Origin of the sequence: Limnohabitans sp. T6-5 (assembly GCF_003063315.1) — a bacterium.
In the GTDB taxonomy this organism is placed as follows: Bacteria; Pseudomonadota; Gammaproteobacteria; order Burkholderiales; family Burkholderiaceae_C; genus Limnohabitans_A.
The window spans coordinates 1-230,686 of the sequence record NZ_NERV01000002.1 but is presented as its reverse complement, the minus strand read 5'-3'; the positions used below and the strand labels follow the sequence as shown (position 1 = coordinate 230,686).

Here is a 230,686-nt window from a genome sequence, read left to right as displayed (position 1 = left end):
AACATGCCGCCCATCATCACCGTGCCTGCGCCTGCGGCGATGGCTTTGGCGATGTCGCCGCTGTAGCGGATGCCGCCGTCGGCAATCAAAGGCACGCCTGTGCCTTGCAAGGCTGTGGCCACGCTGTCAACCGCCATGATCTGCGGCACGCCCACCCCCGCCACGATGCGGGTGGTGCAAATGGAGCCGGGGCCAATGCCGACTTTCACGCCGTCAGCACCCGCCTCGACCAGGGCCAAAGCTGCTGCGCCCGTGGCAATGTTGCCGCCAATGACTTCGATGTGCGGGTAGTTTTGTTTGACCCAGCGCACGCGGTCGAGCACGCCTTTGCTGTGACCGTGCGCGGTGTCCACCACGATGGCGTCAACCCCTGCGCGAGAAAGTGCCTCCACGCGCTCTTCGGTGCCCTCGCCCACGCCGACGGCAGCGCCCACGCGCAGCTTGCCAGCGGCGTCGCGTGCGGCGTTGGGGAAGTTGAGTTGTTTGGTGATGTCCTTGACGGTGATCAGGCCCTTGAGTTCAAAGGCATCGTTGACCACCAACAGGCGTTCGAGCTTGTGTTTGTTGAGCAGCGCCTTGGCTTGCTCGGGCGTGGTGCCTTCGGGCACGGTGACCAGGCGCTCACGCGGGGTCATGATCTCGCTGACCTTCTGGTCGTAGCGGGTTTCAAAGCGCAAATCACGGCCGGTCACGATGCCGACCACCTGGCGGCCATCGCACACTGGAAAGCCCGACACGCCCAGCTCGTCGCTCAAGGCCATGACTTGGCGCACGGTGGTGTCTGGGGTGATGACGACCGGGTCTCGCAACACGCCGGATTCATAGCGCTTGACCTTGGCCACTTGAGCGGCTTGCTCTTGCGCCGTCAGGTTTTTGTGCACGATACCGATGCCGCCCTCTTGCGCAATGGCGATGGCCAAACGCGCTTCGGTGACCGTGTCCATGGCGGCAGACACCAGGGGCAGGTTCAGGCGGATGTTGCGGGTGAATTGCGTCGCAAGCGACGTGTCCTTGGGCAGGACTTGGGAGTAGGCAGGGACGAGGAGAACGTCGTCAAAAGTCAGGGCTTTTCCGAGTAGGCGCATTAGCTAGGGCTCCAAAAAATAGATTGTACCCGCGCCCAAATGGCTGCCCGCCCTGCAATGCGAGCTCTTTACCCTTATTGCGAACCACTTTTCCGTCATTGCACGCCAAGCTTGGCAATTCAGTGCTCGGCAAGCACCCCCACGGGATCGCCGCATTGCAAGCTCCTCGCTATGACGGCATCAGATCCAATCAATGAAAGTCATAAAATCAGGCAAATTTCATGAAATTCAGAAAAACAATTCGCAAATTGACAGCAAAATATGTATGCTTTAATTCAAAACACTCACTCATCCAATTTCACTCAAACCATCTGAAATAAAACTTTTCCCATCAGTGAAGTCAAGAGTCATGATGCAAATATTTCGTCTTTTTGAGAACCTGAAAAAGGCCCTCACAACGCCAAGCAGCTGCTGTGACATGACCAAGCATGATTGCAATCAAGGGCGCAATTGCCCTTTTCGGCAAAAACAATCGGTGCCCAAGGCAAGCGATAAGCCAGATCAAAAGCCCGCTCAAGCCCTCTACTGATCATTGCCAACAACCTGAACACCACGTTCAAGCGTCTCGCCAGCACCGATTTCAAGGCCAACCCTTGGCGTGCAAGATGCCACATCAAGGCCGAATGACTTGAATGTAAGCGTCTGCGATTGCTTCTGCTGTGTATCGCAAACGGAGTTCATGACGATCCATGACACTTGATCTCTGACGATCAAGGAGACGTTGGAGCTCATCTGCCGTTTTGAAATAATTGGCACCCTGTCCTGCAGAATGCCTGTTGAACTCAACATCAAAGCAAAAAACTTCGCAATCGTAAAAAAGCATCTCTACGAGTGAAGGATTAGTTCCACCAACACTATGACCATGCAAATAGTAAGCACAACTTTCTCGCAGCTCGGCCAACTCTACAGGGTCGTAGATTGGGTCTAAAAGCCTGAGGCGTGGCTCAGCCGCGTAACCCATTCGCAGCGCGCGTGCGTAGTTGCTGTTATTCCAGTTACCGACGATCGTGTACACCATGATCGTCGAACGCAGAGCCCCTTGGATCAAGAGCTCGAGATTGTTTTCAGGCTCGATGCGACAAACGGTCAATGCCGTAAGTGGTTTGCGGACAGCGTTCTCCAGACGCAGGACGTGGTCACCCGGATAGGGGATGCAGGTCGACTTCCTCTTTGCCGATGCTGTGAGGTAGTCATAAAGAGCTTCATTGTCATAGACCACATGGTGAGAAAAGTACTGGGCAAGCACATCGAACAGCTTGAGCAGTCGGCGTTTCTTCGCGGAGAACTTCGTACGTCGCCATTCAACACCGTCGACGTTCACGATCAAGCGCTTGCCTGTAATACTGCAAAGAAGTCTAAACAGCGGGAACCACGGCCCGCCTGATACGCCGAGCACAACGATCTGAGCGCTTCGAGAAAACACACGGAGAAATGCAAGGGCGTCGTGAACAACAGATGCCGCTCCATTCGCGGGTACGTTGAGAAACTCACGATACACGCCATGAAAATCAGTCTCTTGTTCGGTGTAAAGCCGTGCATCGCATGTCACTAGGACCGGGATGCCACGTAAAGCGATCGCGGGAGCACAATGTTCAAGAAAGGACTCGAATCCACCGTAGCGATTAGGGATACCGGCAGAGCCGATGAAGGAAACAGTCATAGCGCAGTATGTTTTTTGTACTGTCGAATCACATCTGTGTAACCCGCTGTCAAACGGTCACAATAAACAGATTCGCTGTGTCGGCTGCGAATCATTGCCAACGCTTGACGCCCCATCGCGTCACGTGATTGCGTCGGCATAGCATGCGCCGAATCCAAGGCCTGCAGCAGCGAGGATTTGTCAGACGGACCAAAGATCAGGCCAGTCGATCCTGGCAACACCAGCTCGGGAATACCTCCGATGTCGGCACCAATCACCGGCGTCCCAGAACCAAAGCTTTCCAACACGGACATGGGGTTATTCTCGTACCACTCAGACGGCACGACGCTGAACTTCGCTTGACGCATCTCTTGTTTGAGCGCCACTGAGGTCAGCTTGCCAAGGAACTCAATATTGGGGCAATCGGCAAATTCGTACTTCAGAGAAACCGCCAACGGACCATCGCCAGCGATCCTAAGTCGCAGAAGGGGTCTGTCCCGAAACGCAGCGCAAAGTAATGCTACGCCCTTTTCATGTGACAACCGCCCCGCAAAAAGAAAAGGGGCATCAGCTGCCAAGCGCTCTGGTTCATCTGCAACATCGCCGTCACCGATGAAGTTATAAAGCACTGACGACTGCTGCAAAATTTGCGGTAAATACTCCGCATGTTTGTCACGGCAAAACTCCGAGACCATGAAGAAGTGGGCAATGTGATCGAGATAGTTGAAGTAGCGGTCGCGCACCCAGCTTTCGCCAGCTGACAGCGTGCTGGCAAAGAGGCCGTCACGATTACAGCGCAGGGCGATGGCGTGGCGCTTTTCCCCCGACGCGCACTTTTCACAAATACCTTGACGTTGTGTGTAGAGCGTACTTATCGGGCAAAGCAGACGGTACTCATGAACCGTCATGACACAGGGCACCTTCAGACGGCGCAATGCAGCGATCACCGAAGAACTGAGTTGCCCATAGAAGATGTGCAGATGAGCGATCTCCGGTTTAAATGAATTCACAAGATCTTCGATGGCAACGGCGGCTTCAGGCCGATAAACAAAGTCCCGAACATTGATTAAGGTCCGAAATGGATTCGCGCTGAAATACCCATTTCTCGGCAACAGGACCGTCGTTTTTCTCGAATCGAAGGACTGCTCTCCACAGCTCAAGGTCGCGACGTCGTGTCCCCGATCCAGCAACATGCGTGTTGTCAATTGATAGACGCGATCGGATCCACCGCCGACAGCTTCAAAATTGTTGAGTTGTAGAACTTTCATGACGCAATCTTTTCGGTCCTATTTTTGATGTCGGCGTAGATCTGTCCGATTGCCGAAGCATTCCTGTCCCAAGAGAACGAAGCGGCCCTACGAAGTGCACCGATGCGCAGCGGGTCGAGAAGCGATGGATTGTCGAGAAATCGGATCAACTCATGTGCCAAGCGCTGACGAAGCAAGTCAGGCGCAAGCAAGGGAATCTTGCGACCGCATGACTCGTCTACGATCGACGCGTAGCCGTGGTGATCGAGACATACGATGGGAACGCCCGCCCCAAGCGATTCAAAAACGACGTTAGTGGTCAGATCCTTGATACTCAGGAGGACAAATAGGTCAGCGTCGTTGAATTGACGCTTGGCTTCCTCGTGATCAATCCAGCCAACAAAGGTGGCATTGGCGCCGAGCGACTTTGCATGTTGTTCGTATCTTGACCGTGCATCTCCATCGCCGACCACGGAAAGATGAATGCGTCGCTGATGATCGGGGACGCAAGCGATGGCGTCTAGCAAGATGCCCAGAGGTTTGATGTCAAGAAGGCCGCCAAGCCACAACAGCTCAAGTGGTCGACCAACTATCGGATGAGACAAGTGAGCAGACGTACTCTGATCGATGGTGCTCCCCGTCTCGGGGATCCATACGAACCCGCCACCGAATCGGCGCTGGAAACGTTCGCCGATGTCCGGCGTGGCCGCAATAAAACGACCAGTCCTCGAAGCGGCTCGATAGGCCGCTCGCACTCGAGGGCTGGCCGAGAACTGAATCCATGTCAATAGATTTCTGATGCTTTGGAAGATCCGCATCTTTCGTGAAAGTTCAGAGAACAGGATGCGTGGTGCATAGACGAGTCCCCCCACGGGGCCCCAGATGAATGGCACATCCAGCTTCCACAAGAACCCCGGCTCGCGAAAGCCGACGATCGTCAGGTGATGGATCGCAACAATCCTGTGCGTCTTCATCAAAGCTTTGGCCAATGCCAAGACGCGCCGCTGGTAAGTGACGTAGGTGAGGTAGTAAAAAACGCGCAGGTTGTTCTTGCGGCCGTCGGTCGTAGCGCCGTGTCGGACGAAGAAGGCCTCGATGTGGTGGCCCTCTTGTCGCAACACCGCCACGCCGGCCTCTACCACCGCCCTGTACTCATTGTTCTGCGTGATGAGCAATATGGGATGGTGGCGGGCAAGGCGGGACACCAAGTTCCAACCGACCGCATGTTCACTCCCCATATTGGGTGCACAGTGGTGTGCTGAAACAAGAATCCAATCTTTGATACTTGCTGGATTCAAAATTTCGATTGTGCTTTCGCTTGTCGTTTTTGGATGATATGAATCATCGCGCCCAGAAGAATTATTAACTTGATTATGTTTTATTGTTAAATTCATCATGTATTATTTTGACTGTTGCCATTTTTGTAAGGCGAAAACAGTACCCGGATAGCCCACCAAGAAATATGATGAATGAAGGTGCTTCAGTCGTGTATAAAGCAAATCCCTCAAGGGACAGGGATAATGGGATGCAAAGTGCCACAAATGCACAGAACTTGATCTCTGCCGGTAGATCAAATTTTTTGAAAGCTGCTATTGATTTTCTTATTGGAATGAGAAATAGATATACCAATAATCCAGCGCCAATGAAACCTGACTCTGCCAAAATATGTGGCCAATAGGTGTCAAGAATTGTGTGGGTGCCATTGTCTACTGCCTCTCTTGAATTTGTTGGAACAATTGATGCACCGTAAAGATCATATAACGGACTAAAATAATTACTGATGCTCGCCAGGCTTCCGAATGACCCTGCGCCAGAACCAAATGGGAAGTGATCTAGCGCAATCTGAACGCTGGCAAAGTACATGATAAATCGTACATGCTCCTCAACCCCAACATCGTTAAGATAACTCATGTTTTCTTCAAGATTTGCAAGTAATGCACCAAGTGCCAGCGACCCAACCAATCCGAAGGCGATAAATATTAATAAAATTCTTTTAAAAGAAATTTTATTCCTTGCCAAGGATGCCCACAACACCCAAATTATCATATTTATGATCAAGGCCTTCTTGATTACAGTCAAAAAAATCACTAAAGATAATAGTGCAGCGAGATATACGTATGCTTGCTTTTTCCGCCATAAATTCATTCCAAGGAGGAGGATGATGCCAATGTTGAGCGCTGACGCAAAAAAACCGGCATCTCCCTGCACGCCGACATCTTGTCGCATAGGCGCTGGAAATTTTTCAATATAGCCAATAAAAGCACTCAAAGTATTCAACAAGATGAAGGCTAGAAAAACCCACGAATATCTGAAAATTTGCTGAGCTGAGATTCTTGTTGAAGATGCAAGATAAAAAATCAAGCCAAATTCAATCGTCATGAATGTGCCGATGATCAAGTTTGTCAGCGGTATGCCGCTGATCAATGCCCCAGCCACAAGCAATGCCGAGAGAGCCATGATGCTGAATGAGTAGCTATGCGGTACTGTTCTACCCCCCCTCCGACAAAACCAAATAATAAAAAAAACCATCAAAATAGAAATTTGACGAAAACCAGAAAATAGATTCAGGTGAAACGCCGCCTCGAATGCGACAAGGCTGAATATCAATATTGTGAAAATACCCAAAAAAATTGGCATTTAATGCTGGTCTAATTTTAAAACCACTGTCTTATCGAGTTGAATATAAATTTTCATATAAAATATTTTCCTTGGAATAATTTTCCAAAATCTCCATGACGTCATCAAACTTTATTGACTATGCATGCATAATTCAAACCTATGCACTTACAATTAATAACCAGACCTTTTTAATCTTTTGGAAATTACCAGGCCGATTGGTTTTTCAATATAAACAAAGCAAGCTGCAGCAACCAACAGCATGATGACAAGCATAAATATGAGGGATGCAGTTATTGAATGAATGCCCATTTTGCTTATCAATAGAGCAGCGATCGGTCCCACCATGGCGTGCGTCAAGTACAGAGAATACGAGAATTCGCCACCAAATAAGAGAAATTTCGGTATATTATCTTTTGATTTGAATTCAAGCATAAGCAACCCAAAAACCAGGGCCGCATACTGAATCCCAAGCAAGTTCATGGTTGGATGTATTGGGTTAATGAATATCCAATAACCTGATATCGCAATCAATAAGGAGCCCAAAAATGGTCTATTCATTTCAATCTTTGATGCCACTTTTGCAATAAGCAAACCCCAGATAAAATTTGCCAGATAAGGATGAAATAAATATGTGACAGCTGGCCACTCTTCTTGCCTAAAAGCACCTAATGACAGGAAAAATCCGAGCGCAAGGGCTGAATAGACAATGACTGGCTTCTTGAAATACAGAAAAATTGTGACCAGTAAATAAAAAAACATTTCAAAATTAAGAGTCCAGCCTACACCATAGAATGTTTCTACAATACCGTTTTCATTCCTGCTTGGTATAAATAACAAAGACAATATTATATTTTGAAAATCTGGTTTTGCCAATAAAAAACCAGGGAGCATTGCCAACGTCGCCAACTTGACTAGATTCATTAGCCAATATAAAGGAGCGATGCGTGCAAGTCGTCTAACAATAAATTGGCTCCATTTTACAGGCTGATTAATTATCGCACCCGAACTAAGCGCCATGACAAAACCACTGATTACAAAAAATATTTGAACGCCTTGTGAACCAACCTCCCAAATTGTCATGCCGGGATCAATTCTTGTTTTAATATAGAATGTCGCATGTGTTAATGCGACACTGACTGCTGCAATAAATCGCAAAGCCTGAATTGTTTGGTAATTTTGCATATTAGCGCTCACACAAAAATCCTACTGAATAATTTAAATATCTTCCGCTTGCCATATTATTCAAATACAATTTCAAAATCACATTACTTTGTGTGATTAATAAAATTAATATTCGATATGATTTTCGATATTTTTTTTCGATTCAATGAGTCATCAAAGTATGTTTGAAAGATTTTTTGATAACTATTGGCAATCATTTCAGGCACAGGCGAACTGTCGCTAATTTTCAAGACATCCTGTGCAATCAGGTTGGCCTCTGCGGGGGTTTGAACTGTGATCTGGAATGGCGTCATCGAGGCCATTGAAGCAAGTGCAGGGGTAGCCTTAGTCATTATGGGGATCACGCCTGCGCCAATATAGCTACTGAATTTGGTCGGCGTACTCACTTCGTTAATCACCATCACATCACGAAGAATGAATCCAAAACTGAATTCTTTAAGTCTTTCTAGTAATTGTGCAGGTGAGACTGTTTCGACTCGAACACTTTCCAAGCCCATGTCTTGGCACATTTGTCGCGCGTAATCAACTTCTCGCGTGAAGATCGTCATCGACGCGTCCGGTCGACGTTGACGAACCACCTTATAGGCTTGCAGGCTCTCACGAACGCATTGCCACGGATACATCGAACCGGCATAAACCATATGGATGCGACGGTATCTATTGGGGTCAGATGCTGCGATGTCACCCAAGTCCACGTTGTAGCAGGGGATGATTAGAGAAAATTGGCCTGACCGTTCTATGTCACCGAAAAAATTCCGCATTTGCTGGGACACAAACAGTTTAAGCCGGGCACGACGCAAAAGAACGCGTTCCATCAAGGTCCACAAAACCCAGCGCCACCAGCCCCGAAAGCCCTTGTGAAGGAAACGACGTTCGACCGCCTCGAGCCCTTGGAACCAATGCACGATGATCGCTCGGGGGTGCAGGGCGAGCGCACGCATGGCGGGAAGGCAGCTGATGGTCACCACAAGGTCGGCCTGTCGCAAGATACGCTTGTCCTGCGTAAGACCCAGGTCACGCAGGCCAGCGTCTTGGAGTCCGCCCCTGATGACTTCGAGGTATCTGAACGTGGCGTCGTTGACCTCCACAGCCTTGCAGTAAACACAAAAGCTTCGACGCTTATTGGGCATGGTGACTCGCTTTGACCAGGAAAAGCGCAATTATCAAATTCAGGAAGTAAGCGCAAAAGAGGCTGATGGCCGTACTGATAGCTCCTCCAGGAATCGCCCAGGCCAAACCGAGGTAGATAGCGGCCCACAACAAATTACCAACCAAGCCAAGTTTCATCTTGGAATGACTGACAAAGTAGTTCGACAGCGGAATGGCAGCGCAGGCAAGTACGCTCCCACCCACGAAGCACAAAATAACGGTGATGCCATCGGGGGTACGAAAACGGTAGATAGACGTGATCAGATCCGACAGGGCCCAAACCGCAAGCAACATAGGGGCGGTGAGAAGAATCATCCTCCACGTCTGACGCTGAGCCTCGCTGCGGCTGTCATCGATGTCGCGATTGAAGTCAGCCTTGATCGTCTTCGGGAGAACGATCTTGTTGAGGATGGTCGGCACGAAAATAACCATGTTGAAAAACTGCATGGCAATGGTCAGCATCGCCACCTCGCCGTAGCTGTTCATTTTGTGGGCCGCCATCAGCGAGTTGAGCCAATGGGCCAACGGAACCACGCAAGCAGCCAGCGTGCCGAGCGTGATGAACCCCAGAAGCTCGCGTTCGCGCATCCGTCTAAAAATTCCAATTGGCCAAGACCCCATCTTTGGCAGTGATGCCTGGCATGCCAGCCAGGACGACAAAGCGTTCAGACCCGTTCCCATAGCAAACCCGATCATGTAGCCCCGTGGCCCAGCGACATATGCGCCCAGCAATTGCAAACCCACGGTGCTGATCGAGCCGAAGATCGTGGCACCAGCGAGGGGCATCAGGCGCTGCCCCCCCACCAGGCGGTTCTTCGATAGCGCGTCCGATGTCGTGAAATGCAGTGACAAGGCTGTCAGGAAGTACTCAAACAAGGATCGTTCGTCTTGCAGCAGGCCCATGGTCAGAAGACCGACCGAGATCAACGCAGCGATACATTGACCCATGATTGTGCCGATCCAGATTTGGACACGCACCTCTTCACCAGAGACGACGCGAGCCGTGACTCTCAGGATGTGCAGGCAGATCCCCGACGAAGTGACGGTCCCCAGCGTCATCGCGGCGCTGGTAAAAAGAGCTGCCTTACCGAACGCCTCGCCACCCAGCATGCGGACAAGCAACGCCGTACTCACAACGGCCAGAACGTTGGCAAGCATCGAGCTCAGCAAGGTGGCAGATATGGGTACCCAACGCGGGTAATCGGTCTCTACACCCTCGCCCGCAAATGGACGAAATCTGTCAGGCGCCATGGAACTCAGCGATGAGGTCAAAAATGCGCCCACTGGCTTGGCATTGGACAGTTGCGCCCTGCGCCGTTGCTTCCGATCTATCAGCCAAAGGTTGCTCTTCAACATAACGCGAGGGGGGGTAGGCACCCTGGATGTAGCCGTAGCCGGTTTCGGGTTTGTCGGGGATGACGCCAAGGATGATGCCGAGGATGACAATGCTCCCCTGCTCTGCCTGAGCAATGGTTTGCTGCACGGCGGCTGTGAATTTGGCGGTGTCAGTCACGAGCTGGTCTGCCGTGTGACGACCAAGACGGGAGCTTGTCCATTTCTACAGCGGCCAGGGCGGCCAATCGGATGACGAGGGTTCAACACTTCAGAGGGCCGGATCAATGGTTGGTCTGCGTTTGACCAGCAAAAAAGTAAGGGGTGAACACCAGCTGTGCCGCACCATGCGTGCGTAGATGGCCACATATCCCAGCCCGAGCCCCACAAACACCACCGCTGACAGTGCGGTTGATGCATAGATGAGGTTGGCAAGGACAATGGCAGTCAGCGTCATGAACCCGATCAGCACACCGGTGATGGAATTTTGGGTGCATGCGCGATATTGCCCAAACCAGCGGGCCACATAGCGCCGCTTGACCAGGCTGTGAAAATGCAATCGGTCGGGCTGGCCGGGGTTGGCTTTTTTGACCTTGCGCCGATAGATGCTGAACAGCACCTCGGTGACCGGGTGAACGCAAATGATCAAGGCCGCAAAGGCAGACACAGACGGATTGCGCTCCAGCAACAAGACCGCCACCCAAGCCAAGCCAAAGCCAATGAAGTAAGACCCTCCGTCACCCAAAAAGAGTTTGCCAAAGGGCCAGTTGACCCAGAAAAAGCCCCACACACAAGCGGCCAGCAGCAGTGACACGCTGGCCATCGTGGCGTCCCCCACTTGCCAGGCAATCATGGCGTATCCCACAAAAGCCAGGCTGGACATGGTGCTGGCCAGGCCGTTAAAGCCATCGATGATGTTGATGGCATTGGTCACGCCGCTCACGGCAAAGGCTGTGAAGAGGACCGACACCAAGGTGAATTGCATGAACCAATCGACACCCCAAATGTCGACTCGGTGCAGCGAATAGTCGGTAAGCCACCAAGCCAGCAGACCCGATGCCATGGTGGCCAGCAGGCGCAGCATGACGCCCACGCGATTGCTGATGTCTTCGGCCACACCAAAGACAAAGGCCGGCATGCCTGCAATCAGAAAAGGGGTGAGCATGGCTTGCACATTGGCGGGCGCTTGGGTCCACGCGACGACAAGGCCCAGCACAATGGGGATACCCCCCACACGGGGTGTGGGTGCGGTGTGAAACTTTTGAATGCCATCGGTAAAGTCCATCGTCAACGCCCCATGCCAACGTTTGGTCAGCACCAACAACACACACAAGGCAAAGCTCGATGCAAAGCCCCATGCAGCTGAAGTGATGGCGGGTGTTTGAAATACGCCTGCGATGGCGTGGAAGATGTCCATGAAACGTAGGGGCATGCCCCCAGAATGCGTCGGGAGTGATGGGGGAGCTTTGTAGGTCGGCGGTCGAAGACCCCGACATGGGGCCTGCGCCAGAGCTTGCAAGCATCGGACTCTGCCAAAGCCTGTAAACGTCGGACTCTTCGAGTACCGACCTACGGGGAAATGGTTTTGTAGGTCGGTGGTCGAAGACCCCGACATGGAGCCTTTGTCAGAGCCTGCAAACGTCGGACTCTTCGAGTACCGACCTACGGGGAAATGGTTTTGTAGGTCGGTGGTCGAAGACCCCGACATGGAGCCTTTGTCAGAGCCCGCAAACGTCGGACTCTTCGAGTACCGACCTACGGGGGCGTTGGTTTTTGTACGTTTGTCGGGGCTGAAGCCGCCGACCTACGGGGTGTTGTTTTTTGTCCGTTTGTCGGGGCTGAAGCCACCGAACTACGGGGCAGTGTCAGCGGGTTTTGCCGATGGCTTTGTGCCAAGAAGCTTTGAGGGCGCTGAGTTTTTGGGCCGATTCGTTGTCTTTGCTGGCGTTGCGCAGGGCTTGGCGAATGAACACAAACAGCAACAGGACAAATCCGGTGGCCAGGCTGGCGTAAATCGCGATCTGGACTTTTTTGGGTTTGGATTTGCGTTCAGGGGGCTGGGCAGCGTCAAGCACCTGGATCACGGCCCCCTCGCGGGCTTCGTCAAGTTTGGCAATTTCGAATTGTTTAGCAAAGAGTTCAAAAAGCGTTTCCTGGTATTTGAATTCGCGGTATTTGGTGACGTAGTCGCCTTGTGCAATGCCCTGCCCTTTGCCTGTGCTGCTTGTTGTGTCTTTCGATTGTTTAGCCAGTTGCGCCCGAAGGTTGGCCAGCTCGTTCAGGGCTTGCTTGAAATCAGGGGCGGTGTCGGCCAAATAGCCGCGCATGGCGCCGATTTTGACTTCTTGCACCGTCACTTGTGCTTGCAATGCGGCCACAGCGGTCAAAGCGCTGGCGGGATTGGATTTGAGCACGTCACCGGAGATGCCGGTTTCTTTGAGCTGGATTTCTGCCTGGGTGAGTTTGTCTTTGGTTTGTTGCAGTTGCTTTTCAAAGAAGTGGCGGCGCTGCTGGGCTTCGGTCACAGCCAGGCGACCCATGAGTTGGGTCAGCTCTTGTACATGGGCGTTGGCCATGTCGGCAGCAATTTGGGGGTCGATGTCGTCCACGTTGACGGTGATCAAGCCGTCTTTGCCGTTGGCGATTTTGACGTTGGCGTCGAGTGCTTTGCGGGCAGTGGTACGCAACTTGACGTCGTAGCGTTCAAGAAGCTTGAAGCGGTCGATCAGGGCGTCTTTGATGCTGTTACTTTTGAGGAAAGCGACATATTGGTCTGCGGGGTTTTTCAGACCCGACACACTACCGGCCAAGCCGCCCAAGCCTGCCAGCATGCTGGCGGCCATGCCTTGTTGTTGCTGAGGAGGCAAAAAGCTGGTTTCGGCCGTGAAGGTAGGCTTGACCACAAAGGTGATGCCCAAGGCCAGCACGCCCGCCACCAAGGGGCCGAGCACCAGCAGTCGCAGGTTGTCGACGACGGTTTGCAGCAAGTCAAGCAGGTTGATTTCGTCGTCATCTGTGTCTGCGGGGTTGTATGCGGTGTCTGTCATGTGCGGTCAGATGTCGGGGCCAAAGCCACCGACCTACGAGGCGATGGTGGTGTTTTGTGTCGGACTCTTCGAGTGCCGACCTACGAGGTACTGGTGTTTTGTAGGTCGGCGGTCGAAGACCCCGACGTTGTTCATTTCGCGAAGCGACCCCAGTGTTTTGTAGGTCGGCGGTCGAAGACCCTGACGTTGTTCATTTCGCGAAGCGACACATGTATTTTGTAGGTCGGTGGTCGAAGACCCCGACATGGTTCAACAAGGGCGCTGGGTGTGCTGGCGATGCATGTCGGACTCTTCGAGTACCAACCTACAAGATTGCGTCAATTGCGCAATATCTTCAAGCCTGCAGCCCCCAAACCGAATTGGTAAAACATTTGCGTCCAATCTTTGGCGCCCTGAATGAACTGGGTGTAGGCCGTGCGGCGGTCCACCAGTTCGGGCACAAAGAGCGAGTCGCCGGGGTACATGGGGGTGCGCAAAAACGTGCTGTGGCCAAAACCCAACCAGCTGCGCTGGGCTTTGTTGGCCAGCACGCTGCCATCGGCGCGGATGAGCAAGACCCCTTCAAGGTCAGCCTCGCGTGTGGGGCCTGCTTTTTCGAGGTAATCGCCCACGGTGTAGCTGACTTTGTGGATGAAGCTGGTCTCTGACAACACCGCACCAAACACGCCCACAAAGCTGGGTTTGTGCGGAATGACGATGCTGTCGCCGTCTTCCAATGCAAGCGCGGGCATGACCGGGTCTGTGGGCTCCATCTCCAGGCTGATGCGACCGCTGGCTTTGAGGTTGCGCACGCGCTCCAGCAGGGATCTTTGGGCAAGAACTTGGGCTTGCATGCTGTTTTTTTCTGCGTCGCTGGCGTTTTGGGCCAAGCTGGCCGATTGGCTGCTGATGTCGCCTTCGAGCTTGCGGGTGGCTTTGTCGAGGTTGGCTTGTTGTTGCAAGCGGGTGCTCTCGCGGGTGAGCACCGTGGCGTAAAGGAATGAATTGCGGCTAAGCCCCCCTGCCCGCGTGACCACATCTGGCAAGGTTTCACCGGGGGTAATTTGGTAAACACCGGGCACCATGACTTCACCGGCCAGGCGCACAAACTGGTTGCGCTTTTCAATGGGCACGGGCAAGTCGTTCACGCCAAATATGGTGACCACGTCGCCAGGCTGAAGCAGCAGGTTGTTGGCGGTGTCTTTGTCTTTGATGGCTTTGCCCAGGTTAAAGGGAATGAGCACGGTTTTGACTTCTTTGGCGTCCAGCCGCTCGATGGCGGCGTAGTCCCAATTGATTTCGGTCAGCAGATTTTTGACATCGCCCGCCATGCGGTCCACGCTGATGGCTTTGCCAGACTCAAACTGCACCATGCTGTTTTTGCGACTGTAGTAATCGCCTTGAATCAGGGCGGCAGGTTCTGGAATCAAATCGGCCACGCGCATGCCGGGCTTGAAGCTGTAGCGCAAGGGTGCGGCCACATTGCCGCGCAAGGTGACGGCGTTGGAGAACTGTGAGGCGATGGGCAGCAGGGTCACCATGTCGCCGTCGCGCACCGTGGTTTGCAGGCCAGTGGCGTCCAGGCTGCGTTCTTGCACGCTGCGGGGGGCCTCACTGTTGGCGGTGTCGATGCGCTCGACCAGGGCTTTGTGCGGAGTGGTCAACACATTGAGCCCGCCGCTGTAGCCCAGCACGGACTGCAAAGGCTCTTGAGGCGCTTTGAGTTCATAAACAGCCGGGGTGTCCAAGGCGCCCAACATGGCGACGCGCGGGCCTGCGGGGGGGATGACGATCACGTCACCGGGCAAAAGCTGTGCATCAGCTGCGGTGGTGCCGCTGTGGATGAAGGCGTACAGGTCAAGTGAGGTGATGGTTTTGCCATCACGCACCAGCTGGATTTGGCGCATGCTGCCCGTGGCGGCGGGGCCACCGCTTTCAAACAAGGTACTGATGAGCGTGGACAAGCCAGAGACGGTGTAGGCACCGGGTTTGCGCGCCTGGCCGACCACATAGACCTGGATGCTGCGCAGGCGCCCCAAGGTGGCGTTGAGTTCAAAGTTATTGAACACGCGGCCCACTTGGGCTCTGAGTTGTTTTTCGAGTTGGTCAGCGCGGATGCCGGCCACGGTGACGGGGCCAACTTTGGGGATGGTGATTTGGCCGTTGCGATCGACCGTCAAGCGCATGGCGGCATCGACCGAGCCCCAGAGTTTGAGGTCGATGTCGTCACCGGGGCCGACCACGTAATTGGCAGGCACGGGCACGTTGGCCAGGGAGTTGAAGCTGTTGCCGCTGAAGAGGTTGTAGCCATACAAGGGCAAGTCGCGCCCTGTGGCACTGGCAATGAAGCGTTGAAATAAGTTGGCCGCCAGGGGGGGCAATTCGGCTTTAGGGGTGGTGGTTGCGGCAGGGCCGGTGCCTTGGCCGATTTCAGTAAAACCGGCACCCGGTGTGCGCGCTAAGTCTGCAGCGTTGGGGTTTTGCAAACCAGGCAAACCGGTGCCTCTGGCCGTTGCACCATCCATGCCCAACATGCCGCCCATGGCAGAGAGTGTGGGGGCCGCAGGTGTGGCAGCAGCAGGTGTGGCAGCAGCAGGTGTGACGGCTGCAAGTGTGACGGATGAAATATTGCTGACATCTGTCGCCATGGGGCGCTGTGCCATCGCCAGTGGCGCTGTGCCTGCAACCCACAACACCCCCAAGCTGAGCTGGATAAGTGTTTGAAAGGGGTATGGAATTTTCATGGGGTCGAGAAACAAGAGATGGAGTTTGCGGGTATCCCGAACGTGGCACAGGCAGGCTACCGCAGTGCCAATACCGTTTTGGGGCGTGCACGTTCAAATGATTGACATTTTGTTTATGCATAAACTGCTATAAACTTTTCAATAGAGTACTCAGTAACCAGTAACCAGTAACCAGTAACCAGTAACCAGTAACCAGTAACCAGTAACCAGTAAGTGCCCTATAAATTTCCAACACAAAAAATCATTGATTTCCAAAATTAATTTGGAAATTTTTTTCAAGAAATACAGTTTCTAATTTAAAAAAATAAGACAGATACCGCATCTACCTTATGGTTAAAAATGACTTCTTGAACACGAAATAAAATATCGATTTGGATAAATTTATTATATTTTTATTTCATAATTGAATATTTAAAAAAATTGAATATTTGATACATGTGTGATCACTGAAACGAATTAATAGCCACTTCAGTCATTTGTCCCAAGTACTGCCCCGTCATTGCGAGCGAAGAGTGGCAATCCAGTGCATATTGATCTGGCCCGGTGAAGTTTGAAGTGAAAGGCTTGTCTTGTGCAGAGCGATCAGCTATGCGATCAGTGTGGGAGCCCCCCCCCCCGGGGCGAAGGGTGTTGGTCTGCGAGGCTCCATCGCGGCGAGGGCGCCGCTCCCACAAAAAAAGCGTTCATGCAACCAACATGGGGCCGGATCAATAGGCAAGCACAGAAACTGGGCTGAAGAGACCCAACAGCGTCAAGCCTGAGCGCTGAAGGTGAGCGGGAAATTGTCGGGGCTGAAGCCGCAGACTTACCGGGCGGAACGTGATGTGGGATTTTGCGGGTCGGGACTCACCGCGTCTGACGATATTCAATAAACCCCCAGTGCATGCGATTACACGCCAGAAACGACAAAGGAGCCGAAGCTCCTTTGTTGTTGTGTGCGCTTGAATTCGTCATGCCACTTTTTCTGACTCCATCCAGACCCAATCGACCCAGCTTCCGTCGGGCTGATAGCCTGGAACCAAATCTTTAAGCAAGCGTCGAATCAAACGCACATCGTTCACATCCAGCGCCGAGTTCAAAGCAGTCAACTTATCCTGCAATACATCCCAAGGTAAAAAGTCTTCATGCGCCTTCATGATTCGACGGTGCACTGTTGGCAAAGGGTTATCGCCAATCAACAACTCTTCATAAAGCTTTTCTCCGGGGCGCAGACCCGTGACCTTGATCTCAATATCACCATTCGGATTGGCCTCATCCTTCACCGCCAAACCTGACAGTTCAACCATTCGCTTGGCCAAATCCAAAACCTTCACGGGCTCGCCCATATCCAACACAAACACATCCCCCCCCGAGGCCATCGCGCCGGCCTGAATCACCAACTGCGCTGCCTCTGGAATCGTCATGAAATAGCGGGTAATGCGTGCATCTGTCAACGTGATCGGACCGCCTCGCTCAATCTGCTTGCGAAACAACGGAACCACAGAACCGGATGACCCCAGCACATTGCCAAACCTGACCATGCTGAACCGCGTCTTGCCATTGCGAGCGGCCATCACCGCCGCATGAGACTGCAACACCATCTCTGCCAAACGTTTGCTCGTGCCCATCACATTGGTCGGGCGCACCGCCTTGTCGGTGCTGATCAAGACAAAATCACTCACCCCATGCAAGGCACATTGCAACGCCGTAATCAGCGTCCCCTGCACATTGTTTTTAACCCCTTCGGCGGGGTTATGTTCAACCAAAGGCACATGTTTGTAAGCCGCTGCGTGATAGACCGTGTCGGGTTTCCAGGTGGCCAAAATTTCACCCATTCGCACCCCATCGCGCACACTTGCCAGCAACGGCACCAAAATCACTTCGGAATCGGCATCTGTATCGGTTTCGCTCGAATGCTCCAGTTCATGAGCGATGGCGTACAGGGCAAATTCAGTCAATTCCACCAACAGTAAAACCGTTGGACGCAACAAAACAATCTGCCGACACAGCTCTGAGCCAATAGAGCCCCCTGCCCCGGTCACCATCACAACCTTGCCTCGAATATTCTTATCCAACAGCTGCGCGTCTGGCTTCACCGGATCGCGTCCCAGCAAATCCTCAATGTCCAACTCACGCAAATCAGACACATTCACACGGCCATGAGCCATATCCATCAAGCCTGGCAGCGTACGCACCTTCAGCTTGTGTTGGCGCAACACATTCAAAATCTCATTGCGCTGTGCGCGACTGGCCGAAGGAATGGCCATCAACACCAACGAGACATGGTGCCTCTCGATCACATCGGGCAAATCATCCACACCATAAACACGAACGCCATTGATCACACGATCATGCAACTCGGCATCATCATCAAGAAACCCTGCCACCCGCATCTCATTGCTGTTGCTCAACGCCGCGACCAGCTGCCGTCCTGCTGATCCAGCCCCATAAATCAAAACAGGTTGCGGCCCCTGCTTGTCCAACATATCGCGGTACAAACCGCCCAGCCAATACCGAACCAAAGCACGACTCAAGCCCACAAAAACCAACAACAACAGCGGCTGAGTGACCCCCACCGAACGCGGAATACCCGGCACACCCACCACAGTCACCACCGTCATGAAGACCAAGCCATAAACACTCATGGCCCGAACAACGGCCATCAAAGCATTCAAGCCTGAATAGCGAAAAATCGCCCTGTAAAAACCCGCTTGAACAAAAAGAGGCAAGGCCAAAGCCACCGCCCCGGCACCCGCCCAAAGCAAAGGCCCAGACAAAGGCACCCACGCTTCAAACCGCACGCTTGCAGCCAAATGCAGCGACAGCAAACACAAAGAAGCATCGACCGCCAAAGCCAAAACTTGTTTGAACACACGAGGCCAAGACAGCAAAAAAGAAGGAAGACGGTTAAGCAACATATGGATTTGGCAGTGAATGCCCCATGAAGACGAACGAGACCCACCCCCTGCATTGCGCAGAGAGAAAAACGAAAACAATTAATGCAGGCGCTGAAATGCCGCGCTGCGCTCGCAATGAAGAAATTCAGACTGGATTGCCGCGCTGTGCTCGCAATGACAAACTCAGGGGCAAAACGAAAAACAAGCTCTCATCGCGAGGAACGAAGTGACGTGGCGATCCAGTTACAGCGCCAGCCCTATTGATCCGGCCCAGTGAAGTTTGAAGTGAAAGGCTTCTCTTGGGCATAGCGATCAGATATGCGATCAGTGTGGGAGCCCCGCCCTCGGGGCGATGGGTGGTGTTCTGCGAAGCTCCATCGCGGCGAGGGCGCCGCTCCTACAAAAAAGCGTTCATGCAAACATCATCGGGCCGGATCAATAGCACTCGATTGCCACGCCACCACAAACGCCACACCGAAACTCCGGCCCCTCAGGACCACGCCAATTACCCGAGTCACTTACAGCCCCCACAGCACGCGGAGCATCTGCAAACAAACGCCCCAGCGGCAAAAACTCGGTATCAATCAGGGGCAAATCCTCGCTGAGCGCAAAACCGCTGGTCAGCCAATCCTTCCCGTAATGCAGCGAAACACCCTTCCCAGCGGCCACCAGCTTCAGCGCCCCCACATAAAGTGGCGCAGCAGGGTTACCCAGAAACCACAAGTGCAAATCATCCAACCGCATATCAGCCCTTGGCGCGACGGGTCAGCGTGCGCGACTGCGCAGAAGCTTTGGCTCGAGCACTGCCCAGCGCCACCGCCTCACGAATATCCATCTCGATCGCACCCAGATCCTGCTCGGGCGCAGCCAACTTGCCCAACTCGCCATCGCGTTGAATCAGCCACAAAGCCGTAGCCACAATACCAATCCCCACCGAAGGGTCACCCGATTCCAGACGCTGTAGCGTGGGCACCGAAACCCCCATGCGCATAGCCCAAGTTTTTAAAGACTCCTTGCGGCGCAGCCTAGCCACAGCCAAGTCTGCGCCCAGCTTTTCGATGGCGGCAGATGTTGCAGGCGGCAACTGCAAAAGTGCTCTAGCGGTTTTTGGCATACAAATAGATAAACATGAAAAATGCAAATTTATATACATCTATATTCATTTGCGATCTTCAAGCCCAAAAACCGATTCATCTCATGCGTGAGCAAGTGCGTATTCCCGCGCCGATGGAAGTCCTCGCGGCAATGTTGTTGGCAACGGACGGGTCGCTTCCCAGCCCAAACAAGCCAACCAAATGGCTCTGGGTATGGGCTTGTGCGCCGTTCGGTAATAACTCACCATCCGCCGACTGATGCCCAAAGCCTCTGCCGCAGTATTCAGTGACAAGCCACTGCGGTACATCCACCCATCGAACATCTCATGACTCACCTGACCGGCCTGCTCCTTCGCCCATGCATAAACATTGTCGGCACCCAGCTCGGCATCAAACCACTCAATGCAATGGCCCCATTCGGCGATATGCACTTTTGCGAAAACCTGCGGGTCTAACAACCCTTCCAAAAAGGGGGCTTTACGCAGCACATGACTCACGTCCACTTCCAGCACTTCGCCCGTACTCCATGAAGTGCGAAGGCGTCCGGGCTCCAAAGCCTCAACGCTTTGCAATTTGGGATGAAAAAAATCGGTCATGGGTTGTACCTACTCCATTGATCGTGCAACCAAGCACGATGAGCTTCGATCCACTGCAACTCATCCCTGATCTCCCGGGCAGTGATACGCCCTACGAGTTTCAAACTGTCAAGTTCAACAGTGCACTCCCGACCATCACTCAAGAAAACGTGGACATGCGGCAACAAATGATCGCCAGCGTAAATAACGGCGCGTGAAGCCTTAAATTTGTGCAACACCGGCATAGCAAATGATAGTGCAACTATTGCACCAGATCAACAACTGATCCAAATCATGAAATCGTCACCGCAAGGCACGAAGCGATCCATCGATTGCCGCGCTTCGCACGCAATGACAGGAAACAATCGGGATCTGACCCCAATTAATGGATTGCCACGCTCCGCTCGCAATGACAAGCGTGGGCCGGGATTGCCCCCTCCGCTCGCAATGACGAGACTGGGGCTGAATACATTGGGATATGACCTTGTTTTTCCCAACGACTCTCAATTGATTTTGAGTGAACTATCTCGGGTCGCGGTCAATCGACTTGTGTGTGCCGATGCGCTTGAGTTCTGCCGTGGTTCCGTTCAACTCGAAAGTCACCTGCCAAGCATGGTTGGCAAAAACATCTATCTTCCAGACGGTTGGCTTGGCCAAACCTGACATTGGATGCAAGCGCAAAGACTTTGCTCGGGGGTTGCGCTGCAGCAAGGCCAGAGCCTCTTTGGTTGCCCGCACAAGGTCGGGCGGCAAGCTTCTCATCTCAGACCGGAACCGATCAGAGTACGCGAAGCGCTCAATTCGGATTTCTTTTGTCAAGACCCAGCCAACATGGCGTCAAACAAATCATCCACAGAATCAAAAGTCTGTCCGGTAGTCGGCTGCAGCACCGCATCGTGCGTGGCAATCCACTCGCGCAGCGTCTCCACCGTATCGTGCAGCGCATTCATGGCCGCGATGAAAGCGTCATAAGCTTCTGCGACACCATCATCAGGCTGCAAAAGCGGATCTTGACGGGCTGATTCGTGACGGCGCTGTGCGTCGCGGTAAATGCGCACACAAGCCTCGGACGCCTTCTCCAACAACCCTGTGATTCGACCGTCGGCGTCAATCTCGGTGCCAAGCCCGGTTAACTTCTCCTGGATCTCTTGATAAGCACGGCCGATGTTGTGGATGAGATCGGTATCAGACACCAAGGCATCAATGGTGCGCTCAATCGCCGACAAAAACTCGAGATTGCGCGCCGCAAGCGCCTGTGCGCCTGAAGGCGACATGCGCAAGCTTGAACTTTTGTTTGCGTGCATGAGTAACTCAGCGTTAAAAGGAATTTTCATTTTAGACAAAACCCTATCAGTCCGAAATACACGTGAATTTTGGCCTCTTTGAGACTTCAGAAATCATTTCCCCGCCAGCGTCATGACCTCCTCAATGGCGGCGCAGGTCTTTTGAATTTCATCTTCTGTCAATGTGGGGTGAACCAAAAACATCACCGAAGTCTCACCCAACGCTTTGGCCACCGGCAGACGCGGCTCGGGGCGCCAGCCGGTGCCATCAAAAGCTTTTTCCAGATACACCTCAGAGCAAGAGCCCTGAAAGCAAGGCACGCCCTCGGCATTGATCGCATCGATGATCCGGTCACGCGACCACCCAGCCTGAAGCGCCTCGGGCTTCACATACACATAGCACTTGTAATGCGCATGAACGCATGCAACAGCACACGCGCCACCACAATCGCCACACCGAAACGCCGGCACCCTCAGCGCCGCAGACTTTCGGCAAGCCGCCCAAATGGCCTCGGCATTGCGCGTGCGCAAAGCCGTCCAATCAGCCATGCGCCCCAACTGAATGCGCCCCAACACCGACTGCATGTCCAGCATGCGCCAATTGGTGCCAAAACTCTCGTGCAGCCACCTGAAGCCGGGCGCGTGCTGTCGCTCGTACACCGCCTCGTAACTCTTGCCATGGTCCTTGAACGACCACATCGCTCGCCACAGCGCCTCGTCATTGGTTGAGACCATGCCGCCCTCGCCGCCCGTGGTCATGACCTTGTCCTGGCAAAAACTCCAGGCCCCCACATGCCCAATGCTGCCCACAGGCCGCCCCTTGTATCGCGCCCCATGCGCCTGGGCGCAGTCCTCAATCACCTTCAAGCCACGCTCAGCCGCCAGCGCCATGATCGGGTCCATATCGCACGGCCAACCCGCCAAATGCACACACACCACCGCCTTGGTACGGGGCGACAAAACCGCCGCAATCGTGCGGGCCGACACATTGCCGCTGTCGGCCTCCACATCGGCAAACTCAGGCACCGCGCCGGCATTCACCACACACGAAATCGACGCAATGAAAGTGCGCGGCGTGACCACCACCTCATCGCCCGGCCCCACGCCCAAAGCCTTTAGCGCCACATCGAGCGCCAGAGTGCCATTGGCCAGCGCCACGGCATGCGCCGTGCCACACCAAGCGGCAAACTCTTTTTCAAACTCGCGGGTCTCGGTGCCCGTCCAATAGTTCACCTTGTTGGAAATCACCACGCGGTGCCCCGCGTCTCGTGAGCGTGACAAACGGACACAACACTGCGCCATCGCTCAGTTGCACATCGTCCAACTGCACCACATTAGCCGCACGCGCCTCGAAAAACTGCACGCCATCGGCCGCGCATCGCTCCACCAACTTCTGGCGCACTTGGCTATTCGCAATGGCCACATTCATGTGGCGACTGCTGGCGGGCTCGGCCAGCCACTGGGCATAAGTCAACACCCGCTGCCCGTTGACCACAGGCGCTGGCGGGTGGTCGTCTACAAACACCAAATCGGCATCGCCCGCCGCCAAATCGGCCTGCAACTGCTGGCGCACCAACGGCAAAACCTCACGGCCATAACCACTGGCCCCAAAAATGGCAAAACGTTTCATTTGATCAGCACACATTCATTGAGTTTCCTACCCATCGCTACACCGCAACTTGCGTCAAAAAGCCACGCGGGTTGGTGGAGAACTGCGAAAAGTTGTCCGGCGTCACGATCACCCGCAAAGCCTGCGGTACCTGTGCACAAAAAGCCGTCAAGCCCTTGGCCGACTTCTTGCGGCCCGACTTCACCTCGATGGCGTACAGCGCATCTCGGTACTGGTAAACAAAATCCACCTCGTCGTTGCGCTCGCGCCAATAAAACACCTGCCCCGGCTGCTGAAGCAACTCGGCCCCCACCGCCAGCTCAAAAGCCCGCCCACGCTGATCGGTGTTTTGCGCCACATTGACGCCAGCGGCCATGCTATAAAGCGCCGGGCAAGCCGGCAGCATCTTCGGGCTGGAACTGCGCGCCAACCAAGCCTTGGGTGAATACTTTTGCAACGCGTGCAGCAAAAACGCCCCACCATACAAATCGATGTAATGCTTGATCAAATCCGTGTTGCCCTTGTCCTGCAATTGGCCCAACAGCTTGGTGTAGCTGATTTCCTGCGCCGGATACGCACACAAAATCTGGAAGGCTTGGCGAAACAAGGCCGGATTCGCTACCTTGTGGCTTTGCAAGATGTCCTTGCCAATCACCGCCTCCACAATCGCGTCTTTCATATAGGCATACCACCGGTCCGGGTCGCTCTCCAAAGCCACCGCCCCCGGGTAACCGCCAAACGCCAGATAGCGCGGCAAGTCATAGCCAAAAGCCGCCTGCAGTTCGGCAAAGGTCCAGTGGTGCACCCGCAGCAACTCAAACCTGCCCGCCAAACTCTCAGTCACCCCGGCCTGAATCTGCAAAGCACTCGAACCCAACAACAACACCCGCAGCCGCCCTGGTTGGGCATCCCACAGCGCCTTGATCGTTTCGGGCCAATTGGCCACCTTCTGAATCTCGTCAATCACCAGCAAAGCGCCATCGCCCAACAACAGTGCCTTCTGCCATTGCTCCAGCAACCAATTGCGGTCACTCACCAACACATCATCGGCATTGGCGTAATGGTGCGGCCACATCCCTTGCGCCAGCAACTGCCGCACACCCGTGGTCTTGCCCACCTGGCGCGGCCCCGCCAACACCTGGATCAAAGGCCGCTCAGCCGCAAAACGCTCGGCCAAGGTAGCGACAAAAGGGCGGTTATAGGTCGTGGACATGAGAGTTTTACAATTTACTAGATGACTCTATTGTATTTAATAGACTCATCTGGCGCCGTTCGCCAGACAAACTGCACATCCAACCATAGGGTGCTTGGTCCCATATGCCCAACAGGGCTACATGGTCATTCATCTCCTACCGAGTCAGAATTAATTGGGATCTGACCCCGATTTTCACTGCTTGACTGTCATCGCGAGGAGCGCAGCGAGGTGGCGATACAGTTACAGCGCTTGTTCACCCAGCGGTCGAACCGCCAAATGCAAACCCAACGCCCTCAGGATCGCCATCAAGCTGCTCAAGCCCGGATTACCCTGCGGCGAAAGTGTCCGGTACAGCTGCGTTGGGTTCAGGTTCACCTTGCTGGCCAATGCCTGCACACCGCCATGGGCCTTTGCAATTTGGCGCAACACCACCAACAACTCTGACTGCTGAGCCTCTGGGTCTTCCAAGATGTCATTCATCACCTGCAGTGCCAAAGCAGGATTTTGACGGTACAACTCAGCCATCGCGTCATCGTGTGATCTGCTGCTCATCTCTGCTCCTGAAAGATTTTTCAGCTGGATTGCCACGCTCTGCTCGCAATGACTAAATCAAGAACAACTCACCCCAAAACAGCGGCAAATGAACGAAGTTCTTTGAGCAAAGGCTGCTTTGGTGACTCAATGATTTGTGACTGGATATCAAAAACCACCGACTTGATGACATTGGATGTATTGAGATGGCTGCTTTCGCACAGCAAGCGCAGGTCATCACTGACTGCCTGCGGAACCTTCATGGACAAACGCCTGCGAGCAACACCACGCTTTTCAGGGAATAGTCTAATTGCCATCTCATAGCGCTCGACCACCTGCTCCAACTGCGCTTCTTGTTGTGCTGTCTTGTGCACAAAATAGCTCAGCAGATAGCGCCTGAATTCGGTCGAAGCCCTGTTATCAACCGTGTAGGCTGCCAAGTCCAAAACATCAAGATAAATGGCAGGCAAAGAAGCCTCAATCGGCTTCACGTCTTTCTGTCGCGCATCGCGAATGGCTGGAGTTGACTGCGCAGGAATAACAACCACTTGCTCGCATTGATTGCAGACTCCTACCAATATGTTCTGCGCCGACCCTTTGCCATCACTGAAAGGCACATCACGACGGATGAAGGTGGTCGCGACCAAGCCGCCACATGGGTGACACAGCGCCTGACCTTTTTCGCCTTCGATAAAAAATCTCATGATCCTGATATCCCTGATATCCCTGATATCACTGATGAACACTGATAAACATCGTCTGTGGCTCCAAAAAGTAAAACTTGATGTACCACCCCTCTCGTGTTATGACATGAACATCAATTTCTGAAGCCAAATGATGCGGTGAACATGTGTAGTCCCCCCCCTTGAACGCTTAATGATGTCCACAACAGTCACCACAGTTACCGCTCCGGTGCTCAGTAAATTCTTGATGTCGATATCACCACGCACCTCATGACCATAGTCGCCCGACAAGAGCGCCTCAATCACACCCTGCTTGACCGTTGAAAACCCCATTGGAATGATGACCGCCAGTTTCTAACTATACGACATATCTCGTAAGAAATCATTTCCCCGCCAACGCCATGACCTTCTCAATGGCTGCACAGGTCTTTTGGATTTCATCTTCTGTCAATGTGGGGTGAACCAAAAACATCACCGATGTCTCGCCCAACGCTTTGGCCACCGGCAGACGCGGCTCGGGGCGCCAGCCGGTGCCATCAAAAGCTTTTTCCAGATACACCTCAGAGCAAGAGCCCTGAAAGCAAGGCACACCCTCGGCATTGATCGCATCGATGATGCGGTCACGCGACCACCCGGCCTGAAGCGCCTCGGGCTTCACGTACACGTAACACTTGTAATGTGCATGTGCACAGCCACTGGATTGCCGCGTCGCTTCGCTCCTCGCAATGACGGAGAAGTCGGCATTGCGCGCCGCCTGGCCGGCATTGAGCGTCGACTGGCCGTCATTGCGCGTCGACTGGCCAGCATTGCTCGCCCCCTCACTGTCATTGCGAGCGCAGCGTGGCAATCCAGTCCCCGCACCACCACAATCGCCACACCGAAACTCAGGCACCCTCAGCGCCGCAGACTTTCGGCAAGCCGCCCAAATGGCCTCGGCATTGCGCGTGCGCAAAGCCGTCCAATCAGCCATGCGCCGCAGCTGAATGCGCCCCAACACCGCCTGCATCTCCAGCATGCGCCAATTGGTGCCAAAGCTCTCATGCAACCACCTGAAGCCCGGTGGATGCTGGCGCTCGTACACCGCCTCGTAACTCTTGCCATGGTCCTTGAACGACCACATGGCCCGCCACAAAGCCTCGTCATTCGTCGTCACCATGCCGCCTTCGCCGCCCGTGGTCATGACCTTGTCCTGGCAAAAACTCCAGGCCCCCACATGACCAATGCTGCCCACAGGCCGCCCCTTGTACCGAGCCCCATGTGCTTGGGCGCAGTCCTCAATCACCTTAAAGCCACGTTCAGCCGCCAACGCCATGATCGGGTCCATATCGCAAGGCCAGCCCGCCAAATGCACGCACACCACCGCCTTGGTGCGGGGTGACAACACCGCCGCAATGGTCCGGGCCGACACATTGCCGCTGTCAGCCTCCACCTCGGCAAAAACAGGCACTGCACCCGCATTCACCACACACGAAATCGACGCAATGAAGGTGCGCGGCGTGACCACCACCTCATCGCCCGGCTCTACGCCCAGGGCCTTGAGCGCTACATCGAGCGCCAGCGTGCCATTGGCCAGCGCCACGGCATACGCCGTGCCACACCAAGCGGCAAACTCTTTTTCCAACTCGCGGGTCTCGGTGCCCGTCCAATAGTTGACCTTGTTGGACATCACCACGCGGTGCACCGCGTCGGCCTCTTCGGGGGTGAAACTGGGCCAGGGGGAAAAGGGGGTATTTAACATTTGGTGCCATAAAAAAACCTGAAAACGCAGCCCACACGGGGCAGCGTTTTCAGGTTTATGAAGATTGGGAAGGTGTATCGGACGAATCGCGACCGCTCAGCTTGCCTTCAGCTTGCAAGCCCGCAGAAAAGACTCCCGATCGGGATAAACCTTTTGAACGTAGTCGGAGATCGATTTCTTGTTTTGCCGCAGCAAGTCGATCTCGGATCGCGTCAACGGATCTGAAACCAACAAGGTATCGAGCTTCGTTGGCGGTAAGGGCATCGGGGTTGATCCCGAAAATTTCTGTGAATTCATCTTGAAACCGCTCCTTGATTAAACGGACGTCTTTGCGCACACACAGCGTCGACAAGGTCTGAGGAATCGCATTGTCACCGCTCGCCTCTTTGGCATGAGGCGCCACGAAAACAGTACCAGACTTGAAATTACCCTCGTTCAGGAAGAGCCAATCGCCTGCCAGATCGGAGACCAAAGTCAGCGCCGCCTCGGCATCACCCGACTTAGCAGCTTTGTACGACGGGTGCACTTTGATCCCGGTGTCACGGTCAAACAGCGCCAACACAGGGGTGCCAGCAGGAAAACCCAATCTTCGCAGCATGCTTTACTTCACCAACATCCGAGCCGGATTGCCCACCACCGTCACGCCCGGCGGCACGCTCTTGGTCACCACCGCGCCCATGCCCACCACCGCGCCACGGCCAATGACCAAAGGCGCACCGGGCAGGCCTTGTTTGATGACGGCACCCGCGCCAATGTAGGCATGGTCTTCAATGTGCACATTGCCGTTGCACATCACGCCTGGGGCAAAAGTCACATAGTCGCCAATCACGCAGTCGTGTTCCACATAGCTGTAAATGTTGGCGTGAAAATGTTGGCCAATTCGGATATTGCTCGTGAGCGTGACAAACGGACACAACACTGCGCCATCGCCCAGCTGCACATCGTCCAGCTGCACCACATTGGCCGCACGCGCTTCAAAAAACTGCACGCCATCGGCCGCGCAGCGCTGCACCAACCCTTCACGTAACAAACTTTCTGAAATTGCCACATTCATGAATCTTTCGGCTGCTGGCTCAGCCAGCCACTGCGAATAGGTCAACACACGATGACCGTTGAGCAAAGGATTTGACTGTGCATCATCTAAAAAAACCAATTCACAGTCACTCTCATCCAAAAGATGACGGAACTGTTGACGAACCAACGGCATCACACCTCGCCCACAACCTCCAGCACCATAAATGGCAAATTTTTTCAACAACCAACTCCCAGACTTACGTCAAACGCACTGGGGCTCTGTAGGCAGGAAAAAAACCATTAATTGTGCTGTCAGCAGATCCATCAAGACTTGCACGACTCTGACATTCCTTTTCATATATTTCTGAGATATGAATGGCCGATACTGTTCTAAATAATCTAGTTTGACCACCAAATTTTTCCTTGAAATAAAACAAAGAATCTTTACCCCCACCTAAACCACCACCAAGGTGAAAATAAAGTACCGAACGCTGACGAGCCCATTCTCGCATTTCTGAAATCACTAATTTCATTGGGGCCATTTTGGCAAACCGTTCATCTGTAGCACTCAAATGATATTGAACCACATCGTTCACATGCGTAAATAAAGCAGCACACATCAAATCACCATCAGCATTTAATACAGCAGCACATTGCAACTTATCACCCAATGCCTTATGAATCCTATCAAAATATTCGGAAGTGTATTGATATTCACTCTTTGCATTCAATCTTTGCATTGTTTGAGCGTAGATTCGGGGAAACTCTCGCATGATTTTTTCTGTATTCATTACAAATCTATAACCATTGCTCTTCAAACGTTTTATATCACCACGATGACCACTACTAATTGAAGAAAGCCAAGAGTCATGATCTGCATCTAAGGGCAAATCTACAGTAAAACCACGTTCATCTTGCAACCATATTCCACGCAAAAGCTTATCCCCACCTAACAACGAAGGCTGAATTAAGGGATGCAATCGGATGAATGAGGACACCAAACCGCGCTGCTGTGCCGCATCTTGAAAGCATTGCAGAGCATTGATGCGAAATTTTTCGGTTGAACAATCCGAAAAAATTGGAGAAGAATATCCATAAGGCGTCACAGCATCACTTCCAAAACCGTATGGTGTTGACCGCTCAATCAAAGGAAGTAGCATAATTTCGCTCTCATACTCACAATAAAATGCTATCGGCTTTGCCTTCAGCCAATCAGCTTCTAAAGCAACATACTCAGGCAAATGGTAGAAGTCATGACGAACAGATTTTAAAATTTCTGCCCATTTTTCGTTATCTGGCGTTAAAAATGAATTTAAATACATTTTATATTAAATTGAGATTCGGCGTGGAATCAATTTTTTCCATTAAAAAAATCAGTTGTTGTGTGCCCATCTTTAGACACTCCGTCTTTTTTCAAAACTTTTCTCAAAGTCAAAAATAATATCTTCAAATCAAGTAGCATAGATTTATTATTAATATACCAAATATCCATCTCAAACTTCTTTGTCCAGCTAATATTATTTCTTCCATTAATTTGAGCCCACCCCGTGATGCCTGGACGTACATCATGTCTACGAGCTTGTTCAGTGCTATAAATTGGCAAATATTCCATTAGCAATGGACGCGGTCCTACTAGACTCATGTCACCCTTAAGAACATTCCATAATTCCGGCAGTTCGTCTAGACTGGTGGCCCGTAAAAAGAGACCAAAACGAGTCAGCCTTTGAGAGTCGGGTAGTAATGCGCCACTGGTATCCCGTGCATCCGTCATAGTGCGAAACTTAATCATCTCAAAAGGTTGACCATACAATCCTGGCCGCAACTGGCGAAACAACACAGGTTTTCCCAGCTTACAAAGCACTAAGCAAATGAGCAGTATCAAAGGCAGCGCCAAAACCAATAATATCAAAAATGCACAAAAAAAATCAAAAATACGTTTCATTTTAATTATTATGAGTATTAAAATAATCAGAAATTGATTCAACAAAACAGCCGTAGAGATCATCAAGAATTTTTGATTCAACAATTCGATTGTCGACAATTTCAGGAAAATTTAACAATGACAAATCATTCTCAACCAAATGTGGTTTATAACCATTCAAACCGATTCCTTCCATCGCATCCAAGTACTTTACACCATCGCCGTAAACCGATTTTGAATCATCTTTAAAATTAATCAAAACACATGGAATTCCATAACTAATACAGGCTATATAACAATGCATTGCTGATGTGACAACAATTTTAGCGGAATTTAATTTTTGAAGGAATAACTCAATATCATCAGACCCTGAAACCGAAATATCCAATTCAATCATTCCGGGTATAAGTTTTACGGGCAAATATTTATGAGTTATATGCCTTACCAAAACGGAATCAATTATCTTACTTTTTTTAACAACAGGATAAACCCTAGAAATCAAAAATCCCAAATCCCCAGTAACATTTCCCTGAACAATACCACCAACTTTTTTTACTGCCGCTGCAGTATATGGACCTCGAACAAAATAATATTTTGCCTGCGGGCAAATTCTATCGTCAGTAGATGAAATACCAGATCCAAAGACACTGCTGTATTTATTTGCTTTTATTGCGATAGAGCCTACCCCCAAAATATGCTTGAATTTCGGATTATCGAAATCAGCAACATGGCGAATTTTATATTTTGAAATTTTAGAAAATATGTATGGCGATAACCAATCACCAAAATTCCCTGGCGCAGGACCATCGGCCCACATTAAAGGTATGATTTTATCTATTTGCTTCTTTTCATAATACTCATGGAAAGCTAAAGCCCACCTATTAGATGGGCTATCTTTATAATTTTCATTACATTCATCAACTCCCGAATATTTTATCTTTATGGAAACATATTTTTCATTTAATAAATACGAAGGAACCACAATAACAAATACTTTAATTACATTCCCCCTTACCATTCTAATAAGATTGAGCCAAGGAAATGGCAACTTTGATAGCAAGAATTTTTTAAACATAATTTTCCTTTACATACTCATCATAATATTTTGAACCGAATTTTTCATGTGCCAATCTTAATATAGAATTTTTTGCAATACCATTTTGCTTTGAAAATTTTACAATCGCATCAACAAGATCACTTGGAGAATCAGGGTCGACAGTTAAACCAAAATTATTTTCTCTTAACAAGGCTTCAGCTTCACCTGGTAGGGTATTTATTACAAAACAACCATATTCAATATATTCAAATATTTTATTTGGCAAAGATTGCAATGCATTTTTTTTATATATCATCAATCCAATATCAGCAGTTTTCATAATTTCAATTTTCTCAGATTCACCAAGCCAACCTAACACCCTCAAGTTGGAAGTTTCCTTTACTATTTTCTCTTCATTAACTCGCCCGGCTATTGTAAATTTATAATTCGAATTACCTTCTAAAATTTTAGCTGCTTTTATAATCAAATCCAAATTAGAAGAAGCACCCCAGCTACCAATATACACCACGTGAATCTTGGAATTAAAATCACTTTCAAACCCCGAGACATCATTACAACCAATATATAGTATGTTTTTATTTTTATTTGTATATTTTTCCAGCCATTTTGAATATTCATTTGACACACAATGTATCTTGTAAGATTTTCTTAAAGAGATAATTAATAGAGGCTTATATATAATATACAAAAACTTCCCAAATATTTTTTTAAAAAACCCATTAGTGGAATACTCAATAAAAATATCCGGCCATTTATCATAAACAATAATTTCATGCTTAATTCCATATAGCCTGGCCATCACGGAAGTGATAAAAGTGGCCTCAATTGAAGGGATTGGACTTATTACTCTATCGGCATCTCTATTTTCATATAAAATTTTAATTAGCTTCAATGAAAATAATATATTATGCAGCATCCTACTTATGCTTATATTATTTTTATAAGGATGCCCTTGAATCTCCAATACTTTAAATTTCTCGAATTCCAAATTACCTACCGGGTCGATTCTTTTCAAATAATGTGAAAAATTAGTTCTAATCCACGTTACTCTACAGCCTAAATTTCGAATTAATGCCTCAGCCAATTTTCCATCCAAATGAATTTTATTATGAAATTTCGGGACTGGTGTAAAATCAGCAACAAATATAATTTTCATCTCAAACCTTCACCAAACAAAATGGCCTTTACGCCAGTATGAAAAAATGTAAATATTAGCATACCAAAACAAAGAACCACTGATTTTATTGCTTCAAAAATAGTTCTCAATTGGACGATTGATAAGTATGTAATAAAAAAAACATATCCACTTGTAATTAATAGTCGCTCAATCATCCAATTTGGCAGTGGTATATTAACAAGAGTCACAATTAATGAAATCAAAATAATTCGACTATCTTTATGATATTTAAAAATTCCAACAACAAAAGGAATTTGAGAAATAATATAAATATACCGCTTAAGATCTGATGCCTCTTCAACTATTTCCTGATTATTCAAATATGCCGCAAACAAAATTATTTCGGTTTGGAATTTTAAAACAAAAAACATCACACTCAATAAATATAAAAAAGAATATTTTAAATTAATTTTAAAAACTACAAAGATTATTACGTACAACATAATCAAAAAGGCAACGCTATTGTGCGATAAAATTGATAAAGCAATAAATAACAAAACCTTTAAATTTATTTTCTTATTACTTACATAATACAAATAAGAAGCCGAAAGGAAAATAGCAGAAATTAATTGACGCAAAACATTTAATGACATTAAATAATAATATGGAGTCAAACATGCCATTGCAACAACACATAAAGATCTATCTTTACTAATACCAACTGCAGTCAACACATAAAACAATAACAACCAGGCAAATATAAAAATGTATCTCACATCATTAAAAAACCATTTAGACAAAATAATAAACAACCAAGAAATAATTTCCTTTAAAAAATATATTTCAGTAAAATTAAAATTAACTACATTTTCATCATAAACAGACAAATCCATACCGCCAACCGAATATATATTGATACATCCAACTGCCATCATTAAAAGGATTGCACTTAAATTTTTAAAATTCATCACAATTTATATGCTATTAATACAAACGCAGGCTGAATAATAATCAAACCAACTATTTTTCCCAAATATATTGATCCATAACCATTGAGCGCATTTCCTTTATTTTCAAATTCAGTCAACTTAGGAAATGTATAGAAATTCAATAACAAAGAACCAACACCCGTTACAACGCCTGTCATTTGTAATATTGTACCTCTATAATTCAAATTAGAATATGCAATCAATCCCAAATAAAATGACACTCCATAATATAATGATGTTGTAATAGCAACACTAAAAGTCAAATTAAAATCAGCCATTTTTAATTGTATTTTCTGCATATCATCTAATTTATTTCGTGATGATTGTGTTATGCATGAAAAAAAACTCAATACTTTATATCCATCCTTTTTTATTTTATTTAGAATATCGATAAATCTCTCCAAGCTATATTTACTATACAACGCATTCAACAACGTAGCAAAGCCCCCAAGAATAGAACAAAACATAGCAACATAAAACAATTTATGTTTATCGTAACCAATTTCAATCAAATAACCAACAAGCGGTCCAATCATAAAGCCCAAGAATCTGTTTAATGCTAATATAGCATTATGCATTGTATATCCCATTGCTCTTTCGTGGCTTATTTGACCAGCATATCGAGCTAAAATAGCTAAGCTTTCTATATATATGAAGCATGTATACAGAAATATTAATATTAAAATCATAGGATTGAAAATTAATTGAAATTATTTGAAAAATATTTCATTCGCACAAAAAATCTTACACTGATTCTATTTCCGCGAGATTTTAATGGTGGGTAAACGGGTTTTTGATGTGTATGCCCAGCAGTGTTTGGCCGTTGTGCATGTCTTCGCTCATGAGCGTGTTGGCTCCACAGGCTTTTGCAGCGGCCACTATATGGGCGTCATAAAAAGACAAATGGTGTTGCTCTGCAATCTGCATGGCTTGGGCGTGAGTTTCAACCGTGAGGGGCACAATTTGGCAGTGGGCTTTGACGGCGTTCAGCACGTCATGAATCTCTGACCAGGACAACTTAAGTTTGCGCAAACAGACGGAGGTGACTTCATTGAGAACTTGCACGCTGATGTTGGGCATTGAGCTCAACAAGGTTTCTGCAATGTCTGCCTTGCGCGTGTCCGCGGAAAGCAAATAAAGAATGACGTTGCTGTCCAAAAACGTGATGGTCATTGTTCTTCGTTGGCTTGCAGACGGTCAAAGTGAAAGTCGGCAGGCAGTCGGCCTCGCATTTGGCGCAGACGGGCCAGCAATTCGACTCGACCCGGTTTTTTGCTGACTTCAAAGTTTTTTTCACCGACCAGATGCAGCTCGATTTCTTCACCTTCTTTGAGGTCGAGCGCAGCGACCAGGCTTGCCGGAAAACGCACTGCAAGAGAATTTCCCCATTTAGCGACTTGCATGTTTGAGTCCTCATGGATATACAAATTTTAATTGTATATCCACACAAGGCTGGTCTTGGTTTATGGGCTGGTCTAAAGGTAGTTGCCGTGTAAGCGGTAGCCCGGCCCATGTCGGGTCTGAAGCCGCCGACCTACGGGGCAAGTTCAACGGGTTTTGCCTATGGCTTTGTGCCATGAAGCTTTGAGGGCGCTGAGTTTTTGGGCGGATTCTTTGTCTTGGTTGGCGTTGCGCAGGGCTTGGCGGATGAACACAAACAGCAGCAGCGCAAAGCCCGTGGCCAGGGTGGCCAAGATGGCGATCAGGGCTTTTTTGGGCTTGCTTTTCAGTTCGGGGGCTTGCGCCTTGTCAAGCACCTGGATGGTGGCGCCTTCTCGCGATTCGTCGAGCTTGGCCATTTCGAACTGTTTGGCAAAGAGTTCAAACAGGGTTTCCTGGTATTTGAATTCACGGTATTTGGTGACGTAGTCGCCTTGGGTGCTGCCCTGCCCTTTGCCTGGGCTGCTCGCTGTGTCTTGCGATTGTTTGGCCAGTTGCGCCCGAAGGTTGGCCAGTTCGTTCAGGGCTTGTTTGAAGTCTGGGGCAGTGTCGGCCAAATAGCCGCGCATGGCGCCGATTTTGACTTCTTGCACCGTGACTTGCGCTTGCAATGCGGCCACGGCGGCCACGGCGCTGGCGGGGTTGGACTTGAGGACGTCACCGGAGATGCCGGTTTCCTTGAGCTGGATCTCGGCTTGGGTGAGTTTGTCTTTGGTTTGTTGCAGTTGCTTTTCAAAGAACTGGCGGCGCTGCTGGGCTTCGGTCACGGCCAGGCGGCCCATGAGTTGAGTCAGCTCTTGCACATGGGCGTTGGCCATGTCGGCGGCGATTTGGGGGTCGGTGTCGTCCACGGTGACGGTGATCAGGCCGTCTTTGCCGCTGGCAATTTTGACGTTGGCTTCAAGTGCTTTGCGGGCATTGGCGCGCAACTTGGCGTCGTAGCGTTCCAGGAGCTTGAAGCGGTCGATCAGGGCGTCTTTGATGCTGTTGCTTTTGAGGAAAGCGACGTATTGGTCTGCGGGGTTTTTCAGACCCGTGGCTGCACCGGCCAGGCCGCCCAGTGCGCCCAAGCTGGCCAGCATGCTGGCGGCCATGCCTTGTTGTTGCTGAGGAGGCAAAAAGCTGGTTTCGGCGGTGAAGGTGGGCTTGACCAGAAAGCTGATGCCCAAGGCCAGCACGCCCGCCGCCAAGGGGCCGAGCACCAGCAGGCGCAGGTTGTCGACGATGGTTTGCAGCAGGTCAAGCAGGCTGATTTCGTCGTCTTCTGGGTCTGCGGCTGTGGTGATGGTGTCTGTCATTTGGGGTCAATGTCGGGGCTAAAGCCACCGACCTACGAGGCGTTGGTGGTGTTTTGTGTCGGACTCTTCGAGTACCGACCTACGAGGCGTTGGTGGTGTTTTGTAGGTCGGTGGTCGAAGACCCCGACATGTGTTGATTTCGCGAAGCGACATTTGATGTTGTAGGTCGGCGGTCGAAGACCCCGACATGTTGGGTCAAGCATCAATTGCGCAATGTCTTCAGACCTGCGGCACCCAAACCGAATTGGTAAAACAGTTGCGTCCAGTCTTTGGCGCCCTGTATGAATTGGGTGTAGGCGGTGCGGCGGTCGAGCAGCTCGGGCACAAAGAGTGAGTCGCCAGGGTACATGGGGATGCGCACAAAGCTGCCGTGGCCAAAGCCCAACCAGCTGCGTTGGGCTTTGTTGGCCAGCACGCTGCCGTCGGCGCGGATAAGCAAGACGGCTTCCAAGTCAGCTTCGCGTGTGGGACCTGCTTTTTCGAGGTAATCGCCCACGGTGTAGCTGGCTTTGTGGATGAAGCTGGTCTCAGACAACACGGCCCCAAACACACCCACAAAACTGGGTTTGTGCGGAATGACGATGCTGTCGCCATCTTCCAATGCAAGCGCGGGCATGGTGGGTTCGACGGGGTCCATCTCCAGGCTGATGCGGCCACTGGCTTTGAGGTTGCGAACGCGCTCCAGCAGGGCTTTTTGGGCGGCGGCTTGGGCCAGTTGGCTGGTTTTTTCGGCGTCGCTGGCGTTTTGTGCCAGGCTGGCCGATTGGCTGCCGATGTTGGCTTCGAGTTGGCGGGTGGCTTTGTCGAGGTTGGCTTGTTGTTGTGCGCGGGTGCTTTCGCGGGTGAGCACGGTGGCGTACAGGAATGAATTGCGGCTCAGGCCCCCTGCCCGCTTGACCACTTCGGGCAAGGTTTCTCCAGGGGCGATTTGGTAAACACCGGGAACCATGACTTCACCAGCCAGGCGCACAAACTGGTTGCGCTTTTCAATGGGCACAGGCAGGTCGTTCACGCCAAAGATGGTGACCACGTCGCCAGGCTGCAGCTGCTGGTTGTTGGCTGGGTCTTTGTCTTTGATGGCTTTGCCCAGGTTGAAGGGGATGAGGACGGTTTTGACTTCTTTGGCTTCCAGGCGCTCGATGGCGGCGTAGTCCCAGTTGATTTCGGTCAGCAGGTTTTTGACATCGCCCGCCACGCGGTCCAGGCTGATGGCTTTGCCACTTTCAAACTGGACCATGCTGTTTTTGCGGCTGTAGTAATCGCGCTGGATCAGTGCAGCAGGTTCGGGAATCAAGTCGGCCACGCGCATGCCGGGCTTGAAGCTGTAGCGCAAAGGCATGGCCACGTTGCCGCGCAGGGTGACGGCGTTGGAGAACTGTGGGGCAATGGGCAGCAAAGTGACCATGTCGCCGTCGCGCACGGTAGTTTGCAGGCCAGCGGCGTCAAGGCTGCGCTCTTGCACGCTGCGGGGGGCCTGACTGTTGACGTTGTCGATGCGCTCGACCAACGCTTTGTGGGGGGTGGTCAGCACATTGAGCCCGCCGCTGTAGCTCAGCACCGATTGCAATGGTTCTTGGGCTTGCTTGAGCTCATAGATGGCTGGGGTGTCCAGCGCGCCCAACATGGCGACGCGGGGGCCTGCGGGAGGAATGACGATCACGTCACCGGGCAAGAGCTGGGCGTCGGCAGCGGTGGTGCCGCTGTGGATGAAGGCATACAGATCCAGCGTGGTGATGGTTTTGCCGTCACGCACCAGCTGGATTTGACGCATGCTGCCGGTGGCGGCGGGGCCACCGCTTTCAAACAAGGTGCTGATCAGGGTGGACAGGCCCGAGACGGTGTAGGCACCGGGTTTGCGCGCCTGGCCGACCACATAGACCTGGATGCTGCGCAGGCGCCCAAGGGTGGCGTTGAGTTCGAAGTTGTTGAACACGCGGCCGACTTGGGCTTTGAGTTGTTTTTCGAGTTGGTCGGCGCGGGTGCCGGCCACAGTAACGGGGCCGACTTTGGGGATGGTGATTTGGCCGTTGCGATCAACGGTCAAGCGCATGGCGCTGTCAACGGAACCCCAAAGTTTGAGGTCGATGTCGTCACCGGGGCCGACCACATAGTTGGCGGGCACAGGCACGTTGGCCAGCGAATTGAAGTTGTTGCCGTTGAACAGGTTGTAGCCATACAGGGGCAAGTCGCGCCCTGTGGCATCGGCAATGAAACGTTGGAACTGGTTGGGCGCCAAGGGGGGCAGTTCGGCTTTGGGGGGTGCTGCAATGGCGGGGCCGGTGCCCTGGCCGATTTCAGAAAAACCAGCACCCAGTGCACGGCCTTGGGCTTGCTGGCCTGAAAGACCAGATAAGTTGGGCAGCCCTGTTGTAACCGTGGGGGCTGCAATCTGCATGCCCTGGCTGGCGGGGGCCACGCCTGTGACCGCAGCCTCTGTGGCCAATGGGGTCTGCGCCAGGGCCAGTGGCGCGGTGCCTGCAAACCACAACACGCCCAAGCCAAGCCGTGTGAGTGTTTGCAAAGGATGTGAAGTTTTCATGGAGGTCGAGAAAAGATGGGGGGGTGCTGGGAGCCCCAACAGGGGGCAGGCAGGCTACCGCAGTGCCAAGTGCTCTTGGTGGAGCGAGGCACGGTCTGAAATTTGCAGTGGGTGGACGCATAAATTGCGGCAAACCCTAGTCAGAAGAGGCTGAATTCTAATTGTTTAGTTCACTAAAAAATTCTTTTAAAAGCATCAAAATATTAATTAATGTTACGAAAAGAACATCCTTTTTAGTTACAAAAACACCGTATTCGGTATTCATCAACTCAAGAAAATTAGAACTGTCAACACTTCGTCTTTGCGGTTAAAAGCTGCTTTTTCGTGACAATCAAAAAACTCACAAAACTTTAAAAGTTGCAAAAAAAATTCATTAAAGGTTCTTTTTATTGATTTTTACGTTTTCATGGTTTAGTATTTGGCAAAACCTAGATAACTGGTGGCGTTAAAAAATCATGAAAAACTCATTTAGTGCACTCATTGGCGGCTTGACCGTCACTGTTTTGCTCACAGCGTGTGGCGGCGGCAGCCCAGAAAGTCCCGTGGTCAGCAAGGTGCAAACGACGACCGTGCCTGTGTTGGGGGCGGTGTATGGCGCTTCGGTCTTTGTCTACAGCACGGCAGGTCAGCTGCTGAGTTCGGGCAAGACGGATGCAGTCACGGGCAAAGCGGCTTTGTCGATGTCCGCTGAGGTGGCGGGGCCGTTCATTTACAAGGTGGTATTGTCTGGCGGCAGTCGCTATTACGACGAGGGCTTGGATGCGGTGGTCACCGTGGCCCCCACTGAGAGTTTGACTTTGCTGTCATTGGCAACATCGACGTCTGGCGAGGTAGGCGTCACCGCGCTGAGCAACATGGCGGTGAGGCTTGCGGGCGTCTATCCAGAGATGCTGGGGACGAGCGCAACGAGTGGTTTGTCGTTGGACAAGCTGTCTGAGGCGGTGGCCACGGTGATTGCCGTTTTGGGTTTGCCCGCCGACTTTGACTTGTTTGCGGCCCCGGTGGCGGCCAGCCCCAACAACAAGAACCCGGCTTCGGTGTATGGCAAGTTGCTGGCTCAAATGGCCATCAATGCCGGGCCTGGCAACAATGCGTTCACACAAGCGGCCAGTTTGGCGCAAGCGATCAACAACCAAGGGGTGGTGGCCAGCGCCCAGACGCTGGTGGATCTGAACCAGGCTTTGCAGGCATCGGCCGCAGCCATGGGGATGTCGATTTCAGATGCGCAGGCTTTGATCAACGACCCGGCGTTGTTGGCGCAGCAAGTGGCTTTGATCAGGCCCACTGTTCAGGCCAATTTGGCGCCACACGTTGTGGTGACAGCCCCCGTGGTGCCCCACGCAGGGGGCAGCGCCAGTGCCACAGGCGGCGGTACCAGCACATTCAACTGAGCCGCTGTCACAGGCTCTGATTCATTCATCAAGGGAGGCTGCGCACTGTGCGCAGTGATTCAACATGCGTTCAAAATATTTACAAGCCACGTTTTATGTGGTCATGGCGGCCCCCGCTGTAGCACTCGATTTGGGCGTGGGCTCAAACGGCGTGGCGGGGCTGACGGTGTTGCCGATGGCCACGATACCGACGGGGTCGCTGGTGTACCAGTACCAAAACCGGGTCATGGATGCGGACCGCCAAGAAGGTCTGAACCATTCCTTGGCTGTGGGCTTGACGAGTTTTGCGGAATTGGGGCTTCGCACTGCAGACACATCTATCAAACGCAACGGTTATGACGGTGGTGGTGGCATTCGGGATTTATCGGCTTCAGCCAAGTTGCAGTTCAACAATGTGCTGGGCCTGAAGGATTCGCCCTGGAAGCTGGCGGCGGGGGTGACCGACTACGGTGGTGCAGCCACGCTTTTCAGGTCCACCTATGGCGTGCTCACGTATGACCAGCGCGACTGGGCAAGCTCGCTGGGCTATGCCAAGGCTCAAAAAAATTTGAACAATCCGATTCATGGAGTGTTTGGCAGTGCCGCGTTTCAGGCTACGCCTTGGCTGCGTTTGCGGGTGGAGTCGAACCAGGAGCGGTCATGGGCAGGGTTGACGCTGTCCAACGAGAGTTGGCTGGCCAAAATCAATGCGCCAGTGGGGGCCTCTGTGTTTTTGAATGTGGACCAGCAAGTGCGTGGTTTGGCCACGGCTGAAGGACGCAAACCCTGGCTGGGTGTGGGCGTGAACCTGCCGCTGGACTGGAGCATGGGGCGGCAAAGCCCGCCAAGCAGACAGGCACAGGCGGCGTCCATGCCGCAGCAGCAGGCGTTTCAAGCCATGCCGACGGCCCCAGCTGTGGCCTCAGCCGAAACAATGTCCGCTGAAAAAGTGCTGGAGCAATCGCCTGTCGCAACAGTCGCGCCGCAACTCAGTGATGCAGCGTCTTCACCTGCACCCACAACCGACAGTCGCCATGCAGCCATGGACCGCCTGTCCCAGGCCTTGGCTGAGCATGGGTTTGAGGGTATTGATGTGGGGCAGTCGGGCAACACCTTAGTGGTCAAGGTGTCGGACTTTGTGTACGAGCACAGCCTGCTTGATGGCGCGGGCGTGGCCTTGGGCCTGCTCAGCCAGTTGGCGGGTGAGTTTGACAATTACCGTTTGGTGCAAGCTCGTTGGGGCACGCCAAGCGTGGGCTTCAATGGGCAGCTGGCTTGTTTGGCGCAGTGGCTCAAGGCCCTGCCCTGCCCCGCCGACGAAGCGGTGCAGCCGGTTTTCAGAGATCTGGATGAAGCTTTGGTGGGGGTGGACTGGCGGGTGCGCGACCATGCGCCTTACCGCTACAAGCTGCGGGTGAAGCTCAACCCGATCTACAACTATTACTGGGCAACTGAGTATTCCTTGCTGGACTATTCGGTGGGGCTGAACATCAACCCGTTCATTCACCTGTGGGATGGAGGCGCGTTGGAGTTTTCACGTTCGGCGCACATGACCAGCAGCAAGGAGTTTCAACCCGGCGGAAATTTGAGCTACAGCCGCATTCCCGATACAAATCGCCGTGTGTTGCTGCACCACATGCAAAAGCTCAACCATGGCTTGTCGCTGCGAATGAGTGTGGGCGAATTGATGCAGGGCAATGTGCGTGGGGGGCAAACTGAAGCGCGGTGGGATTCTTTGAACGGGGAATGGGCCACGGGGCTCAATCTGTCGCATTGGCAGGCCCCCAAGAACAGCACCTATTTGCCGACTGGCGGCACCAAGCTGGCGTTTGCACGCTATGCGCCCACAGGCACGGATTGGAGTCTGGAGGTGTCCGGGGGCGAGTATTGGTTCAAGGACAAAGGCTTTTCTGCGACTTCGAGTCATTGGTTTGGCGATACCAAGTTCAGCTATTTTGTGCGCCACTCGGTGCCACCAGAGCGCTTTTGGCCAGGCAAACAGTCCATCACCGTGGCAGGGATGGAGCTGACCTTCCCGCTGACACCACGCAGGGCCATGAACGCCGATTCGGGATGGCAGATCAAGGGAACGCCGCGTTTGGGCCTGAGTTTGCTCAGTCCGATCAACCGGGAAACGGAAAATTGGCTGGCCTATTCGAACGGTGCACCGATTTACCAAAAAGCCTGGGTAGAGCCCGCCATTCCAAACTACGCCAGCGCCGTGCTGCTCGATTCAGACCGCGCCAACGCTAGTTATTTTTCGGGCAAGCTGGAACGCTTGCGCTACGCCTATCAACGCTGGGTCATGAAAACGACGCAATGAGCCAGCCGAGTGGGTACATCCCCGTCGGTAAAAAATCGTGCCAAGAGAGCGGTCCTCCAATTGATAGCAAATTAATTGATTGCTATCATTCAGACTCATTTTGAGGAGGAATGGGCATGTCATCAGTCACTGTCAGAAATCTGCCCGAGGCCACTCACCGTGCCCTCAAATTGCGCGCCGCCCAGCATGGCCGAAGCACCGAGGCCGAGATTCGCCTGATTTTGGAAAATGCCGTGACCCCAAAAATCGGCCTGGGCTCGGCCTTGGTGGCGATTGGGCAACAATTGGGTGGCATCGAGCTGAATTTCCCACGCGATAAGCGTCCCGTCGAACCGGCGAGCTTCGAATGATCATTTTGGACACCAACCTGGTGTCAGAACCCCTCAAACCCTTGCCGCATCCCGGGGTCGTCCATTGGCTCAATGCCCAAGAACCTGCGACCCTGTTCATCACCAGCATCAACCTGGCCGAATTGCTGGCGGGCGTGGAAACCATGCCTCAAGGCAAACGTCGTGATGCCTTGGCCCAGGCCTTGGCAAACCAAGTGAGTGCACTTTTTGAAAACCGGATACTGAATTTCAACGCCCGCGCAGCGCAGTGTTTTGCCGCCTGCCTGGCGGGGGCGCAGGCCCAGGGCAACGCGGTGGGCTTTGCAGACTGCGCCATCGCCGCCATCGCCAAAACCCATGGCTTCATCGTGGCCACACGCAACGTTCGTGACTTTCAGGGCATGGGGGTTGAGCTCGTCAATCCTTGGGCCTTGAACTGAAGCGCTCCGATCTTGGCCGCAGTCCATCGCCGACTGAACGCCTTGACAGCACTGGCTGGTCGATATTGATCCGGCACGCTGAAGTTTGAAATGTGTGAGCAATGTCATCCTGTAGGTCGGCACTCGCAGAGTCCGACGTTATGGGTTTGGGCACAGGCCCATGTCGGGGTCTTCGACCACCGACCTACAAATACACGGCCCTCGTAGGTCGGTACTCGCAGAGTCCGACGTTATGGGTTTGGGCACAGGCCAATGTCGGGGTCTTCGACCACCGACCTACAAATACACGGCCCTCGTAGGTCGGTACTCGCAGAGTCCGACGTTATGGGTTTGGGCACAGGCCCATGTCGGAGTCTTCGACCGCCGACCTACAAATACACGGCCCTCGTAGGTCGGCAGTCGCAGAGTCCGAAGTTATGGGTTTGGGCACAGGCCCATGTCGGAGTCTTCGACCGCCGACCTACAAATACACGGCCCTCGTAGGTCGGCACTCGCAGAGTCCGACGTTATGGGTTTGGGCACAGGCCCATGTCGGGGTCTTCGACCACCGACCTACAACATCTATGCGCATTGAAAACTTCACAGGGCCGAATCAATAGCTTGGGCTCCGACATGGGTGGCTTGGGCGCAGGCCGATGTCGGGGCTGAGGCCTTTGACCTACGAAGACGCCAGCCTGTAGTGCAGCACCTTGAGTGATTTTTCAGGGTCTACATCCACAAACGCAGCGGGATTGCTCAGGCGTTCAACAAACTTCAGGCTGGGCGCAGCTTCGGCCACTTGGGTGTGCAGGAACTGGGTGCCCAGCTCGGGGGCGTTCAGGCACAGCAGCACATGGCCTTGGGGTTCGAGCAAATCGGGCAGGCGGCGGATCAGTTTGATGTAGTCCTTGGTGGCGATGAAGCTGCCTTTTTGGTAGCTGGGCGGGTCGATGATGATGATGCCGTAAGGCCCCATTTTGTTGATCTTGCCCCAGGTTTTGAAGATGTCGTGGCCCAGAAATCGGGCCTTGAGGGGCAAGTTGTTGAGGCGGTGATTTTGCTGGCCGATGGCCAGGGCGCCCTGGCTCATGTCGACGTTGACGACCTGGGCCGCGCCGCCTTGCAATGCGGCCACCGAAAACGCGCAGGTATAGGCAAAGAGGTTGAGCACGTTTTCGTGTTGGGCATGACGTTTGAGCCATTCACGGCCATGGGCCATGTCCAGAAACAGGCCGTGGTTCTGACCGCGCAGCACATGCACGAGGTAACGGGCGCCCTGCTCTGTCACCACATGGGGTTCGGGCACGCTGCCGGTCATGAGGCGTGTGTCGGTCTGGCCGGTGGCGCGGCACTGGAAGACCCAATTGAGCGGCTCTCCCGGCGCCAGGGTTTGCCAGCGTTCTTGCAGTGCGTGGTGGCATTGCGCGAGTTCTTCGTCAGTGACCGGCTTGAAGCTGGTCAAGACCCACACGGGCGCAAACCAATCCAGCGTCCATTGTTCGCTGTCGGGATAGACACCGCCCCGACCATGAAACACCCGGTGCGCCTCGGGGGTGTTGTGCATGTGGGCAATGGCGTTGAAAAGGGATTGCATTGGAAATAATGAGCAGGTCAGTGAGGAATGTGTGTCGGCGGATTCAGCCCCGACATGATGCCAGCGTCAAAGCCCGCAAATGTCGGACTCTTCGAGTGCCGACCTACGGGGAAGCCATCGCAGTGGCTGTATTTTCGTAGGTCGGCGGTCGAAGACCCCGGCAGATGCTTGTTCAGCAACTGGGCCGAAATCAGATGCAGCGGTCAACTGTCCATGTCGGACTCTTCGAGTGCCGACCTACGGGGGAAGGCCTGCGGTTTTTGTAGGTCGGTGGTCGAAGACCCCGACATTTGCTTGCACCCCGTCAACGCCCGTGCTTGACGCTAGCGGAACACCAGCAATGTCGGACTCTTCGAGTGCCGACCTACGGGGGAAGGCCTGCGTTTTTTGTAGGTCGGCGGTCGAAGACCCCGACATTTGCTTGCACCCCGTCAACGCCCGTGCTTGACGCTAGCGGAACACCAGCAATGTCGGACTCTTCGAGTGCCGACCTACGGGGGAAGGCCTGCGTTTTTTGTAGGTCGGCGGTCGAAGACCCCGACATTTGCTTGCACCCCGGCAACGCCCGTGCTTGACGCTAGCGGAACACCAGCAATGTCGGACTCTTCGAGTGCAGACCTACGGGATACCAAATTTTGGCTCAATAACCCGCTGCTGAGCCGCTTTTGCGATTGGCGAACAGGCCGGTGCGGCCTTTGCCTTGTCGCTTGAAGCGTTGCCTGCGCGCGACTTTGGGGTCAACTTTCAGGGGGCGGTACAGCTCTACACGATCGCCCTCTTGAACAAGAGCCGTCCAGGCCACTTTGTGGCCCCATATGCCGGGTTGCATGAACTTCAGTTGGGCCGACTCTGTGGGTGACAAGGTTTGCGTGTGTTCCGTGATGAATTGGTCAATCACAGATTGCACCGTGCTGTGTTCTGGCACGCTCAGGGCGCACTCGTGCACTTGGCGCGCTTGCAGGCTCCAGCACAGTGTGATCTGAACCATCGCGGGAGTGGATTCAGGCATAGACCGTTTCGGCGCGTTTGACAAAAGCATCGACCAAGCTGGCGGCGATTTTGTCGAAGACCGGACCCACCAATGCGGCCAGGGTTTTGCTGGAAAAACCGTATTGCAGGTCCAGCTCGACCTTGCAGGCGCGTTGTGTGCCATCGCCCACGGGGATGAATCGCCACATGCCGCTCAGGTTGGAAAACGGCCCTTTGACCAGACTCATGCCCACCGAGCGCCCAGTTTCGTGTGTGTTGCGGGTGACGAAGCTTTGGTGGATGCCGCCCAGGCTGATGCCCACTTCGGCGAGCATGCCGTGTTCATCGCTTTCGAGCACGCGGGCTTGGTCGCACCAGGGCAAAAAATCGGGGTATCGGGCCACGTCGATGACGAGGCGAAACATTTCATCAGGGCTGTACCAGATGAGGACGGACTTGTGGATATTCTTCATACAATGCTCAGAGTGCTGGGATTGTAGTTTTTTCATCCGGCCACTTTGCTTGCAGCTGGGCTGCATACCCTTGCGAACGGCCCGGCCGTCCTTATCTGCTCACCATGGCCACCTCCAAAAAATCAACAGCCGCCCCCACTTTTGCCAAGATCGCCGAGAACAAAAAGGCGGCTTTTGACTATTTTTTCGAAGAACGCTACGAGGCGGGCATGGTGCTCGAAGGCTGGGAGGTCAAGGCCATTCGCGAAGGCAAGGTGCAGCTGACCGACGGCTACGTGGTGATCCGCAATGGCGAGTTGTTCATCATTGGCTGCCTGATCAACCCGCTCAAAACGGCATCAACCCACATCAACCCCGAGGCCGCACGCACGCGCAAACTGCTGCTGAACAAGGAAGAGATCAAGCGCCTGATCGGCAAGATCGAGCAAAAGGGTTACACCCTGGTGCCGATCAATTTGCATTGGAAATCAGGCAAGGTGAAATGCGACATCGCGCTGGCCAAGGGCAAGGCCGAGCACGACAAGCGCAACACCATCAAGGACCGCGAAGGCAAACGCGAAGTCGAACGCGTGATGAAAAGCCGCCACCGTTAAAGCCCGATGGGCTAATTTGTAGGTCGGTGGTCGAAGACCCCGACATGGGCCTGTGCCGAAGCCTGCAAACGTTGGACTCTTCGAGTGCCGACCTACGAGTTGCGACCGTTATTGGCTAATTTGTAGGTCGGTGGTCGAAGACCCCGACATGGGCTGCGCCAAGACCGCAAACGTCGGACTCTGCGAGTGCCGACCTACGGAATGCCCTTCATGACGCAGTAATAACATTCGAGCCCGATATGAATTTGTAGGTCGGTGGTCGAAGACCCCGACATGGGCTGCGCCAAGACCGCAAACGTCGGACTCTGCGAGTGCCGACCTACGGAATGCCCTTCATGACGCAGGAATAACGTTCGAGCCCGATATGAATTTGTAGGTCGGTGGTCGAAGACCCCGACATGGGCCTGCGCCAAGACCTGCAAACGTCGGACTCTGCGAGTGCTGACCTGCGGAAGACGGCGGATCAGCTCAGTTCACGCAAGGGGTGGGCGTGTGCGGGCCAGGGGCTGACGAAAAAGGTTGCCACTTCGGCGGCATCCACGTCTTCGACACGCGCGGGTTTCCAATTCGGGCTGTGGTCTTTGTCCACCGCGAGTGCGCGGATGCCTTCGACGGTTTCGCTGTCGTTGACGGCTCGCAAGGCGAAGCAGTGGCGCACCAGATCGCGTTCCATGCGCAGGTCATCGGCCAGGCTCATGGTGCGGGCGCGGCGAATTTGCTCAAGCACCACGTTCAGCATCAAGGGCGAGCGTTGGCGCAAGGTCTTGGCCGTCTGCACCGACCATTCATCGCTGGCCGATTCGAGCTTTTCCAAGATCTCGCCGACCGTGGGCAAGGCAAACGAAGCATCTATTTCTGAGAGATGGGGCAGCCCGGTTTTTTGCAGATGGTCAAAGCGTGTGGTGACCCAGCGTTCGACGGCTGCGCCATTTTCAAACGGTGTTTCGATCAAGGTTTGCCACAGGTGGGCCAGTTTGCCTGAGGCGACCAGGCCATCGGCGAGGCCCGCGTGCACGGCGTCTTCACCTTGCAGCATGTGGCCGGTCAGGCCCAGGTATTCACCCAAACGGCCTGCGCAGCGGCTGAGGAAGTAACCACCGCCGACATCGGGGAACAAGCCAATGTTGGTCTCGGGCATGGCCATCTTGCTGCGCTCGGTGACCACACGTACGCTCGCGCCCTGGCTGATGCCCATGCCACCGCCCATGACGATGCCGTCCATCAGCGCGATGTAGGGCTTGGGGTAGGTGTGAATGAGGTGGTTCAGGCGGTACTCTTCGGTGAAGAAGTCTTCCAGTTGTGGATTGCCCGCTGTGGCCGCCGCATGAAAAAACCGGATATCGCCACCCGCACAAAAAGCACCAAAAGGCCCTTCTTTGTTGGTGCCGCGAACGGCCACTGCCAGCACTTGCGGGTCGTTTTGCCAGGCCAGCAAAGCGGCCGTGATGTGGCGAACCATGTCCAGCGACAAGGCATTGAGCGCCTTGGGACGGTTCAAGGTGAGGCAGCCTATGCGGCCTTCAATTTGTGCGATGACATCAGACATTGTTTTGTCTCCAGCCTAACCATTGGTTCATGAGCAACGCCCCCAGGACCAGGGAGCCCCCTAACAACACACTCGCTTGCGGTGCTTCGTTGGCCCCCCACCAAGCCAGCGCGATGCCAAAAACGATTTCCAGCAAAGCCAGCAAGGCCACTTCGGGGGCTTTCAGCACGCGCGCGCAGACCACCGACAAAGCACAGGGAATGGCCAACTGAAACAGACCGAGCACTGCCAGCCAACCCACATCATGCGCCGAGGCTTGAAAAGGCATGGCCAGGGGCAGTGTGAGCAATGAAGAAATGAGGGCTCCGAGCAAGACCGAAGGCACGAGGTCAAGCTTCTGACCTTCGCTTTGGCTTTTTTGCACAAGCGTCCATTGCACCGCACCGGCGATGGGCACACACAAAGCCACCAAAGAACCTATCAGGAAGTTGGGGGCACCCAAACTCAGTTGGGAGGCATACATCCAGCCAATGCCAATGCCCGCGAGCACGATGGCGCCCCAGGTACGCCGGGGCAATAGGTGCCCCAGAAAGATGCGGGTGATCAGGGCGGTGAGCAAAGGGCCCAGCGCCATGGTGATGAGGACATTGGCCACCGCTGTCAGCGTGAGGGCCAGCATGAAGGCGGTGAACATGACACTCCAGCACACGCCAGAGAGCCAAAAATAAGGGCTGCGCCAGGGCATGCGGGACCACACGCCCCTGCCCTGCCACAGCGGGAGGATGATCACCAGCGACAGCATCGTGAAGAAGCTGCGCCAGAACGTCACCTCAAAACTGCGGGCTTGTTCCAGATGGCGGGTGACAACGCCGGCCATGGACCACATGGCTGTGACCAGGACCATCATTGCCACCGCTTGGCCATGCCGGAGTTTCATGTCAAGCCCCGCAGTTTCAGATCACTTGTTGCGCTTGCGGTCGCTTTCCTTCAGGAAGCGCTTGCGCAGACGCACGCTCTTGGGCGTGATTTCGACCAGCTCGTCGTCCTCGATGAACTCGACGCCGTATTCCAGGGTCAGGTCAATCGGAGGCGTGATCTTGATCGCGTCTTCCTTGCCGGACACACGGAAGTTGGTCAGCTGCTTGGTGCGGGTGGCGTTGACCACCAAGTCGTTGTCACGGCTGTGGATGCCGACGATCATGCCTTCGTACACCGGATCGTTCGCCTTGACGAACATGCGGCCACGGTCGTCGAGCTTGCCCAGGGCGTAGGTGAAGATTTCACCGTCGTCCATGGAGATCAGCACGCCGTTCTTGCGGCCACCGATTTCACCTTTGTGTGGCTCGTAGCCGTCAAAGATGTTGGAGATCAGGCCCGAGCCACGGGTCAGGTTCAGGAATTCGTTGGAGAAACCGATCAGGCCACGGGCCGGGATGCGGTATTCCAAACGGACGCGACCGCGGCCATCGGGTTCCATGTTGACCAACTCGCCCTTGCGCTCGCCCAGGGCTTGCATGACGCCGCCCTGGTGGGTTTCTTCGATGTCGGCCGTGACCAACTCGATAGGCTCATGGCGTTCGCCGTCCACATCGCGGAACAGCACGCGTGGCTTGGACACAGCCAGCTCGTAGCCTTCGCGGCGCATGTTTTCCAGCAAGATGGTCAGGTGCAATTCACCGCGACCCATGACTTCAAAGATACCTTCTTCGTCAGTTTCGTTAACGCGCAGGGCCACGTTGTGTTGCAGTTCTTTTTGCAGGCGGTCCCAGATTTGACGGCTGGTGACGAACTTGCCTTCACGGCCTGCCAATGGCGAGGTGTTCACGCAGAAGTTCATGGTCAGTGTCGGCTCGTCCACCTTCAGCATGGGCAGCGGTGCGGGATTGGCCGGATCGGTCACGGTCACGCCGATGTTCAAGTCGGCAATGCCGTTGATCAAAACGATGTCGCCAGGACCGGCTTCGGTCACTTGCACGCGGTCCAGACCCTGGAATGTCAGCACTTGGTTGACGCGGCCTTTGATGGACGAGCCGTCTGGGCCTTCCATGACGATCACGTCCATGTTGGGCTTGATGGTGCCCTGGCTGATGCGGCCCACGCCGATACGACCCACGAAGGTCGAAAAATCGAGTGCCGAAATTTGCAGTTGCAAAGGGGCTGCTGGGTCACCCGAGTTGGGTTTGACGTGCTTGAGCACAGTGTTGAACAGGGCCGACATGTCAGGACCCCACTGTTCACCAGGAGCGCCCTCTTCCATGGATGTCCAGCCGTTGATACCGGAGGCATACACCACTGGGAAGTCGAGTTGCTCGTCGGTGGCGCCGAGTTTGTCGAACAGGTCAAAGGCTGCGTTCACGACTTTGTCGGGGTTGGCGCCGGGTTTGTCGACTTTGTTCACGACCACGATGGGCTTGAGGCCCAAGGCCAAAGCTTTTTTGGTCACGAAACGGGTCTGAGGCATGGGGCCTTCTTGCGCGTCGATCAACAGCACCACGCCGTCAACCATGGACAGGGCACGTTCCACTTCACCGCCGAAGTCCGCGTGTCCGGGCGTGTCGACGATGTTGATGTGGGTGCCTTCCCAGCTCACGGCACAGTTTTTGGCCAGGATGGTGATGCCGCGCTCGCGTTCGATGGCGTTGTTGTCCATCACGGTGTCGACCACTTTTTCGTGGTCAGCGAAGGTTCCGGATTGGCGCAGAAGTTGGTCGACCATGGTGGTTTTACCGTGGTCAACGTGCGCGATGATGGCGATGTTGCGAATTTGCTTGCTCATGCTTTCTTCCTTTAAACCTGCGCGGCCAGCAACGGCTCGGTAACAGGCGATCTTTCCAAAATCTGTTGAATTTCGATCGGGCTCAACAATCGACCCGGAATCAATTCGCCGCTTTGTACATGCGCTGTTCCCAGCAATGCACGAGGATGTTCTCCATAAACGGCCACATGATCACAATCAACCCAAGGGCCGCGTCGGCGCACCCCACTCAAAAATCTTCCGGCGTTTTCGCTGTCCAGACTCACTTCGGTGTAGCCCGGCAGCAAGACGTCCACTGGCTGCAAAGCGCTCATGCGCTCGTCTTCAGCCATGGCCTCCAGGGCTTGCAGCGTCACGCACTGGGACGCATCAAACGGCCCGGTCACCACCCGGCGCAGCGCGCTCAAGTGTCCGCCACAGCCCAACGCCTCAGCGATGTCTTCGCCCAGCGTGCGGATGTAGGTGCCCTTGCTGCACGCCACGCGCAAACGCAAAAACGGTGCATCACCTTGCAGCTGCATGTCCAGCAGTTCCAGGTCATGGATCACCACGTTGCGCGGCTCGCGCTCCACGGTTTCGCCATTGCGGGCGTATTCGTACAAGGCTTTGCCGTCCTTTTTCAAGGCGCTGTGCATCGGTGGCACCTGGCTGATGGGGCCCATGAAACGGTCCAGCACTTCCACCACCATGCCCGGCGTGCATGTCACGTCCCGGGTCTCCATCACTTCACCTTCGGCGTCGGCCGTGGTGGTTTTCACACCAAGGCGGACAGTGGTTTCATACACCTTGTCAGCATCAAGATGCTGCTGACTGAATTTGGTCGCCGCACCAAAGCACAAGGGCAACACGCCCGTGGCCAAGGGGTCGAGCGTGCCTGTGTGGCCTGCTTTTTCAGCACGCAGCAACCACTTGGCCTTTTGCAAAGCCTGGTTGCTGGATAAACCCAGGGGTTTGTCAAGCAACAACACCCCGTGCACAGGGCGCCGCTGCACCCTGGTGCGGGGCGCGGTCGTCATTCTTCGGCGTCTTTTGCACGAGAGGCCACAGCCTTGGAGATCAAGGCGTTCATGTCGGAGGCGCGCTCGGTGGTGCGGTCAAACATGAAGTGGAGTGTGGGCACGGTGTGGATGTGCAGTCGCTTGAACAAACCATTGCGCAAGAAACCCGCAGCTGCGTTCAGGCCTTCAGTGGCTTCGTCGGGGTTGCCGGTCAAGACACTGAAGAACACTTTGGCATGGGCGTAGTCGGGTGTCACCTCGACCGCGTTGATCGTGACCATGCCCACACGTGGGTCTTTCAACTCACGCGCGATCAACTCGGCCAGATCGCGCTGGATCTGGTCGGCCACGCGGAAACCGCGGTTCGGTACGGATGAAACCTTTTTACGGGCCATTTACAGCGTTCTCGCGATTTCCTTGACTTCGAAGAATTCGAGTTGATCGCCTTCTTTGATGTCGTTGTAGTTTTTGAGCTTGATACCACACTCGAAGCCTTCTTTGACTTCGCGCACGTCGTCCTTGAGGCGCTTGAGCGAATCGAGCTCACCGGTGTAGATGACCACGTTGTCACGCAACAGGCGGAACTTGGCGTTGCGGGTGACTTGACCCGAAGTGACCATACAGCCTGCGACGGTACCGATTTTGGAGGCGACGAACACGGTACGGATTTCGGCCATACCCATGATTTCTTCGCGCTGCTCGGGTGCCAACATGCCCGACATGGCGGCTTTGAGTTCATCCACAGCGTCATAAATGATGTTGTAGTAATGAACGTCAACGCCGTTGCCTTCGGCCAGTTTGCGGGCGCCTGCATCGGCACGCACGTTGAAACCGATCACGATGGCCTTGGAGGCGATGGCCAGGTTGATGTCCGACTCGCTGATACCACCCACGCCGGAATAGACCAACTGGACTTTCACCTCGTCGGTTGACAGCTTGAGCAAGGATGCGCCCAGGGCTTCTTGCGAACCTTGCACGTCGGCCTTGATGATGATCGGCAGCATCTTGACTTCGCCCGCAGACATGTCGGTGAACATGTTTTCGAGCTTGGCCGCTTGTTGCTTGGCCAGCTTGGTGTTGCGGAACTTGCCTGCGCGGTAAGTGGCGATTTCGCGGGCACGACGCTCATCGGTCATGACCATGAACTCGTCACCGGCTTGCGGCACTTCGGTCAGACCTTGAATTTCGACCGGGATCGATGGGCCTGCCGATTTGATGGCAGCGCCGTTTTCATCGAGCATGGCGCGCACGCGGCCAAAGGTCTGGCCAGCCAGCACCACGTCACCGGTGTTCAGGGTACCCGACTGCACCAGGATGGTGGCCACGGGGCCGCGACCTTTGTCCAGACGCGCTTCGATGACCAAGCCCTTGGCGGCAGCAGCCACCGGGGCCTTGAGTTCCAGCACTTCGGCTTGCAAGAGCACTTGCTCGAGCAAGTCGTCAATGCCCATGCCGGTCTTGGCAGACACAGAGACGAATGGCGAATCGCCACCGAACTCTTCGGGCACGACTTCTTCGGCGATCAGCTCGGCGCGAACGCGTTCGATGTTCGAGTCGGGCTTGTCCATCTTGTTGATGGCCACCACGATGGGCACACCGGCCGCTTTGGCGTGTTTGATGGCTTCTTTGGTCTGGGGCATGACACCGTCGTCACCCGCAACCACCAGGATGACGATGTCGGTGGCTTGCGCACCACGGGCACGCATGGCCGTGAAGGCCTCGTGACCTGGGGTGTCCAGGAAAGAAATCATGCCGCGTGGTGTTTCCACGTGGTAAGCACCGATGTGCTGTGTGATGCCACCAGCCTCACCCGATGCCACTTTGGCACGGCGGATGTAATCGAGCAGCGAAGTTTTACCGTGGTCAACGTGGCCCATGACGGTCACCACTGGGGCACGCGGCAAGGATTCGGCGTTTTGATCGGACACTTCTTCGTCGGTGAAGGCTTCTGGATCATCCAGTGCTGCAATCACGGCCTTGTGGCCCATTTCTTCCACCACGATCATGGCGGTGTCTTGGTCCAGTGGCTGGTTCATGGTGGCCATCTGACCCAGCTTCATCAGGTGTTTGATGACTTCAGAAGCCTTGATGGCCATCTTGTGCGCCAATTCGGACACGGTGATGGTTTCTGGGACGTGGACTTCCAGCACGCGAACTTCTGCGGGGGCAGCGCTGTGGTGCGAATCATCACGGTCGCGTTCGTTGCCGCGACGTCCACGGGGACCGCCACGCCAGTTGTTGCGGCCCACACCACCGCTGGAATCTCCACGGGTGGGAATGGCTTTTTTCTTGGCCGGATCACCCGCCCAGCTGGATGACAGCTTGGCAGATTTGACTTCTTTGTTGCCACCGGGCGATGCGGGCTCGGCCGCTTTGGCCGCAGCTGCTGCGGCTGCACGAGCGCCAGGTGCGGGTGTGCCTGCAGGCTTGTGCAAGGTGCCTTTGACAGCCGCTTTGGCTTCGACTTTGGGCTCTTCCTTTTTCGCAATGAGCACCTTCTTGGGGGCATTCATCATGTTGCGAATGGCTTCAGCTTCGGCCAGTGCCTTGCGACGACGCTCATCCAGATCGCGTGCGCGTGCTGCTTCTTCGTCAGCGCGGGCTTTGGATTCAGCGGCTGCTTTTTGGGCAGCTGCTTCACGGGCTTCTTGATCGGCTTTGGCTTTTTCGGCGGCTTTGGTCGCAGCGATTTCGGCTGCAGACACCACCGGTGCTGCTGGCTTGGCTTGTTGCTGCGATGCGGCGTTGATGCTGGCGGCTTCGGCGCGGGCACGTTGCTCACGCTCTTCGCGGCTCAATGCAGGCTTGGCGACTTCTGCGGCGGCGGCAGCTTGAGCTGCGGCTTGCGCGGCAGCCTTGGCTTCGGCTTGGGCCTGCTGCTCTTGCGCCAGAGCTTGCGCACGTTGTGCAGCTTCTTGCTCTTCGCGAGCACGGCGCTTTTCAGACAGCTCTTCTTCCTGACGACGGATCAGCTCGGCTTGACGGCGCGCTTCTTCTTCGCGGCGGGCCAGTTCAGCATGGTCAATCACGGGCTCTTGAGGTTCTTGCACCTGTGGCTCATTGACGGGTTCATCTTCGCGCTTGATCAGGGTGCGCTTTTTGCGCACTTCGACCTGGATCGTGCGGGCTTTGCCCGAGGCGTCGGCTTGCTTGATCTCACTGGTGGATTTTTTCACCAGGGTGATTTTTTTGCGATCGCCTGCTTGGGTGCCATGACTGGCTTGCAGGTAACCAAGCAATTTTTGCTTGTCAGCATCATTCAGCGTGTCGCTGTCAGAGCTTTTGGCAACCCCTGCGGAGCGCAATTGCTCCAGCAAGACATCGGCAGATTTTTTGAGTTCGTTTGCGAACTCGGCAACAGTGGTACTGGACATATTGTGTTCAAGCCTCCATCAGCTTCAGGCCTGGCCTGCGAACCAATGTTCGCGGGCTTTCATGATCAGGGCGGTGGCCTCTTCGGCGTTTTGACCGGTGATATCGGTCAATTCGTCGGTGGCCAGGTCAGCCAGGTCATCACGGGTATGGATACCCGCTTCGACCAGCTTGGAAATCAGCTCAGGCGTCAGGCCTGGCAAATCACGCAAATCTTGCGATACATCGTCAACGCTCTCTTCACGAGCGATTTCCATGGTGAGCAAGGCGTCTTTGGCACGCGCGCGCAGTTCGTTGATCGTGTCTTCGTCGAAGCTTTCGATCTCCAGCATTTCCTGGATGGGCACGTAGGCCACTTCTTCGAGGCTGGTGAAACCTTCTTCGATCAGGATGTCGGCAATTTCCTGGTCTACGTCGAGCTTTTCCATGAACAGCTGGCGGATACCGGTGGTTTCTTCGGCCTGCTTTTGGGCAGACTCGGCCGCGTCCATGATGTTGATCTTCCAGCCCGTGAGGTCAGAAGCCAGGCGGACGTTTTGACCACCACGGCCAATCGCAATGGCCAGGTTTTCTTCGTCCACTACCACGTCCATGGCGTGCTTTTCTTCGTCCACCACGATGGACTGCACGTTGGCCGGAGCCAGGGCGCCAATCACAAACTGGGCGGGGTCTTCGCTCCACAACACGATGTCTACGCGTTCGCCAGCGAGTTCGTTGGTCACGGCGTTCACACGGGTGCCACGCACGCCAACGCAGGTGCCGATGGGGTCCACGCGCTTGTCATGCGAGAGCACGGCAATTTTGGCGCGAGAGCCTGGGTCACGGGCGCAGGTCTTGATTTCGAGCAAGCCTTGTTCAATTTCGGGTACTTCCTGACGGAACAGCTCGATCATGAATTCGGGTGCAGAACGCGACAAGATGATGGGGGCGCCACGCAGGGTCAGGTCCACTTCCATGATCATGGCGCGCACGCGGTCGCCGCTGCGCAGGTTTTCCTTGGGGATCATTTCGCTGCGACGCAGGCGGCCCTCAACGCGACCGGCTTCACAAATCAGGTCACCCTTGTCCATGCGCTTGACCGTGCCGACAAAAATCTTTTCGCCACGCGACATGAAGTCGTTGAGCAGCATTTCGCGCTCAGCGTCACGGATTTTTTGCAAGATCACCTGCTTGGCGGCCATGGCGCCAATGCGGCCAATGGGCAAGGATTCGATCGGCTCTTCGATGTACTCGTCGATTTCGATGTCAGGAATTTGCTCTTTGGCTTCGAACAGCAGGATTTCCTGGTCAGGCTGCTGCAAACCGGCTTCATCGGGCACCACATGCCAGCGGCGGAAAGTTTCGTAGTTGCCGCTGTCGCGGTCCACCGCCACGCGGATGTCCACTTCGCCGGAATACAGTTTTTTGGTGGCTTGCGCCAAAGCGGCTTCCACAGCACCAAACACCACGTCGCGCTCAACGTTCTTTTCACGTGAGATGGCTTCGACCAACATCAACATTTCGCGATTCATGACTCGACTCTCCTGTTCCACTGGGCCTGGAATTCAGACCCGATAAAAATGCTTAACCACCTGAGGCCTGTTTTCAGGCTTGACCTTTGGGCTTGCGCCCTTTGAAATCGACCACAGGCGCCAATCGGGCACCCTGCAATTCATCCAGCGTGAATCCCAGCGCATGCAAAGGCGCAGGCACTCGTTTCTTGCTGATTCTTTGACCGGGCTTGACAGCAGGCTCATCACTCCAGACGACCTGCCAGCCATGGCCTTGGGCAGCGCGTTCGAGCGTGCCACGGAATTTTTTGCGGTTGGCACTGACCATGCCTGCCGCGTTTTCGCCCATGGGGGCCTTGAGGGTGATGTCGATCAATTCGCCAACAAAACGCTCGAAATCTTTTTCATGCCGCAGTGGGCGGTCAATGCCTGGCGAAGAGACTTCCAGGCGGTTGTAGGTCACGCCGTCCACTTCGAGGGCAAATTGAAGTTGCCGGTTGACCTTTTCACAGTCTTCCACATTGATGAACAGATCGGAGCCGGGCTGCCATGGCCAATCGATGGTGATGCGCAACAAGCCGCCGGCTGAGCGCTCTATCTCGACCAGGTCATAGCCCAGGCCGGTAACGGTTTCTTCAACGATTTGCTGCAATGCCACAGAACTTCGAAATGCCAAACTTAAAAAGGAAAGACCCAAAAAAAACGGGCGGTGAAAACCCGCCCGTTTGGTCGTGAAGCTCGTATTCTAGCCGAAAAACGTGCTAAGTGTGTGATTTCTAAGGAAAACAACAATGACTCATAAGATGCCAACTTCACAAATCCGGGAAGGCATCAAGCAAGTGGCGGGTGTAGGAATGCTGTGGCCGAGTTAGCACATCGAGTGCAGGCCCGGACTCGACAACATGCCCGCCTTGCAAAACCATCACTTGGTGCGCCATGGCACGCAAGACATCAACGTCGTGGGTAATCAATAAATACGCGATGCCCCTGCTTCGCTGCAACGCCTGAAGTAATTTCAGAATTTGCTTTTGCACCGTGACATCGAGTGCGCTGGTCGGTTCATCCAGAACCAACAGCGCAGGCTCGACCACCAAGGCCCTGGCCAGGGCGATGCGTTGCCGCTGGCCACCTGAAAACGCATGCGGATAGCGGTTGAGCAACTGCGGAAAATCTTCACTGGACAAGCCCACTTCGGCCAAAGTGGCCCGAACCCGTTGCTCAATGTCAGACTCTGTCAGGTGAGGCTGGTGCAGCCTCAAGCCTTCCGAGACGATTTCGCCAACCGTCATGCGCGGCGACAGGCTGCCAAAAGGGTCCTGAAAAACCACTTGAACGCGTTGGCGCAAGGCCTTGTCTTTTCGGGGTTGGCCTTGCCAAGCCTGCCCGTCAAATGTCACCTTGCCCTCAAACGGGATCAGGCCCAGCACAGCCTGGGCCAGACTGGACTTGCCGGAGCCGGACTCTCCCATCACCCCCAATGTGGTGCCACCCGGAATGACGAAATCAGCGCCATGCAAGGCCGTGAAGTGTGATTTGGCCCACCAACCGCGCCACCCTGGGACAGGCATCGGATAGCGCACACACAAGTCGCTGGCCTGTACAACAGGGGCAGTTTGAGTTGCGGCATCGGTTTCTCGCAAGCCATCCCGGGATGGGCGGCTGTCGAGCAGCTTTTGGGTGTAAGGATGCTGCGGCCTGGAGAACACGGCATGCAGATCGCCCTGCTCCACCAGGTGACCTTTTTCCATCACGGCTACGCGGCTCGCAAAGTGTCGAACCAAGACCAGGTCATGGGTGATGAGCAGCACCGCCATGCCTGTTTTTTCTTGCAATACCGACAACAGATTCAGCATCTGAAGTCGCAAGCTGGCATCCAGTGCCGTGGTCGGTTCATCGGCCAGCAGGAGTTTGGGCTCGGAGGCCAAGGCCATGGCCATCATGGCCCGCTGGCGTTGCCCGCCAGACAGTTGGTGCGGGTAGGCATGAAAACGGCGCTGCGGGTCATCGATGCCGGTGTCGGCCAGCAAAGCCACTGCACGCTGATCGGCCTGTGGCCCAGGCAGCCATTTTTTGAGTTGCAGAACTTCCGAGATTTGTTGCCCCACCGTCATCAGGGGGTTGAGCGCTGTCATGGGTTCCTGAAAGATCATGGCGATCTCATCACCCCGAATGCGCTGCATCTCGGCAGGCGTTGCTTGCAACAAGTCTTGGCCTTGCCACAGCACCTGACCGCTCAGTTGCGCCGATTCCAGGAGGCGCAGGATGGACAGGGCCGTGACCGACTTGCCCGAACCCGACTCCCCCACCAAGGCCAGGCGCTCACCTGGCTGCATGCAAAGGTCCAGGCCGTGCACCACCTCGGTGCCACCAAAGGCCACGCTGAGTTGCTTCAATTGCAGCAATGGGGCTGTGCTCATGCATCCGCCTTTCGGGGGTCAAGGGCGTCGCGCAGGGCGTCTCCCATGAAGGTCAACAAAAGAAGCGTGACCACCAGAACCCCAAATGTTGAGATGGAAATCCACCAGGCGTCGATGTTGTTTTTGCCTTGTGAGAGCAATTCACCCAATGAGGGCGTGCCCGGCGGCACACCCAAGCCCAGAAAGTCCAAGGATGTCAAAGCCAAAATGGCACCACTCATGCGAAACGGCAAGAAAGTCACCACAGGGGTCATGCTGTTGGGCAGCACATGGCGCCAAATGATTTGCCAATGGCCCAGGCCCAGTGCTCGGGCGGATTTGACGTAATCGAGTTGGCGGTTGCGCAAGAACTCGGCCCGCACGTAGTCGGACAAGCCCATCCAGCCAAACAGGCTGAGCAAGAGCAGCAGCAACCCGACGCTGGGCTCGAAAACCGCCGAAAAAATGATCAGCAAATACAACTCGGGCATGGCGCTCCAGATTTCGATGAAGCGCTGAAACACCAAATCGGTCTTGCCCACAAAAAATCCTTGGACAGCCCCCGTCAGCACACCGAGCAACACACCAAAGACCGTCAAGGCCAGCGCGAACAGCACCGACACCCGAAAACCGTAAAGCAAGCGCGCCAGCACATCGCGGCCCCGGTCATCGGTGCCCAGCAGGTTGCGCGCCGAAGGCGGCGCGGGGTTGGGCAAAGGCGCAAAGTAATCAAGTGTGCTGTGGTGGTAAGGGTTGGGCGCTCTCAGTGCCCAATGGCCATCACGCGCCAATTGCTGCTGGATGAAGGGGTCCAGATAATCGGTCGGGGTTTCAAAATCACCGCCAAAGACCGTCTCAGGCAGTTGCTGAACGACCGGGAAGTACCAGTGCCCTTGATACCGCACCACCAGGGGTTTGTCATTGGACAAAAACTCAGCGCCCAGGCTGAGCACAAAGATCGTGGCAAAAATGATCAGGCTGCCAAAACCCAGGCGGTTGCGCTTGAAACGCAGCCAGGCCCTGCGGGATGGGGACAGCTGCGGCGAGGAAAGCGGTGAAGCGGTTGGGGTCATTGGTCGAACCTCACGCGAGGATCCACCCACAGGTAGCACAGGTCACTGATGAGTTTGGTGACCAGGCCGATCAGGGTGAACAGGTACAAGGTGCCCAGAACCACGGGATAGTCTCTGCGGATCACCGATTCATAACTGAGCAAGCCCAGACCGTCCAGCGAGAACAGGGTTTCAATCAGCAGTGAGCCGGTGAAAAAAGCCCCGATGAATGCCGCCGGGAAGCCCGTCACCAAAGGAATCAGGGCATTGCGCATGACATGGCGATAGAGCACGCGGCGCTCGCTCAGGCCTTTGGCGCGGGCGGTCAGCACGTATTGCTTGCGGATTTCTTCAAGAAAGGCATTTTTGGTCAGCATGGTGGTGACCGCAAAAGCCCCCAGGACGCTGGCCAGCACGGGCAAGGCAATGTGCCAGAGGTAGTCCACCACTTTGCTGCCCCAGCTGAGCTGCTCCCAATTGGACGAGGTCAGGCCGCGCAGCGGAAACCATTGCAACTGGCCACCAAAAACCACCAGCAAAGCCACGCCCAGAACAAAACCGGGTATGGCATAGCCCACGAGCACCAGCAAGCTGGTCACGGTGTCAAAGCGCGAACCGGCACGCACCGCCTTGGCAATGCCCAAAGGCACGGACACCAGATAACTCAAAAAGAAGGTCCACAGACCCAAGCTGATGGAGACAGGCAATTTGTCCTTGATCAGCGTCCAGACATCTTTGGGATAGAAAAAGCTCTTGCCCAAATCAAACCGGGCAAATTGCTGGAGCATTTGCCAAAAGCGTTCGGTGGCTGGTTTGTCAAAACCGTAAAGCGCTTTGATCTCGGCGATGCGCGAGGCATCCACCCCTTGGCGCCCCCGGTAACCACTGCCCGCAGCGGCAGCCCCCTCCCCGCCCGAGTCTCGGCCTTGCAATTGGGACACCATTTGCTCGACCGGTCCACCGGGCACAAACTGGATCACGACAAAGGTCATGATCAAGACGCCTAAGAGCGTCGGGATCATCAGTAAAAGTCGTTTGACGATGTAGGCCAGCATGGTCAGGGGGCTTTCTGTGGGGCCGTTGTGGGCGCCGATCTGGACCACCAGACCGTCGTAACCAGGGCTTCAGGCTGGTAGTAGCGCGGCAAGGCCTGGGGTCTGTCAAAGGCTGCGGCGCGCCAGGACACCCGATGCACCGCGCCGTACCAATGCGGCACCACGTAGTGCCCATGGCGCAGCACACGGTCCAGCGCACGCAAACTGGCCACCAGTTGCGGGCGCGATGTGGCGCCGAGGGCTTTGTCCAGCAAGGCATCCACAGCCGGATCTTTCAGGCCGAGCACATTGCCCGAACCCTCCACATCGGCCGATTTGGAGCCGAAGCGCTCCAGCAACTCGGTGCCCGGCGCTTCGCTGCCCACGGTGCGGTTGCTGACCATATCAAAATCAAAAACATCCATGCGCTTTTGCAGCAAAGCGAAATCAATCACCTTGTACTGCACCTGGATGCCCAGCTTTTCGAGGTTCTTGGCAAAGGGCGTGACCACACGGCCCATGGAGCCCGAGCTGTCCAGAAACTCGATGGTGAAAGGCGTGCCCTTGGCGTTGCGCAAGGCGCCATCGCGGTAAGTCCAGCCAGCGGCCTGGAGCAAGTCACGGGCTTGTCGCAGGTGATCGCGCAGGGTGTGGCCCGAGTCTGCAGCCAATTGGGTGCGGGGCGGCAAAGGCACATCGCTGTCCAACACCGCTGGCGACAGCTTGGCGCGCAAGGGCTCCAGCAAGGCCCGCTCTTCAGGGCCGGGTGGGCCTTTGGCTTCAAAGTCACTGGCCACAAAATAACCACGCACCCGGCTGTAAGCGTTGTAAAAGAGCTGGCGGTTCAGCCATTCAAAGTCCATGGCCAAGGCAATCGCTTGGCGTACCCGCACATCCTTGAACTTGTCGCGACGCAAGTTGAACTGAAAGCCCTGAAAATCGCCCGCATTGCCATGGGGCAACTCGGCTTTGACCAACTCACCCCGGTCAAACGCCCGCCCGGTGAAGGCCCTGGCCCATTCGCGGGCGATGAAGGACTGCATGTAGTCAAACTCACCGGCCTTGAAGGCTTCGAGTTGGGCCGTGCTGTCCTTGTAAATCTTGTAGGTGATGCGGTCAAAGTTGAACAGGCCGCGGCGCACGTTCAGGTCGCGCGCCCAGTAAGCCGCATCACGCACATACGTCACGTCTTTGCCAAACTGCACAGGCCCCATGCGGTAAGGCCCCGAAGCGATAGGCATGTCCATCACCATCTGGTCGAAGGCCTTGCGCACCTGTCCGACTTGCCCCCATTGGCGACTGAACACAGGCAAGCTGCCCACAATCAAAGGCAATTCGCGATTGGGCCGTACAAAATCGAAACGGATGATGCGCTCACCCAACACGGTCGCGGACTTGATTTCGCCAAAGTAGGTTCGGTATTGCGGGGCCGCTTGTTGACTGGTCAAACGCTCAAAAGAATACTGCACATCCGCCGCCAGCACCGCATCGCCGTTGTGGAACCTGGCCTGTGGATGGATGTGAAAGATGACCGACAAACGGTCAGGCGAAACCTGAATGTCCGATGCCAGCAAACCATACGCAGTGGTGGGCTCGTCCATGTTGCCGACCAGCAAGGTGTCAAACATCATGGCCTGCATGCCGGGCGGCGCACTGCCTTTGAGGGTGAAGGGGTTGAATTTATCGAAATTCGACTGGCGCGTGGGCGGCACCAAAACGATTTCACCGCCTTTGGGTGCTTGAGGATTCACATAAGAAAAATGCGAAAAATTTGCGGGATATCGAATATCACCAAACTGCGCATAAGCGTGTGCAGCCCAACTTGGCGCGACCATGCAACCGAGGAGCGCCACCGCCCAACGCATCCAAAATCGGGTCAAGACTGTTCGCATGCGACAATTCTGCCCACATTTTCTTGGAGTTGATGACATGAGTACAAAAACAGGATTTCTGGCCGGTAAAAAATTGCTGATCACCGGAGTTTTGTCCAACCGATCCATCGCTTACGGCATTGCCAAAGCCTGCCATGCACAAGGTGCCGAGCTGGCGTTCAGTTATGTGGGTGAGCGTTTCAAGGACCGTATCACCGAATTTGCAGCAGATTTTGATTCCAAGCTGATTTTTGATTGCGATGTCGGCAGTGATGAACAGATCGAAAAACTGTTCACCGACCTGTCGGCCACCTGGCCCAAGATCGACGGCTTTGTGCATGCCATTGGCTATGCCCCACGCGAAGCAATTGCGGGCGACTTTCTGGATGGCCTGTCACGCGAAGGCTTCAAGATTGCCCACGACATCAGCGCCTACAGCTTCCCCGCCATGGCCAAAGCGGCCCTGCCCTATCTGAACGACAAATCGGCTTTGCTGACGCTGACCTATCTGGGCGCCATCCGCACTGTGCCCAACTACAACACCATGGGCCTGGCCAAAGCCAGCCTGGAAGCCTCGGTGCGTTACCTGGCCGAATCCCTGGGCAGCCAAAACCGTGGCCTGCGCGCCAACGGCATCTCGGCCGGCCCCATCAAGACGCTGGCGGCCAGCGGCATCAAAGGTTTTGGCAAGATTTTGTCGGTGGTGGCCGAAGCCTCGCCGATTCGCCGCAACGTGACCATTGAAGACGTGGGCAATGTGGCTGCGTTCTTGCTGAGCGACCTGGCCGCTGGCGTGACCGCAGAGATCACCTATGTGGACGGTGGCTTCAGCCAGGTGGTGGGCGGGATTGCGGAGCCAGCAGCAACGTCTTGAAATTATTCTTGCAGACATGAAAAAAAGCGGCCAAGGCCGCTTTTTTTATTCTCCCCTGCCTCAGCTACCACCCCGACCTCAGGCCTTCACACAATCTGCAAAGTACCGCTTCTTGCCATCATCGTCCTTGATCTCCACCAGACCGTGGATGTCTGTCTCAAAGCCGGGGCACTTTTCGTTGAATTCGCGGGCGAACTTGAGGTAGTCCACGATCTTCTTGTTGAAGACTTCGCCGGGAATCAACAGCGGAATGCCCGGAGGGTAAGGCGTAACCAAACCGACGGTGATGCGGCCTTCCAGGTGGTCAATTTCCACGCGCTCGGTCTTGCGCTGGGCAATGTGGGCGTAAGCGTCTGACGGACGCATGGCCGGTGCGAGATCCGACAAATACATGTCGGTGGTCAGGCGCGCAATGTCGTACTTGGCGTACATCTCGTGCACATGCTGGCACAGATCGCGCAGGCCCATGCGTTCGTAACGCGGGTGCTTCTGGCAGAACTCCGGCATGATTTTCCACATCGGCTGGTTCTTGGCGTACTCATCTTTGAACTGTTGCAAAGCAGTCAGCAATGTGTTCCAGCGGCCCTTGGTGATGCCGATGGTGAACATGATGAAGAAGCTGTACAGGCCCGTCTTCTCAACCACCACACCGTGCTCGGTCAGGAACTTGCTGACGATGGACGCGGGGATGCCGGTCTTGTCGAACTTGCCATCCAGATCCAAGCCAGGCGTGACGATGGTCGACTTGATCGGGTCGAGCATGTTGAAACCATCTGCCAATTGCTGGCCAAAACCATGCCACTTGCTGGTCTTTTTGCGCGGGTCGTTGCGCAAGATCCAGTCGTCCGCACGGCCAATGCCTTCTTCGGCAAATTTTTCAGGGCCCCAGACCTTGAACCACCAATCTTTGCCGTACTCTGCATCAATCTTGCGCATGGCGCGGCGAAAATCCAGCGCTTCGGCAATGCTTTCTTCCACCAACGCGGTTCCGCCTGGCGGCTCCATCATGGCGGCCGCGACGTCGCAACTGGCAATGATGCTGTACTGCGGCGACGTCGAGGTGTGCATCAGGTACGCCTCATTGAACAGCGGCCTGTCGAGCTTGGTGTTTTGCGCGTCCTGCACCAGCACATGGCTGGCCTGGCTGATACCGGCCAGCAGCTTGTGGATGGACTGAGTGGCATACACCATCGACTCTTTCGGACGTGCGCGCTTTTTGCCCATCGCATGGTACGGACCATAAAACGGGTGGAACGCCGCATGGGGCAACCAAGCCTCGTCAAAGTGAAGGTTTTCCACGTAACCGTCGAGCATGCTCTTGATGGTTTCGGTGTTGTACAAGACGCCGTCGTAAGTTGACTGGGTCAAAGTCATGACGCGTGGCTTGACCTTTTTCGGGTCCACACCCTTGAGCAAAGGGTTGGCCTTGATCTTGGCCATGATGGCTGCGGGCTCGAACTCGCTTTTGGGGATGGGGCCAATGATGCCGAAATGGTTGCGCGTGGGCTTCATGAACACCGGAATCGCACCGGTCATGATGATCGCGTGCAGGATGGATTTGTGGCAGTTGCGGTCCACCACCACCACATCTCCGGGCGCGACCGTGTGGTGCCAGACGATCTTGTTGGAGGTGCTGGTGCCGTTGGTTACGAAGAAACAATGGTCGGCATTGAAGATGCGCGCGGCATTGCGCTCGCTTTCGCCAATGGCGCCGTTGTGGTCCAGCAATTGGCCCAACTCTTCCACCGCGTTGCACACGTCGGCCCGCAGCATGTTCTCGCCATAAAACTGGTGGTACATCTGGCCCACAGGACTCTTCAAAAAGGCCACGCCACCCGAGTGACCTGGGCAGTGCCATGAATACGAGCCGTCTTCGGCATAGTCGAGCAAGGCCTTGAAGAACGGCGGTTGCACGCCTTCCAGATAGCTCTTGGCTTCACGGATGATGTGGCGTGCCACAAACTCCGGAGTGTCCTCGAACATGTGGATGAAGCCGTGCAATTCACGCAGGATGTCGTTGGGCAGGTGGCGCGATGTCTTGGTTTCGCCGTAGATATAAATCGGCACATCGGCATTTTTGCGGCGCACTTCGTCGATGAAAGCGCGCAAGTTGATGACGGCCGGGTCCAGATCAGGACCGGGCGAGAACTCTTCATCGTCGATCGACAAGATGAAAGCGCTGGCACGGCTTTGCTGTTGGGCAAACTGCGACAAGTCGCCATAGCTGGTCACGCCCAAGACCTCAAACCCCTCACTGACAATGGCATCCGCCAAGGCGCGAATGCCCAGACCCGATGTATTTTCAGAACGGTAGTCTTCGTCAATGATGACGATGGGGAAACGGAATTTCATGGGCGGATGAGGGCAAAGGCCAAAAGAAAGACAAACAGCCGCGAAGTTTAAGGACAAAAACGCCTGGCAACGCAGCCGTCATGGAGAATTCACAAAAAAACCAAGGTGCAACAGACAGCAGACAAAGTTCAACCTATCTGCAGGACCCGTCAAAAACGACGATTTCCGCTGCTACAATACGACGCTTCGGAGCGGTGGATGAGTGGTTTAAGTCGCACGCCTGGAAAGCGTGTGTGGGTTAATAGCCCACCGCGGGTTCGAATCCCGCCTGCTCCGCCAAAACAAAAAAAGCCTGCACATGTGCAGGCTTTTTTTCGTCTGTGCATTCAAAACCGGCAGCGCCAGGTTTTGAATGACGCCCCCGAAACTCGGGGGCTGCCAGATCAGCGAACGACCGCGAGTTGGGCGCGCTCACCACCTTTGTAGGTGTACAGAGTCAAAGCGCCATTCTTGATGTCGCCCTTTTCGTCAAATGCGATGTCGCCTGTGACGCCTTTGTATTGGATGGCTTTCAAGACTGGCAGGTACTTGGCTGGGTCAGCAGAGCCCGCAGTCACCATGGCTGTGGCCATGACTTTCACAGCGTCATACACATAGGGAGCGTACACCTGCACGTCGGCATTGAATTTGGATTTGAAGTCGGTGCGGAACTTGTCCATACCGGCTTTTTGTTCGCCTTCCACACCACCGGCTTCAGCACAGAAGACGGTTTCGTCTTTCATCGCATCACCAGCCAGTTTGGCCAGCTCGGAAGTGCAGATGCCGTCGCCGCCCATGAACTTGGCCTGGATGCCCAGGGATTTCATCTGACGCAGCATGGGGCCAGCCACAGCGTCCATGCCACCGAAGAACACGATGTCAGGCTTCTTGGCCTTCAGGGTGGTCAGGATGGAGTTGAAGTCAGAAGCTTTGTCGGTGGTGAATTCGTGACCGACGATGGTGCCGCCTGCAGCGGTCGCGCCCTTCTCGAACTCTTCAGCGACGCCTTGGCCGTAAGCGGTACGGTCGTCAATCACAGCGATGTTTTTACCTTTGAGGGTTTCCACAGCGTATTTGCCGAGGGTACCGCCCAGGTGCACATCGTCAGCCACTACGCGGAACGCGCCTGTGTAACCTTGGCGGGTGTACTTGGGGTTCGTTGCCGATGGAGAGATTTGAGGAATACCAGCCGTGTTGTAGATTTGCGAAGCTGGAATGGTGGTACCGGAGTTCAGGTGACCAATCACGCCGTTGACTTTGGCGTCCACCAGCTTTTGAGCGGCAGCAGTGCCTTGCTTGGGATCAGCGGCATCATCTTCGGCCAGCAGTTCAAATTTGACGGCTTTGTCGCCAAATTTCAGACCTGCTGCATTGAGCTCTTCGATGGCCATGCGGGCACCGTTTTCGTTGTCCTTGCCCAAGTGAGCAATGGCACCACTGACGGGTCCAACGTGACCAATTTTGACAACCACGCCATCCGACGCGGCTTCTTTTTTGCCGCATGCGGCCAAAACCATTGCGGCTGCAGCCACCGCGACCAAAGTCAAAGAACGATTACGAGAAGATTTCATATGAACTCCGAAAAAAATTTTGCTCGAATTAAGCAGCCTGTGAAGATACTGCAAAAACGAAAGTTGTGCGTCAGGGAAAACCAAAATTCACAGAGATTTTCGCAAAAATTAACCCTTGGGATTTTGATATTTCTCAGAACGTTTCTCCCACAGACCCTGAATGCTTCTGCGCACCAATTCGGTGGTCAAGCGATCCAATTCGGGGCGCAAGCCATCAAGCAATTCATTGGACATGGAAAACAAGGCCGCGCGTTCCGCTTCGCGCACATCCAGCGCCACCCTTACGGCTTCAGGGATCAGGGATGCGTCAAGCGCGGCGTTCAGTGTGGGAATTTCAGCCTCTGCTGGGATGGCATCCTGGCTGTTTGAGGGGGGCAAGGGATGGGTCATGATGCAGAAACTTTGGACAAGTCGTGTTGCAACAAATCATAGCCCTGAGCTGTGTAATGCTTCCAACGTTGGCGAGCGCACATTCGGCTGTGGTCATCCATGGCCACAATTTCGATCAGTCGCTCAAAACGTTCAAAGCCCTCCGGCACGTCGTCGCCCAGATTGAGCAGTACATCCAAGGTCCCCAGATCAGTGGTACTGGGACTCAAGAGGATGGCCGAAGCCTGCTGAATATCTGTGGGGTTGGCCGTGGTGCTGTGTGGCAAAAAATCTGTGGCTGAAAAGGTCCAAAGTGCCGCATCCAACTGGCGCAAAGTGGCCTGCGCCCCGACAACGCCCACGCGCAAACTGCGTCCATGCGCTTTGCGCAGCAGCCGACAAGCGTATTGCAGGCGCTCCGGGGCATTGAAGTGAAATTCGATGCGGGTCATTGACGCCACCGTCAAGTGCGGCGGGGCTTGGCCCTGCCTGCGGTTTTTAGAGGCGTTTTAGCTGCTGCTTGGCCAGGCACTTTGGAAGTGGTGTGTGACAACAGATACGTCAGCAGCAAGGCCACGGGCCGCCCCGTGGCGCCTTTGGCCGCACCACTGCGCCAGGCAGTGCCCGCAATATCAAGGTGCGCCCAGGGGTAGCGCGAAGCAAAACGCTGCAAAAATTTGGCGGCCGTGACCGAGCCGCCTGCCCTGCCTGCCACGTTGGCCACATCGGCAAAGCGGGTCTTCAGGCCTTCGGCATAGTCGTCGTCCAGGGGCATGCGCCAGCATGCATCACCGGCTTCTTCACCCGCCTGTTGCAAGGCCTGGGCCAGATCATCGTTGCTGGAAAACAGACCCGAGCGCACAGCGCCCAAAGCGATCACGCACGCGCCAGTCAAGGTGGCAATGTCGATCACGGCTTGGGGCTTGAAGCGCTCGGCATAGGTCAGTGCATCGCACAGCACCAGGCGACCTTCAGCATCGGTGTTGAGGATTTCAATGGTCTGACCGCTCATGCTGGTGACCACATCACCGGGCTTGACGGCTTGGCCACTGGGCATGTTTTCGGTGGCTGGAATCAGGCCCACCACATTGATGGCCGGTTTGATCTGCGCCAAAGCCTTGAAGACGCCCAAAACGCTGGCCGCACCGCTCATGTCGTATTTCATTTCATCCATTTCAGCCGCTGGCTTGATGGAGATACCGCCAGTATCAAAGGTGATGCCTTTGCCCACCAGAACCACAGGCGCTTGCGCTGCCGGTGCGCCGTTGTAGCGCATGACGATGAATTTCAGTGGTTCAGTAGCACCTTGGGCAACGGCCAAAAAGGCGCCCATGCCCAGTTTGGTGACTTCACGCACACCCAGCACCTCGCATTTGAAGCCCGCGCCCTTGGCAATGCCTTGGGCGGCCTGGGCCAGCAAGGTGGGGGTGGCATGGTTGGCCGGCCGATTGGCCCACTCTTTGGCCACTTCAACACCCTGGACCAGGGCCTGCGCGCGCGCCAAGGCTTCACGGCGGGGGGCGTCGACCGTGTCCATGCTGAACATGACCTGCTTGAGCGTTCTGGGTTTGGGCTTGCTCAGGGTGCTGGTGTAACTGTAAGAAGCTTCGGCCAAAGCACTGACGGCCGCTTGCAGGGCCTGCGCAGACACGTCGGCCAGCGCATGAACGCCCAAGTTTTTGAGTTTGACGGATTTCAAGGCCCCCCAGGCCGCAGCGATGGCTCGGCGCATGTGTGCAGGAGTGCTGTCCTCGGTGCACACCACCACGACCTGACGCGACTTGACGCCCGCCAAGGCATACAAGGACAAGACATTACCGGCCTTGAGCTCAAAATCTCCATGCTGGATCGCTGTGCGCACCACGGAAACGATGGGATTGGCGATGTCCAGCGATTCAGGCAATTGAGAGGGCCACAAAACGATCAGGGCATCCTGTTCGTCGCGAATGATGCGTGAAAGGGTACGTTTTTGGATTTCGAAGTTCATAATTCAGCTTTTCCTTCGCGCCAATGTTATTCCATTCTCCCCTTCGCCAAGACTTGGCACATGATTTCAAAGACGTACAGCGCAGACTGCATGGTCTGATCTGCCGCGTGCTCTGCCTGCCATCGTTGGCTTTGATGGATCAGCCCACACCCTGCGGGGCTCGCGCATGAAAACCGTTCGCCGTTTGCTGCATGGCGAGATTTTGCTGGCGGTAACTTTTGTGGCGGCCAGCTTTCTGGCTCTGTTCGGTTTTTTTGACCTGGTCAGCGAACTGCAAGAACTCAACCGTTACGCCGCCCAGGGCTACCAGTTGCAACATGCCCTGCTCTACATCGGACTGAAAGTGCCGGTGCATCTGTATGAGCTGCTGCCCATTTCTGTCTTGATCGGGACCATTTTGGTCATGGCCAGGCTGGCGCAAAGCTCGGAATTCACCATCTTGCGCACTGGTGGACTGGACCCTTTGCGTGCCTTGGGCTCCTTGATGAGCCTGGGGCTTATTTTTGTCACCCTCACCTTTCTCAATGGCGACTACCTGGCCCCCTGGGCCGATCGACAGGCCATTCAGCTCAAAGGCCCGTTTCAGGGGCGCCTAACCATTGGACAGACTGGCGCTTGGCTGAAAGAAACGCAAGGCACTCGTCACTTTGCGGTCAACGTACGCTCGTTTGACGGCCTGGCGCACATGGAAAACATCCGCATCCATGAGTTCAACGTCCAGGGTCAACTGCAAAGCATCACCACTGCTGCGCAAGGCGTGATCCAGAACAACGCCTGGCTGCTCAAAGACGGCGAGAGAAAGACCATTTCACACGTTGAAGCCTCCCACCAGCTCAGCTTCAAGTCCGAGCGCGTGGTGGAACAGCTGTGGCCCACGCACATCAGCACCGACATGGTCGCCGCCGCCTTGCTCAGTCCCGAACGCATGCGCATTGTGGATTTGTTCCAGTACATCCGCCATCTGTCGCAGAACAAACAGAATGCTCAGGCCTACGAAATCGAGTTTTGGCGCAAAGTGTTCTACCCGCTCAGCTGCCTGGTGATGCTGGTGCTGGCCATGCCGTTTGCGTATTTGCACTTTCGCTCAGGACAAATTGCCGGACACGTCTTTTTGGGTGTCCTGGCGGGCATCAGCTTCACCTTGCTGAGCAATCTGTTTGGTTTCGTGGGCAATTTGCACAACTGGCAGCCCTGGCTGACTTCGGCGGCCCCGGCTTTGATCTACAGCGCCATTTCACTGGGCGCATTTTGGTGGATGGTCTTGCGGAGATGACAAACAACCCGGCCCCCATGGGCGTGATTCTTTTTGCCCACGGTTCGCGCGATCCTCTGTGGCGCTTGCCCATTGATGCCGTGGCCGAACACATGAAAGCGCGTTGGCCCGACATGGCGGTGGAATGCGCTTTTCTTGAACTGACCCCACCCGATTTGGCCACCACCGTCGAGCAATTGATGACACGCGGCTTGTCGCACATTCGCATCGTGCCCATGTTTCTGGGTGTCGGGCGGCACGCGAGAGAAGATTTGCCTGCACTGGTGGATGACCTGGCACTCGCCTACCCGCAAATGCGTTTTGAGCTGATGCCCGCGATTGGCGAACACCCGGCCATGACCGCCCTGATGGCGGACATCGCAGCCGGTTAACGCACCTGCATATAGACATCTAAAGCATAATGATGCAATTCAATATAGCCTTGAGCATATGAACCTGCATCAATTCCGATTCGTCCAAGAAGCCGCACGCCGCAACCTCAACCTGACGGAAACGGCCAAGGCACTGCACACCTCCCAGCCGGGCGTCTCCAAGGCCATCATTGAGCTGGAAGAAGAGCTGGGCATCGACATCTTTGCCCGCCACGGCAAGCGTCTCAAGCGCATCACCGAGCCCGGTCAGCATGTGCTGCACAGCATCGAAGTCATCCTGCGAGAAGTGGGCAACCTGCGCAAAATTGGCGACCAGTACAGCGCTCAGGACAGCGGCACCTTGTCGATTGCCACCACCCACACGCAAGCGCGCTATGTGCTGCCCATGCCGGTGGCCAAGCTGCGCGAAAAGTACCCCAAGGTCAACATCAGCCTGCACCAGGGCGCCCCGGATCAGGTGGCCAAAATGCTGCTCGACGACACGGCCGAAATCGGTATCGCCACTGAATCGCTGTCAGCCTACGAAGACCTGGTCACGCTGCCTTGCTATGAATGGCAACACGTTCTGGTGTTGCCGCTGGACCATCCCCTGGCCCAAAAAGAGCATTTGTCACTCGAAGACATTGCCAGCGAACCCATCATCACCTACCACCCGTCTTTCACAGGTCGCAGCCGCATTGACCATGCCTTTGCGGCCAGAAAGCTGCACCCCCGCATCGCCCTGGAAGCCATCGACTCTGACGTGATCAAGACCTATGTGCGCCTGGGGCTGGGCATTGGCATCGTGGCCGAAATGGCCATCAAGGACGACCCCGTCCAAGATTTGGCCATCCGGCCACTGGCCGGGTTGCTGGGCATGAACGTGGCCCGAGTGGCCTTCAAACGCGGAGCCTATCTGCGCCACTTCGTCTACCACTTTGCTGAGCTGCTGAGCGACCGACTCACCGCCCCTCTGATCGCCAAAGCCATGAACGGGCACGTCAACGATTACGAGCTGTAAGCGCTCGGCCACTGAACGCGTATTTTTCAATCCCTTATTTTTCTTGCCGCCACCATGAACGCACGCACGCCCCAATTGGTCTCCAAAGCCCCGAACATGGGCACCACCATTTTCACGGTCATGTCAGCACTTGCGGCCGAAAAGAATGCGGTCAATCTGGGACAAGGCTTTCCGGACTTTCCGTGCGACCCCAAGCTGCTGGATCTGGTGGATGGCGCCATGCGCGAAGGCCTCAACCAATACCCCCCGATGCCAGGCGTGGCCCCGCTGCGCGAGGCCGTTTCGAAAAAAATTGAAACACTTTATGGCCGCCATTACGACCCGGCCAGCGAGATCACCGTCACCGCCGGGGCGACACAGGCCATCCTGACGGCCATCCTGGCCATCGTGCACCCCGGCGACGAAGTCATTGTTCTGGAGCCTTGCTACGACAGCTATGTGCCCAACATCGAACTGGCCGGTGGCGTGGTGGTGCGCGTGCCGCTGACACCGGGCAGCTTCCGCCCCGACTTTGACAAGATCCGCGCCGCCATCAGTCCCAAAACGCGCGCCATCCTCATCAACTCGCCGCACAACCCCAGCGGCATGATCTGGTCGCGCCAGGACATGCTGACACTGCAGGACATCCTGGCGCCCACCGACATCGTGCTCATCAGCGACGAGGTTTACGAACACATGGTCTATGCGCCCAACCAGCACTGGAGCGCGGCCCACTTTGACGGACTGGCCGCCCGTGCCTTCATCGTCTCGAGCTTTGGCAAGACCTACCATGTGACGGGCTGGAAAATTGGCACCGTGGCCGCCCCGGCCGCGTTCACGGCCGAATTCCGCAAGGTGCACCAATTCAACGTGTTCACCGTGAACACCCCCATGCAGCACGCCCTGGCCCGTTTCATGGCAGACCCTGCCCCCTACCTGGAACTGCCCGCCTTCTACCAACGCAAACGCGACCTGTTCCGCGAAGGATTGTCCAGCACCCAATTCAAACTGCTGCCGGGCGAAGGCACCTACTTTCAATGCGTGGACATTTCAGGCTTGGGTGTACCCGAGAAAAACCTCGGCGAGGCTGACTTCTGCCAATGGCTCACCACCGAAATCGGCGTCGCCGCCATTCCCCTGTCGGCCTTTTACGGCAACGGTTTTGACCAGAAAGTCATCCGGTTTTGCTTTGCGAAGAAAGATGAAACCCTCAAGTTGGCCTTGGAGCGCCTGGCCCGGCTGTAAGCGACAGGCGAGCAAGCTGGCCAGGCACTCGTGGCTGGCCCTGCTGCGTAAACGGCTGCTTGCAGGTCAGGCCTGGTCCAGCGCCAAAGCAGACTGGGCCAGTGGGCCTCAATCGTCCTGTGCGGCGCTGATGCCGGGAAACAAGACTTCGGTGTAGCCAAACTTGGTGAAATCTCGCACCCGCATCGGGTAGAGCTTGCCCAGCAGGTGATCGCACTCATGCTGCACCACGCGGGCATGAAAACCCTCCACCGTGCGGTCAATCATGTCCCCCGACAAATCGAGGCCCGCGTAGCGGATGCGCGCAAAACGCGGCACCATGCCACGAAGCCCCGGCACGGACAAGCAGCCTTCCCAGTCCTCTTCTTCGGTGTCATCCAAAGGCACAATCACCGGATTGATCAACACCGTGCGCGGCACCACAGGAGCATTGGGGTAACGCGGATTGATGCGATCTGTCCCAAAGATCACCACCTGCAAATCCACCCCGATTTGTGGTGCGGCCAAGCCCGCACCGTTGACTGCGGCCATGGTGTCTTGCATGTCCTGGACAAGTTCGTCCAACCCTCGCATTTGCTGCGGGGATACCACTTGGGCCACTCGCAATAGCCGTGGATCGCCCATTTTCAGAATCTCGCGAACACTCATGGCTTTATCTCCCTGAAAAAAATGTCTGGCTGCCAAGGCTGCATGCTGGCCGGCTCAAGGTTTCTGGCCCGACAGCAAGACCGCCAGCCCGGCATCATCGAGCACCGGCACACCCAGCGCCTGCGCCTTGTCGAGCTTGCTGCCTGCCTCGGCACCGGCCACCACGTAGCTGGTTTTCTTGCTCACCGAGCCGGCCACTTTGGCCCCCAAGGCCTCAAGTTTGTCCTTGGCCTCGTCGCGTCCCATGGTTTGCAGTGTGCCCGTCAAGACCACCGTGACGCCCGCCAAGGGCATTTCAGTCGGCGCCAAGGCCTCGCCTTCGGCCCAGCGGATGCCCGCATCGCGCAGGGCTTGCACCACTTCGCGGTTGTGCGGTTGGTCAAAAAACGTGCGGATGCTGTGCGCCACGATGGGGCCCACATCGGCCACTTGCAAGAGCGCATCTTCGCTGGCGGCCATGACGGCATCGAGCTGACCAAAGTGCCGGGCCAGTTCTTTGGCCGTGGCCTCGCCCACATGGCGAATGCCCAAGCCAAACAAAAAACGCGGCAGCGTGGCTTGTTTGGATTTTTCCAGCGCCTGCAGCAAATTGACCGCTGATTTCTCAGCCATGCGGTCCATGTTGGCCAGGTTTTCCAGCTTCAGGTGGTACAGGTCTGCCAAGGTATTGACTTGCCCGGAATCGACCAATTGGTCCACGAGTTTGTCACCCAAACCGTCCACATCCATGGCGCGGCGGTGCGCAAAGTGCCAAACCGCCTGTTTGCGTTGGGCGCTGCAAAACAGCCCGCCCGTGCAGCGGTGGTCGGCTTCGCCCTCTTCGCGCTCGGCCAGGCTGCCGCACACGGGGCAATGGCTCATCATGGTGAATTGCGGTGCATCGGCGGGTCTGCGGTCCAGCACCACCGACACCACCTCGGGGATCACGTCACCTGCGCGGCGCACGATCACGGTGTCGCCGATCCGCACGTCTTTGCGGCGGGCTTCGAGTTCGTTGTGCAGCGTGGCATTGGTGACCGTGACGCCGCCCACAAACACGGGGGCCAGCTTGGCCACAGGCGTGAGCTTGCCGGTGCGGCCCACCTGCACGTCGATGGCCAGCACCTGGGTCATTTCTTCTTGCGCCGGGTATTTGTGCGCCACCGCCCATCGGGGCTCGCGGGTCACAAAGCCCAGCTGCTGTTGCAGGGCCAGGTCGTTGACCTTGTAGACCACCCCATCGATGTCGTAAGGCAGGCTGTCGCGCTGCGCCGCGATGCGCTGGTGAAAGGCCACCAGGCCCGCAGCGCCCTCGACCACGGCCGTTTGCTCGGCCACCGGGAAGCCCCAGGCCTTGAGCTGCATGAGCATGTCGTAGTGGGTGGTCCACAAAGGCTGGTCAGCGGGCGCAGTCACCTCACCCAGACCGTAGGCAAAAAAGCTCAGCGGCCGGTCGGCGGCAATGCCGGAGTCCAGCTGGCGCACGGCGCCTGCGGCGGCATTGCGCGGGTTCACAAAGGTTTTTTCGCCCTTGGCCCCAGCGGCAATGCGCTGGCGCTGGCGTTCGTTCAAGGCCTCAAAGTCACCCCGTCGCATGTAGACCTCGCCGCGCACTTCCAGCACCGCTGGCACGCCTTCGGGCAGGCGCAGCGGGATCTGGCCGATGGTGCGCACATTGGCGGTCACGTCTTCGCCGGTTTCGCCGTCACCCCGGGTGGCGCCTTGCACCAGCACGCCGTTTTCGTAGCGCAGGCTCATGGCCAGGCCGTCGAATTTGAGTTCAGCCACGTAGCCCACGGCGGGCTGGGCATCGCCGAGGCCCAGCTCCTTGCGGATGCGGGCATCAAAAGCCTCTGCGCCGCTGGCTTTGGTGTCCGTTTCGGTGCGGATGCTGAGCATGGGCACACGGTGCCTCACTTGGGCAAATTCGGCCAGAACCTTGCCCCCCACCCGTTGCGTGGGTGAATCCGGAGTCAGCAACTCGGGGTGCTCAGCTTCGAGTGCCTGCAATTGCCGAAACAATCGGTCGTATTCGGCATCGGGGATCTCGGGGGCATCCAGCGTGTAGTAGCGGTGCGCATGGTGATGCAAGGCAGCACGCAACTGGGCTGCACGAACAGCAGTCGATGTCACAGGCTTGGCAGACAAATCGCTGGTGGCGGCCTGAGCATCGCCAAACAAATCCGGGTGAGTCAGGGTCACGCTATGCACCCATCAGGAAAACAAACGACGTGACTGCGGCGAACCAGCCGACAACTCACGTTGATCGAGGGCGTTGTAGAGCTGAGCCAGGTCATTGGCAATGTCGTCCAGCACGTCATCGGCCAGCACCTGTCCTCGGCCATCGGTGACCACCCCGTCCATGGACTGGGCCAGCAAGCGAGCCGCTTCGCGCAGCCGGTCAAAGGGCTGGTCTTCGCGCGCCGTCTGCGGCACATCCAGACTGAGAGAAAACTCGCGCACAGCCGACAGGTCTGGGTCTTCGGCCAAGGCTGCTTGCATGTCAAAAACCAGGGACAGCACAGGCGGCAAGCCGGGCACTGAAGCAGGCAACACCATCCGACCAGGAATCGAGCCGGCAATAAATCCCAGGCGGGCTGCATGCTGCTGGATGTAGCCCGGGCTCCAGGCCGCCTCACGCGCGCACAGTGTCACGCTCAATTGCGCATCATGGGCGTTGGCAAATTGGTCCAGTTCACGCGCACGGGCCACCTCTTCGAGCATGTCGCTGAAGGTGGCCGTGCCGCCCACCGCATCGGCAAATGCCTGGGTTTTGACCACAAACTCGGAAAACTCGATGTCGTTGAGCGCACCCATGCGGTTGGCCAGCTGCACACCGGCCTGAAATGCCGAGTAACGCTGTCCAGGCACCACCACCTCCCATTCGCCACTGAGCTGGCTGCAGCCTTCCACGGTGAAAAGCTTGGTGCCCACGCGGCGCGTGGTCGGCAGCGCCGCCAAGGCAGCATCGCCCGAAACCGGTTGATCCACCTCAATGGTCGAAATTACATCGATCAAGGCGTCCAGCTGTGGCTTGCGCTCGGGTTGAGGCAAATTGGCAAAATCATCGTCCAGCACCGGTTCTGTGGCCCCGGTCGGGTCCAACAAAGGCGCTTGGGCCTGAGCGATGTCAGTGCTGGGCTCGGGCAGCCGAGGCGTGCTTTTGCGCGAGGTCCAGTAGTTGTAGGCCACCACCCCGACCACCGTGAGGCCCCCCATGGCCACCAGGCTGACTTGCAATGAACTCAACGAATCCAACATAAACAATCTCAAGTTCAGGCCATGTCGGCCATAGACACTGCGGACTCCATGTCCACAGCCACGATGCGGGACACGCCCTGCTCCTGCATGGTCACGCCAATCAACTGCTCAGCCATTTCCATGGCGATCTTGTTGTGGCTGATGAACAGGAACTGGGTTTCCTTGCCCATGCCCGCCACCAGCTTGGCGTAGCGCTCGGTGTTGGCGTCGTCCAGCGGCGCGTCCACCTCGTCGAGCAAGCAAAACGGGGCCGGATTGAGCTGAAAAATCGCAAACACCAGCGCGATGGCCGTGAGGGCCTTTTCGCCACCCGAAAGCAGGTGAATCGTCTGGTTTTTCTTGCCCGGCGGTTGGGCCAGCACCTGCACGCCAGCGTCCAGAATTTCGTCACCGGTCATGACCAAGCGGGCATTGCCGCCGCCAAACAGCTCGGGGAACATGCGGCTGAAATGGTCGTTCACGATCTTGAAGGTGCCGCCCAGCAGCTCACGGGTTTCGGCGTCGATCTTGCGAATGGCGTCTTCCAGCGTGTTCATGGCGTCGGTCAGGTCGGCGCACTGGGCATCCAGGAAGGTCTTGCGTTCACGCGAGGTGGTCAACTCTTCCAGGGCGGCCAGGTTGACCGGGCCCAAAGCGGTGATTTCGCGGTGGATGCGGTCGATTTCGCCTTGCAAACCGGTCACACGCACCTGGCCGGTTTCGATGGACAGGGCCACGGCTTCCAGGTCAGCCTGAGCATCGGCCAGCAGCTGGGTGTATTGCTCCAGCCCCAGGCGGGCGGCTTGCTCCTTGAGCTGCAAATCGGTGATGCGCTGGCGCAGGGGTTCGAGTTCGCGCTCAAAGGCCACGCGGCGCTCGTCGCTGGCGCGCAATTTGGCCGTGAGGTCGTCGTAGGCGCTGCGGCGTGCGCCCAAGGCCTGCTCGCGCTCCATCTTGACGGCCAGCACGTTTTGCAAACCGGCTTGCGCGGCGGCATCGGTCAGGCGGCTCAGTTCGTCGCGGGCACGCTGCATTTCGGCGTCGATGCTGGTCACTTGCTGCTGCGCGGTTTCAATGGTGCGGTTCAGCTCGGCCCGCCGGGCGTCCAGGCTGCGCTGCGAGAACTGCGCTTCTTGAGCGCGGCGCTCCAGGCTGCGTTGCTGCTCGCGGCACTCGGCCAGCTTGCGCTCAGACTCGATCACGCGTTCGTCCAACTGGGCATGGCGCTCTTGGCTGTCGGCCAGCTGCATGTCCAGCTCTTCAAAACGGGCTTCGGCCGTGACACGGCGCTCTTGCAGTTCATCGAGCAAGGCGTCGACTTCGGCCAGGTCGTTGGCAATCTGCTGACTGCGGGCGCGGGTCTGTTCCACCAACTGCGACAGGCGCAGCGTTTCGACCTGCAATTCGTGGGTGCGCGATTGGCTCTCGGCCGCTTCACGGCGCACGGTGATCAGGCGCTGCGACGCATCGGCATAGGCCGCCTCGGCGCGCACCAGGGCGCTGCGGCTTTCTTCGGCAATCAAGGTCTGGGCGCGTTGCTGCTTTTCCAGATTTTCAATGTCTTGCGCACGGGCCAGCAAACCAGCTTGCTCAGAGTCCTGCGCATAAAACACCACGCTGTTCAGGTCGACCGCGTGGCCCGCTTGCACCAACAGGGTTTCGCCCGGCTGCAGCTGGCTGCGCCAGGCCAGTGCGTCTTCCATCTGCGGCGCGGTGTAGCAGCCTTGCAGCCAATCGGTGACCAGGGCCGACAAACCCGCATCCGGGATGCGCAGGTAATCGGCCAGCGGCCGGCAGCCTGCAGGCAAGCCGCTGCGCGAGACGGCTTTGGAGGCCAAAGGGGGACTGAAAAACGACAACTTGGCAGGCGGCGCATCGTTGGCAAAGGCCCGCACCATGTCCAGACGCGAGACTTCGAGCGCCGACAGGCGTTCACGCAGGGCCGACTCGAGGGCGTTTTCCCAGCCCGACTCGATGTGGATGCGGCTCCACAAGCCTTCGAGCCCGTCCATGCCGTGCTTTGCAAGCCAGGGTTTGAGCTTGCCGTCGGTGCGCACTTTTTCCTGCAAGGCCTTGAGCGCTTCGATGCGGGCGCTCAGGTCGGCCAAACGGGCGGACTCTTCGTTGACCGACTTCTGCCGGGTGCGGCGGTCTTCGTCCAGGGCGGGCACCATTTCTTGCAACTCGTGCAGGCGGGCCTCGGATTCGGCGGCCTGCGCTTCGGCTGCGGCCAGCTGCTCCTGCAAGTTGTGCAGACGGGCCTCGTCAGGCGCGGCCAGGGCATTGCGGTCGGCCAAGAGGCGTTCACGGCGCTGCTCCAACTGGCGCGATTGTTCTTCGACGTTGCGCTGGTCAGCGGCCAGCACGCCAATTTGCTGCTGCACCTGCACCACGCTGGCACGCTGCGCATTGGCATCGTTTTGCGCTTTGCGCAGGGCCTCTTCCAGATCGGGCAAGGCCATGGCCTGGTCTTCCACCTGAGCGGCCAGGGTCATGCTCTGGTCTTCGGCCATGGCGGCCTGCTCGGACAAAGTTTCCAGCTCGGCTTGGGCGTCTTCGCTGCGGGTGCCCCATTGGGCGGTTTGCTCGATCAGCTGCTGCAAACGCTGCTCCGCGCGCTGGCGGCCTTCGACCACAAAGCGGATTTCAGCTTCCAGACGCCCCACTTCGGCACTGGCTTCATACAGCTTGCCTTGCGCCTGGTTGACCTGATCACCTGCCTCGTAGTGCGCCTGGCGAATGGTTTCCAGATCGGCCTCGACGTGGCGCAAATCAGCGATGCGCGACTCCAGCGCGTTCACGGCTTGGTCCACATCCGACTTCATCCGGCCTTGGTCGGTCTCGGCGTCGCGGCGCTTCAAAAACCACAACTGATGCTGCTTGAGTGTGCTGTCGGCCTGCAGGGTGTTGTAGCGATGCGCCACCTCGGCTTGCTTTTCGAGCTTTTCCAGGTTGGCATTGAGCTCGCGCAGGATGTCGTCGACCCGAGTCAGGTTCTCACGGGTGTCCGACAAGCGGTTTTCGGTCTCGCGGCGGCGTTCCTTGTATTTGGACACGCCCGCGGCTTCTTCCAGAAACAGTCGCAGCTCTTCGGGGCGCGACTCGATGATGCGGCTGATGGTGCCCTGGCCGATGATGGCGTAGGCGCGTGGCCCCAGGCCCGTGCCCAAGAAGACGTCCTGCACGTCACGGCGGCGCACCGGCTGGTTGTTGATGTAGTAACTGCTGTTGCCGTCACGCGTGAGCACACGCTTGACCGCGATCTCGGCAAACTGGCCCCACTGGCCACCGGCGCGGTGGTCGGCGTTGTCAAACACCAGCTCCACGCTGGCGCGGCTGGCCGGTTTGCGGGTGGTGGTGCCGTTGAAGATGACGTCTTGCATGGACTCGCCACGCAACTCTGACGCCTTGGACTCGCCCAGCACCCAGCGCACCGCGTCCATGATGTTGGATTTGCCGCAACCGTTGGGGCCAACCACGCCCACCAACTGCCCGGGCAGCAAGAAGTTGGTTGGTTCAGCGAACGATTTGAAGCCCGAAAGCTTGATGGAATTGAGACGCACGGCGGTCTGGTCGATCCAAAAAAGAGCCAAAAAGAACCCAAGGGCTGCGGCAAATTGTCAAGACACTGCCAAAACCCTCAAAAAAGCACGAATCAAAGGATTCAATCTCGGATTCCGAATAATCTTAGATGTTAACCCAGCCTCCCGGGCTTAAAGCCCTTCCCGCAAAGGGCGGTATGCCTCACAGACACAAATCGTCGAGTGATTCAACAACCTGAGCGCCAGCCCCTGACAATCGCGGTATGTCGTGTCACCTGGTTGAATCGTTCGGGCTAGGCGCAGCGGCCAGCAGGTCATCCACCCTGGCACCAAGCGGCTGCGGCGCCCCCACCAGCGGTCAGCCACATGTCCTTGAAGCACAAGTCACCCCCAACTTGCCGACAAAACAGCACTCGAACAAAAGCCTGAGTTTCGTTTTGTCAGTGGCAACCAGCTAACCCAAGGTTCATCCCGGATAATCGGGGGATGAATCCCCTTCTCGCCAAGCTGCAGCCCTACCCTTTTGAGCGGCTGAAACAACTGTTTTCGGGCGTCACGCCCCACCCCGCCCTCAAGCCCATCAGTCTGGGCATCGGTGAGCCCAAACATGCCACGCCCGCTTTCATTCAGGAAGCGCTCAAGGCAGCAGTGGCGACCGGTTTGTCGGCATATCCGGCCACCGCAGGCGAGCCAGCGCTGAGAAAAGCCTGCGCGGCGTGGCTGCAAACTCGTTACAGCCTGACGCTCGACCCAGTCACCCAGGTGCTTCCGGTCAACGGCTCGCGTGAGGCGCTGTTTGCCCTGACGCAAACCGTGATCGACCCGACCCGCCCCGGCGCCACGGTGGTCAGCCCCAACCCGTTCTATCAAATTTACGAAGGCGCAGCCTTGCTGTCGGGGGCTGAGCCCTATTACGTGCCCAGCGACCCGGCGCGCAACTTTGCCAACGACTGGGACAGCGTGCCCGCCGAGGTCTGGACCCGCACCCAGCTGCTGTTTGTCTGCTCGCCCGGCAACCCCACGGGCGCGGTCATGCCCCTCTCCGAATGGCAAAAGCTGTTTGCCCTGTCGGACCAGCACGGTTTCGTGATTGCGTCGGACGAGTGCTACAGCGAGATTTATTTCCGCGAAGAAGCGCCTTTGAGCGGCCTGGAAGCCGCCCACCAGCTGGGCCGCACCGACTTCAAGCGCCTGATCGCCTTCACAAGCCTGAGCAAGCGCAGCAACGTGCCCGGCCTGCGCAGCGGCTTTGTGGCGGGCGACGCGGCCATCATCCAACAGTTTTTGCTCTACCGCACCTACCACGGCAGCGCCATGAGCCCGGTGGTGCAATCGGCCAGCGTGGCCGCTTGGAGCGATGAAGCCCATGTGGTGGACAACCGCAACCAGTACCGCACCAAGTTTGCCCAGGTCACGCCCGTGCTGGCCGAAGTGCTGGATGTGAAGCTGCCCGACGCCAGCTTTTACCTGTGGGCCGGTGTGCCTGTGGGCTGGCAAGGCGACGACGCGGCATTTGCCAAGGCGCTGTTCGAGGCCGAAAGCGTCACCGTGCTGCCCGGCAGCTACTTGGCGCGTGACTTCAACGGTTCGAACCCCGGCCGTGGCCGCATTCGCATGGCCTTGGTGGCCGAGACCGCCGAGTGCCTGGAAGCGGCTGAGCGCATCGCCCGCTTTGTGCGCGCCCATCCCAACAAGGCTTGAGCATGACCACCTGTCACGACACCCTGCGCCTGGCCGAGCAGCTGATCTCCAAACCCTCGGTCACGCCTGAGGATGCGGGATGTCTCGATCTGATCGCCGACGCCCTCAAGCCACTGGGTTTTGTCTGCGAGTTCATGGACTCTGGCCCCGACACCTTCCGCGTGCGCAACCTGTGGGCCAAGCGCGCAGGCACTTCGGGCCAGACATTAGCCTTTGCGGGCCACACCGACGTGGTCCCCACCGGGCCGCTCACGCAATGGGACAGCGACCCCTTCACCCCCACGCACCGCGACGGCAAGCTGTTCGGTCGGGGCGCGAGCGACATGAAAACCTCGCTGGCCGCCATGGTTGTGGCCGTGCAAGAGTTTCTGGCCGCCAACCCCAACCCCGCATTGGGCATTGCCTTTTTGCTGACCAGCGACGAAGAAGGCCCAGCCCTTGACGGCACCGTGGTGGTGTGCAAAGCGCTCCAGGCCCGTGGCGACGCGCCGCAGTTTTGCATCGTGGGCGAGCCCACGTCGGTGCAGCAAACCGGCGACATGATCAAGAACGGCCGACGCGGCACCATGAGCGGCAAGCTCACCGTCAAAGGTGTTCAAGGCCACATCGCCTACCCGCACCTGGCCGACAACCCCATTCACCGCCTGGCCCCTGCGCTGGCCGATTTGGTGGCGATTCGCTGGGACGAAGGCAATGCCTTTTTCCCGCCCACCAGCTGGCAGGTGAGCAACATCCACGCGGGCACGGGCGCGAGCAACGTGATCCCCGGCGACTGCGTGGTGGATTTCAACTTCCGCTTTTGCACCGAATCCACGCCTGAGAGCCTGCAACAGCGCTTGACCGCCGTGCTGGATCAACATGGTTTGAAATACGAGTTGACCTGGACCATCGGCGGCCTGCCCTTTTTGACCACACCCGGCACCTTGGTGGCGGCTGTGCAAAAAGCCATTGGCGACGAAACGGGCCTGACCACCGAGTTGTCCACCACCGGCGGCACCAGCGACGGCCGTTTCATCGCGCAGATCTGCCCCCAAGTGATCGAATTCGGCCCGCCCAACGCGACGATTCACAAGGTCAACGAGCATGTGGCGCTGAGTGACATTGCGCCGCTCAAGGCCATCTACCGCCGCACGCTGGAACAACTCAACGCGGGCCTGTCCGCATGAGCGCCTTGACCCTTTCTGGGCTGATCGAGGTATCGGCCGAGCGGCTCGCGCAAGCGGGCGTGTCTTTTGGCCACGGCACCCAAAACGCCTTTGACGAAGCCGTCTGGCTGGTGCTCTGGCGTCTGGGGCTGCCGCTGGACACCAACCTGGACGAAGTGGCCGAGCAAACCGTGACGCCTGAGCAGCAAGGCGCCTGCAAGGCGCTGATCGAAGAGCGCATCGCCACACGCAAGCCCGCCGCCTACCTGACCCAAGAAGCCTGGTTGCAGGGCGTGTCGTTTTACATCGACGAGCGCGCCATCGTGCCGCGCAGCCTGATCGCCGAGGTGCTGGCCGACGGGACGATTGACGCCTGGCTCAGCGACCAAACAACCCGCGTTTTGGACCTGTGCACCGGCAACGGCAGCCTGGCCGTTCTGGCCGCACTGGCCTGGCCCGAGGTGCAGGTGGTCGGGGCCGATATTTCGGATGATGCGCTGGCTGTGGCGGCCATCAATGTGGAGCGACACGAGCTGCAAGAGCGCGTCCAACTGATGCACAGCGATGGCCTGTCGGCATTGCCGGGCCCATTTGACCTGATCTTGTGCAACCCGCCTTATGTCTGCCAAGCCAGCATGGAGTCGCTGCCCGCCGAGTACCGCGCTGAGCCCGAACTGGCGCTGGCCGGTGGCACCGACGGCATGGACTTTGTGCGCCAGCTGTTCAAGGACGCCCCATCGCGCATGAGCGAACACGCCGTTCTGGTTCTGGAAATCGGCAATGAGGTGGATCACTTCATCGCGGCGTTTCCCGAGCTTGAAGTGGCCTGGCTGGACACCAGCTCGGGCGACGATCAGGTGCTGCTGGTTAGCCGAGAAGCGCTGCTGGCGCTGTGAATACCCTCCCCCGCAACTCGTCGGGGAGAACAAAACTTTGAACTGGCCATCGAGCCGACAGCCAGATCGGCGAAAATGGCCGGTTACGCCCTTTGAGGTCAGCCCCCCATCTGACCCAGCTCCCCTACCGGCATGAGTACCGGACACTGCTTTTCATGATCAATCTTAAAAACGTCACCCTCCGCCGCGGCACCAAAGTGCTGCTGGACCAAGCTTCGGTCACCCTCAACCCGGGGGAAAAAGTCGGCTTGGTCGGGCGCAATGGCGCGGGCAAGTCCACCTTGTTTGCGCTGTTCAACGGCACGCTGCATGAAGACGGGGGCGACTTCGACATGCCCAAAGCCTGGCGAATGGCGCAAGTGGCGCAAAACATGCCCGAGACTGACCAGCCCGCCAGCGAGTTTGTGCTGGAAGGAGACACGCGCCTGGCCGAATTGCGCCAACGCTTGGTGGCGGCCGAGGCCAGTGGCGACGGCATGGAGATGGCCCACGTCTACACAGACTTGGCCGACGCGGGCGACCACGACGCCCTGCCCCGCGCCGAGGCCTTGATTTTGGGCCTGGGCTTTCGGGTGGACGAACTGAACAACCCGGTCAACAGCTTTTCAGGCGGCTGGCGCATGCGCTTGCAGCTGGCCCGCGCCCTGATGTGCCCCTCAGACATTTTGCTGCTGGACGAACCCACCAACCACCTGGACTTGGATGCCCTGGTCTGGCTGGAAGCCTGGCTGCAACGCTATGCGGGCACCATGATCGTGATCAGCCACGACCGCGAATTTCTGGACGCGGTGACCAACGTCACCCTTCACATCGACCATGCCAAGTTGACACGCTACGGCAGCAACTACAGTGGCTTTGAAATCTTGCGCGCTCAACAAATGGAGCTGCAACAGGCCTCGTTTGCCAAACAGCAAGACAAGATCGCCCACCTGCAAAAGTTCATCAACCGCTTCAAGGCGCAGGCCAGCAAAGCCAAGCAGGCGCAAAGCCGGGTCAAGGCGCTGGAGCGCATGGAAAAAGTGGCCCCGCTGCTGGCCGATGCCGAATTCACCTTCGGCTTCAAGGAACCCAACAACCTGCCCAACCCGATGCTGGCCATCAGCGAAGCGAGTTTTGGCTACATCGTGGACGACGAGCCCAAGGCCATCTTGCATGGCGTCAGCAAATCGGTGTTGGCGGGCCAACGCATCGGCATTTTGGGTGCCAACGGTCAAGGTAAATCGACCCTGGTCAAAACCATTGCCCGCACCATGCCGCTGCTGGCGGGCACGCTCACCGAGGGCAAGGGCCTGAACATCGGCTACTTTGCGCAGCAAGAACTGGACGTGCTGCACCCTCAGGATAACCCGCTGGAGCACATGATCCGCTTGGCCAAGGAATTGGCCAGCGGCGAGGCCAGCCGCGAGCAGGACCTGCGCAACTACCTGGGCACCTTCAACTTCTCAGGCGACATGGTCAAGCAGGCCGTGGGCACCATGAGCGGCGGCGAAAAAGCCCGTCTGGTGCTGGCCATGATCGTGTGGCAACGCCCCAACTTGCTGCTGCTGGACGAGCCCACCAACCACCTGGACTTGGCGACGCGTGAGGCGCTGTCGATGGCGCTCAATGAGTTTGAAGGCACTGTCATGCTGGTCAGCCACGACCGCGCCTTGCTGCGCGCCGTGTGCGACGAGTTCTGGATGGTGGGTCGGGGCAAGGTCGAGCCGTTTGATGGCGATCTGGACGACTACCAGAAGTACCTGCTGGATGAATCGAAGCGCCTGCGCGAAGAAGCCAAAAACTCGGCGAAAAATGCCGTGTCAGTGGCAGCTTCCACAGAAGCGGTCGTGGTCGCCGTAGTGCCCAAGCCTGCACCCGTGGCCGCTGCCAGCAGCCCTGCAACACCCGCCCTGAGCAGCGCCGAACAACGCAAGCAAGACGCGCAACGGCGTCAGCAACTGGCCGCGCAAACACGCCCACTGAAAAAAGAGCTGGAGCAAAACGAGCAGCGCATGGCCAGCATTGAGGCCGAAAAAAGCGCTCTGGAGCACCTGCTGAGCACTCCACTGTCCCCCTCCGACATTGCGGATGCAGGACGCAAACTCAAAGCGCTCACAGATGAATTCGCGGCATTGGAAGAGCGCTGGCTGGAGCTGACACAGCTGCTGGAAGAAACGGCCTGAATCTCAGGCGCTGCCGGTCATCAGACAGATGTCGGGGTCTTCGACCACCGACCTACAAATAAGCCATTCGGACACTAACGGTTGCGGCTGTCCCCGTAGGTCGGCACTCGAAGAGTCCGACGTTTGTAGTCTTCGGCACAGGCCCATGTCGGGGTCTTCGACCATCGACCTACAAATAAGCCAATCGGACACTAACGGTTGCGGCTGTCCCCGCAGGTTGGCACTCGAAGAGTCCGACGTTTGTAGTCTTCGGCACAGGCCCATGTCGGGGTCTTCGACCATCGACCTACAAATAAGCCAATCGGACACTAACGGTTGCGGCTGTCCCCGTAGGTCGGCACTCGAAGAGTCCGACGTTTGCAGTCTTCGGCACAGGCCCATGTCGGGGTCTTTGACCACCGACCTTCAAATAAGCCAGTCGGGCAATAACGGTTGCGGCTGTCCCCGCAGGTCGGCACTCGAAGAGTCCGACATCGCCAATTTACCCCCCGACCACGGACCAACCCGCATGCTGGTCCGCTTTGTTGTTCTCGTATTCCCAGGATGTGCCGCAGCGGTCGCAGCGGTAACGGGTGATGGTGACCTGGCCGGTTTCACGCGCTTCTTTGCGGTTGTTGCCCTGAACGAGTTCCGCATGTCCTGGGGCCTTGCGCCAGTTGCGCTGGATACCGGTGCAAGGTTCGCACAGCACCATCTTTTTCAATTCATTTTGGATGTTCGATTCAGCAGACATGGTGTGACACTTTCCGATGGAACCCAAGCAAAATGTGTCCATCCATGAAGAAACAATGAAAAAAGCACTTTGTACCAAGGTACAAAGTGCTTTTAAATTTGGTGGGACCAGCGGGGGTCGAACCCACGACAAACGGATTAAAAGTCCGCTGCTCTACCAACTGAGCTATGGTCCCTTTGCTGCTTTGCGGTGCACTGCAGCAAGACTCAAATTATAGCGTCATTTTGACGCCTTCCGAGGGGAAGAGGACAAAAAGTTCAATATTTCAGAGGCTGCGCACATGCCAAATGTGGCGGTCACGCTGACCACCGATCCATAGCCGTGGCAGTTGAGGGAGCCATCGCCCTCGATGGCGCAAGAGGCATCGGGCGGGGCCACCGATTCACGGCTGAACACGCCTTGAATGCCCATGCGTTTGCCATCGCGCGCGGCACCATGGTGCTTGCGCAAGCGGTAGCGCAGTTGGGCCAGCAAGGGGTCGTGTGTGATTTTGGACAAATCATCGACATCGACTTTGTGCGCCAGCCGTTTACCGCCTGCGGCGCCCACGGTCACAAATCCGATGCGGTTTTCAAGGGCCCATTGCGCCATGCACACCTTGGCCTTGACCTGATCGCAGGCATCGATCACGGCATCGGGCACGCTGGGCAACAGCGCTGGCCAGTTCTCGGGCGAGACAAAATCATCGACTGCATCCACTTGGCAATCGGGGTGAATGGCGGCAATGCGCTCGCGCATGGCTTGAACCTTGGCCTGCCCGGTGGTGTGGGTCAGCGCATGAATTTGGCGGTTGATGTTGGATTCGGCAATGTGGTCCATGTCGATGAGCGTCAAACGGGCCACGCCACTGCGCGCCAAGGCTTCAGCAGCCCAGGAGCCCACGCCACCAATGCCGACCACCACCACATGGGCCTGACGAATGCGCTGCGCACCGGTCACGCCATACAAGCGCGTCAAGCCACCAAATCGACGCTCGTCGTCTGACTCTGACCATGGCGTCATGCCAAGCGCTCCACACGGCGAAGTTGCCATGCCAAAGCCAGCCACGCCCCCAGCACCATGCCACCCACGGCCACGAAACTGCCCCAACTCAGGGTCGACAAACCTGACAGGCCTTGCCCAAACGTGCAACCCAAGGCCATCACACCGCCCAGACCCATCAAGGCGCCGCCTATCAGGTGCATGACCAAATCTTCGGTCTGGGCAAAACCCTCCCAACGGAAAGTGCCCTCATGTTGAGCACTGGCAAAAGCGCCCATGACCAGCCCCAGTGCCAGGGCCATGCCTGTCGTCAGGCGTTTGCTGCCATCACTGAAGTACATGAAGGCGTCCCACCACAGGGCCACGGGGGCGGTCAGACTCATGCCTTCCATGCGGCCACTCGCGGTGCCCAAAAAGACGGCTTCAAGTGTTTCAGGGTGCTCAGGCACATAGCCCAACACACCGCTGACCCACCACACCCCAAGCACGATCGCGCCCACCCCAATGCCTGTCCAGAAGTTTCGGGCGTGTCTGAATGAGGCATCCTTGAGAACCCACACCAGCAAGCCCAAGCCCGCCAAGCCACCCGCCAAAGCCCAAGACAGCGGCTGGCTCCAGCCGGTCCAGCGCGACAAGGTCTGGCCGATGAATGCGCCATGGGGCAAAGGCAGCGCCACCGGGTCCAGCCACTGCACGCGCCAGACACCGGTCAGGCCGCGCAAGGTGGCCAAGGCGGTCACGCCCATGACCATCAACACCACCAAGGATTTCAGGTTGCCCGCACCCAGGCGAAGCAGTGTTTTACTGGGGCAGCCAGACGCCAGCACCATGCCCACGCCAAACAACACGCCCCCCAGCCCGAAAGACAGCCAAGGTAATCGGTCTGAGGCGTACACGGAGTTCAAGGGGCTGATCCAGGCCAGGCCCGACATGAGGCCCACACCCAGGGCAGCCACCGCCAGGGCCAGCCCCCATTGGCGCAAACGGGTGGCATCGCCCATGAGGAAGAAATCGCTCAGGGCCCCCATGCTGCAAAAATGGCTGCGGTGCATCAACACCCCAGCCATCGCTCCCAGTACCCAGGTCAAAACCAAGACCCAAAGGCTTTGGGTCTGCAAGGCCGCTTGCGTGATCACCGACAGATGCCCCATCAGCGCAAACGCGCCAACCGATCACGCGCTGTGGCCGCAGTTTCGGAGCCGGGATAAGCCTTGATCAGGTCTTCCAGGGTTTTGCGCGCGGCCTTGACATCTTTCAACTCGATTTGCACGTTCGAGATGGCCAGCAAGGCTTCGGGTGCACGGGGGTGGCCCGGCGCGTCATTGAGCATGCGCTGGAAAGTGCCCAAAGACTCCTTGTAAGCCTTGGTGGCGTATTGCGCATTGCCCAGCCAAAAAAGGGCCGAGGGCAGATAACCACTTTGGCCATAGCGCTGCACAAACTGGCCCAGCGCGTTTTGGGCGGCCGCAAAGTCGCCCTTGCGGAAGATCTCCATGCTGGCATCGAACTCACGCTTTTCAGCCGGATCGGCCATGAATTCACGGCCATCGACCGACACCTTCAGGGGCTCAAACCGGCGCAAACGCTCGTCCACACCCGATTGAATGTCCTTTTGGCGCAATTGCACGTCCGAGACATCACGCGCCAGGCGCTCCTGCGCGCCACGGCCCTGAGAGACATCCGCTTTGAGTGCATCGAGTTGCGCCTGAAAATCCAGCAGCGAACGGCGCAGCTGGGCATTTTCTTCACTCAAGGACTTGTTGACCTGCTCCAGACGCTGGCGCAAATCCAAAATGGCTCTGCGGGCGTCATCGTCTTCAAACAAGGCCGCCTGGGCCGATCCCAACACACCGACCAGCGACAGTGCAGCGCCCCAACGGGCCCATGCTTGGCCAGAAATCAAAAGTGTGCTCATGATTTTCAATACCGAATTTCAACGCGACGGTTTTTCGCGAAATCCAGCTCGGTGTTGCCTTGGGCTGCGGGCTTTTCCTTGCCATAGCTCACGGCCTCCAACTGGCTGTCAGGCACTCCCAGCAAAGTCAGGGCCTGACGCACTGCCTCAGCACGCTTTTGTCCCAAGGCCAGGTTGTATTCGCGGCCGCCACGTTCATCGGTGTGGCCTTCCAGGTTGGCCTTGCGCTGCTTGTTCGCTTGCAGGAAGCGGGCATGGTTTTCGATCACCGGACGGGCTTCAGCACGCACCACAAAGCTGTCGTAATCGAAATACACCACATGGGCCACGCCTGCAGGGCCGATGCCCGAACCCGTTTTATCGGCGTTCACATTGGACACACCCGATTGAGACGCCATGTCCACGCCCTTGGCCGTCACGCCCGAGCCCGAAGTGCTGGCGGATTTGTCTTCGACGGGCACGTCATCCAACTTCACACCCGATGCACAACCGCTCAAGAGCGCCACCAAGACCAACCCTGCCCAAATTTTCTTCATGTTCAACCTCATTGGTAAAAAATAACTCAAATGCTCATTTCCACATCGGGCCCCAATGGGGTTCGCGGATGTCCCCGCCCTGACCTGCCAAGCGTGCCCGGATTTTGCCATCCAGGGTGGTGGTCATCAGGGCTTCGCGGCCTTGCTGCACTGTGGCGTACATCACCAAGCGGCTGTTGGGTGCAAAGCTGGGGCGCTCATCGGCCGAGGTGTCAGACAGTGCCGTCACCTGCCCTGAGTTCACGTCCATCAGGTGCAAGCGAAATTGTCCACCGATGCGCGAGATGTAGGCCAGCCAGCGACCATCCAGGCTGACAGCGGGTGAAATGTTGTACGCGCCCGAAAACGTCACCCGCTCAGCCGGGCCACCTTGCGCGGGCATGCGGTAAATCTGTGGGCTGCCGCCGCGATCGCTGACGAAATACAGCGCGGTGCCGTCATAAGAAAACACCGGCTCGGTGTTGATGCTGCCCGCCTGGGTCAAGCGGCGCGGCTCGCCACCGGCCAGATCAATGCGAAACAATTGCGAGCCGCCATCGCGGCTGAGCGTCGCCACCAAAGACTTGCCATCGCGCGCCCAGGTGGGGGCGCTGTTGGAGCCCTTGAAATTGGCCACGGCACGGCGCTGGCCCGTGGCCAGTTCGTGCACATAAACCACAGGCTTGCGCGACTCGAAGGACACATAAGCCAGCTGTGTGCCGCTGGGTGACCAGACAGGCGAGATGATGGGCTCCGGGCTCATCAAGGCGGATTTGGCCCCCTCCCCGTCTGAATCGGCAATCCACAAGGTGTAGCGACCTGATGACTTGGTGACGTAAGTGATGCGAGTGGCAAAAACGCCGGGGGATCCGGTCAACTGCTGATAGGCCCAATCGGCCACACGGTGGGCCGACAAACGCAAATCGGCGGCCAAGACAGTGTCTTTGTAATCGGCCTTTTCCTGGCCCTTGACGGCGTCCCACAAACGGACACGCACGTCATACCGTCCATCGGCGAGGCGGCTGACAGAGCCAGCAAGCAAAGCCTCGGCAGACAACTGGCGCAAAGCCGACCAATCCGGTCGGCTCAATTCGTCCAGCTGGGCGTTGCCAAACGCCAGGCCTTTGAACTGGCCGCTTCGCTCCAGATCGCTTTGGACAATGCTGGCGAATTTTTGGGGGGCTGTCGCCTCACCTTTGAAGGGCGCAATCACCACGGGCAACTGGGTCATGCCCACGCCCGTGACCTCGACCCGAAATTCGGCCCATGCCGAGGTGCCCAAACCGCCAAGCAGAGACAACGCAAGCAAGAATTTCAGCCACCAGCCAGGCGGGTTCATGTGCAGCGAAAAAAGCGTCATAGGGTCAGCGTTCGAGTGGACAAAAATTCGAAGGCCTGATCGTACACCGTAGACATGACCATTTGACACGCTGGACACGCCTTGTTACTGACAAACAAACGATGATTGCGCCCCTGCCATCCGGGCAAGAACGAGTTCCAGAACGAGGGCCAAGCCTTAGACACAGTGCTGCTGCTTACAATCAAAGCGCCCATGACGACACCTACCCCCGACCGCCCCCCCGAAACCATCCGCACCCGACTGGTCCGACTTGCCCCCTACTTTGCCCAACAGCATGGTATCTGGGCGGTGGCCATCATCGCCACTTTGGTGGGCGCGCTCACAGAGCCCTTGATTCCGGCCTTGTTTCAGCCCTTGCTGGACAAGGGCTTTACCGAAAACAGCTTGCCGTGGTGGTCGATTCCGATCGCGGTGATTGGCTTGTTCACCATCCGGGGCATTGCCCACTTTGCCGGGCAATATGCCTTGGCACGCGTGACCAACGACGGCATGGAGAGATTGCGCAGCGACATGTTTGCCCAACTTCTGCGCGCCGACTTGAGTCTGTTCAGCCGTCAATCGGCCAGCACCTTGTCCAACACCGTGGTCTACGAAGTGCAAAACGGTGCAGGGCAACTGATTTCCGCCCTCATTGGCCTGACGCGCGACAGCTTCACCTTGCTGGCCTTTGTCGGCTACCTCATGTGGATCAACTGGAAACTGACTTTGGTGGTGTTCTCGGTGGCCCCAGCCTTGAGCTGGACCATGAAGGTGCTGTCCAAACGCCTGTACAGACTGACCAAGGAAGGCCAGCAAGCCACCGATGACCTGGCCTATGTGGTGGAAGAAAATGTGCTGGCCCACCGCATGGTGCGCTTGCATGGGGCGCAAGCCCAGCAAATGGACCGGTTCACCGCGCTGGGCAAACAGCTTCGCAGACTGGCGCTCAAATCGACCGCCTCATCGGCCGCCATCACCCCCCTGACCCAAATCCTCGCAGCCATCGCCCTGTCGATCGTCTTGGTCATCGCCCTGATGCAAAGCAAAAGCGGGACTTCTGGCGCCACCGTGGGCGGCTTTGTCGCCTTCATCAGCGCCATGCTCATGATGGTGGCCCCCATCAAACGTCTGGCTGACGTGGCCAACCCACTGACACGCGGCCTGGCCGCACTGGAGCGTTGCTTGGCTTTGCTCAGCGATGCGCCTGCAGAAACCCAAGGCCAGCACCAGGCAGACAAGGCCCGAGGTGCCATTGAGTGGCGTGGGGTGCACCTGCAATTCACCCCCGACAGCGCCCCGGCGCTGAGTGGCATCGACCTGACCGTTCAAGCCGGAGAAACCGTGGCCTTGGTGGGCACCTCGGGTGCGGGCAAAACCACCCTGGTGCAATTGCTGCCACGCTTTGTCAAAGCCACGTCGGGTGACGTGCTGATTGACGGTGTGCGCATTGAAGACTGGCAGTTGGCCAGCTTGCGCCACCAGATGGCCCTGGTCAGCCAGGATGTGATCATGCTCAACGACAGCCTGGCCGCCAACGTCTGCCTGGGCCAGACACCGGATCGGGCGCGCATCCAGTCTTGCCTGGAAGCGGCCAATTTGTGGGGCCATGTGGCCCAACTGCCCCAGGGCATGGACACGATGCTCGGCCACAACGCAGGCGAACTGTCAGGCGGTCAACGCCAGCGCCTGGCCATTGCCCGCGCCTTGTACAAGGATGCCCCGATTTTGATTTTGGACGAGGCCACATCGGCGCTGGACAACGAATCCGAGCGACTGGTGCAAGAAGCCCTGCAACAACTGATGCAAGGCCGCACCACGCTGATCGTGGCGCACCGGCTGTCCACCATTGAGCATGCCGACCGGGTGGTCGTTATGGAAAAAGGACGCATTGTGGAACAAGGCGCACCCGCCGCGCTGCTGGCCGCTGGCGGGGCTTATGCCAGGCTGCACAACCGGGGCGAATGGACGGGCAGCGAAGCGCAAGCCTGACAGGCGGTCAAGCCTGTCTTTGAAAGCCCCTCAGGCTCACATCAACACGATGTCGTATTGCTCCGGCCCCATGGCGGTCTCAACCTGCAAGGAAATCGGCTTGGCGATGAAGTCCGACAAGCCCGCCAGGTGCTGGCTTTCCTCATCCAATAACAAGTCGATGACCGCAGGTGCTGCCACGACCCGGAACTCACGCGGGTTGAATTGACGCGCTTCGCGCAAAATTTCCCGCAAGATGTCATAGGCCACGGAACGCGGGGTTTTGACAATACCCTTGCCTTGGCAGCTGGGGCACGGCTCACACAGCATGTGGGCCAGAGACTCGCGGGTGCGCTTGCGCGTCATCTCCAGCAAGCCCAGTGAAGAAAAGCCACCGGCCATGGTCTTGACCCGGTCACGCGAGAGTTGCTTGCGGAACTCGGCCAGCACAGCGTCCTTGTGATCGGCGCGGGACATGTCAATGAAGTCGGCAATGATGATGCCGCCCAGATTGCGCAACCGCAGCTGGCGGGCAATGGCCTGGGCTGCCTCCAGATTGGTCTTGAAGATGGTGTCTTCAAAATTGCGGGCCCCGACGTAGCCTCCGGTGTTGACGTCCACCGTGGTCAAAGCCTCCGTCTGGTCAATGATGAGGTAGCCACCGGACTTCAGATCCACCCGCCGCCCCAGCGCCTTGGCAATTTCTTCATCAATGGAATACAAGTCAAAAATCGGCCGCTCGCCTTTGTACAGCTGCAAGCGCTCGGCCGCCTTGGGCATGAACTCACGGCCAAATTCGACCAGCTTGGCGTGTTGCTCTTGCGAATCAATGCGGATGCTCTGTGTGGCTTCGCCCACCAGATCGCGCAAGACGCGTTGCAACAGCGTCAAGTCCTGGTGCAACAAGGACGGCGGCGGCAGGCGCAGCGATGCCTCTTTGATGCGTGCCCAGGTCTTGCGCAGGTAGGCGATGTCGTCTTGCAACTCTTCGTCGCTGGAGTCTTCGGCATTGGTGCGCAAGATGAAGCCTCCGCCTGCGGGGCCGACCAGCGCCTGCACCCGCTTGCGCAAAGCATCGCGCTGCTCGGACGGAATTTTTTGCGAGACACCAATGTGGTCGTCCTGCGGCAAAAACACCAGATGGCGCCCGGCAATACTGATCTGTGTGGACAATCGTGCACCCTTGGTGCCCATCGGGTCCTTGATGACCTGCACCATGATGGCCCGGCCCTCGTAGACCTGTTTTTCAATTGGCACCAGCGGCTGGCCGGTGCGAGCGGCCGCATTTTCGCCTTCGGTGTGCGGCTGCCAGACATCGGCCACATGCAAAAAAGCGGCTTTGTCCAAACCGATGTCAATAAAGGCCGATTGCATGCCGGGCAGCACTCGGGCCACTTTGCCCAGATAAATGTTGCCCACCAGACCACGCTCAAGGGTGCGCTCGACGTGCAATTCCTGCACAGCCCCCAGCTCGACCACGGCGACACGCGTTTCCTGGGGCGACCAATTGACCAAAATATCTTGTTGCATGGAAGGACTCGCGTTAGAAAAAGAAAAATGAGGCGATACCCCGATCCGGAGGGACCGTCAGCAGTGAATGCCCACCGAGCGCAAGAGCTGGGCCGTCTCGAACAAGGGCAAGCCCATGATGCCGGAATAGCTGCCCCGGATCTGCGCAATGTGCGACGCCGCCCTGCCCTGCACGCCATAGGCACCGGCTTTGCCCATGGGCTCGCCACTGGCCACATAGGCCTTGATGTGCGCAGGCGTCATGGGCGCAAAACGCACCCAAGACTCGGACACCGCCGCCACACGCTCAGCGCCATGCTGCACAGCGACTGCGGTCAGAACGCGGTGAGTTTGGCCGGACAACTGCTTAAGGATGCGCAGCGCATCGGCCTCATCTGCAGGTTTGCCCAAAATGACACGACCCAGCGCCACCGTGGTGTCCGCGCACAGCACCGGTGCCGCAGGCAGTCCCAGGCGCTGCAAGCGGGCGACTGCGGCGTCGAGCTTCAAACCGGTCACGCGGGCCACATAGCGGCCCGGCGCCTCGCTGCCCCGAATGGCTTCCAGGGCTTCGGCGTCTTCTGCTGGGTCGGGCAAGAGCAATTCATGAGCGACGCCAATTTGCTGCAAAAGTTGGCTGCGGCGCGGGCTTTGTGAGGCCAGATAAATGAAGTCGCTCATTCTCTGTGATAAGGATGGTTGGCGTTGATGGACCAGGCGCGGTACAGCTGCTCAATCAGCAGCACACGGGCCATGGCGTGGGGCAAGGTCATGTCGGACAAGCGGATGCGCTCATGGGCCAGCTGTCGAAACGCCGGCTCCAGCCCATCCGGGCCGCCAATGACCAGGGCCACATCGTCACCACCCAGCTGCCAAGTGGTCAGGCGAGTGGCCAATGCCTGGGTGGTGAGGTTGGTGCCCCGCTCGTCCAGCACCACGATGCGTGTGCCACGGGGAATGGCCGCTTCAATGCGCTGGCGCTCGGCCGCATACAAAGTAGCCAGGGTTTTGGAGCCACGGGGTTCGGTTTTGACCGCCTTGAGCTCAACCTTGAGTTCGGGCGGAAAACGCTTGGCATAGTCGTCCCAGGCGGTCTGAGCCCAGTCAGGCACACGCTGGCCGACCGCAACGATCAGCAGCTTCATGAAGGGTCAATCGGCTTTGCGGCGGGTCGCAGCTTGCACGGCCTTGCGGGCAGGGGCTTTTTTGGCTGGGGCTTTGGCAGCTGACTTGGCTGCAGGTTTGGCCGCAGGCTTGCCCACTGTTTTCACCGTGGGCTTGGACGCTGTTTTGGCGGGGGCTTTTGCGGGTGCTTTGGCTGCAGGCTTGCCTGTCGACTTGGCTGCACTTTTGGCTGGCGCAGATTTGGCGGCTGGCTTGCTGGCTTTGGCGGGTGCCTTCAAAGCCACCTTGGGCTTGGCTGTGCTGGTTTTGGCTGCAGCCGTTTTGGCGGGCGCCTTTTTGGCGGGTGATTTGCGCACATGGTCTTTGAGGTCCGCAGCCGCCGCAGGCTTGGGTGCACCAAATTTCAGTCGCACGGGCTTGTCGCCCCAGATTTCTTCCAGGTTGTAGTAGCTGCGGATGGTGGGCTGCATGATGTGCACCACGGCCTGACCGCAATCCACAATGATCCACTCGCCGTTGTCTTCACCTTCCATGCGAGGCTTGCCAAACCCGGCGTCACGCACCTTGTCGCGCACGCTGGCCGCCAGGGCTTTGGTCTGGCGGTTGGAGGTGCCCGAGGCCATGATGACGCGCTCAAACAAGGGGGACAGGTGCTCAGTGTCAAACACCTGGATGTCCTGGGCTTTCACATCTTCCAGGGCGTCCACGATGGCACGCTGGAGTTTTTGGGTGTCTTTTTTGGCAGCGGTGTCGTTCATCTATGGGGCCTGTAGAGGTGGTGTTCTTGAATATAGCGTTCAACAGCGGGGGGCACCAGACCTGAAATTGCTTGGTCTGTGGCCACGAGCACACGGATGTCCGTGGCGCTGTGGGGCATCAGCGGCATGTTCATAATCTGAATGCGCGCTTCGATGGCGTCAGAAAGGGGCTGTGAAGGGCTTGGGCCGGAATTGCTCCAGGCCTTGACGGCTGTATCACGGCCTGCGGCGCACATTATAGCGAGGCGCCCGATTTCATCGATCTGGTGCCAGGACGCCAACGAGCGCCGCTGGTCATCGCCCAGCAGCAAATACAGCTGCGCTTGGGGGAATTCGGCTTGCAATTGGCGCAGCGTGTCGACCGTGTAGCTGGGCCCCGAACGCAGGATTTCCCGATCATCCACCACGACCTCGGCCTGATCTTCAAAAGCCAGACGGGTCATGGCCAACCGGTCAGCCGCAGCACTGAGCGTGCGGGTCTTGTGCCAGGCCTGCCCCGTGGGCAAGACCCTGACTTGGTCCAGCTGCAATTGCGCTGCCGCGGCCTGCACCAAGGCCACATGGGCCAAGTGCGGTGGGTCAAAGGCGCCGCCAAAAACCCCCAGGCGCGCGACCGAGGAAGCAGACGTCAAACCCAATCCCTGGGCACCAAATAGTGGCTCAGCAAACGCGCTTCGGGCGAGTCTGGCGCGTCTTGGCGCTGGTATGACCAGCGCACTTCAGGCGGCATGGACAGCAAGATGGACTCCGTGCGGCCACCCGACTGCAACCCAAAATGCGTGCCCCGGTCCCACACCAGGTTGAACTCCACATAGCGGCCACGGCGGTAGAGCTGAAAATCGCGCTCACGTTCACCATACGGGGTGTCTTTGCGGCGCGCCACGATGGGCAAATACGCGGTCAGCAGTGCATCGCCCACGCTTTGCAGCATGGCAAAACTGTCATCCATGCCCAGCTCGGAGAAGTCGTCAAAAAAGATGCCCCCGACGCCTCGCTGTTCGTGGCGGTGCTTGTTGCAAAAGTAATCGTCACACCAGGCCTTGAAGCGCGGGTGCAGGCCTTCGCCAAATGGGGCCAGCGCATCCTTGCAAGTCTGATGAAAATGCACGGCGTCTTCGTCAAACCCGTAATAAGGCGTCAGGTCCATGCCTCCACCAAACCAGGCGACGGGCGCCCTGCCCTCGGGCTTGGCAACAATCATGCGCACATTCATGTGCACGGTCGGCACATAAGGGTTGCGGGGGTGAAAGACCAGCGAGACGCCCATCGCTTCAAACGCCGAGCCCGCCAACTCAGGACGGTGCTGGGTGGCCGAAGGTGGCAATTGCGGTCCGGTGACGTGCGAAAAGCCGCAGCCTGCACGCTCAAAGACCGGGCCACCCTCCAGAATCTGGGTGATGCCCTGCCCTTGTAATTTGTCTCCCGGGTCTTTCTGCCAGTGATCCACCAGAAAAGGCGTGCCATCGAGATCGGTCAAGGCTTGGGTGATGCGGGTCTGCAAGTCCACCAAATATTGGCGCGCAGCGCTCGGTTCAAAAGATGCATTCATGAGTTGTCTTTGAGGGATACAGACTGGACTGAAAAGGCGTTCCCTGTCCAGGGCTGCACGGGGCTCATTTGCTGGATGCGGAAACCTTCGGCGCCCTCAAATACGGCAGCCATGTGGGCATAGTCCTCATCAACGCGGCCCGTGAGTTGGTAAAAGTCCACCAGCGAAAAAGTGCGTCGTCTCCAGTCAAATTTGACCAGCACCAAGGGCACGTTTGCCTTGAGCGCCACTTGGTAAAAGCCACTGCGCCAACCGGGCGTCAGGCTGCGCGTGCCTTCAGGGGCCAAACCCAGCCACAGCAGGCGTCCGGAGCGTTTGTACTGCTCAAACACCTCGACCATGTCGCCGACCACCCCTTTGGGTGAGCTGCGATCAATCGGCAAACCACCGACCCAACGCAACCAGGCACCAAAGACCGGAAATTTGAACAGAGAATCCTTGGCCCAGAACTTGGCCGGAATGCCCAGCCCCCATTTGGCCAGGATGCCAATCGGAAAGTCCCAATTGCTGGTGTGTGGGTAGACGATGGCAACGCCCTGAAGCGTTGGGAACCCATCAAACTCCAGTTTCCAACCCAACATCCGCAAAATCCAACGAGCCAGTCGGGAGCCTTTGAATGTGACGGGGTGAATGGTACGAGGCAAAGTCATCGGCGAAGCATCCAGGCTCAGTGTTTGATGGCGCGGTAGCCAATGTCCTTGCGGTATTGCATACCGTCAAAGCCAATGGTTTCAAGCGTTTCGTAGGCTTTTTGCTGGGCCAGACGCACTGAGTCGGCCAGCGCGGTGACACACAGCACCCGCCCGCCAGAGGTGAGCGTTTTGCCATCCTGCGCTGTGGTGCCTGCATGAAACACCATGGCGTCTTCGGCGTCTTTGGGCAGGCCGTTGATGACATCGCCCTTGCGCGGGTTCATCGGGTAGCCGGCTGCGGCCATCACCACGCCCAAAGCCACACGGCGGTCCCATTCCATGTTGATTTTGTCCAGACCCAAGGAGGTAGCGGCCAGCATGACTTCGAGGAAGTCGGTCTTCAAGCGCATCAAGATGGGCTGGGTTTCCGGATCGCCCATGCGGCAATTGAACTCCAGGGTTTTGGGGCGTCCTTGCTCATCAATCATCAGCCCGGCGTACAAAAACCCGGTGTACGGAATGCCGTCTTTTTCCATGCCACGGATGGTGGGCAAAATCACCTCGCGCATGGCGCGGGCGTGGACTTCGGCTGTGACCACCGGCGCGGGCGAATAGGCCCCCATGCCGCCAGTGTTGGGGCCCTGATCGGCATCCAGCAAACGTTTGTGATCCTGGCTGGTCGCCATGGCGGCCACGTTTTGACCATCGCAGATCACGATGAAACTGGCCTCTTCACCCTGCAAAAACTCTTCAATCACCACACGCGCGCCACCGGCGTTGTGCGCCACACCCAGGGTGTTGTCCAGCAACATGAAGTCAATGGCTTCATGGGCTTCTGCCAGCGTCATGGCCACCACAACGCCCTTGCCTGCAGCCAGGCCATCGGCCTTGACCACAATCGGCGCCCCCATACGGTCCACATAAGCGTGCGCCAGGGCTGCATCGGTGAAGGTGTCAAATTCTGCGGTCGGGATGTGGTGCCGCGCCATGAACGCCTTGGAAAAGGCTTTGGAACTCTCCAGCTGAGCCGCCTTTTGCGTGGGGCCAAAAATGCGCAAGCCATGGGCACGGAAATCGTCCACAATGCCCGCCGCCAAAGGGGCCTCTGGGCCGACCACGGTCAAACCGATTTGGTTATCCAGCGCCCATTGGCGCAATCGTGCGATGTCCGTCAGAGGGATGTTTTGCAGCATGGCATCGCGGGCCGTGCCGCCATTGCCAGGCGCCACAAAGACCTGCTGCACTTTTGGCGATTGCGCCAGTTTCCACGCCATGGCATGTTCCCGGCCGCCATTGCCGACCACCAATACTTTCATCAGATGTCCTTACTCTTGAATGTCGGCGTTGTGGAAGACGTTTTGCACGTCATCCAGATCTTCCAGAATGTCCAGAAGTTTTTGCATTTTTGCAGCATCATCGCCGGTCAAGGCGATGGTGTTTTCAGCGCGCATGGTCACCTCGGCCATATCAGCCACCAGGCCTGCGGCTTCGAGGGCATTTTTAACCGCCTCAAAGTCTGCGGGCGCCGTCAGGACCTCAATGGCCCCTTCATCGTCGGTGATCACGTCCTCGGCGCCCGCCTCCAAGGCGACTTCCATGACCTTGTCTTCATTGGTGCCCGGGGCAAAAATCAATTGACCACAATTTTTGAACTGGAAAGCCACCGAACCCTCGGTGCCCAGGTTCCCGCCGTGCTTGCTGAACGCATGGCGAATTTCTGCCACAGTGCGCACCCGGTTGTCGGTCATGGTGTCCACGATGACGGCTGCGCCACCGATGCCATAGCCCTCGTAGCGGATTTCTTCGTAGCTCACGCCTTCGAGGTTGCCGGTGGCTTTGTCCACATTGCGTTTGATGGTGTCGGCCGGCATGTTGGCCGCTTTGGCCTTTTCAATGGCCAGGCGCAGACGGGGATTGGCGCTGACATCGCCGCCCCCGGTACGGGCGGCCACCATGATTTCACGGACCACACGGGTCCAGATTCGTTGCCTTTTTTCGTCTTGCCTGCCCTTGCGGTGCTGAATATTTGCCCATTTACTGTGGCCAGCCATCGGGAATTCCTTGAATGTTGATTTAATCTACGATCTCGATTTTACTTTTGTAGCCAGGGACCCGATTTTCATGACTGAACCCCTACTGATTGCCAAAAACAAGAACGCCCAATGTGAACTCTTGCCCGGTCTGGCCAACCGCCACGGGCTCATCACGGGCGCCACCGGCACAGGCAAAACTGTGACACTGCAAACCCTGGCCGAGAACTTCTCCCGCCAAGGCGTGCCGGTGTTCATGGCCGACGTCAAAGGCGACCTGACCGGCATCAGCCAGCCCGGCCACATCGGCGACAAGCTGGCGGCAGTCCTCAAGGACCGGGGCATCGACTTGCCAGCCCCCCTGGCCTGCCCCACCACCTTGTGGGATGTGTTTGGCGAACAAGGTCACCCGGTTCGGGCCACCATCACGGACATGGGGCCCTTGCTCTTGACGCGCATGCTGGGGCTGAACGAGACCCAGGCCGGGGTGCTCAATCTGGTATTCAAGATCGCTGACGACAACGGTTTGCTGGTTTTGGACATGAAAGACCTGCGGGCCATGCTCCAGTATGTGGGCGACAACGCCAAGACCTTCACCACCGAGTACGGCAACATCAGCGCCGCCAGCATCGGCGCCATCCAGCGCGGTCTGCTGCAAATTGAAACCCAGGGGGGTGACAAATTCTTTGGCGAGCCCATGCTCAACATTGAAGATTTCATGCAAACAGATGCCCAGGGCATGGGCGTGGTGAACATCCTGGCTGCCGACAAACTGCTCAATGCGCCGCGCCTGTACGCCACATTTTTGTTGTGGCTGCTCTCCGAGCTGTTTGAGGTCTTGCCCGAAATCGGTGACCCCGAAAAACCCAAGCTGGTGTTCTTCTTTGACGAGGCACATTTGCTGTTCAAGGACGCCCCGGCTGCACTGGTTGAGCGCATCGAGCTGGTGGTGCGCCTGGTGCGCTCCAAGGGTGTGGGGGTGTATTTCGTGACGCAAAACCCGCTGGACATTCCCGACAACGTTCTGGGGCAGCTGGGCAACCGGGTGCAACATGCCTTGCGCGCCTTCACGCCGCGCGACCAAAAAGCCGTGGCCGCCACGGCTCAAACCATGCGCCCCAAGGCCGGGCTGGACATCGAAGCGGCCATCACCGAGCTGGGTGTGGGCGAGGCGCTGGTGAGCTTTCTGGATGCCAAAGGCCGCCCCTGCGAAACTGAGCGCGTTTTCGTCATGCCCCCGGCCAGCCAGCTGGGCCCCATCACGCCTGCGCAACGACAAAACCTGATGCAAAACTCGCTGGTGGCAGGTGTGTATGAGCAGGTGCAAGACCGTGAATCGGCCTACGAAAAGCTCAAGGGTGCGCCCGCCCAGACGGCCAACACAGCAGGTGCCCCCGGCAAAGCCGGTGCGCCCAACGCAGCCCCAGCAGAAGGCGGCCTCATGGGCTCGGTCTCGGACTTCATCTTTGGCTCCACCGGCCCGCGTGGCGGCCAACACGACGGCGTGGCCCAGTTGCTGGTGAAAAGCGCTGTGCGCAATGTGGGCTCGGCCATTGGCCGCGAAATCGTGCGCGGCGTACTGGGTGGCTTGCTGGGTTCGGTCAAGTCCAAGCGCTGAGGTGTTTTCTGAATAGAAACGCTCAGCTCCAGAAAAAAGAGGCCCAGTCGGGCCTCTTTTTTTTTGGCCGTTTCCGGCTTGACGTTATCAACCCGCCGTAGCTTCTTCGGGCTCTGTGGGCTCTGAACGCGATGCACGACCTTCCTTTTTCGGGTTGGGCGTGATGTCCAGCAACACCTCGTCTTTGTCGTCGATGTCCACCGTCAGGCGGCCACCTTCGGTCAGGCGACCGAACAACAATTCGTCGGCCAGCGCCTTGCGGATGGTGTCCTGGATCAGGCGCTGCATCGGGCGCGCACCCATGAGCGGGTCAAAGCCCTTCTTGGCCAGGTGCTTGCGCAGCTTGTCGGTGAAGGTGACGTCCACTTTCTTCTCACCCAGCTGCTGCTCCAGCTGCAGCAGGAACTTGTCGACCACGCGCAGGATGATCTGCTCATCGAGCGGCTTGAAGCTGACGATCGCGTCCAAGCGGTTGCGGAACTCGGGCGTGAACAGGCGCTTGATGTCGCCCATTTCGTCCCCGGCCTGACGCGGGTTGGTGAAGCCAATCGTGGCCTTGTTCATGGTCTCGGCGCCCGCGTTGGTCGTCATGACGATGATCACATTGCGGAAATCGGCCTTGCGCCCGTTGTTGTCGGTCAGCGTGCCGTGGTCCATGACCTGCAGCAGCACGTTGAAGATCGCGGGGTGTGCTTTTTCGATTTCGTCGAGCAGCAGCACGCAGTGAGGCTTCTTGGTGACGGCCTCGGTCAGCAAACCGCCTTGGTCAAAGCCCACATAACCCGGAGGCGCGCCGATCAGGCGGCTCACAGCGTGCTGCTCCATGTACTCGGACATGTCAAAACGGATCAGCTCAATGCCCATGATGTAGGCCAGTTGCTTGGCCGCTTCGGTCTTGCCCACGCCCGTGGGGCCGGAGAACAAGAAGGAACCAATCGGTTTGTCGGCCTTGCCCAGACCCGAGCGCGCCATCTTGACGGCAGACGACAGCACTTCGAGGGCCTTGTCCTGGCCAAACACCACGGATTTGAGGTCCCGCTCGATGGTCTGCAGCTTGCTGCGGTCGTCGTTGGACACGTTGGCAGGCGGGATGCGGGCGATCTTGGCCACAATGTCTTCGATCTCGGCCTTGCCAATGGTCTTCTTGCGCTTGGAGGCCACCAAAATGCGCTGGGCTGCCCCGGCTTCGTCGATCACGTCAATCGCCTTGTCGGGCAGCTGACGGTCGTTGATGAACTTGGCCGACAGCTCGGCGGCCGCCTGCAGCGCAGCATTGGCATATTTGACGCTGTGGTGCTCCTCAAAGCGGCTCTTGAGGCCCTTGAGGATTTCCACCGTCTCGGACACTGTCGGTTCGACCACGTCCACTTTCTGGAAGCGTCGGGACAGTGCAGCGTCTTTTTCAAAGATGCCGCGGTACTCGGTGAAAGTGGTGGCGCCGATGCACTTGAGCTGACCACTGGAGAGTGCAGGCTTGAGCAGGTTGGACGCGTCCAGCGTACCGCCTGAGGCCGCACCTGCACCGATCAGGGTGTGGATTTCGTCGATGAACAGAATGCCATTGGGCTTGTCTTTCAGGGCCTTGAGCACGCCTTTGAGGCGCTGCTCGAAATCACCCCGGTACTTGGTGCCGGCCAGAAGCGAGCCCATGTCGAGTGAGTAGACCTGGGCTTCGGCCAGGATCTCGGGCACGGTGCCCTGCGTGATGCGCCAGGCCAAGCCCTCGGCAATAGCGGTCTTGCCCACGCCTGCTTCACCCACCAAGAGCGGGTTGTTCTTGCGGCGGCGGCACAGGATCTGGATCGTGCGCTCGACCTCGTACTCGCGGCCAATCAGCGGATCAATTTTTCCTTCTTTGGCAGCCTGGTTCAGGTTGTTGGTGTACTGCTCCAGGGGCGACGCCTTTTCGCTGCGTTCACCGGCCTGTGCACTCTCTTCGCCCTCGTTGCTGGCAGGTGCCTCGGACGATTTGGCCGATTCTGGCGGGTCACTCTTGCGGATTCCGTGGGCAATGAAGTTGACCACGTCCAGACGGGTGATGCCTTGCTGGTGCAGGTAATACACAGCGTGCGAATCCTTCTCGCCAAAAATCGCCACCAGCACGTTGGCGCCGGTCACTTCTTTCTTGCCACTGCCTGTGGACTGCACATGCATGATGGCACGCTGGATCACACGCTGAAAACCCAGTGTGGGTTGCGTGTCCACCTCTTCGGTGCCAGCCACTTGGGGGGTGTTGTCTTTGATGAAGTTGGTCAAAGCCTTGCGTAAATCATCAAGGTTGGCGGCGCACGCCCGCAAGACTTCAGCCGCGCTGGGGTTGTCCAGCAAGGCCAAAAGCAGGTGCTCGACCGTGATGAACTCGTGACGCTGCTGACGGGCCTCGACGAAGGCCATGTGCAAGCTGACTTCCAATTCCTGGGCAATCATGTGATTTCCTTTTGCCTTGCTTGAGATATAGAAACGATGTGGGGGAGTTTGGTGACTATTCAATGGGCTCGCTGACACATTGCAATGGATGCCCGCCTTGTCGGGCGGCCTCCAGCACTTGGTCCACCTTGGTAGCGGCCACATCGCGGGAATAAACACCGCAAACGCCTTTGCCATCCAAGTGAATCTTGAGCATGATTTGCGTAGCCGCTTCACGGTCTTTGCCAAAAAACTCCTGTATCACCATGACCACGAATTCCATGGGGGTGTAGTCATCATTGAGCATCGCCACCTGATACATCTGGGGCGGTTTGATCTTTTGAGCGCGGCGCTCGAGTACAACCGAATCCCCACCATCGGAGGTGCGGGGTGTCTCTGGCGGCAGCGCTGGATTTGCAGGTTTTTTCGTTGCCATGAATTCATTCTATAGAGGCTTTGAACCCCTTTTCGATGGCGGTCATAAAAGACTTTTTTCACAACACTCGAAATCCAGCGGCCTCGGGGAAAACCTCACATTGACAAAAATAACAAGCCCGCCTCAAATTGGTTCAAATAATTCACGGAGACATCGCATGCCCAGCGGTACGGTCAAATGGTTCAACGATGCCAAGGGATTCGGATTCATTGAGCCTGATGGCGGTGGGCCAGATGCTTTCGCTCATTTTTCGGCCATTCAGGCAGAGGGCTACAAAACCCTCAGTGAAGGTGCCCGGGTCACTTTCGAGCTCACCAAGGGCGATAAGGGGTTGATGGCCGCCAACATTCGAGCCGAAAACATCGCAGAGGATGCACTGCCTGCATCGACCGGCGAAAATCAGACCTCTTGATCGGCCTCGATGGCCTTGGCAAGCGAAACCTGGCCCGCTTGCCGTTATCCTTGGGGGCTGCCGCAAGCGCGAACACTGATTTCACCATGACACCCAGAAAGACCTTGGCCACTCACACATTTCGCCGACTTGGCGCCAAGCTGATCACTTCTGCTTGTTTATTGACCGCCCTGCACGCAGTGGCCCAACCCTCACCGCAAATGCAACTACCCCGGACGAAATTGAGTGCCGGCATGCATGTGCTGGATGTGCAATTGGCGCAAACGCCCGAGCAACGCCAAATCGGCCTCATGTCACGCAAAGACATGCCTCAACACGAGGGCATGCTTTTTGTGTTCGAACAGCCCGCCACACAGTGTTTCTGGATGCGCAACACGCTGATCCCGCTGACCGCCGCCTTTGTCGAAGACGACGGCACCATTGTCAACCTGGCCGACATGAAACCCCAAAGCGACGATTCGCATTGCTCGACCAAACCCGTACGCTTTGTGCTGGAAATGAACGCAGGCTGGTTTGCAAAAAGGCAAATCAAGGCGGGCTACAAGCTCAGTGGCGCAGCTTTCTCTCGCTGAATGCAAACTCCAAAGTCCTCGGCCAGAGACCTGACTTGACCCTCAAACACCCCAGACCACATTGGACTCTTCGGCCAGGCTGAGCTTCAGGAACTTGAGCATGGGCGTCGCCCGTTGCGCTAAACGCACCGAATCAATCACCGAGGCCGATTCTTCTGATGAGTTGCCTTCAGCCTTCAGGGCTTTTTCGGCCTGCTCCATGCGCAAGGCTTCGTCTTGCGCCACAGCCAACTCCAATGCCGCTATCACGCCGGGCAAAGCCTGGGCTTGCACAATGCCCTTGACCGGATCGTCGCCCAACATGATTTTGAGCAATCTGCAGGCATCGGCCTCCAGCATGATGAGGTCGCTGGCCGCGTGGGATTTGAATTTGAACAACATGAAACGCTCCAGAAATGGGCGACTCAAAGACTGTCGACCTCGTCACCGCCCTCGGTGTCGCCCTGAATCAAGGCCTTGAGTTTATGGCTGGCATGAAATGTCGCGACACGTCGTGCATCAATCGGAATCAATTCTCCAGTCCGGGGATTGCGTCCAGGACGAGCTGCCTTAGTCCGGATCTGGAAGTTGCCAAAGCCTGAAATCTTCACGTCCTCGCCGGAAATCAGGTTATCGACCACCAGATCAAAAAACGCATCGACCATGTCCTTGGATTCGCGTTTGTTCAGACCGATTTGCTCAAACAGCAAATCGGCCAAATGCGCCTTGGTCAGGGCCGGCGTTTCCAGGGACTCAAAACTGATTTCCATGGTCAATCCAACTCAGGCACGCAGCCGTGCAGACGTTTGCTGCGCCAAGCTGGCGATCACGGCCTGAACGACGGCATCAATCTGCGCATCGGTCAAGGTGGCTTCGTCGCTGTGCAGTGTCAGGCGAACCGCCAGGCTTTTCTCACCCACGGCCAGTCCGCTGTTGGACTCGGCCTTGGGACGGTAAACATCAAACAGCACCGCATCGCGCAGCACGCCCTGAGTGGGCGCAGCATGGATGGCGGCCATCAATTGCGCATGAGTGACCTGCTCACTGACAATCACCGCCAAGTCACGCTCCACCGACTGGTGCTTGGCCACGGCCTGCGCCACCGGCACCCCGCGGGCCGTGACGGCATCGAGCGACAGCTCGAACACCACCGGGGCACTGCTCAGCTCCCAAGCCTGACGCCAACGAGGGTGCAACTCGCCCACATGACCGATCACCACGCCATCCAGCAGTACGTGGGCCGAACGGCCTGGGTGCAAGGCGGGGTGTTCAGCGGCGACGAATTCTGCTTTGCGCGGGGCAAGCAGCTTTTCCACATCGGCTTTGACATCGTAAAAATCGACGTTGCGCGCCTTGCCCTGCCAGCCCAAAGGCTCAACCGGGCCCCAGGCCATGCCTGCCACATGCATGGGTTGGTCAAAGCCTTCCACGGTGGTGTCGCTGCTCTGAACCGAAGCGTTGCGCAAAAACACACGACCCAGCTCGAACACGCGCACGCGGTCGGCCTTGCGGTCGGCGTTGAACTTGATCACTTGCACCAGCGAGCCGATCAGGCTGGAGCGCATCACGCTCATCTGGCTGGCGATCGGGTTGAGCAAGCGGATCGGGTTGGCGTTGCCTGCGAGGTCCTTTTCCCAAGCTTCTTCGACAAAGCTGTAGTTGATGGTTTCCTGGTAACCCAGGGCCGCAATCGCGCGGCGCACAGCAGATGGGCTGCGCTCGGTCTCGCGGCGCACCTTGGCAGTGATGGGGGCCAAAGGCGGGGTTGTGGGCAGGTTGTTGTAGCCCACCATGCGGGCGACTTCTTCGATCAGGTCTTCTTCGATCTGCAAATCGAAACGGAAGCTGGGCGGCGTCACGGTGACGGAGCCCTCGCCTTCTGTCACTTGCAAGCCCAAGCCGCGCAGGGCGTCGGCGCACTGCTGCTGGGTCAAATGCATCCCAATGACCTTGACCGCCCGGGCCACGCGCAGCGTGACGGGGGTGATCGATGGAATGTTCAGAATTTGGTCGTCAATCGGGCCGACCTTTGTCTCGGGCGTGCCGCAAATGTCGAGCACCAACTGGGTGATGCGCTCAATGTGCTCCACGGTCAGCTGAGGGTCCACACCGCGCTCAAAACGGTGACCGGCGTCGGTCGAGAAGTTGAAGCGGCGCGAACGGCCCGCGATCGAGGTGGGCCACCAGAAAGCGGCTTCGATGTAGATGTTTTGCGTGTCGTCGGACACGGCGGTGGCGTCGCCCCCCATGATGCCCGCCAGCGATTCGACCTGGCTGTCGTCGGCGATCACGCCGACCTTGTCATCCACAGTCACGGTGTTGCCGTTGAGCAGCTTGAGCGACTCGCCAGGCTGACCCCAGCGCACCTGCAGGCCACCATGGATTTTGTCGAGGTCAAAAATGTGCGACGGGCGACCGAACTCGAACATCACGTAGTTGGAGATGTCCACCAGCGGGCTCACGCTGCGCTGGCCGCAACGGGCCAGGCGGTCTACCATCCACTGAGGCGTTTGCGCCTTCGTGTTCACGCCCTTGACCACACGGCCGCTGAAACGGCCGCACAGGTCGGTGGCCTGCACCTTCACCGCCAGCTTGTCGCTGACCTGTGTGGCCACAGCCGGGAACGATGGTGCCTTGAGCGGCACGCCGGTCAGAGCCGACACTTCGCGGGCAATGCCATAAACACTCAAGCAGTGCGCCAGGTTGGGCGTGAGCTTGAGCGTCATCAGGGTGTCGTCCAGATTCAGGTACTGGCGAATGTCCTGACCCAACGGCGCATCTGCAGGCAATTCCAACAGGCCGCCGTGGTCGTCAGCGATCTTCAGTTCCTTGGCCGAGCAAAGCATGCCCTGGCTTTCGACGCCACGCAGTTTGCCCACTTTGATCAAGAAAGGCTTGCCGTCTTCGCCCGGAGGCAACTCGGCGCCCACCATGGCGCAGGGCACCCGGATGCCCACACGGGCATTGGGCGCACCACACACGATATTGAGCAAAGCGCCCTGCCCCACATCGACCTGGCACACGCGCAAGCGGTCGGCGTTGGGGTGTTGCACGGCCTCCTTGATTTCGCCAACCACGATTTTGGTGAACGGCGGGGCCACGGACTCGAGCTCTTCCACTTCGAGGCCTGCCATGGTCAATGTGTCGGCCAGTTGCTGGGTGGTCAGGGACGGGTTGCAGAACTCGCGCAACCAGGATTCGGGAAATTGCATGACTCGTGTCTCGTGTATCGGACTTGGGAGGGAATTACTGGAACTGGCTCAGGAAGCGCACATCGCCGTCAAAGAACAGGCGCAGGTCGTTCACGCCATAGCGCAGCATGGTGAAACGGTCCATGCCCATGCCAAAGGCAAAGCCGATGAAACGCTCGGGGTCCAAGCCCATGTTGCGCACCACGTTCGGATGCACCTGGCCGGAGCCGCCCACTTCAAGCCAACGACCCGCCAGAGGGCCTGCTTGGAACTGAATGTCGATCTCGGCGCTGGGTTCGGTGAAGGGGAAAAAGCTGGGACGGAAGCGCAGCACCAGATCGTCGCTTTCAAAGAAGGTGCGGCAGAAATCGGTGACCACAACCTTAAGGTCCTTGAAGCTCACATTTTCGCCAATCCACAGGCCTTCGCACTGGTGGAACATGGGCGAATGGGTGGCATCGCTGTCCACACGGTAGGTGCGGCCCGGCGCGATGACGCGGACCTCGGGCATCCCTTGGCCAGCGTCGAGTTGGTTCTTGTAGCGTTTGACGTGCTGCACCGCATGGCGGATTTGCATGGGGCTGGTGTGGGTGCGCAGCAGATGGCCGCCTTCCACATAGAAGGTGTCGTGCATCGAGCGCGCTGGGTGGTCTTCGGGCGTGTTGAGCGCGGTGAAGTTGAACCAGTCGGTTTCGATCTCGGGGCCCTGAGCGACTTCAAAGCCCATGGAGCCAAAAATGTATTCGACCCGCTCGAGCGTGAGCGAGACAGGGTGCAAGCCCCCCACGTTGGCGCTGCGGCCTGGCAGTGTCACATCCAAGGCTTCGGCCTTGAGTTGCGCTTGCAGCTCGGCATCGGCCAGCGCCTGGCGGCGGTCGTTCAGTGCCGCCTCAATCGCCTGCTTGGCGATGTTGATGGCGGCACCACGGGTTTTTTTGTCTTCCACGCTCAGAGCGGCCATGCCCTTCATCAGCTCGGTCAAGCGACCGGCTTTGCCCAAAAACTGGGCCTTGGCGTTCTCGAGGTCAGCAGGTGTCAGTGCCTGCACAAAACTCTGGCGTGCGGATTCGACCAGGGTGTCCAGCTCGTTCATGGTGTGGGAGATCGGTGATCTGTGTAAAAGGAATAAAAAAGGGATTGAAGCTTTTGTGAGCCTCAATCCCTTTGATCGAGTGCGCGGCATGAACCCGAAGGTCCATGTCACTCATGAAATCAAGCTGCGGCCAATTTGGCTTTGACTTGGTTCACGATGCCAGCAAAAGCGGCCTTGTCGTGCACGGCGATGTCCGCCAGCATCTTACGGTCGATTTCGATGGCAGCCTTTTTCAGGCCGTTGGCGAATTGGCTGTAGGTCAGACCGCATTCACGCGCAGCGGCGTTGATACGGGCAATCCACAACTGACGGAACACACGCTTTTTGGTGCGGCGGTCACGGTAGGCGTATTGACCAGCCTTCATCACCGCCTGTTTGGCGATACGGAAGACATTGCCGCGGCGACCGCGGAAACCTTTTGCAAGGGCCAAAACTTTCTTGTGACGGGCGCGTGCCGTTACACCACGTTTAACGCGAGGCATATTTATTCTCCTTGTTCGTCAGTGAATTACAGGCCAGCCATGGGCAGCATCTGTGCCATGTGACCCATATTGGTCTCATGCACAGCCACTGCACCGCGGAGGTGGCGTTTGTTCTTGGTGGTCTTCTTGGTCAGAATGTGACGCTTGAAGGCTTGACCGCGTTTAACGGTACCACCTGGACGAACACGGAAGCGCTTCTTAGCACTGCTTTTGGTCTTCATCTTGGGCATTTCAATGCTCCTTTATTTGTGCTCGTGAGGCGTCTGCAAAATCTTTGCAGCCTTGATGGCCCCGAGCCACTTTTACAAAAGCCTCCCGAAGGCAGCTCTTGATTCGACCTGCCCGAAGGCAGATCCAACTCTTCAACCCGCCTGATCTGCAGGCGCTGCAGCATCTGCAGACTTGCCGGCGGGCTTTTTGCGACCTGGCGCGATCATCATGATCATCTGACGACCTTCGAGCTTGGGGAACTGCTCGACGATGATCAGATCTGCCAATTCGTCGCGAATCCGGTTCAGCAAGGCCATACCCAACTCTTGGTGGGTGATCTCGCGACCGCGGAAACGCAAGGTGATCTTGCATTTGTCGCCATCTGCCAAAAAGCGGCGGATGTTGCGCATCTTGATGTTGTAGTCACCATCGTCGGTTCCGGGGCGGAACTTGACTTCCTTGATGTCAATGACCGTTTGCTTGGCTTTGGCTTCCGCCGCTCGCTTTTGCTCTTGGTACTTGAACTTGCCGTAGTCCATCAAACGACAAACCGGCGGATTGGCAGTGGCGGCGATTTCAACCAGATCCACATCCAATTCACCTGCCATGCGCAGTGCTTCTGCCAAAGACAAGATGCCCAATGGCTCGTTTTCAGGGCCGGAAACACGGACCTCAGGGGCCATGATTTCACGGTTCAAACGGTGTTTGCGTTCTTCGCGTTGGCGACGATCACGAAATTCGGTAGCGATGACTCAATCCTTCAAGGGTAATAACTGCAAACAGCAGCCAAACCGCCTTTGTGCCCACGGGCCAAAGCTTGTGGCGAAACTCACCTTCAGGCTTTAGAAGCAATGTCGGCTGCAATGAGTTCAATGAACGCATCGATCGACATCACACCGAGGTCTTTGTTGCCTCGGGCACGCACTGCGACGGTACCTGCTGCCTTTTCTTTGTCACCAGCGACAAGGATGTAAGGCAGCTTTTGCAACGAATGCTCTCGTATTTTATACGTGATTTTCTCGTTACGCAGGTCCAAATCGACCCTAAGGCCTTGATTTGACACTGATTTTTGCAATTTTGCAGCAATTTCACGACAGTAATCAGCCTGAGCATCGGTGATGTTGAGCACACACACCTGAGTTGGCGCCAGCCAAGTTGGCAAAGCGCCGGCATGTTGCTCGATCAAAATACCGATGAAGCGCTCCATGCTGCCCACGATGGCGCGGTGCAGGATAACGGGGCGCTGACGCGAGCCGTCTTCGGCCACATACTCGGCATCCAGGCGCTCGGAAAGGTTGAAATCCACCTGGATCGTGCCGCACTGCCACTCGCGGCCAATGGCGTCTTTCAGCGTGTACTCGATTTTGGGACCATAGAACGCGCCATCGCCTTCTGAGATCACAAAATCGCAGCCTGAAGCACGCAAGCTGTCCATCAAGGCTTTTTCTGCCTTGTCCCAGAGTTCGTCCGAGCCAATGCGCGCCGCTGGACGGGTCGAAACCTTGTACAAAATGTCGGTGAAACCGAAGTCGGCATAGACCTTCTTGAGCACCTTGGTGAAGGTATCGCACTCAGGCAGGATCTGATCTTCGGTACAGAAGATGTGGCCGTCGTCCTGTGTGAAGCCGCGCACACGCATGATGCCGTGCAAGCCGCCCGAGGGCTCGTTACGGTGGCACTGGCCAAATTCACCATAACGCAGTGGCAGGTCGCGGTAGCTCTTGATGCCCTGCTTGAAGATCAGGATGTGGCCCGGACAATTCATCGGCTTGAGGGCATAGTCACGCTTTTCCGACTCTGTGGTGAACATGTTGTCACGGTATTTATCCCAGTGACCCGTCTTTTCCCAAAGGCTTTTGTCGATGATCTGCGGACCCTTGACTTCCTGGTAGCCGTTGTCGCGGTAAACCTGACGCATGTACTGCTCGATGATTTGCCAGACCGTCCAGCCCTTGGGGTGCCAGAACACCAGACCGGGCGCGTGCTCGTCAATGTGGAACAGATCCAGTTCCCGGCCGAGTTTGCGGTGATCGCGTTTTTCAGCCTCTTCCAGCCGAACCAGATACTGCTGCAAGTCGTCCTTGCTGGCCCAAGCTGTGCCATAGACACGCTGGAGCATTTCATTCTTGCTGTCACCACGCCAATAGGCACCCGCGACCTTCATCAATTTGAAGTGTTTGAGCTTGCCGGTACTGGGTACGTGCGGGCCGCGGCACAGATCTTCAAATGCGCCTTCACGGTAAAGACTGACGTCCTGATCGGCAGGTATGCTGGCAATGATCTCCGCTTTGTAGTGTTCCCCCAGGCTCTTGAAATAGGTAACCGCCTCATCGCGCGGCAGGACGCGACGAACCACAGCTTCGTCCTTGTTGGCCAACTCGGTCATGCGTTTTTCAATGGCGACCAAATCTTCTGGCGTGAAGGGGCGGCTGTACGAAAAATCGTAATAAAACCCGTTTTCAATGACTGGACCAATCGTGACTTGTGCCTCGGGGAACAAGTCCTTGACGGCATAAGCCAGCAAGTGCGCGGTCGAGTGACGGATCAACTCAAGCCCCTCGGGGTCTTTGGCCGTCACGATGGCCAGCTGCGAGTTGGCCGCCATGCTGAAGCTGGTGTCCACCAATTGACCGTTGACTTTGCCGCCCAAGGCCGCTTTGGCCAGGCCAGCGCCAATTGAAGCGGCCACTTCGGCCACCGTCACGGGGCCAGGAAATTCACGCAAGGAACCGTCGGGAAGAGTAATCTGAACCATGAGTTTGCAAGTAAAAAGCGCGGCAAAGGCCGCGCTTGAAAGAAGTGTCTAAACGCTGAGGGCAGATTTTACGCCGCCCTCGCCTTCAGCATACCGGGAAGTCGATCAGTGGAACTGCTCTTCTTCAGTAGAACCGGTCAAGGCTTTCACAGAAGACGAACCGCCCTGGATCACGGTGGTCACGTCGTCAAAGTAGCCTGCGCCAACTTCTTGCTGGTGCGACACGAAGGTGTAACCCTTGTCGCGTGCTGCGAATTCAGGCTCTTGAACCATTTCGGTGTAGTGCTTCATGCCTTCGCCACGAGCGTAAGCATGGGCAAACTGGAAGGTGTTGAACCAGTTGATGTGGATACCGGCCAGTGTGATGAACTGGTATTTGTAGCCCAGTGCCGACAGGTCGTCCTGGAAGGAAGCGATCTGGCTGTCGTTGAGGTTTTTCTTCCAGTTGAACGATGGCGAGCAGTTGTACGACAGCAACTTGCCTGGGCAGGCGGCGTGCACGGCTTGCGCGAATTCACGGGCAAAGCCAATGTCTGGCACGCCAGTTTCGCACCACACCAAGTCAGCATAGGGAGCGTAGGCCACACCGCGGCTGATGGCTTGCTCCAGACCGTTTTTGACGCGGTAGAAACCTTCTTGTGTGCGCTCGCCTGTCAAGAATGGTTTGTCATTGGCGTCGTGATCAGATGTGATCAAGTTGGCGGCTTCGGCATCTGTACGAGCCAACACGATGGTGGACACGCCCATGACGTCGGCAGCGAAACGTGCAGAGATCAACTTCTCGCAAGCTTCTTGTGTTGGCACCAACACTTTGCCACCCATGTGACCGCATTTCTTCACAGCGGCCAATTGGTCTTCAAAGTGGACGCCGGCAGCGCCCGAAGCGATCATGTTCTTCATCAATTCGAAGGCATTCAGAACGCCACCGAAACCGGCTTCTGCGTCAGCCACAATCGGCAAGAAATAGTCGATGAAGTCCTTGCTGCCTGGCTCGATACCACGGCCCCACTGGATTTCGTCAGCGCGCTTGAAAGTGTTGTTGATGCGGCGAACCATGGTAGGCACCGAGTCGTACGCGTACAGCGACTGATCGGGGTACATGGTCTCGGAAGTGTTGCCGTCGGCAGCGACTTGCCAGCCCGACAGATACACCGCTTCCAAGCCAGCTTTGGCTTGTTGCATGGCCTGACCAGCGCTGATGGCACCGAAGGCATTGACGTAACCTTTTTTGGCACCACCGTTGATTTTTTCCCAGAGCTTTTCTGCACCGCGCTTGGCCAAGGTGTGCTCAATGGGCATGCTGCCGCGCAAACGAACGACGTCGGCTGCGGAGTAACCGCGCTTCACGCCTTTCCAGCGTGGGTTGGTGGCCCAGTCTTTTTCGAGGGCGGCGATTTGCTGTTCACGGCTCAATTGTTGAGTGAGGCTGGCTGGCATGAGGATGCTCCTGAAGTCAAGTTGAAATCGGGCGATGTGGGCAGCGGATTCTGCTTTGTCGTTGGCTAAATCTTAACTCTTCTAGAAGACCTTTTTCAATTCTTATGTCTTATATAAGACATTTTTTTATTCTTTAAAAATCAAGGACTTGCAAAGAATATTTCTCAATACGAAATATCATTTTCCATATTGAGAAAATATACTGAGCTGCAACCCCACAATTTACCGCATTATGAAAATCCAAAGACCCGTCATGAAACGTGAAGTGCTTCAGCACACACCACCATGCCATCCGCATCGGCATACAACCAATCACCTGGACGCACACAGACCCCCTGAATGAAAACAGCGACACCCTGCTGCCCCTGATCGGCCCGTAGGGTTGGCATGGGATGGAGTGCCAGAGCGCGTATGCCCAAAGCTGTTACTGCAAGTTCAGCGGCATCACGGACGCAACCATTGATGACAATGCCTGCCCAGCCATTACGTTCAGCTGCTGCAGCCAAATTTCCGCCCAACAGTGCACGGCGCAAAGAACCTGCGCCATCAACCACCAGGACACGCCCTGCCCCAGCGGACTCCACGGCTTTTTTGACCAGGCTGTTGTCTTCGTAGCATTTGACGGTCATCACTTGGCCTGCAAATTTCAGATGCCTGCCATAGTCCTTGAAAACGGGGGGCAAGACCCTGAAATGTTCAGCCTCATTTGATTTGTAGGTATCGCAAAAATCACATGTCGAAAATTGCAAAGCAGTGCGCGCGGTCATTGGTAAAACCCTTCAAAAAATGAACCCAAACAAGAGTGGAGCCCACGCGACTTACAGGGTCCATACGCAAGTCAAAGCGGCAAAGGGTGCGAAAAGCCTCACTTAAGGAACAAATACGCAACAACCCTGAGCAAAAAATGACATATCAGCTTGGAAACCGGCTATTTCTCCAGTAGCATGCATTCAGCTGAAAACAAACTGTTTCTCAGCGGAGAAACCAACTTCCGATCAAAGGAACTTCATCATGGCAACTGCGAAAAAAACCCCGGCAAAAAAAGCTGCTCCCGCTAAAAAAGCAGCACCCGCCAAAACTGCGGCTCCTGCTACAAAAGCAGCCGCCAAAGCCCCCGCTAAAAAGGCAGCTCCTGCCAAAAAGCGCACGCCCAATCCTGCTTTCATGAAAGCACTGACACCCAGCGCCGCCTTGGCTGCAGTGGTTGGCGCCACACCACTGCCACGCACTGAAGTGGTCAGCAAGATGTGGACCTACATCAAGAAGCACAACCTGCAAGACAGCGTGAACCGTCGCGCCATCAATGCCGACGACAAACTCAAGGCCGTCTTCGGCAAAGCTCAGGTCACCATGTTTGAAATGGCTGGCCTGATCGGCAAGCACCTGAAGTAATTCAACACATGCCCATGAAAAAACCCGCCTCGGCGGGTTTTTTCATGGGCTTTTCAGATCCTTGGTTAAATTGGAAGGCCTGCCACTCAAGCCGCTTGCTTGCGCAATGCCGCATCGGTGATGGCTTTCAAAGTGCCGCGAGTGGTGATCACTTCGGGGTCAAGCATCACCTCGATCAAGGTGCCCTGGGTGCGCGCCAAAGCAGCCAGCAAGGCCGCTTTAAAGTCCCCGGTTTGATGAATCCGCAAGGCGGCGTAACCATAGGCTTGGGCCAAAGCCACGAAGTCCGGATTTTCCAACTGCGAGCCTGTGACGTGCTGCGGATATTCACGCTCTTGGTGCATGCGAATCGTGCCGTACATGCCATTGTTCAACAAAACGATGATGCTTTTGGCACCATGCTGAACGGCGGTGGCCAGCTCTTGCCCATTCATCAGGAAATCGCCATCACCCGCAATGGTGAACACCACACGTCCCGTCAACAAGCTGGCCGCAATGCCCGCTGGAACGCCATAACCCATGGCCCCCACAGTGGGCGCCAATTGGGTTTTGTGTCCTTTGACCAAACCATGGTGCCGGTAAAAGCGGTGTATCCAGCTGGCAAAGTTGCCCGCGCCATTGGTCAAGACGGCGTCTGCAGGAAGGTGCTTTTGCAGAGTGCCCACGATGGCAGGCATATCAATGCTGCCCGGCAAATCCTGGGGCTGGAGGTTTTCCAGATAAGCCGCATGTACTTGACTCGTCCAGGCCACCCATGGCACATCGCTGGGCGCCGTCAAGACTTCCAGGCTGCGGGCTGCGGCATTCATGGTGGACAAAATGGCCAAGTCAGCTTGGTACACCCGGTTCAACTCTTCCGCACTGGCATGGATATGTACCAGTTTTTGCACCGTTCTAGGCGCCTGAAGCAAGGTGTAGCCACCTGTTGTCATCTCGCCCAAACGAGGGCCGATGGCCACGATCAGGTCCGACTCACGGATGCGAGCCGCCAGCGCAGGATTGAGGCCAATCCCCACATCGCCTGCATACTGGACATGGTGGTTGTCAAAAGTGTCTTGAAAACGAAAAGCATTGGCCACAGGCAGTTGCCAATTTTCAGCAAACCGCTGCAAAGCTTGTGCAGATTGCGTTGTCCAGCCACCACCACCGCAAATGACCAAAGGCTTCTGGGAGGCCAGCAAGAGATCGCGCAAACTGCGCAGCGCTCCGGGATCGCTCCAGGCTTGTACCGGCTCCACGCGCGGCAAGGCTTGTGCTGACTGGATGGTCTGGGTCAGCATGTCTTCGGGCAAGACCACAACGACAGGGCCAGGGCGGCCATTCATCGCGGTGGCAAATGCACGGGCCACGTATTCGGGCAAGCGCTCCGGGTCATCCACCCGCTCGACCCGTTTGGCCATGCCTTTGGTAGAGGGACCAAAGAAATGGGTGTAGTCCATTTCCTGAAAAGCTTCGCGATCGCGCGTGTCACTGGCCACATCACCCACAAACAGCACCATGGGCGTAGAGTCCTGAAACGCCGTGTGCACGCCAATAGAAGCATTGGTGGCACCGGGTCCTCGGGTGACAAAACAGATGCCCGGGCGGCCCGTGAGTTTGCCCTGAGCCTCGGCCATGAAAGCCGCGCCGCCCTCTTGGCGGCATGTCACAAAGCGGATTTGGTCACGGTAAACATGGAAACCATCCAGCACCGCCAGATAACTTTCCCCCGGCACCCCGAACGCGTGGGTCACGCCTTGGGCCAAAAGGCATTCAACGAGAAGATGGCCTGCGATTTTTGTGTTCATGGTTGCATTTTGCCCACACACCTCAAGAGCGACTGTCACCCCTGTTGATCAAAATTCAAGTCGCCGCAGCAGTCCGACGCCCCACACCCAAGGCCGTGCCCACGCTGAGTAACAGCACACTGGCGGCGGCCAGCAACGTTGCGCTGTACCAGCCTTTGTCCATGAAAAATCCAAAAATTACGGGCGACAAGGCAAACCCGACATCCAGCCCCGAATAGACCAGGCCATACACCCGCCCAGTGGCCCCCTTGGGTGTGGCTTTCTTGATCATCAGATCGCGGCTGGGGCCACCCACCCCCAAAGCAAAACCCGTCGCCGCCAAAACCCACAAACTGCCCATCGCACCCAACAAACCACTGGCACACAAAGCCATGAACACGGCAGCAACACTCATGCACACCGCGACCACGCGGTCACTCCATTTTGGAAAACGGGCGGCCACAAAACCGCCAAATAACATGCCCACGGCACCCATCAGCATGTACGCCGTCAAGGTCATGGAAGCCATCTCCAAGCTCACCCCATGCAAAGCCTTGAGGATGGGGACCGAGAAATTCTGAACCACAGCCAGTGTCATGGTGGACAGCAAGAAAAATGCAAAACACCACCACACAACTGGCAAGCGCATGAAGGACAAATCACTTCCGGCATGCGCTGCGCCGGGGGTACGGGATGAGCTGGTGGTCACCAAATGCGCTCGATTCCACAGCAGGATCAGCAAAATGAGCAGGTACACCACAGCTGCCGATAGAAATGAAGCGCGCCAACCCCAAAGTGCACCCGTCACGGTAAAAAACACAGGCGCCACCGCCCAGCCCAAATTACCGCTGAGCCCATGTGCACTGAACGCATAACCCAAACGAGGGGTAGAAACCCTCTGATTCAAGATGGTGAAATCAACCGGGTGAAACGGCGCATTGCCCAAGCCGGCCAAAACAGCCACGCCCATCAAGGCGGAGTAACTCTGGGCGGTCGACGCCAAAAGACAGGCCAGGACAAACAACATCATGGACGTCATCAAAACAGGCCGTGCCCCGATGCGATCGACGACAAAACCGGCACTCGCCTGCCCTGCACCTGACACCACAAAAAACAAGGTACTGAGCAAGCCCAACTCGGAAAAGCTCCAGCCAAAGTCCCGCATGAAGATCGGAAACATCAAAGGCAAGAGCAAATGCGAAAAATGCGAACTGGCATGTGCCATGCCCACCAAACCCGTCACCTTGGCATCATTGCGCCAGTCCTTGGAGGAACCCGAAGAAGCCAAGTGCATAGAAATTCAACCCATTCAAGCTTGCTGCCCGCCAGACTCTGGAATGAGAAACTTCAGCCAGACTGCAAGAAATGGAGTTTAGCCGCACACAACAAAAGGGCCGGATGTCGCCATCCAGCCCCTTGATGACCTTGAAACCCAATATCAAGCCGCAGCTTCAATAACCTTGAAGTCGAATTGCCCCGGGTGCTGAACGGGATCGACCGAAACTTCGATGCAGCTCTTGGGCAAGAACCGCCCTTCCAGCAGCAAACGGGACAAAGGATTTTCCAGTCGCTGCTGGATGGCCCTTTTCAGCGGACGCGCACCAAACACCGGGTCAAAACCGACCTTCGCCAACTCGGCCAAGGCCGCCGGGGTCACTTCAAGACCCAAGTCCATGCGTGCCAATCGGTCTTTCAAGGCCTGCAATTGGATGCTGGCGATCGAAGCAATGTGCTGGGCATCCAGCGCATGGAAAACAACCGTCTCATCAATGCGATTCAGGAACTCGGGTCGGAAATGGGATTTCAATTCATCCAAGACCGCATCCTTGATGTCATCGACAGGCTGACCGACCATGGCTTGAATCAGGTGAGAACCCAAATTCGAGGTCATGACGATCACCGTGTTCTTGAAGTCCACCGTGCGGCCCTGCCCATCGGTCAGGCGGCCGTCGTCCAACACTTGCAGCAAGATGTTGAACACATCGGGATGGGCTTTTTCGACCTCATCGAGCAGCAACACGCTGTAGGGCTTGCGACGCACGGCCTCGGTCAAATAGCCGCCCTCTTCGTAGCCCACATAACCCGGAGGCGCACCAATGAGACGCGCCACGGAATGCTTTTCCATGAACTCACTCATGTCCACGCGGATCAGGTGATCTTCGCTGTCAAACAGAAAACCCGCCAAGGCCTTGCACAGCTCCGTCTTGCCGACACCCGTGGGGCCCAGGAACAGGAAAGAACCTGTTGGACGGTTGGGGTCTGACAAACCCGAGCGCGAGCGGCGAATCGCGTTGGCCACGGCCGCAATGGCCTCGTCTTGACCCACCACGCGTTGGTGCAGCTTGTCCTCCATCTGCAAGAGCTTCTCGCGCTCGCCCTGCATCATTTTGGACACAGGAATGCCGGTGGCGCGGGACACAACCTCAGCAATCTCTTCGGCGCCCACCTGGGTGCGCAGTAACCGGTGCACAGGCTTTTCGCCAGGGGCGGCCTCTTTGGCTTGCACTTCCTTGAGCGTCTTTTCCAAGGCTGGCAACTGACCGTACTGCAACTCGGCCACTTTGTTGAAGTCGCCTTTGCGGGTCAACTCTTCAATTTGCTGACGCAACTGATCAATTTGCTCACGCACTTGCTGGCCACCTTGGGCCTGCGCTTTTTCGGCATGCCAGATTTCTTCCAGATCCGAGGCCTCTTTCTTGAGCTTGACGATCTCTTCTTCGATCAGGGCAAAGCGTTTTTGCGATGCCTCGTCGTGCTCCTTGCGCACGGCTTCACGCTCAATTTGCAACTGGATCAAACGCCGGTCGAGTTTGTCCATCACTTCGGGCTTGGAGTCGATTTCGATCTTGATCTTGGCAGCAGCTTCATCGATCAAATCAATGGCCTTATCCGGCAAAAACCGGTCCGTGATGTAACGGTGGCTGAGTTCGGCTGCCGCCACAATGGCCGGATCGGTGATGTCTACCCCGTGGTGAATTTCGTACTTCTCTTGCAGACCGCGCAAGATGGCAATGGTGGCTTCCACGCTGGGTTCATTGACCAAAATCTTCTGAAAGCGCCGCTCCAAAGCCGCATCTTTTTCGATGTATTTGCGATACTCGTCCAGGGTCGTCGCACCCACGCAATGCAACTCGCCCCGGGCCAAGGCTGGCTTGAGCATGTTGCCCGCATCCATGGCGCCCTCGGCTTTGCCCGCGCCTACCATGGTGTGGAGCTCGTCGATGAAAACGATGGTTTGCCCCTCGTCTTTGGCCAACTCGTTCAAAACGGTTTTCAAGCGCTCTTCAAATTCGCCTCGGAACTTGGCACCGGCCAACAAGGCCGCCATGTCCAGCGACAAAACGCGTTTGCCTTTGAGTGAATCGGGCACTTCACCCGCCACGATGCGCTGTGCCAAGCCCTCCACAATGGCGGTTTTGCCCACACCGGGCTCACCAATGAGCACGGGATTGTTCTTGGTTCTGCGTTGCAAGACCTGGATGGCTCGGCGGATTTCGTCATCGCGTCCGATCACCGGGTCGAGTTTGCCCAATCGGGCACGCTCTGTGAGGTCAATGCAGTACTTTTTGAGCGCTTCCCGCTGCCCTTCAGACTCGGCACTGCCCACGGTTTCGCCGCCGCGAACAGCGGTGATGGCGGTCTCCAGACTCTTGCGGTTCAAGCCATACTCTTTGGCAAGTCGCCCCAACTCGGCTTTGTGGTCGGCCACAGCCAGCAAAAACAGCTCGCTGGCAATGAACGCATCACCGCGCTTGATGGACTCTTTTTCGGCAGCTTGCAGCAGCTTGACCAGCTCAGGGCCGACTTGCACCTGGTCTTGTCCTGTCACCTGGGGCAAACGCCCCACAGCGGCTTCAGCGGCTGACAGCAGGCCCTGCACCTGAACGCCAGCACGCAAGAGCAACGCTTTGGGGCCATCGTCTTGTTTGAGCATCGTCACAAGAACGTGCACTGGCTCGATGTAGGCATGGTCCCGCCCCAAGGCCAATGATTGGGCATCAGCGAGGGCTTCCTGGAATTTGGTGGTCAATTTGTCAATGCGCATAAAGGTTCTCCAATGCTCCCTAGCTTAGGCCCTGAAGGACATTTTCAAGGCCAAAATAGGCGCTGGAGTTTGCCTAAAATCAAGTTCATGAACATTCACCAGCTTTCCGTCACTTATGAAGAGCGCCAGGATCGGCTGCTTTTACGGCTGAACACGCAAGACAGTCAGGAATTCAGGTTTTGGCTAACTCGGCGCATGTGCACGCGTTTGATGCCCGCCATCGACCAATCGGTGGTCAGACTGGAGGCCGCGCAACCTGGTGTCGCTGCGCCTGACCCGATGGCTCAGCAAATGCTGACCGAGATCAAACGCGATGCCTTTTTGCAAAAGGCCGATTTTTCAACGCCGTTTGAAGCCAAAGCCCAACAATTGCCTTTGGGAGACGAGCCCCTGCTGATCACGGATGCTCAGCTGAGCCTGCAAACGGGCGGTGGATTGGCGATCACGTTTCAGGAAAAAAACCCCGACATGCCTGTCAAGTCCTGCCAGCTCAACTTGCAAGCCTCACTGGTTCACGGTTTGATCCACTTGATTCACCAAGCGCTGGTCAAGGCTGATTGGGGCTACACACCAGCGCCAGTCGTACAAACCACAGACGCCCCCGGCGAGGCAGCGCCCGTGGCACCGCGCTACACGCATTGATCTCAGACGTTTGACGACTCAATGCCCCAGCGGGCCAAAGCGGCATCGTCCGAGACTCGGGCATCTACCCAGTGAGCGCCTTGAGGCGTTTGTTCTTTTTTCCAAAATGGCGCCTGGGTCTTGAGGTAGTCCATCAAGAATTCACAGGCCTTGAAACTCTCACCCCGGTGCGCAGACGTCACGGCGACCAACACAATCTGGTCGGCGGGCAGCAAACGACCGACACGGTGAATCACACGGGCTGCATAGAAATCAAAGCGCCGGTGAGCCTCGTCGATCATGGTCTCGATCGACTTTTCTGTCATCCCCGGGTAGTGCTCCAGCTCCATGGCCTGGACTTCATCCTGGGACTGGCCCGTGAGCGCACGGGTATCGCGCACTGTTCCCACAAAAGTGCAGACGGCTCCGACACGCAGATCTTGGGCCCGCAAAGCGTTCAGCTCGGCAGACACATCAAAGTCTTGGGTTTGAATGGAAACCAGGGATGCCATGGGGTCAGCCTCCTGTGACGGGCGGGAAAAATCCCACTTCACAATCCGCAGGCAATGCCGTGGTCTCCAGCGCCATGACCTGGTTAACCGCCACCCGAACCGGGCGCCCCGTCGCCAGGCAATCTGCATAAGCACCGCCTCGGGCAATCAATTCGGCTCGAAGGCCCGCAACATCGGTGCTCTGAGTCTGAACGCTTTCAGCCGAAAGCCCGATGCTTTCACGCAATGAAGCAAAGTAACGAACCTGCACGTTCATGCCAACCACTCCGAAAAAGGCCAGAAATCCACCCGATCGCCTTGCGCAATGGTGTGGCCTGCTGGGTTGTCGACAACACCATCGCCCCACACCACAGAAGTCAACACACCCGAGCTTTGGTTCGGAAAAAGGTCCAGGCCGCCTTGGGCATTGCGGCGAACGCGCAAGAACTCACGACGCTTGTCGGCCTTGGGCAGATCAAAGTGTGCAGGCAGCTTCAAGCACGGTGGCATGAGCTGGTCGACACCTTGCAACTTCAACAGCAAAGGCCTGACCAGCAGCAAAAAAGTCATGTAACTGGACACGGGATTGCCCGGCAAACCGACGAAATGGGCGGCGCCTGGCACCGTCGCGCGGTTGATGTGACCATAGGCAAAGGGTTTACCGGGCTTCATGCCAATTTGCCAGAGTGCCAAGGCACCCAAAGATTGCACGGCAGGCTTGACGTGGTCTTCTTCGCCCACGGACACACCGCCGCTGGTCAAAATCAAGTCGTGGTGGTCCGCTGCGGTTTTCAACGCCGCCAACGTCGCATCGCGTCGATCGGCCACGATGCCCAGATCACTGACTTCACAGCCGAAACGGTGCAACAAGGCACGCAAGAAAAAACGGTTGGAGTTGTAAATGGCCCCTGCGGGCATCTCGTCGGGTGCCACATCACCGGGCATGATCAACTCGTCACCGGTGGAAAACAAGGCCACACGCGGACGTGGCATGACCCGCAGATGGGCCAAACCCAAGCTGGCCGCCAAACCCAGCTCGGCAGGGCCCAGTTTCTGCCCCCGCTTCAAAGCCGTCTCGCCTTGGCGAATGTCTTCACCACTGTGGCGAATCCATTCACCAGCCCCGGGCTGGACGGTGGGTCGAATCCACGTTTGCTCTGCCTGCGTCAACACCTCCACTTGCTCTTGCATCACGATGGCATCAGCCCCTGGTGGCACCGGTGCCCCCGTGAAAATGCGTGCCGCCTGACCCGCCTGCAAAGGCTGGCCTTGGTGCCCCGCAGCAATGCGTTGCGTCACCAGCAAGGGCTCCCCGGAAGGTGAGATATCAGCGCACCGCACGGCGTAGCCATCCATGGATGAATTGTCAAACGCAGGCACCTGTAAGCCGGAGACCACATCACTGGCCAAAACACGTCCATCCGCATCAAACGTGGCCACCTCCTGAAAACCAGGCAAGGGCTCAATCTGGGACAAAAGCGTCTGCAGGGCTTGGTCCAGAGGCATCAACGGTGCGCGTGGTGGAGTCATTTCAGGTTCTCAATGGCAGTGTTGCGCAATGTAGCTCTTGAGCTGTGCCACATCGGCGGGCATGACTTTGACCCGTTTGGGCAATTGCTCGATGCCTTCAAACTGGGGTGGGCGCTCGGGCTCACGACCCAAAGCTTCCACAATGGTCGCCGCAAATTTGATGGGCAGTGCCGTTTCCAGCACGATCATGGGCACTTGTAGGTTCACATGCTCTTGGGCCACTTTGACGCCATCGGCCGTGTGCGTGTCGATCATCACGCCATATTGCGCAAAAACCTGCTGAATCGTCTGCAAACGCTGCGCATGCGTGCTCTTGCCACTGTCAAAGCCATAGACGGTGGCGGCTTTGGCAAAACGCGGGTCGGCCGACAGGTCAAAAAAGCCTTGGTGGCTCAAGCCTTCACCAAAGATGGCCTGGATTTTTGCGGCATCGCGGTCCAGCAAATCGAACACGAAACGCTCAAAGTTGCTGGCTTTGGAGATGTCCATCGAGGGACTGGATGTTTCGTGCGTATCCGCCGTGCCGCGCACGCGGTACACGCCGGTGCGGAAGAACTCATCGAGCACATCGTTTTCATTGGTCGCCACCACCAGTCGGTCGATGGGCAAACCCATCATGCGGGCCACATGGCCTGCGCAGACGTTGCCAAAGTTGCCGCTGGGCACGGTGAAACTGACCATCTGCGCATTGCTTTGAGTGGCCTGAAAATAACCTGCAAAGTAATACACCACCTGGGCCAGCAAGCGGGCCCAATTGATCGAGTTGACCGTGCCAATCTTGTACTGCCGCTTGAAATTCAGGTCATTGGACACCGACTTGACCAAGTCCTGGCAGTCATCGAACACGCCTTCAATGGCGATGTTGTGGATGTTGTCATCGAGTAGGCTGAACATTTGAGCCTGCTGAAAGGGACTCATGCGGCCGTTGGGGCTGGTCATGAAAACGCGCACGCCCTTCTTGCCACGCATGGCGTACTCGGCTGCACTGCCCGTGTCACCGGAAGTAGCACCAAAAATATTGAGCTCTTCGCCACGACGGGTCAACTCGTATTCAAACAAGTTGCCCAGCAATTGCATGGCCATGTCCTTGAAGGCCAGCGTCGGGCCATTGGACAACGCCTCAAGGTACAAGTCCGGCTTGGCGCTGCCTGCGCTTTGCAAAGGCTTGAGCGGCACGATTTGGGGGGTGCCAAACACTTGTTCGGTGTAGGTCTTCAGGCACAGCGCCTTCAGGTCTTCAGCCGGAATGTCGTCGATGTACAGCGACAGGACTTCAAAAGCCAGGGCCGCATAGCCCTGGCTTTGCCAGACTTGGCGAAATCGCGTCAACATGGCTGCATCCACACGGGGGTAAGACTCGGGCAGGTACAAACCGCCATCGGGTGCCAAGCCCTCCAGCAGAATTTCACAAAAGCGTTTGCGGTCAGCGTGGCCGCGTGTGGAGAGGTAACGCATCAGTTCAGCTCTTCTTTGCGGATACGAACGATCGGGGCCATCACGGTGGGCAAGGCCTGCATCTGGGCCAGAACCTCGTTCAAGGTACCTTCGCGGGTGTCATGGGTCAGGATGATCACATCGGTCTGGTTTTCACCGGCTTGGCTGACCTGGTCGGCTTCGCGTTGCAAGACCGCATCGATGCTGATACCTGATTCGGCCAGCAAACCCGTGAGCTTGGCCAGCACGCCCGCCTGATCGGCCACGCGCAAGCGCAGGTAATAGCTGGTCACAACTTCAGCCATCGGCAAGACCTTCAGGTCACTCATGGCGCCGGGCTGGAAAGCCAGATGTGGCACGCGATTGAGCGGGTCCGCCGTGTGCAAGCGTGTGATGTCCACCAAATCAGCAATCACCGCACTGGCCGTGGGCTCAGAGCCTGCGCCCTTGCCGTAGTACAAAGTGGTGCCCACGGCATCGCCTTGCACCATCACGGCGTTCATGGCGCCTTCCACATTGGCAATCAGGCGTTGGGTTGGCACCAGGCTAGGGTGCACGCGCAGCTCCACGCCTTGCGCTGTGCGCTTGGTGATGCCCAAAAGCTTGATGCGGTAGCCCAGCTGTTCGGCGTATTTGATGTCAGCAGCGCCCAGCTGAGTGATGCCTTCCACATAGGCTTTGTCAAACTGCACAGGTATGCCGAACGCGATCGCACTCATCAAAGTCACTTTGTGTGCAGCATCCACACCTTCAATGTCGAATGTGGGATCGGCTTCGGCGTAACCCAGTCGTTGTGCTTCCTTGAGTACCACACCAAAGTCCAGACCTTTGTCGCGCATCTCGGACAAGATGAAGTTGGTGGTGCCATTGATGATGCCGGCCACCCATTGGATGCTGTTGGCCGTCAGGCCTTCGCGCAGTGCCTTGATGATCGGGATGCCACCGGCTACAGCGGCTTCAAAAGCCACCATCACGCCTTTGGCTTGTGCAGCCGCAAAAATTTCGGTCCCATGCACAGCCAGCAAGGCCTTGTTGGCCGTCACCACATGCTTGCCGGCTGCAATCGCCTCAAGCACCAGGGCTTTGGCAATGCCATAGCCACCGATCAGCTCGATCACGATGTCGATTTCAGGATTGGCAATCACCTCACGGGCATCGCCCACGACCTGAACACTGTTGCCCACCAGTTCTTGAGCGCGAGCCACGTTCAAATCGGCCACCATGGCAATTTCAATGCCCCGGCCTGCGCGACGCTGAATTTCTTCCTGGTTGCGTTTGAGCACGTTGAAAGTGCCGCTGCCTACAGTCCCAATGCCCAACAGGCCTACTTTGATCGGTTTCATCTTTTCACTTCTACGGTTCGGGGTCGACTCAGCCAACCCCCATTCAAAAAATCAGGCCACGAGCGTGTCGGTGCCAAAACGCTTGCGAGCCCCCTCCAGAAAGCGCGCCATTCGGGCGATGGCTTCACGCAAATCGTCCAGATGCGGCAGGAAAACAATCCTGAAATGGTCGGGGTCCGGCCAATTGAAACCTGTCCCCTGAACCAGCATGACTTTGGTTTCTTCCAACAATTGGAGGAAAAACTCCTGGTCATCCTTGACCGGGTAAATTTGGGGGTCCAATTTGGGGAACATGTACAAGGCCGCTTGCGGCTTGACACAATGAACCCCCGGGATGGCAGTGATCAGCTCATAGGCCAAATCACGCTGTTTGCGCAAACGCCCCCCCTCGCCCACCAACTCATTGATACTTTGATGTCCGCCCAATGCGGTCTGAATGGCCCATTGACCAGGAACATTCGCGCACAGACGCATGTTCGACAACATATTCAGGCCTTCGATGTAATCCTTGGCGGGCTTTTTGTCGCCAGAAATCACCATCCATCCTGCTCGGTAACCGCAAGAGCGGTAACTTTTGGACAGCGAGTTGAACGTCAAGGTCAGCACATCTTGGGACAAGCTGGCCAAGGGTGTGTGTTTGACACCGTCGTACAGGACTTTGTCGTACACCTCATCGGCAAAAATCACCAGTCCATGCTCGCGCGCAATAGCCACAATGCCTTGCAACAACGCGTCCGAATACAAGGCCCCGGTTGGGTTATTGGGGTTGATAACCACGATGCCCTTGGTGCGCGGTGTGACTTTGGCCCGGATATCCGCCAAATCAGGCATCCAGCCGTTGGACTCTTCACAGTTGTAATGCACGGGCGTGCCACCTGACAGACTGACTGCAGCAGTCCACAAAGGGTAATCCGGTGCAGGCAACAATAGCTCATCGCCGTTGTCAAGCAATGCATTGGTGGCCATCACGATCAATTCGCTGGCACCATTGCCCAAGTAAATGTCGTCCAGTGTGACACCCAAAATGCCTTGTTTCTGGGTCTCATGCATCACGGCCTTGCGCGCCCCAAAAATCCCCTTGCTGTCCGAATAACCCGCCGAATTGGGCAGGTTGCGGATCATGTCTTGCTGTATCTCTTCGGGCGCATCAAACCCAAAAACTGCCAAATTCCCGATGTTCAGCCTGATGATCTTGTGTCCGTCTTCTTCCATTTGTCGAGCGCGGTCCATGATGGGGCCGCGGATGTCATAACAAACGTTGGCGAGCTTGGCAGATTTTTGAATGGTCTTCAAAGTGCCTCCAAAGGCAGTTGCGTTGGGGAAAACCTATAATTTGACCACATTTCAAGACCTTTTCAGCCGCAATGAGCTGCACAACGTTCCGATGTTGAATTGAGTCGTGCCCACAACCAGACCGCGACATGAAACTTCAGCCAGACAAATCGAACGCCCCCACGATCAACGCCTACGGCGAAGGCTGGATAGAGGTCAATGGCCAAAAATTCAGTCAGTCTCTGCTCGTCAGCAGTCTGCCCGAAACTGCGCCAGGTCACTGGACCGACAAACCATTCGCTGATTTAACAGCCGAGGACTTTGCCCAGGCTGTCACAACAGGCGCTGAATTGGTGCTTTTTGGCAGTGGCCAGCGACTTCGATTTCCCAAACCCCAATGGCTTTTATCACTGATCCGCCTAGGCATTGGCATCGAAACCATGGACACGGCAGCGGCCTGCCGCACCTACAACATCCTGGCCAGCGAAGGCCGAAAAGTCACCGCCATCCTGATCATCGAACCCTAAAGCATGCATTTGCCAACCGCCATGCCCCCAACAGACACAGTCTATTCTGAGTGTGTCTCTTCAGAGTAAAATAGACGGTTGTCGAGGCTCATGGCCTTCAAGCGCAGCTGATGGCCACACCCAGTGGTCCAGGCTCAAACAGTCAAGCGAGATCAGAGTTTTATGGCGATCGTTCTAAACAAACCCCTCCCAGAATTTGAAGCGAACGCCACAGGCGGTCTGAAAGTTTCTAACATCTCTCACGTCGGCCAAACTGTCGTCTTGTTTTTCTACCCCAAAGACAATACACCAGGCTGCACAACCGAAGCCATGCAGTTTCGCGACAAATACAAAGATTTTGTCAAAGCAGGCGCCATGGTACTTGGCGTTTCACGAGACAACATGAAATCCCATGATGATTTCAAAGCCAAGTTGGAATTGCCTTTTGAACTGATCGCTGACACCGAAGAAAAAATGTGCCACATGTTTGGTGTGGTCAAAAACAAAATCATGTACGGCAAAAAAGTCAAAGGTATTGAGCGCAGTACTTTCCTGATTGGTGCGGACGGCACCTTGAAGCAGGAATGGCGCGGTTTGAAAGTCCCTGGCCACGTTGAAGAAGTGCTCAAAGCGGTCAAAGACCTCAATGAAGCGGCCTGAACACACGAAACCATCTGAGCATGATGAACTGCCATCTGGCTCATGCATAATGGTTTCATGCAGCTGAAGCTCAGCCCCACGCCCTCACAAAAAGCCGCCTTGGCCTCCAGGCGGCTTTTTCTTTTTTCGGTTGCATTCCCCATTACTTTTCAAGAGGTCTTTGTTCATGCCACTGCCACCCGCCCCCACCCAACGCGCCAGCCGTTTGACTTCCAAGGCTTTTGAGGCATCCACTTCGGACTTAGACAACACAGCGCCTGCCGAGGCCCCAGCCAGCACCATCGCGACGTTGCCGACACAGGCCAAGCAACCTCAACGCCGTAACAACAAGTCAAGTGCAATCGCCTCACCGCCAGCACCGGCTGTCCACATGGAAACGCCCAGCTCACCCCAAATTGATGCGCCCAGCGTCAAGCGCAGCAAACGCAAATCAGGCCCAACGAAGTTGTTTGTGCTGGACACCAATGTGTTGATGCATGACCCCATGAGCTTGTTCCGCTTTGAAGAGCACGATGTGTTTTTGCCCATGATCGTGCTGGAAGAGCTCGATGGTCACAAAAAAGGCATGACCGAAGTGGCCCGTAATGCACGTCAGGCCAGCAGGTCACTCGATGCATTGGCATCCGCGCACGGCGCAGATCTGGGCAAAGGATCACCGCTGAACACCACAGGCTACAGTGACGCTCTGGGTCAATTGTTCTTCCAGACACAGGCCCTTGATTTGAGCCTGCCATTGGCCCTTCCTCAAGGCAAGGCGGACAACCAGATTCTCGGTGTGGTCAAGGCATTGGGACAGTTGTACGCACCCCGAGAGGTGGTTCTGGTTTCCAAGGACATCAACATGCGGGTCAAGGCCCGCGCTCTGGGTCTGCAAGCCGAGGACTACCAGAACGACAAGACCCTGGAAGATGGGGATTTGCTCTATCCGGGCACTCTGGCTTTGCCCAAGGACTTCTGGAGCAAAAACGGTAAAACCGTGGAAAGCTGGCAGCAAGGCACACATACTTATTACAGGATTTCCGGCCCCATTGTGCCGAGCCTGTTCATGAACGAGTTTGTGTATTTTGAAGCCCCAGGTGAGCCCAGCCTTTATGCCCGCGTCACAGAAATTCGCGACAAAACTGCCGTTTTGCGCACGCTGAAAGACTTCACTCACCAAAAGAATGCTGTTTGGGGCGTCACAACGCGCAATCGCGAACAAAACTTCGCCATGAATTTGTTGACCGATCCAGACATCGACTTTGTCACACTGGCAGGTACAGCCGGTACAGGCAAGACGCTGATGGCGCTGGCAGCAGGCTTGACCCAGGTGTTGGATGATCGCCGCTACACTGAAATCATCATGACTCGCGCCACCGTGAGCGTGGGTGAAGACATCGGTTTCCTGCCAGGCACGGAAGAAGAAAAAATGGGCCCCTGGATGGGCGCACTGGACGACAACCTGGAATTTCTGGCCAAAGGTGATGGCGGCAACGCAGGCGAATGGGGTCGGGCGGCGACCAATGAACTGATCAAGAGTCGCATCAAGATCAAGAGCATGAACTTCATGCGAGGCCGCACATTCATGAACAAATATGTGATCATTGATGAGGCACAGAACCTGACGCCCAAGCAAATGAAGACCTTGATCACCCGCGCCGGGCCGGGCACCAAAATCATCTGCATGGGCAATTTGGCCCAAATTGATACCCCTTATCTGACCGAAGGCTCCTCCGGCCTGACTTATGCGGTTGATCGTTTCAAGGGATGGGCTCACGGCGGACACATCACCTTGGCACGCGGTGAACGGTCACGATTGGCTGACTTTGCCAGCGATACACTGTGAGGCTTTGGCGGCAGCGATCAGTAATCGTCGCTGCCCAGACCGCCTGATGCGAGGCTTTCAAAGCGGGTGAGGTTTTTCAGGAAGGCCAGTCGCACTGTTCCAGTCGGTCCATTACGCTGCTTGCCAATGATGATTTCCGCAACCCCGGGATCTTTGGAGTCCTTGTTGTAATAATCATCGCGGTAAATGAACATGATGATGTCGGCATCTTGCTCAATCGCCCCCGATTCCCGCAAATCGCTCATCATCGGGCGCTTGTCCGTGCGCTGCTCCACGCTTCGGTTCAGCTGCGACAAGGCAATCACCGGGCATTGCAATTCCTTGGCCAGCATTTTCAGACCACGCGAAATTTCACCCAATTCGGTGGCGCGGTTATCGCCGCCCGAAGAGCCGGAACCACTCATCAGCTGCAAGTAGTCGACCACGATCAGACCCAGCTTGCCGCACTGGCGCGCCAGGCGCCGCGCATTGGCGCGCAATTCAGACGGGGTAAGACCAGGCGTTTCGTCAATGTGCAAGGACACGGTTCTGAGTTTTTCGATGGCTTCGGTCAGTCGAGGCCATTCCTCATCGGTCAATTTGCCGGTTCGCAGATGCCCCTGGTCCACGCGGCCAATGGAGCCCACCACACGAACAGCGAGTTGGGAGGCTCCCATTTCCATGGAAAAGACCGCCACAGGCAAGCCCTCGTTCAAGGCCACATGCTCTGCAATGTTGATCGCAAATGCCGTCTTGCCCATGGATGGGCGCGCCGCCAACACCACCATATCGCCCGGCTGCAGGCCTGACGTCATACGGTCGAGGTCATAAAACCCCGTTGGAACACCCGTGATGTCATTGGGGTTGTCCGCCATCTCCTGAACGCGGTCGAGCAGCTCAACCACCAGCGTGTCCATCGACTGAAAGCCCTGCTTCATGCGCGAGCCTTCTTCTCCGATGTTGAAGATTTTTTGCTCGGCTTCGTCCAGGATCCGATCAATCGCCTTGCCTTGCGGGTTGAAGGCGTTGGTAGCGATTTCGTCACTGGCGGTGACCAACTTTCTCAAGATGGAGCGCTCTCGCACGATCTCGGCATAGCGGCGAATATTGCTGGCACTGGGCACATACTGCGCCAGTGAATTCAGATAACCCAGACCGCCCATCTCCTCAGACTTGCCCTGGTTTTGCAGTTGCTCACTGACCGTGATGACGTCCGCAGGTTTGGACGCATTGATCAACGCCCCAATGGCGGTGTAGATCAGCTTGTGCTCATGGCGGTAAAAATCCGAATCGACCAGCAAATCGCCCACCCGATCCCAAGCGCTGTTATCGAGCAACAAGCCCCCCAGGACACTGGACTCGGCTTCAATCGAGTGTGGAGGCACCCGCAATTTGGCCACTTGACTGTCGGTCGACAGATCCGCGGGAAACTCGTTCAAATGGTTCGTAAATACAGCAGACATCTAGGGCAGTATGAAAAACTCTATGGTAGTCCCGCTCACCCTGATCGTCACGGGATAAGCCTGTGGATAAGCAAGGGGAAAACGGTGAGCAATGCGGGAGAACTCCGCGCTACAGACAAAGGGATTACAAAAAACAAAAAAGCCGCCAAGCTCATCGCCAGGCGGCTTTTGAAAGATGATCAATGATCAGGCAGTTTCGCCGTACACAGTCACCGTCACGTCCACCACCACATCGGTGTGCAAAGCCACGGACACCGTGGAATCACTCACGGTCTTGATCGGGCCGTTGGGCATGCGAATCTGGGACTTGACCAGTTTGTAACCTTGCTTGTTCAACTCTTCAGAGATGTCATGGTTGGTCACAGAACCAAACAAGCGGCCATCCACACCAGCTTTCTGAGTCAGCTTGACGACCAAGCCAGAAAGCTTTTCGCCTTGGGCTTGGGCTTCTGCCAACTTGGCAGCAGCTGCTTTTTCCAGTTCAACGCGGCGAGCCTCAAACTCGGCCTTGTTGGCTTCCGTTGCACGGCGGGCACGGCCTTGAGGAATCAAGAAGTTACGTGCGTAACCGTCCTTGACTTTGACGATCTCACCCAAATTACCCAGGTTCACAACCTTTTCGAGCAGAATGATTTGCATGGTTGTTCTCCTTAGACTTTGTGCTGGTCGGTGTAGGGCAACATGGCCAGAAAGCGTGCACGCTTGATGGCTGTGTTGAGCTGACGCTGGAAGATGGCGCGAGTGCCAGTCAAACGTGCAGGAATGATCTTGCCGTTTTCGGCAATGAAGTCACGCAGGGTGTCCACATCTTTGTAGTCGATTTCTTCGACGCCTGTCACAGTGAAGCGGCAGAAACGCTTGCGCTTGAACAGCAGCGACTGGGTGTTGCGCTTGGGGCGCTTGTCTTTGTTGAATTTTTTGAACGTGGCCATGGGGCCTCCTGAAATTAATCTTGCTGAAACTCTTGAATGTGCAACACGACACTTTTGCCTTGTCGAGGGGTGGCTAAAAAGCCCTTGAACGTCCAGACACTGCCTACCGCTTGCTTGACCAGTTTTTCTGCAGAAACCCCGAGGGCCAATGCACGAATTTTCAACTGGACTTTTCGGTTTTGCCCGACCTCTTGAACTTCAGAGGCGTGCTCGAGGATCAGATCCAGAGCAGGCAAACCAGCGGGGGTGTATCGCAAAGCGGCTTGCTCGGCAATACAGGCGGTCAACTCAGTACGGTTCACTCCTCAACAGGTCAGTATCAAGCGGCGAATTCTGCTTGTTGTGACTTGCGGGCTTCTTCGCGCTCAACCGTCTTCATCATGGACGAAGGAGCTGTGTCGGCCTTTTTCTTTTGCACAGTCAGGTGACGCAAAACGGCATCGTTGAACTTGAAGGCATGCTCCAGTTCAGCCATCACGGCCTGGTCGGCCTCAATGTTGACGCACAGGTAGTGGGCTTTGCCCAGCTTGTTGATCTGGTATGCCAGCTGACGACGGCCCCAGTCTTCTACACGGTGGATGTTGCCACCGCCGACAGTGATCATGCCTTTGTAGCGCTCCAGCATGGCTGGAACTTGTTCGGACTGATCGGGATGGATCAGCAAAATGATTTCGTAATGACGCATTGAGACTCCTTGCGGTTAACCCAAAAGGTTGGAAAAGCCGCCCCCAGCGTCTGTCGGGGTGCGGCAAGGCGAAGCCTGCGATTATAGCTTTATTTAAAGGCCTGGGTAGCCATTGGTGCGCGCAATTTCACAGGTGTCTTTATTGTCGAAATCCGACATGGAATCTTCCGGGAGCAGCACGGTCAATACGATCATGACCAAAAAGCCTGCAGGCACACCAAAAACTCCAGCAGACAGAGGTTGAATACCGAACCACATGCCAGCTGTTGAATCCAGCCCCCAGAAGTAACGAAAACCCGAAGTGTTGATGCCCATGTAGAACAAGGTCACGCCCAACCCAGCCAGCATACCCGCAACCACCGCTGATCTGTGGACTCGCTTCCAAATCATGCCCAAAACCATCCCCGGAAAAAATGCGGCTGCAGCCAATGAAAATGAAGCAGACACCAATGCCAAGATTTGAGCCGGTTTGAATGCCGCCACCACCGCAGCCAACATGGCCACAGCCAAAAGCGCAAATTTGGACAAAATGACACGCCCTTCAGGCGATTGAGGCCGGCGATCACGGCCGGGACCGATGTCATGCACCAGTGCATTGCTGATGGTCAACAACAGGCCGTCTGCCGTAGACAATGCGGCGGCCAATCCCCCCGCCGCAACCAAACCCGACACAACAAAGGGCATCCCCCCCAGTTCAGGCGTGGCCAGCATGATCATGTCTGCACCCAGTTTTAACTCGCCCAATTGCAAGATGCGGTCACCATTGACATCAGCAATTTGCAGCAAAGCAGAATCCAGACGAGCCCATTGAGACATCCAGCTGGGCAAGTCTTCAAAGCTGCTGCCTACCAAATTATTGAGCACCTCATACTTCACCAAAACGGCGAGCGCGGGCAGACTGACATACAGCAATCCAATGAAGAACAAGGACCAGGCTACTGAGGTTCGAGCTTCCGCGACCGATGGCAAGGTATAAAACCGTGTCAGCAAATGTGGCAATCCAGCCGTCCCGACCATCAGGCAAAACACCAAGGCAACGAAATTGAGTCTGGATTCATGGAAGACCTTGACCTCTTCAGGAGAGCCATCAGGATTGCCACTGAAAGCTTGCGAATGAGGTGGCATGCCGCCTAAGGGCCTTGAACGGTCCAGATTCTCCTGCAATGCACGGGACCATTGCTCTTTTGCAAGCACCGGATCACGAGGAACAGCCAACAACTCGCGTCGAGCTTGGGCAATGGCCGAAAAATCAGCACCTTGCGCCTTGAGCCATTGGATTTTGTCTTCAAGTTCTTGCCGGAGTTCAACCATGGACCGATCCACATGTTGCAGTCTGGCCTCGAAAACTTGGGCTCTGCGTGCATACTCCTGTCGGACCTCGATTTCTGCTGGATCATTGAGCAATCTCTTTTCGATCGCATCAATGTGGGCCAATTGAGCCCCGTAAGCCAACGGTGCCAAAGGCGTGCCCAATTGCTTGTATGCCAACCAGGAAACAGGAATCAAAAAAGCCAGCAGCAGCATGATGTATTGCGCTACCTGGGTCCAGGTAATTGCCCGCATCCCCCCGAGAAAAGAACACAGGAGAACGCCCCCCAGACCCAACAAAATACCTATCTCAAACTGGACACCGGTCAATCGGGAGGCGATCAATCCAATGCCATAAATTTGTGCCACCACATAGGTGAAAGAGCACAGCACAGACGAAAATGCCGCGATTACACGAGGCCAACGACCTCCAAACCGTTGATCAAAATAATCAGGTAAGGTGTAGAGGTTCATGGCCCTTAGTTGAGGGGCAATCAGCAGCCCGACGAGGCAAAACCCCCCAGTCCAGCCCAACACATAAGCCAAACCACCAGGCTGTTGGCCGCTGCCTGAAAAACCTTGCAAATAAAGTGCGCCCGCCAAACTGATGAATGAAGCCGCACTCATCCAATCTGCTGCTGTCGCCATACCGTTGTACATCGCCGGAATTCGACGTCCGGCCACGTAATACTCATCCTCATCGGAGGTTCGGCCTGAAATGCCAATCAAGGCATAAATCATCACCGTGCTGAACAAAAAAATGGGGCCTATCAAATTACGTGACAATCCCCATTGCTCAGCCCAAGCCATCGCCCCCATCAATGAAAAGAGGATGACGATGTAAATCAGCACGTTGCGATGAAGCCTCCAGCGGTATGACGAAGTCATACTGGACTCAATAGATTGGGCCATCGCAGCGCTCTGTATTGAAACTCAGCGACCCAAATTGGTCCAGGTTTCGATCACCGTGTCAGGGTTAAGTGAGATGGAGCTGATGCCTTGATCCATCAGCCAATGTGCGAAGTCCGGGTGGTCGCTGGGCCCTTGGCCACAAATGCCGATGTATTTGGCCTGCGCCAGGCATGCCTTGATCGCCTGGGCAATTAATGCCGTCACAGCTGGATCCCGCTCATCAAAATCAGCAGCCAACAAATCCAAGCCGGAATCACGGTCCAGACCCAAGGTCAATTGGGTCAGATCGTTCGAGCCGATCGAAAAGCCATCAAAGAATTCAAGGAACTGTTCAGCCAAAATCGCATTGCTGGGCACCTCGCACATCATGATGAGTTTGAGATCGTTTTCGCCACGGCGTAAACCCTGGCTGGCCAGCAGCTTTGTGACCTTCTCAGCCTGTCCCAAGGTGCGGACAAACGGCACCATGACCTGGACGTTGGTCAGCCCCATTTCGCCACGAACACGCTTGAGGGCTTCGCACTCCATGGCAAAAGCTTCGCCAAAGTCTGCGCTGATGTAGCGTGCAGCGCCCCGGAAACCGAGCATCGGGTTTTCTTCTTCGGGCTCGTAACGGCTGCCACCAATGAGCTTGCGGTATTCGTTGCTCTTGAAGTCAGACAAGCGCACGATGACCGGCTTGGGCCAGAAAGCGGCTGCGATGCTGGCCACGCCTTCTGCCACCTTGTCGACATAAAAAGCGCGAGGCGATGCGTGGCCACGGGCCACCGATTCCACGGCTTTTTTCAAATCGGCATCGATCGCTGGGTAGTCCAGAATTGCCTTGGGGTGCACACCAATGTTGTTATTGATGATGAATTCCAGACGCGCTAGGCCCACACCCGCGTTGGGCAGCTGCGCAAAATCGAAGGCCAACTGGGGGTTGCCCACGTTCATCATGATTTTGGTCTTGATCTCAGGCAGCACGCCACGCTGGATTTCGCTGATTTCAGTTTCCAGCAAGCCATCGTAAATGTGCCCGGTATCGCCCTCGGCACAGCTCACGGTCACGAGCGTGCCTTCTTTCAACTGTTCTGTGGCATTGCCACACCCTACCACCGCCGGGATGCCCAGCTCGCGGGCAATGATGGCAGCATGGCAGGTGCGACCGCCACGGTTGGTGACGATGGCACTGGCGCGTTTCATCACCGGCTCCCAGTTTGGATCGGTCATGTCGGTGACCAGCACATCGCCGGGCTGGACCTTGTCCATCTCGCTGATGTTGTGCACCAAACGCACAGGGCCTGTTCCGATCTTCTGGCCAATCGCCCTGCCCTCAGCCAGGATGGTACTTTTGCCTTTGAGTTTGTAACGCAATTCTGGCGTGCCCTTGGCCTGACTCTTCACGGTTTCAGGTCGCGCCTGCAAAATGTAAAGCTGCCCATCGGTGCCGTCCTTACCCCACTCAATGTCCATCGGGCGACCGTAATGCTGCTCAATGATCACTGCATAGCGCGCCAGTTGCTCCACTTCAGCGTCCGTGAGGCTATAACGATTGCGCAGTTCAGTCGGCACATCAGTGGTTTTGACCAGCTTGCCTGAAGCCGCTTTTTCCTCGGGGCTGGCAAACACCATTTCGATCAGTTTGGAGCCTAAATTGCGACGGATGACACAACGATTGCCCGCGGCCAGCATAGGCTTGTGCACATAGAACTCGTCGGGGTTCACGGCGCCTTGCACCACCGTTTCGCCCAAACCGTAGCTGGACGTGATGAACACCACATCTTCAAAACCTGATTCGGTGTCAATGGTGAACATGACGCCCGCAGCGCCCATATCAGAGCGCACCATCCGCTGCACGCCTGCTGACAAAGCCACATCGGCATGGGCAAAGCCTTTGTGAACACGGTAGCTGATGGCGCGGTCGTTGTACAAGGAGGCAAACACTTCTTTCATCTTGTGCAGCACATCCTGGATGCCCACCACATTCAAAAAGGTTTCTTGCTGCCCAGCAAACGAAGCATCTGGCAAGTCTTCGGCAGTGGCCGAAGAACGCACCGCAAAAGAAGCATCCGGGTTGCTGCCTTGCAACTTCAAAAACTCTTCACGAATGGCATTTTCCAGATCGGCCGGGAAAGGTTGCGCCTCCACCATAGCGCGGATATCAGCACCCACAACAGCCAACGCACGAACATCCTCGGTGTCAAGCGCATCCAAACGGGCATTGATCCGTTCAGTCAAGCCGTCAAAATTCAAAAACTGCCGGAAAGCATGGGCAGTGGTGGCAAAACCCGTTGGCACCCGCACACCCGAAGGCAATTGAGAAATCATCTCACCCAGACTGGCATTTTTGCCTCCGACCGATTCGACATCGGTCATGCGCAAATGCTCAAACGGCACGACCAAAGCGGTCTCACTGAAAAGATCAGACATACAAAGCTCCAAAGTTAAAACCGGGCTCCATGGCGCAGACAAGGGTTTTGTTGTTCTTCGAATACAACCGCAAGCCAACAGGCCATGGATAATCAAATCATTTTAGGGGGCTTGGTGCCCTCGGCATTTGAAATTTTTTGAATCCATGTCCAAACGCACCGTTTTTTTCGTTTCCGATGGCACAGGCATCACCGCTGAAACTTTTGGCAACGCTATCCTCGCCCAATTCGAGATGAAAACCCGACATGTGCGCCTACCCTTCACCGATACCATCGACAAGGCGCATCAAGCGGTACGGCAAATTAACCACACAGCAGATACTGAAGGTACTAAACCCATCGTTTTCACCACCTTGGTGAACATGGATGTGCTCAAAGTACTTCAGGAGCATTGCCAAGGGATGCTGCTCGACATGTTTGGCACCTTTGTGAATCCTCTGGAAAATGAATTGGGCATCAAATCTCATCACCGCGTGGGACGCTTTTCGGATGTCAGCAAAAGCAAGGAATACCATGATCGAATCGAGGCCATCAACTTTTCCTTGGCACACGATGATGGCCAATCCAACCGCGATCTGGAATCGGCCGATGTCATTTTGGTCGGTGTGAGCAGAAGCGGAAAAACCCCCACCAGTCTGTATCTGGCCATGCAGCACGGACTGAAAGCCGCCAATTACCCCTTGATTCCTGAAGATTTCGAGCGCCGGCAACTCCCGCCCGCCCTGGTCCAACACCGCAAAAAAATCTTTGGCCTGAGCATCCAACCCGATCGACTCGCTGAAATCCGCTCCGAGCGCAGACCCAACTCTCGCTACGCCAGCCTCGAAAACTGCCGAATGGAAGTGTCAGAGGCAGAAGCCATGATGCGGCGTTCAAGCATCCGCTGGCTCTCAACCACCACCAAATCCATTGAAGAAATTGCTACCACCATCTTGCAAGAAATCCGACCCGAACGATTGATCTATTGAACAGGCATCTCCCCGATTTCGCTGATTTATAGGGCCAAAGTTGCCGCAATTCTCTCTGCCAGCTCACGCGCTTGAACGGGATCTCGGGCTTCGACCATCACCCGCACAAGAGGCTCAGTACCGCTTGCTCGAATCAGGACGCGTCCAGTGTCACCCAACGCAGACTCTGCTGCCTTGGTCGCATCCCACAAAGGCTGATGTCCTTGCCAATCAAAACCAGGCTGCAAACGCACATTGATGAGGGTTTGCGGAAAAAGCTCCACCCCCATCAGCAATTGCGCCATGGTCTTGGAACTGCTGACACAAGCTTGTAAGACCTGCAACGCACTGACCAAACCATCACCTGTCGTTTGCTTGTCGAGAGCCAACAGGTGTCCCGAACCTTCCCCCCCCAGCAGCCACCGTTTGTCATGCAAAATTTCGAGCACATAACGGTCACCAACTTTGGCTCTGATGAACTGTACGCCCCGTTTTTTGAGCGCAAGTTCTACTGCCATATTGGTCATCAAAGTCCCCACAGCACCAGGGACGACTTCATCACGCGCCAAGCGGTCACTCACCATCAGGTAAAGCAATTCATCGCCATTAAATAGGCGTCCCGAAGAATCCACGATCTGCAAGCGATCTGCATCCCCGTCCAACGCAACTCCATAATCGGCGCCATGATGTATCACCATCTGCACCAGTGCTTCGGGATGCGTAGCGCCAACACCCTTATTGATGTTCAAACCATCAGGGGAACATCCCATGGAGATGACCTCTGCCCCCAATTCATGAAAGACTTTGGGGGCGATTTGATAGGCTGCACCGTGCGCGGCATCTACAGCAATCTTAAGACCCTTAAGTGTCAGATCGTTGGAAAAAGTGCTTTTGCAAAATTCGATATAACGACCAGCTGCATCATCAAGACGACGTGTTTTACCCAATGTGGCAGAGTCCACCCAAACAGGTTCTTCAAGCACGGCGACCTCAACCGCTTCCTCCCACGCATCCGATAATTTAGTGCCTTGCGCACTGAAGAATTTGATACCGTTATCAGCGAAAGGATTGTGGCTGGCACTGATCACGACACCCAAAGAAGCGCGCTGAGCGCGCGTCAGGTAGGCCACAGCGGGTGTCGGAACCGGCCCCAGCAAAACGACATCGACGCCAGCCGAGTTGAAACCGGACTCCAGGGCGCTCTCCAACATGTAACCAGAAATGCGTGTATCTTTACCGATCAAAACTGTCGGATGGGCCTCTTTGGACTTGAGAACCCGACCAACAGCATGAGCCAATCGCAAAATAAAATCAGGGGTAATGGGACTTTGCCCAACAGTGCCACGGATACCGTCAGTACCAAAAAATTGACGTGCCATGATAAACATTCCTGTATTTTGTAAACATCTTTAATTTTAATCCTGCATCAGTGGTCATTCCTGGCGGGCTGGTCAGGCATTGCGTTTCATGGCATTCCAAACTGCGAGCGCTTGCAGTGTTGGCAAAACATCATGCACACGAACAATGGATGCGCCGCGGTCAACCGCCAACAAAGCAGCCGCCACACTGGCCGCTTGACGATGCATTGAATCCGGTGTTTGGCCATCTTTCGCCAACACAGACCCCAAAGACGACTTTCGGGACCACCCAGCCAAAACAGGACATCCCAAGTACAACAATTGGGATTGCAAAGCCAGTAATCTGAAGTTTTGATCAACGGTTTTACCAAAACCTATACCCGGATCGAGAGCAACTCGTGCTGAATTTACACCAAGCCTTTGAAGCACATTTAATCGTTGCTGCAAAAATCGCGTAACTTCTTCGGTGACATCACCCTCCATCGTTTGCAGCTGCATGGTTTGTGGATCGCGATGCATGTGCATCAAACAAATGCCACAAGATGGGTGTGAGGTCACGATCTCTTCTGCCCCCACTTGCCTCAACGCCCAGATGTCGTTGATGATGTCCACACCCAAATCGAGCGCCACGCGCATCACCTCGGGCTTGTAAGTGTCTACCGAAAGAGGGACTTGCCAGCGGACTGCTTCTTGCAAAAAAGGCACAAGCCGTTTGAGCTCCAAGTCCAAGGGAACAACATCAGCACCTGGCCGAGTGGACTCCGCACCGATATCAAGAATATCCGCGCCTTGCTGAAGTAAAAGTTCTGCATGCTGGAGCGCCTGGCTCGTTTTTGCATGCACGCCACCGTCTGAAAAAGAATCGGGCGTGACATTCACAATGCCCATGACCAATGGGCGAGAAAGGTCCAAATCAAAACGAGTGGTTTGCCAGCGCATCCCGCATTCCAATTTCAAATCACCGAGGAATAACAAAAAGAAAACGGGGCCTGAATGGCCCCGTTTTTAAGCATCGCAAACAATGCAACTCAAACCGCTGTGGTGACAGGTTCAGGCTGAACCACTGCCGAGCCACCGCCTGTTCCCCCACCGGAGGGCGGATTCCGAGGCGTCCAATCCTTGGGTGGCAAGGGATCTCGACCGGCCATGATGTCATCCAGCTGATCCTTGTCGATGGTTTCCCACTCGAGCAAGGCTTTGGCCATGGCGTGCATCTGTGAGCTGTGTTCTTCAATCAAACGGCGAGCCAGATTGTATTGTTCGTCAATGATGCGTCGAACCTCCGCATCCACTTTTTGCATGGTTGACTCGCTCATATTGGTGGTCTTTGTCACCGAGCGCCCCAAAAACACTTCGCCTTCATTTTCAGCATAAACCATGGGCCCCAGCGCATCGGTCATCCCATAACGCATCACCATGTCCCGCGCGATTGAAGTTGCACGTTCAAAATCGTTGCTGGCCCCAGTAGTCATTTGGTGCATGAAAACCTCTTCAGCAATACGACCACCAAACAACATGCTGATCTGGTTCAGCATGAATTCTTTATCGTAGCTGTACCGGTCTTGCTCAGGAAGGCTCATCGTCACACCCAAGGCTCGACCACGAGGAATGATGGTGACCTTGTGAACTGGGTCACACTTGGGCAATAGTTTGCCGATCAATGCGTGGCCGGCCTCGTGGTAGGCCGTATTACGGCGCTCATGCTCGGGCATGACCATGCTTTTGCGTTCAGGGCCCATCAAGATTTTGTCTTTGGCCTTTTCAAAGTCCACCATCTCGACCACACGGGCGTTGCGACGCGCAGCCATCAAAGCGGCTTCATTGCACAGGTTTGCCAAATCAGCACCGCTCATGCCGGGCGTGCCACGCGCGATGACGCCTGCATTGACGTCCTGGCCAATCGGCACCTTGCGCATGTGCACATTCAGGATCTGCTCGCGACCACGGATATCGGGCAAGGTCACATAAACCTGCCGATCAAAACGTCCCGGGCGCAGCAACGCAGCATCCAAAATGTCGGGTCGGTTGGTAGCAGCCACCACGATCACACCCAAGTTGGTCTCAAAACCATCCATCTCCACCAGCATCTGGTTGAGGGTTTGCTCGCGTTCGTCGTTGCCACCGCCCAGACCCGCGCCACGCTGACGACCAACTGCATCGATCTCATCAATGAAGATGATGCAAGGCGCGTTCTTTTTGGCATTTTCGAACATGTCACGGACACGGGCAGCCCCTACACCGACAAACATTTCGACGAAGTCTGAACCAGAGATACTGAAAAAAGGCACCTTGGCTTCACCGGCAATGCCTTTGGCCAGCAGTGTTTTACCGGTACCAGGAGGGCCTACCAGCAACAAGCCACGAGGGATGCGACCACCGAGCTTCTGAAACTTCTGGGGGTCTTTCAGGAAATCCACGACTTCCTTGACTTCTTCCTTGGCTTCGTCACACCCAGCCACATCCGCAAACGTCACCTGATTGTTGTTCTCGTCGAGCATTCGCGCTTTGGATTTGCCAAAACTGAATGCGCCGCCCTTCCCGCCACCTTGCATCTGGCGCATGAAATACACCCAGACACCAATCAACAACAGCATGGGCCCCCAGCTGACCAGCAAAGTCATCAGCAAAGAGCCTTCTTCACGTGGTTTGACGTCAAACTTAACGCCACCATTGATCAGGTCACCGACCAGGCCGCGATCCAGGTAAGTAGCCGTTGTTTTGATGCGGCGATCATCGGTCGTCACGGCAAGAATCTCTGTACCACCGGGACTTTCCTGAATAGTGGCACTTTTGATACGGTTACCGCGCACCTCTTCTAGGAAGTCTGAATAGCCGACAGCGTTCGAACCTGCGACGCCACGGTTGTCAAACTGCTTAAACACGGTGAAAAGCACCATGGCAATCACCATCCAAACGGCAATCTTGGAAAACCAAGGGTTATTCAAGCGATGCTCCAATCGAAAAAAAGACTGTTCTTATTCTAGGCCCCACCAGAGCCCGGAAGACTGACAAACCCAGTTTTGGCCCTGTAAAACTGAGGAATTACCAATTCAAGCGAGGTTTTTCAAACCCATACCGACCAAAAAAGTCTCAGAAGACTTGTCCCGTGAGGATTTAGGCTTGATTGGCTTGACCACTTTGAAGGTTTCCTTGAAAAGCTTGACCAATTGACCGTATCCACTGCCATGAAACAGTTTGACCACCAATGCACCTTGGGGCTTCATGTGCTGCTGAGTGAAATCGACCGCCAACTCGATCAGCAAGCTGATACGGGCGGCATCTGACGATTCGATTCCGGACAGGTTCGGTGCCATGTCCGAAACCACCACATCGGCCTTGCGCCCTGCCATAGCGGCTTCCAGCAAGGTCAAGACTTCTGGCTCGCGAAAATCCCCTTGAATGAATTGAACCCCTTCAACAGGCTCCATGGGCAAAATATCCAAGGCAATGATGGTGCCATTGAGTGCCCCGACAGCCGCCCCCTCAGGAGACAGGCGCCGCCTCAGATACTGACTCCATGCGCCAGGCGACGAACCCAAATCAACCACCAAATCACCCGGTCGAATCAAATTTAAAGTCTCATCAATTTCTTTGAGTTTGAAGGCTGCACGCGCCCTGTAACCTTCTTTTTGCGCCATCTTCACGTACGGATCATTGACATGGTCGTTCAACCATGCCTTGTTGACCTTTTTACTTTTGGTTTTAACTTTCATTCTTATGCGTCCTTGCGGGGATAATACAGCTATGCCCCAAATACAACTCACTCCTGCCGAGCGCAAAGTTTTTCGCGCCGATGCGCACCATCTGGATCCAGTCGTCATGATTGGAGGCGATGGCCTGACCCCTGCCGTGGTCAAAGAAACAGAAGCCGCACTCAACGCCCACGGCCTGATCAAAATTCGCGTTCTGGGCGATGATCGAGCGGCACGAGAAACCATGTTCAGCCAACTGACCGATCAACTCAATGCAGCCCCGATTCAACACATCGGCAAATTGCTGGTGCTCTGGCGACCACAGCCTGAGAAGCTCAAAGAAGTCGACGAAGACCGCAAAGCTGGACCTCGTGACTTCAAAATTTTAAAGTACAGCAAACGTGGTGGACAGCGTCCAGAAGTCAAAACCGTTCGCGTTTTGGGCAATCAGCGCCTGGCTGCGGGTGGACAAATCAAACGCGCCAAGCCCAAACAAAAGTCCATCAAAAAAGGTCGCCTGGACTGATCACACGAATTGCCTCAATCTGAGGCTGCGTCCACCAAGAAGGCCGTTCCCAAGCGGCCTTTCGATTTTCAGATGTATGAAACACCCACAATTTCATACCGACGAATGCCGCCAGGCGCCTGCACCTCGGCGACATCACCCTCTTCCTTGCCAATCAAGGCGCGTGCAATAGGGCTGCTGATGTTGATCAGGCCCAATTTGAGATCGGCCTCATCTTCGCCCACAATTTGATACGTCACTGCATCACCCGTCGACTCATCTTCCAGTTCGACTGTGGTGCCAAACACCACACGCCCACCGGCGTCAACAGACGCGGGATCTATGATCTGCGCAGCAGACAACTTACCTTCGATTTCCTGAATGCGACCTTCAATGAAACCTTGACGGTCTTTGGCCGCTTCATATTCGGCGTTTTCACTCAAATCACCTTGTGCGCGAGCTTCTGCAATGGCTTGAATCACACTGGGGCGATCCACAGTTTTCAGCCGGTGCAGCTCATCTTTGAGTTTTTCGGCGCCGCGTTTTGTAATCGGTATGGTTGACATGTTCTGTTCTCCAAAAACAAACCGCCGAGAGTGGCCTCTCGGCGGTGGATCATCACATTATGCCCTGCAAGCCATGGCAGGCGGGCACATTAAGCCGTCAACTGGGCGTGCATTTCCTGCACAGAAATGACATCCAACTTGTCCATGTACTTCATGCCTTCCACAGCCGCTTCTGCGCCTGCGATGGTGGTGAATGTGGTCACACGGTTGAGCAATGCCGAGGTACGAATGTGACGTGAATCAGCAATCGCATTGCGACGCTCTTCCACGGTGTTGATGACCAACACCACTTCGTTGTTCTTGATGCTGTCCACGATGTGTGGGCGGCCTTCGGTCACTTTGTTTACCACATCACAAGGCACGCCTGCCTCAACAATGGATGCCGCTGTGCCCTTGGTGGCAATCAATTCAAAACCCAAAGCAGACAACTGACGCGCCACTTCAATGACGCGTGGCTTGTCGTTGTTCTTCACGGAGATGAACACCTTGCCGGTAGAACGACCATCAGCGTCACGTGGACGAGGCAACTTGGTCCCTGCACCCAATTGACTCTTCACAAAGGCTTCACCAAATGTTTTGCCAACGCCCATGACTTCGCCCGTGGACTTCATCTCTGGGCCGAGGATGGTATCCACACCTGGGAACTTCACGAATGGGAACACCGCTTCTTTCACGCTGAAATAAGGGGGCGTAACTTCTTTGGTGATGCCTTGCGACACGAGGGTCTGCCCCGCCATACAACGTGCTGCAACCTTGGCCAATTGAATGCCTGTGGCTTTGGACACGTACGGCACGGTGCGCGAGGCGCGTGGGTTAACTTCCAGCACATAGATGACATCTTTGCCATCCACGTGTTGAATCGCGAACTGCACGTTCATCAAGCCGACCACATTCAAAGCACCAGCCATCGCGGCAGATTGACGTTTGAGCTCGGTCACCGTAGCTTCTGACAAGGAGTACGGAGGCAACGAACAAGCCGAGTCGCCGCTGTGCACGCCCGCTTGTTCGATGTGTTCCATCACGCCACCAATGAAGGTCTTGCCTTCGGGATCGCGCAAGCAGTCCACATCGCACTCAATCGCATCATTCAAGAAACGATCGAGCAACACAGGTGAGTCGTGCGACACCTTGACCGCTTCGCGCATGTAGCGCTCGAGGTCACGTTGCTCGTGCACGATTTCCATGGCGCGGCCACCCAGCACATAGCTGGGGCGAACGACCAAGGGGTAACCCAAGGCAGCCGCTTTTTCCAGAGCTTCTGGCTCTGTACGTGCTGTGGCGTTTGGCGGTTGGCGCAGACCGAGGTCGTGCAACAACTTTTGGAAACGCTCGCGGTCTTCAGCTGCGTCGATCATGTCAGGGCTGGTACCGATGATGGGCACGCCTGCCGCTTCCAAATCGAGCGCCAACTTCAAAGGCGTTTGACCGCCGTATTGGACGATGACGCCAGTTGGCTTTTCTTTGTCGACGATTTCGAGCACGTCTTCGAGCGTTAATGGCTCAAAGTACAAACGGTCGGAAGTGTCGTAGTCAGTCGACACGGTCTCTGGGTTGCAGTTGACCATGATGGTTTCGTAGCCATCTTCGCGCATGGCGAGCGCAGCGTGAACGCAGCAGTAGTCAAACTCAATACCTTGGCCAATGCGGTTAGGACCGCCGCCAAGAACCATAATTTTTTTGTTGTTGGTGGGCTCAGCTTCGCACTCAGCGTCGCCCACGCCGAAGGCGTTTCCATTACCTTCGTAGCACGAGTACATGTAAGCAGTGTCGGTCGAGAACTCGGCCGCACAGGTGTCCACGCGCTTGTAGACAGGACGGATGTTGAGTTCATGGCGACGTGCGCGCACCACATGCTCAGTGGTTTTGAGCAACTTGGCCAAACGGCGGTCTGAGAAGCCCTTCTTCTTCAAGGCGCGCAACTCTTCGGCGGTGATAGCTTCAAGCGTCGTGGTTTCGACTTCGAGTTCAATCTTCACGATCTCTTCGATTTGCACCAAGAACCAAGGGTCGATCTTGGTCAAGGCAAACACCTCATCCACGCTCAGCCCCATGGCGAAAGCATCACCCACGTACCAAATGCGTTCAGGACCGGGCTCGCCCAGTTCTTTCTCGAGCACTTCGCGGTCTTGGGTTTTTTCGTTCATGCCGTCCACGCCCACTTCCAAACCACGCAGGGCTTTTTGGAAGGACTCTTGGAAGGTACGACCCATGGCCATCACCTCGCCCACCGATTTCATTTGGGTGGTCAAACGGCTGTCAGCGGTTGGGAATTTTTCGAAAGCAAAACGTGGAATTTTAGTGACCACGTAGTCGATCGAGGGCTCGAACGAGGCAGGCGTTGCACCACCTGTGATTTCGTTGCGCAGCTCGTCGAGCGTGTAGCCCACAGCCAACTTGGCTGCAACTTTCGCAATCGGGAAACCCGTGGCTTTAGAAGCCAATGCAGATGAGCGCGACACGCGTGGGTTCATCTCAATGACGACCATGCGGCCGTCTTTGGGGTTGATGGAGAACTGCACGTTCGAGCCGCCCGTGTCCACACCGATTTCGCGCAACACGGCCAAAGAGGCGTTACGCAAAATTTGGTATTCCTTGTCGGTCAAGGTCTGTGCAGGCGCCACAGTGATGGAGTCACCGGTGTGCACGCCCATGGGGTCTAAGTTTTCGATCGAGCAAATGATGATGCAGTTGTCCGCCTTGTCGCGCACCACTTCCATCTCGTACTCTTTCCAACCGAGCAATGATTCTTCAATCAACAACTCGTTGGTGGGCGAAGCCTCAAGGCCGCGCTTGCAAATGATTTCGAATTCTTCAGGGTTGTAGGCAATGCCGCCGCCTGTGCCACCCAAGGTAAAGCTGGGGCGAATGACGGTGGGGAAACCCAAACTCTTTTGCACATCCCACGCTTCTTCCATGCTGTGGGCAATGCCTGAACGCGCTGACCCCAGACCAATTTTGGTCATGGCGTCTTTGAACTTCAACCGGTCTTCGGCTTTGTCAATGGCCTCAGGCGTCGCGCCAATCAGCTCAACCTTGTACTTGGCCAACACGCCGTGATGCCACAAATCCAACGCGCAGTTGAGCGCTGTTTGGCCGCCCATGGTGGGCAGGATCGCATCTGGACGCTCTTTGGCAATGATCTTCTCAACCGTTTGCCATGTGATGGGTTCGATGTAGGTGACGTCTGCCGTGGCAGGGTCGGTCATGATCGTGGCGGGGTTGCTGTTGATCAAGATGACTTTGTAGCCCTCTTCACGCAAAGCTTTACAAGCTTGCACGCCAGAGTAATCGAACTCGCAGGCCTGACCAATGATGATCGGGCCTGCGCCAATGATGAGGATGCTTTTTAGGTCGGTGCGCTTTGGCATGATTATTTCGCCTCCATCAGTTTGATGAAGCGGTCAAAGAGGTAAGCAATGTCGTGCGGGCCGGGCGATGCTTCAGGGTGACCTTGGAAGCAAAACGCGGGCTTGTCGGTGCGGGCCAAGCCCTGCAAAGTGCCGTCAAACAAAGACACGTGCGTGGCACGCAAGTTGGCGGGCAATGATTTTTCGTCCACCGCAAAACCGTGGTTTTGGCTGGTGATGGACACACGACCTGAGTCGAGGTCTTTCACAGGATGGTTCGCACCATGGTGGCCAAACTTCATCTTGAAAGTTTTCGCGCCACTGGCCAAGGCCATGATTTGATGGCCCAAGCAAATGCCAAATGTAGGGATGCCGGTTTCGATCAACTCAGCAGCCGCAGCAATCGCGTAGTCGCAAGGCTGAGGGTCGCCTGGGCCGTTGGACAAGAAGATGCCGACGGGGTTGTGCTTCAGCACATCAGCCGCTGGGGTCTTCGCAGGCACCACCGTGACTTTGCAGCCGCGCTCCGCCAACATGCGCAAGATGTTTTTCTTCACGCCAAAGTCATACGCAACCACATGGAACTTAGGCGCGGTCAAGTTGCCGTAGCCTTCGCCCAATGTCCACTCGGTTTGTGTCCACTCATACGACTTGGACACAGTGACTTTTTGCGCCAAATCGAGGCCGGCCATATTGGGCGCGCCTTTGGCGGCTGCCACCGCTTGGTCGATCAACGCTTGTGTGACTTCTTGGCCTTTGGCCAAGCCCACGATCGCGCCGTTTTGCGCGCCCTTGGTGCGCAAGATGCGAGTGAGTTGGCGGGTGTCGATGTTGGCAATAGCCACGGTGCCTGCATCAGCCAAATAGGCCGACAAGGTTTGGCTAGAGCGGAAGTTGCTTGCAACCAAAGGCAAGTCTTTGATGATCAAGCCAGCAGCATGGACTTTGTCAGCTTCGATGTCTTCCACGTTGACGCCGTAGTTACCGATGTGCGGGTACGTCAAGGTGACGATCTGCTGGCAGTAGCTGGGGTCAGTGAGGATTTCCTGATAGCCGGTGAGTGAGGTGTTGAACACCACTTCGCCGACTGTGGAGCCGGTAGCTCCAATCGAGTTGCCGATAAAGACCGTGCCGTCTGCGAGCGCCAAGATGGCGGGCGGGAAGGTTCCCTGAAGAGACAAAAGCACTGGGTTCTCCGGAATAGTTCGGGTACGCCTCAGCGCTCATCAGAGATCAGATCTCTTTTTGGCTACTTGTTCGAGGAATGGGCCTGGGATGGACTGTGGCGTACGGGTTGATGCGGGAAAGCCACCCATTATAGCTGAGGACCGCTCGAAAACCCTGACATCACCCTCTCAGCGCGCTCAGGCACAAGCGCGAGAAAAGAATCAACCGAGCGCAGTGGCACTGGCGTGCAGGCAGATCGCCGCCGCTGTGGCCACATTCAAAGACTCCTCCCCGCCAGGCTGCGCAATGCGAACTTTTTGACTCGCCAGCATCATCAATTTGTCGCTCACGCCCTGCCCTTCATGCCCAAAAATCCAAGCACACTGCCGAGGCAAGGTTGCTTGCTTCAACAAATCGTGCAAATAGGGGCCCTGGTGTGAACTGGTGGTCATCACCGGCACCGTCAATTTGGCTACATCATCCTCTCCAACGGACTCCATCAGGTGTAACCCAAAATGAGCGCCCATGCCAGCGCGCAAGACCTTGGGAGACCACAACGCGGCAGTCCCTTTAATGGCCATCACTTGGCGATAACCAAATGCCGAGGCACACCGCAAAATGGCCCCCACATTACCGGCATCTTGCAAGCGGTCCAACACCACCGTTGGTGCATCGGACAAAATCGTGCCCCCCTCCGTCCAGGCAACAACGAAACCCATTCGTGCTGGAGACTCCAGACCACTCAGCGTTGTGAACAAAGCATCGGGGATGACGATCACTTGATCGGACAAAGTCGCCCAATACGTCCCCTGTTCTTGCCAAAAAGATTCCGTCAAGACAGTGTGCAGTGGCTGCACACCACGCTCGACCGCAGCGCGACAAAGGTGATCACCCTCCAGCCAAAACTGGCCCTGCTTTCTGTAACCTGTGGTGTCCTGAGCCAAACGTCGGATGGCTTTGAGCAGGGGATTGTCACGCGAGGTGATCAAATTCATCGAACACTCCTGGCCACAGGGGCAAAAGTCAGTCTGTGGTACCCAGACGGTCCGTGTGCTTGCAAGGCCTTCAAATGTTGCGCCGTCCCATAACCTTTGTGCTGGTCAAAGCCATACTCTGGGCACTTCTGATGCATCTCATCACACAAACGGTCACGATAGACCTTAGCCAGGATGGATGCGGCAGAGATAGCAGGAACCAAAACATCTCCCTGAACAATGGCTTCCGCACGCACACTCAAAGTGGGGAGTCTATTGCCATCCACCAAGACTTTGACCGGCTTGAGCCTCAAGCCTTCAACCGCCCTTTGCATGGCCAGCATCGTGGCTTGCAGAATGTTGATCTGATCGATTTCCTCAATACTGGCCTGCGCAATTGAAAAACACAGTGCACGAGCCCTGATTTCATCAAACAAACGCTCGCGTCGCTTCGCTGTCAATTTTTTGGAATCGTTCAAGCCGACGATGGGTTGCAAATCATCCAGAATGACTGCGGCAGCCACCACAGGACCCGCCAAAGGACCACGGCCGGCCTCATCCACCCCAGCCATCAGCCCTACGGTATCCCAGTCCAATATTTTTTGTTCAGCGGGCAAGGACTTTTTGGATCGCATGGGTCGACAGCGTCGGCATGTCCTGACGCAATTGATGGTGTAAATCGGTAAATCGACGCTGAATGGCCTGAACAGCAACGGGATCATCCAACCAGCGCAATACAGCTTTTGCCAGTGCTTCAGCTTGCACCTGCTCTTGTAAAAACTCTGGAATCAAGCCTTCATTGCACAAGATATTGGGCAAACCGATCCAGGGCAGCAAACGCTTGCGGTTGGCAATTTGCCAAGACAGCCATTGCATGCGGTAGGCAATCACCATGGGCCGCTTATTCAAAGCGGTTTCCAAGGTTGCCGTTCCACTGGCGACCAAAGCAACGTCACAAGCTGCCTGCACCTCATGAGAGCGACCCATGATCAAATGCACCCTGCCCTGCATGCCTGCTTGAGCCAAGGCTTGCTCAATCACAGGCTTGAGCAAGCCGTGGGTCGGCAAAGCAAACTGAAGATCGGGACGCTGTGCAAGCATTAACCTGGCTGCTTGCAAAAATGGCAAGGCCAAGCCTTTGACCTCAGAAGGACGGCTGCCAGGCAACAATGCCACCACGGTTCCTTGTGATGGCAAACCCAAGGCTTGACGAGCAGCCTGTCGATCAGGCTCCAGGGCAATCACATCGGCCACCGGATGACCGACAAACGTGCCCGCTATGCCGTGCTGCTCCAGCAAAGCGGGCTCAAAAGGATAAATACACAGGACATGGTCCACGCTGTCACGGATTTTTTGTACGCGCTCAGGCCGCCATGCCCAAATGGACGGGCACACCAGCTGAACCGTGGGAACCCCCTTTTCTCGCAACAAGCGCTCAACAGGCAAGTTGAAGTCGGAGGCATCGACGCCGACATACAGATCGGGCAGCCGGGCCAGCAATCCTTGAAGCAACTGTTGCCGAATACCGTTGATGTGACGGTAACGCCAAAGTGCTTCCACCAAGCCTCTCACCGACAATTCATCGCATGACCAAAGCGACGTGAATCCCGCAGCGTCCATTTGTGGTCCGCCAATGCCAGAAGCCTTCAGATCGGGCCAGGCTTTGCGCAAGCCTTGCAGCAACAAAGCGGCCAGCATGTCCCCAGACCGCTCGGCTGCGACCATGCCCAACTGCAAGCCACTCGCCTGAGCCGGTGTTGAATGAAGACGACTTTCCAGCTCAGACATCACGCGTTCAGCGCTTGCCGGATCACACCGCAAATCTCATCAACCGCAGCGTCGCTCAGCTCTGGATAAATGGGCAAGGACAGGCAACGCTCTGCCACCGACTCGGTCACAGGGAAACTGGCCCCTTGCGAAATCGAAGCGAACACCTTTTGCTGATGCAAAGGCACAGGGTAATAAATTGCGCTGGCGATTTGCTGCGCCGTCAGCGCTTCCTGAATGACCGCACGGCGGTCAGTGAGCAATGTGTATTGGTGATACACGTGCATGCCTACACCATCCTCAAAGGGCGTCTGCAAGCCCAGGCCATTCAAGCCCGCACTGTAGCGGTGCGCCACGCGGCGACGCTCTTGGTTGTAATGGTCGATATTTGGCAATTTGGCACGCAACACAACCGCCTGAATTTCGTCCAGGCGGCTGTTGTAACCAATGATGTCGTGGTAATACCGCACCTTGCTGCCATGGTTGCGCAGCATCCGCAGCTTTTCTGCCATGGCATCGGACTGGGTGGTGACCATGCCGCCATCGCCAAAACATCCCAGGTTTTTGCTGGGGAAGAAACTGAATGCGGCCACATCTCCGATGGAACCCGTCATGCGTCCAGAGATGCCCGCACCAAAAGATTGAGCGCAATCTTCCACAAGTTTGAGATGGTGTTCATGGGCCAGATCTTGTAAAGGCTTCAAGTTCGCAGGCTGTCCAAACAAATGCACAGGCAACAAGGCCTTGGTTTTTGGCGTGATGGCCCGCTTGACTTGCTCCACATCGATATTGAAAGTGTGCGGGTCAATGTCCACAAACACCGCCTTTGCCCCCACATAGGCAATCGCCTCTGCTGTCGCAATGAACGTGAAGGGTGTGGTGATGACTTCATCACCAGGGCCAATGTCAGCCGCAAGCAAGGCCAAGTGCAAAGCATCCGTGCCGTTGGCACAGCTGATGGCGTGCGCCACACCCAGATACGCTGCGGCCTCTTTTTCAAAGGCCTGAACATTGGGGCCCAAAATGAACTGAGCGGCATTGAGCGCGCCCAACAAAGCGGGCTCGAGTTGGGGCTGGAGGTCACGGTATTGCGCAACGAGATCGACCATGGGAATTCGCATGGGATACCTTTCAGATATTCAAAAATCAGGAAATCAGACGGGTGGCTTCAGTGATGCGCTGCACCGCTTCAAGCGCCCTGCGTCCGGCTGCGCCGCTGACCTTGGGCGGGCGGTTATTGCGAATACTGTCGACAAAATCAACAATTTCTGCGTACAGAGGGTCGGCTTCACCAAACGACTGTTCTTGCCGCTCAATGGCCTGCTCTGGCGTCGCCAATGGATCAGTCGCCCCACGGTAAGTGGTCAAGGTTCGGGCCTGAAAGTCAAGCGAATGGCATGCCCGACTTTGGAAGACGCGCATTTTGCGCTCACTCTTGGCACTCACCCGGCTGGCCGTCACGTTGGCCACACAGCCATTGGCAAATCGGATACGGGCATTGGCAATGTCAATGTCCGAAGTCAGCACTCTGGCGCCCGAACAATCAACGCTTTCCAGCTCAGAGTCGACCAAGGACAGGATCAGGTCCACATCGTGAATCATCAAGTCCAGCAGCACGCTGACATCCGTCGCGCGCGGTTTGAAAGGCGCCAAGCGTGAACTGTCAATGAATCGGGGATCTGACAGCAAGGGCTCCAAAGCCAAGGCGGCAGGATTGAAGCGCTCCAGATGACCAACCGCCAAAACACAATGGTTTTCTCTGGCCAAGCGGATCAACTCATCGGCTTGTTCCAAGGTGGTGGTCATGGGCTTTTCAACCAAGACATGAACGCCCGCCAGCAAGAAATCCTTGCACACCTCATAGTGCGCCTGTGTAGGCACCACAATGCTGACGGCATCCACCCGCCCGATCAAGGAACGGTAATCGGTCACAGCTTGACAATGCAGGGGACCCGCAACGGCTTCGGCCTGATCTTGGCGACTGTCAACGACAGCGACCAATTCGCACTCTGGAATTTTGGCGTATTTTTGGGCGTGGAACTTGCCCAAGTAACCCACGCCGATGACAGCACAACGCAACAGGGCCACGGGGCCCTCCTTTCAAGCACGGGTCACAAGCTGACCCTAGAAGTCTTCAGTCCGCCAAACGTCGACGCGAACGCACAATGCCCACTTTGGGCGAAACCTGAGCGAGAAAGTCCAGCATCATCTGCACATCGGCCAGCGCTTCAGGTTTGTCGATGGCGATCTGCGCGATCCGCTCTTTGGCAGCTTCAAGACTCAAGTTTTCACGGTAAAGCGCCTTGTGCATGGAACGCACAGCAGCAATACGCGTTGGCGAGTAGCCGCGGCGGCGCAAGCCCTCCGCGTTGACCGTGCGTGCAACAGCCGGTTGCCCTTGGCATGTGACATAGGGCGGCAAATCTGCGAACAACAAAGTACACATGGCGGTGAAGCTGTGTGCGCCCAAACGCAAGAACTGCCGCACAACAGTGAACCCGCCCAAAATCACCCAATCACCCACATGGACGTGACCGGCCAATTGCGAGTTGTTGGCAAAGATGGTGTGGCTGCCCACAAAGCAATCATGGGCCAAATGCACATAGGCCATGAAAAGGTTGTCATGTCCAACCTGCGTGATGCCACCACCATTCACCGTGCCCGCATTGAACGTGCAAAACTCGCGAATCGTATTGCCATCGCCAATCACCAAGCGTGTGGGTTCACCGGCATATTTCTTGTCTTGAGGGGCGGCACCCAAGGAGTTGTAGCTGTGGATGTGGTTGTTTTGACCGATGGTCGTGTGACCATCAATGGTGCAATGCGAACCAACCGTTGTGCCCGCACCGATCGTGACATGAGGTCCGATGATGGAATAAGGCCCGACGGTCACCGAAGCATCCAGCTTGGCGGCCGGATCGACCAAAGCAGTGGAATGGATATTCGCCATAAGTCCTCAGGCAATTTTTCTCATGGTGCACATCAGTTCGGCTTCGCAAGCCAACTCGTCCCCCACTTTGGCCTGGGCTTTGAATTTAAAGATCCCGGCTTTCATGCGATCGAGTTGTACCTCCAGGGTCAACTGATCACCCGGCTCGACAGGTCGCTTGAAGCGCGCACCGTCAATGCCCGCAAAGTAATACACCGTGTTGTCATCCGGCGTGGAATCGAGCGTGTCAAACGACAGCAATGCGGCCGCCTGGGCCAAAGCCTCCAGCATCAAGACCCCCGGCATCACGGGCCGATGAGGAAAGTGCCCCGTGAAAAAAGGCTCATTGATGGTGACATTTTTCAAGGCTTTGATGCGAACGCCTTTTTCAATCTCCAGCACACGGTCCACCAATAAAAATGGATAACGGTGTGGGAGCTGTTTCAAAATTTTATGAATGTCCATCATGGTCAATTTTCCTTGTTGTTTTGAATGTCGCTTTCAAGCGCTCTGATGCGATCACGCAAACGCGACAGTTGTTTCAAGCTTGCAGCATTTTTTTCCCAATTGGCATTGCTGTCCAAAGGAAACATACCGGTGTATTGACCGGGCTGAAGAATCGAGCGCGTCACCACTGAAGCTGCCGAAATATGCACATGGTCTGCAAGAGTCAAATGCCCCAAAACCACCGCACCACCACCCACCGTGCAGTGGGCACCGATGCGGGCACTGCCTGCAACGCCCACGCACCCAGCCATGGCGGTATGACGCCCCACATGAACGTTGTGCCCGATTTGAATCAGGTTATCAAGCTTGACACCATCTTCAATCACCGTGTCTTCGAGCGCACCACGATCTATACAGGTATTGGCCCCGATTTCTACATCGTCACCAATGCGCACAGCACCCAACTGCTCGATTTTTTCCCAAAGTCCTTGGTGTGGCGCAAAACCAAAACCATCGGCACCAATCACCACACCGGCATGCAAAAGACAGCGGGCACCGACCGTGCAGTCTTCGCCAATGGTCACCCGGGACTTGAGCACTGTGCCTGCCCCGATTTGAGCACCACGCTCAATCACGCACAAAGGCCCCACAATGGCATCAGGTGCAATGACTGCTGTGAGATCGATCACGGCGGAAGGATGAATTCGAGGGCCACCGTCGTGGCGGTGTTTGCGCTTCCATAGCTGAGTCAAGCGCGCGAAGTAAAGGTATGGGTCATCAGTGATGATCGCTGACAAACGACCACTTACTACCGATTCCATGTCCCCGTCGACAATCACACAACCAGCTTGGCTGGTCGCCAATTGACTGCGGTATTTGGGGTGACTTAAAAAGCTGATGTGATGGACCTGAGCAGTTTGCAAAGGTGCTAAACCTGCAATCAAAAGCTCAGCGCTTCCCAACAAACGACCGCCGAGTGCATCGACGATCGTGCCAAGTTTCAACGACACAATATGAAGCCGACGCCGACTTGCTTATTTGCCAGCTGAGGCATTGAGTGCCTTGATGACTTTTTCGGTAATGTCATGTTTGGGGTTGATATAAACCGCTTCCTGGAAAATCACGTCGTACTTCTCAGATTCCGCAACTTGTTTGACTGCGCGGTTCGCACGTTCCACCACAACTTGCTGCTCTTCGTTTTTACGGGCATTCAGATCTTCCTGGAATTCACGGCGTTTACGCTGGAATTCACGGTCTTGATCAATCAACTGCTTTTGCCTTGCGGTGCGCTGCGACTCGGACAACGTTGGTCCTTCTCGTTCAAATTTTTCGGACGCTTGTTTCAGCGTATTGCCGGCCTCAACCAGCTCCTTTTCGCGACGCGAAAATTCCTGCTCCAACTTGGCTTGTGCCTGTTTGGCTGTCGCAGCTTCGCGAAAGATTCGCTCAGTGTTGACAAAGCCCAATTTGAAGTCCTGCGCTTGAGCGAATGATGCAAATACGCTGGCACCAGCGATCAAGGCCAAAGTAATGTGTTGGCGAATCATGGTCATTAGAAGGATGTTCCGATTTGGAATTGAAGTTGCTGAATTTTATCGCTACTCTGCTTGCGAATGGGGTTGGCATAGGAAAAGCGCAAGGGCCCCATCGGTGAAATCCAGCTCAAGCCAACGCCTGCAGACGCACGCAGTTCACTGAAGGCCACATTTTCAGTGTCTTTGAAGGCGTAGCCGGCATCAACGAAGCCAAACATGCGCAAAGTTTTGTCGTTGCCTGCTCCGGGAAACGGGGTGATGAATTCAGCATTGAAAACCATTTTCTTTGGTCCGCCCAAGTAAATGCCCGTTGTAGAAGAACTGGGACCCAATGTGGACTGCTCAAATCCCCGAACGCTTCCCAGACCGCCGACATAAAAATTCTTGAAAAGCGGGTAAGGCTGACCATTCAAACCTTTACCCCAACCAAGATCCGTATTGAATGCCAAAGTATATTTTTTACTCAGGGGAATGTACTGCTGGAACTGGTAATTGGTCCGGATGTATCGAACATCCCCTGCCACACTCACATCTGAATTAAAACGTTGCAACGAACCCTTGGTAGGCACCAACGCACTGTCACGTCCATCACGAGCCCAGCCCAAAGTCAGGGGCAATGCTGTGCTTGTCGCACCAAATTTGGCTGCATAGTCCTTGTATTCAACCGGCAGTCCGATACTCGTGCCTTCTCGGATCTGGGTTTGTTCGACATTTACCCCCACAAATACCCGGTCCGTTTCAGTCACCGGGACACCAAAACGAAGCCCCACCCCCGAGTTCACCAGGCTGTAGGCGTTCAGATCACCCAGATAAGGACGCGTTGTACGATGAAAAACATCCAGCGTGCGAGATACGCCATTCTGGGTGAAGTAAGGGTCCGTAGTGCTCAACACCAAATTCTGGTTGTATTTGCTGGTGTTGACCTCAATCGCCAGATAGTTGCCTGAACCGAATGCATTTTCTTGCCTGATGCCAAAGCTCAACGCGACCTTCTCAGCAGAGGAAAATCCAGCCCCCAAAGAGACGCTACCCGTTGGCTTTTCGACCACAGATAACACCAAATCAACCTGATCAGGCGCTCCTGGCACCTCTTGTGTTTCGACATTCACATCGGTGAAATAGCCCAGACGGTCCACACGGTCGCGCGACAAACGGATCTTGTCGCCGTCATACCACGCCGCTTCAAGCTGACGGAACTCACGGCGAATCACCTCGTCCCGCGTGCGGTTGTTGCCAGCCACTTGAATGCGTCGGACATATGCCCGTCGCGATGGCTCCGCAAGCAACACAAACTGGACGCGGTTGTTTTGTCGGTCAATTTCAGGTTTAGCCTCAACTCGGGCAAAGGCAAAGCCGAATTTTCCGAAATAATCAGTGAACGCCTTGGTCGTTTCAGCCACGGTCTCGGCGTTATAGGCTTGACCAGGCACGATCTTGACCAAAGTACGGAACTCGTCCTCTTTGTCCAAATAATTGCCCTCAAGCTTGACCCCCGACACAACAAACCGCTCGCCTTCGGTCACGTTGATCGTGATGGACATGTCTTGTTTATTGGGAGACATAGCCACTTGGGTTGAGTCAATCCGAAACTCCAGAAACCCTCGAGCCAGATAAAACGAGCGCAAGGCCTCCAAGTCAGCATTGAGCTTTGTACGGGAATATCGGTCAGATTTGGTGTACCAACTCATCCAGCCACCTGTGTCCAGATTGAACTGATCGCGCAGATCAGACTCCGTAAAAGCTTTGTTGCCCACAATGTGAATTTGACTGATCTTGGCCGGGCCTCCTTCGGTGATGGTGAAAGTCAGGTTGACACGGTTGCGATCCACCGGCGTCGCGGTTGAAACCACCTCTGCACCATACAAGCTTCGGCTGATGTATTGGCGTTTGAGCTCCTGCTCGGCTTTGTCGGCCAAGGCCTTGTCATAGGGTCGTCCCTCAGACAAACCGACTTCTTTCAAGGCCTTGATCAACACATCTTTGTCAAACTCCTTGAGTCCAATGAACTCAACAAGCGCCACGGAAGGGCGCTCTTCAACCACCACGACCAAAACATCACCTTGGGTTTCAAGTCGAACATCCTTGAACAACCCCAAAGCGAAGAGTGCGCGAATGGCTGCAGCCCCTTTTTCATCGGCATATTGATCTCCCACCCTGAATGGCAGCGAGGCAAACACAGTACCGGGTTCGATGCGCTGCAATCCTTCCACGCGAATGTCACGAACCGTGAATGGTGCGACTGCCCAAGCGGGCACACAAGCCATCATGGAAGCGATCACCGTCATGGCGGCAGGTTGAAAGCAGGAGCGAATATTTGAAAAAATCATGAAGCAACCATGGAGACATCAAGGCAAATCACATCGCTTAACGAGCGCTGCTGATCCAACTTGATAATTGTTTAAAAACCATTTTTTGCAGTTCAACAATCTGCAAAATCATTCATTCAGGCACGTTGGACACCCCATTCGAGCCCCATCAACATGCGAAAGATAATACATCAGGACACCTGTTGCATTGATCGCAGCAACAGCATAGTCGTATCCTAACGATTCAAGACTTCAAGCGAGAAATACACGCCAATGCGACTTGGCGCGCATGACCATCAAGTGCCATCAAATCATCCAGACTCTGTGGTCCTGTCCAGACCAGCGTATCCAAGGACGCTCGATTGACCTCGTGGATTTGATCAAACCGGATTTGTCTGTTCAAAAACGCCGCCACGGCAACTTCATTGGCAGCATTCAAGACCGCACAGCTGCCCGAAGCCCCGTTCAAAGTCTCCCAGGCGAGCTTTAGCCCAGGAAAACGTTGTGCATGATCTTCTGCATCCATGGATTCAAAAGTCATCGCTGCCAATGAATGGAAATCCAAGGCGGTAGCGCCGGACTCAATCCGCTCAGGCCAACTCAGCCCATAGGCAATGGGGCCGCGCATGTCGGGCGTACCCAATTGCGCCACCACTGAATGGTCTCGGTATTGCACCATGGAATGAATCACGCTCTGCGGGTGTATCACCACCTCCAGCTGTTCTGGCTGCACGCCAAACAAATAACAGGCCTCAATCACTTCCAAGGCCTTGTTCATCATCGTGGCCGAATCCACAGAAATTTTTCGGCCCATGACCCAATTGGGATGCGCACAAGCCTGTTCGGGAGTCACGTCTTTCAAACTCTGCGGATCACGAGTCCGAAAGGGTCCGCCAGAGGCGGTCAAAATAATTTTGTGAACACGGCGCTGCCAAGTGCTTGGATCATCGGGCAAGGACTGAAAAATGGCCGAATGCTCGCTGTCAATGGGTAACAAGGTGGCACCACCTTCTCGCACGGCCGTCAAAAAAACCTCACCACCGACCACCAAGGCTTCTTTGTTGGCCAACAGCAATCTCTTGCCTGCACGAGCTGCCGCCAGACACGGCGACAAACCTGCGGCCCCAACTATCGCGGCCATCACGGCATTAACGGGCGCGTCACTGGCCACCTCATCCAACGCGGCAGCTCCCCAGCGCACTTGAACCGGCAAACCTTGTGCTTTGATCTTATCGGCCAAGACACGACCTGCATCCTCGCGGGCCATGACCGCAATGACTGGCTTGAATTGCGCGCACTGGGCCAGCATCAAATCAACTTGGCTGGAGGCGGTCAAGGCGTACACCGAAAAACGATCAGGATGACGAGCCACGACATCCAGGGTACTGGCCCCGATCGATCCCGTAGAGCCCAAAATGGTGATATTTTTTTTCAAGTTCATCACAGACGTCTCAAATCCAGGTCAACAACATCATGGCCAAGGGCAAAGTAGGCAATAAAGCATCCACTCGATCAAGGATACCGCCGTGACCGGGCAACAAGGCTGAACTGTCTTTCATGCCTGCACTTCGCTTGACCAGCGACTCCACCAGATCCCCCACCACGCTCATGGCGGACATGAAAAGCAACGCGGGCACCGCAATCCACCAACCTTGCCGAAACAGCAAGCTGAAAAAACTCAAATGGCTCACTGCCAAGGCACTGTCTACACCCGCCCAAATCCAGGCGATGAGCCCAACCCCGAACATCCCACCCAAAACACCTTCCCAGCTTTTGCCGGGACTGATGCCGGGAGCCAGTTTGACTGCAAACCAACGCCCGCCAAAAGCACGTCCAAAGAAATAGGCAAACACATCTGCAGCCCAAACCAATACCAGCACGGAAAGTAAAAAATTGACCCCACGATGTCGCGCTTGAGCCATGGCCAACCAAGCCAGCATCAAAAGAAAAAGCCCCACAAACCAGCGCAAATTTTGAGGCCAACGCCCCCAACCTGCCACACCACGATGAATCATCCAGGCCCCCAACAGCACCCAAAAGCCCCCCGCCACCAGCCAGATTTGAGGTGGCGAATGCAAGTGCCAATCAGACTGCAAAGCCATCCCGCAAAGTGCCAAGCAGATACCTGCACCCAACCAAGAGCCCAAGGTGCCCATCCCATTTAAACGGCCCCACTCCCAAGCGCCGGCAGCGATCAAGAGCATCGTCAAGCCCATGAAAGGCCAAGGATTTGACGCAAACAGCGCGGGTAACAACACCGCCAACATCGCGAGGGCCGTAATGATTCTTTGCTTGAGCATGGTTTCTCCAAAAAAAAGGCCGCCAATCGGGCGGCCGTTGGGGCCGTGGATAGCCACGGCATCACCTCAAACTCAGACCGCCATGATCTCTTGTTCTTTGGCTGTCACCAGTTGATCAATCTCGGTCATGCGCTTATCGGTCAATTTTTGCACATCGGCTTCGGCACGCTTTTGATCATCTTCCGATGCAAGCTTGTCCTTGACCAGTTTCTTCACGGATTCATTGGCATCGCGGCGCAGATTGCGGATGGCGATCTTGCCGTTTTCACCCTCAGTGCGCGCCAGTTTGGTCATCTCTTTGCGACGCTCTTCGCTCATTGGCGGCATGGGCACACGGATCAGATCGCCCATGGAGGCTGGATTCAAGCCCAACTCACTTTCGCGGATAGCTTTTTCAATCTTGGCACCCATGCCTTTTTCCCAAGGCTGCACGCTGATGGTGCGAGAGTCCATCAAAGACACATTAGCCACCTGCGACAAAGGCACAGGAGAACCGTAGTAATCCACATGGATCGTGTCCAGCAGGGCTGGATTGGCACGACCTGTGCGAATCTTGGTCAGGTTGTTCTTGAATGCCGCAATGGATTGCTCCATTTTGGTTTCGGTGGTTTTTTTGATGTCTGCAATTGTCATGATGTTCTCCTCTTCACAACGGGCTCAAGCGTAAACCAAAGTGCCTTCGTCTTCACCCATCACCACACGCTTCAAGGCGCCATTCTTGATGATTGAAAACACCTTGATCGGCAACTTCTGATCGCGGCACAAGGCAAATGCGGTCGCGTCCATGATGCCCAAATTGCGCGAAATGGCCTCATCAAAGCTGATTTCGCTGTAGCGTGTCGCAGACGGATCCTTTTTGGGATCGGCGGTGTACACACCGTCTACCTTGGTGGCCTTGAGCACCATTTCGGCGCCGATTTCAGCCCCACGCAAAGCAGCGGCCGTATCGGTCGTGAAGAAAGGATTGCCCGTGCCAGCCGCAAAAACAACCACTTTGCCTTCTTCAAGGTACTGCAATGCCTTGGGGCGCACATAAGGCTCCACCACCTGGTCAATGCCAATGGCCGACATGACTCGAGCGGTCAAACCCGCTTTGTCCATGGCATCGGCCAAGGCCAAAGAGTTCATCACGGTCGCCAACATGCCCATGTAGTCGGCCGTGGCGCGGTCCATGCCGACCGAGCCGCCTGCCACACCGCGGAAAATATTGCCGCCACCGATCACAACTGCCACCTGAACACCGAGACGTGTGATCTCGGCAATTTCTTCGGACATGCGCACGATGGTGGCACGGTTGATGCCGAATGCATCATCTCCCATCAAGGCCTCGCCGGACAGCTTGAGCAAAATGCGCTTGTAGGCTGGTTTGGCTGAGGACATGATGGACTCCTTGAATGGCAATGAGAAAGATGGAATAACGCTGAGGCTCAGATGACTCAGGCGGCCGATTGCGCTGCAGCGACTTGAGCGGCGACTTCTGCGGCGAAATCGTCAACTTTCTTTTCGATGCCTTCGCCCACCACATACAAAGTGAACGCCTTGACGTTGGTGCTGGTCGCCTTGAGCATTTGTTCCACGGTTTGCTTGTCGTTTTTGACAAACGTCTGGTTGAACAAAGAGACTTCCTTCAGGTATTTCTGAACCGAACCTTCGATCATCTTGGCAGCAATGTCCGCAGGCTTGCCGGACTCGGCGGCCTTGGCGGTGGCCACTGAACGCTCTTTTTCAATCAGATCAGCAGGCACATCAGCGCTGGTCAAAGCCACGGGCTTCATCGCTGCCACATGCATGGCGACGTCTTTGGCGGCAGTTTCATCACCGTCAAATTCGACCAACACACCAATGCGGGTGCCGTGCAAGTAATTGGCAATCTTGGAACCACCAGCTGCGCGCTTGAAACGGCGGAAGCTCATGTTCTCGCCGATCTTGCCGATCAGGCCTTTGCGCACTTCTTCAAGGGTGGGGCCGAAGCCGTCTTGGCTGTAAGGCAGCTCGCCCAATGCAGCGATGTCGGCAGGGTTGTGCTCAGCGACCAATTTGGCAGCAGCGTTGGCCAAGGCCAGGAAGCTGTCGTTCTTGGTCACGAAGTCAGTTTCGCAGTTAACTTCGATCATGGCGCCTGTGGTGCCGCTCACGAAACTGGTCACCACGCCTTCGGCGGTCACACGGGACGCGGCCTTGCCAGCCTTGGTGCCCAGCTTGACACGCAACAGCTCTTCCGCTTTGGCCATATCGCCCTCAGCTTCAGTCAGGGCTTTTTTGCACTCCATCATGGGAGCGTCGGTTTTTGCACGCAGTTCAGCGACCATGCTTGCGGTAATTGCAGCCATTTGTATTTCTCCGTATCAGTCTAAAAGTCAGGTTAAAAAAAAGGGGCCAAGAAGCCCCTTTCATCGAGTCTTGGGAACTCAGGCAGAAGCGTTGGCTTCTTCAACGAATTCGTCAGCGCCTTCAGTGACGGCCTTGACCACGTCGTTGACCGCATTGGCGCGGCCTTCGATGATGGCGTCAGCAATGCCACGGGCGTACAAAGCCACAGCCTTGGCCGAGTCGTCGTTACCAGGAATGATGTAGTCGATGCCTTCTGGCGAGTGGTTGGAGTCCACCACACCGATCAATGGAATGCCCAACTTCTTGGCTTCGGAGATGGCGATTTTGTGGTAACCCACGTCGATCACGAAGATCGCGTCAGGCAAAGTGGCCATGTCCTGAATGCCACCGATGTCTTTTTCGAGCTTTTCCATCTCGCGCTTGAACATCAGTTGTTCTTTTTTGCTTAAGGCTTCGAGGCCGACTTCTTGCTGGGCCTTCATGTCCTTCAGACGCTTGATCGAGGTCTTAACGGTTTTGAAGTTGGTCAGCATGCCGCCCAACCAACGCTGGTCGACGAAAGGCACGCCAGCGCGCTGGGCTTCGGCAGCCACCAGCTCACGGGCTTGGCGCTTGGTGCCGACCATCAGGATCGTGCCGCGGTTGGCAGACAGCTGCTTGGCGAACTTGATCGCGTCCTGGAACATCGGCAGCGATTTTTCCAGGTTGATGATGTGGATTTTGTTGCGATGACCGAAGATGAACGGCGCCATCTTGGGGTTCCAGAAACGGGTTTGGTGGCCAAAGTGGACACCGGCTTCCAGCATTTCGCGCATGGTAACGGACATATGAATACTCCAAAGGTTGGGTCTAAAACCAGGCCACTGATCACACTGAAACATCAGCGCAACACCTTGACGGGACTGGTTTGCGAATGTGCTTTGTTGATTTGAATCACCGCAAGCGCAAGAGACACACTCAAGACAGCCTGCAAGCTCGACAAAGCCTTAGGATTATAGCATCCGCACTTACCCCAATGAGACCCCATCCCATGAGAAAAGACCTGATTGCCACACGACAAGCCATTGCACAAGGCCAAATGCATGCACCGTCGGTCGCGGAAGAATGCCTGGCGATCGCAGAAAGCGCCTCATGCGAGCACGCATTCATTCAACTGACGCCCGATGTACTGAAAAAGGCAGCATCTGCGGCGAGTATTCAGCAAGCACCACTGGCTGGCCTGGCCGTTTCCACCAAGGATCTGTTCGATGTGCAAGGGCAAATCACAGCAGCCGGTTCCGTGGTGCTTCAGAAACAGGCGCCAGCGCTGGCAGATTCGCTGGCTGTGGCCAGATTGCGGGCTGCTGGTGCGGGGCTGATCGGCCGAACCAATATGGTCGAGTTCGCTTTTTCCGGTGTCGGTATCAATCCACACCATGGCACGCCCGCCGCATGGGATGCCTTGAGCAATTCAGCTGTAGGCGCACCCATGCAAGCGCATGTCCCTGGTGGCTCCAGTTCAGGCGCAGCTGTTTCTGTGGCCACTGGCGCGGCCTTCATCGGCTTGGGATCAGACACCGGAGGGTCCATCCGGATTCCCGCCGCACTGAATGGCATCGTGGGCTTCAAAAACACCGCTCGCAGAGTGCCCCCACAAGGCGCCCTGCCCCTGTCCACCACGCTGGACACCGTCTGCGCCTTGACCCGGACAGTGCGTGACACGATTTTGGCCCACGAAATACTCTCGGCCCGAAAAGTCCCGACAGCCCGGAGAACACTTTCGGACTACCGCTTGGCGGTTGTCAAAGATCTGATGCAAGACAACATGGACAGCCATGTCACCCGGGCTTTTGAACGCAGCCTGGCCGCATTGCGTGCCGCGGGGGCGCGCATCGAAGAAATCGCTCTGCCCCAATTGAATGACCTGAGCGCCATGATGAGCACGGGCGGCTTCAGCCCTGCCGAAAGTTTCGCATGGCACCACAAGCTGCTCGCTGAACATGCAGACCTGTACGACCCCCGTGTGGCCCAACGCATTCAACTGGGCGCGCCCATGAAAGCCCACCAGTACATGGCGCTGGTTGAAGCCCGCACTCACTGGATTCGCCAGGTTGAGACTGCACTGCTGGGGTTCGACGCCATCCTGTCGCCCACCACCCCCATCACAGCCCCCAAGCTGGTGGATGTGGCACCCGGCCCCGAAAGAGATGCCGAATTCTTTCGGACGAATGCTCTGCTGCTGCGCAACACCAGCGCCATCAACACGCTGGATGGATGCGGCATCTCACTGCCCTGCCATGAAGCTGGAGACCTGCCCGTTGGTCTGATGGCCTGGCACGCCGCCATGCATGACGACACCATTCTCCAGCTGAGCTTGCTGCTGGAGCCCTTGCTTCAGACGCATTGACGCATGCTGCGCCTGACGCCCACCAGCCATTGGCCCGTTTTTGACAGCGCGGGCATTCGCACGCTGGAGCACGCGCTTCAACAACGCAGCCAGACACCCCTGATGGAAACAGCTGGCCTGGCTGCGGCGCACCTGGCCTTGTCCATCGCCCCGCATGCCCAGCGCATCTGGATTGCCGCAGGCCCTGGCAACAACGGCGGGGATGGATTGGAGGCCGCGCTCCACTTGCACCAATGGGGAAAAACAGTGATCGTCAGTCTGATTGGCGATGCCAAAAGCCGCCCAGCAGACGCCCAACTGGCCTGGCAGCGCGCCACACAGGCTGGCGTGACCATCACCACTCACTTGCCCTGGAATGGGCTCAAAGACATGACGGCACAGGACCTGTGCATCGATGCCTTGCTGGGGCTGGGGGCCAACCGCCCCTTAGCGGCGCCCATGCAAACCTGGATTCACGCCATCAACAACGCCAAAGCGCACATCCTGGCCCTGGATGTGCCCACGGGCCTGAACACTGAAACCGGACAACTTCTGGGCTGCCTGGATGCCGAGCCCGAAGCCATCCGAGCTGAACACACCCTGACCTTCATTGCCGCCAAACCGGGCCTTTTCATGGGACATGGCCGCGATGTTTGTGGGCACATCTGGCTGGCAAGCCTTGAGCCGCCAGGCAGCTCACCCGAATGGCTGAGCGCAGCCACGCCTCAAGCATGGCTGAACCCGGCCCCCAAAGTGGTCTCCAAAACCCATGCCAGCCACAAAGGCAGCCATGGCGATATCGTCGTGATCGGGGGCGAATCCCTGTCCTTGCGGGGCATGGGCATGACCGGCGCCGCCGTGCTTGCGGCCACAGCAGCCTTGCATGCCGGTGCCGGGCGCGTCATGCTCAACCTGCTTGGCAGCACGCCCTGCCCCCAGGTTCCCAACGACGTGATGCAGCGTGAATGGTCTGTTTTAAACCTTGAACACCAAGTGGTGGTCTGCGGCTGCGGTGGTGGCGAGGCGGTGGTGCCGGTCCTTGCCCAGGTGATCCAGCGCAGCGCCCTGCTGGTGCTGGATGCAGACGGCCTGAATGCAGTCGCCAAAGTTCCCCAATTGCAAATACTGCTGCAAAGCAGACCGCCCCATCAAGGCACCGTGATCACTCCCCACCCACTGGAAGCGGCCCGACTGCTCAATGTCTCCACCCGCGAGATCCAAGGCCACAGGCTGCAAGCAGCCCAGGATCTGGCCCATCGGTTCAACTGCACCGTGGTGCTGAAAGGCTCGGGTACGGTCATTGCAAGCCCAGGGCAAACATCCCGCATCAACACCTCCGGCAACGGCCTGCTGGCCATCGGCGGCACAGGCGATGTGCTGGCGGGTTTGTTGGGCGCACGCATCGCCCAGGGGCAGAGCGCCTTCATGGCCGCCTGCTCGGCAGTGCATCAACACGGCGCCTTGGCCGATGAATGGCCAGAGCATGAAGCCCTGACCGCCAGCCGATTAGCCCAGCGCCTGTGTTGACATGCTGCCCCTCACCGCAGCGGACAAGTCAGCTCAACGCCGGGACTTGCTGGTACGCGGGCCCTTTTTCTTGCTGGCCGCTTTTTGGACAGAGGCCTTCTTCACAGACGTCTTGAGTGCCTGAATCGGCGAGCGGTTGCGCTCAGCATCGGCCAGACGCCGATCAGCCACTTTGCGCTTGGCACCACGTGGTCCCTCCTGCACTGCAGACACTCCCTTGTCGCGCATCGCACGGGGCAGCAAATCTTCGCCAGGCTGGACCAATCGAAAATCGATCTTGCGACCATCCAGGTCGACCCGGCTGACCTGCACCTGCACCCGCGTACCAATCGCATAGCGAATGCCCGTGCGCTCACCGCGCAACTCCTGACGCAACTCGTCAAAGCGGAAATACTCGCCCCCCAACTCGGTGATGTGCACCAGCCCCTCCACATACAAGGCGTCCAAGGTCACAAAGATGCCAAAGCTGGTGGCAGCTGAAACCACGCCACCGTATTCCTCGCCCAAATGCTCACGCATGTATTTGCATTTGAGCCAAGCCTCAACGTCCCGACTGGCTTCGTCCGCGCGGCGCTCATTGGCACTGCAATGCAAGCCCGCAGCTTCCCAGGCTTGCTGATCAGCGGCCGACATGCGAACGCGCGGGGCTTGAGACTCAACATCCCCTTTGGCTGCCTTGCTCTTTTCAAGACGTTTCGTCAGCTTGGCATGCGCCTCACCCGGCACAGGCAGTTTGGGCAATTGGTATTTGCGCCCCAGCAAAATGGATTTGATGACCCGATGAACCAGCAAATCCGGATACCTGCGAATCGGGCTGGTGAAGTGGGTGTAGGCCTCATAGGCCAAGCCAAAGTGACCACTGTTCACCGGGGTGTAAATGGCTTGCTGCATCGAGCGCAACAACATGGTGTGGATCTGTTGTGCATCCGGGCGATCCTTGGTGGCCTGCGCAATTTTCTGAAACTCGGACGTGTGCGGATCGTCACTGATGCTCAAACCCAGGCCCATGGCCTTGAGGTAATTGCGCAGGATGTCTTTTTTCTCAGCCGTGGGACCTTCGTGCACCCGAAACAAACCGGGGTGCTTGCCCTGCTGAATGAAGTCGGCACTGCACACGTTGGCCGCCAGCATCGCCTCTTCAATCAGGCGGTGCGCCTCATTGCGCACACGGGGCACGATCTTTTCAATCCGGCCACTTTCGTCGCAGACAATCTGCGTTTCGGTGGTTTCAAAATCCACCGCACCGCGCACCGCCCGCGAAGCGAGCAAGGCCTTGTAAACGTCCTGCAGGTTGAGCAGATCGGTCACGCGCGCTTTGCGCTTCAGGGCCTCCGGCCCGCGTGTGTTGGCCAAAATCGCCGCCACTTCGGTGTAGGTGAAACGCGCATGGCTGTGCATCACCGCCGGGTAAAACTGGTAGGCATGCACATCGCCTTTGCCGTTGACCAGCATGTCGCAGACCATGCACAAACGGTCCACATCCGGGTTCAATGAGCACAGGCCGTTGGACAACTTTTCCGGCAACATGGGAATGACCCGGCGCGGAAAATACACGCTGGTCGCCCGGTCATACGCGTCAATGTCAATCGCGCTGCCGGTTTGCACATAGTGGCTCACATCGGCAATCGCCACCAGCAAACGCCAGCCTTTGCCTCGGCCCACTTTGGCGGGTTCGCAATACACCGCATCGTCAAAATCGCGGGCATCTTCACCGTCAATCGTGACCAAAGGCACATCGCGCAAATCGATCCGATCCTTGCGGTCCTTGGCCAGCACCTTGTCAGGCAAACCCTTGGCCTGCTCCAGGCAAGCCGCAGAAAACTCGTGCGGCACGCTGTATTTGCGCACAGCAATCTCGATCTCCATGCCTGGATCATCAATCTCGCCCAAGACCTCTTTGACACGACCTACCGGCTGGCCAAACAAGGCTGGCGGCTCGGTCAACTCGACCACCACCACTTGCCCCGGTTTGGCGGTGCCCGTCGCACCTTTGGGAATCAGCACATCCTGGCCATAGCGCTTGTCTTCGGGCGCCACCAACCACAAACCGCCTTCATGCAGCAAGCGGCCAATGATGGGTTGCTCGGGGCGCTCAATGATCTCGACCACGCGCCCTTCAGGGCGTCCTTTGCGATCTTGGCGAACCACACGAACCTTCAGCCGGTCCTTGTGCAACACCGCACGCATTTCGTTGGGGGGGAGGTAGATGTCAGCTTCGCCATCGTCACGAATGAAAAAGCCGTGACCATCGCGGTGACCCTGCACCTGACCTTCAATTTCTTCCAGCATCCCGCTGGTTGGAGCTATTTTTTTAATATACAATCCTTGGATTCCTGAGATGCCCAGATGGCGGAATTGGTAGACGCACTAGTTTCAGGTACTAGCGCTGAGAGGCGTGGAGGTTCGAGTCCTCTTCTGGGCACCAATCTTATCCAAATAAGATGACAAAAAGCCGATGACCACAAGTCATCGGCTTTTTTATTGCCCAGATTTTTCAAAGTTAAAAATTCGGTGACTATTTCCAGCCATCGGCAAGAAACGTCTTTTGATGCCCTATAATTTGAGACTTCCTGAGATGCCCAGATGGCGGAATTGGTAGACGCACTAGTTTCAGGTACTAGCGCTGAGAGGCGTGGAGGTTCGAGTCCTCTTCTGGGCACCAAAAACAAACAATCAAAAGCCGTTGATTCAACATCAACGGCTTTTTTGTTGCCCGTTTTCAAGTCATTGATGACGCGACTCAAGCCGCCATCCCAAGGGCTGGTCAGCCCCTGGCGCATCAAACCGGCATCCCCACCAAATCGTGGCCTTCCACGCCAACAATGCGGGCCCGGGTGAACTCACCGACTTTGAGAGTTTTGCTGATTTTCTCTGGCGGCAACAAACGCACCACACCATCGATTTCAGGCGCATCACCATAGCTGCGCCCCACCCCGCCACGACGACCGAGAGCGGGTGCTGAATCCACCAACACTTGCATGCTGGAGCCCACGCGCTGGTGCAAGCGCGCGATGGACACTTCTTCGGCCACCGCCATGAATCGTGCACGACGCTCTTCGCGCAGTGCCTCTGGCAACATGCCCGGTAACTCATTGGCCGTTGCGCCCTTGACAGGGCTGTAGGCAAAGCAACCTGCACGGTCAATCTTCGCTTCGCGCAAAAAGCACAACAAGTGCTCAAACTCTTCTTCGGTTTCACCCGGAAAGCCCGCAATGAAAGTGCTGCGAATGACCAGCTCGGGGCACAGTTCGCGCCATCGCTGGATGCGCTCCAGGTTCTTTTCGCCACTGGCCGGGCGTTTCATGCGCTTGAGCACATCGGGGTGACTGTGCTGGAAAGGCACATCCAGGTAGGGCAGCACCAGCCCCTCAGCCATCAGCGGGATGATGTTGTCCACGGTCGGGTAGGGGTAGACGTAATGCAGGCGCACCCAAGCCCCATGGGCGCGGGCCATCTCGCCCAGAGCCTGGACCAGCTCTAGCATGCGCGTTTTGACCGGTTTGCCGTCCCAAAAACCCGTGCGGTACTGGATGTCCACGCCATAAGCCGAGGTGTCCTGGCTGATGACCAGCAGTTCCTTGACACCGCCTTCGAACAAGGCCTTGGCCTCCTTCAGTACATCACCAATCGGGCGAGACACCAGATCGCCACGCATGGAAGGGATGATGCAAAACGTGCAGCGGTGGTTGCAGCCTTCGCTGATTTTCAGGTACGCAAAGTGGCGCGGCGTGAGCTTCAGGCCCGCTTCACCAAAGCCGCCGGGCACCAAATCGAGGAAAGGATCGTGCGGCTTGGGCAGGTGGGTGTGCACAGCATCCATCACCTCTTGCGTGGCGTGGGGCCCGGTCACGGCCAGCACGCTGGGGTGCATTTCGCGGATCATGTTACCGCCGCCCTCGCCTGTCTTGGCGCCCAGGCAGCCAGTCACGATCACCTTGCCGTTTTCGTTGAGGGCTTCGGCAATGGTGTCCAGGCTCTCCTTGACCGCATCGTCAATGAAGCCGCAGGTGTTGACGATCACCAGGTCAGCACCGTCAAAAGTTTTGGACGTTTGATACCCCTCAGCGCTCAGCTGGGTCAGGATCAATTCGGAATCGGTCAGCGCCTTGGGACAGCCCAGACTGACAAAGCCCACTTTGGGGGCGGGTGTAGAAATCATTTCACTCATCCCCCCATTGTCCCCGCAAAAAGGTTTGCGCTTGCGACCCAAGGGCATGAAGCCCTGCTCAGGCTCTCAAACCCAGTGCGCCCAGCATCTGCTCCGTGTTCTTCTGAATTTGCTTTTGCATCTGTTCCTGCATCTGGGCCATCATGCCCTGGGATGGATTGGCCAAACCCGAAAACATGTTCTGCATCAAGGGGTTTTGCCATTGCATGAATTGAGACCACAGCTCCGGACTCAGCGGCTGGCTGTTAGCTCCGAGTTTGGCTTGCCAATCCATGAACGACTGGACATGGTTCTCGAGATACGAGCCCATGTAGCCCTGCATGGCGTGACCGTAGAAGCGGATGATGTTGGCCAAAACGGCCTCACTGAACATGGGCACGCCCGCAGACTCTTCTTCCAGAATGATTTGCAACAAAATCGACCGGGTCAAATCCTCCCCGGTTTTGGCATCCCGCACCACCAAGGACGCCCCTTCCATGACCAGCTTCTTGACTTCTGCCAAGGTGACGTAGGTCGACGTCTGTGTGTCATACAAACGGCGATTGGGGTATTTTTTGATCGTGCGCACCGAACCCGGCAAAGCCGAAGAAGCTGACGATGAAGAAGAGGCAGTAAACGGGGCCGGCACGAAAACTCCAGATGAAACACATTGCGCAGCCGCACATTCTAGGTGCACCCCCAAAGGGGGTAAGTCTTGTTTACCCTGATGCCCTGACCACATTCCCATCATTGAACTTGCAAGCCCTGCCAAGGTTTTTCTTGGCTCTCTGGTCGATTCAGCAGCAATCCCTGCGAAAATACGCCGCTATGTTCACCGGAATCATCACCGGCGTGGGGCGGATCGTCGCCATTCACGACCTGGGTCGCTCTTTACAACACGGCAAGCGCCTCACCATCGAGGCCCCCGCCGGGTACCTTGACGACGTGGGCTTGGGCGACAGCATCGCCCTGAATGGCGCCTGCATGACTGTCACCACCTTCACCCCTGAAAACCGCCAGTTCACGATCGACATCTCGGCGGAATCCTTGGACAAGACATGCGGTCTGGACCAAGCAGGCCCCATCAACCTTGAAAAAGCACTGCGCGCCAACGACCGCCTGGGCGGACACATCGTGTCCGGCCATGTGGATGGCGTGGGCACCCTCAGCCGTTTTGAGCAAATCGGCGAAAGCTGGGAGCTGTGCGTGCTCGCTCCGCTTGCCCTGGGCAAATACCTGGCGTACAAAGGCTCCATCACCGTCAACGGCGTGAGCCTCACAGTCAACCGCGTGGCTGATCTGGCCGATGGGTGTGAGATCAGCATCAACTTGATCCCCCACACCGTAGAAAACACCGCCCTCGGCAGCCTGAAAGCGGGCAGCCCGGTCAACCTCGAAATCGACACTGTCGCCCGCTACGTTGAGCGCATGCTCAGCGCAGGCCTGACCCAGAAAGACAAAGCATGAACGCCCCCGAAAAACTGCAGCCCGTGGCGATCTCGCCCGTCGAAGAGATCGTGGCCGAGATGAAAGCCGGTCGCATCGTGATCCTGGTCGACGAAGAAGACCGCGAAAACGAAGGCGATCTGGTGCTGGCCTCTGACCACGTCACCCCCGAAGCCATCAACTTCATGGCCCGTTTTGGCCGTGGCCTGATTTGCCTCACGCTCACCCGTGAACGCTGCGAGTTCCTCAAGCTCCCGCCCATGGCGGCGCGCAACGGCACCGTGTACAGCACGGCATTCACCGTGTCCATCGAAGCCGCCGAAGGCGTGACCACCGGCATCTCAGCCGCTGACCGCGCCAAGACTGTACAAGTGGCCGTGGCGCGCAACAGCCAGCCCACCGACCTGGTGCAACCCGGTCACATCTTCCCGCTGCAAGCGGTGGACGGCGGCGTGCTCATGCGTGCAGGCCACACCGAAGCCGGTTGCGACCTGGCCGCCATGGCCGGCTGCAGCGCATCGTCCGTGATCTGCGAGATCATGAAAGACGATGGCACCATGGCTCGTCTGCCCGATTTGCAACTGTTTGCCGCTGAGCACGGGCTCAAAATCGGCACGATTGCTGATTTGATCCACTACCGCAGCAGCAATGAATCACTGGTCGAGCGCATGGGCAGCCGCCCCCTGCAAACTGCCCATGGCGAATTCACTGCGCACGCCTTCCGCGACCAACCTAGCCAAACCGTGCACCTGGCCTTGGTCAAAGGCCAATGGTCAGCCGACGCCGAAGTGCCTGTGCGCGTGCACGAGCCGCTGTCGGTGCTCGACGCGCTGGAAGTCAACCGCGCCATGCACTCTTGGAGCCTGGACGCCAGTCTGCAATACATCAACACCCAAGGCTGCGGCGTGGCCGTGCTGCTCAACTGCGGCGAATCGGCAGATCAGCTGCTGGCCCAGTTTGAAGGCCGGGCACGCTCTGCCCAAGCGCCCGAGCGCGGCAAGATGGACCTGCGCACTTACGGTGTCGGGGCACAAATCCTGCGCGAATGTGGCGTTCACAAAATGAAACTCATGGGCCAACCCCGCCGCATGCCCAGCATGACCGGCTACGGCCTCGAAATCACCGGCTACATCCCCAAGGAATAACCATGCTCGAAGCAAACAAAGGCACAGAACAAGAACTCGACGGGCAGTTTCTGCACATCGGCATCGTGCAAGCCCGATTCAACGAAGACATCACCAACGCTCTGGCCAAAGCCTGCATCGAAGAGCTGCAAGCCTTGGGCGTGACCAGCATCGACCACGTCATGGTGCCCGGCGCGCTGGAAGTGCCCGTGGCCCTTCAAGCCATGGCCGAGCGCGCCGAATACGACGCATTGATTGCCCTGGGCTGCATCATCCGTGGCGAGACTTACCACTTTGAGCTGGTGGCCAACGAATCCGGTGCCGGCGTGAGCCGCGTGTCGCTCGACTACAACCTGCCGATCGCCAACGCGATTTTGACCACCGAAAACCTCGAGCAAGCCATCGTGCGCCAGACCGAAAAAGGCCGCGACGCAGCCCGCGTTGCGGTCGAGATGGCCTGCATCATGGACGACCTGTCGGCCGATCTGGCCGAAGAGTTTGACGACGAAGAGAACACCTGATGAACGACCAAAACAGCACGCCAGACACAGAAACGGCAAGCGCCCCGCCCGCAGCTGCAGGCACGCGCAAGTCGTCTGCCAAGCCTGCACGCAGCCGTTCGCGCGAGTTTGCGCTGCAGGCGCTGTACCAGCACATCGTGGGCCGCAACGAAGCCTCAGACATCGACATTTTCACCCGCGACCTGTCGGGTTTTCACAAAGCAGATTCGGCCCATTACGACGCCCTGCTCTACGGCTGCATCGAACAAGCCCAAGGCCTGGACGCCCTGATTGGCCCCAAGCTGGACCGCAGCTTTGCCGAAATCTCACCCGTCGAGCGCGCCATCATGTGGATCGGCGTCTATGAAATGCAGCATTGCCTGGATGTGCCCTGGCGCGTGGTGCTCAACGAATGCATCGAGCTGGCCAAGGACTTTGGGGGCACCGACGGGCACAAATATGTCAACGCCGTGCTGAATGGATTGGCCCCCGAATTGCGCAGCGCCGAAGTGCAGGCCGACCGTCAGTCCGGCCGCGCCAAATAAGCCAGACACCATGCGAATCTCTGAGCGCGCCGAGCGCATTGAGCCGTTTTACGTGATGGAGGTGGCCAAGGCCGCCTCACAAAAAGCCCGGGAAGTGGCCCACACAGACCGCCCTGTGGTCTTCCTGAACATCGGCGAACCCGATTTCACCGCCCCGCCCCGCGTGCAGCAAGCGGCCCAAGCGGCCATTGAAAACGGCCAAACCCAGTACACCCCCGCGCTGGGCCTGGACACCCTGCGACAGGCCATCAGCCAGTGGTACGCCTCGCGCTTTGGTGTGCAGGTGCCCGCCAGCCGCATCGTGGTCACTGCGGGCGCGTCGGCGGCTTTGCAATTGGCGTGTTTGGCGCTCATTGACCGGGGCGACGAAATCCTCATGCCCGACCCGAGCTACCCCTGCAACCGCCACTTCGTGAGTGCGGCCGAGGGCACAGCCGTGTTGGTGCCGACCACGGCCGAAGAGCGCTTTCAGCTCAGCGCCGCCAAAGTGGCTGCGGCTTGGGGCCCCCAAACCCGGGGCGTCTTGCTGGCATCGCCCTCCAACCCCACGGGCACCTCGATCGACCCGTCCGAATTGGCCCACATCGTTGAAGTTGTGCGCAGCCGTGGCGGCATCACGCTGATCGACGAAATTTATCTGGGCCTGAGCCACGACGACGCGTTCGGCCAAAGCGCCCTGGCCCTGGGCGACGACGTCATCAGCATCAACAGCTTCAGCAAATACTTCAACATGACCGGCTGGCGTTTGGGCTGGCTGGTGGTGCCCGAAACGCTCACACCCGTGCTGGAGCGCCTGGCGCAAAACCTGTTCATCTGTGCCAGCACCGTGTCGCAACAAGCGGCGCTGGCCTGCTTTGAACCCGAGAGCCTGGCCGAATACGAGCGCCGCCGCGCCGAGTTCAAGGCCCGGCGCGACTACTTCATTCCAGCCCTGAACGACTTGGGGCTGACCGTGCCCGTCGCCCCCGATGGCGCCTTTTACGCCTGGGCCGACTGCACCGCCGCGTGCCAAAAGCTGGGCATCAAAGACAGTTGGGACTTTGCCTTTGCCGCACTGGAACACGCCCATGTGGCCATCACGCCGGGGCGCGACTTTGGCACCGACCAAACCGCCCGCTTTGTGCGCTTTTCCACCGCCAATTCGATGGCCGAATTGCAAACCGCCATCGCCCGCCTCAAAGCCTGGTTAAAGCCATGACGCACAGCACCGCCCCCTTTGCGCACCCCGTCCGCATCTATTGGGAAGACACCGACGCGGGGGGCATCGTGTTTTACGCCAACTACCTCAAGTTTTTTGAGCGCGCCCGTACCGAATGGCTGCGCGCCCTGGGCTTTGGCCAGCAGGTGCTGCGTGACGAATCGGGCGGCATGTTTGTCGTGTCTGAGACCGCAGTCAAATACCACTCGCCCGCCCGTCTGGACGACACCCTGATCGTGACCGCCGAGCTGCAAACCAGCGGTAAAGCCAGCCTGACCATTGCCCAGCGCGCCTACTTGCGCGCCGACGGCCAAGCTGACCGACTGCTGGCCGAAGGCACCATCCGCCTGGGCTGGGTCGACAGCACCACCTTGAAACCTGGCCGCATACCGGCCCCCGTTCTGGAAGCCCTGAAATGAACCAAGACATGTCCATCGTCTCGCTGCTCTTGCACGCCAGTTTTGTCGTGCAACTGGTGGTCTTGTTGCTGCTGGCGATTTCTGTGGCCAGCTGGGCCGCCATCGTGCGCAAACTCGGTGCCATCAAGCGCATCAAAAACCTGAACGAAGAGTTTGAACGCGTCTTCTGGTCCGGCACCAGCCTGAACGAGCTGTTCAACGCCGCCAGCCAAAACGCCAAACTGTCCGGCCCGATGGAGCGCATTTTTGCCAGCGGCATGCGCGAATACCAAAAACTGCGCGAGCGCCACATCAGCGATGCAGGCACCCTGCTCGACGGCGCACGCCGCGCCATGCGGGCGAGCTTTCAGCGCGAGATGGACGTGGCCGAATCGCAATTGGCCTTCCTCGCTTCGGTCGGCTCCATCTCGCCTTATGTCGGCTTGTTTGGCACCGTGTGGGGCATCATGCACGCCTTCACCGGCTTGGCCAGCTTGCAACAAGTGACCTTGGCCACTGTCGCCCCCGGCATTGCCGAAGCGCTGGTGGCCACCGCCATTGGCCTGTTCTCGGCCATTCCTGCCGTGCTCGCCTACAACCGTTTCTCGCACGACGTGGACCGCATCGCCATCAAGCTGGAAACCTTCATCGAGGAGTTCTCCAACATCCTGCAACGCAGCCTGGGTGGGGCCAGCAGCTCCGCTTCGGGCCACTGAAAGGAAAGCCATGCCCGCTGTGTCATCCCGGGGCCGTGGTCGCCGCACCATCGCCGAAATCAACATGGTGCCCTTCATCGACGTGATGCTGGTGTTGCTGATCATCTTCATGGTGACCGCCCCCATGATCACGCCCAGCATGGTGGACCTGCCCAGCGTGGGCAAAGCGGCCAAGCAGCCCGACAAAGTCATCCAGATCGTGATCCAGAAAGACGAACGACTGGAACTGGTCAGCGACGGCAAGACCGCCAGCGCCACCCTCGCCAGCGTGGCCACCAGCGTCAAAGGCCTGGTGGGTGACAGCGACAACACCGCGGTCGTCATCAGTGCCGACCGCTCGGTGAAATACGAAACCGTGGTCAAAGTCATGGACAGCCTGCAGCGGGCGGGCATCGCGCGCGTGGGCCTGTCGGTCCAGCTGGCCCCTTGAGGAATCGGGTTTGAACGCCAAAACAGCTCCGCACCTCGAATTTGCACCGCCCCCTCAGCCTGGTGCGGGCAGAGCATGGCTCACTGCAGGCCTGGTACATGCGCTGCTGTTCCTGGCCTTGGGCCTGGCCACCGCCTGGAAAACCCAAACCCAAACCGTGCAAGCCGAGGCCGAGCTGTGGTCAGCCACCCCGCAAGCCGCCGCCCCGCGCCTGCAAGAGCCACCTGTCGCAGAGCCCGAACCCGAGCCTGAACCCCAGCCCGAACCTCCACCCCGCGCCAAACCCACGCCCCCACCGCCCCCCGCACCCGATCCGGCCATCGAGCGGCGCGACGCCCAGATTGCGCTGGAGAAGAAAAAGCAAATCGAGAAAAAGAAAGAAGCGGAAAAAGCGGAACAAGAAAAAGCCAAGGCAGACCAACAACGCAAAGCGCGTGAAAAAGAAGAAAAAGCCGAAAAGAACAAAGCTGAAAAAGAAAAAGCCGAGAAAGAGAAAGCGGCGAAGGAAAAAGCGGCCAAAGAGAAAAAAGCCCAAGAAGACAAAGAACGCGACAAGAAAAAGGCTGCTGAAAAAGCCGCCGAAAAAGCCGATGCCGCCCGCGCCGACGCCCTGCGCCAGGAAAACCTCAAACGCATGCAAGGCATGGCCGGTGCTTCAGGCGGCGAAAACGCCACAGGGTCAGCCCTCAAGTCTTCCGGCCCCTCGGCCAGCTATGCAGGCCGCTTGGTGGGCCGCATCAAACCCAACATCACCTACCCCGGCGATGTGGTGGGCAACCCACGCGCCGAAGTCGAAGTCAGAGTCAGCTCCGACGGCACCATCACGAGCCGCCGCATCGCCCAAAGCAGCGGCAACAAAGCCTGGGACGAAGCCGTGCTGCGCGCCATCGACAAAACCGAAATCCTGCCCAAAGACACCGACGGCCGCGTGCCCCCCGTCATCATCCTAGGCTTCAGGCCGCAAGACTGAGCGAGACAGTTCCTCGCCAAACCGAGCTGTCGCAGGTCCGCGGCTTCAGCCCCGCCATGGGCCTGTGCCGAAGCGAACAATGTCGGACCTAAAGGTGCCGACCTACAGGAATCAAGCATTTCTACGTCGGCGACTTCAGCCCCGACAAGGTGACTTCGCAAAAAATCTACTGTGCTGTTGGTGTTCTGGCTGACATACGATTTGGCCTGAGTGGTGGTCTGGCCGTTGACGGTACCCGCCATCCCGCCTCTTTAGTAATGGGGTTGTATGCCATAAAGGGGCATTTGCACCGGTGTTGACGCCAGGGCTGCGCGTATCGTTATAAATGCCTTTTACGATAAACCCTGTCGGTATCGATAAATTCAAAGGTGAATAACCCGCACGCCCTACTGTGGTTTGATCGTCAATAAAACCAATGGGGAATTTTTAATAATACCGCCACCATTATTTAAAGCATACGCAGTTTGAGTAATCGCAATACCTAATTTAGCGCGCGCGGCTTCTGCTTGGGTTAGTGTTTGGTTGTTTGTGGTGGTCATGGTTAGTCTTCTTTGCAAAGTTCAATAATTAAATCACCCGAAATAGCTCTGCAGCCATTCGGCGATAGATTGGATAAATCGAAGGGTTTTTTAAGTACCCGTTTTGTAATACCTGTTTTTTCGTCTTGCCAATAAAGCCCGCCGAGTAACGTTGAGTTGAGTGTGATGTATTGGCCCCGTCGAGCCCAATAACCAAATCCATTACCTGCTAACCCGCGCCCAAAAGCAGTGGCAACCTGAAATAACTTTGGAAGTGTTTTAATCTCAACGCCATTGGCTGAAATCAGCCATGAATATTTAGCCCCATCAGGACAAATGCCCCCCTGCTTTTGCCCTATTGGTGCCGATGAAAAATATTTATTAAGCCATGGTAGATAATCAGGCATGTGCAATTTTTCACAAAGAGTTAGCTCTTTAAATAAGTAAACTATTTTACCATTTTCATCTAGCAAACGAGTATAGTTTTTATCGTAAAATGAATTAGATCTAGCAATAAAACCATCGCCTTTTCTCAAAGAGTTTCCAGGTGGATTTTTGTCTTCAGAATTGTCGTAGTGATTGCAGGTATATTCATTAATAATCCGAACCTCTTTTGAAGGGTGTTTAATTCCAAAACGTGTTAACGATTTACCAAATGGGCCTTCAAGAAAAAATTCTTCATACGGACTTGTATCTCCAAATTTTCTATGATTGCTATATTTAAGTGCTTTCTCTTCTAATAGCAAATTACCCTCAGGAGATAGGCATCTCACGTTTCCACGGTATGGCGTTTCTTCAACATGGCCTGTATCCACATTAAAAATAAATACTTTAGGCAACTCATCAATACCCGCCATCCAACCCTTGTAATCATTCACTGAAATCAACACTCTTTGATTGTCAATCCAATACATACGCCCCGCTTGTTGAACACCCCATGGCTTAGGAGGAATTAGTTTTATCTCCACCTCCCCCGGAGCCTCTACAAACATGGCGCGTATATCTGTTGGTATGTAATCACCAGTCCATTTTTTGGGATTAAGACAAACGCGCCTTCCGGCACTATCAATCACAAGAGTTTCAGGGCAAATTTCTTTAGTTGATAACTGTTGGGCAAAGCAAAGCTGAACATCAAAAATTAGAAGCGCCATGCCAATGCATTGAAATATGCACTTCAAACCACACATTTTTTGTAGTTTTCTATAGATTTGCATCATGTTTTTGTCTATATACAAGTTATGTTTTTGGGTATGCATGAAGCGGCTCGAATTCAGGCCGCATATTTTTTATGTATGCGTATTAATTCATAAGAGAGCATGAATTAAATAGTGAAAAAGTGGTTTTAGCTGAATTTTTAGCAAGAATAATATCTTGGTTATAGAGTCAACATAAAAATGTGTTATTCAAAGATTAAGCTTCTGAGCCGACGTTATTGGAAACTCAAGCAGCCAAACTCCAGCTGGCGTCGTTAGCAGCGCCGCGCACAAACACGCTGCTGTATCAGCAAGGGGTCCATGCGGGCTTGGCTGTCTTGCAAATCTGCACTTGCCAAGAACACCGCCGCTTTCATAGGCGCGGTCTGCGCTGCGGCACCAGTGCCGCCTGCAACGCCTTTGCCCGTGCCCACATTCACTTGTGTGATGTTGTTCTGCGCATCAGCCACCTGGTACTTAAAGCCCATCACCCCGGTGTAGCTGGCATCTGGCGTAAACAGCACATCGCCACTGGCCGTCAAGCTCACCGTACCGCCCTTGGCCTGTGACACCGCCAGAATGCGCAAGTCCGTCACCGCACTGTCCCAGTCCTTGTCATTGGCCAGCAGCTGCAGCTTGCTGATCAAGTGGCTACCTGTGCGCGTGATGGCCGCACCCGAGCTGCTGGTTGTCAGGGTGTCTTTCACAGGCAGTGGGCTGCCAATGGTCAAGTCCACATTGCTGACGTCTTTAAAGCTCAGCTTCTCTTTGTCCGTGAGCGTGTCCGCCCCATCACCGCCCCAGACCACATCGGCACCATTGCCCTCCACCAGCGCGTCGTTGTCTACACCACCGCCCAGCAGGTCATTGCCGTCTTGCCCCAGCAACACATCGTCACCCTCTTCGCCATAGACCTTGTCGTCACCGGCGTAGCCATATTCCGTGTCGTTGCCCGTGCCGCCCCACAGCTTGTCATTGCGCGTGGAGCCGCCCATTTCGTCGTTGCCGCCTCCGCCCAAGAAGTTCACCAACAAGCTGTTGTTAAAAAACCCCGTATTCGCATAGGTGCTGCCGTCAAAGCTGTCGGCTCCGCCGGGGGCGATCAAGCAATTGAAGCTGCCTGTAACTCTGAACACTGGTGTGAAATTGCGCATGGTGTTTGGCTTCACTGAAACTTTTAGCACCGACAGTCTGCCGCATTTGAAAACTTATAACTTTGAAGAAATCATTACTGCCATGAATTTCACTAAGGTCCACTATCACCGCTTACATATCGTCACGACGGGGAACGTCACGGTTATTCAGAGGGGCAAGGTGTGGGTTGCATAAGGTGAAGACACCGGCATTTTGTAGGTCGGTGGTCGAAGACCCCGAGAAGGGCATTGGCCGATAGGCATGGCGCATGCCCCCCAACTTCACTGCGAAACAGTCCGCAGGCTCAGCATGGGGTGGTTGTCTTCGTAGACGATGTGGGCCTGGCCTTGGTCGGCTTGGGCCATCCAGCTGGCCAGGGCGGCGTCGGAGGGGAAGAAGCGGGCAGGCTCGCCCAGCGCCAGCTCGGCTCGGGCGCCCACGGTGTCGTTGCGCCGCTCCAGCGTCAGGCGCACCGGCAGGCCGCGCACCAGTTCGCCCTGTTCGGTTTCTTCGCGTTGGGCTGGGAATTCCTTGACCAGGCGGGCCACATCGGGCGCACGGCCATTGACGGCCACGCGCAAAAATTTGCCGAAGCGGCAACGGGCTTGGCCCAGGTCCATGATCTGCTCCATCTTGAGGCGAAAGCCACCCGAAAAGCGGTCGGCCTGCATCTTGGCGGTGACGATGATCAGCTCGTCGTCCTTGAGCAAATGTTTGGCCGAATTGATCAGGCTTTCATCGGCGGTGGCTTCCATCACGCCCGATTTGTCGTCGAGCTTGAAGATGGCCACCTTGCCGCGCTGGCCGTTGATGATGCGCAAATCGGTGACGATGCCCGCCAGCACCATGGACTCGCGGCTGTCGATCAGGTCGTCGATCTTGCGGCGCGCAAACTGGCGCACTTCGCGCTCGACCGCGTCGAACAGATGGCCTGAGAGGTAAAAGCCCACGGCTGTTTTTTCCAGCAGCAAGCGTTCCTTGATGCCCCAGGGCAGCACATCGGCCAGGTCAGGTTCCTGCGTGCTGGAGCCGTGCGAGTCGTCGCCCAGCATGTCAAACAAACCGCCCTGGTTGGCGTTGGCGGCTGTGGCTGCGGCAAATTCAAAAGCCTTGTCGATGCTGGCCGACAAGGCGGCGCGGTTCATGTGCAGCGAGTCAAAGGCCCCGGCCTTGATGAGCGCATCCACGGTGCGTTTGTTGATGCGGCTGCGGTCCACCCGCACGGCAAAGTCGAACAAGCTGGTGAAGGGGCCGCCCTCAGTGCGGGCGGCCACGATGGCTTCAATCGCTTGCTGGCCCGTGCCCTTGATGGCGCCCAGTCCGTAGCGGATGATTTTGTCGGTGACCGGCTCAAAGCGGTGCGTGCCCCGGTTCACGTCGGGCGGGTCAAAGGTGATGCCGAACTTGACCGCGTCTTCGTAGAGCACCTTGAGCTTGTCGGTGTCGTCCATTTCCACCGTCATGTTGGCGCAGAAAAACTCGGCGGTGTAGTGCACCTTGAGCCAACCGGTGTGATAAGCCAACAAAGAGTAAGCAGCGGCGTGCGACTTGTTGAAGCCGTAGCCCGCGAACTTTTCCATCAAGTCAAAAACCTCGTCGGCCTTTTCTTCGGTGATGTCGTTCTTGGCCGCCCCAGCGCGGAAGATGGCGCGGTGCTCGGCCATTTCTTCGGCCTTTTTCTTGCCCATGGCGCGGCGCAACATGTCGGCGCCGCCCAGCGAGTAACCGCCCAAAATCTGGGCCGTCTGCATCACCTGCTCTTGATAAACCATGATGCCGTAGGTCTCGCTCAGCATCTCGGCCACCAGCGGGTGTGGGTATTCGATGACTTCACGCCCGTGCTTGCGCGCCACAAAACTGGGGATCAGGTCCATCGGCCCCGGGCGGTAAAGCGCGTTCAGCGCAATCAGGTCTTCCAGACGGCTGGGGCGTGCGTCGCGCAGCATGCCCTGCATGCCTCGGCTTTCAAACTGGAACACGGCCTCGGTCTTGCCGTCCGAGAACAGCTTGTAGGTCGGCACGTCGTCGAGCGGGATGTTCTCAAAGGCGAAGCTCTCTTGGCCCTTGTGCCGCTTCATGATGAACTCGCGGGCGATCTCCAAAATGGTGAGCGTGGCCAGGCCCAAAAAGTCGAACTTCACCAAGCCCGCCGCTTCCACGTCGTCCTTGTCGTATTGGCTGACGGCCGATTCGCTGCCCGGCTGCTGGTACAGCGGGCAAAAGTCAGTCAATTTGCCAGGGGCAATGAGCACGCCCCCGGCGTGCATGCCGATGTTGCGGGTCATGCCTTCGAGCTTTTGCGCCAGCTCGATCAGGGTCTTCACATCCTCTTCGCGCTCGATGCGCTCGGCCAGGATGGGCTCCATCGCAATCGCGTAATTGTTTTTGTCACCCTCTTTGGGCGTGGCGGGCGGATATTGCAGCGTGACCGACATGCCCGGCTTGTTGGGGATCAGCTTGCTGATGCCGTCACAAAAGGTGTAGCTCATGTCGAGCACACGGCCCACATCGCGAATGGCCGCACGCGCAGCCATGGTGCCGAAGGTGGCGATCTGGCTGACCGCATCGCGGCCGTATTTGTCCTTCACATAGTCGATCACCCGGTCGCGGTTGCCCTGGCAAAAGTCGATGTCGAAGTCGGGCATGGACACCCGCTCGGGGTTGAGGAATCGCTCAAACAGCAGGCTGTATTGCAGAGGATCCAGGTCGGTGATCTTGAGCGCATAGGCCACCAGCGAGCCCGCACCTGAACCCCGGCCTGGCCCCACCGGGCAGCCATTGGCTTTGGCCCACTGGATGAAGTCACCCACGATCAGGAAGTAGCCCGGAAAACCCATCTTCAAAATGGTGCCCAGCTCAAACTCCAGCCGCTCTACATAGCGCGCACGCTCGGCGTTGCGTTTGGCTTCGTCGGGGTAGAGGTGCAGGAGCCGTGCCTCCAAGCCTTCAAAAGAGACGTGGCGGAAATAATCATCCACTGACATGACCGCACCGTTGACGGGCGGGATCGGGAAATTGGGCAGCTGCGGCTTGCCCAGCACCAACGTCAGGTTGCAGCGCTTGGCAATTTCCAGGGTGTTGGCCAACGCGCTGGGCACGTCGGCAAACAGCACACACATTTCTTGTGAGGACTTGAAATACTGGTCCCGGGTGAATCGCCGCACCCGGCGCGGGTTGGCCAAAATTTCGCCTTCAGAAATACATACCCGAGCTTCGTGCGCTTCGTAGTCTTCTGTCGTGAGGAACTGCACCGGGTGGGTGGCCACCACCGGCAGCCCCAAGCGGGCGGCCAGCGCCACGGCCCCGGCCACCTGTGGCTCGTCTTCGGGGCGGCCTGCGCGTTGCAGTTCCAGGTAAAACCGGTGCGGAAAAATCGAGCCCAGCTGCAAAGCCACATCGGCCGCTTTGTCGCTGTCGCCCTGCAAAATGGCCTGCCCAACCGGTCCGGCCTGGGCACCAGACATCAGGATCAGGCCCTCGGCCAGCTCCTTGAGCCAGGCCAGTTTGACCACGGCCACGTTTTTGACCACGTTTTTAGTCCAGGCCCTGGCCAGCAACTCACAGATATTCAAATAGCCCTGGTGGCTTTGCACCAGCAAGGCCACCCGGCTGGTGGTCCCCAGCTCAGCGCCCAGACCTTCGAGGTTGATCTCGGCGCCCAAAATCGGCTTGACCCCTTTGCCCCGGCCCTCTTTGTAGAACTTGACCCCGCCAAACATGTTGTTCAGGTCGGTCAATCCCAAGGCGGGCTGACCGTCTTTGGCTGCGGCCTTGAGCACCTCATCGATGCGGCAGGTGGAGTCAACGACGGAAAATTCGGAGTGAAGGCGCAGGTGAACAAACATAGCCAGCCATTTTATGGACCCGGCACGCAGAAATTTGATTTCGTGAGAAATGTCTTTTCGTAGGTCGGTACTCGCAGAGTCCGACGTTTGTGGGCTTGGGCGCTGAACCTGATTCAACTTTTGCGGGTTTCAGCAGCCCCACGTCGGGGTCTTCGACCACCGACCTACTGCATCTTTGAGATGCCCGGGTCCAAGCGGCGGCGATGTTCAGACGCCAGCAAGCGCCAGCTGGCCAGTCGATGCGCATCGGGCACTACCCGTTTTCAATGAGACAATGTTCTGACAGAGACGGCACACCACACCTGTTTTTTGCACCTGCTTTTGAATTCACATTCGAATTTGTCACATGCCCCCAAACCCCAAGAAGCCTCGCATCGGTTTGATCCTGACCGAAGATGCCGTGTCCATGGACACCCCCAAACTCATGGGCAGACAGTCAGCGGGGTATGGATTTCTCAAAGCGTGCCTTCAATATGCCCCGCTGCGTGAGCGCATCACGCTGGTCACCCCCGCAGGCAAGCCCCGCGAAGCGGTGCAAGCGGTGGTCAAATCCATCACGACCAAAGACGCGGCCCCCCTGCATCTGCCTTATCTGGACCTGAACGCCCCCGCCCAATGGGCCGCGCTGGACGTGCTGCACATGCCCGCCCCGCTGGCCAACCTGCAAATGAGCCAGCGCAGCGCCTGGCGGCTGGACCACCTGGTGTTCAGCGGCGTCACGCACACCATCAGCTCGGCCCATGTCATGCAGCAATTGGCCGACTATGTGCGCACCCCGACCCGCCCCAGCGATGCACTGATCTGCACATCCCAATCGGTACGCACTGCCGTGGAGCGCATCTGGCGGGTAGAAAAAGCCGTGTTGCAGCGCCGTTTTGGCAAGTTTGAACGCCAACCCGAATTGCCTGGCCTGCCCATCATCCCTTTGGGCGTGCACAGCCAGGACTTCGCCTTCAGCCCCACAGACCGCTTGGCCGCCCGCACCACGCTGGGCTTGTCCCCCGAGGAATTGGTGGTCTTGTTTGTGGGCCGACTGAGTTTTCATGCCAAAGCCAATCCGGTCGCCCTCTACCGCGCTGTGGCCGAGGTGGCGGTGCGCACCGGCCAGCGCATCCGCATTCTGGAATGTGGCTGGTTTGCCAACGATGCCACTGAAAAAGCCTTCCATGAGGTGGCCCTGCATCACAACGTCAAGGTTCAGCGCCTGGATGGCCGAAACCCCCAGGCCTTGAAACGCAGCTTGGCCGCAGCCGACGTGTTTTGCTCCCTGTCGGACAACATTCAAGAGACCTTCGGCCTGACCCCCATCGAAGCCATGGCGGCCGGACTGCCCTGCATCTTGAGCGACTGGGACGGTTACCGCGAAACCTTGCAGCACGGCCAACATGGCTTTTTGATCCCCACCCAGATGCCGGGGCCATCCGGGCTGGACCGGATCGAGCAGCGTTTTTCCAGCGATCAGCTGAACTACGACCACTACATCGGCCACATGCAAGCGGTCACGGCGGTGGACATCGAGCAGACCGTGCAGGCCCTGCAAACCCTGGCCACCCGCCCCGATCTGCGCCAGCAAATGGGCGCCGCCGGTCAAGCGCATGTGCGGCAGCACTACGACTGGGCTGGCGTGGTGGCGCAGTACGACGCCCTGTGGACCGACCAAACAGCGCGCCAGGCACAGCACAAAGGCCCCCGACTGCCCCGCATGCATGCGGCACAACTGAGCCCGGGCGATTTGTTCAGGCACTACCCGAGCCAGCGCCTGGAACCCGACACCCCCCTTTTCCGGGCCCCGGCCACAGGCGTGTACACCGGCAAAGCGGCAGCTTCGGCTGCCCAAGCAGCGCGTCAATGGAACATGTGGGGGTTTCTGGCCCAGCACTGGATTGCAGGCCCCGATCAGGTGGCCCAAGCTACACAGGCCCTGCACCCGGAGCAGCCGCAAAGCATTCAGGACTGGGGCCAGACCCAGCAGTTGAGCCGCCCCCAAAGCCTGCGCCTGGCCGCTTGGTTGATCAAAATCGGCCAGGCCAGCACTCAGCCCCCGGTGCCCAGCAGCGTCCTGCGCAGCGTGCACCTGATCGCGGGCCACAGCCAGCATGCCGCCAGGGCCGATATCCAGCGCCTGCTCGCAGACAAGCGCTGCGTTTTGTGCCTGACGCCCGGCACCTTGCAAGAGCAACTGCGCCAGATTCAGCTCAACGGCGGGCATGCGGTACTGCTCTCGCCCGAAGAAACCCTGCACGACTTCTGGCTGGTCGAGCGCTTGCAAGATGCCTTCGCCGCATTCGCGCTGGTCAAGCTCTCGCCCTGCGCCCTGGCCATACGCCATGACCTGCTGAGCGCAGTGATGGCGCAGTCCGCCTGCGAAGACATGATCTGGCCTGCCGACTCGGCCCGGCTGCATGCGGCCTTGCAAGAGCTGGCCCAACGCAGCCAGCTGCCCACGGGCGATTGGCCCGTGGCTTTGAGCCCTGCACTCCTTCAAACCCCAGACAAGGAAATGCCCCGTGGCTGAAGCATTCCCCACCTTGATGTCACCCGACAAACCCGCCTGTGAACTGGTGTTTGTCTGCGCCACGCGCCTGAGCACGGCAGACTTCTGGACCCAAGCGCCCCTGGGCCTGTCCCTGACCGATTTGCAGCGCCGGGGCGTGGCCTTTCGGCTGGAACTGGCCAGCCACAACCTCAGCCCCCTGGCCACCCACTACAACAAAGCCATTGCACTGAGCCCAGCAGACAGCATTCTGGTGTTCGTGCACGACGACGTGAGGCTCGATGATTTTTGCCTGGCTGATCGCCTGGGCGAAGCCTTGGCCGTGTTCGATGTGGTGGGCGTGGCGGGCAACCAGGGGGTCAAGCCCGGCCAGGGCGCTTGGGCTTTTGCCGAAAAAATGGGCACATGGGACTTGCCCCACAAGCTGCTGGGCGGGCTCCACCACATCACGCCCAAGCACGCCAACGGCTTCAGCCTTTATGGCCCCACGCGTGCGGCCGCCCGCTTGCTCGACGGCGTCTTCATCGCTGCGCGGGCGGGCACGCTGCAAGAAGCCCATGTGCAATTTGCCCCGGAACTGGCCTTTCACTTGTACGACCTGGACTTTTGCCTGCACGCGCACCGTGCCGGTTTGCGCCTGGGGGTCTGGCCGATTGCCATCACCCATTACAGCCCGGGCGACTACAGCTCGGACGCCTGGAAGGCCGCCTACAAAATCTACCGCCAACTGCATTGGCCCCAGGCCAGCCGCAAAGCCGAACAAGTGGCCAAAAATGCAGCCGCCAAAAACCCCGCAGACTCGAGCCCCCCATGAAGCCCCTTGCTGACAACCCCTTGTTGAACTACTTCATCAACAACAACCAGCGGGCCATCCACAAATGGACGCATTACTTTGAGATCTATCACCGCTGCCTGGCGCCCTACCGACACCTGGAAAACCTGAAGTTCCTGGAAATCGGCATCCAGAACGGCGGCAGCGCCCAGATGTGGAACCACTACTTCACCCACGACAGCTTCCACTACATTGGCCTGGACATCGACCCGCGCTGCAAAGCGCTCGAAAAAGAAGGCCTGGAAGTCTGGATCGGGGACCAGGGCAGCAAAATTTTCTGGGCAGAGTTCAAGCAAAAGCACACACAGCTGGACATCGTGCTCGATGACGGCGGGCACACCATGGAGCAGCAGATCACCACCTTCATCGAGCTGTTCCCCCTGCTCAGCGACGGTGGGCTCTACATCTGCGAAGACACCCACAGCAGCTACCTGTCCAAGCTCGGCGGGGGCCTGAAAAAGCCGGGCACCTTCCATGAGTTTGTCAAAGGCATGATCGACGACATGCACGGCTGGTACCACCAAAGCGACGACGCCATTGCCAAAAACTACCTGTGCAATCACCTGTATTCGATCTCGGTGTTCGACTCGGTCATCGTCATGGAAAAACGCCGCAAAAACCCGCCCATGAGCCTGGCTACAGGCTTTGAAGGCCCGATCAGCAACCCGGCATTCATGGATGCCAAGTTCCTCCGATCCAAGCTCGGTTGACCTCGCCCACACACTGACTGCCAATGAAGATCTTATTCATCCACCAGAACTTTCCCGGGCAATACCGGGCACTGGCCCCCTCCATGGTCAAGCTGGGCCATGAGGTCATGGCCATGTCCAGCCGCAAAGAGACCACCATCCAGGGCATCCCCAACATCACCTATGACAACGCCCGGGGGTCCAGCAAAGCGATCCACCCCTGGCTGCCTTCGACCGAGGCGGCCGTCATCCGCGCCGAAGCAGTGGCCCGCACCTTGACGCAGCTCATGAAAAACGGCTTCACGCCCGATGTGATCGTCGGGCACGCCGGTTGGGGCGAGATGATGCTGGTTCGCCAAGTGGCGCCGCACGCCCGCATCACCAGCTTTTGCGAATATTTCTACAACGGCAAAGGCAGTGATGTGGATTTCGACCCCGAATTTGCCGCTGCCCCGGACGCCGTCATGCGCTGCCATGTGCGCAATTTGCACCTGACCTCGTCGCTGGTTGACTCCGACGTAGGGCTCTCGCCCACCGAATGGCAGGCCAGCCAGTTCCCGGCGTTTTTGCGCCAGCGCATCGAAGTCTGTCATGACGGCATCGAAACCCACCGCCTCACGCCCCGCGATGACGCCTGGATACAGCTGGGCCGCGACAACATCAAGGCCCAAATGGGCGATGAAATCATCACCTTCATCAACCGCAACCTCGAACCCATGCGCGGCTACCACAGCTTCATGCGGTCCTTGCCCCACATCCTGGCCGAACGCCCCAATGCCCGCGTCATTTTGCTGGGCGGCAGCGAAGTCAGCTATGGCCCGGCGCCACCCACCGGTGGGGGCTACAAGGCCCAGTTCCTGCGCGAAGTGCAAGACAAAATCGATCTCTCGCGGGTGCACTTTGTTGGCCAGGTGCCCTACACCACCATGGTCAATATGCTGCGCGTCTCGGCCGTGCATGTGTACCTGACGGTGCCCTTTGTGCTGTCTTGGTCCATGCTCGAAGCCATGAGCCTGGGCTGCTGCGTGGTGGGCTCGGCCACGCCGCCGGTGCAAGAAGTCATCACCCATGGTCAAAACGGCCTGCTGGTGGACTTTTTTGACCCCGAAGCCATTGCCCGGCAGGTGTGCGATGTGCTGGCCCGGCCGAAAGATGTCAAAGACATCCGCCGCGCTGCACGCGCGCATGTGGTTGAGCATTACGACTACCAAAGCGTCTGCCTGCCGCGCCACCACCAGATCATCACCGGCATGCCCATTCCCGCCTGATCGGAGAAGCGCCATGACCGCCTTGGACCCCGCCACCCTCGCCCGTGCCCAGGCCCTGTTTGCGCTGGGTGCGCAACTGCATGCCGACAAACGCCTCGATGGCACGCAAGCCCTGGCCACCTTCGAGCAAGCCCGTCAACTGGCCCCCAGCAGTCCGGAAATCCTCAATGCCCTGGGGGCCGTGCTCTCGCGCATGGGGCGCGACGAAGAAGCCATTCGGTATTTTCAGCAAGCCCTGGTGCACCAGCCCCGGCACGCCGATGCACTGGAAAACCTGGCCGGTCTCTTGCACCGCACCCAGCGCTATGAGCTGGCCGCTGCCCACCTGCAAAGCTGGCTCCAAAACACGACCAAGCAACCCGAATTGGCCCCGTATGTGATGGGCCGCCTGGCCTACACCCGTCGCCTGATGGCCGACTGGCGCGACGATGACGCGCAAACCCAGGCCCTGCGCCAAGCCTTGCATGCGGGTCAACAGGCAGCATTTCCCTTCGAATTCTTGAGCTTCAGCGACGACCCGGCGGAGCACCTCAAAAGTGCCCGCACCCTGGTGGCCCACCGCCACCCCAGCGCCCCCCAACCCTTGTGGCAAGGCCAGCGCTGGACGCATCAGCGCATCAAAGTGGCCTATGTGTCCAACGACTTTTGCAACCACGCCACAGCGGTGCTGCTGGCCCAGGTCCTGGCCTTGCACGACAAAAGCCGCTTTGAAGTTTTTGCCTTGTCCTGGAGCCCTTTGCAAGATGCCATGTACGAGCGCATCCGCCACTCGGTCGAACATTTTGTGGACATCCGCCACCAAAGCGATCAGCAGGTGGCGCAATGGCTGCACGACCAGCAGATCGACATCTGCGTGGACATCAAGGGCTTTGCCAGCCATTACCGCCTGGGCATTTTCGCCTACCGGCCCTGCCCGATTCAGGTCAGCTACTTGGGTTACCCCGGGTCTTCGGGCGCGCCCTACATGGACTACCTGATCGCCGACGCGCACGTCATCGCGCCAGAAGACAGCGCGCACTACAGCGAACACCTGGTGCGCTTGCCCCACAGCTACCAGGCCAATGACCCCACCCGCGAGGTGGCGCTCCCGCCCGCCAACCGCCAGGTGCTGGGCCTGCCCGCACGCGGCAGCGGCACCCAGGGCTTTGTGTTTGCCTGCTTCAACAACAGCTACAAAATCACCCCCGAGGTGTTTGCCCAGTGGATGCAGATCTTGCAGGCCACCCCGGGCAGCGTGCTGTGGCTGCTGGACGCCAACGACTGGGTCAAGCAAAGCTTGCGTCAGCACGCCCGCTCGCACGGCGTGGACGAGGCCCGGCTGCTGTTTGCCCCCCGGGTGCCCACGCCGGAGCATCTGGCCCGGCATGTCGGGGCCGATCTGTTTTTGGACACCTTCCCGGTCAATGCCCACACCACCGCCGCCGACGCCTTGTGGATGGGCCTGCCGGTTCTCAGCCGTTATGGGCGCAGCTTTTCAAGCCGGGTGGCCTACTCGCTGCTGCACGCCTGCCAAGTGCCCGGCGGCGCGCCGCTGGTGCAAGAGCTGGCTGTGAACCAGCCCGATGTGTATGTGCAGCGCGCCATTGCATTGGCTCAAGACCCGGCCCGATTACAGCGCCTCAAAGACCACCTGCAAACGCAGCGCGACCACCTGCCGCTGTTCGACGCTGCCCTGACCTGCCACCACCTGCAAGCCGCCTACAGCGCCATGTGGCAACGCTGGCAAGAGGGCTTGGCGCCAGCGGCCATGAACATCCCCGCCACCGAACCGATCCGGTCAGCCCAGACGGCACTGACCAAGCCTGAGACCACCGACCTGGCGCAAGCCACGGCCAGCCATTTGCAAACCTTGAGCCTGGGGCTGCTGCCTTCGGGGCCAGCGCAGCTCGCCTTGGCGGTTTTCGATGCCGCACTCAAGGCGCGAGCACAAGAATCGGCTTTGTGGCGTGCCCGTGCGCACACCGCCTTGCGCCTGCCAGAAGCAAGCTATCGCGCCCAAGGCCTGGCCGACCTGCAACGCGCCCACCAGCTGGACCCCACACATGAACGCCTGCGCTTTGAACTGGCGCTGACGCTGGAGCAATCGGGCGATGTCGCCGCCGCATGCCAACATCTGGCGCATCTTGAAAAACAGGCCCCACAAGACAGCCAATACCCCCTGAAACATGTGCGCTGCCTGCGCAGCATGGGCCAGCTCGATGCCGCCTTGCAAGTCAGTCAGCAATGGACCCAGCGGCAACCCGCTGTAGCGCAGGCCTGGACGCAGCAGGCCTCGGCCTATTGGGCACTACAGCAACCCGCGCCCGCCATGACCAGCATTGCGCAGGCGCTGCAATTGGAACCCGATGCGGCCGACGCCCTGAACCTGCGCGGGCTGCTGGGACGAGACAAGGGCCTGCCCACCAACCAAGCCCTGGCTGACTTTGAGCACGCCCACCGGCTGGAGCCGGGCAACCCCTATTACCTGTCGAACATCGCCATCACGCTCGATGAGCTGGGACGACTCCAAGCCGCCCTGCCCTGGTGGCAGCGCCTGCTGGCCTTGCCCGGCCCGCACCCCGCCGATGTGCTGCTCTTGCAGGCGCATGGCGCCGAACAGCTGGGCAAAACGCCGCAAGCCATGGATTTGTTCCTGAAAGCCGCTCAAGCAGAGCCAGACAATTTCGACGCCTGGCTGCAATACGGCCACAGCTGCACCTCGCTGGGCCGAGACCAAGAGGCCAAGGATGCTTATGTGCAGGCCGTGCGCATTGCGCCAGACAATGTGCACGCCCTGTCGGCCCTCATGCGGGCCGAGCGCTGCGTGGGCGACTGGCAGCACCACACCCCCCGTTTGGCGCAGGTGCTGCACGCCGCCGAGCACAGCGATGTGCCCGTGAACCCGTTTTTGATGACCATCGTGAGTGATGACCCCGCGCTGCAACTGCGGGTGGGCGAACTCGAATCGGCGCAAATCGGCCAAAACATCACGCCCATCCCCTGGCCCCCTGCAAGCCAAGCGCCCCGCCCTGCGGGCCAGCGGCTGCGCATCGGGTATTTTTCGGCCGATCTGCACGACCACGCCACCAGCTACCTGATGGCGCAGATGCTCGAATCGCATGACCGCCAGCGCTTTGAGGTGTTTGCCTACAGCTTTGGGCCTGATGCCAAAGACCATGCCTACCGCCAACGTCTGGTGCGCGGCATCGAACACTTTCACCAGGTGCACCACCTGGGCGCACGCCAAATTGCCGAGTTGGCGCGCACGCACGGCATCGACATTGCAGTCGACCTCAAAGGCCACACCCGGCAAGGACGGCCGCAGATTTTTGCCTGGCGTGCTGCACCCCTTCAGGTCAGCTACATCGGCTTTCCGGGCACGCTGGGTTCACCGTGGATGGACTATGTGGTGGCCGACACCCACGTCATCCAGGCCGAAGACCTGGCGCATTACAGCGAAAAAGTCGTGCGCCTGCCCGGCTGCTACCAGGCCAACGACACCCAAAGAGCCGTGGCCAGCCCCGGTTTCAGCCGGGCCACTGCAGGCTTGCCCGCCGATGCCCTGGTGCTGTGCTGCTTCAACAGCACCTTCAAGATCAGCCCCGACGTGTTTGACACCTGGCTGGGCTTGCTGCACGACTTGCCCAAGGCGGTTTTGTGGCTGTTTGACAAAAACCGGCAGGTGCAAGACACCTTGCGGCAAGTGGCGCACGCCCGGGGCATTGCCCCCGAGCGCCTGATTTTTGCAAGCTATGCCCCGCTGCCCATGCACCTGTCGCGCTACCGCCTGGCCGACCTGTTCCTGGACACCGCCCCCTACAACGCCCACACCACGGCCAGTGACGCCCTGTGGGTGGGCTTGCCGGTGCTCACGCTGAGCGGTCGCAGCTTTGCCTCACGCGTGGGCGCCAGCTTGCTCAACACATTGGGCCTGCCCGAGCTGATCACGCACGACCTGGCCGAGTACCGCGCCAAGGCCCTGGCCCTGTGCCAACACCCCGAACAGCTGGCCGCCTTGCGCCAGCAGGTGATGAACAGCCCGCACCGCGCCGAGTTGTTTGACGGCCAGCGCCTGGCCCAGCGCATGGAGGCGGCCTATCTGCGCATGGACGAGCGACAGCAACAGGGCCTGCCGGCCGAATCCTTCGACGTGTGACCCGACCGTGGTGATGGGGCACAGGCCCCATGTCGGGGTCTTCGACCACCGACCTACAAGGACATTTGTCCAAGCGCCGAGACGTCCCCGTAGGTCGGCACTCGAAGAGTCCGACATGACCGGTTGTCCACGAACCGCTGCGCGAAGCACACCTTGTCGGGGTCTTCGACCGCCGACCTACAAGGACATTTGTCCAAGCGCAGAGACATCCCCGTAGGTCGGCACTCGAAGAGTCCGACATGACCGGTTGACCACGAACCGCTGCGCGAAGCACACACTGTCGGGGTCTTCGACCACCGACCTACAAGGACATTTGTCCAAGCGCCGAGACATCCCCGTAGGTCGGCACTCGAAGAGTCCGACATGACCGGTTGACCACAAACCGCTGCGCGAAGCACACCTTGTCGGGGTCTTCGACCACCGACCTACAAGAAGGCATTTTTCCTTTGCGCCGAGACATCCCCGTAGGTCGGTACTCGAAGAGTCCGACATGTGCCTGAATGACCATGAAGCGCTGCGCGAAGCACACCTTGTCGGGGTCTTCGACCGCCGACCTACAAGGACATTTGTCCAAGCGCAGAGACATCCCCGTAGGTCGGCACTCGAAGAGTCCGACATGTGCCTGAATGACCATGAAGCGCTGCGCGAAGCACACCTTGTCGGGGTCTTCGACCACCGACCTACACATGCCGTGCTCCCCGTAGCCCCGTCACACCGGCAGCACCGCGCCGGTGAGCGTGATGTCCGTATCAATCAAGAGCATGCCCTGGGACGTTGCGCTGGAGTTGAGCACGTTGTACACGTTGTAGGTCTGTAGACCCGTTTGCGTGGTGGTGAAGCTGACCTTGGCGGTACTTTGAACCGCAGCAGACTCGGCGGCATCGATGACAGTGTTGCCGTTGAAGTCGTAACTGAGCGTGCCAGAGACAATTTTGGCCAAAGTCATGCCCGAGCCCAAGGCGCTCATGTCAATCGCATCGCCCGCATTGCCATCAATCATGAGGAAAGGCCGCAAGGTGAAGTTGGTGCTGGCTGCATCACCGATGGCCAAATCAGATAAGTCAACGATATCGACCGCCGCCATCTTCAAGGTGTTGTTGCCACTGCCCGTCAAGTCAATGCGCTCCACGTTCAACCAGTTGCCCGTGGCGTGCATGCTCAGCGTCAAGTCCAGCACCAGACCTGCGCCATCGAACTTGACCATGTCCATGCCCGCGCCGCCGCTGACCGTGTCTGCGTTCGCATCGTTTTGCCAGTCATAGTTGAAGATGAAGACATCCGAGCCCAACTCGCCATAGACCGTGTTGGCACCAGCGCCCATCACGATGGTGTCGTTGCCAAAAATGGTCCCCACCGTGCCTTCGCCGCCAACCAGACTGTCATCTCCGGCACCGCCGTCGAGCCAGTCATCGCCAATGCCTCCGCTGATGCTGTCATTGCCATCACCGCCATACACGGTGTCCATGTCCTCGCCTGCATAAATGGAGTCGTTGCCTGCACCGCCATAAATCAGGTCATTGCCGAAGCCGCCATACACCGTGTCGTTACCGGCATTGGTGTTGATGGTGTCGTTGCCGGTGTGACCGTTGACAGAGTCGGCTGAAAACCCGGTGGTGATGAAGTCATTGCCACCCCCGCCAAACACCGAACTCGCGCCATCAGAGCTGTAGATGGTGTCATTGCCGCCAATGGTTTCGATCAATGACTCATCACCATACAGATACTCGCCGTTGGCTGAGCCGCCGTTGCGTGCATCGATGAAGTCGTTGCCATAGCCCCCATAAATGGTTTCTACCGACGAGCTGCCCGTGGTGTAGATGGTGTCGTTGCCCAGGCCTGCAGAAATCACGCTGACTGCGCCACCGGTTTGCACAAAATAGTCGTCCCCTGCATCGCCCAACAGGTATTTGCTGGTGCCGCTACTGATGACCGTGTCATTGCCCAGCCCGCCGAAAACGCTGGCACTGACACCGCTGGTGACCACAGAGTCGTTGCCGTCCCCACCCCACAGGTAATCGGCGCCGGTGCCACCGATCAGGGTGTCGTCACCCGCATCTCCCGTGATGCTGTCCACACCGGCCCCGCCCACAATCGAGTCGTTGCCATCGCCGCCCAGCAAGGTGTTGGTGCCACTGCCGCCCACCAATGTGTCATGGCCTGCACCGCCCAGCATGTAGTTGTAGCCCACGCCCCACGCATACACCTGATCATCGCCGTCGCCTGCGGTCACGGACTGCACATAACTGGTACTGTTGTAGCTATTGCCCACATACACCGTGTCATTGCCCGCCCCCGAGTTGACCGTGTCGGTGTTGCCGCTGCCATCCGTCTCACCCGTTTTACCCACGTCAATGTAGTCATTGCCACTGCCGGTGACCACCATCTCCGCGCCATAGGTACCCGCCCCCGCTTGAATCCAGTTGTTGCCATTGCCTGCATCGATGTAAGTGAGCTTCCGGCTGTTCCAAGTCGCAAAATAAGGTTGCCCCAAGAAGTTCACGATGGTGTCGTTGCCCGCACCTGCGTAGACCGTGTCGCCGTCGTAGGTCGTATAACTGTTGCTGGCCAGGTCACCCATGTTGATGTAGTTGTCCCCCCCGGCAACACTCACAAACTCGTTCAACCCTCCGCCGGTGTAAATCGTGTCATTGCCCATGCCTGCATAGATGTAATCGGCGCTGTTGTCCGTGCCCGCGTTGATGTAGTCGCTGCCGCCACCGCCCCAGAGGGTGTCCGCGCCATCGCCTCCTATGATGCTTTCTGAAGCCGCAGAGCCCCACACCTTGTCTGCGTTAGAGCCGGCCCAGATGTGTTCAAACCCGCGCACAAAGTCCATGCCCGCGGCGGCGCCATTGATGGTCACCTGCTGGTAGCTGGCAGAGGCGCCGTCCAGACTCACCGCAATGGAGTTGGTCGAGGTATAGAGCAGCCAGTCCACACCTGCACCACCATCCACTGTATCGGCATCATCGGATGCGGCACCAGCGCCGGGGCTGATCGTGTCATTGCCAGCGCCTGAACTGATCATGTCGCTGCCATTGCCCGACCAGATGGAGTCATTGCCCGAACCTGTGGTAATGGTCTCTGCCCAGGTGCCGGTGATCGTGCTGGTTGAGCCCAGACCGTTATGGAATGTCACATTGCCATTGCCAAACAGCCACACATCCATGTACTGAACAATGTCGGTCCCGTAAGACACGCCGCCGTTGACCGTGACACTGGCCACGTTGCTGCCGTAGTTGGCCAAGGCCGAAATATTGCCACTGTAGGCGCGCAGGTCCAATGTGTCGGCTGGGCCCAGGTTGGTGGTTTCGCCGCCAATATAGGTGTCGTTGCCCGCCTCGAGCACAAATGAGTCGGCCCCTGATCCGCCCACCAGACTGTCGTCGCCCACGCCACCCCACAAGGTATCGTTGCCGCCCACGGCACTGAGGGTGTCTCGGCCTGAGCCACCTTGCAAGAAGTTGGCCACCGTGTCGCCCACCAGGTAATCGGCGCCAAACCCCCCGTACACGTTTTCAATGCCGGTCAGGATGTCGGAGCCCTCCGAGCCCCAGACACTGCCGTTGCCTGCAGCAGCCACCGAGCCCACCCCCAGGCTGGTGCCGATGGTGCCCAATGAAATACCCAAAGACACGGTCACCCCTGTCGCTGCCTGGCTGTAGTCGGCCCAGTCGTTGCCCGCCCCGCCAATCAGGGTGTCGTTGCCTGCACCACCGGTCAGGGTGTCGTCCCCCAAACCACCGTTCAAGGTGTCTTGTCCGGCTGCGCCACTGAGCCAGTTGCCCAGGCTGTCACCGACCAGGGAGTCGTTGCCCCCTGCGCCCAGCACGTTTTCGATGCTGAACAAGGAGTCATTGCCCGTGGCCCCCTGCACCGTGCCCGCCACGAGGTTGACCGTGACGGCGCCTGTGGCATCGCCTGAGTTGGGCGTGAAGTCGGCCCAGTCGTTGCCCGCAGCGCCGTTGATGGAGTCATTGCCCGCACCACCGCGCAAGGTGTCGTCGCCACCCGCCCCATTCATGGTGTCGTTGCCTCCACGGCCCGTGGCAAAGTCAGGGCCGGGGGTGCCTGTCCAGAACGTGCTGGTCGACGACAGTTGCGACAGGTACACGGCACTCACACCGTTTTGCACCGCCACGGTGTCGTTGCCGCCCGTGCTGCCTTTGTTGGTGTAGAGCAGATAGTTGCTGCCGGCAATCTGCATGGTGTCGGCAGCCATGTCGGCATTGGCATCCAGAATGTCCCAGCCGTCGGGCAAGAAGACCTTGCCGTTGACGCCATCGATGCGCAAGAAAGCAGCAGCGCCACTTTGCCCGGTGATCACTTCCACGTTGGCCATGTCCGAGCCCAGCTTGAGCTGATTGAGGCCACTGCCGATGTCGATCACCTCGATGCTGGTCAAGGCACCCAGCACACGGCCACCCGTGACCGTGTCTGCCACCGTCAGGTCAAAGATTTGACCACTGCCGACCAATTGCAATTCATCGGTGCCCGCGCCGCCCTGTAAATTGATGCCCGAGAAATTTCCGCCCAATTGCTCGAACGTGATGGTGTCATTGCCATCGCCTGCGGTGATCACCCCGGCAGCGCTGATGTTCATGAAGTCATCGCCCAGGCCGCCATCGATGAGCGCGGTGCTGTCGCTGCCCATGGTGTAGATGGTGTCGTTGCCCAAGCCGCCCAAAATGGTGTCATTGCCCAGCCCCCCCGACAAAATGTTGTCTTGCCCATCGCCCACGATGCGGTCGCTGAAAGTGGAGCCATACGCGTTTTCGATTTGGCTGATCAAGTCCGTGGCCGCCCCCACACTGGCGCGGCCTGCGGTCAAGTCCACCGAAACGCCCACCGTGACCTGGGCGTAGTTGGCCCAGTCACTGCCGTCACCGCCCACCAGCAATGCACCGCCACTGCTGGCCAGGGTGTCATCCCCCGAGCCGCCTTGCAAGGTGTCCGCACCTGCACGGCCCCAGAGATAGTCGTTGCCCGCCCCGCCCATGAGCAGGTTGTTGGCGGCATCACCCATCAAGGTGTCATTGAACTTGCTGCCCAGCAGGTTTTCAATGCCGACCAATGAGTCTTGTGTGCCATACCCATCTGTGCCCAGCGATGCAAACAGATCGACGTTGACCGCGCTGAGGTCGTACTCGTAGTCGACCAGATCAATGCCCGTGTCGCCAAAGAAGGTGTCGCTGCCTGAGCCCCCCACCAGGGTGTCATCTCCCGAGCCGCCCGCCAGCGAGTCATTGTCATCGTCTCCTCGCAAACTGTCGTTGCCAGCGCCCCCCCACAAGGTGTCCGTCCCGGCCCCGCCGATGATGCTGTTGTTGGCACTGTCACCCCCCAGGGTATCGGCAAAAGCGGTGCCCAGCATGTGCTCGATGTTCATCAGGGAGTCTGTTGAACCCACACCATCGGCAAACGAGGCCAACGCCCCGCCCGACAAAGTGCCACTGGCCCCGGCCGTCGCAGCGCCTGCAAAGATGAACCAATCTTCACCGGTCCCACCATCAATCGTGTCATTGCCTGCGCCGCTGATGAGGGTGTCATCGCCTGCGCCCGCAGACACGTAATCCGTGCCAGCGCCGCCGTCAATGATGTTGGCGTCAGCACTGCCCACGATGGTGTCTGCCCCGGCCCCGCCAATGGCGTTTTCGATCGAGACCAGGCTGTCGCTGCTGGCCGCCACATCGGTGCCGGTGGCCACGCCTGTTTGCAAGTTGATGGTGACTGCGTTGGTCGCTGTGCTGTAGCTGATGGTGTCACTGCCAGTCAGACCATCGAAATCGTCATTCAGTCCAATGCCACGCACCAAGCCATTGAACAGATCACCCTGAGTGGTGCCCGACATGCCCCAGCGCACCACAATGTTGCTGTTGTCGCCAAGATTGAAGCCCAAGGGAATCGACGCTTCGTTGATCACGTTGCCGGCCAGATCGGTCAGGCGCGCACCCAGGATGTTGTTGATGGTCAAGTCAGCCGTCGACTGGTTGGCACCTACGGTATACGTGCCTTCCAGAAGCTTGCCATCCGTTGCCGCAGTCAGGGTCACCACCACGCCCGTGTCCAGGGCCACGCGGATGTATGAACCCGCCTGAACGATTTCATTGATGGTGGCCGAAACATTGATGGAGGCACCGACCACTGCCCCCCCGGTGGCGACACCGTTGAGGACGGCGTAATTGAGCAGGCTGCTGCTGAAGAAACTGTCGGCCCTCGAAGTGGTGTTGTCCAGGGTGAACGTCAAGCTGGTGATGGCACTGACGTTGCCAAACGGATCGGTCACGCGGGCTTGCAAAGTGTGCTGCCCATCGGTCGTTGGCGCAGCAAAGGTGCTCAACCAGCCACCCCCGTCGAGGTTGTAGGACACCGTGCCGCCGCTTTCGACGTTGTCCACACTGATGCGGCCATCCTTGCTGATCAAGTCACTGCTGCTGCCACCGCTGTCGCAGGTCAAGGTCAAGGTCGGCGCCTGAGTGCTCAGGTCGAGCAAGAAGCTGAAGACGCGGTCTGTGCCGTTGTTGTTGGCCACATCCACCGTGCGCACTTGCAAGACATTGATGCCTTCTATGGCACTGAAAGTCGTGGTCCAGGTGTTGCCGCCATCGATGCTGTACTGGATCAGGCTATTGGCCTCTGCGCCCGAGACCGAGATTCGGCCGTCATTGGTGAGCAAATCGCCATCGACCCCGGCGTCACACAACAGTGACACCGTGGGCGCTGCTGGGCCTGTGGTGTCCAGCGTGAACGTCAAGGGCGTGCTGGTGCTGTAGTTGCCCACCATGTCGGTGGCGATGGCTCGAACTTGGTAAGCGCCATCGGTGATGGGCGAGAACGTCGCGGTGGGCGTGCTCCAGGTGCTGCCGCCGTTGGTGCTGTATTGGTAGGTGACCGTCACACCAGAGCTGTAGGTCTGTGCGTACTTGACCAAGCCATCGCTGGTGATGCGGTCGGCCATGTACAGCGCACTGCGGCCCGTATCGGTTTTCAGGCTCAAGGTCGGCGTAGTGGGGTTCACGGTCAGGCGCGTGAAGTCGAGCGAATCAGTGCGCTCGTTACCAGCTTTGTCCACCACTTTGACACTGACGGTGTAATCCGCATCCAGCGTGGGTTGCACATAGCTGGCCGCCCAATCACGCACCAGCGTGCCGTTGGCCAAGGCCACTTTGTAATAAGTGCGCACATCGGCCAGCGCATCGGCACCGGGGTCAAAACTCAGGGACAAGGCCACATTCGAGGTCACCCGGTCGGTGCTGCTGGAACCTGTGTCCGAGGTCAAACTCAATTTGGGACTGTTGAGCGCCGTATCGAGCGTGAAACTCAGGCTGTTGCTCAAGCCCACGTTGCCAGCGCCGTCGATGGCCCGGACCTTGACCGTGTTGAGACCGTCCACCGCAAAAAAGGTGCTGGAGAAAGTCGCCCCACCATCGGTGGAATAGGACAGCACTTCACTGGCTGCATAGCCCGCCACCGAGATGCCGCCCGAGTTGGTGTATTGGTCAATCGCGCTGGTGCCCGAGTCGCAGCTCAAAGTCACTGTGGGGCTGGGGGCTGTGTTGTCGAGCGTGAAGGTCAAGACCTCGGACACCACACGGTTGCCTGCCGCATCGCTGGCCCGCACGCGCACGCTGTTGCTGCCCTGCACGGCAGAGAATGTGCCCATCCAGATGGTGCCATCGGTGCTGAACTCCAGCGTGTCGCCCACGCTGGCGCCCACCACGGAGATGGCACCGTTGTTGCTGATGTTGTCGCCCGAGGTGCCGCTGTCGCAGGCCAGAACCAGGGTGGGTTTGGTGACCAGGGTGTCCAGCGTGAAATTGAGCGTTGCAGGCGTGCCCACATTGCCAGCGCTGTCAATGGCCCGCACACGCAAAGCGTTCAAACCTTCACCGGCTGCAAACGTGGTGCTCCAGGTGCTGCCATCGGTGCTGTACTGCAAGGTGGCACCCGCTTCCAAAGTGCTGGCCACCACGGTGCCCAGATTGCTGATCTTGTCGGTGCCCAAGCTGCCGCTGTCGCACACCAAACCGACCGTGGGTGCATCCGGGCCGGTGGTGTCCAGGGTAAAGCTGTAATCGGTGATTGCGCCCACCAGTCCGGCCGCATCGGTGACGCGCACTTTGACGACGTTGATGCCCTCGGCCGCACTGAAGGTGCTGGCCCAGGTGCTGCCATTGGTGCTGTATTCGATCAAGCTGGCGGTTTCGGGGGTGCTCACTTGCAAACCGCCGGATTTGCTCAGCTTGTCTGAAGTGCTGGCACCGCTGTCGCAGCTGAGGCTGACCGTGGGCGCCAGTGGCGCAGCATTGTCCAGCGTGAAGCTCAATTGGCTGATCGGGCTGAGGTTGCCCGCTGCATCGACGGCACGCACTTGCAAGGTGTTGACGCCCTCCACGGCCGTGAAGCTGGATGTCCAGGTGCTGCCATTGGTGCTGTACTGCACCGTTGTGCCCGCTGCGCTGCTGGCATTGACCGCGCCGAGCTGGCTGATCAGGTCGCTTGTGGACAAGCCACTGTCACACACCAGAGCGATCACAGGCGCCGCAGCGGCCGTGGTGTCGAGCGTGAAGGCCAGCGATTGGGTGCGCTGGTTGCCCGCCGCATCGGTGACACGCACGCTCAGGGTGTTTGACCCTTCAGTGGCCGTGAAGGTGCTGGCCCAGGTACTGGCATTGGAGTTGGCGTTTGTGCTGTATTCCAGCGTTGCGCCGCTTTCCACGCCCGTCAAGGCCAGGATGGCGTTGCTGGTGATGGCATCAGTGGCGCTGGCGCCGCTGTCACAGGCCAAAGCCAGGGTGAAGTTCGACACCGCTGTGTCCAGCGTGAAGGAGAGCGGCATGGCGCTGGCCGTGTTGCCCGCACCGTCGGTGACCTTGAGCATCACGGTGTTGGCGCCTTCGGCCGCCGCAAAGGTCGTGCTCCAGGTGTTGCCATCGGTGCTGTAAGTGACGCTGGCGCCACTCTCGACATTGCCCAGGCTCAGGCCGGCCAGGCTGGTGATCCTGTCGCTGCTGCTGGCGCCGCTGTCGCACGCCAGGCCCAAGGTGGGCGTGGCAATGGTCTTGTCAATCACCACGGCCAGTGTTTGGGCAGCGCTGGTGTTGCCTGCCGGGTCCATGGCGACCACGCTGATGGTGCCGCTGCTCATGGCCAGGCTGGCCGTGACCGACCAGGCGCCACTGGCATCCACGGTGGTGCTGAGCACCTCGCCCGTGGCGGGCAGGGTGACCACAATGGTGTCACCTTTGAGGCCTGTGCCGCTCAGCGTGGGGGTGTCGACGCTGGTGATGAGGTCGTTCAGGTTGCCGGTGTTGCTGGCATCGTCGAGCTTGACGGTGAAGTCTGGTGCCCGTGTGTCCACCGCATAACTGGCCGTGGCCACCGTGCCCGAATTGCCCGCTTCGTCGGTGTAGGTGTTGGCCAGCTCAAAGGTGTTGCTGGCCGACTCCACGCCTGCGGATGGGGTGAATGTGGCCGTCCAGACCAGTCCGTCCGCACTGGCCGTGAAGCTGCCCAGCGTGCCATGGGGCGACGTGACATCGTCGCTGCCAAAGCCCAGCACTTTTTCACTGAAGGTGATGGTCACCGTCGCGCTTTCGCCCATCTTGAGTGCGGTGTCACTGAGGCGAACCACGGCCACGGGAGACAGCCGGTCAATGGCGTAGTTGGCGCTGCTGGCCGCCGCGCCGTTGTTGCCCGCCACGTCGGTATAACCGGTGGTGATGCGCAGGGCATTGGTGGCCGACTGCACCGCGTCGGGCGTGAAGGTGCCCAACCAGGTTTGGCCGCCATCTGTGGACACCAGCGTGCTGAGCGTGCCGTTTTGCACACTCACATCGGTGTTGTCAAAGCCGGTTACTTTTTCGCTGAAGGCAATGGTCACCTGGGCGGTTTCGCCCGCCTGCAAATTGACATCGCTCAAGCTGATGCTGGCCGTTGGCCCTTGGGTGTCGACTGCGTAATTGACACTGGAAGCAGTGCCCCCCAGGTTGCCCGCCAGGTCTTTGTAACCCGCTGCGGCCACGGTGATGCTGTTGCTGGCCACTTCAATGCCCGCGTTGGCGGTGAAGGTGCCCACCCAGGTGATGCCACCATCGCTGCTGGCCAGGGTACTCAGCGTGCCGTTGGGCGCTGTCACATCGCTGTTGTCAAAGTTTTGCACCGCTTCGCTGAAGGCCAGGGTCAGCGTGGCGCTTTGCCCTGCCGTCAGGCGGGTGACAGCAGCGCCACTGGCGTCCTTGAGGGTCACCTGGGCGCTGGGCGCCTTGGTGTCCAGAATGTAATTGCCGCTGACGCTGCTGCTGCCCGCATTGCCCACCACATCGGTGTAGGTGTTGGCCAGTGCCACCACGTTGGTGGCGTCTTCCACATTGGCGGTGGGCGTGAAGGTGCCTTGCCAGGTGATGCCGCCGTCCGCGCTGGTCAAGGTGCCCAGGCTGCCATTGGCCACGGTCACATCTTCGTTGCTGAAGCCTTGCACGGCCTCGCTGAACTTGACGGTCAAAGTGGTGCTTTCGCCCGCTTTGAGGAACTCGTTGCCCAAAGTGATGATGGCGGTGGGCGCCTGCGTGTCCAGGCTGTAGTTGCCGCTGACACTGCCCGTGCCGCCATTGCCGGCCAGATCGCTGTAGACATGGCCCAGAGTGATGATGTTGCTGGTATCGGCCACGTTGCTGGCGGGCGTCAGGGTGGCCGTCCAGGTTTGACCGCCATCGCTGCTGATCAAATTGCTCAGCACGGCGTTGTCGGCCGACACATCGCCCAAATCAAAAGATGTGACTTTTTCACTGAAGACGATGGTGACCGTGGCTGTCTCCCCCGCTTTCAAGGACGCCTTGCTGATGGCCATGCTCTGCACCGTAGGCGCCAGCGTGTCCACCGAGTAGGTGTGGCTTTGGCTGACGCTGTGGCTGTTGCCTGCGGCGTCGGTGGCCACCACCAGCACATCCACGGTTTTATCGGGGTCGGCAATCAAATCAGCGGTGTCCACGTCCAGGCTGAAGTGGCCCACGGCATCGAGCACGCCGGTCACGGTGTGGCCATTGACCATGACGCTGACCGCATCACCTGCGCGCGCCTGGGTCACAGCGCCTGTCACGGCCGTCAGCGCCGCCAGGGCATCCACTGGCCCGATGGCGTTTTCACCCGTGATGGCACCCACTGTCAAGACGGGCGCCGGGCTGGTGGTGTCGAGCGTGAAATTGAACACCACGGGCGTGCTGATGTTGCCTGCCACATCGGTTTGGCGCACCTGCACACTGTTGGCGCCTTCGCTGGCCGTGTAGGTCACGCTCCAGGTGTTGCCGTTGGTGCTGTATTCGAGCAAAGCCCCCGATTCACCCGAGACGCTCAAAGACCCGATGGTGGTGATCTTGTCGCTGCTGCTCACGCCCGAATCGCACAACAAGCTCACGCCGGGGTTGCTGACGGTCTTGTCAATGACCACCGTGAGGTTTTGCGTAGCATTGGTGGCACCCGTGTAGTTGACCACCACCAGCCCCGAGCTGATCGGGTTGACCGGCGTGACACTCCACAAACCATTGATGTCCACCGTGGTGTTCAGCACTTCCAGGGTTCCAGGCATGGTCACCTGCACCGAGTCGCCCGACTTGCCCGTCCCACTGATGGTTGGCGTGTCGTCGTTGGTGGTCAGATCGGTCAAGCTGCCGCTGTTGCTGGTGTTGTCCAGCGCCGCCGTGAATGTGTCCCCCTTGGTGTTCAAGGTGAAAGTCAAGGGCTCCGAAATCGCCTGGTTGCCTGCAGCGTCGGTGCTGCGCACATAGACCGTGTTGCTGCCTTCAACGGCGCTGTAGTTGCTGATCCAGGTGCTGCCGTTGGTGCTGTAGTCGATGACCGCACCGGCATCGACTCCAATGACCTGAAGCCCCCCTTGTGTGGTGACCAAATCGCTGGGCGTGCCCGTGTCACAGACCAGTGCCAAGCTGGGCTTGGTGATCTTTGTATCGAGCGTAAAGCTCAGTGTAGACACCGCACCGGCATTGCCAGCCGCATCGATCACCCGGGCCTTGACGGTGTTAGAACCCTCGCCCGACGCAAATGTGGAGGCCCAGGAAACGCCATCGGTGCTGTATTGGAGGCTGCCCCCCGTCTCCAGCGTGGTCGCCACAATGGCGCCACTGTGGGTGATTTTGTCGGTGCCCGAGCTGCCGCTGTCACACACCAAGGCCAAGGCGGGTGCCATCGGGCCCTGGCTGTCCAGCGTGAACACCAATTCGGTGACACCAGAGACCAGACCGGCCAAGTCGGTGACCCGCACCCGCACGGTGTTGCCGCCCTCCGAAGCCGCAAACGTCGTGGCCCAGGCGCTGCCGTTGGTGCTGTATTCGATGAAACCACCGGTTTCGGCCGTGCTGATTTGCAAGCTGCCATTCAAACTCAGCTTGTCACTGGCAGAGCTGCCACTGTCACAGGCCAGCGCCACAGTGGGATTGGACGGCGCCGTGGTATCGAGACGGAACACCAGACTGCCCACCTCGCTCACATTGCCCGCCAGATCCATGGCACGGGCATACACCGTGTTGGCGCCTTCAGCGGCTGCAAAGGTGGTCACCCAAGTGATCGCATCGGTGCTGAACATCACCGTGGCGCCCGCTTCATGGCTCACATTGAGGGCGCCCTGCGCCGTGATCAGATCGGTGCCATTCAGGCCCCCATCACACACCAGCGTGATAACGGGTTGATCGGGCCGCGCCGTGTCCAGCGTGAAGGCCATGTCCTTGATGCGCACATTGCCTGCGGCATCGCTGACACGCACTTTGAAGGCATTGCCGCCCTCCACCGGCACAAACGTGCCCAGCCAGGTGCTGCCGCCGTCCAGGCTGTAGCTGATGGCATCGCCCGCCACCACGCCGGTGGTCTGCAAACCTGCAGAGTGGGTGACTTTGTCTGTCGCCAGGCCACTGTCACACAGCAGGGCCACGGTGAAATCAGCCACCACACTGTCGAGGGTGAAACTCAAGGGGGTGGAGACGGCCGCATTGCCCGCACCATCCGTGGCGCGCACGGTCAGGGTGTTCAGGCCTTCGTTGGCCGTGAAGGTGGTCAACCACAAGATGCCGTCGGTGCTGTATTCCAGCGTTGCTCCGGCCTCGGCCGTGACGCTGATGGCGCCTTGCTGCGTGATTTTGTCGGCCGCGCTGATGCCGCTGTCGCAGAACAGCACCACGCCGGGGGTGGCGATGGTTTTGTCAATGACCAACGCCAGTGTTTGCGTAGCAGCTGTGGCGCCACCAGTGCTGGTGGCACTGATGCTGACATTGCCGCTGCTGATGGCCAATGTGGGGGTGACCGACCACAGGCCATTGGCCCCGACGGTGGCGGTCATCACTTCGCCGGTGCCGGGCATGGTGACCGTGATCACATCCCCCTCGGAGCCGGTGCCCGTGATGGTGGGGGTGTCGTCGCTGGTGACCAGATCACTCTTGGCGCCTGTGTTGCTGCTGTCATCCAGACGTCCGGTAAAGCTCGGTGCACGGGTATCCACCGCATAGCTGGCACTGGCCACGGTACCGGCGTTGCCAGCCAGGTCGGTGTAGGTGCTGGCCAGGGACAAACTGTTCACAGGCACCTGGATGTTGGCAGACGGCGTGAACGTGGCCACCCAGCTCAGGCCGTCGGCGCTGGAGGTGAAGGTGCTCAGCGTGCCATTAGGGGCAGACACATCGGCATTGCTGAAGCCACTGACGCGCTCACTGAAGGTGATGGTGACCGTGGCGCTCTCTCCGGCTTTGATGGCCGTGTTGCTCAGGCTGATGCTGGCCGTGGGCGAGAGGCGGTCAATGGCGTAGTTGCCGCTCGTGGCGGATGCGCCTTGGTTGCCTGCCAGATCGGTGTAGCTGTTGGCCAGGCTGAGCACATTGCTCGCCGATTGCACCTGCCCGGGTGTAAAGGTGCCCACCCAGGTGCGGCCGCTGTCGGTCGTGGCCAACGTGCTCAGGGTGCCGTTTTGCACCGTCACATCGGCGTTGCTGAAACCAGTGACTTTTTCCGTGAAGGTGATGGTGACCGTGGAGGTTTCACCCGCCAGCAAATCGACATCGCTGAAGCTGATGCTCGCACTGGGGCCTTGGGTGTCAATGGCGTAATTGGCGCTGGCAGCAGCGGCCCCGGCATTGCCCGCCACATCGGTGTAGCTGGCCGCTGCCACGGTGATGTTGTTGGTCGCATCTTCGATGGCCGCATTGGCTGCAAAGGTGCCCGTCCAGGTGATGCCGCCGTCTGCGCTGGTCAGCGTGCTGAGCGTTCCGTTGGGAGCGGACACATCGGCGTTGCTGAAGCCCTGCACGGCTTCGCTGAATGTGACAGTCACATCGGCGCTTTGGCCTGCCGTCAAACTGCTGATGGCCACGCCTGCGCTCTTGAGCGTGATCGTGGCCATCGGGGCCTTGGTGTCCAGGCTGTAGTTGCCACTGGCGCCTGTGTGGCCGGTATTGCCCACCAGGTCGGTGTAAGTGTCGGCCAGGGTGATGACGTTGCTGGCATCTTCCACGTTGCTCAAGGGCGTGAAGGTGCCGGTCCAGGTCAGCCCGCCATCCGCAGTCGACAAGGTGCCCAGACTGCCGTTTTGCACCGTCACATCGTCCTGGCTGAAGTTTTGCACGGACTCACTGAAGCGAATGCTCAGTGTGGTGGTTTCCCCGGCTTTGAGGGCTTCATTGGCCAGCTGGATGATGGCCGTGGGGGCCTTCGTGTCGAGGCTGTAGTTGGCACTGATCAAGCCACTGCCCGCATTGCCCGCCAGATCCGTGTAGGTGGCGGTGATCTGCAACACATTGCTGGTGTCTTCAATGTTCAAGCTGGGCGTGAAAATCGCGCTCCAGGTGATGCCGCCATCACTGCTGATCAACTGACTCAGGCTGCCGTTGGCGGCAGTGATGTCACTGACATCAAAAGCGGTGACTTTTTCACTGAACACCATGCCCACCGTGGCGGTTTCGCCCACTTTGAGGCTGCTTTTGTCGATGCTCAGGCTCTGGACCACAGGTGCCACGATGTCCACGTTGTAAGCATGGCTGGCGGTGGCATTGGCCACGTTGCCTGCCGCATCGCTGGCGCTCAGCACCACATCCAGGCTCTTGTCGCTGTCGTTGATCAGATCGGTGGTCGCCAGCTCCACGCTGTAATGCCCCGACAAATCCACGGTGGCCGTGTAGGTGTGGCCATTGACGAACACACTGACGAGATCACCCACGCGCGCTTGCGTGACATCACCGGACACGGCCGTCGTCAAGGCTTGCGCATCGACCGGACCGATGGCGTTATCGCCAAAAACGGGCTGCACGTTCAGGGTCGGTGCAGGTGCCGTGGTGTCCAGCGTGAAGGTCAAGGCCGACGAGCTGGCCACGTTGCCCGCCACATCGGTCTGGCGCACATAGAGGGTGTTGAGGCCTTCCGTGGCGGTAAACGTGCTGGCCCATACCGCGCCATCGGTGCTGTAGCTCACGGCGGCGCCATTTTCAAGGCCACTGATCACGAGTTCAGCACTCTGCGAAATCCGGTCACTGGCACTGGCGCCACTGTCGCAGGCGAGCGCCACCGTGGGCTTGGCCACGGCCTTGTCGATGATCAAAGCCAGTGTTTGAGGCAGCGATGCCGCACCGGCACTGTTCATGGCCAGCACGCTGACCGAACCACTGGCCATGGTCAAACTGGGGGTCAATGACCACTGGCCGTTGGCGTCCACCGTGGTGGACAGCATTTCGCCCGAACCCGGGAAGGTCACCACGATGATGTCATCGACCGTGCCCGTGCCACTGATCGTGGGGGTGTCATCGCTGGTGATGCGGTCGCTGGTGACACCGCTGTTGCTGGCGTCATTGAGCTGGAAGGTGAACGACGGCGCGCGTGTGTCCACGCTGTATGCAGCGCTGGCGGTCGTACCCGGATTGTTGGCCAAGTCGCTGTAGGTGCTGGCCAGTGTCAGGGTGTTGTTCAAGGCCAGGAAGTTGGCCGTGGGGGTGAAGGTGGCGGTCCAGACGGTGCTGTCCGCATTGGCCGTGAAGGTGCCCAGCGTGCCGTTGGGCGCTGTCACATCCCCATTGGAGAAACCCTGCACCGCTTCACTGAACGCAATGGTCACGGTGGCGCTCTCGCCAGCCGTCAAAGAGGTGTCGCTCAAGCTGATGGTGGCTGTGGGCGCGAGTCGGTCCAGTGTGTAGTTGCCGCTGACGGCGCTGCTGCCCTGGTTACCGGCCACATCGGTGTAGCCGTTGGACAGGCTCACCACGTTGCTGGTGTCTTGCGCGTTGCTTGGGGTGAAGGTGCCCACCCAGGTACGACCGCCGTCGGTGGTAGACAGGGTGCTCAGTGTCCCGTTTTCGACCCTGACATCGGTGTTGTCAAAGTTGCTGACTTTTTCATTGAAGGTGATGGTCAAGACAGCCGTCTCGTTGGCCTGCAAGTCCGTGTCACTCAGGGTGATGGTGGCTGTGGGGCCTTGCGTGTCCACGGCATGGTTGGCACTGGAGGCCGCGCCGCCTGCATTGCCCGCCAGGTCGCTGTAGGCGCCTGGGTTGATGCTCAAGCTGTTGACGGCCACTTCGACATTGGCGTTCGGCGTGAAGGTGCCTGTCCAGGTGATGCCGCCATCCGTGCTGGCCAGCGTGCTCAACTGTCCGTTGGGTGCATTGACATCGGCGTTGCTGAAGTCTTTGACGGCTTCATTGAAGGTGATCGTCACAGCCGCACTTTGGCCTGCCGTCAAACTCGTCAACACCGCGTTGCTGTTGTCTTTGAGGACGATGCTGGCGCTGGGCGCTTTGGTGTCCACACTGTAGTTGCCGCTGGTGACGGCCACACCGGCGTTGCCGATCAGATCGCTGTACGTGCTGGCCAGCGCAATCGTGTTGAGGGCCGCCTCGGTGTTGGCGTTGGGGGTGTAAGTGCCGGTCCAGGTGATGCCGCCATCGGCGCTGGAGAGCGTGCCCAAAGCGCCGTTTTGCACCGTGACGTCTTCGTTGCCAAAACCTTGCACCTTTTCACTGAAGGTGATGGTCAAGGTCGTGCTTTCACCCGCTTTGAGGGCTTCATCGGCCAGCGCGATGACCGCTGTGGGCGCTTTGGTGTCCAGGCTGTAGTTGCCACTGCTGCCGGTGGTGCCCGCATTGCCTGCCAGGTCGGTGTAGTTGGAGAACACCTGCACCAGGTTGCTGGTGTCTTCGATCATGCTGCTGGCCGTCAGGGTTGCGGTCCAGGTCAAGCCACCGTCCGTGCTGGCCAAAGCGCTCAGGCTGGCGTTGTCAGCGAGCAAATCGCCCAGGTCAAAGGCCTGCACTTTTTCTGAAAAACGCACCGTCACCGTGGCGGTGTCACCGGCTTTCAGAACGGTTTTATCCAGGGTAACGCTTTGCACCGAAGGCGCCGATGTGTCCACACTGTAAGCGCGGCTGGCTTGCGCGTTGGCGGCATTGCCCGCAGCGTCTGTCGCGTTGATGAACACTTCCAGTTTCTTGTCGGCATCGTCCACCAAGTCCAGTGTGTCAATCTGGATGTTGTACCCCCCCACTGCATTCACAGTGCCGGAGTAGGTTTGCCCATTGACCTGCACTTGCACCAGATCGCCTTGGCTGGCCTGCAAGGCCACACCCGTGATGGTGGTGCTCAGGTTGGCGGCGTCGGCAGGCCCCACGGCGTCATCGCCGCCAATGGCGGCCACGGTGATGCTGGGCACGGGCACTTGCGTGTCCAGCGTGAAGCTGAACACCGTCGGTGTGCTGATGTTGTCGGCCTTGTCGGTTTGACGCACCTGCACGGTGTTCAGGCCTTCTTGCGCCGTAAAAGTGCTGCTCCAGGTGCTGCCGTCGGTGCTGTATTCCAGCACGGCATCACTTTCAATTTGCCCAATGTTCAGATTGCCCACCGTGGTGATTTTGTCGCTGCTGCTGGCGCCCGAGTCGCACAGCAGGCTGACTGTGGGCGAGGCCGCGCTTTTGTCGATGACCACCGCCAGGCTGATGGTCGAGTCCACACTGCTGCCCGCCTGCAGTGTTCTGGCCACCAGAACGTTGCCCGAGGAAATCGTCAGCGATGGCGTGACCGACCACAGACCATTGATGTCCACCACCGCATCCAGAACCTCGTTGGTGCCGGGCATGGTCACGCGGATGCGGTCGCCCACAGCCCCTGTGCCGCTGATGACGGGCGTGTCCTGATGGGTGATCAGATCGTTGAGTGAGCCGCTGTTGCTGAGGTTGTTCAGACCTGCCGTGAAAGTGCCCGCCTTGGTGTTGAGCACAAAGCTCAGCATGTCCGACACGGCGCTGTTGCCTGCCTGATCCGTCACACGGGCATAAACCGTGTTGTGGCCTTCGGCCGCGCTGTAGGTGTTTGTCCAGCTGCTGCCATTGGTGCTGTATTCCACCACAGCACCACTTTCAATGGCCGAGCCGCCTGCGCTGCCGGGCACATTGAGGGTGCCATCAATCGTCACTTTGTCACCCGGCGTGCCGGTGTCGGACACCAGCGTCAAAGTCGGTTGGCTGATGAACGTGTCCACCGTGAAAGTCAAGGTGCTGGCGGGGCCTGCGTTGCCTGCGGCATCCACCACCCGGGCCTGCACGGTATTGCTGCCCTCGCCTGCGGCAAAGGTGCTGCCCCAAGCCAGTCCGTCCACACTGTATTGGAGGGTGGCTCCTGACTCCAGGGTCGTGGCCAAAATGCTGCCGTTCTGGCTGATTTTGTCGGTGCCCGAACTGCCGCTGTCACAGACCAGCGCCAAAGTGGGCACCGTGGGTGCCAGCGTGTCCAGGGTGAAGTTGAAGGTGCTGATCGCACCCACATTCCCTGCGGCGTCCGTCACACGAATTTGCACAGCATTGGCGCCTTCCATGGCGCTGAACGTGGTCAGCCAGGTGCTGCCATTGGTGCTGTACTGGATTTGCCCACCGCTTTCGCTGGTCATGGTTTGCAGCAAGGCCTGCTTGCTGAGTCGGTCGCTGCCACTGCTGCCGCTGTCGCAGACCAGGGTAGCGACAGGGGCGACTGGCGCCGTGGTGTCCAGGGTGAAGCTCAGGCTGCTGGCATCACTGACGTTGCCTGCCGCATCGGTGGCACGGGCATACACCTTGTTGGCGCCTTCTGTGGCGACAAAGGTGGTACCCCAGGTGCTGCCATCGGTGCTGTAGGCCAGGACCGTGCCTGTCCCATGGGACACATTGATGCCCCCTTTGGCTGAAATCAGGTCACTGCTGCTCAAGCCGCCATCACAAACCAGGGTGATCACGGGCGCAGTGGGTTTGACACTCTGCAGCTGGAAGGCCAGGTTTTGCGTTCTCTGATTGCCTGCCGAGTCCGTCACGCGCACGGTGATGGCGTTGGCGCCTTCACTGGCCTGGAAATCATTGGCCCAGCTTGTGCCATCGGTGCTGTATTGCACATGGGCTCCCGCCTCCACCCCGGACAAAATCAAGTTCGGGGTGTTGGTGATCAAGTCACTCGCTGTGCCACTGTCACAGCCAAGCGTCACGGCAAAGGCAGCCACTGTCGTGTCCAGGGTGAAATTGAGCGGCGCAGACAGTGCACTGTTGCCTGCCCCATCAGTCACCTTGACGGTGACTTGGTTAACGCCTTCTGACGCACTGAAGGTGGTCGTCCAAAGGACACCATTGGTGCTGTAAGCCACTTGTGCGCCTGCCTCAACGCCTGCGAGTGTCAAGGCCGCAAACCGGCTGCTGTTGTCGGTGCTGCTCGATCCGCTGTCACAAGACAGCGTGAGCGTGGGCACTGCGATCACTTGATCAATGACCAAGCTCAGCGACTGCGCGGTGCTGGTGTTGCCCGCCGCGTCAATGGCCACCACACTGACCGTGCCCGTACTGATGGCCAGATTGGGCGTCACGCTCCAAGTGCCGTCTGCGGCCACGGTGGTGCTGATCACTTCCAGTGTGCCGGGCATCGTGACACGGATGAGGTCCCCCTCCACACCCGAACCGCTGATGGTGGGTGTGGCATCAGAGGTCATCAGATCGGTCAGCGTGCCGCTGTTGCTCGCGTCATCGAGTTTGACCGTGAAGCTCGGCGCCTTTGTGTCCACTGCGTACGTGGCTGTGGCCACCGTGCCCGCGTTGCCCGCTTCGTCGGTGTAGGCGGTGCTCAGGCTCAGCGTGTTGCTGGCCGCCTCGGTGTCCACGCTCGGAGTGAAGGTGGCTGTCCAGATCAGGCCGTCTGCGCTGGCGGTGAAGCTGCTCAAGGCCCCATTGGGCGCCGTGATGTCCGCGTTGCTGAAGTCTTTGACTTTCTCGCTGAAGGTGATGGTGACGGTAGCGCTCTCGCCTGCTTTGAGGGCGTTGTCGCTCAACGCAATGGTCGCTGCCGGGGCTTTGAGGTCAATCGCGTAGTTGGCGCTGCTGGTGCTGGCGCCTTGGTTGCCCGCCACGTCGGTGTAGCTGTTGGCCACGCTCATGAGGTTGCTGGCGTCTGCCGTGCCTGCCGTGGGCGTGAAGGTGCCGCTCCAGGTCTTGCCGCCGTCTGTGGTGGCCAGGGTGCTCAGCGTGCCGTTCTCCACGGTGACGTCGCTGTTGTCAAAGCCGGTGACTTTTTCACTGAAGCTGATGGTCATTTGTGCGCTCTCGCCTGCCGTCAGCGCGTTGTCGCTCAGCGTGATGCTGGCCGTGGGGCCTTGGGTGTCCACGGCGTAGTTGGCGCTGGCAGCGGCTGAGCCTGCGTTACCGGCCAGGTCGCTGTAGTTATTGGGGTTGACGCTGATGCTGTTGGCGGCCACTTCCACATTGGCGTTGGGCGTGAAGGTCGCGGTCCAGGTGGTGCCACCGTCTGTGCTGGCCAAGGTGCTGAGCGTGCCGTTGGGCGCTGTCACGTCAGCGTTGCTGAAGTCTTTGACCGCTTCGCTGAAGGTGATGCTGAGTTGGGCGCTTTGTCCTGCCGTGAGGCTGGTGATGGCCGCGCCTTGTGCATCTTTGAGGCTCACTACGGCCGAGGGGGCCTTGGTGTCTACGCTGTAGTTGCCGCTGGTGCCCACGGTCCCGGCGTTGCCGATCTGGTCGGTGTAGCTGCCTGCCAGGCTGATGGCGTTGAGGGGGCTTTCTGTGTTGACGTTGGGCGTGTAGGTGCCGGTCCAGACGATGCCGTCGGTGCTGACCAGCGTGCCCAATGTGCCGTTTTGCACAGTGACATCCGCATTGCCGAAGTCTTGAACTTTCTCGCTGAAGGTGATGGTCAGCGTGGTGGTCTCGCCCGCTTGCAGGGCTTCGTCGGCCAGTTTGATGGTGGCCGTCGGCGCTTTGGTCTCGACACTGTAGTTGTTGCTCGCGACTGCTGTGCCCACGTTGCCCGACAGGTCGGTGTAGTTGGCCAGCACTTGGATGAGGTTGCTGGTGTCTTCGATGCCTACTGTAGGCGTGAGTGTGGCGGTCCAGGTCAGGCCGCCATCGGCGGTGGCCAGGTTGCTCAGCGTGGCTTGGTCGGCCGTCAGGTCTGACAGGTCAAAGGCTTTGACTTTCTCGCTGAAGCTGATGGTGACGGTGGCGGTTTCACCCACTTTGAGGGCGCTCTTGTCCAGCACGATGCTTTGCACCGTGGGCACGGTGACGTCCACCGCATAGGCTCGGGTGGCCGATGCCATCTGGGTGTTGCCCGCCGCGTCGCTGGCCATGAGCACGACTTCGATGTCGCTGCCGGAGTCGGCAATCAGGTCGGCCGTGGCCACGCTCACGCTGTAGTGGCCCAGGGCGTCGACGGTGGCGCTGAAGGTCTGGCCGTTGACCAGCACTTTGACCACATCGCCTTCGCGGGCGTCGCTCACGCTGCCGGTGATGCCAGTGTGGGTTTGCACCGCGTCGGCGGGGCTCAGGGCGTCGTCGCCGCCAATGGCGTTGATGCTGACCGTTGGCACTGGAGCGGTGGTGTCCAGCGTGAAGTCCAATGTGCTGGCGGCGCTCACGTTGCCTGCGGTATCGGTCTGGCGCACGCTCACGGTGTGGGCGCCTTCGGTGGCCACGAATGTCGTTGCCCAGTCTGTGCCGTTGGTGCTGTACTCCAGCACAGCACCCGCTTCCAGGTTGCCCACCACAATGCTGCCGTCACGGCTGATGGTGTCGCTGCTGCTGGCGCCGCTGTCGCACACGAGGGCGATGGTGGGTGCGGCCACGGCGGTGTCGATCAGCAGAGCCAGTGTCTTGGCCGCGCTCACCACGCCCGCAGCATGGGTCGCGGTCACGCTCACGCTGCCGCTGGCCATGTCCATCGTGGGCGTCACGCTCCATTTGCCGTCTGCGGCCACCGTGGTGCTGAGCACCTCGCCTGTGCCGGGCATCGTGACTTGGATGATGTCGCCCGTGGTGCCTGTACCGCTGATCGTGGGGGTCGCATCGTGGGTCAACAGGTCGTTCTGGTTGCCGCTGTTGCTGGCGTTGTCCAGCTTGAATGTGAAGGCCGCGTCCAGCGTGTTGAGTTGGAACGCCAGCGTGTCCGAGGTGGCCACGTTGCCTGCCGCATCTGTCACTTTGACGGTCACGAGGTTGGCGCCTTCCACGGCTGTGAAGCTGCTGGTCCAGGTTTGCCCGTCGGTGCTGTATTGCACTTGGGCATCGCTGTCCACGTTGTTCAGGTTCAGTGCGCCGTTGCGGGTGATCTTGTCGCTGCTGCTGGTGCCGCTGTCGCAGCTCAGGGCCACATTGGGTTTGCGGATGCCAGTGTCCAGCGTGAAGCTCAGGGTGCTGACTGTGCCTGCGTTGCCTGCCGCGTCAATGACCCGGGCCTTGACGGTGTTGCTGCCTTCGGCTGCTGTGAAGGTGGTGCCCCAGGCGACGCCGTCTGTGCTGTATTGCAGTGTGGCGCCGACTTCCGCGGTACTGGTGCTGATTGCCCCGTTTTGGGTGATCTTGTCGCTGCCCAGCACGCCGCTGTCGCACACCAGACCCAATACGGGTGCATCTGGCGCTTGGGTGTCCAGCGTGAAGGCGAAGTCGGTGACAGCGCCCAGATTGCCGGCCGCATCGGTCACGCGCACTTTGATGTTGTGCACACCTTCGGCCGCTGCCATGGTGGTGGCCCAGTTCACGCCGTTGGTGCTGTATTCGATCAGCCCTGCGGTTTCTGCTGTCTGCACAGCCAGTGCGGCGGAGTGGCTGACTTTGTCTGTGCCTGCGCCACTGATACTGCCGCTGTCGCACACCAGGCTGACGCTGGCAGCCACGGGCGCAGTGCTGTCCAGCGTGAAGCTCAGGCTGGAGACACTGCTGACGTTGCCCGCTTTGTCCGTCACGCGCACGCTGACACTGTTGGCGCCTTCTGTGGCCACAAAGGTGCTGCCCCAGCTTGTACCGTTGGTGCTGTATTCCAAGGTGGCACCAGCTTCGGCGGCCACGCTGATGGTGCCGTTGTTGCTGAGTTTGTCTGAGCCTTGGCTGCCGCTGTCGCACACCAGGGTGAGCACGGCCGCTGTGGGTGCGGTGCTGTCCAGAGTGAAGCTGTAGTCTTGGGTACGCTGGTTGCCTGCGGCGTCCATGACGCGCACTGTGACGTTGTTCAGGCCTTCGGCGGCCGCGTAGGTGCTGCTCCAGATGCTGCCGTTGGTGCTGTATTCGACGCTGGCTCCGGCTTCTGCGCCAGTGATGACCAAAGTGCCGTCGTGGCTGACTTTGTCGCCTGCGCTGCCGCTGTCACAGCTGAGCGCCACGGTGAAGGCGCTGGTTTGGCTGTCCAGGGTGAAGCTGAATGCAGCCGAGGTGGCCACGTTGCCTGCGGCGTCGGTCTGGCGCACGCTCAACGTGTTGGCGCCTTCTGCGGCGATGAACGTGGAGCCCCAGGTGCTGCCATTGGTGCTGTACTCGACGGTGGCGCCGGTTTCCAGGTTGCTCACCACCAGCGCGCTTTGGCCGCTGATCTTGTCGCTTGCGCTAGAACCGCTGTCGCACACCAAGGCGATGACAGGGGTGGCCACTGCGGTGTCGATCACCAGGGGCAGAGTTTGCGCTGCGCTGGTGTTGCCTGCTGCATCTTGCGCGATCACGCTCACGCTGCCGCTGGCAATCACCAGTGTGGGCGTGACGCTCCACTTGCCGTCTGCAGCCACCGTGGTGCTGAGCACTTCCAGCGTGCCGGGCATGGTCACCTGGATGGTGTCACCCGCTGTGCCTGTACCGCTGATGGTGGGGGTGCTGTCGTGGGTCAGGCGGTCGGTCTTGGCCGCGCTGTTGCTGGCGTCGTCCAGTTGCACGCTGAACACCGGGGCCAGGGTGTCTACAGCGTAGGTGGCTGTGGCCACTGTGCCGGTGTTGCCCGCTTCGTCGGTGTAGGCCGTGCCCAGGCTCAGCGTGTTGCTGGCCGCCTCGGTGTCCACGCTCGGCGTGAAGGTGGCTGTCCAGATCAGGCCGTCTGCGCTGGCGGTGAAGCTGCTCAAGGCCCCATTGGGCGCTGTGATGTCGGCGTTGCTGAAATCCTTGACTTTCTCGCTGAAAGTGATGGTGACGGTGGCACTCTCGCCTGCTTTGAGCGCGTTGTCACTCAGGGCGATGCTGGCTGTCGGCGCTTTGAGGTCAATCGCGTAGTTGGCGCTTCTGGTGCTGGCGCCTTGGTTGCCCGCCACGTCGGTGTAGCTGTTGGCCACGCTCATGACGTTGCTGGCGTCGGCTGTGCCTGCGGTGGGCGTGAAAGTGCCTGTCCAGGTCTTGCCGCCATCGGTGGTGGCCAGGGTGCTCAGGGTGCCGTTTTCTACAGCCACGTCGCTGTTGCCAAAGCCGGTGACTTTTTCGCTGAAGCTGATGGTCACTTGCGCGGTCTCACCTGCCGTGAGCGCACTGTCGCTGAGCGTGATGCTGGCTGTGGGGCCTTGGGTGTCCACCGCGTAGGTGGCGCTCGATGCGGCTGCGCCTGCGTTGCCCGCCAGGTCGCTGTAGGCACCGGTGTTGACGCTGATGCTGTTGGCGGCCACTTCCACGTTGGCGTTGGGCGTGAACGTCGCGGTCCAGGTGGTGCCGCCATCGGTGCTGGCCAGGGTGCTCAAGGTGCCGCTGGGGGCAGTCACGTCGGCGTTGCTGAAGTCTTGTACGGCTTCGCTGAAGGTGATGGTGACTTGGGCGCTTTGACCGGCCGTGAGGCTGGTGATGGCCGCGCCTTGAGCGTCTTTAAGGGTGACGCTGGCCGTGGGGGCCTTGGTGTCTACGGTGTTGTTGCCGCTTTGGGCTGCAGATCCTGCGTTGCCCACCAGGTCGGTGTAGGTGTTCGCCAGCGTGATGACGTTGGTGGCGTCTTCCAGGTTGGTGGCTGGCGTGAAGGTGCCGGTCCAGACGATGCCATCGGCGCTGAACAGTGTGCCCAGGCTGCCGTTGGCCACGGTGACGTCGTCGTTGCTGAAGTGACTGACTTTTTCACTGAAGGTGATGGTCAAGGTCGTGGTCTCACCAGCTTTGAGTGCTTCGTCTGCCAGTTGGATGATGGCGGTGGGAGCCAGCGTTTCCACGCTGTAGTTGTTGCTCGCGCTTGTCGTGCCCTGGTTGCCCGACAGATCGGTGTAGTTGGCGAGCACTTTGACCACGTTGGTGGTGTCTTCGATGCCTGCGGTGGGCGTGAGTGTGGCGGTCCAGGTCAGGCCGCTGTCGGCGGTGGACAGGTTGCTGAGTGTGGCATTGTCGGCTGTCAAGTCCGACAGGTCAAAGGCTTTGACTTTCTCGCTGAAGCGGATGGTGACGGTGGCTGTCTCACCCACTTGGAGGGCGCTCTTGTCCAGAACGATGCTTTGCACCGTGGGCACGGTAATGTCGACGGCGTAGGCTCGGGTACCCGAGGTGAATTGGGTGTTTCCTGCCGCGTCGCTGGCCGTGAGCACGACTTCGATGTCGCTGCCTGGATCGGCGATCAGGTCGGCTGTGGCCACGCTCACGCTGTAGTGGCCCAGGGCGTCCACCGTACCACTGAAGGTCTGTCCGTTGACCAGCACTTTGACCACATCGCCTTCGCGCGCATCGGTCACGCTGCCGGTGATGCCGGTGTGGGTTTGCACCGCGTCAACGGGGCTCAGTGCGTCGTCGCCGCCAATGGCGTTGATGCTGACCGTTGGCACTGGGGCGATGGTGTCCAGTGTGAAGTTCAAGCTGCTGGCCGCGCTCACGTTGCCTGCGGCGTCGGTCTGTCGCACGCTCACGGTGTTGGCGCCTTCAGTGGCCACGAATGTCGTTGCCCAGTCTGTGCCGTTGGTGCTGTATTCCAGCGCGGCACCGGCTTCCAGGTTACCCACCGTGATGTGGCCCGTTTGGCTGATCAGGTCTGTGGCACTTGAGCCGCTGTCGCACGCCAAGATGAGCGTCAATGTGCCCACTGCTTTGTCAATCACCAGGGTCAGTGTTTGTGCTGCACTGGTGTTGCCTGCCGGGTCGGTGGCGATGATGCTCACGCTGCCACTGGCGATCACCTGGGTCGGCGTGACGCTCCAGGTGCCGTCTGCCGCCACCGTGGTGCTCAGCACTTCGTTGGTGCCGGGCATCGTCACTTGAATCACGTCATCCTTGGTGCCCGTCCCGCTGATCGTGGGCATGTCGATGTTGGTCAGGCGGTCAGACAAGACACCGCTGTTGCTGGCGTCATCGAGTTTGACCGTGAAGCTCGGTGCCTTCGTATCCACCGCATAGCTGGCTGTGGCCACTGTGCCTGCGTTGCCCGCTTCGTCGGTGTAGGCCGTGCCCAGGCTCAGCGTGTTGCTGGCCGCTTCGGTGTCTGTTGCTGGTGTGAAGGTGGCTGTCCAGATCAGGCCGTCTGTGCTGGCGGTGAATGTGCTCAAGGCCCCGTTGGGCGCTGTGATGTCCGCGTTGCTGAAGTCTTTGACTTTCTCGCTGAAGGTGATGGTCACCGTGGCGCTCTCGCCTGCTTTGAGCGCGTTGTCGCTCAGGGCAATGCTGGCCGTGGGCGCTTTGAGGTCAATCGCGTAGTTGGCGCTGCTGGTGCTGGCGCCTTGGTTGCCCGCCACGTCGGTGTAGCTGTTGGCCACGCTCATGACGTTGCTGGCGTCTGCCGTGCCTGCTGTGGGCGTGAAGCTGCCCACCCAGGTCTTGCCGCCGTCGGTGGTGGCCAGGGTGCTCATGGTGCCGTTTTCTACAGCCACGTCGGTGTTGCCAAAGCCGGTGACTTTTTCACTGAAGACGATGGTGACTTGCGCTGTCTCCCCTGCCGTCAAGGCGCTGTCGCTCAGCGTGATGCTGGCCGTGGGGCCTTGGGTGTCCACAGCGTAGTTGGCACTCGATGCCGCAGCGCCTGCGTTGCCCGCCAAGTCGCTGTAGGCGCCGGGGTTGACGCTGATGCTGTTGGCGGCGACTTCCACATTGGCGTTGGGCGTGAACGTGGCGGTCCAGGTGGTGCCGCCGTCGGTGCTGGCCAGGGTGCTGAGCGTGCCGTTGGGCGCGGTCACATCGGCGTTGCTGAAGTCTTTGACGGCTTCGCTGAAGGTGATGCTCAGCTGGGCGCTTTGACCGGCCGTGAGGCTGGTCATCGGTGCACCTTGTGCGTCTTTGAGGCTGACGGTGGCCGAGGGGGCCTTGGTGTCCACGCTGTAGTTGCCGCTGGTGCCCACGGTACCGGCGTTACCGATCAGGTCGCTGTAGCTGCCCGCCAAGGTGATGGCATTCAGGGCGCTTTCCGTGTTGACATTGGGCGTGTAGGTGCCCGTCCAGACGATGCCGTCGCTGCTGACCAGCGTGCCCAGTGTGCCGTTTTGTACGGTGACGTCGGCATTGCCAAAGTCTTGCACCTTCTCGCTGAAGGTGATGGTGAGTGTGGTGCTCTCGCCCGCTTGCAGGGCTTCGTCGGTCAGTTTGATCGTGGCTGTGGGGGCTTTGGTGTCCAGACTGTAGTTGCCGCTCGTGCCTGCGGTGCCCACGTTGCCTGCATTGTCGGTATAGGTGGCCGACAGTTGCACCAGGTTGCTGGTGTCTTCGATGCTGCTGTGGGCCACCAAGGTGGCGGTCCAGGTCAGGCCGTCGTCGGCTGTGGCCAGGTCGCTCAGGCTCGCGTTGTCGGCCACCAGATCGCCCACATCAAAGGCGATCACTTTCTCGGAGAAGCGGATGGTGACGGTGGCGCTGTCGCCTGCTTTGAGCAGTGTTTTGTCCAGCGCGATGCTTTGCACTTGCGGTGCCGAGGTGTCCACGCTGTAGCTGCGGCTGGCCGAGGTGCTGGCTTGGTTGCCTGCGGCATCGCTGGCGTTGAGCAGCACTTCCAGCGTTTTGTCCGAGTCGGCCACCAGGTCGGCCGTGTCGATGCCGATGTTGTAGCTGCCCACGGCGTTGACGGTGCCGCTGAAGGTGTGGCCGTTCACGGCAATTTGCACCACATCGCCTTCGCTGGCTTGCAGCGCAGAGCCGGTGATGGTGGTTTGCGGGTTGGCCGCATCGGCCGGGCCCACGGCATCGTCGCCGCCAATGGGCGTGATGCTGACGGTGGGCACGGGTTTGCCGGTGTCCACCGTGAAGCTGAACACGGTGGGGGTGCTGGTGTTGTTGGCTTTGTCGGTTTGACGAACCTGCACGGTGTTGGCGCCTTCTTGCGCCGTGAAGGTACTGCTCCAGGTGCTGCCGTCGGTGCTGTATTCGACCAAGGCGTCTGTTTCGATCAGCCCAATGTTCAGGTTGCCTACGGTGCTGATTTTGTCGCTGTTGCTGCGCCCGGTGTCGCACAGCAGGCTGACGGAGGGTGAGGCCACCGTTTGGTCGATCACCACCGCCAGGTTGATGGTGGCGTCTACCGCGTTGCCCGCTTGCAGGGTGCGCTCGATTTGCACATTGCCCGAGGCCATGGCCAGCGTGGGCGTGACGGACCACAGGCCGTTGTTGTCGACCACGGTGGTGAGCACTTCGCCGGTGCCGGGCATGGTCACTTTGATGCGGTCGCCTTCTGAGCCGCTGCCGGTGATGGTGGGGGTGTCGTAATAAGTGCTCAGGTCCGTCAGGGCGCCGCTGTTGCTGTTGTTGTCCAGGCCTGCGGTGAAGGTGCCTGCTTTGGTGTTGAGCACAAATCGGAGGACGTCGGAGACGGCGATATTGCCTGCCGCGTCCCGGACCCGTGCGTAGACGGTGTTGCTGCCTTCTATGGCGCTGTAGGTGTTGGTCCAGCTGCTGGCGTTGGTGCTGTATTCGACCACAGCACCGGCCTCGATGGCCGAGCCGGTGGCGCTGCCGGGGACGTTCAGGCTGGCGTCGATGGTGACCAGATCGCCCGGGGTGCCGGTGTCGGAGGCCAGGGTCAGGATCGGTTTGACGATCTGGGTGTCCACGGTGAACACCAGTTGGCTGGCCGCCCCGGTGTTGCCTGCGGCATCGACCACGCGTGCGTAGACGGTGTTGCTGCCTTCTCCGGCAGCAAAGGTGCTGCCCCAGGCTGTGCCGTTGGTGCTGTATTGCAGCGTGGCACCGGCCTCCAAAGAGGACGCGGTGAGGCTGCCGGTTTGAGTGATCTTGTCGGTGCCAAGGGCACCGCTGTCGCACACCAGGCCAAGGACGGGCGCTGCAGGTGCTTGGGTGTCCAGGGTGAAGCTGTAGGTGGCCACAGCACCGGCATTGCCTGCTGCATCGGTCACGCGCACTTGCACGTTGTTGGCGCCTTCGGCGGCGGCGAACGTGGTGACCCAGTTCACGCCGTTGGTGCTGTATTCAAGCTGGCCGCCTGCTTCTACGCTGCTCAGGCTGAGCGTTCCCACGTTGCTGATCTTGTCGGTGCCTGCGCCAGTGATGTTGCCGCTGTCGCACACCAGGCCCACGGTGGGGGCTGTGGGGGATGCGCTGTCCAGGGAGAAGCTCAGGCTGGAGGTGCTGCTGACGTTGCCCGCTTTGTCGGTCACGCGCACGCTCACCGTGTTGGCGCCTTCTGCGGCTGCAAAGGTGCTGCCCCAGCTTGTGCCGTTGGTGCTGTATTCCAGCGTGGCACCGGCTTCAGCGGCCACGTTGATGCTGCCGTTGTTCGTGAGTTGGTCTGCGCCTAGGCTGCCGCTGTCGCACACCAGGGTGAGCAAGGCTGGGGTGGGCGCTGTGCTGTCCAGGGTGAAGCTGTAGTCTTGCGTGCGCTGGTTGCCTGCGGCGTCCATGACCCGCACTTTGACGGTATTCAGGCCTTCGGCGGCGGCGTAGGTGCTGGTCCAGGTGCTGCCGTTGGTGCTGTACTCAATGCTGGCACCAGACTCGGCGCCGGTGATGACCAGGGTGGCGTCGCGGCTGAGTTTGTCGGCCGCTGTGCCGCTGTCACAGCTCAGGGCTACCGTGAAAGCGCTGGTTTGGCTGTCGAGGGTGAAGCTGAATGCAGCCGAGGTGGCCACGTTGCCTGCAGCGTCGGTGGCGCGCACTTGTACGGTGTTGGCTCCTTCTGCGGCTGTGAACGTGGTGCTCCAGCTTGTGCCGTTGGTGCTGTATTCCAGCAGGCTGTCACTGTCTGCGCTGACGCTGAAGGTGCCGTTGCTGGTGACTTTGTCTGTGACGCTGGAACCGCTGTCGCACAGCAGGGCGATGGTGGGCGTGTTGATGCTCTTGTCAATGACGAGGGCCAGGGTTTGCGCCGGGCTGGTGTTGCCTGCCGCGTCTTGTGCCATCACGCTCACGTTGCCGCTGGTGATCGCCAGTGTGGGCGTCACGCTCCACTTGCCGTCTGCCGCCACGGTGGTACTGAGCACTTCGTTGGTGCCGGGCATCGTGACGCGGATGATGTCGCCCGTCGTACCCATGCCGCTGATGGTGGGCGTGTCGTCTTGGGTCAAGCGGTCTGACAAAGCACCGCTGTTGCTGGTGTCGTCCAGTTGCACGCTGAAGACCGGCGCCTTGGTATCCACGGCGTAGCTGGCTGTGGCCACCGTGCCCGTGTTGCCCGCTTCGTCGCTGTAAGCGGTGCCCAGGCTCAGCGTGTTGCTGGCCGCTTCGGTGTCCACTGCTGGTGTGAAGGTGGCGGTCCAGATCAGGCCGTCTGCGCTGGCGGTGAAGCTGCTCAGGGCGCCGTTGGGCGCGGTGATGTCCGCGTTGCTGAAGTCTTTGACTTTTTCGCTGAAGGTGATGGTGACTGTGG

At 57.3% G+C, this 230,686-nt stretch carries 176 protein-coding genes and 4 tRNA genes (1 of these 180 cut by a window edge); 45 read left to right on the top strand and 135 right to left on the bottom strand.

Annotated elements, in window-relative coordinates:
• From guaB to B9Z51_RS06510, 36 genes are all read right to left on the bottom strand, one after another.
• Nucleotides 1-1,085: the 5' portion of an IMP dehydrogenase gene (gene guaB / locus B9Z51_RS06700; protein WP_108373063.1), read on the bottom strand. 385 nt of this gene lie to the left of the window's left edge; the window shows 1,085 of its 1,470 coding nt (coding positions 1-1,085); its start codon is at nucleotides 1,083-1,085; its stop codon lies off the left edge, out of view.
• 613 nt (nucleotides 1,086-1,698) lie between these two features.
• Nucleotides 1,699-2,745, bottom strand: a complete 1,047-nt coding sequence (locus B9Z51_RS06690; RefSeq protein WP_108373059.1) for a DUF1972 domain-containing protein — start codon at nucleotides 2,743-2,745, stop codon at nucleotides 1,699-1,701.
• Nucleotides 2,742-3,992, bottom strand: a complete 1,251-nt coding sequence (locus B9Z51_RS06685) for a glycosyltransferase (RefSeq protein ID WP_108373057.1) — start codon at nucleotides 3,990-3,992, stop codon at nucleotides 2,742-2,744. The genes B9Z51_RS06690 and B9Z51_RS06685 overlap by 4 nt, the downstream gene beginning before the upstream one ends.
• Nucleotides 3,989-5,365 carry a glycosyltransferase family 4 protein gene (locus B9Z51_RS06680; RefSeq protein WP_233254863.1) on the bottom strand — a complete coding sequence of 459 codons (1,377 nt, stop codon included), beginning with the start codon at nucleotides 5,363-5,365 and terminating at the stop codon, nucleotides 3,989-3,991. Before B9Z51_RS06680 ends, B9Z51_RS06685 begins: the two co-directional genes overlap by 4 nt.
• Nucleotides 5,343-6,608, bottom strand: coding sequence for an O-antigen ligase (locus tag B9Z51_RS06675; protein ID WP_108373054.1), 1,266 nt, complete (start codon nucleotides 6,606-6,608; stop codon nucleotides 5,343-5,345). The genes B9Z51_RS06680 and B9Z51_RS06675 overlap by 23 nt, the downstream gene beginning before the upstream one ends.
• Nucleotides 6,609-6,761: 153 nt before the next feature.
• A complete protein-coding gene (locus B9Z51_RS06670) occupies nucleotides 6,762-7,772 on the bottom strand; it encodes an acyltransferase (protein ID WP_108373052.1) in 1,011 nt (336 codons plus the stop codon).
• Nucleotides 7,773-7,855: 83 nt separating this feature from the next.
• Nucleotides 7,856-8,902 (bottom strand): hypothetical protein, encoded by a 1,047-nt coding sequence (locus tag B9Z51_RS06665; RefSeq protein ID WP_108373051.1) that lies wholly within the window; start codon nucleotides 8,900-8,902, stop codon nucleotides 7,856-7,858.
• On the bottom strand, nucleotides 8,892-10,172 hold the full coding sequence (locus tag B9Z51_RS06660; protein WP_255419296.1) for a lipopolysaccharide biosynthesis protein: 1,281 nt from the start codon (nucleotides 10,170-10,172) through the stop codon (nucleotides 8,892-8,894). The genes B9Z51_RS06665 and B9Z51_RS06660 overlap by 11 nt, the downstream gene beginning before the upstream one ends.
• Nucleotides 10,162-10,404 carry a hypothetical protein gene (locus tag B9Z51_RS18525; RefSeq protein WP_233254862.1) on the bottom strand — a complete coding sequence of 81 codons (243 nt, stop codon included), beginning with the start codon at nucleotides 10,402-10,404 and terminating at the stop codon, nucleotides 10,162-10,164. The genes B9Z51_RS06660 and B9Z51_RS18525 overlap by 11 nt, the downstream gene beginning before the upstream one ends.
• Before the next feature lie 120 nt (nucleotides 10,405-10,524).
• Nucleotides 10,525-11,685: a glycosyltransferase gene (locus tag B9Z51_RS06650; protein ID WP_158272841.1), complete on the bottom strand. Its 1,161-nt coding sequence runs from the start codon at nucleotides 11,683-11,685 to the stop codon at nucleotides 10,525-10,527.
• Between the two features lie 433 nt (nucleotides 11,686-12,118).
• Nucleotides 12,119-13,300, bottom strand: coding sequence for a Wzz/FepE/Etk N-terminal domain-containing protein (locus tag B9Z51_RS06645; protein WP_108373045.1), 1,182 nt, complete (start codon nucleotides 13,298-13,300; stop codon nucleotides 12,119-12,121).
• Between the two features lie 317 nt (nucleotides 13,301-13,617).
• The gene (locus B9Z51_RS06640) at nucleotides 13,618-16,023 is read right to left on the bottom strand and encodes an SLBB domain-containing protein (protein ID WP_108373043.1); all 2,406 of its coding nucleotides are present in this window, start codon (nucleotides 16,021-16,023) and stop codon (nucleotides 13,618-13,620) included.
• A 950-nt stretch (nucleotides 16,024-16,973) separates the two neighbouring features.
• Nucleotides 16,974-18,920, bottom strand: coding sequence for a nucleoside-diphosphate sugar epimerase/dehydratase (locus B9Z51_RS06635; RefSeq protein ID WP_108373041.1), 1,947 nt, complete (start codon nucleotides 18,918-18,920; stop codon nucleotides 16,974-16,976).
• A 414-nt stretch (nucleotides 18,921-19,334) separates the two neighbouring features.
• Nucleotides 19,335-19,637, bottom strand: coding sequence for a hypothetical protein (locus tag B9Z51_RS06630; protein WP_199227478.1), 303 nt, complete (start codon nucleotides 19,635-19,637; stop codon nucleotides 19,335-19,337).
• 7 nt (nucleotides 19,638-19,644) lie between these two features.
• Entirely contained in the window at nucleotides 19,645-20,013 is a 369-nt protein-coding gene (locus B9Z51_RS06625) for a DNA-binding protein (protein WP_108373039.1), read from the bottom strand.
• An 81-nt stretch (nucleotides 20,014-20,094) separates the two neighbouring features.
• Nucleotides 20,095-20,589, bottom strand: coding sequence for a DUF2442 domain-containing protein (locus B9Z51_RS06620; RefSeq protein WP_108373037.1), 495 nt, complete (start codon nucleotides 20,587-20,589; stop codon nucleotides 20,095-20,097).
• Nucleotides 20,586-20,813, bottom strand: a complete 228-nt coding sequence (locus B9Z51_RS06615) for a DUF4160 domain-containing protein (RefSeq protein WP_233254861.1) — start codon at nucleotides 20,811-20,813, stop codon at nucleotides 20,586-20,588. The genes B9Z51_RS06620 and B9Z51_RS06615 overlap by 4 nt, the downstream gene beginning before the upstream one ends.
• Nucleotides 20,814-21,383: 570 nt before the next feature.
• Nucleotides 21,384-21,872, bottom strand: a complete 489-nt coding sequence (locus B9Z51_RS06605; RefSeq protein ID WP_108373033.1) for a hypothetical protein — start codon at nucleotides 21,870-21,872, stop codon at nucleotides 21,384-21,386.
• 93 nt (nucleotides 21,873-21,965) lie between these two features.
• Nucleotides 21,966-23,153 (bottom strand): DegT/DnrJ/EryC1/StrS aminotransferase family protein, encoded by a 1,188-nt coding sequence (locus tag B9Z51_RS06600; RefSeq protein WP_108373031.1) that lies wholly within the window; start codon nucleotides 23,151-23,153, stop codon nucleotides 21,966-21,968.
• Entirely contained in the window at nucleotides 23,047-23,481 is a 435-nt protein-coding gene (locus B9Z51_RS06595; RefSeq protein WP_158272840.1) for a hypothetical protein, read from the bottom strand. Before B9Z51_RS06595 ends, B9Z51_RS06600 begins: the two co-directional genes overlap by 107 nt.
• A 37-nt stretch (nucleotides 23,482-23,518) precedes the next feature.
• Nucleotides 23,519-24,673, bottom strand: a complete 1,155-nt coding sequence (locus B9Z51_RS06590; RefSeq protein ID WP_108373030.1) for an ATP-binding protein — start codon at nucleotides 24,671-24,673, stop codon at nucleotides 23,519-23,521.
• A gap of 222 nt (nucleotides 24,674-24,895) precedes the next feature.
• Complete coding sequence (locus B9Z51_RS06585) at nucleotides 24,896-25,207, bottom strand: DNA-binding protein (RefSeq protein WP_108373028.1); 312 nt, start codon at nucleotides 25,205-25,207, stop codon at nucleotides 24,896-24,898.
• A gap of 68 nt (nucleotides 25,208-25,275) precedes the next feature.
• Nucleotides 25,276-25,890, bottom strand: coding sequence for a hypothetical protein (locus B9Z51_RS06580; RefSeq protein WP_146187694.1), 615 nt, complete (start codon nucleotides 25,888-25,890; stop codon nucleotides 25,276-25,278).
• 361 nt (nucleotides 25,891-26,251) lie between these two features.
• Nucleotides 26,252-27,607, bottom strand: coding sequence for a DegT/DnrJ/EryC1/StrS aminotransferase family protein (locus tag B9Z51_RS18790; RefSeq protein ID WP_233254860.1), 1,356 nt, complete (start codon nucleotides 27,605-27,607; stop codon nucleotides 26,252-26,254).
• Nucleotides 27,608-27,662: 55 nt separating this feature from the next.
• A complete protein-coding gene (locus B9Z51_RS06560; protein WP_199227477.1) occupies nucleotides 27,663-28,205 on the bottom strand; it encodes a hypothetical protein in 543 nt (180 codons plus the stop codon).
• Nucleotides 28,206-28,208: 3 nt separating this feature from the next.
• Nucleotides 28,209-28,862 carry an acetyltransferase gene (locus B9Z51_RS06555; RefSeq protein WP_158272839.1) on the bottom strand — a complete coding sequence of 218 codons (654 nt, stop codon included), beginning with the start codon at nucleotides 28,860-28,862 and terminating at the stop codon, nucleotides 28,209-28,211.
• A gap of 16 nt (nucleotides 28,863-28,878) precedes the next feature.
• The gene (locus B9Z51_RS06550; protein WP_108373025.1) at nucleotides 28,879-29,943 is read right to left on the bottom strand and encodes a GNAT family N-acetyltransferase; all 1,065 of its coding nucleotides are present in this window, start codon (nucleotides 29,941-29,943) and stop codon (nucleotides 28,879-28,881) included.
• Nucleotides 29,944-29,972: 29 nt separating this feature from the next.
• Nucleotides 29,973-30,563, bottom strand: a complete 591-nt coding sequence (locus tag B9Z51_RS06545; protein WP_108373023.1) for a sugar transferase — start codon at nucleotides 30,561-30,563, stop codon at nucleotides 29,973-29,975.
• Nucleotide 30,564: 1 nt separating this feature from the next.
• The gene (locus B9Z51_RS06540) at nucleotides 30,565-31,617 is read right to left on the bottom strand and encodes a polysaccharide pyruvyl transferase family protein (RefSeq protein ID WP_108373021.1); all 1,053 of its coding nucleotides are present in this window, start codon (nucleotides 31,615-31,617) and stop codon (nucleotides 30,565-30,567) included.
• Nucleotides 31,610-32,755 (bottom strand): glycosyltransferase, encoded by a 1,146-nt coding sequence (locus tag B9Z51_RS06535; RefSeq protein WP_108373019.1) that lies wholly within the window; start codon nucleotides 32,753-32,755, stop codon nucleotides 31,610-31,612. Before B9Z51_RS06535 ends, B9Z51_RS06540 begins: the two co-directional genes overlap by 8 nt.
• Entirely contained in the window at nucleotides 32,752-33,684 is a 933-nt protein-coding gene (locus B9Z51_RS06530; protein WP_108373018.1) for an EpsG family protein, read from the bottom strand. Before B9Z51_RS06530 ends, B9Z51_RS06535 begins: the two co-directional genes overlap by 4 nt.
• Nucleotides 33,684-34,394: a hypothetical protein gene (locus B9Z51_RS18165; RefSeq protein WP_158272838.1), complete on the bottom strand. Its 711-nt coding sequence runs from the start codon at nucleotides 34,392-34,394 to the stop codon at nucleotides 33,684-33,686. Before B9Z51_RS18165 ends, B9Z51_RS06530 begins: the two co-directional genes overlap by 1 nt.
• Nucleotides 34,395-34,476: 82 nt before the next feature.
• The gene (locus tag B9Z51_RS06525) at nucleotides 34,477-34,878 is read right to left on the bottom strand and encodes a PIN domain-containing protein (RefSeq protein ID WP_108373017.1); all 402 of its coding nucleotides are present in this window, start codon (nucleotides 34,876-34,878) and stop codon (nucleotides 34,477-34,479) included.
• A complete protein-coding gene (locus B9Z51_RS06520) occupies nucleotides 34,875-35,108 on the bottom strand; it encodes an AbrB/MazE/SpoVT family DNA-binding domain-containing protein (RefSeq protein WP_053176286.1) in 234 nt (77 codons plus the stop codon). Before B9Z51_RS06520 ends, B9Z51_RS06525 begins: the two co-directional genes overlap by 4 nt.
• A 144-nt stretch (nucleotides 35,109-35,252) precedes the next feature.
• The gene (locus B9Z51_RS06515) at nucleotides 35,253-36,443 is read right to left on the bottom strand and encodes a Wzz/FepE/Etk N-terminal domain-containing protein (protein WP_108373016.1); all 1,191 of its coding nucleotides are present in this window, start codon (nucleotides 36,441-36,443) and stop codon (nucleotides 35,253-35,255) included.
• Between the two features lie 202 nt (nucleotides 36,444-36,645).
• A complete protein-coding gene (locus tag B9Z51_RS06510) occupies nucleotides 36,646-38,982 on the bottom strand; it encodes an SLBB domain-containing protein (protein ID WP_108373015.1) in 2,337 nt (778 codons plus the stop codon).
• 455 nt (nucleotides 38,983-39,437) lie between these two features.
• Here B9Z51_RS06510 and B9Z51_RS06505 point away from each other — a divergent pair, with 455 nt between their 5' ends.
• From B9Z51_RS06505 to B9Z51_RS06490, 4 genes are all read left to right on the top strand, one after another.
• Entirely contained in the window at nucleotides 39,438-40,373 is a 936-nt protein-coding gene (locus B9Z51_RS06505) for a hypothetical protein (protein WP_108373014.1), read from the top strand.
• A 64-nt stretch (nucleotides 40,374-40,437) separates the two neighbouring features.
• Nucleotides 40,438-42,675, top strand: a complete 2,238-nt coding sequence (locus B9Z51_RS06500; protein WP_108373013.1) for a YjbH domain-containing protein — start codon at nucleotides 40,438-40,440, stop codon at nucleotides 42,673-42,675.
• A gap of 116 nt (nucleotides 42,676-42,791) precedes the next feature.
• Nucleotides 42,792-43,025 carry a plasmid stability protein gene (locus B9Z51_RS06495; protein WP_108374802.1) on the top strand — a complete coding sequence of 78 codons (234 nt, stop codon included), beginning with the start codon at nucleotides 42,792-42,794 and terminating at the stop codon, nucleotides 43,023-43,025.
• Nucleotides 43,022-43,444: a type II toxin-antitoxin system VapC family toxin gene (locus tag B9Z51_RS06490; protein WP_108373011.1), complete on the top strand. Its 423-nt coding sequence runs from the start codon at nucleotides 43,022-43,024 to the stop codon at nucleotides 43,442-43,444. The genes B9Z51_RS06495 and B9Z51_RS06490 overlap by 4 nt, the downstream gene beginning before the upstream one ends.
• 658 nt (nucleotides 43,445-44,102) lie before the next feature.
• Here the strand turns inward: B9Z51_RS06490 and B9Z51_RS06485 are convergent.
• From B9Z51_RS06485 to B9Z51_RS06475, 3 genes are all read right to left on the bottom strand, one after another.
• The gene (locus tag B9Z51_RS06485) at nucleotides 44,103-45,017 is read right to left on the bottom strand and encodes a class I SAM-dependent methyltransferase (RefSeq protein ID WP_108373009.1); all 915 of its coding nucleotides are present in this window, start codon (nucleotides 45,015-45,017) and stop codon (nucleotides 44,103-44,105) included.
• A gap of 640 nt (nucleotides 45,018-45,657) precedes the next feature.
• Entirely contained in the window at nucleotides 45,658-46,005 is a 348-nt protein-coding gene (locus B9Z51_RS06480) for an RnfH family protein (RefSeq protein ID WP_233254859.1), read from the bottom strand.
• A gap of 13 nt (nucleotides 46,006-46,018) precedes the next feature.
• Entirely contained in the window at nucleotides 46,019-46,459 is a 441-nt protein-coding gene (locus B9Z51_RS06475; protein ID WP_108373005.1) for a type II toxin-antitoxin system RatA family toxin, read from the bottom strand.
• A 104-nt stretch (nucleotides 46,460-46,563) separates the two neighbouring features.
• On the opposite strand from B9Z51_RS06475, the gene smpB reads away from it, so the two are divergent.
• Nucleotides 46,564-47,052 carry an SsrA-binding protein SmpB gene (smpB, locus tag B9Z51_RS06470; protein WP_053176318.1) on the top strand — a complete coding sequence of 163 codons (489 nt, stop codon included), beginning with the start codon at nucleotides 46,564-46,566 and terminating at the stop codon, nucleotides 47,050-47,052.
• A 463-nt stretch (nucleotides 47,053-47,515) separates the two neighbouring features.
• Here smpB and B9Z51_RS06465 read toward each other — a convergent pair whose 3' ends face one another.
• The 12 genes from B9Z51_RS06465 to B9Z51_RS06410 all read right to left on the bottom strand — a co-directional run bounded on the left by B9Z51_RS06465 (nucleotide 47,516) and on the right by B9Z51_RS06410 (nucleotide 63,527).
• On the bottom strand, nucleotides 47,516-48,598 hold the full coding sequence (locus tag B9Z51_RS06465; RefSeq protein ID WP_108373003.1) for an enoyl-CoA hydratase/isomerase family protein: 1,083 nt from the start codon (nucleotides 48,596-48,598) through the stop codon (nucleotides 47,516-47,518).
• Nucleotides 48,591-49,475 (bottom strand): DMT family transporter, encoded by an 885-nt coding sequence (locus B9Z51_RS06460; RefSeq protein ID WP_108373001.1) that lies wholly within the window; start codon nucleotides 49,473-49,475, stop codon nucleotides 48,591-48,593. The genes B9Z51_RS06465 and B9Z51_RS06460 overlap by 8 nt, the downstream gene beginning before the upstream one ends.
• 21 nt (nucleotides 49,476-49,496) lie before the next feature.
• Nucleotides 49,497-51,314, bottom strand: coding sequence for a translational GTPase TypA (gene typA / locus B9Z51_RS06455; protein ID WP_108372999.1), 1,818 nt, complete (start codon nucleotides 51,312-51,314; stop codon nucleotides 49,497-49,499).
• A gap of 11 nt (nucleotides 51,315-51,325) precedes the next feature.
• Nucleotides 51,326-52,309: a tRNA pseudouridine(55) synthase TruB gene (truB, locus tag B9Z51_RS06450; protein ID WP_108372997.1), complete on the bottom strand. Its 984-nt coding sequence runs from the start codon at nucleotides 52,307-52,309 to the stop codon at nucleotides 51,326-51,328.
• The gene (rbfA, locus tag B9Z51_RS06445; protein ID WP_108372995.1) at nucleotides 52,306-52,686 is read right to left on the bottom strand and encodes a 30S ribosome-binding factor RbfA; all 381 of its coding nucleotides are present in this window, start codon (nucleotides 52,684-52,686) and stop codon (nucleotides 52,306-52,308) included. The genes truB and rbfA overlap by 4 nt, the downstream gene beginning before the upstream one ends.
• The gene (infB, locus tag B9Z51_RS06440; RefSeq protein WP_108372993.1) at nucleotides 52,687-55,665 is read right to left on the bottom strand and encodes a translation initiation factor IF-2; all 2,979 of its coding nucleotides are present in this window, start codon (nucleotides 55,663-55,665) and stop codon (nucleotides 52,687-52,689) included. It lies immediately after the preceding gene.
• Nucleotides 55,666-55,689: 24 nt separating this feature from the next.
• On the bottom strand, nucleotides 55,690-57,174 hold the full coding sequence (nusA, locus tag B9Z51_RS06435) for a transcription termination factor NusA (RefSeq protein WP_108372991.1): 1,485 nt from the start codon (nucleotides 57,172-57,174) through the stop codon (nucleotides 55,690-55,692).
• 73 nt (nucleotides 57,175-57,247) lie between these two features.
• Nucleotides 57,248-57,811 carry a ribosome maturation factor RimP gene (gene rimP, locus B9Z51_RS06430; protein ID WP_108372989.1) on the bottom strand — a complete coding sequence of 188 codons (564 nt, stop codon included), beginning with the start codon at nucleotides 57,809-57,811 and terminating at the stop codon, nucleotides 57,248-57,250.
• Between the two features lie 154 nt (nucleotides 57,812-57,965).
• Nucleotides 57,966-59,570: an ABC transporter ATP-binding protein gene (locus tag B9Z51_RS06425; RefSeq protein WP_108372987.1), complete on the bottom strand. Its 1,605-nt coding sequence runs from the start codon at nucleotides 59,568-59,570 to the stop codon at nucleotides 57,966-57,968.
• On the bottom strand, nucleotides 59,567-60,622 hold the full coding sequence (locus B9Z51_RS06420; RefSeq protein ID WP_108372985.1) for an ABC transporter permease: 1,056 nt from the start codon (nucleotides 60,620-60,622) through the stop codon (nucleotides 59,567-59,569). The genes B9Z51_RS06425 and B9Z51_RS06420 overlap by 4 nt, the downstream gene beginning before the upstream one ends.
• On the bottom strand, nucleotides 60,619-61,656 hold the full coding sequence (locus B9Z51_RS06415) for a microcin C ABC transporter permease YejB (RefSeq protein ID WP_108374800.1): 1,038 nt from the start codon (nucleotides 61,654-61,656) through the stop codon (nucleotides 60,619-60,621). The genes B9Z51_RS06420 and B9Z51_RS06415 overlap by 4 nt, the downstream gene beginning before the upstream one ends.
• Nucleotides 61,657-61,658: 2 nt before the next feature.
• A complete protein-coding gene (locus B9Z51_RS06410; protein WP_369958691.1) occupies nucleotides 61,659-63,527 on the bottom strand; it encodes an extracellular solute-binding protein in 1,869 nt (622 codons plus the stop codon).
• 37 nt (nucleotides 63,528-63,564) lie between these two features.
• Between B9Z51_RS06410 and fabI the strand changes: the two genes are divergently transcribed.
• On the top strand, nucleotides 63,565-64,380 hold the full coding sequence (gene fabI, locus B9Z51_RS06405) for an enoyl-ACP reductase FabI (protein ID WP_108372981.1): 816 nt from the start codon (nucleotides 63,565-63,567) through the stop codon (nucleotides 64,378-64,380).
• Between the two features lie 78 nt (nucleotides 64,381-64,458).
• On the opposite strand, the gene B9Z51_RS06400 is transcribed toward fabI, so the two are convergent.
• Nucleotides 64,459-66,732, bottom strand: a complete 2,274-nt coding sequence (locus B9Z51_RS06400) for an arginine/lysine/ornithine decarboxylase (protein ID WP_108372979.1) — start codon at nucleotides 66,730-66,732, stop codon at nucleotides 64,459-64,461.
• Nucleotides 66,733-66,920: 188 nt separating this feature from the next.
• Here B9Z51_RS06400 and B9Z51_RS06395 point away from each other — a divergent pair.
• Nucleotides 66,921-67,011: transfer RNA gene (locus B9Z51_RS06395), tRNA-Ser, on the top strand.
• A 104-nt stretch (nucleotides 67,012-67,115) separates the two neighbouring features.
• Here the strand turns inward: B9Z51_RS06395 and B9Z51_RS06390 are convergent.
• The 4 genes from B9Z51_RS06390 to B9Z51_RS06375 all read right to left on the bottom strand — a co-directional run bounded on the left by B9Z51_RS06390 (nucleotide 67,116) and on the right by B9Z51_RS06375 (nucleotide 70,638).
• Nucleotides 67,116-68,282, bottom strand: coding sequence for a branched-chain amino acid ABC transporter substrate-binding protein (locus tag B9Z51_RS06390; RefSeq protein ID WP_108372977.1), 1,167 nt, complete (start codon nucleotides 68,280-68,282; stop codon nucleotides 67,116-67,118).
• A 108-nt stretch (nucleotides 68,283-68,390) separates the two neighbouring features.
• Nucleotides 68,391-68,672: a hypothetical protein gene (locus B9Z51_RS06385; RefSeq protein ID WP_108372975.1), complete on the bottom strand. Its 282-nt coding sequence runs from the start codon at nucleotides 68,670-68,672 to the stop codon at nucleotides 68,391-68,393.
• Nucleotides 68,669-69,103 carry a DNA polymerase III subunit chi gene (locus tag B9Z51_RS06380; protein ID WP_108372973.1) on the bottom strand — a complete coding sequence of 145 codons (435 nt, stop codon included), beginning with the start codon at nucleotides 69,101-69,103 and terminating at the stop codon, nucleotides 68,669-68,671. Before B9Z51_RS06380 ends, B9Z51_RS06385 begins: the two co-directional genes overlap by 4 nt.
• 11 nt (nucleotides 69,104-69,114) lie before the next feature.
• Nucleotides 69,115-70,638 carry a leucyl aminopeptidase gene (locus tag B9Z51_RS06375; protein WP_108372971.1) on the bottom strand — a complete coding sequence of 508 codons (1,524 nt, stop codon included), beginning with the start codon at nucleotides 70,636-70,638 and terminating at the stop codon, nucleotides 69,115-69,117.
• Nucleotides 70,639-70,804: 166 nt separating this feature from the next.
• On the opposite strand from B9Z51_RS06375, the gene lptG reads away from it, so the two are divergent.
• The 4 genes from lptG to B9Z51_RS06355 are packed head-to-tail and all read left to right on the top strand — an operon-like array spanning nucleotide 70,805 to nucleotide 74,506.
• Nucleotides 70,805-71,911: an LPS export ABC transporter permease LptG gene (gene lptG / locus B9Z51_RS06370; RefSeq protein WP_108372969.1), complete on the top strand. Its 1,107-nt coding sequence runs from the start codon at nucleotides 70,805-70,807 to the stop codon at nucleotides 71,909-71,911.
• Between the two features lie 17 nt (nucleotides 71,912-71,928).
• Nucleotides 71,929-72,282: a sirohydrochlorin chelatase gene (locus B9Z51_RS06365; protein WP_233254858.1), complete on the top strand. Its 354-nt coding sequence runs from the start codon at nucleotides 71,929-71,931 to the stop codon at nucleotides 72,280-72,282.
• A 58-nt stretch (nucleotides 72,283-72,340) separates the two neighbouring features.
• Entirely contained in the window at nucleotides 72,341-73,282 is a 942-nt protein-coding gene (locus B9Z51_RS06360) for a CysB family HTH-type transcriptional regulator (RefSeq protein ID WP_108372965.1), read from the top strand.
• A 54-nt stretch (nucleotides 73,283-73,336) separates the two neighbouring features.
• The gene (locus B9Z51_RS06355; RefSeq protein ID WP_108372963.1) at nucleotides 73,337-74,506 is read left to right on the top strand and encodes a pyridoxal phosphate-dependent aminotransferase; all 1,170 of its coding nucleotides are present in this window, start codon (nucleotides 73,337-73,339) and stop codon (nucleotides 74,504-74,506) included.
• Between the two features lie 108 nt (nucleotides 74,507-74,614).
• Here the strand turns inward: B9Z51_RS06355 and def are convergent, their stop codons facing one another.
• Genes def through smc form a run of 4 tightly spaced genes read right to left on the bottom strand, consistent with a single transcriptional unit; the run spans nucleotide 74,615 to nucleotide 81,936 of the window.
• Nucleotides 74,615-75,154 carry a peptide deformylase gene (gene def, locus B9Z51_RS06350; RefSeq protein WP_108372961.1) on the bottom strand — a complete coding sequence of 180 codons (540 nt, stop codon included), beginning with the start codon at nucleotides 75,152-75,154 and terminating at the stop codon, nucleotides 74,615-74,617.
• A gap of 54 nt (nucleotides 75,155-75,208) precedes the next feature.
• Nucleotides 75,209-77,329: an NAD-dependent DNA ligase LigA gene (ligA, locus tag B9Z51_RS06345; RefSeq protein ID WP_108374798.1), complete on the bottom strand. Its 2,121-nt coding sequence runs from the start codon at nucleotides 77,327-77,329 to the stop codon at nucleotides 75,209-75,211.
• Between the two features lie 18 nt (nucleotides 77,330-77,347).
• Nucleotides 77,348-78,382 carry a cell division protein ZipA C-terminal FtsZ-binding domain-containing protein gene (locus B9Z51_RS06340; RefSeq protein ID WP_108374796.1) on the bottom strand — a complete coding sequence of 345 codons (1,035 nt, stop codon included), beginning with the start codon at nucleotides 78,380-78,382 and terminating at the stop codon, nucleotides 77,348-77,350.
• Between the two features lie 26 nt (nucleotides 78,383-78,408).
• Nucleotides 78,409-81,936 (bottom strand): chromosome segregation protein SMC, encoded by a 3,528-nt coding sequence (gene smc, locus B9Z51_RS06335; protein ID WP_108374794.1) that lies wholly within the window; start codon nucleotides 81,934-81,936, stop codon nucleotides 78,409-78,411.
• 465 nt (nucleotides 81,937-82,401) lie between these two features.
• On the opposite strand from smc, the gene dapC reads away from it, so the two are divergent.
• The 4 genes from dapC to B9Z51_RS06315 all read left to right on the top strand — a co-directional run bounded on the left by dapC (nucleotide 82,402) and on the right by B9Z51_RS06315 (nucleotide 87,819).
• Nucleotides 82,402-83,616, top strand: a complete 1,215-nt coding sequence (gene dapC, locus B9Z51_RS06330) for a succinyldiaminopimelate transaminase (RefSeq protein WP_108372960.1) — start codon at nucleotides 82,402-82,404, stop codon at nucleotides 83,614-83,616.
• Between the two features lie 2 nt (nucleotides 83,617-83,618).
• The gene (gene dapE, locus B9Z51_RS06325; RefSeq protein WP_108372958.1) at nucleotides 83,619-84,782 is read left to right on the top strand and encodes a succinyl-diaminopimelate desuccinylase; all 1,164 of its coding nucleotides are present in this window, start codon (nucleotides 83,619-83,621) and stop codon (nucleotides 84,780-84,782) included.
• On the top strand, nucleotides 84,779-85,657 hold the full coding sequence (prmB, locus tag B9Z51_RS06320) for a 50S ribosomal protein L3 N(5)-glutamine methyltransferase (protein WP_108372956.1): 879 nt from the start codon (nucleotides 84,779-84,781) through the stop codon (nucleotides 85,655-85,657). Before dapE ends, prmB begins: the two co-directional genes overlap by 4 nt.
• Nucleotides 85,658-85,812: 155 nt before the next feature.
• The gene (locus B9Z51_RS06315) at nucleotides 85,813-87,819 is read left to right on the top strand and encodes an ABC-F family ATP-binding cassette domain-containing protein (RefSeq protein ID WP_108372955.1); all 2,007 of its coding nucleotides are present in this window, start codon (nucleotides 85,813-85,815) and stop codon (nucleotides 87,817-87,819) included.
• A gap of 481 nt (nucleotides 87,820-88,300) precedes the next feature.
• Here B9Z51_RS06315 and B9Z51_RS06310 read toward each other — a convergent pair whose 3' ends face one another.
• From B9Z51_RS06310 to tolB, 7 genes are all read right to left on the bottom strand, one after another.
• Entirely contained in the window at nucleotides 88,301-88,552 is a 252-nt protein-coding gene (locus tag B9Z51_RS06310; protein WP_108374792.1) for a hypothetical protein, read from the bottom strand.
• A gap of 99 nt (nucleotides 88,553-88,651) precedes the next feature.
• Nucleotides 88,652-88,727 (bottom strand) — tRNA-Lys (locus B9Z51_RS06305).
• A gap of 44 nt (nucleotides 88,728-88,771) precedes the next feature.
• Nucleotides 88,772-89,554, bottom strand: a complete 783-nt coding sequence (locus tag B9Z51_RS06300; protein ID WP_369958682.1) for a ThiF family adenylyltransferase — start codon at nucleotides 89,552-89,554, stop codon at nucleotides 88,772-88,774.
• Nucleotides 89,551-90,684, bottom strand: coding sequence for a YeeE/YedE family protein (locus B9Z51_RS06295; RefSeq protein ID WP_108372951.1), 1,134 nt, complete (start codon nucleotides 90,682-90,684; stop codon nucleotides 89,551-89,553). Before B9Z51_RS06295 ends, B9Z51_RS06300 begins: the two co-directional genes overlap by 4 nt.
• Complete coding sequence (gene ybgF / locus B9Z51_RS06290) at nucleotides 90,684-91,448, bottom strand: tol-pal system protein YbgF (protein WP_108372949.1); 765 nt, start codon at nucleotides 91,446-91,448, stop codon at nucleotides 90,684-90,686. The genes B9Z51_RS06295 and ybgF overlap by 1 nt, the downstream gene beginning before the upstream one ends.
• 5 nt (nucleotides 91,449-91,453) lie before the next feature.
• Nucleotides 91,454-91,984, bottom strand: coding sequence for a peptidoglycan-associated lipoprotein Pal (gene pal / locus B9Z51_RS06285; RefSeq protein ID WP_199227476.1), 531 nt, complete (start codon nucleotides 91,982-91,984; stop codon nucleotides 91,454-91,456).
• Between the two features lie 34 nt (nucleotides 91,985-92,018).
• The gene (gene tolB / locus B9Z51_RS06280) at nucleotides 92,019-93,302 is read right to left on the bottom strand and encodes a Tol-Pal system beta propeller repeat protein TolB (protein ID WP_199227475.1); all 1,284 of its coding nucleotides are present in this window, start codon (nucleotides 93,300-93,302) and stop codon (nucleotides 92,019-92,021) included.
• 213 nt (nucleotides 93,303-93,515) lie between these two features.
• On the opposite strand from tolB, the gene msbA reads away from it, so the two are divergent.
• Nucleotides 93,516-95,291: a lipid A export permease/ATP-binding protein MsbA gene (gene msbA / locus B9Z51_RS06275; protein ID WP_108374790.1), complete on the top strand. Its 1,776-nt coding sequence runs from the start codon at nucleotides 93,516-93,518 to the stop codon at nucleotides 95,289-95,291.
• 36 nt (nucleotides 95,292-95,327) lie between these two features.
• Here the strand turns inward: msbA and rng are convergent, their stop codons facing one another.
• The 9 genes from rng to B9Z51_RS06230 all read right to left on the bottom strand — a co-directional run bounded on the left by rng (nucleotide 95,328) and on the right by B9Z51_RS06230 (nucleotide 102,894).
• Nucleotides 95,328-96,800: a ribonuclease G gene (gene rng, locus B9Z51_RS06270; RefSeq protein WP_108372943.1), complete on the bottom strand. Its 1,473-nt coding sequence runs from the start codon at nucleotides 96,798-96,800 to the stop codon at nucleotides 95,328-95,330.
• A gap of 57 nt (nucleotides 96,801-96,857) precedes the next feature.
• On the bottom strand, nucleotides 96,858-97,460 hold the full coding sequence (locus B9Z51_RS06265) for a nucleoside triphosphate pyrophosphatase (protein WP_108372941.1): 603 nt from the start codon (nucleotides 97,458-97,460) through the stop codon (nucleotides 96,858-96,860).
• The gene (gene rlmH / locus B9Z51_RS06260) at nucleotides 97,457-97,924 is read right to left on the bottom strand and encodes a 23S rRNA (pseudouridine(1915)-N(3))-methyltransferase RlmH (protein ID WP_108372939.1); all 468 of its coding nucleotides are present in this window, start codon (nucleotides 97,922-97,924) and stop codon (nucleotides 97,457-97,459) included. Before rlmH ends, B9Z51_RS06265 begins: the two co-directional genes overlap by 4 nt.
• A 6-nt stretch (nucleotides 97,925-97,930) precedes the next feature.
• On the bottom strand, nucleotides 97,931-98,662 hold the full coding sequence (gene rsfS / locus B9Z51_RS06255; protein ID WP_108372938.1) for a ribosome silencing factor: 732 nt from the start codon (nucleotides 98,660-98,662) through the stop codon (nucleotides 97,931-97,933).
• A complete protein-coding gene (gene nadD, locus B9Z51_RS06250) occupies nucleotides 98,659-99,300 on the bottom strand; it encodes a nicotinate-nucleotide adenylyltransferase (RefSeq protein WP_108372936.1) in 642 nt (213 codons plus the stop codon). The genes rsfS and nadD overlap by 4 nt, the downstream gene beginning before the upstream one ends.
• Entirely contained in the window at nucleotides 99,291-100,211 is a 921-nt protein-coding gene (gene hemF / locus B9Z51_RS06245) for an oxygen-dependent coproporphyrinogen oxidase (RefSeq protein ID WP_108372935.1), read from the bottom strand. The genes nadD and hemF overlap by 10 nt, the downstream gene beginning before the upstream one ends.
• The gene (locus B9Z51_RS06240) at nucleotides 100,208-100,792 is read right to left on the bottom strand and encodes a 1-acyl-sn-glycerol-3-phosphate acyltransferase (RefSeq protein WP_233254857.1); all 585 of its coding nucleotides are present in this window, start codon (nucleotides 100,790-100,792) and stop codon (nucleotides 100,208-100,210) included. Before B9Z51_RS06240 ends, hemF begins: the two co-directional genes overlap by 4 nt.
• Before the next feature lie 86 nt (nucleotides 100,793-100,878).
• On the bottom strand, nucleotides 100,879-102,159 hold the full coding sequence (purD, locus tag B9Z51_RS06235) for a phosphoribosylamine--glycine ligase (protein WP_108372931.1): 1,281 nt from the start codon (nucleotides 102,157-102,159) through the stop codon (nucleotides 100,879-100,881).
• A 9-nt stretch (nucleotides 102,160-102,168) separates the two neighbouring features.
• A complete protein-coding gene (locus B9Z51_RS06230; RefSeq protein WP_108372929.1) occupies nucleotides 102,169-102,894 on the bottom strand; it encodes a YebC/PmpR family DNA-binding transcriptional regulator in 726 nt (241 codons plus the stop codon).
• 70 nt (nucleotides 102,895-102,964) lie between these two features.
• Here B9Z51_RS06230 and B9Z51_RS06225 point away from each other — a divergent pair, with 70 nt between their 5' ends.
• A complete protein-coding gene (locus tag B9Z51_RS06225) occupies nucleotides 102,965-104,491 on the top strand; it encodes a helicase HerA-like C-terminal domain-containing protein (RefSeq protein WP_108372927.1) in 1,527 nt (508 codons plus the stop codon).
• 87 nt (nucleotides 104,492-104,578) lie between these two features.
• On the opposite strand, the gene clpA is transcribed toward B9Z51_RS06225, so the two are convergent.
• Nucleotides 104,579-106,918: an ATP-dependent Clp protease ATP-binding subunit ClpA gene (gene clpA, locus B9Z51_RS06220; protein ID WP_108372925.1), complete on the bottom strand. Its 2,340-nt coding sequence runs from the start codon at nucleotides 106,916-106,918 to the stop codon at nucleotides 104,579-104,581.
• 55 nt (nucleotides 106,919-106,973) lie between these two features.
• Entirely contained in the window at nucleotides 106,974-107,333 is a 360-nt protein-coding gene (gene clpS, locus B9Z51_RS06215) for an ATP-dependent Clp protease adapter ClpS (protein ID WP_108372924.1), read from the bottom strand.
• Between clpS and B9Z51_RS19005 the strand changes: the two genes are divergently transcribed.
• Nucleotides 107,332-107,745, top strand: coding sequence for a cold-shock protein (locus B9Z51_RS19005; RefSeq protein ID WP_304481762.1), 414 nt, complete (start codon nucleotides 107,332-107,334; stop codon nucleotides 107,743-107,745). The two genes, clpS and B9Z51_RS19005, sit on opposite strands and share 2 nt — an antisense overlap.
• Nucleotides 107,746-107,831: 86 nt before the next feature.
• On the top strand, nucleotides 107,832-108,317 hold the full coding sequence (locus B9Z51_RS06205; RefSeq protein WP_108374788.1) for a DUF192 domain-containing protein: 486 nt from the start codon (nucleotides 107,832-107,834) through the stop codon (nucleotides 108,315-108,317).
• Between the two features lie 42 nt (nucleotides 108,318-108,359).
• On the opposite strand, the gene B9Z51_RS06200 is transcribed toward B9Z51_RS06205, so the two are convergent.
• The 10 genes from B9Z51_RS06200 to rraA all read right to left on the bottom strand — a co-directional run bounded on the left by B9Z51_RS06200 (nucleotide 108,360) and on the right by rraA (nucleotide 118,231).
• The gene (locus B9Z51_RS06200; RefSeq protein ID WP_108372920.1) at nucleotides 108,360-108,698 is read right to left on the bottom strand and encodes a DUF1840 domain-containing protein; all 339 of its coding nucleotides are present in this window, start codon (nucleotides 108,696-108,698) and stop codon (nucleotides 108,360-108,362) included.
• A 23-nt stretch (nucleotides 108,699-108,721) separates the two neighbouring features.
• On the bottom strand, nucleotides 108,722-109,066 hold the full coding sequence (locus B9Z51_RS06195) for an integration host factor subunit alpha (protein ID WP_108372918.1): 345 nt from the start codon (nucleotides 109,064-109,066) through the stop codon (nucleotides 108,722-108,724).
• 12 nt (nucleotides 109,067-109,078) lie between these two features.
• Complete coding sequence (gene pheT, locus B9Z51_RS06190; protein WP_108372917.1) at nucleotides 109,079-111,508, bottom strand: phenylalanine--tRNA ligase subunit beta; 2,430 nt, start codon at nucleotides 111,506-111,508, stop codon at nucleotides 109,079-109,081.
• A gap of 34 nt (nucleotides 111,509-111,542) precedes the next feature.
• Nucleotides 111,543-112,580, bottom strand: coding sequence for a phenylalanine--tRNA ligase subunit alpha (gene pheS, locus B9Z51_RS06185; RefSeq protein ID WP_108372915.1), 1,038 nt, complete (start codon nucleotides 112,578-112,580; stop codon nucleotides 111,543-111,545).
• 119 nt (nucleotides 112,581-112,699) lie between these two features.
• Nucleotides 112,700-113,062 carry a 50S ribosomal protein L20 gene (rplT, locus tag B9Z51_RS06180; RefSeq protein WP_026036460.1) on the bottom strand — a complete coding sequence of 121 codons (363 nt, stop codon included), beginning with the start codon at nucleotides 113,060-113,062 and terminating at the stop codon, nucleotides 112,700-112,702.
• Nucleotides 113,063-113,088: 26 nt separating this feature from the next.
• A complete protein-coding gene (gene rpmI / locus B9Z51_RS06175; protein ID WP_108322580.1) occupies nucleotides 113,089-113,292 on the bottom strand; it encodes a 50S ribosomal protein L35 in 204 nt (67 codons plus the stop codon).
• A 132-nt stretch (nucleotides 113,293-113,424) separates the two neighbouring features.
• Nucleotides 113,425-114,021 (bottom strand): translation initiation factor IF-3, encoded by a 597-nt coding sequence (gene infC, locus B9Z51_RS06170; protein ID WP_108372914.1) that lies wholly within the window; start codon nucleotides 114,019-114,021, stop codon nucleotides 113,425-113,427.
• Nucleotides 114,022-114,107: 86 nt separating this feature from the next.
• Nucleotides 114,108-116,027 (bottom strand): threonine--tRNA ligase, encoded by a 1,920-nt coding sequence (thrS, locus tag B9Z51_RS06165; protein ID WP_108372912.1) that lies wholly within the window; start codon nucleotides 116,025-116,027, stop codon nucleotides 114,108-114,110.
• Nucleotides 116,028-116,132: 105 nt separating this feature from the next.
• Nucleotides 116,133-117,464 (bottom strand): isocitrate lyase, encoded by a 1,332-nt coding sequence (gene aceA, locus B9Z51_RS06160; protein ID WP_108372910.1) that lies wholly within the window; start codon nucleotides 117,462-117,464, stop codon nucleotides 116,133-116,135.
• A 251-nt stretch (nucleotides 117,465-117,715) separates the two neighbouring features.
• Nucleotides 117,716-118,231, bottom strand: coding sequence for a ribonuclease E activity regulator RraA (gene rraA / locus B9Z51_RS06155; RefSeq protein WP_108372908.1), 516 nt, complete (start codon nucleotides 118,229-118,231; stop codon nucleotides 117,716-117,718).
• Between the two features lie 244 nt (nucleotides 118,232-118,475).
• On the opposite strand from rraA, the gene B9Z51_RS06150 reads away from it, so the two are divergent.
• The gene (locus tag B9Z51_RS06150; RefSeq protein WP_108372907.1) at nucleotides 118,476-118,856 is read left to right on the top strand and encodes an SWIB/MDM2 domain-containing protein; all 381 of its coding nucleotides are present in this window, start codon (nucleotides 118,476-118,478) and stop codon (nucleotides 118,854-118,856) included.
• Between the two features lie 86 nt (nucleotides 118,857-118,942).
• On the opposite strand, the gene B9Z51_RS06145 is transcribed toward B9Z51_RS06150, so the two are convergent.
• From B9Z51_RS06145 to clpB, 3 genes are all read right to left on the bottom strand, one after another.
• Nucleotides 118,943-120,643, bottom strand: coding sequence for a thiamine pyrophosphate-binding protein (locus B9Z51_RS06145; protein WP_108372905.1), 1,701 nt, complete (start codon nucleotides 120,641-120,643; stop codon nucleotides 118,943-118,945).
• 55 nt (nucleotides 120,644-120,698) lie between these two features.
• Nucleotides 120,699-121,916: an MFS transporter gene (locus B9Z51_RS06140; RefSeq protein ID WP_108372903.1), complete on the bottom strand. Its 1,218-nt coding sequence runs from the start codon at nucleotides 121,914-121,916 to the stop codon at nucleotides 120,699-120,701.
• A gap of 144 nt (nucleotides 121,917-122,060) precedes the next feature.
• A complete protein-coding gene (gene clpB, locus B9Z51_RS06135; protein WP_108372901.1) occupies nucleotides 122,061-124,667 on the bottom strand; it encodes an ATP-dependent chaperone ClpB in 2,607 nt (868 codons plus the stop codon).
• Nucleotides 124,668-124,754: 87 nt separating this feature from the next.
• Here clpB and B9Z51_RS06130 point away from each other — a divergent pair, with 87 nt between their 5' ends.
• Nucleotides 124,755-125,309: a hypothetical protein gene (locus B9Z51_RS06130; protein ID WP_146187692.1), complete on the top strand. Its 555-nt coding sequence runs from the start codon at nucleotides 124,755-124,757 to the stop codon at nucleotides 125,307-125,309.
• 2 nt (nucleotides 125,310-125,311) lie between these two features.
• Here B9Z51_RS06130 and B9Z51_RS06125 read toward each other — a convergent pair whose 3' ends face one another.
• The 6 genes from B9Z51_RS06125 to B9Z51_RS06100 are packed head-to-tail and all read right to left on the bottom strand — an operon-like array spanning nucleotide 125,312 to nucleotide 131,379.
• Nucleotides 125,312-125,800 carry a molybdenum cofactor biosynthesis protein MoaE gene (locus tag B9Z51_RS06125; protein ID WP_108372898.1) on the bottom strand — a complete coding sequence of 163 codons (489 nt, stop codon included), beginning with the start codon at nucleotides 125,798-125,800 and terminating at the stop codon, nucleotides 125,312-125,314.
• A 4-nt stretch (nucleotides 125,801-125,804) separates the two neighbouring features.
• Entirely contained in the window at nucleotides 125,805-126,056 is a 252-nt protein-coding gene (locus B9Z51_RS06120) for a MoaD/ThiS family protein (protein WP_108372896.1), read from the bottom strand.
• Entirely contained in the window at nucleotides 126,053-127,309 is a 1,257-nt protein-coding gene (gene glp, locus B9Z51_RS06115; RefSeq protein ID WP_108372894.1) for a gephyrin-like molybdotransferase Glp, read from the bottom strand. Before glp ends, B9Z51_RS06120 begins: the two co-directional genes overlap by 4 nt.
• A 9-nt stretch (nucleotides 127,310-127,318) precedes the next feature.
• Nucleotides 127,319-128,764: a threonine synthase gene (thrC, locus tag B9Z51_RS06110; RefSeq protein WP_108372893.1), complete on the bottom strand. Its 1,446-nt coding sequence runs from the start codon at nucleotides 128,762-128,764 to the stop codon at nucleotides 127,319-127,321.
• Complete coding sequence (locus B9Z51_RS06105) at nucleotides 128,764-130,086, bottom strand: homoserine dehydrogenase (protein ID WP_108372891.1); 1,323 nt, start codon at nucleotides 130,084-130,086, stop codon at nucleotides 128,764-128,766. The genes thrC and B9Z51_RS06105 overlap by 1 nt, the downstream gene beginning before the upstream one ends.
• A gap of 51 nt (nucleotides 130,087-130,137) precedes the next feature.
• Complete coding sequence (locus B9Z51_RS06100; protein WP_108372889.1) at nucleotides 130,138-131,379, bottom strand: pyridoxal phosphate-dependent aminotransferase; 1,242 nt, start codon at nucleotides 131,377-131,379, stop codon at nucleotides 130,138-130,140.
• Between the two features lie 128 nt (nucleotides 131,380-131,507).
• Here B9Z51_RS06100 and B9Z51_RS06095 point away from each other — a divergent pair, with 128 nt between their 5' ends.
• The 3 genes from B9Z51_RS06095 (at nucleotide 131,508) to B9Z51_RS06085 (ending at nucleotide 134,349) form a co-directional block, all read left to right on the top strand.
• Nucleotides 131,508-131,885, top strand: a complete 378-nt coding sequence (locus B9Z51_RS06095) for an Mth938-like domain-containing protein (RefSeq protein ID WP_108372887.1) — start codon at nucleotides 131,508-131,510, stop codon at nucleotides 131,883-131,885.
• 162 nt (nucleotides 131,886-132,047) lie between these two features.
• Nucleotides 132,048-132,524, top strand: a complete 477-nt coding sequence (locus B9Z51_RS06090) for a peroxiredoxin (RefSeq protein ID WP_108372886.1) — start codon at nucleotides 132,048-132,050, stop codon at nucleotides 132,522-132,524.
• 166 nt (nucleotides 132,525-132,690) lie between these two features.
• Nucleotides 132,691-134,349 (top strand): PhoH family protein, encoded by a 1,659-nt coding sequence (locus B9Z51_RS06085; RefSeq protein WP_108372884.1) that lies wholly within the window; start codon nucleotides 132,691-132,693, stop codon nucleotides 134,347-134,349.
• Nucleotides 134,350-134,366: 17 nt separating this feature from the next.
• Here B9Z51_RS06085 and dnaB read toward each other — a convergent pair whose 3' ends face one another.
• Nucleotides 134,367-135,791 carry a replicative DNA helicase gene (gene dnaB / locus B9Z51_RS06080; protein ID WP_108372882.1) on the bottom strand — a complete coding sequence of 475 codons (1,425 nt, stop codon included), beginning with the start codon at nucleotides 135,789-135,791 and terminating at the stop codon, nucleotides 134,367-134,369.
• Here dnaB and B9Z51_RS18520 point away from each other — a divergent pair.
• Nucleotides 135,768-135,977, top strand: a complete 210-nt coding sequence (locus B9Z51_RS18520) for a hypothetical protein (RefSeq protein ID WP_199227523.1) — start codon at nucleotides 135,768-135,770, stop codon at nucleotides 135,975-135,977. The two genes, dnaB and B9Z51_RS18520, sit on opposite strands and share 24 nt — an antisense overlap.
• On the opposite strand, the gene rplI is transcribed toward B9Z51_RS18520, so the two are convergent.
• From rplI to ppsA, 6 genes are all read right to left on the bottom strand, one after another.
• A complete protein-coding gene (gene rplI / locus B9Z51_RS06075; protein WP_108372880.1) occupies nucleotides 135,978-136,430 on the bottom strand; it encodes a 50S ribosomal protein L9 in 453 nt (150 codons plus the stop codon).
• Nucleotides 136,431-136,441: 11 nt separating this feature from the next.
• The gene (rpsR, locus tag B9Z51_RS06070) at nucleotides 136,442-136,723 is read right to left on the bottom strand and encodes a 30S ribosomal protein S18 (protein ID WP_019427495.1); all 282 of its coding nucleotides are present in this window, start codon (nucleotides 136,721-136,723) and stop codon (nucleotides 136,442-136,444) included.
• A gap of 14 nt (nucleotides 136,724-136,737) precedes the next feature.
• On the bottom strand, nucleotides 136,738-137,010 hold the full coding sequence (gene priB, locus B9Z51_RS06065; RefSeq protein WP_233254855.1) for a primosomal replication protein N: 273 nt from the start codon (nucleotides 137,008-137,010) through the stop codon (nucleotides 136,738-136,740).
• Nucleotides 137,011-137,042: 32 nt separating this feature from the next.
• On the bottom strand, nucleotides 137,043-137,408 hold the full coding sequence (gene rpsF / locus B9Z51_RS06060) for a 30S ribosomal protein S6 (protein WP_108372876.1): 366 nt from the start codon (nucleotides 137,406-137,408) through the stop codon (nucleotides 137,043-137,045).
• Between the two features lie 93 nt (nucleotides 137,409-137,501).
• Nucleotides 137,502-139,628, bottom strand: a complete 2,127-nt coding sequence (locus tag B9Z51_RS06055; RefSeq protein ID WP_108372875.1) for a VC_2705 family sodium/solute symporter — start codon at nucleotides 139,626-139,628, stop codon at nucleotides 137,502-137,504.
• Between the two features lie 21 nt (nucleotides 139,629-139,649).
• Complete coding sequence (gene ppsA / locus B9Z51_RS06050) at nucleotides 139,650-142,040, bottom strand: phosphoenolpyruvate synthase (protein WP_108372873.1); 2,391 nt, start codon at nucleotides 142,038-142,040, stop codon at nucleotides 139,650-139,652.
• Between the two features lie 145 nt (nucleotides 142,041-142,185).
• Between ppsA and B9Z51_RS06045 the strand changes: the two genes are divergently transcribed.
• Nucleotides 142,186-143,007 (top strand): pyruvate, water dikinase regulatory protein, encoded by an 822-nt coding sequence (locus B9Z51_RS06045; RefSeq protein ID WP_108374786.1) that lies wholly within the window; start codon nucleotides 142,186-142,188, stop codon nucleotides 143,005-143,007.
• 26 nt (nucleotides 143,008-143,033) lie between these two features.
• Here B9Z51_RS06045 and glmM read toward each other — a convergent pair whose 3' ends face one another.
• The 4 genes from glmM to B9Z51_RS06025 all read right to left on the bottom strand — a co-directional run bounded on the left by glmM (nucleotide 143,034) and on the right by B9Z51_RS06025 (nucleotide 148,057).
• Nucleotides 143,034-144,365 (bottom strand): phosphoglucosamine mutase, encoded by a 1,332-nt coding sequence (gene glmM / locus B9Z51_RS06040; RefSeq protein ID WP_108374784.1) that lies wholly within the window; start codon nucleotides 144,363-144,365, stop codon nucleotides 143,034-143,036.
• 72 nt (nucleotides 144,366-144,437) lie between these two features.
• Complete coding sequence (gene folP, locus B9Z51_RS06035; protein WP_108372871.1) at nucleotides 144,438-145,283, bottom strand: dihydropteroate synthase; 846 nt, start codon at nucleotides 145,281-145,283, stop codon at nucleotides 144,438-144,440.
• 89 nt (nucleotides 145,284-145,372) lie between these two features.
• On the bottom strand, nucleotides 145,373-147,289 hold the full coding sequence (gene ftsH, locus B9Z51_RS06030) for an ATP-dependent zinc metalloprotease FtsH (RefSeq protein ID WP_108372869.1): 1,917 nt from the start codon (nucleotides 147,287-147,289) through the stop codon (nucleotides 145,373-145,375).
• Nucleotides 147,290-147,394: 105 nt separating this feature from the next.
• Complete coding sequence (locus B9Z51_RS06025) at nucleotides 147,395-148,057, bottom strand: RlmE family RNA methyltransferase (RefSeq protein WP_108372867.1); 663 nt, start codon at nucleotides 148,055-148,057, stop codon at nucleotides 147,395-147,397.
• Between the two features lie 31 nt (nucleotides 148,058-148,088).
• Here B9Z51_RS06025 and B9Z51_RS06020 point away from each other — a divergent pair, with 31 nt between their 5' ends.
• Nucleotides 148,089-148,562, top strand: coding sequence for a YhbY family RNA-binding protein (locus tag B9Z51_RS06020; RefSeq protein ID WP_108372865.1), 474 nt, complete (start codon nucleotides 148,089-148,091; stop codon nucleotides 148,560-148,562).
• 68 nt (nucleotides 148,563-148,630) lie between these two features.
• Here B9Z51_RS06020 and greA read toward each other — a convergent pair whose 3' ends face one another.
• The 19 genes from greA to rpsB all read right to left on the bottom strand — a co-directional run bounded on the left by greA (nucleotide 148,631) and on the right by rpsB (nucleotide 169,037).
• Nucleotides 148,631-149,107: a transcription elongation factor GreA gene (greA, locus tag B9Z51_RS06015; RefSeq protein WP_108372863.1), complete on the bottom strand. Its 477-nt coding sequence runs from the start codon at nucleotides 149,105-149,107 to the stop codon at nucleotides 148,631-148,633.
• An 89-nt stretch (nucleotides 149,108-149,196) separates the two neighbouring features.
• On the bottom strand, nucleotides 149,197-152,475 hold the full coding sequence (carB, locus tag B9Z51_RS06010) for a carbamoyl-phosphate synthase large subunit (RefSeq protein WP_108372861.1): 3,279 nt from the start codon (nucleotides 152,473-152,475) through the stop codon (nucleotides 149,197-149,199).
• A 2-nt stretch (nucleotides 152,476-152,477) separates the two neighbouring features.
• Nucleotides 152,478-153,641, bottom strand: coding sequence for a glutamine-hydrolyzing carbamoyl-phosphate synthase small subunit (carA, locus tag B9Z51_RS06005; protein WP_199227474.1), 1,164 nt, complete (start codon nucleotides 153,639-153,641; stop codon nucleotides 152,478-152,480).
• Between the two features lie 201 nt (nucleotides 153,642-153,842).
• Nucleotides 153,843-154,616, bottom strand: a complete 774-nt coding sequence (locus B9Z51_RS06000) for an RNA methyltransferase (protein WP_108372857.1) — start codon at nucleotides 154,614-154,616, stop codon at nucleotides 153,843-153,845.
• Nucleotides 154,613-155,230 carry a ribonuclease HII gene (rnhB, locus tag B9Z51_RS05995; protein ID WP_108372855.1) on the bottom strand — a complete coding sequence of 206 codons (618 nt, stop codon included), beginning with the start codon at nucleotides 155,228-155,230 and terminating at the stop codon, nucleotides 154,613-154,615. The genes B9Z51_RS06000 and rnhB overlap by 4 nt, the downstream gene beginning before the upstream one ends.
• Complete coding sequence (lpxB, locus tag B9Z51_RS05990) at nucleotides 155,202-156,383, bottom strand: lipid-A-disaccharide synthase (protein ID WP_199227473.1); 1,182 nt, start codon at nucleotides 156,381-156,383, stop codon at nucleotides 155,202-155,204. The genes rnhB and lpxB overlap by 29 nt, the downstream gene beginning before the upstream one ends.
• The gene (locus B9Z51_RS05985; protein WP_108372853.1) at nucleotides 156,383-157,471 is read right to left on the bottom strand and encodes a DegT/DnrJ/EryC1/StrS aminotransferase family protein; all 1,089 of its coding nucleotides are present in this window, start codon (nucleotides 157,469-157,471) and stop codon (nucleotides 156,383-156,385) included. The genes lpxB and B9Z51_RS05985 overlap by 1 nt, the downstream gene beginning before the upstream one ends.
• Before the next feature lie 37 nt (nucleotides 157,472-157,508).
• Nucleotides 157,509-158,450 carry a Gfo/Idh/MocA family protein gene (locus tag B9Z51_RS05980; RefSeq protein ID WP_108372851.1) on the bottom strand — a complete coding sequence of 314 codons (942 nt, stop codon included), beginning with the start codon at nucleotides 158,448-158,450 and terminating at the stop codon, nucleotides 157,509-157,511.
• Between the two features lie 46 nt (nucleotides 158,451-158,496).
• Entirely contained in the window at nucleotides 158,497-159,312 is an 816-nt protein-coding gene (lpxA, locus tag B9Z51_RS05975; RefSeq protein WP_108372849.1) for an acyl-ACP--UDP-N-acetylglucosamine O-acyltransferase, read from the bottom strand.
• Nucleotides 159,313-159,318: 6 nt separating this feature from the next.
• Nucleotides 159,319-159,759: a 3-hydroxyacyl-ACP dehydratase FabZ gene (gene fabZ / locus B9Z51_RS05970; protein ID WP_108372847.1), complete on the bottom strand. Its 441-nt coding sequence runs from the start codon at nucleotides 159,757-159,759 to the stop codon at nucleotides 159,319-159,321.
• Between the two features lie 2 nt (nucleotides 159,760-159,761).
• A complete protein-coding gene (gene lpxD / locus B9Z51_RS05965) occupies nucleotides 159,762-160,748 on the bottom strand; it encodes a UDP-3-O-(3-hydroxymyristoyl)glucosamine N-acyltransferase (protein ID WP_108372845.1) in 987 nt (328 codons plus the stop codon).
• A gap of 24 nt (nucleotides 160,749-160,772) precedes the next feature.
• The gene (locus B9Z51_RS05960) at nucleotides 160,773-161,285 is read right to left on the bottom strand and encodes an OmpH family outer membrane protein (RefSeq protein WP_369958658.1); all 513 of its coding nucleotides are present in this window, start codon (nucleotides 161,283-161,285) and stop codon (nucleotides 160,773-160,775) included.
• Between the two features lie 5 nt (nucleotides 161,286-161,290).
• Nucleotides 161,291-163,600 carry an outer membrane protein assembly factor BamA gene (gene bamA, locus B9Z51_RS05955; protein ID WP_199227472.1) on the bottom strand — a complete coding sequence of 770 codons (2,310 nt, stop codon included), beginning with the start codon at nucleotides 163,598-163,600 and terminating at the stop codon, nucleotides 161,291-161,293.
• Between the two features lie 223 nt (nucleotides 163,601-163,823).
• Complete coding sequence (ispC, locus tag B9Z51_RS05950) at nucleotides 163,824-165,020, bottom strand: 1-deoxy-D-xylulose-5-phosphate reductoisomerase (protein ID WP_199227471.1); 1,197 nt, start codon at nucleotides 165,018-165,020, stop codon at nucleotides 163,824-163,826.
• A gap of 10 nt (nucleotides 165,021-165,030) precedes the next feature.
• Nucleotides 165,031-165,879, bottom strand: coding sequence for a phosphatidate cytidylyltransferase (locus tag B9Z51_RS05945; RefSeq protein ID WP_108374778.1), 849 nt, complete (start codon nucleotides 165,877-165,879; stop codon nucleotides 165,031-165,033).
• A gap of 72 nt (nucleotides 165,880-165,951) precedes the next feature.
• Entirely contained in the window at nucleotides 165,952-166,512 is a 561-nt protein-coding gene (gene frr / locus B9Z51_RS05940) for a ribosome recycling factor (protein WP_108372840.1), read from the bottom strand.
• Between the two features lie 24 nt (nucleotides 166,513-166,536).
• A complete protein-coding gene (pyrH, locus tag B9Z51_RS05935; RefSeq protein ID WP_108372838.1) occupies nucleotides 166,537-167,259 on the bottom strand; it encodes a UMP kinase in 723 nt (240 codons plus the stop codon).
• A 56-nt stretch (nucleotides 167,260-167,315) separates the two neighbouring features.
• A complete protein-coding gene (tsf, locus tag B9Z51_RS05930; RefSeq protein ID WP_108372837.1) occupies nucleotides 167,316-168,209 on the bottom strand; it encodes a translation elongation factor Ts in 894 nt (297 codons plus the stop codon).
• 78 nt (nucleotides 168,210-168,287) lie between these two features.
• Nucleotides 168,288-169,037 (bottom strand): 30S ribosomal protein S2, encoded by a 750-nt coding sequence (gene rpsB / locus B9Z51_RS05925; protein WP_108372835.1) that lies wholly within the window; start codon nucleotides 169,035-169,037, stop codon nucleotides 168,288-168,290.
• Between the two features lie 203 nt (nucleotides 169,038-169,240).
• Here rpsB and B9Z51_RS05920 point away from each other — a divergent pair, with 203 nt between their 5' ends.
• Both B9Z51_RS05920 and B9Z51_RS05915 read left to right on the top strand, forming a co-directional pair.
• Entirely contained in the window at nucleotides 169,241-170,596 is a 1,356-nt protein-coding gene (locus tag B9Z51_RS05920) for an amidase (protein WP_108372833.1), read from the top strand.
• A gap of 3 nt (nucleotides 170,597-170,599) precedes the next feature.
• On the top strand, nucleotides 170,600-172,102 hold the full coding sequence (locus B9Z51_RS05915) for an NAD(P)H-hydrate dehydratase (RefSeq protein ID WP_108372831.1): 1,503 nt from the start codon (nucleotides 170,600-170,602) through the stop codon (nucleotides 172,100-172,102).
• Between the two features lie 33 nt (nucleotides 172,103-172,135).
• On the opposite strand, the gene rnr is transcribed toward B9Z51_RS05915, so the two are convergent.
• A complete protein-coding gene (gene rnr / locus B9Z51_RS05910) occupies nucleotides 172,136-174,391 on the bottom strand; it encodes a ribonuclease R (protein ID WP_199227470.1) in 2,256 nt (751 codons plus the stop codon).
• Between the two features lie 51 nt (nucleotides 174,392-174,442).
• Between rnr and B9Z51_RS05905 the strand changes: the two genes are divergently transcribed.
• Together B9Z51_RS05905 and B9Z51_RS05900 are read left to right on the top strand one after the other, a co-directional pair.
• A tRNA-Leu gene (locus B9Z51_RS05905) sits at nucleotides 174,443-174,527 on the top strand.
• 152 nt (nucleotides 174,528-174,679) lie between these two features.
• Nucleotides 174,680-174,764 (top strand) — tRNA-Leu (locus B9Z51_RS05900).
• 117 nt (nucleotides 174,765-174,881) lie between these two features.
• Here B9Z51_RS05900 and rimO read toward each other — a convergent pair.
• Entirely contained in the window at nucleotides 174,882-176,270 is a 1,389-nt protein-coding gene (gene rimO / locus B9Z51_RS05895) for a 30S ribosomal protein S12 methylthiotransferase RimO (RefSeq protein WP_108374776.1), read from the bottom strand.
• Nucleotides 176,271-176,328: 58 nt separating this feature from the next.
• Nucleotides 176,329-176,898 carry a polyhydroxyalkanoate synthesis repressor PhaR gene (gene phaR, locus B9Z51_RS05890; RefSeq protein ID WP_233254854.1) on the bottom strand — a complete coding sequence of 190 codons (570 nt, stop codon included), beginning with the start codon at nucleotides 176,896-176,898 and terminating at the stop codon, nucleotides 176,329-176,331.
• A 179-nt stretch (nucleotides 176,899-177,077) separates the two neighbouring features.
• Between phaR and B9Z51_RS05885 the strand changes: the two genes are divergently transcribed.
• From B9Z51_RS05885 to tolA, 9 genes are read left to right on the top strand one after another with little or no spacing between them, the layout of a single operon-like run.
• Nucleotides 177,078-177,716: a riboflavin synthase gene (locus B9Z51_RS05885; RefSeq protein WP_108372825.1), complete on the top strand. Its 639-nt coding sequence runs from the start codon at nucleotides 177,078-177,080 to the stop codon at nucleotides 177,714-177,716.
• Nucleotides 177,713-178,840, top strand: a complete 1,128-nt coding sequence (ribBA, locus tag B9Z51_RS05880) for a bifunctional 3,4-dihydroxy-2-butanone-4-phosphate synthase/GTP cyclohydrolase II (protein WP_108372823.1) — start codon at nucleotides 177,713-177,715, stop codon at nucleotides 178,838-178,840. The genes B9Z51_RS05885 and ribBA overlap by 4 nt, the downstream gene beginning before the upstream one ends.
• 2 nt (nucleotides 178,841-178,842) lie before the next feature.
• Entirely contained in the window at nucleotides 178,843-179,340 is a 498-nt protein-coding gene (gene ribH / locus B9Z51_RS05875) for a 6,7-dimethyl-8-ribityllumazine synthase (RefSeq protein ID WP_108372821.1), read from the top strand.
• The gene (nusB, locus tag B9Z51_RS05870) at nucleotides 179,340-179,864 is read left to right on the top strand and encodes a transcription antitermination factor NusB (RefSeq protein ID WP_108372819.1); all 525 of its coding nucleotides are present in this window, start codon (nucleotides 179,340-179,342) and stop codon (nucleotides 179,862-179,864) included. The genes ribH and nusB overlap by 1 nt, the downstream gene beginning before the upstream one ends.
• Before the next feature lie 10 nt (nucleotides 179,865-179,874).
• A complete protein-coding gene (locus B9Z51_RS05865; RefSeq protein WP_108372817.1) occupies nucleotides 179,875-181,062 on the top strand; it encodes a pyridoxal phosphate-dependent aminotransferase in 1,188 nt (395 codons plus the stop codon).
• A complete protein-coding gene (gene ybgC, locus B9Z51_RS05860; protein WP_108372815.1) occupies nucleotides 181,059-181,481 on the top strand; it encodes a tol-pal system-associated acyl-CoA thioesterase in 423 nt (140 codons plus the stop codon). Before B9Z51_RS05865 ends, ybgC begins: the two co-directional genes overlap by 4 nt.
• A complete protein-coding gene (tolQ, locus tag B9Z51_RS05855; RefSeq protein WP_108372814.1) occupies nucleotides 181,478-182,176 on the top strand; it encodes a protein TolQ in 699 nt (232 codons plus the stop codon). Before ybgC ends, tolQ begins: the two co-directional genes overlap by 4 nt.
• Nucleotides 182,177-182,186: 10 nt before the next feature.
• Nucleotides 182,187-182,606: a biopolymer transporter ExbD gene (locus B9Z51_RS05850; RefSeq protein ID WP_108372812.1), complete on the top strand. Its 420-nt coding sequence runs from the start codon at nucleotides 182,187-182,189 to the stop codon at nucleotides 182,604-182,606.
• Nucleotides 182,607-182,616: 10 nt separating this feature from the next.
• On the top strand, nucleotides 182,617-183,576 hold the full coding sequence (gene tolA / locus B9Z51_RS05845; RefSeq protein ID WP_108372810.1) for a cell envelope integrity protein TolA: 960 nt from the start codon (nucleotides 182,617-182,619) through the stop codon (nucleotides 183,574-183,576).
• Nucleotides 183,577-183,962: 386 nt separating this feature from the next.
• On the opposite strand, the gene B9Z51_RS18385 is transcribed toward tolA, so the two are convergent.
• The 4 genes from B9Z51_RS18385 to dnaE all read right to left on the bottom strand — a co-directional run bounded on the left by B9Z51_RS18385 (nucleotide 183,963) and on the right by dnaE (nucleotide 190,266).
• Nucleotides 183,963-184,115, bottom strand: a complete 153-nt coding sequence (locus tag B9Z51_RS18385) for a hypothetical protein (RefSeq protein WP_158272837.1) — start codon at nucleotides 184,113-184,115, stop codon at nucleotides 183,963-183,965.
• A gap of 2 nt (nucleotides 184,116-184,117) precedes the next feature.
• Nucleotides 184,118-185,245 (bottom strand): hypothetical protein, encoded by a 1,128-nt coding sequence (locus tag B9Z51_RS18160; RefSeq protein ID WP_233254853.1) that lies wholly within the window; start codon nucleotides 185,243-185,245, stop codon nucleotides 184,118-184,120.
• A gap of 317 nt (nucleotides 185,246-185,562) precedes the next feature.
• Entirely contained in the window at nucleotides 185,563-186,441 is an 879-nt protein-coding gene (locus B9Z51_RS05840; protein WP_108372808.1) for a cadherin-like domain-containing protein, read from the bottom strand.
• Nucleotides 186,442-186,702: 261 nt separating this feature from the next.
• A complete protein-coding gene (gene dnaE / locus B9Z51_RS05835) occupies nucleotides 186,703-190,266 on the bottom strand; it encodes a DNA polymerase III subunit alpha (RefSeq protein WP_108372806.1) in 3,564 nt (1,187 codons plus the stop codon).
• 346 nt (nucleotides 190,267-190,612) lie between these two features.
• On the opposite strand from dnaE, the gene B9Z51_RS05830 reads away from it, so the two are divergent.
• From B9Z51_RS05830 to B9Z51_RS05810, 5 genes are read left to right on the top strand one after another with little or no spacing between them, the layout of a single operon-like run.
• Nucleotides 190,613-192,781: a glycosyltransferase family 4 protein gene (locus tag B9Z51_RS05830; RefSeq protein WP_108372804.1), complete on the top strand. Its 2,169-nt coding sequence runs from the start codon at nucleotides 190,613-190,615 to the stop codon at nucleotides 192,779-192,781.
• Nucleotides 192,774-193,574 (top strand): glycosyltransferase, encoded by an 801-nt coding sequence (locus tag B9Z51_RS05825; protein WP_108372802.1) that lies wholly within the window; start codon nucleotides 192,774-192,776, stop codon nucleotides 193,572-193,574. The genes B9Z51_RS05830 and B9Z51_RS05825 overlap by 8 nt, the downstream gene beginning before the upstream one ends.
• Complete coding sequence (locus tag B9Z51_RS05820; protein ID WP_108372800.1) at nucleotides 193,571-194,302, top strand: class I SAM-dependent methyltransferase; 732 nt, start codon at nucleotides 193,571-193,573, stop codon at nucleotides 194,300-194,302. The genes B9Z51_RS05825 and B9Z51_RS05820 overlap by 4 nt, the downstream gene beginning before the upstream one ends.
• A gap of 23 nt (nucleotides 194,303-194,325) precedes the next feature.
• Nucleotides 194,326-195,549, top strand: coding sequence for a glycosyltransferase family 4 protein (locus tag B9Z51_RS05815; RefSeq protein WP_108372798.1), 1,224 nt, complete (start codon nucleotides 194,326-194,328; stop codon nucleotides 195,547-195,549).
• A gap of 13 nt (nucleotides 195,550-195,562) precedes the next feature.
• The gene (locus B9Z51_RS05810) at nucleotides 195,563-199,684 is read left to right on the top strand and encodes a tetratricopeptide repeat protein (protein ID WP_158272836.1); all 4,122 of its coding nucleotides are present in this window, start codon (nucleotides 195,563-195,565) and stop codon (nucleotides 199,682-199,684) included.
• A 709-nt stretch (nucleotides 199,685-200,393) separates the two neighbouring features.
• Here B9Z51_RS05810 and B9Z51_RS05800 read toward each other — a convergent pair.
• The gene (locus B9Z51_RS05800; RefSeq protein WP_255419308.1) at nucleotides 200,394-230,675 is read right to left on the bottom strand and encodes an Ig-like domain-containing protein; all 30,282 of its coding nucleotides are present in this window, start codon (nucleotides 230,673-230,675) and stop codon (nucleotides 200,394-200,396) included.
• Between the last annotated feature and the right edge of the window lie 11 nt (nucleotides 230,676-230,686).

Excerpts from the sequence above, each read along its gene's own strand:
- B9Z51_RS06690 (WP_108373059.1), bottom strand. The coding sequence starts at position 2,745 with ATGACTGTTTCCTTCATCGGCTCTGCCGGTATCCCTAATCGCTACGGT.
- B9Z51_RS06685 (WP_108373057.1), bottom strand. The coding sequence starts at position 3,992 with ATGAAAGTTCTACAACTCAACAATTTTGAAGCTGTCGGCGGTGGATCC.
- B9Z51_RS06680 (WP_233254863.1), bottom strand. The coding sequence starts at position 5,365 with ATGAATTTAACAATAAAACATAATCAAGTTAATAATTCTTCTGGGCGC.
- B9Z51_RS06675 (WP_108373054.1), bottom strand. The coding sequence starts at position 6,608 with ATGCCAATTTTTTTGGGTATTTTCACAATATTGATATTCAGCCTTGTC.
- B9Z51_RS06670 (WP_108373052.1), bottom strand. The coding sequence starts at position 7,772 with ATGCAAAATTACCAAACAATTCAGGCTTTGCGATTTATTGCAGCAGTC.
- B9Z51_RS06665 (WP_108373051.1), bottom strand. The coding sequence starts at position 8,902 with ATGCCCAATAAGCGTCGAAGCTTTTGTGTTTACTGCAAGGCTGTGGAG.
- B9Z51_RS06660 (WP_255419296.1), bottom strand. The coding sequence starts at position 10,172 with ATGGCGCCTGACAGATTTCGTCCATTTGCGGGCGAGGGTGTAGAGACC.
- B9Z51_RS06650 (WP_158272841.1), bottom strand. The coding sequence starts at position 11,685 with ATGCCCCTACGTTTCATGGACATCTTCCACGCCATCGCAGGCGTATTT.
- B9Z51_RS06645 (WP_108373045.1), bottom strand. The coding sequence starts at position 13,300 with ATGACAGACACCGCATACAACCCCGCAGACACAGATGACGACGAAATC.
- B9Z51_RS06640 (WP_108373043.1), bottom strand. The coding sequence starts at position 16,023 with ATGAAAATTCCATACCCCTTTCAAACACTTATCCAGCTCAGCTTGGGG.
- B9Z51_RS06635 (WP_108373041.1), bottom strand. The coding sequence starts at position 18,920 with ATGTTGCTTAACCGTCTTCCTTCTTTTTTGCTGTCTTGGCCTCGTGTG.
- B9Z51_RS06625 (WP_108373039.1), bottom strand. The coding sequence starts at position 20,013 with ATGCCAAAAACCGCTAGAGCACTTTTGCAGTTGCCGCCTGCAACATCT.
- B9Z51_RS06620 (WP_108373037.1), bottom strand. The coding sequence starts at position 20,589 with ATGACCGATTTTTTTCATCCCAAATTGCAAAGCGTTGAGGCTTTGGAG.
- B9Z51_RS06615 (WP_233254861.1), bottom strand. The coding sequence starts at position 20,813 with ATGCCGGTGTTGCACAAATTTAAGGCTTCACGCGCCGTTATTTACGCT.
- B9Z51_RS06605 (WP_108373033.1), bottom strand. The coding sequence starts at position 21,872 with ATGCACGCAAACAAAAGTTCAAGCTTGCGCATGTCGCCTTCAGGCGCA.
- B9Z51_RS06600 (WP_108373031.1), bottom strand. The coding sequence starts at position 23,153 with ATGGCGCAGTGTTGTGTCCGTTTGTCACGCTCACGAGACGCGGGGCAC.
- B9Z51_RS06595 (WP_158272840.1), bottom strand. The coding sequence starts at position 23,481 with ATGAAACGTTTTGCCATTTTTGGGGCCAGTGGTTATGGCCGTGAGGTT.
- B9Z51_RS06590 (WP_108373030.1), bottom strand. The coding sequence starts at position 24,673 with ATGTCCACGACCTATAACCGCCCTTTTGTCGCTACCTTGGCCGAGCGT.
- B9Z51_RS06585 (WP_108373028.1), bottom strand. The coding sequence starts at position 25,207 with ATGAGCAGCAGATCACACGATGACGCGATGGCTGAGTTGTACCGTCAA.
- B9Z51_RS06580 (WP_146187694.1), bottom strand. The coding sequence starts at position 25,890 with ATGAGATTTTTTATCGAAGGCGAAAAAGGTCAGGCGCTGTGTCACCCA.
- B9Z51_RS18790 (WP_233254860.1), bottom strand. The coding sequence starts at position 27,607 with ATGTTAAATACCCCCTTTTCCCCCTGGCCCAGTTTCACCCCCGAAGAG.
- B9Z51_RS06560 (WP_199227477.1), bottom strand. The coding sequence starts at position 28,205 with ATGCTGCGAAGATTGGGTTTTCCTGCTGGCACCCCTGTGTTGGCGCTG.
- B9Z51_RS06550 (WP_108373025.1), bottom strand. The coding sequence starts at position 29,943 with ATGTATTTAAATTCATTTTTAACGCCAGATAACGAAAAATGGGCAGAA.
- B9Z51_RS06545 (WP_108373023.1), bottom strand. The coding sequence starts at position 30,563 with ATGAAACGTATTTTTGATTTTTTTTGTGCATTTTTGATATTATTGGTT.
- B9Z51_RS06540 (WP_108373021.1), bottom strand. The coding sequence starts at position 31,617 with ATGTTTAAAAAATTCTTGCTATCAAAGTTGCCATTTCCTTGGCTCAAT.
- B9Z51_RS06535 (WP_108373019.1), bottom strand. The coding sequence starts at position 32,755 with ATGAAAATTATATTTGTTGCTGATTTTACACCAGTCCCGAAATTTCAT.
- B9Z51_RS06530 (WP_108373018.1), bottom strand. The coding sequence starts at position 33,684 with ATGAATTTTAAAAATTTAAGTGCAATCCTTTTAATGATGGCAGTTGGA.
- B9Z51_RS18165 (WP_158272838.1), bottom strand. The coding sequence starts at position 34,394 with ATGATTTTAATATTAATATTTCTGTATACATGCTTCATATATATAGAA.
- B9Z51_RS06525 (WP_108373017.1), bottom strand. The coding sequence starts at position 34,878 with ATGACCATCACGTTTTTGGACAGCAACGTCATTCTTTATTTGCTTTCC.
- B9Z51_RS06520 (WP_053176286.1), bottom strand. The coding sequence starts at position 35,108 with ATGCAAGTCGCTAAATGGGGAAATTCTCTTGCAGTGCGTTTTCCGGCA.
- B9Z51_RS06515 (WP_108373016.1), bottom strand. The coding sequence starts at position 36,443 with ATGACAGACACCATCACCACAGCCGCAGACCCAGAAGACGACGAAATC.
- B9Z51_RS06510 (WP_108373015.1), bottom strand. The coding sequence starts at position 38,982 with ATGAAAACTTCACATCCTTTGCAAACACTCACACGGCTTGGCTTGGGC.
- B9Z51_RS06505 (WP_108373014.1), top strand. The coding sequence starts at position 39,438 with ATGAAAAACTCATTTAGTGCACTCATTGGCGGCTTGACCGTCACTGTT.
- B9Z51_RS06500 (WP_108373013.1), top strand. The coding sequence starts at position 40,438 with ATGCGTTCAAAATATTTACAAGCCACGTTTTATGTGGTCATGGCGGCC.
- B9Z51_RS06495 (WP_108374802.1), top strand. The coding sequence starts at position 42,792 with ATGTCATCAGTCACTGTCAGAAATCTGCCCGAGGCCACTCACCGTGCC.
- B9Z51_RS06490 (WP_108373011.1), top strand. The coding sequence starts at position 43,022 with ATGATCATTTTGGACACCAACCTGGTGTCAGAACCCCTCAAACCCTTG.
- B9Z51_RS06485 (WP_108373009.1), bottom strand. The coding sequence starts at position 45,017 with ATGCAATCCCTTTTCAACGCCATTGCCCACATGCACAACACCCCCGAG.
- B9Z51_RS06480 (WP_233254859.1), bottom strand. The coding sequence starts at position 46,005 with ATGGTTCAGATCACACTGTGCTGGAGCCTGCAAGCGCGCCAAGTGCAC.
- B9Z51_RS06475 (WP_108373005.1), bottom strand. The coding sequence starts at position 46,459 with ATGAAGAATATCCACAAGTCCGTCCTCATCTGGTACAGCCCTGATGAA.
- smpB (WP_053176318.1), top strand. The coding sequence starts at position 46,564 with ATGGCCACCTCCAAAAAATCAACAGCCGCCCCCACTTTTGCCAAGATC.
- B9Z51_RS06465 (WP_108373003.1), bottom strand. The coding sequence starts at position 48,598 with ATGTCTGATGTCATCGCACAAATTGAAGGCCGCATAGGCTGCCTCACC.
- B9Z51_RS06460 (WP_108373001.1), bottom strand. The coding sequence starts at position 49,475 with ATGAAACTCCGGCATGGCCAAGCGGTGGCAATGATGGTCCTGGTCACA.
- typA (WP_108372999.1), bottom strand. The coding sequence starts at position 51,314 with ATGAGCAAGCAAATTCGCAACATCGCCATCATCGCGCACGTTGACCAC.
- truB (WP_108372997.1), bottom strand. The coding sequence starts at position 52,309 with ATGACGACCGCGCCCCGCACCAGGGTGCAGCGGCGCCCTGTGCACGGG.
- rbfA (WP_108372995.1), bottom strand. The coding sequence starts at position 52,686 with ATGGCCCGTAAAAAGGTTTCATCCGTACCGAACCGCGGTTTCCGCGTG.
- infB (WP_108372993.1), bottom strand. The coding sequence starts at position 55,665 with ATGTCCAGTACCACTGTTGCCGAGTTCGCAAACGAACTCAAAAAATCT.
- nusA (WP_108372991.1), bottom strand. The coding sequence starts at position 57,174 with ATGAATCGCGAAATGTTGATGTTGGTCGAAGCCATCTCACGTGAAAAG.
- B9Z51_RS06425 (WP_108372987.1), bottom strand. The coding sequence starts at position 59,570 with ATGAGCACAGCCCCATTGCTGCAATTGAAGCAACTCAGCGTGGCCTTT.
- B9Z51_RS06420 (WP_108372985.1), bottom strand. The coding sequence starts at position 60,622 with ATGACCCCAACCGCTTCACCGCTTTCCTCGCCGCAGCTGTCCCCATCC.
- B9Z51_RS06415 (WP_108374800.1), bottom strand. The coding sequence starts at position 61,656 with ATGCTGGCCTACATCGTCAAACGACTTTTACTGATGATCCCGACGCTC.
- B9Z51_RS06410 (WP_369958691.1), bottom strand. The coding sequence starts at position 63,527 with ATGCGAACAGTCTTGACCCGATTTTGGATGCGTTGGGCGGTGGCGCTC.
- fabI (WP_108372981.1), top strand. The coding sequence starts at position 63,565 with ATGAGTACAAAAACAGGATTTCTGGCCGGTAAAAAATTGCTGATCACC.
- B9Z51_RS06400 (WP_108372979.1), bottom strand. The coding sequence starts at position 66,732 with ATGAAATTCCGTTTCCCCATCGTCATCATTGACGAAGACTACCGTTCT.
- B9Z51_RS06390 (WP_108372977.1), bottom strand. The coding sequence starts at position 68,282 with ATGAAATCTTCTCGTAATCGTTCTTTGACTTTGGTCGCGGTGGCTGCA.
- B9Z51_RS06385 (WP_108372975.1), bottom strand. The coding sequence starts at position 68,672 with ATGACCCATCCCTTGCCCCCCTCAAACAGCCAGGATGCCATCCCAGCA.
- B9Z51_RS06380 (WP_108372973.1), bottom strand. The coding sequence starts at position 69,103 with ATGACCCGCATCGAATTTCACTTCAATGCCCCGGAGCGCCTGCAATAC.
- B9Z51_RS06375 (WP_108372971.1), bottom strand. The coding sequence starts at position 70,638 with ATGAACTTCGAAATCCAAAAACGTACCCTTTCACGCATCATTCGCGAC.
- lptG (WP_108372969.1), top strand. The coding sequence starts at position 70,805 with ATGAAAACCGTTCGCCGTTTGCTGCATGGCGAGATTTTGCTGGCGGTA.
- B9Z51_RS06365 (WP_233254858.1), top strand. The coding sequence starts at position 71,929 with ATGGGCGTGATTCTTTTTGCCCACGGTTCGCGCGATCCTCTGTGGCGC.
- B9Z51_RS06360 (WP_108372965.1), top strand. The coding sequence starts at position 72,341 with ATGAACCTGCATCAATTCCGATTCGTCCAAGAAGCCGCACGCCGCAAC.
- B9Z51_RS06355 (WP_108372963.1), top strand. The coding sequence starts at position 73,337 with ATGAACGCACGCACGCCCCAATTGGTCTCCAAAGCCCCGAACATGGGC.
- def (WP_108372961.1), bottom strand. The coding sequence starts at position 75,154 with ATGAGTGTTCGCGAGATTCTGAAAATGGGCGATCCACGGCTATTGCGA.
- dapC (WP_108372960.1), top strand. The coding sequence starts at position 82,402 with ATGAATCCCCTTCTCGCCAAGCTGCAGCCCTACCCTTTTGAGCGGCTG.
- dapE (WP_108372958.1), top strand. The coding sequence starts at position 83,619 with ATGACCACCTGTCACGACACCCTGCGCCTGGCCGAGCAGCTGATCTCC.
- prmB (WP_108372956.1), top strand. The coding sequence starts at position 84,779 with ATGAGCGCCTTGACCCTTTCTGGGCTGATCGAGGTATCGGCCGAGCGG.
- B9Z51_RS06315 (WP_108372955.1), top strand. The coding sequence starts at position 85,813 with ATGATCAATCTTAAAAACGTCACCCTCCGCCGCGGCACCAAAGTGCTG.
- B9Z51_RS06310 (WP_108374792.1), bottom strand. The coding sequence starts at position 88,552 with ATGTCTGCTGAATCGAACATCCAAAATGAATTGAAAAAGATGGTGCTG.
- B9Z51_RS06300 (WP_369958682.1), bottom strand. The coding sequence starts at position 89,554 with ATGACGCCATGGTCAGAGTCAGACGACGAGCGTCGATTTGGTGGCTTG.
- B9Z51_RS06295 (WP_108372951.1), bottom strand. The coding sequence starts at position 90,684 with ATGGGGCATCTGTCGGTGATCACGCAAGCGGCCTTGCAGACCCAAAGC.
- ybgF (WP_108372949.1), bottom strand. The coding sequence starts at position 91,448 with ATGAGCACACTTTTGATTTCTGGCCAAGCATGGGCCCGTTGGGGCGCT.
- pal (WP_199227476.1), bottom strand. The coding sequence starts at position 91,984 with ATGAAGAAAATTTGGGCAGGGTTGGTCTTGGTGGCGCTCTTGAGCGGT.
- tolB (WP_199227475.1), bottom strand. The coding sequence starts at position 93,302 with ATGAACCCGCCTGGCTGGTGGCTGAAATTCTTGCTTGCGTTGTCTCTG.
- msbA (WP_108374790.1), top strand. The coding sequence starts at position 93,516 with ATGACGACACCTACCCCCGACCGCCCCCCCGAAACCATCCGCACCCGA.
- rng (WP_108372943.1), bottom strand. The coding sequence starts at position 96,800 with ATGCAACAAGATATTTTGGTCAATTGGTCGCCCCAGGAAACGCGTGTC.
- B9Z51_RS06265 (WP_108372941.1), bottom strand. The coding sequence starts at position 97,460 with ATGAGCGACTTCATTTATCTGGCCTCACAAAGCCCGCGCCGCAGCCAA.
- rlmH (WP_108372939.1), bottom strand. The coding sequence starts at position 97,924 with ATGAAGCTGCTGATCGTTGCGGTCGGCCAGCGTGTGCCTGACTGGGCT.
- rsfS (WP_108372938.1), bottom strand. The coding sequence starts at position 98,662 with ATGAACGACACCGCTGCCAAAAAAGACACCCAAAAACTCCAGCGTGCC.
- hemF (WP_108372935.1), bottom strand. The coding sequence starts at position 100,211 with ATGAATGCATCTTTTGAACCGAGCGCTGCGCGCCAATATTTGGTGGAC.
- B9Z51_RS06240 (WP_233254857.1), bottom strand. The coding sequence starts at position 100,792 with ATGTTGGGTTGGAAACTGGAGTTTGATGGGTTCCCAACGCTTCAGGGC.
- purD (WP_108372931.1), bottom strand. The coding sequence starts at position 102,159 with ATGAAAGTATTGGTGGTCGGCAATGGCGGCCGGGAACATGCCATGGCG.
- B9Z51_RS06230 (WP_108372929.1), bottom strand. The coding sequence starts at position 102,894 with ATGGCTGGCCACAGTAAATGGGCAAATATTCAGCACCGCAAGGGCAGG.
- B9Z51_RS06225 (WP_108372927.1), top strand. The coding sequence starts at position 102,965 with ATGACTGAACCCCTACTGATTGCCAAAAACAAGAACGCCCAATGTGAA.
- clpA (WP_108372925.1), bottom strand. The coding sequence starts at position 106,918 with ATGATTGCCCAGGAATTGGAAGTCAGCTTGCACATGGCCTTCGTCGAG.
- B9Z51_RS19005 (WP_304481762.1), top strand. The coding sequence starts at position 107,332 with ATGAATTCATTCTATAGAGGCTTTGAACCCCTTTTCGATGGCGGTCAT.
- clpS (WP_108372924.1), bottom strand. The coding sequence starts at position 107,333 with ATGGCAACGAAAAAACCTGCAAATCCAGCGCTGCCGCCAGAGACACCC.
- B9Z51_RS06205 (WP_108374788.1), top strand. The coding sequence starts at position 107,832 with ATGACACCCAGAAAGACCTTGGCCACTCACACATTTCGCCGACTTGGC.
- B9Z51_RS06200 (WP_108372920.1), bottom strand. The coding sequence starts at position 108,698 with ATGTTGTTCAAATTCAAATCCCACGCGGCCAGCGACCTCATCATGCTG.
- B9Z51_RS06195 (WP_108372918.1), bottom strand. The coding sequence starts at position 109,066 with ATGGAAATCAGTTTTGAGTCCCTGGAAACGCCGGCCCTGACCAAGGCG.
- pheT (WP_108372917.1), bottom strand. The coding sequence starts at position 111,508 with ATGCAATTTCCCGAATCCTGGTTGCGCGAGTTCTGCAACCCGTCCCTG.
- pheS (WP_108372915.1), bottom strand. The coding sequence starts at position 112,580 with ATGAACGAGCTGGACACCCTGGTCGAATCCGCACGCCAGAGTTTTGTG.
- rplT (WP_026036460.1), bottom strand. The coding sequence starts at position 113,062 with ATGCCTCGCGTTAAACGTGGTGTAACGGCACGCGCCCGTCACAAGAAA.
- rpmI (WP_108322580.1), bottom strand. The coding sequence starts at position 113,292 with ATGCCCAAGATGAAGACCAAAAGCAGTGCTAAGAAGCGCTTCCGTGTT.
- thrS (WP_108372912.1), bottom strand. The coding sequence starts at position 116,027 with ATGGTTCAGATTACTCTTCCCGACGGTTCCTTGCGTGAATTTCCTGGC.
- aceA (WP_108372910.1), bottom strand. The coding sequence starts at position 117,464 with ATGCCAGCCAGCCTCACTCAACAATTGAGCCGTGAACAGCAAATCGCC.
- rraA (WP_108372908.1), bottom strand. The coding sequence starts at position 118,231 with ATGACCGCGCGCACTGCTTTGCAATTTTCGACATGTGATTTTTGCGAT.
- B9Z51_RS06150 (WP_108372907.1), top strand. The coding sequence starts at position 118,476 with ATGGCAACTGCGAAAAAAACCCCGGCAAAAAAAGCTGCTCCCGCTAAA.
- B9Z51_RS06145 (WP_108372905.1), bottom strand. The coding sequence starts at position 120,643 with ATGAACACAAAAATCGCAGGCCATCTTCTCGTTGAATGCCTTTTGGCC.
- B9Z51_RS06140 (WP_108372903.1), bottom strand. The coding sequence starts at position 121,916 with ATGCACTTGGCTTCTTCGGGTTCCTCCAAGGACTGGCGCAATGATGCC.
- clpB (WP_108372901.1), bottom strand. The coding sequence starts at position 124,667 with ATGCGCATTGACAAATTGACCACCAAATTCCAGGAAGCCCTCGCTGAT.
- B9Z51_RS06130 (WP_146187692.1), top strand. The coding sequence starts at position 124,755 with ATGAACATTCACCAGCTTTCCGTCACTTATGAAGAGCGCCAGGATCGG.
- B9Z51_RS06125 (WP_108372898.1), bottom strand. The coding sequence starts at position 125,800 with ATGGCATCCCTGGTTTCCATTCAAACCCAAGACTTTGATGTGTCTGCC.
- B9Z51_RS06120 (WP_108372896.1), bottom strand. The coding sequence starts at position 126,056 with ATGAACGTGCAGGTTCGTTACTTTGCTTCATTGCGTGAAAGCATCGGG.
- glp (WP_108372894.1), bottom strand. The coding sequence starts at position 127,309 with ATGACTCCACCACGCGCACCGTTGATGCCTCTGGACCAAGCCCTGCAG.
- thrC (WP_108372893.1), bottom strand. The coding sequence starts at position 128,764 with ATGCGTTACCTCTCCACACGCGGCCACGCTGACCGCAAACGCTTTTGT.
- B9Z51_RS06105 (WP_108372891.1), bottom strand. The coding sequence starts at position 130,086 with ATGAAACCGATCAAAGTAGGCCTGTTGGGCATTGGGACTGTAGGCAGC.
- B9Z51_RS06095 (WP_108372887.1), top strand. The coding sequence starts at position 131,508 with ATGAAACTTCAGCCAGACAAATCGAACGCCCCCACGATCAACGCCTAC.
- B9Z51_RS06090 (WP_108372886.1), top strand. The coding sequence starts at position 132,048 with ATGGCGATCGTTCTAAACAAACCCCTCCCAGAATTTGAAGCGAACGCC.
- B9Z51_RS06085 (WP_108372884.1), top strand. The coding sequence starts at position 132,691 with ATGCCACTGCCACCCGCCCCCACCCAACGCGCCAGCCGTTTGACTTCC.
- B9Z51_RS18520 (WP_199227523.1), top strand. The coding sequence starts at position 135,768 with ATGGTTCGTAAATACAGCAGACATCTAGGGCAGTATGAAAAACTCTAT.
- dnaB (WP_108372882.1), bottom strand. The coding sequence starts at position 135,791 with ATGTCTGCTGTATTTACGAACCATTTGAACGAGTTTCCCGCGGATCTG.
- rplI (WP_108372880.1), bottom strand. The coding sequence starts at position 136,430 with ATGCAAATCATTCTGCTCGAAAAGGTTGTGAACCTGGGTAATTTGGGT.
- rpsR (WP_019427495.1), bottom strand. The coding sequence starts at position 136,723 with ATGGCCACGTTCAAAAAATTCAACAAAGACAAGCGCCCCAAGCGCAAC.
- rpsF (WP_108372876.1), bottom strand. The coding sequence starts at position 137,408 with ATGCGTCATTACGAAATCATTTTGCTGATCCATCCCGATCAGTCCGAA.
- B9Z51_RS06055 (WP_108372875.1), bottom strand. The coding sequence starts at position 139,628 with ATGGCCCAATCTATTGAGTCCAGTATGACTTCGTCATACCGCTGGAGG.
- ppsA (WP_108372873.1), bottom strand. The coding sequence starts at position 142,040 with ATGTCTGATCTTTTCAGTGAGACCGCTTTGGTCGTGCCGTTTGAGCAT.
- B9Z51_RS06045 (WP_108374786.1), top strand. The coding sequence starts at position 142,186 with ATGTCCAAACGCACCGTTTTTTTCGTTTCCGATGGCACAGGCATCACC.
- glmM (WP_108374784.1), bottom strand. The coding sequence starts at position 144,365 with ATGGCACGTCAATTTTTTGGTACTGACGGTATCCGTGGCACTGTTGGG.
- folP (WP_108372871.1), bottom strand. The coding sequence starts at position 145,283 with ATGCGCTGGCAAACCACTCGTTTTGATTTGGACCTTTCTCGCCCATTG.
- B9Z51_RS06025 (WP_108372867.1), bottom strand. The coding sequence starts at position 148,057 with ATGAAAGTTAAAACCAAAAGTAAAAAGGTCAACAAGGCATGGTTGAAC.
- B9Z51_RS06020 (WP_108372865.1), top strand. The coding sequence starts at position 148,089 with ATGCCCCAAATACAACTCACTCCTGCCGAGCGCAAAGTTTTTCGCGCC.
- greA (WP_108372863.1), bottom strand. The coding sequence starts at position 149,107 with ATGTCAACCATACCGATTACAAAACGCGGCGCCGAAAAACTCAAAGAT.
- carB (WP_108372861.1), bottom strand. The coding sequence starts at position 152,475 with ATGCCAAAGCGCACCGACCTAAAAAGCATCCTCATCATTGGCGCAGGC.
- B9Z51_RS06000 (WP_108372857.1), bottom strand. The coding sequence starts at position 154,616 with ATGAATTTGATCACCTCGCGTGACAATCCCCTGCTCAAAGCCATCCGA.
- rnhB (WP_108372855.1), bottom strand. The coding sequence starts at position 155,230 with ATGCGATCCAAAAAGTCCTTGCCCGCTGAACAAAAAATATTGGACTGG.
- lpxB (WP_199227473.1), bottom strand. The coding sequence starts at position 156,383 with ATGTCTGAGCTGGAAAGTCGTCTTCATTCAACACCGGCTCAGGCGAGT.
- B9Z51_RS05985 (WP_108372853.1), bottom strand. The coding sequence starts at position 157,471 with ATGGTCGATCTCGTTGCGCAATACCGTGACCTCCAGCCCCAACTCGAG.
- lpxA (WP_108372849.1), bottom strand. The coding sequence starts at position 159,312 with ATGGCGAATATCCATTCCACTGCTTTGGTCGATCCGGCCGCCAAGCTG.
- fabZ (WP_108372847.1), bottom strand. The coding sequence starts at position 159,759 with ATGATGGACATTCATAAAATTTTGAAACAGCTCCCACACCGTTATCCA.
- B9Z51_RS05960 (WP_369958658.1), bottom strand. The coding sequence starts at position 161,285 with ATGATTCGCCAACACATTACTTTGGCCTTGATCGCTGGTGCCAGCGTA.
- bamA (WP_199227472.1), bottom strand. The coding sequence starts at position 163,600 with ATGATTTTTTCAAATATTCGCTCCTGCTTTCAACCTGCCGCCATGACG.
- ispC (WP_199227471.1), bottom strand. The coding sequence starts at position 165,020 with ATGAACTTGAAAAAAAATATCACCATTTTGGGCTCTACGGGATCGATC.
- B9Z51_RS05945 (WP_108374778.1), bottom strand. The coding sequence starts at position 165,879 with ATGCTCAAGCAAAGAATCATTACGGCCCTCGCGATGTTGGCGGTGTTG.
- frr (WP_108372840.1), bottom strand. The coding sequence starts at position 166,512 with ATGACAATTGCAGACATCAAAAAAACCACCGAAACCAAAATGGAGCAA.
- pyrH (WP_108372838.1), bottom strand. The coding sequence starts at position 167,259 with ATGTCCTCAGCCAAACCAGCCTACAAGCGCATTTTGCTCAAGCTGTCC.
- tsf (WP_108372837.1), bottom strand. The coding sequence starts at position 168,209 with ATGGCTGCAATTACCGCAAGCATGGTCGCTGAACTGCGTGCAAAAACC.
- rpsB (WP_108372835.1), bottom strand. The coding sequence starts at position 169,037 with ATGTCCGTTACCATGCGCGAAATGCTGGAAGCCGGTGTCCACTTTGGC.
- B9Z51_RS05920 (WP_108372833.1), top strand. The coding sequence starts at position 169,241 with ATGAGAAAAGACCTGATTGCCACACGACAAGCCATTGCACAAGGCCAA.
- B9Z51_RS05915 (WP_108372831.1), top strand. The coding sequence starts at position 170,600 with ATGCTGCGCCTGACGCCCACCAGCCATTGGCCCGTTTTTGACAGCGCG.
- rnr (WP_199227470.1), bottom strand. The coding sequence starts at position 174,391 with ATGCTGGAAGAAATTGAAGGTCAGGTGCAGGGTCACCGCGATGGTCAC.
- rimO (WP_108374776.1), bottom strand. The coding sequence starts at position 176,270 with ATGAGTGAAATGATTTCTACACCCGCCCCCAAAGTGGGCTTTGTCAGT.
- B9Z51_RS05885 (WP_108372825.1), top strand. The coding sequence starts at position 177,078 with ATGTTCACCGGAATCATCACCGGCGTGGGGCGGATCGTCGCCATTCAC.
- ribBA (WP_108372823.1), top strand. The coding sequence starts at position 177,713 with ATGAACGCCCCCGAAAAACTGCAGCCCGTGGCGATCTCGCCCGTCGAA.
- ribH (WP_108372821.1), top strand. The coding sequence starts at position 178,843 with ATGCTCGAAGCAAACAAAGGCACAGAACAAGAACTCGACGGGCAGTTT.
- nusB (WP_108372819.1), top strand. The coding sequence starts at position 179,340 with ATGAACGACCAAAACAGCACGCCAGACACAGAAACGGCAAGCGCCCCG.
- B9Z51_RS05865 (WP_108372817.1), top strand. The coding sequence starts at position 179,875 with ATGCGAATCTCTGAGCGCGCCGAGCGCATTGAGCCGTTTTACGTGATG.
- ybgC (WP_108372815.1), top strand. The coding sequence starts at position 181,059 with ATGACGCACAGCACCGCCCCCTTTGCGCACCCCGTCCGCATCTATTGG.
- tolQ (WP_108372814.1), top strand. The coding sequence starts at position 181,478 with ATGAACCAAGACATGTCCATCGTCTCGCTGCTCTTGCACGCCAGTTTT.
- B9Z51_RS05850 (WP_108372812.1), top strand. The coding sequence starts at position 182,187 with ATGCCCGCTGTGTCATCCCGGGGCCGTGGTCGCCGCACCATCGCCGAA.
- B9Z51_RS18385 (WP_158272837.1), bottom strand. The coding sequence starts at position 184,115 with ATGACCACCACAAACAACCAAACACTAACCCAAGCAGAAGCCGCGCGC.
- B9Z51_RS18160 (WP_233254853.1), bottom strand. The coding sequence starts at position 185,245 with ATGGCGCTTCTAATTTTTGATGTTCAGCTTTGCTTTGCCCAACAGTTA.
- B9Z51_RS05840 (WP_108372808.1), bottom strand. The coding sequence starts at position 186,441 with ATGCGCAATTTCACACCAGTGTTCAGAGTTACAGGCAGCTTCAATTGC.
- dnaE (WP_108372806.1), bottom strand. The coding sequence starts at position 190,266 with ATGTTTGTTCACCTGCGCCTTCACTCCGAATTTTCCGTCGTTGACTCC.
- B9Z51_RS05830 (WP_108372804.1), top strand. The coding sequence starts at position 190,613 with ATGCCCCCAAACCCCAAGAAGCCTCGCATCGGTTTGATCCTGACCGAA.
- B9Z51_RS05820 (WP_108372800.1), top strand. The coding sequence starts at position 193,571 with ATGAAGCCCCTTGCTGACAACCCCTTGTTGAACTACTTCATCAACAAC.
- B9Z51_RS05815 (WP_108372798.1), top strand. The coding sequence starts at position 194,326 with ATGAAGATCTTATTCATCCACCAGAACTTTCCCGGGCAATACCGGGCA.
- B9Z51_RS05810 (WP_158272836.1), top strand. The coding sequence starts at position 195,563 with ATGACCGCCTTGGACCCCGCCACCCTCGCCCGTGCCCAGGCCCTGTTT.